General features: G+C 66.8%; 206 protein-coding genes, 3 tRNA genes and 1 pseudogene (2 of these 210 only partly in view). 109 read left to right on the forward strand and 101 right to left on the reverse strand.

What is annotated here, in order from left to right:
- Positions 1-224, forward strand: the 3' portion of a protein-coding gene (locus ACPEH8_RS00335) for a response regulator (protein WP_064968318.1). It extends 154 nt beyond the left edge of the window; 224 of the gene's 378 nt are visible here — the last part of the coding sequence; its start codon lies beyond the left edge, outside the window; its stop codon occupies positions 222-224.
- A gap of 43 nt (positions 225-267) precedes the next feature.
- Here the strand turns inward: ACPEH8_RS00335 and ACPEH8_RS00340 are convergent, their stop codons facing one another.
- Positions 268-2,265, reverse strand: a complete 1,998-nt coding sequence (locus tag ACPEH8_RS00340; protein ID WP_423665729.1) for a YbhB/YbcL family Raf kinase inhibitor-like protein — start codon at positions 2,263-2,265, stop codon at positions 268-270.
- Here ACPEH8_RS00340 and ACPEH8_RS00345 point away from each other — a divergent pair.
- The 6 genes from ACPEH8_RS00345 (at position 2,264) to ACPEH8_RS00370 (ending at position 8,226) form a co-directional block, all read left to right on the forward strand.
- Complete coding sequence (locus ACPEH8_RS00345) at positions 2,264-2,773, forward strand: ferritin-like domain-containing protein (RefSeq protein WP_111007977.1); 510 nt, start codon at positions 2,264-2,266, stop codon at positions 2,771-2,773. The genes ACPEH8_RS00340 and ACPEH8_RS00345 overlap by 2 nt on opposite strands.
- Before the next feature lie 84 nt (positions 2,774-2,857).
- Positions 2,858-3,802 (forward strand): Ku protein, encoded by a 945-nt coding sequence (locus tag ACPEH8_RS00350; protein WP_111007976.1) that lies wholly within the window; start codon positions 2,858-2,860, stop codon positions 3,800-3,802.
- A gap of 18 nt (positions 3,803-3,820) precedes the next feature.
- Positions 3,821-3,997, forward strand: a complete 177-nt coding sequence (locus tag ACPEH8_RS00355; RefSeq protein ID WP_008266817.1) for a DUF3606 domain-containing protein — start codon at positions 3,821-3,823, stop codon at positions 3,995-3,997.
- A gap of 12 nt (positions 3,998-4,009) precedes the next feature.
- Positions 4,010-6,556 carry a DNA ligase D gene (ligD, locus tag ACPEH8_RS00360; RefSeq protein ID WP_423665731.1) on the forward strand — a complete coding sequence of 849 codons (2,547 nt, stop codon included), beginning with the start codon at positions 4,010-4,012 and terminating at the stop codon, positions 6,554-6,556.
- 105 nt (positions 6,557-6,661) lie between these two features.
- Entirely contained in the window at positions 6,662-7,231 is a 570-nt protein-coding gene (locus tag ACPEH8_RS00365) for a DUF488 family protein (protein ID WP_423665733.1), read from the forward strand.
- 65 nt (positions 7,232-7,296) lie between these two features.
- Positions 7,297-8,226, forward strand: coding sequence for an NAD(P)/FAD-dependent oxidoreductase (locus ACPEH8_RS00370; RefSeq protein ID WP_423665735.1), 930 nt, complete (start codon positions 7,297-7,299; stop codon positions 8,224-8,226).
- 29 nt (positions 8,227-8,255) lie between these two features.
- On the opposite strand, the gene ACPEH8_RS00375 is transcribed toward ACPEH8_RS00370, so the two are convergent.
- From ACPEH8_RS00375 to ACPEH8_RS00385, 3 genes are read right to left on the reverse strand one after another with little or no spacing between them, the layout of a single operon-like run.
- The gene (locus ACPEH8_RS00375; RefSeq protein WP_040008426.1) at positions 8,256-8,846 is read right to left on the reverse strand and encodes a cysteine hydrolase family protein; all 591 of its coding nucleotides are present in this window, start codon (positions 8,844-8,846) and stop codon (positions 8,256-8,258) included.
- Between the two features lies 1 nt (position 8,847).
- Positions 8,848-9,486, reverse strand: a complete 639-nt coding sequence (locus tag ACPEH8_RS00380) for a DUF6766 family protein (protein ID WP_423665737.1) — start codon at positions 9,484-9,486, stop codon at positions 8,848-8,850.
- Positions 9,487-9,533: 47 nt separating this feature from the next.
- Complete coding sequence (locus tag ACPEH8_RS00385; RefSeq protein WP_185695104.1) at positions 9,534-10,031, reverse strand: ferritin-like domain-containing protein; 498 nt, start codon at positions 10,029-10,031, stop codon at positions 9,534-9,536.
- A gap of 250 nt (positions 10,032-10,281) precedes the next feature.
- Here ACPEH8_RS00385 and ACPEH8_RS00390 point away from each other — a divergent pair, with 250 nt between their 5' ends.
- The gene (locus ACPEH8_RS00390; protein WP_164089620.1) at positions 10,282-10,689 is read left to right on the forward strand and encodes a hypothetical protein; all 408 of its coding nucleotides are present in this window, start codon (positions 10,282-10,284) and stop codon (positions 10,687-10,689) included.
- A 190-nt stretch (positions 10,690-10,879) separates the two neighbouring features.
- Positions 10,880-11,875 carry a magnesium transporter CorA family protein gene (locus tag ACPEH8_RS00395; RefSeq protein WP_008265322.1) on the forward strand — a complete coding sequence of 332 codons (996 nt, stop codon included), beginning with the start codon at positions 10,880-10,882 and terminating at the stop codon, positions 11,873-11,875.
- Between the two features lie 555 nt (positions 11,876-12,430).
- Here ACPEH8_RS00395 and ACPEH8_RS00400 read toward each other — a convergent pair.
- The 3 genes from ACPEH8_RS00400 to ACPEH8_RS00410 all read right to left on the reverse strand — a co-directional run bounded on the left by ACPEH8_RS00400 (position 12,431) and on the right by ACPEH8_RS00410 (position 14,781).
- Positions 12,431-12,709, reverse strand: a complete 279-nt coding sequence (locus ACPEH8_RS00400) for a hypothetical protein (protein ID WP_423665739.1) — start codon at positions 12,707-12,709, stop codon at positions 12,431-12,433.
- A gap of 6 nt (positions 12,710-12,715) precedes the next feature.
- The gene (locus ACPEH8_RS00405) at positions 12,716-12,970 is read right to left on the reverse strand and encodes a hypothetical protein (RefSeq protein WP_024957543.1); all 255 of its coding nucleotides are present in this window, start codon (positions 12,968-12,970) and stop codon (positions 12,716-12,718) included.
- A 122-nt stretch (positions 12,971-13,092) separates the two neighbouring features.
- The gene (locus ACPEH8_RS00410) at positions 13,093-14,781 is read right to left on the reverse strand and encodes a sensor domain-containing diguanylate cyclase (protein WP_423665741.1); all 1,689 of its coding nucleotides are present in this window, start codon (positions 14,779-14,781) and stop codon (positions 13,093-13,095) included.
- A 384-nt stretch (positions 14,782-15,165) separates the two neighbouring features.
- Between ACPEH8_RS00410 and ACPEH8_RS00415 the strand changes: the two genes are divergently transcribed.
- The 7 genes from ACPEH8_RS00415 to ACPEH8_RS00445 all read left to right on the forward strand — a co-directional run bounded on the left by ACPEH8_RS00415 (position 15,166) and on the right by ACPEH8_RS00445 (position 18,547).
- A complete protein-coding gene (locus tag ACPEH8_RS00415) occupies positions 15,166-15,552 on the forward strand; it encodes an H-NS family nucleoid-associated regulatory protein (RefSeq protein ID WP_197638312.1) in 387 nt (128 codons plus the stop codon).
- Positions 15,553-16,416: 864 nt separating this feature from the next.
- Positions 16,417-16,557 carry a hypothetical protein gene (locus tag ACPEH8_RS00420; protein WP_423665743.1) on the forward strand — a complete coding sequence of 47 codons (141 nt, stop codon included), beginning with the start codon at positions 16,417-16,419 and terminating at the stop codon, positions 16,555-16,557.
- Complete coding sequence (locus ACPEH8_RS00425; RefSeq protein WP_423665745.1) at positions 16,554-16,931, forward strand: hypothetical protein; 378 nt, start codon at positions 16,554-16,556, stop codon at positions 16,929-16,931. Before ACPEH8_RS00420 ends, ACPEH8_RS00425 begins: the two co-directional genes overlap by 4 nt.
- A gap of 487 nt (positions 16,932-17,418) precedes the next feature.
- Complete coding sequence (locus ACPEH8_RS00430) at positions 17,419-17,757, forward strand: hypothetical protein (RefSeq protein ID WP_049433996.1); 339 nt, start codon at positions 17,419-17,421, stop codon at positions 17,755-17,757.
- Positions 17,754-18,017 (forward strand): hypothetical protein, encoded by a 264-nt coding sequence (locus ACPEH8_RS00435; RefSeq protein ID WP_423665747.1) that lies wholly within the window; start codon positions 17,754-17,756, stop codon positions 18,015-18,017. The genes ACPEH8_RS00430 and ACPEH8_RS00435 overlap by 4 nt, the downstream gene beginning before the upstream one ends.
- Positions 18,018-18,053: 36 nt before the next feature.
- Positions 18,054-18,239, forward strand: coding sequence for a hypothetical protein (locus ACPEH8_RS00440; RefSeq protein ID WP_049427016.1), 186 nt, complete (start codon positions 18,054-18,056; stop codon positions 18,237-18,239).
- A complete protein-coding gene (locus ACPEH8_RS00445) occupies positions 18,239-18,547 on the forward strand; it encodes a hypothetical protein (RefSeq protein ID WP_423665749.1) in 309 nt (102 codons plus the stop codon). Before ACPEH8_RS00440 ends, ACPEH8_RS00445 begins: the two co-directional genes overlap by 1 nt.
- 33 nt (positions 18,548-18,580) lie before the next feature.
- Here the strand turns inward: ACPEH8_RS00445 and ACPEH8_RS00450 are convergent, their stop codons facing one another.
- The 3 genes from ACPEH8_RS00450 to ACPEH8_RS00460 all read right to left on the reverse strand — a co-directional run bounded on the left by ACPEH8_RS00450 (position 18,581) and on the right by ACPEH8_RS00460 (position 22,016).
- Positions 18,581-21,187: an AAA family ATPase gene (locus ACPEH8_RS00450; RefSeq protein WP_423665751.1), complete on the reverse strand. Its 2,607-nt coding sequence runs from the start codon at positions 21,185-21,187 to the stop codon at positions 18,581-18,583.
- Between the two features lie 134 nt (positions 21,188-21,321).
- Complete coding sequence (locus ACPEH8_RS00455) at positions 21,322-21,633, reverse strand: hypothetical protein (RefSeq protein ID WP_423665753.1); 312 nt, start codon at positions 21,631-21,633, stop codon at positions 21,322-21,324.
- Positions 21,634-21,659: 26 nt separating this feature from the next.
- Positions 21,660-22,016, reverse strand: coding sequence for a helix-turn-helix domain-containing protein (locus tag ACPEH8_RS00460; RefSeq protein ID WP_423665755.1), 357 nt, complete (start codon positions 22,014-22,016; stop codon positions 21,660-21,662).
- A 106-nt stretch (positions 22,017-22,122) separates the two neighbouring features.
- Here ACPEH8_RS00460 and ACPEH8_RS00465 point away from each other — a divergent pair, with 106 nt between their 5' ends.
- The 6 genes from ACPEH8_RS00465 to ACPEH8_RS00490 all read left to right on the forward strand — a co-directional run bounded on the left by ACPEH8_RS00465 (position 22,123) and on the right by ACPEH8_RS00490 (position 25,585).
- Positions 22,123-22,941: a hypothetical protein gene (locus tag ACPEH8_RS00465; RefSeq protein ID WP_423665757.1), complete on the forward strand. Its 819-nt coding sequence runs from the start codon at positions 22,123-22,125 to the stop codon at positions 22,939-22,941.
- Between the two features lies 1 nt (position 22,942).
- Positions 22,943-23,326, forward strand: coding sequence for a hypothetical protein (locus tag ACPEH8_RS00470; RefSeq protein WP_423665758.1), 384 nt, complete (start codon positions 22,943-22,945; stop codon positions 23,324-23,326).
- Positions 23,327-23,400: 74 nt separating this feature from the next.
- Positions 23,401-23,898 carry a hypothetical protein gene (locus ACPEH8_RS00475; RefSeq protein ID WP_423665760.1) on the forward strand — a complete coding sequence of 166 codons (498 nt, stop codon included), beginning with the start codon at positions 23,401-23,403 and terminating at the stop codon, positions 23,896-23,898.
- Between the two features lie 291 nt (positions 23,899-24,189).
- Positions 24,190-24,456: a YecR family lipoprotein gene (gene yecR, locus ACPEH8_RS00480; protein WP_160313977.1), complete on the forward strand. Its 267-nt coding sequence runs from the start codon at positions 24,190-24,192 to the stop codon at positions 24,454-24,456.
- Positions 24,453-24,869 carry a hypothetical protein gene (locus ACPEH8_RS00485; protein ID WP_197643938.1) on the forward strand — a complete coding sequence of 139 codons (417 nt, stop codon included), beginning with the start codon at positions 24,453-24,455 and terminating at the stop codon, positions 24,867-24,869. Before yecR ends, ACPEH8_RS00485 begins: the two co-directional genes overlap by 4 nt.
- Before the next feature lie 71 nt (positions 24,870-24,940).
- Positions 24,941-25,585 carry a hypothetical protein gene (locus ACPEH8_RS00490; RefSeq protein WP_423665762.1) on the forward strand — a complete coding sequence of 215 codons (645 nt, stop codon included), beginning with the start codon at positions 24,941-24,943 and terminating at the stop codon, positions 25,583-25,585.
- A 131-nt stretch (positions 25,586-25,716) separates the two neighbouring features.
- Here ACPEH8_RS00490 and ACPEH8_RS00495 read toward each other — a convergent pair whose 3' ends face one another.
- Complete coding sequence (locus ACPEH8_RS00495) at positions 25,717-27,633, reverse strand: type 4 pilus major pilin (RefSeq protein WP_423665764.1); 1,917 nt, start codon at positions 27,631-27,633, stop codon at positions 25,717-25,719.
- Positions 27,634-27,805: 172 nt separating this feature from the next.
- Here ACPEH8_RS00495 and ACPEH8_RS00500 point away from each other — a divergent pair, with 172 nt between their 5' ends.
- The 11 genes from ACPEH8_RS00500 (at position 27,806) to ACPEH8_RS00550 (ending at position 33,122) form a co-directional block, all read left to right on the forward strand.
- Positions 27,806-27,994, forward strand: coding sequence for a hypothetical protein (locus tag ACPEH8_RS00500; RefSeq protein WP_031421735.1), 189 nt, complete (start codon positions 27,806-27,808; stop codon positions 27,992-27,994).
- On the forward strand, positions 27,991-28,236 hold the full coding sequence (locus ACPEH8_RS00505) for a hypothetical protein (protein WP_139726873.1): 246 nt from the start codon (positions 27,991-27,993) through the stop codon (positions 28,234-28,236). Before ACPEH8_RS00500 ends, ACPEH8_RS00505 begins: the two co-directional genes overlap by 4 nt.
- Positions 28,233-28,706 (forward strand): hypothetical protein, encoded by a 474-nt coding sequence (locus ACPEH8_RS00510; RefSeq protein WP_423665766.1) that lies wholly within the window; start codon positions 28,233-28,235, stop codon positions 28,704-28,706. Before ACPEH8_RS00505 ends, ACPEH8_RS00510 begins: the two co-directional genes overlap by 4 nt.
- Positions 28,707-28,903: 197 nt before the next feature.
- Complete coding sequence (locus ACPEH8_RS00515; RefSeq protein WP_242899537.1) at positions 28,904-29,491, forward strand: ParA family protein; 588 nt, start codon at positions 28,904-28,906, stop codon at positions 29,489-29,491.
- Between the two features lie 11 nt (positions 29,492-29,502).
- On the forward strand, positions 29,503-30,066 hold the full coding sequence (locus ACPEH8_RS00520) for a hypothetical protein (RefSeq protein WP_423665768.1): 564 nt from the start codon (positions 29,503-29,505) through the stop codon (positions 30,064-30,066).
- 322 nt (positions 30,067-30,388) lie between these two features.
- On the forward strand, positions 30,389-30,613 hold the full coding sequence (locus ACPEH8_RS00525; protein ID WP_423665770.1) for a hypothetical protein: 225 nt from the start codon (positions 30,389-30,391) through the stop codon (positions 30,611-30,613).
- Positions 30,614-30,949: 336 nt separating this feature from the next.
- Complete coding sequence (locus tag ACPEH8_RS00530) at positions 30,950-31,168, forward strand: hypothetical protein (RefSeq protein WP_423665772.1); 219 nt, start codon at positions 30,950-30,952, stop codon at positions 31,166-31,168.
- Entirely contained in the window at positions 31,155-31,370 is a 216-nt protein-coding gene (locus tag ACPEH8_RS00535; RefSeq protein WP_053451584.1) for a hypothetical protein, read from the forward strand. The genes ACPEH8_RS00530 and ACPEH8_RS00535 overlap by 14 nt, the downstream gene beginning before the upstream one ends.
- On the forward strand, positions 31,360-31,719 hold the full coding sequence (locus ACPEH8_RS00540) for a hypothetical protein (protein ID WP_197581660.1): 360 nt from the start codon (positions 31,360-31,362) through the stop codon (positions 31,717-31,719). Before ACPEH8_RS00535 ends, ACPEH8_RS00540 begins: the two co-directional genes overlap by 11 nt.
- A gap of 491 nt (positions 31,720-32,210) precedes the next feature.
- Positions 32,211-32,630 (forward strand): hypothetical protein, encoded by a 420-nt coding sequence (locus tag ACPEH8_RS00545; RefSeq protein ID WP_423665774.1) that lies wholly within the window; start codon positions 32,211-32,213, stop codon positions 32,628-32,630.
- 162 nt (positions 32,631-32,792) lie between these two features.
- Positions 32,793-33,122, forward strand: coding sequence for a hypothetical protein (locus ACPEH8_RS00550; protein WP_197581664.1), 330 nt, complete (start codon positions 32,793-32,795; stop codon positions 33,120-33,122).
- On the opposite strand, the gene ACPEH8_RS00555 is transcribed toward ACPEH8_RS00550, so the two are convergent.
- Both ACPEH8_RS00555 and ACPEH8_RS00560 read right to left on the reverse strand, forming a co-directional pair.
- Positions 33,119-33,550: a hypothetical protein gene (locus ACPEH8_RS00555; RefSeq protein WP_046433443.1), complete on the reverse strand. Its 432-nt coding sequence runs from the start codon at positions 33,548-33,550 to the stop codon at positions 33,119-33,121. The two genes, ACPEH8_RS00550 and ACPEH8_RS00555, sit on opposite strands and share 4 nt — an antisense overlap.
- Before the next feature lie 45 nt (positions 33,551-33,595).
- Complete coding sequence (locus tag ACPEH8_RS00560; protein WP_423665776.1) at positions 33,596-34,651, reverse strand: hypothetical protein; 1,056 nt, start codon at positions 34,649-34,651, stop codon at positions 33,596-33,598.
- A gap of 1,085 nt (positions 34,652-35,736) precedes the next feature.
- On the opposite strand from ACPEH8_RS00560, the gene ACPEH8_RS00565 reads away from it, so the two are divergent.
- The 10 genes from ACPEH8_RS00565 (at position 35,737) to mobF (ending at position 48,667) form a co-directional block, all read left to right on the forward strand.
- Entirely contained in the window at positions 35,737-36,069 is a 333-nt protein-coding gene (locus tag ACPEH8_RS00565; protein ID WP_130519073.1) for a hypothetical protein, read from the forward strand.
- 34 nt (positions 36,070-36,103) lie between these two features.
- Positions 36,104-36,712, forward strand: coding sequence for a hypothetical protein (locus tag ACPEH8_RS00570; RefSeq protein WP_049419283.1), 609 nt, complete (start codon positions 36,104-36,106; stop codon positions 36,710-36,712).
- A gap of 66 nt (positions 36,713-36,778) precedes the next feature.
- Entirely contained in the window at positions 36,779-37,879 is a 1,101-nt protein-coding gene (locus tag ACPEH8_RS00575) for a hypothetical protein (RefSeq protein ID WP_423665778.1), read from the forward strand.
- A 64-nt stretch (positions 37,880-37,943) separates the two neighbouring features.
- Entirely contained in the window at positions 37,944-38,435 is a 492-nt protein-coding gene (locus ACPEH8_RS00580; RefSeq protein ID WP_238379655.1) for a hypothetical protein, read from the forward strand.
- 2 nt (positions 38,436-38,437) lie between these two features.
- Positions 38,438-41,452 (forward strand): TraM recognition domain-containing protein, encoded by a 3,015-nt coding sequence (locus ACPEH8_RS00585; protein WP_423665780.1) that lies wholly within the window; start codon positions 38,438-38,440, stop codon positions 41,450-41,452.
- 85 nt (positions 41,453-41,537) lie between these two features.
- Complete coding sequence (locus ACPEH8_RS00590) at positions 41,538-42,068, forward strand: hypothetical protein (RefSeq protein WP_423665782.1); 531 nt, start codon at positions 41,538-41,540, stop codon at positions 42,066-42,068.
- A 260-nt stretch (positions 42,069-42,328) separates the two neighbouring features.
- Complete coding sequence (locus tag ACPEH8_RS00595) at positions 42,329-42,451, forward strand: hypothetical protein (protein WP_255211731.1); 123 nt, start codon at positions 42,329-42,331, stop codon at positions 42,449-42,451.
- Between the two features lie 195 nt (positions 42,452-42,646).
- Complete coding sequence (locus ACPEH8_RS00600; RefSeq protein ID WP_423665784.1) at positions 42,647-43,666, forward strand: ankyrin repeat domain-containing protein; 1,020 nt, start codon at positions 42,647-42,649, stop codon at positions 43,664-43,666.
- Positions 43,644-45,554 (forward strand): type IV secretion system DNA-binding domain-containing protein, encoded by a 1,911-nt coding sequence (locus ACPEH8_RS00605; protein WP_423665786.1) that lies wholly within the window; start codon positions 43,644-43,646, stop codon positions 45,552-45,554. The genes ACPEH8_RS00600 and ACPEH8_RS00605 overlap by 23 nt, the downstream gene beginning before the upstream one ends.
- A gap of 62 nt (positions 45,555-45,616) precedes the next feature.
- Positions 45,617-48,667 carry a MobF family relaxase gene (mobF, locus tag ACPEH8_RS00610; protein ID WP_423665788.1) on the forward strand — a complete coding sequence of 1,017 codons (3,051 nt, stop codon included), beginning with the start codon at positions 45,617-45,619 and terminating at the stop codon, positions 48,665-48,667.
- Positions 48,668-48,839: 172 nt separating this feature from the next.
- Here mobF and ACPEH8_RS00615 read toward each other — a convergent pair whose 3' ends face one another.
- From ACPEH8_RS00615 to ACPEH8_RS00630, 4 genes are all read right to left on the reverse strand, one after another.
- Entirely contained in the window at positions 48,840-49,946 is a 1,107-nt protein-coding gene (locus ACPEH8_RS00615) for a hypothetical protein (protein ID WP_423665790.1), read from the reverse strand.
- A 115-nt stretch (positions 49,947-50,061) separates the two neighbouring features.
- A complete protein-coding gene (locus tag ACPEH8_RS00620) occupies positions 50,062-50,541 on the reverse strand; it encodes a GIY-YIG nuclease family protein (protein ID WP_423665792.1) in 480 nt (159 codons plus the stop codon).
- 131 nt (positions 50,542-50,672) lie between these two features.
- Positions 50,673-52,259, reverse strand: coding sequence for a YadA-like family protein (locus ACPEH8_RS00625; RefSeq protein ID WP_423665794.1), 1,587 nt, complete (start codon positions 52,257-52,259; stop codon positions 50,673-50,675).
- Positions 52,260-52,324: 65 nt separating this feature from the next.
- Positions 52,325-53,080 (reverse strand): M15 family metallopeptidase, encoded by a 756-nt coding sequence (locus ACPEH8_RS00630; protein ID WP_099470567.1) that lies wholly within the window; start codon positions 53,078-53,080, stop codon positions 52,325-52,327.
- A gap of 822 nt (positions 53,081-53,902) precedes the next feature.
- Here ACPEH8_RS00630 and ACPEH8_RS00635 point away from each other — a divergent pair.
- Together ACPEH8_RS00635 and ACPEH8_RS00640 are read left to right on the forward strand one after the other, a co-directional pair.
- A pseudogene (locus tag ACPEH8_RS00635) lies at positions 53,903-54,551 on the forward strand (transposase); the annotation flags it as partial.
- A gap of 89 nt (positions 54,552-54,640) precedes the next feature.
- Positions 54,641-55,159 (forward strand): hypothetical protein, encoded by a 519-nt coding sequence (locus ACPEH8_RS00640; protein WP_017356057.1) that lies wholly within the window; start codon positions 54,641-54,643, stop codon positions 55,157-55,159.
- A 214-nt stretch (positions 55,160-55,373) separates the two neighbouring features.
- Here the strand turns inward: ACPEH8_RS00640 and ACPEH8_RS00645 are convergent, their stop codons facing one another.
- The 4 genes from ACPEH8_RS00645 to ACPEH8_RS00660 are packed head-to-tail and all read right to left on the reverse strand — an operon-like array spanning position 55,374 to position 60,040.
- On the reverse strand, positions 55,374-56,492 hold the full coding sequence (locus ACPEH8_RS00645; protein WP_262072222.1) for an ABC transporter permease: 1,119 nt from the start codon (positions 56,490-56,492) through the stop codon (positions 55,374-55,376).
- Positions 56,489-57,670, reverse strand: a complete 1,182-nt coding sequence (locus ACPEH8_RS00650; protein ID WP_423665796.1) for an ABC transporter permease — start codon at positions 57,668-57,670, stop codon at positions 56,489-56,491. The genes ACPEH8_RS00645 and ACPEH8_RS00650 overlap by 4 nt, the downstream gene beginning before the upstream one ends.
- Complete coding sequence (locus tag ACPEH8_RS00655) at positions 57,667-58,683, reverse strand: HlyD family secretion protein (RefSeq protein ID WP_017356054.1); 1,017 nt, start codon at positions 58,681-58,683, stop codon at positions 57,667-57,669. Before ACPEH8_RS00655 ends, ACPEH8_RS00650 begins: the two co-directional genes overlap by 4 nt.
- A complete protein-coding gene (locus tag ACPEH8_RS00660; RefSeq protein ID WP_136004427.1) occupies positions 58,676-60,040 on the reverse strand; it encodes a TolC family protein in 1,365 nt (454 codons plus the stop codon). The genes ACPEH8_RS00655 and ACPEH8_RS00660 overlap by 8 nt, the downstream gene beginning before the upstream one ends.
- 195 nt (positions 60,041-60,235) lie before the next feature.
- On the opposite strand from ACPEH8_RS00660, the gene ACPEH8_RS00665 reads away from it, so the two are divergent.
- From ACPEH8_RS00665 to ACPEH8_RS00675, 3 genes are all read left to right on the forward strand, one after another.
- Positions 60,236-62,221 (forward strand): oleate hydratase, encoded by a 1,986-nt coding sequence (locus ACPEH8_RS00665; RefSeq protein ID WP_017356052.1) that lies wholly within the window; start codon positions 60,236-60,238, stop codon positions 62,219-62,221.
- Positions 62,222-62,377: 156 nt separating this feature from the next.
- Entirely contained in the window at positions 62,378-62,743 is a 366-nt protein-coding gene (locus tag ACPEH8_RS00670) for a glycine zipper 2TM domain-containing protein (protein WP_017356051.1), read from the forward strand.
- A gap of 117 nt (positions 62,744-62,860) precedes the next feature.
- The gene (locus tag ACPEH8_RS00675; protein WP_423665798.1) at positions 62,861-64,249 is read left to right on the forward strand and encodes a hypothetical protein; all 1,389 of its coding nucleotides are present in this window, start codon (positions 62,861-62,863) and stop codon (positions 64,247-64,249) included.
- A 13-nt stretch (positions 64,250-64,262) separates the two neighbouring features.
- Here ACPEH8_RS00675 and fabR read toward each other — a convergent pair whose 3' ends face one another.
- Positions 64,263-64,925, reverse strand: a complete 663-nt coding sequence (fabR, locus tag ACPEH8_RS00680) for an HTH-type transcriptional repressor FabR (protein WP_017356049.1) — start codon at positions 64,923-64,925, stop codon at positions 64,263-64,265.
- A 92-nt stretch (positions 64,926-65,017) separates the two neighbouring features.
- Between fabR and ACPEH8_RS00685 the strand changes: the two genes are divergently transcribed.
- Together ACPEH8_RS00685 and ACPEH8_RS00690 are read left to right on the forward strand one after the other, a co-directional pair.
- A complete protein-coding gene (locus ACPEH8_RS00685) occupies positions 65,018-66,094 on the forward strand; it encodes a ferredoxin reductase (RefSeq protein ID WP_168355621.1) in 1,077 nt (358 codons plus the stop codon).
- A gap of 2 nt (positions 66,095-66,096) precedes the next feature.
- Positions 66,097-67,230: a fatty acid desaturase family protein gene (locus ACPEH8_RS00690; protein ID WP_017356047.1), complete on the forward strand. Its 1,134-nt coding sequence runs from the start codon at positions 66,097-66,099 to the stop codon at positions 67,228-67,230.
- A gap of 13 nt (positions 67,231-67,243) precedes the next feature.
- Here ACPEH8_RS00690 and ACPEH8_RS00695 read toward each other — a convergent pair whose 3' ends face one another.
- The 4 genes from ACPEH8_RS00695 to ACPEH8_RS00710 form a co-directional block, all read right to left on the reverse strand.
- Positions 67,244-69,409: a TonB-dependent receptor plug domain-containing protein gene (locus ACPEH8_RS00695; protein ID WP_423665800.1), complete on the reverse strand. Its 2,166-nt coding sequence runs from the start codon at positions 69,407-69,409 to the stop codon at positions 67,244-67,246.
- 120 nt (positions 69,410-69,529) lie between these two features.
- A complete protein-coding gene (locus ACPEH8_RS00700) occupies positions 69,530-71,011 on the reverse strand; it encodes a M23/M56 family metallopeptidase (RefSeq protein WP_153164458.1) in 1,482 nt (493 codons plus the stop codon).
- Positions 71,008-71,394 carry a BlaI/MecI/CopY family transcriptional regulator gene (locus ACPEH8_RS00705; protein WP_017356044.1) on the reverse strand — a complete coding sequence of 129 codons (387 nt, stop codon included), beginning with the start codon at positions 71,392-71,394 and terminating at the stop codon, positions 71,008-71,010. The genes ACPEH8_RS00700 and ACPEH8_RS00705 overlap by 4 nt, the downstream gene beginning before the upstream one ends.
- 77 nt (positions 71,395-71,471) lie before the next feature.
- Positions 71,472-72,605, reverse strand: a complete 1,134-nt coding sequence (locus ACPEH8_RS00710) for a metallophosphoesterase (protein WP_423665802.1) — start codon at positions 72,603-72,605, stop codon at positions 71,472-71,474.
- Positions 72,606-72,869: 264 nt separating this feature from the next.
- On the opposite strand from ACPEH8_RS00710, the gene ACPEH8_RS00715 reads away from it, so the two are divergent.
- From ACPEH8_RS00715 to ACPEH8_RS00730, 4 genes are all read left to right on the forward strand, one after another.
- On the forward strand, positions 72,870-73,937 hold the full coding sequence (locus ACPEH8_RS00715; protein WP_423665804.1) for a helix-turn-helix transcriptional regulator: 1,068 nt from the start codon (positions 72,870-72,872) through the stop codon (positions 73,935-73,937).
- A 78-nt stretch (positions 73,938-74,015) separates the two neighbouring features.
- Positions 74,016-76,214 (forward strand): hypothetical protein, encoded by a 2,199-nt coding sequence (locus tag ACPEH8_RS00720; RefSeq protein ID WP_423665806.1) that lies wholly within the window; start codon positions 74,016-74,018, stop codon positions 76,212-76,214.
- Positions 76,214-77,923: a LeoA/HP0731 family dynamin-like GTPase gene (locus ACPEH8_RS00725; RefSeq protein WP_423665808.1), complete on the forward strand. Its 1,710-nt coding sequence runs from the start codon at positions 76,214-76,216 to the stop codon at positions 77,921-77,923. The genes ACPEH8_RS00720 and ACPEH8_RS00725 overlap by 1 nt, the downstream gene beginning before the upstream one ends.
- A gap of 209 nt (positions 77,924-78,132) precedes the next feature.
- Positions 78,133-78,327 carry a hypothetical protein gene (locus ACPEH8_RS00730; protein ID WP_136004354.1) on the forward strand — a complete coding sequence of 65 codons (195 nt, stop codon included), beginning with the start codon at positions 78,133-78,135 and terminating at the stop codon, positions 78,325-78,327.
- 7 nt (positions 78,328-78,334) lie between these two features.
- Here the strand turns inward: ACPEH8_RS00730 and ACPEH8_RS00735 are convergent, their stop codons facing one another.
- Positions 78,335-79,759 carry a GGDEF domain-containing protein gene (locus tag ACPEH8_RS00735; protein ID WP_423665810.1) on the reverse strand — a complete coding sequence of 475 codons (1,425 nt, stop codon included), beginning with the start codon at positions 79,757-79,759 and terminating at the stop codon, positions 78,335-78,337.
- Positions 79,760-79,907: 148 nt separating this feature from the next.
- Here ACPEH8_RS00735 and ACPEH8_RS00740 point away from each other — a divergent pair, with 148 nt between their 5' ends.
- From ACPEH8_RS00740 to ACPEH8_RS00750, 3 genes are all read left to right on the forward strand, one after another.
- Entirely contained in the window at positions 79,908-80,981 is a 1,074-nt protein-coding gene (locus ACPEH8_RS00740; RefSeq protein WP_423665812.1) for a cation diffusion facilitator family transporter, read from the forward strand.
- A gap of 78 nt (positions 80,982-81,059) precedes the next feature.
- Positions 81,060-81,809, forward strand: coding sequence for a 2,3-diphosphoglycerate-dependent phosphoglycerate mutase (gene gpmA, locus ACPEH8_RS00745; protein ID WP_017356036.1), 750 nt, complete (start codon positions 81,060-81,062; stop codon positions 81,807-81,809).
- 241 nt (positions 81,810-82,050) lie between these two features.
- The gene (locus tag ACPEH8_RS00750; RefSeq protein ID WP_136004348.1) at positions 82,051-84,150 is read left to right on the forward strand and encodes a M13 family metallopeptidase; all 2,100 of its coding nucleotides are present in this window, start codon (positions 82,051-82,053) and stop codon (positions 84,148-84,150) included.
- Positions 84,151-84,218: 68 nt separating this feature from the next.
- On the opposite strand, the gene ACPEH8_RS00755 is transcribed toward ACPEH8_RS00750, so the two are convergent.
- The 5 genes from ACPEH8_RS00755 to ACPEH8_RS00775 form a co-directional block, all read right to left on the reverse strand.
- Positions 84,219-84,824, reverse strand: a complete 606-nt coding sequence (locus ACPEH8_RS00755) for an HD-GYP domain-containing protein (protein WP_037591213.1) — start codon at positions 84,822-84,824, stop codon at positions 84,219-84,221.
- 50 nt (positions 84,825-84,874) lie between these two features.
- Positions 84,875-85,387: a hypothetical protein gene (locus ACPEH8_RS00760; protein ID WP_017356033.1), complete on the reverse strand. Its 513-nt coding sequence runs from the start codon at positions 85,385-85,387 to the stop codon at positions 84,875-84,877.
- Positions 85,388-85,464: 77 nt separating this feature from the next.
- Positions 85,465-88,932: a transcription-repair coupling factor gene (mfd, locus tag ACPEH8_RS00765; protein WP_153164453.1), complete on the reverse strand. Its 3,468-nt coding sequence runs from the start codon at positions 88,930-88,932 to the stop codon at positions 85,465-85,467.
- 73 nt (positions 88,933-89,005) lie between these two features.
- Positions 89,006-89,551 (reverse strand): GNAT family N-acetyltransferase, encoded by a 546-nt coding sequence (locus tag ACPEH8_RS00770; RefSeq protein WP_017356031.1) that lies wholly within the window; start codon positions 89,549-89,551, stop codon positions 89,006-89,008.
- A gap of 95 nt (positions 89,552-89,646) precedes the next feature.
- Entirely contained in the window at positions 89,647-90,504 is an 858-nt protein-coding gene (locus tag ACPEH8_RS00775) for a 23S rRNA (adenine(2030)-N(6))-methyltransferase RlmJ (RefSeq protein ID WP_136004345.1), read from the reverse strand.
- A 45-nt stretch (positions 90,505-90,549) separates the two neighbouring features.
- On the opposite strand from ACPEH8_RS00775, the gene creB reads away from it, so the two are divergent.
- The 5 genes from creB (at position 90,550) to ACPEH8_RS00800 (ending at position 96,303) form a co-directional block, all read left to right on the forward strand.
- Positions 90,550-91,245 (forward strand): two-component system response regulator CreB, encoded by a 696-nt coding sequence (gene creB, locus ACPEH8_RS00780; protein ID WP_153164452.1) that lies wholly within the window; start codon positions 90,550-90,552, stop codon positions 91,243-91,245.
- A 2-nt stretch (positions 91,246-91,247) separates the two neighbouring features.
- Entirely contained in the window at positions 91,248-92,708 is a 1,461-nt protein-coding gene (gene creC / locus ACPEH8_RS00785; RefSeq protein WP_136004341.1) for a two-component system sensor histidine kinase CreC, read from the forward strand.
- Positions 92,709-92,800: 92 nt separating this feature from the next.
- Positions 92,801-94,120, forward strand: a complete 1,320-nt coding sequence (creD, locus tag ACPEH8_RS00790; RefSeq protein WP_136004339.1) for a cell envelope integrity protein CreD — start codon at positions 92,801-92,803, stop codon at positions 94,118-94,120.
- Positions 94,121-94,134: 14 nt separating this feature from the next.
- On the forward strand, positions 94,135-94,572 hold the full coding sequence (locus ACPEH8_RS00795; RefSeq protein ID WP_136004337.1) for a hypothetical protein: 438 nt from the start codon (positions 94,135-94,137) through the stop codon (positions 94,570-94,572).
- Between the two features lie 114 nt (positions 94,573-94,686).
- Positions 94,687-96,303, forward strand: coding sequence for a M28 family metallopeptidase (locus ACPEH8_RS00800; RefSeq protein ID WP_423665814.1), 1,617 nt, complete (start codon positions 94,687-94,689; stop codon positions 96,301-96,303).
- An 18-nt stretch (positions 96,304-96,321) separates the two neighbouring features.
- Here ACPEH8_RS00800 and ACPEH8_RS00805 read toward each other — a convergent pair whose 3' ends face one another.
- Positions 96,322-96,951 (reverse strand): hypothetical protein, encoded by a 630-nt coding sequence (locus ACPEH8_RS00805; protein ID WP_262072211.1) that lies wholly within the window; start codon positions 96,949-96,951, stop codon positions 96,322-96,324.
- Between the two features lie 157 nt (positions 96,952-97,108).
- On the opposite strand from ACPEH8_RS00805, the gene gltX reads away from it, so the two are divergent.
- Together gltX and ACPEH8_RS00815 are read left to right on the forward strand one after the other, a co-directional pair.
- Positions 97,109-98,512: a glutamate--tRNA ligase gene (gene gltX / locus ACPEH8_RS00810; RefSeq protein ID WP_136004331.1), complete on the forward strand. Its 1,404-nt coding sequence runs from the start codon at positions 97,109-97,111 to the stop codon at positions 98,510-98,512.
- Between the two features lie 16 nt (positions 98,513-98,528).
- A complete protein-coding gene (locus ACPEH8_RS00815) occupies positions 98,529-99,014 on the forward strand; it encodes a Fur family transcriptional regulator (RefSeq protein WP_136004329.1) in 486 nt (161 codons plus the stop codon).
- Positions 99,015-99,077: 63 nt separating this feature from the next.
- Here ACPEH8_RS00815 and ACPEH8_RS00820 read toward each other — a convergent pair whose 3' ends face one another.
- From ACPEH8_RS00820 to ACPEH8_RS00835, 4 genes are all read right to left on the reverse strand, one after another.
- A complete protein-coding gene (locus ACPEH8_RS00820; RefSeq protein WP_136004327.1) occupies positions 99,078-100,250 on the reverse strand; it encodes an HlyD family secretion protein in 1,173 nt (390 codons plus the stop codon).
- 8 nt (positions 100,251-100,258) lie between these two features.
- Positions 100,259-101,944, reverse strand: a complete 1,686-nt coding sequence (locus ACPEH8_RS00825) for an MFS transporter (protein WP_136004325.1) — start codon at positions 101,942-101,944, stop codon at positions 100,259-100,261.
- Positions 101,941-102,507: a TetR/AcrR family transcriptional regulator gene (locus ACPEH8_RS00830; RefSeq protein WP_153164446.1), complete on the reverse strand. Its 567-nt coding sequence runs from the start codon at positions 102,505-102,507 to the stop codon at positions 101,941-101,943. The genes ACPEH8_RS00825 and ACPEH8_RS00830 overlap by 4 nt, the downstream gene beginning before the upstream one ends.
- 250 nt (positions 102,508-102,757) lie before the next feature.
- The gene (locus ACPEH8_RS00835; RefSeq protein ID WP_423665816.1) at positions 102,758-104,947 is read right to left on the reverse strand and encodes a TonB-dependent receptor; all 2,190 of its coding nucleotides are present in this window, start codon (positions 104,945-104,947) and stop codon (positions 102,758-102,760) included.
- Positions 104,948-105,099: 152 nt separating this feature from the next.
- Between ACPEH8_RS00835 and ACPEH8_RS00840 the strand changes: the two genes are divergently transcribed.
- Both ACPEH8_RS00840 and ACPEH8_RS00845 read left to right on the forward strand, forming a co-directional pair.
- A complete protein-coding gene (locus ACPEH8_RS00840) occupies positions 105,100-105,513 on the forward strand; it encodes a MerC domain-containing protein (RefSeq protein ID WP_423665818.1) in 414 nt (137 codons plus the stop codon).
- Positions 105,514-105,621: 108 nt separating this feature from the next.
- Complete coding sequence (locus ACPEH8_RS00845; RefSeq protein WP_068850363.1) at positions 105,622-105,804, forward strand: 30S ribosomal protein THX; 183 nt, start codon at positions 105,622-105,624, stop codon at positions 105,802-105,804.
- Between the two features lie 76 nt (positions 105,805-105,880).
- Here the strand turns inward: ACPEH8_RS00845 and ACPEH8_RS00850 are convergent, their stop codons facing one another.
- From ACPEH8_RS00850 to ACPEH8_RS00860, 3 genes are read right to left on the reverse strand one after another with little or no spacing between them, the layout of a single operon-like run.
- On the reverse strand, positions 105,881-107,131 hold the full coding sequence (locus ACPEH8_RS00850; RefSeq protein ID WP_423665820.1) for an ectonucleotide pyrophosphatase/phosphodiesterase: 1,251 nt from the start codon (positions 107,129-107,131) through the stop codon (positions 105,881-105,883).
- Positions 107,132-107,191: 60 nt separating this feature from the next.
- Positions 107,192-107,683 carry a methylated-DNA--[protein]-cysteine S-methyltransferase gene (locus ACPEH8_RS00855; protein WP_136004316.1) on the reverse strand — a complete coding sequence of 164 codons (492 nt, stop codon included), beginning with the start codon at positions 107,681-107,683 and terminating at the stop codon, positions 107,192-107,194.
- Positions 107,680-109,146: an AlkA N-terminal domain-containing protein gene (locus ACPEH8_RS00860; RefSeq protein ID WP_136004314.1), complete on the reverse strand. Its 1,467-nt coding sequence runs from the start codon at positions 109,144-109,146 to the stop codon at positions 107,680-107,682. The genes ACPEH8_RS00855 and ACPEH8_RS00860 overlap by 4 nt, the downstream gene beginning before the upstream one ends.
- Positions 109,147-109,314: 168 nt before the next feature.
- On the opposite strand from ACPEH8_RS00860, the gene ACPEH8_RS00865 reads away from it, so the two are divergent.
- From ACPEH8_RS00865 to ubiM, 4 genes are all read left to right on the forward strand, one after another.
- On the forward strand, positions 109,315-110,475 hold the full coding sequence (locus ACPEH8_RS00865; protein WP_136004423.1) for a hypothetical protein: 1,161 nt from the start codon (positions 109,315-109,317) through the stop codon (positions 110,473-110,475).
- A 61-nt stretch (positions 110,476-110,536) separates the two neighbouring features.
- Positions 110,537-111,067 (forward strand): DUF4019 domain-containing protein, encoded by a 531-nt coding sequence (locus ACPEH8_RS00870; RefSeq protein ID WP_153164441.1) that lies wholly within the window; start codon positions 110,537-110,539, stop codon positions 111,065-111,067.
- Between the two features lie 30 nt (positions 111,068-111,097).
- Positions 111,098-111,487, forward strand: a complete 390-nt coding sequence (locus tag ACPEH8_RS00875) for an MAPEG family protein (protein WP_136004310.1) — start codon at positions 111,098-111,100, stop codon at positions 111,485-111,487.
- Positions 111,488-111,588: 101 nt separating this feature from the next.
- The gene (gene ubiM / locus ACPEH8_RS00880) at positions 111,589-112,782 is read left to right on the forward strand and encodes a 5-demethoxyubiquinol-8 5-hydroxylase UbiM (protein WP_153164440.1); all 1,194 of its coding nucleotides are present in this window, start codon (positions 111,589-111,591) and stop codon (positions 112,780-112,782) included.
- 30 nt (positions 112,783-112,812) lie between these two features.
- Here the strand turns inward: ubiM and ACPEH8_RS00885 are convergent, their stop codons facing one another.
- Positions 112,813-113,043, reverse strand: a complete 231-nt coding sequence (locus ACPEH8_RS00885; protein WP_136004306.1) for an RNA-binding S4 domain-containing protein — start codon at positions 113,041-113,043, stop codon at positions 112,813-112,815.
- A gap of 268 nt (positions 113,044-113,311) precedes the next feature.
- Here ACPEH8_RS00885 and ACPEH8_RS00890 point away from each other — a divergent pair, with 268 nt between their 5' ends.
- The 7 genes from ACPEH8_RS00890 to ACPEH8_RS00920 all read left to right on the forward strand — a co-directional run bounded on the left by ACPEH8_RS00890 (position 113,312) and on the right by ACPEH8_RS00920 (position 123,882).
- A complete protein-coding gene (locus ACPEH8_RS00890; protein ID WP_153164439.1) occupies positions 113,312-115,261 on the forward strand; it encodes a DEAD/DEAH box helicase in 1,950 nt (649 codons plus the stop codon).
- Positions 115,262-115,513: 252 nt separating this feature from the next.
- Positions 115,514-117,856, forward strand: a complete 2,343-nt coding sequence (locus ACPEH8_RS00895; RefSeq protein ID WP_423665821.1) for a putative bifunctional diguanylate cyclase/phosphodiesterase — start codon at positions 115,514-115,516, stop codon at positions 117,854-117,856.
- A gap of 129 nt (positions 117,857-117,985) precedes the next feature.
- Positions 117,986-119,662, forward strand: coding sequence for a sensor domain-containing diguanylate cyclase (locus ACPEH8_RS00900; RefSeq protein WP_423665823.1), 1,677 nt, complete (start codon positions 117,986-117,988; stop codon positions 119,660-119,662).
- 54 nt (positions 119,663-119,716) lie between these two features.
- Positions 119,717-120,439, forward strand: coding sequence for a pseudouridine synthase (locus ACPEH8_RS00905; protein ID WP_017354731.1), 723 nt, complete (start codon positions 119,717-119,719; stop codon positions 120,437-120,439).
- Between the two features lie 66 nt (positions 120,440-120,505).
- Complete coding sequence (locus ACPEH8_RS00910; RefSeq protein ID WP_136004300.1) at positions 120,506-121,576, forward strand: GGDEF domain-containing protein; 1,071 nt, start codon at positions 120,506-120,508, stop codon at positions 121,574-121,576.
- Between the two features lie 8 nt (positions 121,577-121,584).
- Positions 121,585-122,646 carry a DUF1176 domain-containing protein gene (locus tag ACPEH8_RS00915; protein WP_423665825.1) on the forward strand — a complete coding sequence of 354 codons (1,062 nt, stop codon included), beginning with the start codon at positions 121,585-121,587 and terminating at the stop codon, positions 122,644-122,646.
- 75 nt (positions 122,647-122,721) lie between these two features.
- Positions 122,722-123,882 (forward strand): AAA family ATPase, encoded by a 1,161-nt coding sequence (locus ACPEH8_RS00920; protein ID WP_136004297.1) that lies wholly within the window; start codon positions 122,722-122,724, stop codon positions 123,880-123,882.
- Between the two features lie 12 nt (positions 123,883-123,894).
- Here the strand turns inward: ACPEH8_RS00920 and ACPEH8_RS00925 are convergent, their stop codons facing one another.
- Positions 123,895-124,842 (reverse strand): DMT family transporter, encoded by a 948-nt coding sequence (locus ACPEH8_RS00925; protein WP_136004419.1) that lies wholly within the window; start codon positions 124,840-124,842, stop codon positions 123,895-123,897.
- A 94-nt stretch (positions 124,843-124,936) separates the two neighbouring features.
- Here ACPEH8_RS00925 and ACPEH8_RS00930 point away from each other — a divergent pair, with 94 nt between their 5' ends.
- Complete coding sequence (locus ACPEH8_RS00930; protein ID WP_229296445.1) at positions 124,937-125,596, forward strand: Pr6Pr family membrane protein; 660 nt, start codon at positions 124,937-124,939, stop codon at positions 125,594-125,596.
- Here the strand turns inward: ACPEH8_RS00930 and ACPEH8_RS00935 are convergent.
- Together ACPEH8_RS00935 and ACPEH8_RS00940 are read right to left on the reverse strand one after the other, a co-directional pair.
- On the reverse strand, positions 125,569-126,387 hold the full coding sequence (locus tag ACPEH8_RS00935) for a DUF72 domain-containing protein (RefSeq protein ID WP_423665827.1): 819 nt from the start codon (positions 126,385-126,387) through the stop codon (positions 125,569-125,571). The two genes, ACPEH8_RS00930 and ACPEH8_RS00935, sit on opposite strands and share 28 nt — an antisense overlap.
- Positions 126,384-126,824: a VOC family protein gene (locus ACPEH8_RS00940; RefSeq protein ID WP_136004291.1), complete on the reverse strand. Its 441-nt coding sequence runs from the start codon at positions 126,822-126,824 to the stop codon at positions 126,384-126,386. The genes ACPEH8_RS00935 and ACPEH8_RS00940 overlap by 4 nt, the downstream gene beginning before the upstream one ends.
- Positions 126,825-126,955: 131 nt before the next feature.
- Here ACPEH8_RS00940 and ACPEH8_RS00945 point away from each other — a divergent pair, with 131 nt between their 5' ends.
- Both ACPEH8_RS00945 and smrA read left to right on the forward strand, forming a co-directional pair.
- Positions 126,956-128,533, forward strand: a complete 1,578-nt coding sequence (locus ACPEH8_RS00945) for a serine hydrolase (RefSeq protein ID WP_153164434.1) — start codon at positions 126,956-126,958, stop codon at positions 128,531-128,533.
- Positions 128,534-128,621: 88 nt separating this feature from the next.
- A complete protein-coding gene (gene smrA, locus ACPEH8_RS00950) occupies positions 128,622-130,454 on the forward strand; it encodes a multidrug efflux ABC transporter SmrA (protein ID WP_136004287.1) in 1,833 nt (610 codons plus the stop codon).
- 740 nt (positions 130,455-131,194) lie between these two features.
- Here smrA and ACPEH8_RS00955 read toward each other — a convergent pair.
- Entirely contained in the window at positions 131,195-133,006 is a 1,812-nt protein-coding gene (locus ACPEH8_RS00955) for a DUF885 domain-containing protein (RefSeq protein WP_153164433.1), read from the reverse strand.
- A gap of 235 nt (positions 133,007-133,241) precedes the next feature.
- Between ACPEH8_RS00955 and ACPEH8_RS00960 the strand changes: the two genes are divergently transcribed.
- Positions 133,242-134,048 (forward strand): DUF4349 domain-containing protein, encoded by an 807-nt coding sequence (locus ACPEH8_RS00960; RefSeq protein ID WP_423665829.1) that lies wholly within the window; start codon positions 133,242-133,244, stop codon positions 134,046-134,048.
- Positions 134,049-134,091: 43 nt separating this feature from the next.
- On the opposite strand, the gene ACPEH8_RS00965 is transcribed toward ACPEH8_RS00960, so the two are convergent.
- Entirely contained in the window at positions 134,092-134,385 is a 294-nt protein-coding gene (locus ACPEH8_RS00965) for a hypothetical protein (protein ID WP_017355573.1), read from the reverse strand.
- A 71-nt stretch (positions 134,386-134,456) separates the two neighbouring features.
- The gene (locus ACPEH8_RS00970; RefSeq protein WP_262071602.1) at positions 134,457-135,398 is read right to left on the reverse strand and encodes a LysR substrate-binding domain-containing protein; all 942 of its coding nucleotides are present in this window, start codon (positions 135,396-135,398) and stop codon (positions 134,457-134,459) included.
- Positions 135,399-135,559: 161 nt separating this feature from the next.
- On the opposite strand from ACPEH8_RS00970, the gene ACPEH8_RS00975 reads away from it, so the two are divergent.
- Complete coding sequence (locus tag ACPEH8_RS00975) at positions 135,560-136,441, forward strand: DMT family transporter (RefSeq protein ID WP_423665831.1); 882 nt, start codon at positions 135,560-135,562, stop codon at positions 136,439-136,441.
- Positions 136,442-136,453: 12 nt separating this feature from the next.
- Here ACPEH8_RS00975 and ACPEH8_RS00980 read toward each other — a convergent pair whose 3' ends face one another.
- Complete coding sequence (locus ACPEH8_RS00980; RefSeq protein WP_313218811.1) at positions 136,454-137,353, reverse strand: peptidylprolyl isomerase; 900 nt, start codon at positions 137,351-137,353, stop codon at positions 136,454-136,456.
- A gap of 151 nt (positions 137,354-137,504) precedes the next feature.
- Between ACPEH8_RS00980 and ACPEH8_RS00985 the strand changes: the two genes are divergently transcribed.
- Positions 137,505-137,870 carry a PadR family transcriptional regulator gene (locus ACPEH8_RS00985; RefSeq protein WP_017355577.1) on the forward strand — a complete coding sequence of 122 codons (366 nt, stop codon included), beginning with the start codon at positions 137,505-137,507 and terminating at the stop codon, positions 137,868-137,870.
- Positions 137,867-138,877 (forward strand): sensor domain-containing protein, encoded by a 1,011-nt coding sequence (locus tag ACPEH8_RS00990; protein ID WP_136004277.1) that lies wholly within the window; start codon positions 137,867-137,869, stop codon positions 138,875-138,877. Before ACPEH8_RS00985 ends, ACPEH8_RS00990 begins: the two co-directional genes overlap by 4 nt.
- 72 nt (positions 138,878-138,949) lie before the next feature.
- Here the strand turns inward: ACPEH8_RS00990 and ACPEH8_RS00995 are convergent, their stop codons facing one another.
- Positions 138,950-140,269 carry a polyhydroxyalkanoate depolymerase gene (locus tag ACPEH8_RS00995; RefSeq protein WP_136004275.1) on the reverse strand — a complete coding sequence of 440 codons (1,320 nt, stop codon included), beginning with the start codon at positions 140,267-140,269 and terminating at the stop codon, positions 138,950-138,952.
- A 97-nt stretch (positions 140,270-140,366) separates the two neighbouring features.
- Positions 140,367-140,963, reverse strand: coding sequence for a class I SAM-dependent DNA methyltransferase (locus ACPEH8_RS01000; protein ID WP_136004273.1), 597 nt, complete (start codon positions 140,961-140,963; stop codon positions 140,367-140,369).
- A gap of 121 nt (positions 140,964-141,084) precedes the next feature.
- Here ACPEH8_RS01000 and ACPEH8_RS01005 point away from each other — a divergent pair, with 121 nt between their 5' ends.
- A complete protein-coding gene (locus ACPEH8_RS01005) occupies positions 141,085-141,534 on the forward strand; it encodes a CopD family protein (protein ID WP_136004271.1) in 450 nt (149 codons plus the stop codon).
- 92 nt (positions 141,535-141,626) lie between these two features.
- On the opposite strand, the gene ACPEH8_RS01010 is transcribed toward ACPEH8_RS01005, so the two are convergent.
- The 16 genes from ACPEH8_RS01010 to ACPEH8_RS01085 all read right to left on the reverse strand — a co-directional run bounded on the left by ACPEH8_RS01010 (position 141,627) and on the right by ACPEH8_RS01085 (position 161,680).
- A complete protein-coding gene (locus tag ACPEH8_RS01010; RefSeq protein WP_136004269.1) occupies positions 141,627-142,586 on the reverse strand; it encodes an acetyl-CoA carboxylase carboxyltransferase subunit alpha in 960 nt (319 codons plus the stop codon).
- A gap of 121 nt (positions 142,587-142,707) precedes the next feature.
- Positions 142,708-143,568, reverse strand: coding sequence for a hypothetical protein (locus ACPEH8_RS01015; protein WP_262071605.1), 861 nt, complete (start codon positions 143,566-143,568; stop codon positions 142,708-142,710).
- Between the two features lie 31 nt (positions 143,569-143,599).
- Complete coding sequence (gene dnaE / locus ACPEH8_RS01020) at positions 143,600-147,181, reverse strand: DNA polymerase III subunit alpha (protein WP_153164428.1); 3,582 nt, start codon at positions 147,179-147,181, stop codon at positions 143,600-143,602.
- Between the two features lie 217 nt (positions 147,182-147,398).
- On the reverse strand, positions 147,399-148,061 hold the full coding sequence (locus ACPEH8_RS01025) for a ribonuclease HII (protein ID WP_026070657.1): 663 nt from the start codon (positions 148,059-148,061) through the stop codon (positions 147,399-147,401).
- Positions 148,058-149,344 (reverse strand): lipid-A-disaccharide synthase, encoded by a 1,287-nt coding sequence (gene lpxB, locus ACPEH8_RS01030; RefSeq protein ID WP_136004263.1) that lies wholly within the window; start codon positions 149,342-149,344, stop codon positions 148,058-148,060. The genes ACPEH8_RS01025 and lpxB overlap by 4 nt, the downstream gene beginning before the upstream one ends.
- Positions 149,341-150,132 carry an acyl-ACP--UDP-N-acetylglucosamine O-acyltransferase gene (gene lpxA, locus ACPEH8_RS01035; protein WP_017355318.1) on the reverse strand — a complete coding sequence of 264 codons (792 nt, stop codon included), beginning with the start codon at positions 150,130-150,132 and terminating at the stop codon, positions 149,341-149,343. The genes lpxB and lpxA overlap by 4 nt, the downstream gene beginning before the upstream one ends.
- Positions 150,133-150,151: 19 nt before the next feature.
- Entirely contained in the window at positions 150,152-150,607 is a 456-nt protein-coding gene (gene fabZ, locus ACPEH8_RS01040) for a 3-hydroxyacyl-ACP dehydratase FabZ (RefSeq protein WP_136004262.1), read from the reverse strand.
- The gene (gene lpxD / locus ACPEH8_RS01045) at positions 150,604-151,626 is read right to left on the reverse strand and encodes a UDP-3-O-(3-hydroxymyristoyl)glucosamine N-acyltransferase (protein ID WP_017355316.1); all 1,023 of its coding nucleotides are present in this window, start codon (positions 151,624-151,626) and stop codon (positions 150,604-150,606) included. Before lpxD ends, fabZ begins: the two co-directional genes overlap by 4 nt.
- Positions 151,627-151,948: 322 nt before the next feature.
- Positions 151,949-154,372 (reverse strand): outer membrane protein assembly factor BamA, encoded by a 2,424-nt coding sequence (gene bamA, locus ACPEH8_RS01050; RefSeq protein WP_313217037.1) that lies wholly within the window; start codon positions 154,370-154,372, stop codon positions 151,949-151,951.
- A 72-nt stretch (positions 154,373-154,444) separates the two neighbouring features.
- On the reverse strand, positions 154,445-155,803 hold the full coding sequence (gene rseP, locus ACPEH8_RS01055) for an RIP metalloprotease RseP (protein WP_287256248.1): 1,359 nt from the start codon (positions 155,801-155,803) through the stop codon (positions 154,445-154,447).
- 34 nt (positions 155,804-155,837) lie between these two features.
- Positions 155,838-157,028 (reverse strand): 1-deoxy-D-xylulose-5-phosphate reductoisomerase, encoded by a 1,191-nt coding sequence (locus ACPEH8_RS01060; protein WP_423665833.1) that lies wholly within the window; start codon positions 157,026-157,028, stop codon positions 155,838-155,840.
- Between the two features lie 2 nt (positions 157,029-157,030).
- Positions 157,031-157,855 carry a phosphatidate cytidylyltransferase gene (locus ACPEH8_RS01065; RefSeq protein ID WP_017355312.1) on the reverse strand — a complete coding sequence of 275 codons (825 nt, stop codon included), beginning with the start codon at positions 157,853-157,855 and terminating at the stop codon, positions 157,031-157,033.
- Positions 157,852-158,622 (reverse strand): polyprenyl diphosphate synthase, encoded by a 771-nt coding sequence (gene uppS, locus ACPEH8_RS01070; protein WP_017355311.1) that lies wholly within the window; start codon positions 158,620-158,622, stop codon positions 157,852-157,854. Before uppS ends, ACPEH8_RS01065 begins: the two co-directional genes overlap by 4 nt.
- 6 nt (positions 158,623-158,628) lie before the next feature.
- Positions 158,629-159,186, reverse strand: a complete 558-nt coding sequence (gene frr / locus ACPEH8_RS01075) for a ribosome recycling factor (RefSeq protein ID WP_017355310.1) — start codon at positions 159,184-159,186, stop codon at positions 158,629-158,631.
- A gap of 138 nt (positions 159,187-159,324) precedes the next feature.
- A complete protein-coding gene (pyrH, locus tag ACPEH8_RS01080) occupies positions 159,325-160,056 on the reverse strand; it encodes a UMP kinase (RefSeq protein WP_017355309.1) in 732 nt (243 codons plus the stop codon).
- 124 nt (positions 160,057-160,180) lie between these two features.
- Entirely contained in the window at positions 160,181-161,680 is a 1,500-nt protein-coding gene (locus ACPEH8_RS01085) for a GGDEF domain-containing protein (RefSeq protein ID WP_017355308.1), read from the reverse strand.
- 292 nt (positions 161,681-161,972) lie between these two features.
- On the opposite strand from ACPEH8_RS01085, the gene ACPEH8_RS01090 reads away from it, so the two are divergent.
- Positions 161,973-162,668: an AIM24 family protein gene (locus ACPEH8_RS01090; protein ID WP_017355307.1), complete on the forward strand. Its 696-nt coding sequence runs from the start codon at positions 161,973-161,975 to the stop codon at positions 162,666-162,668.
- Positions 162,669-162,773: 105 nt separating this feature from the next.
- Here ACPEH8_RS01090 and tsf read toward each other — a convergent pair whose 3' ends face one another.
- The 8 genes from tsf to ACPEH8_RS01130 form a co-directional block, all read right to left on the reverse strand.
- Positions 162,774-163,652, reverse strand: coding sequence for a translation elongation factor Ts (tsf, locus tag ACPEH8_RS01095; RefSeq protein ID WP_017355306.1), 879 nt, complete (start codon positions 163,650-163,652; stop codon positions 162,774-162,776).
- Positions 163,653-163,778: 126 nt separating this feature from the next.
- Positions 163,779-164,585, reverse strand: a complete 807-nt coding sequence (gene rpsB, locus ACPEH8_RS01100; protein ID WP_017355305.1) for a 30S ribosomal protein S2 — start codon at positions 164,583-164,585, stop codon at positions 163,779-163,781.
- Between the two features lie 211 nt (positions 164,586-164,796).
- Positions 164,797-165,540, reverse strand: coding sequence for a fimbrial biogenesis chaperone (locus ACPEH8_RS01105; protein ID WP_423665835.1), 744 nt, complete (start codon positions 165,538-165,540; stop codon positions 164,797-164,799).
- Entirely contained in the window at positions 165,516-165,797 is a 282-nt protein-coding gene (locus ACPEH8_RS01110) for a hypothetical protein (RefSeq protein WP_136004255.1), read from the reverse strand. The genes ACPEH8_RS01105 and ACPEH8_RS01110 overlap by 25 nt, the downstream gene beginning before the upstream one ends.
- Positions 165,798-165,868: 71 nt before the next feature.
- Complete coding sequence (locus tag ACPEH8_RS01115) at positions 165,869-166,912, reverse strand: Csu type fimbrial protein (RefSeq protein WP_136004253.1); 1,044 nt, start codon at positions 166,910-166,912, stop codon at positions 165,869-165,871.
- Positions 166,909-169,245, reverse strand: coding sequence for a fimbria/pilus outer membrane usher protein (locus tag ACPEH8_RS01120; RefSeq protein WP_423665837.1), 2,337 nt, complete (start codon positions 169,243-169,245; stop codon positions 166,909-166,911). The genes ACPEH8_RS01115 and ACPEH8_RS01120 overlap by 4 nt, the downstream gene beginning before the upstream one ends.
- Before the next feature lie 13 nt (positions 169,246-169,258).
- Positions 169,259-170,017 carry a fimbrial biogenesis chaperone gene (locus tag ACPEH8_RS01125; protein ID WP_026070699.1) on the reverse strand — a complete coding sequence of 253 codons (759 nt, stop codon included), beginning with the start codon at positions 170,015-170,017 and terminating at the stop codon, positions 169,259-169,261.
- Positions 170,018-170,024: 7 nt separating this feature from the next.
- Complete coding sequence (locus tag ACPEH8_RS01130) at positions 170,025-170,549, reverse strand: Csu type fimbrial protein (protein ID WP_017355581.1); 525 nt, start codon at positions 170,547-170,549, stop codon at positions 170,025-170,027.
- Between the two features lie 260 nt (positions 170,550-170,809).
- Between ACPEH8_RS01130 and map the strand changes: the two genes are divergently transcribed.
- Genes map through dapE form a run of 6 tightly spaced genes read left to right on the forward strand, consistent with a single transcriptional unit; the run spans position 170,810 to position 177,680 of the window.
- The gene (map, locus tag ACPEH8_RS01135) at positions 170,810-171,583 is read left to right on the forward strand and encodes a type I methionyl aminopeptidase (RefSeq protein ID WP_026070700.1); all 774 of its coding nucleotides are present in this window, start codon (positions 170,810-170,812) and stop codon (positions 171,581-171,583) included.
- Positions 171,584-171,603: 20 nt separating this feature from the next.
- The gene (locus ACPEH8_RS01140) at positions 171,604-174,225 is read left to right on the forward strand and encodes a [protein-PII] uridylyltransferase (RefSeq protein WP_423666144.1); all 2,622 of its coding nucleotides are present in this window, start codon (positions 171,604-171,606) and stop codon (positions 174,223-174,225) included.
- Positions 174,225-175,289, forward strand: coding sequence for a 2,3,4,5-tetrahydropyridine-2,6-dicarboxylate N-succinyltransferase (gene dapD / locus ACPEH8_RS01145; protein ID WP_153164421.1), 1,065 nt, complete (start codon positions 174,225-174,227; stop codon positions 175,287-175,289). The genes ACPEH8_RS01140 and dapD overlap by 1 nt, the downstream gene beginning before the upstream one ends.
- A gap of 1 nt (position 175,290) precedes the next feature.
- Positions 175,291-176,148 (forward strand): hypothetical protein, encoded by an 858-nt coding sequence (locus ACPEH8_RS01150; protein ID WP_262071609.1) that lies wholly within the window; start codon positions 175,291-175,293, stop codon positions 176,146-176,148.
- A 45-nt stretch (positions 176,149-176,193) separates the two neighbouring features.
- Positions 176,194-176,556, forward strand: a complete 363-nt coding sequence (locus tag ACPEH8_RS01155; RefSeq protein WP_262071610.1) for an arsenate reductase — start codon at positions 176,194-176,196, stop codon at positions 176,554-176,556.
- The gene (gene dapE / locus ACPEH8_RS01160) at positions 176,553-177,680 is read left to right on the forward strand and encodes a succinyl-diaminopimelate desuccinylase (RefSeq protein WP_262071611.1); all 1,128 of its coding nucleotides are present in this window, start codon (positions 176,553-176,555) and stop codon (positions 177,678-177,680) included. The genes ACPEH8_RS01155 and dapE overlap by 4 nt, the downstream gene beginning before the upstream one ends.
- Positions 177,681-177,852: 172 nt before the next feature.
- Here dapE and ACPEH8_RS01165 read toward each other — a convergent pair whose 3' ends face one another.
- The gene (locus ACPEH8_RS01165; RefSeq protein WP_136004239.1) at positions 177,853-178,536 is read right to left on the reverse strand and encodes a pentapeptide repeat-containing protein; all 684 of its coding nucleotides are present in this window, start codon (positions 178,534-178,536) and stop codon (positions 177,853-177,855) included.
- Positions 178,537-178,637: 101 nt separating this feature from the next.
- Positions 178,638-179,540, reverse strand: coding sequence for a tetratricopeptide repeat protein (locus ACPEH8_RS01170; RefSeq protein ID WP_423665839.1), 903 nt, complete (start codon positions 179,538-179,540; stop codon positions 178,638-178,640).
- Positions 179,541-179,894: 354 nt separating this feature from the next.
- Between ACPEH8_RS01170 and asnB the strand changes: the two genes are divergently transcribed.
- Positions 179,895-181,586: an asparagine synthase B gene (gene asnB, locus ACPEH8_RS01175; protein WP_136004235.1), complete on the forward strand. Its 1,692-nt coding sequence runs from the start codon at positions 179,895-179,897 to the stop codon at positions 181,584-181,586.
- 101 nt (positions 181,587-181,687) lie between these two features.
- Positions 181,688-183,070 (forward strand): cation:proton antiporter, encoded by a 1,383-nt coding sequence (locus ACPEH8_RS01180; RefSeq protein ID WP_313160073.1) that lies wholly within the window; start codon positions 181,688-181,690, stop codon positions 183,068-183,070.
- Positions 183,071-183,104: 34 nt separating this feature from the next.
- Here ACPEH8_RS01180 and ACPEH8_RS01185 read toward each other — a convergent pair whose 3' ends face one another.
- Positions 183,105-185,465 carry a penicillin acylase family protein gene (locus tag ACPEH8_RS01185; protein ID WP_423665841.1) on the reverse strand — a complete coding sequence of 787 codons (2,361 nt, stop codon included), beginning with the start codon at positions 185,463-185,465 and terminating at the stop codon, positions 183,105-183,107.
- Positions 185,466-185,588: 123 nt separating this feature from the next.
- Between ACPEH8_RS01185 and bfr the strand changes: the two genes are divergently transcribed.
- On the forward strand, positions 185,589-186,077 hold the full coding sequence (gene bfr / locus ACPEH8_RS01190) for a bacterioferritin (protein ID WP_423665843.1): 489 nt from the start codon (positions 185,589-185,591) through the stop codon (positions 186,075-186,077).
- Positions 186,078-186,248: 171 nt separating this feature from the next.
- Here the strand turns inward: bfr and parC are convergent, their stop codons facing one another.
- The gene (gene parC / locus ACPEH8_RS01195; RefSeq protein WP_017357361.1) at positions 186,249-188,492 is read right to left on the reverse strand and encodes a DNA topoisomerase IV subunit A; all 2,244 of its coding nucleotides are present in this window, start codon (positions 188,490-188,492) and stop codon (positions 186,249-186,251) included.
- Positions 188,493-188,550: 58 nt separating this feature from the next.
- Positions 188,551-189,429, reverse strand: a complete 879-nt coding sequence (locus tag ACPEH8_RS01200) for a helix-turn-helix domain-containing protein (protein WP_262071615.1) — start codon at positions 189,427-189,429, stop codon at positions 188,551-188,553.
- Between the two features lie 141 nt (positions 189,430-189,570).
- Between ACPEH8_RS01200 and ACPEH8_RS01205 the strand changes: the two genes are divergently transcribed.
- The 4 genes from ACPEH8_RS01205 to ACPEH8_RS01220 are packed head-to-tail and all read left to right on the forward strand — an operon-like array spanning position 189,571 to position 194,281.
- Complete coding sequence (locus ACPEH8_RS01205; protein ID WP_026070989.1) at positions 189,571-190,014, forward strand: MarR family winged helix-turn-helix transcriptional regulator; 444 nt, start codon at positions 189,571-189,573, stop codon at positions 190,012-190,014.
- Positions 190,011-191,504, forward strand: coding sequence for an efflux transporter outer membrane subunit (locus ACPEH8_RS01210; protein ID WP_423665845.1), 1,494 nt, complete (start codon positions 190,011-190,013; stop codon positions 191,502-191,504). The genes ACPEH8_RS01205 and ACPEH8_RS01210 overlap by 4 nt, the downstream gene beginning before the upstream one ends.
- Positions 191,505-191,514: 10 nt before the next feature.
- A complete protein-coding gene (gene emrA / locus ACPEH8_RS01215) occupies positions 191,515-192,696 on the forward strand; it encodes a multidrug efflux MFS transporter periplasmic adaptor subunit EmrA (protein WP_017355816.1) in 1,182 nt (393 codons plus the stop codon).
- Between the two features lie 7 nt (positions 192,697-192,703).
- The gene (locus ACPEH8_RS01220; protein ID WP_287253195.1) at positions 192,704-194,281 is read left to right on the forward strand and encodes a DHA2 family efflux MFS transporter permease subunit; all 1,578 of its coding nucleotides are present in this window, start codon (positions 192,704-192,706) and stop codon (positions 194,279-194,281) included.
- Positions 194,282-194,411: 130 nt separating this feature from the next.
- Here ACPEH8_RS01220 and ACPEH8_RS01225 read toward each other — a convergent pair.
- A tRNA-Leu gene (locus tag ACPEH8_RS01225) sits at positions 194,412-194,498 on the reverse strand.
- Positions 194,499-194,688: 190 nt separating this feature from the next.
- Positions 194,689-194,775 (reverse strand) — tRNA-Leu (locus tag ACPEH8_RS01230).
- Between the two features lie 152 nt (positions 194,776-194,927).
- On the opposite strand from ACPEH8_RS01230, the gene ACPEH8_RS01235 reads away from it, so the two are divergent.
- Positions 194,928-195,614 carry a glutathione S-transferase family protein gene (locus ACPEH8_RS01235; protein WP_423665847.1) on the forward strand — a complete coding sequence of 229 codons (687 nt, stop codon included), beginning with the start codon at positions 194,928-194,930 and terminating at the stop codon, positions 195,612-195,614.
- 75 nt (positions 195,615-195,689) lie between these two features.
- Here ACPEH8_RS01235 and ACPEH8_RS01240 read toward each other — a convergent pair.
- Positions 195,690-195,776: transfer RNA gene (locus ACPEH8_RS01240), tRNA-Leu, on the reverse strand.
- Positions 195,777-195,904: 128 nt separating this feature from the next.
- Between ACPEH8_RS01240 and rnr the strand changes: the two genes are divergently transcribed.
- From rnr to rlmB, 3 genes are read left to right on the forward strand one after another with little or no spacing between them, the layout of a single operon-like run.
- Positions 195,905-198,358, forward strand: a complete 2,454-nt coding sequence (gene rnr, locus ACPEH8_RS01245) for a ribonuclease R (RefSeq protein WP_136004224.1) — start codon at positions 195,905-195,907, stop codon at positions 198,356-198,358.
- 54 nt (positions 198,359-198,412) lie between these two features.
- Positions 198,413-198,892 (forward strand): GFA family protein, encoded by a 480-nt coding sequence (locus ACPEH8_RS01250; protein WP_153164411.1) that lies wholly within the window; start codon positions 198,413-198,415, stop codon positions 198,890-198,892.
- Between the two features lie 59 nt (positions 198,893-198,951).
- Positions 198,952-199,698: a 23S rRNA (guanosine(2251)-2'-O)-methyltransferase RlmB gene (gene rlmB, locus ACPEH8_RS01255; protein ID WP_017357418.1), complete on the forward strand. Its 747-nt coding sequence runs from the start codon at positions 198,952-198,954 to the stop codon at positions 199,696-199,698.
- A 159-nt stretch (positions 199,699-199,857) separates the two neighbouring features.
- Here the strand turns inward: rlmB and ACPEH8_RS01260 are convergent, their stop codons facing one another.
- The 3 genes from ACPEH8_RS01260 to ACPEH8_RS01270 are packed head-to-tail and all read right to left on the reverse strand — an operon-like array spanning position 199,858 to position 204,511.
- Positions 199,858-201,291 (reverse strand): efflux transporter outer membrane subunit, encoded by a 1,434-nt coding sequence (locus tag ACPEH8_RS01260; protein WP_423665849.1) that lies wholly within the window; start codon positions 201,289-201,291, stop codon positions 199,858-199,860.
- Positions 201,288-203,273, reverse strand: coding sequence for a MacB family efflux pump subunit (locus tag ACPEH8_RS01265; protein ID WP_136004219.1), 1,986 nt, complete (start codon positions 203,271-203,273; stop codon positions 201,288-201,290). Before ACPEH8_RS01265 ends, ACPEH8_RS01260 begins: the two co-directional genes overlap by 4 nt.
- A complete protein-coding gene (locus tag ACPEH8_RS01270; RefSeq protein ID WP_312710449.1) occupies positions 203,270-204,511 on the reverse strand; it encodes an efflux RND transporter periplasmic adaptor subunit in 1,242 nt (413 codons plus the stop codon). Before ACPEH8_RS01270 ends, ACPEH8_RS01265 begins: the two co-directional genes overlap by 4 nt.
- 202 nt (positions 204,512-204,713) lie before the next feature.
- On the opposite strand from ACPEH8_RS01270, the gene ACPEH8_RS01275 reads away from it, so the two are divergent.
- The 3 genes from ACPEH8_RS01275 (at position 204,714) to ACPEH8_RS01285 (ending at position 210,022) form a co-directional block, all read left to right on the forward strand.
- The gene (locus tag ACPEH8_RS01275) at positions 204,714-205,442 is read left to right on the forward strand and encodes a response regulator (protein WP_017356981.1); all 729 of its coding nucleotides are present in this window, start codon (positions 204,714-204,716) and stop codon (positions 205,440-205,442) included.
- On the forward strand, positions 205,439-206,854 hold the full coding sequence (locus ACPEH8_RS01280) for an ATP-binding protein (RefSeq protein WP_136004215.1): 1,416 nt from the start codon (positions 205,439-205,441) through the stop codon (positions 206,852-206,854). The genes ACPEH8_RS01275 and ACPEH8_RS01280 overlap by 4 nt, the downstream gene beginning before the upstream one ends.
- 138 nt (positions 206,855-206,992) lie before the next feature.
- A complete protein-coding gene (locus ACPEH8_RS01285) occupies positions 206,993-210,022 on the forward strand; it encodes a two-component regulator propeller domain-containing protein (protein WP_312710447.1) in 3,030 nt (1,009 codons plus the stop codon).
- A 47-nt stretch (positions 210,023-210,069) separates the two neighbouring features.
- Here ACPEH8_RS01285 and rnt read toward each other — a convergent pair whose 3' ends face one another.
- The 16 genes from rnt to ACPEH8_RS01365 all read right to left on the reverse strand — a co-directional run bounded on the left by rnt (position 210,070) and on the right by ACPEH8_RS01365 (position 223,854).
- Positions 210,070-210,657 (reverse strand): ribonuclease T, encoded by a 588-nt coding sequence (gene rnt / locus ACPEH8_RS01290; RefSeq protein ID WP_136004413.1) that lies wholly within the window; start codon positions 210,655-210,657, stop codon positions 210,070-210,072.
- Between the two features lie 103 nt (positions 210,658-210,760).
- Positions 210,761-211,270, reverse strand: a complete 510-nt coding sequence (locus ACPEH8_RS01295) for a DoxX family protein (protein WP_017356810.1) — start codon at positions 211,268-211,270, stop codon at positions 210,761-210,763.
- A gap of 25 nt (positions 211,271-211,295) precedes the next feature.
- The gene (locus tag ACPEH8_RS01300) at positions 211,296-212,051 is read right to left on the reverse strand and encodes a DNA-binding domain-containing protein (protein WP_017356811.1); all 756 of its coding nucleotides are present in this window, start codon (positions 212,049-212,051) and stop codon (positions 211,296-211,298) included.
- Positions 212,044-212,916, reverse strand: a complete 873-nt coding sequence (locus tag ACPEH8_RS01305; RefSeq protein ID WP_136004211.1) for a DUF692 domain-containing protein — start codon at positions 212,914-212,916, stop codon at positions 212,044-212,046. Before ACPEH8_RS01305 ends, ACPEH8_RS01300 begins: the two co-directional genes overlap by 8 nt.
- A complete protein-coding gene (locus ACPEH8_RS01310) occupies positions 212,903-213,277 on the reverse strand; it encodes a hypothetical protein (RefSeq protein WP_017356813.1) in 375 nt (124 codons plus the stop codon). Before ACPEH8_RS01310 ends, ACPEH8_RS01305 begins: the two co-directional genes overlap by 14 nt.
- A 323-nt stretch (positions 213,278-213,600) precedes the next feature.
- Positions 213,601-214,308 (reverse strand): phosphate signaling complex protein PhoU, encoded by a 708-nt coding sequence (gene phoU, locus ACPEH8_RS01315; protein WP_017356814.1) that lies wholly within the window; start codon positions 214,306-214,308, stop codon positions 213,601-213,603.
- A gap of 56 nt (positions 214,309-214,364) precedes the next feature.
- Entirely contained in the window at positions 214,365-215,195 is an 831-nt protein-coding gene (pstB, locus tag ACPEH8_RS01320) for a phosphate ABC transporter ATP-binding protein PstB (RefSeq protein WP_017356815.1), read from the reverse strand.
- A gap of 19 nt (positions 215,196-215,214) precedes the next feature.
- Positions 215,215-216,090: a phosphate ABC transporter permease PstA gene (gene pstA, locus ACPEH8_RS01325; RefSeq protein WP_017356816.1), complete on the reverse strand. Its 876-nt coding sequence runs from the start codon at positions 216,088-216,090 to the stop codon at positions 215,215-215,217.
- Positions 216,090-217,058 carry a phosphate ABC transporter permease subunit PstC gene (gene pstC, locus ACPEH8_RS01330; protein ID WP_017356817.1) on the reverse strand — a complete coding sequence of 323 codons (969 nt, stop codon included), beginning with the start codon at positions 217,056-217,058 and terminating at the stop codon, positions 216,090-216,092. Before pstC ends, pstA begins: the two co-directional genes overlap by 1 nt.
- Before the next feature lie 80 nt (positions 217,059-217,138).
- Positions 217,139-218,230, reverse strand: coding sequence for a phosphate ABC transporter substrate-binding protein PstS (gene pstS / locus ACPEH8_RS01335; RefSeq protein WP_017356818.1), 1,092 nt, complete (start codon positions 218,228-218,230; stop codon positions 217,139-217,141).
- A 294-nt stretch (positions 218,231-218,524) separates the two neighbouring features.
- Positions 218,525-219,544 carry a phosphate ABC transporter substrate-binding protein PstS gene (gene pstS, locus ACPEH8_RS01340; RefSeq protein WP_313218193.1) on the reverse strand — a complete coding sequence of 340 codons (1,020 nt, stop codon included), beginning with the start codon at positions 219,542-219,544 and terminating at the stop codon, positions 218,525-218,527.
- A 203-nt stretch (positions 219,545-219,747) separates the two neighbouring features.
- Positions 219,748-220,524, reverse strand: a complete 777-nt coding sequence (locus ACPEH8_RS01345; RefSeq protein WP_423665851.1) for a hypothetical protein — start codon at positions 220,522-220,524, stop codon at positions 219,748-219,750.
- A gap of 115 nt (positions 220,525-220,639) precedes the next feature.
- Entirely contained in the window at positions 220,640-221,851 is a 1,212-nt protein-coding gene (locus ACPEH8_RS01350) for an OprO/OprP family phosphate-selective porin (protein WP_026070827.1), read from the reverse strand.
- A 181-nt stretch (positions 221,852-222,032) separates the two neighbouring features.
- The gene (gene nth, locus ACPEH8_RS01355; RefSeq protein ID WP_136004205.1) at positions 222,033-222,707 is read right to left on the reverse strand and encodes an endonuclease III; all 675 of its coding nucleotides are present in this window, start codon (positions 222,705-222,707) and stop codon (positions 222,033-222,035) included.
- Complete coding sequence (locus ACPEH8_RS01360; protein ID WP_423665853.1) at positions 222,707-223,072, reverse strand: hypothetical protein; 366 nt, start codon at positions 223,070-223,072, stop codon at positions 222,707-222,709. Before ACPEH8_RS01360 ends, nth begins: the two co-directional genes overlap by 1 nt.
- On the reverse strand, positions 223,072-223,854 hold the full coding sequence (locus tag ACPEH8_RS01365) for an enoyl-CoA hydratase/isomerase family protein (protein ID WP_153164401.1): 783 nt from the start codon (positions 223,852-223,854) through the stop codon (positions 223,072-223,074). The genes ACPEH8_RS01360 and ACPEH8_RS01365 overlap by 1 nt, the downstream gene beginning before the upstream one ends.
- A gap of 169 nt (positions 223,855-224,023) precedes the next feature.
- On the opposite strand from ACPEH8_RS01365, the gene ACPEH8_RS01370 reads away from it, so the two are divergent.
- The 3 genes from ACPEH8_RS01370 to ACPEH8_RS01380 all read left to right on the forward strand — a co-directional run.
- Positions 224,024-224,725 carry an FKBP-type peptidyl-prolyl cis-trans isomerase N-terminal domain-containing protein gene (locus ACPEH8_RS01370; protein ID WP_017357558.1) on the forward strand — a complete coding sequence of 234 codons (702 nt, stop codon included), beginning with the start codon at positions 224,024-224,026 and terminating at the stop codon, positions 224,723-224,725.
- A gap of 120 nt (positions 224,726-224,845) precedes the next feature.
- A complete protein-coding gene (locus ACPEH8_RS01375; protein ID WP_026071021.1) occupies positions 224,846-225,649 on the forward strand; it encodes a CoA pyrophosphatase in 804 nt (267 codons plus the stop codon).
- Positions 225,646-226,017: the 5' end (the start) of a sulfurtransferase gene (locus tag ACPEH8_RS01380; RefSeq protein ID WP_136004201.1), read on the forward strand. Its footprint extends 534 nt past the window's final position; 372 of the gene's 906 nt are visible here — the first part of the coding sequence; it begins with the start codon at positions 225,646-225,648; its stop codon lies beyond the right edge, outside the window. Before ACPEH8_RS01375 ends, ACPEH8_RS01380 begins: the two co-directional genes overlap by 4 nt.

The raw sequence follows: 226,017 nt of genomic DNA on the forward strand, positions 1-226,017 counted from the left end.
CTTTCGATGTGGCGGTGCTGGACGTCAACTTGAACGGGGTCGAGTCTTACCCCGTGGCCGATCGCTTGGTCGAGTTGGGGGTGCCGTTCCTGTTTACGACCGGTCTTGGGGCCAACCGGCTGCCCGAACGCTTCAAAGGCACGCCCTTCCTTGAAAAGCCTTTTCGCCTGAAAGAGATCGCCGCCGCCCTCCAGTCCCTTCGCCAGGAACTGGAGGTTCACTGAGTTTCCGGACCTAGCACCGGTCGGGACCTTCGGGTCCCTTTTTTTATTTCAGCGGGGCGGCGGTCTGCTGGTAGGTGCCCACGGTCTCGCTCACGCCCAGGATGTGGTCCTTCGCGGCCTTCAGCACCTCGTCCCGCGTCGCGCCAGCCTTTAAATCAAGCACGGTGTCCAAGGCCAACAGCTGGAAATGGTAATGGTGCGGTGGATCCTCGACCGGCGGTTTAGGGCCAAAGTAGCCTACCGAGCCTCGGCTGTTGGCCCCCTGCAGCATTCCCTCCGGTTTCAGCAGCCGTGGATCGACGGGCAGGCCCTCCCGCAGTGATTGTGTGGTGGCTGGGATGTTGTAGGCCACCCAGTGAACAAAGGGCTTGACGTTGGCCGCGTCCGGGTCCTCCATGATCAGCGCATAAGACTTGGCACCAGGCACCGGGCTCCACGAAAGAGCGGGCGATGCATCGTCGTGATACGCGCTGAAGCGGGGAGGCAACGCTTGGCCCGAGGAGAACGACGGGGAGCGGAACTGGAACGCGGCGGCGTTGCCGATTCGATCCTTGGCCAACGGGACCCCCGAGCCTTGATTGACTTGGGCCATCAAGGGCCCGCTAGGCACTGCCGCCGCGGGGGAGGCGGACGCTTGGCCCTGGCCGTAAGTCACACGGTAGATGACGCCGTTGGCATCGTCGCCAACCAGCAGGGCCCCCCCCTTGGTCATCGCCAGACCGACGGACCGTGCGATGTGCGCTTGGCCGTTGTCGACCAGGAAGCCGGTCAAGAAGGGCTCAAACCCGACCGGCTCGCCGGCGTCGAAACGAACCCGCACCACCTCGTAGCCCGACGCAGGCTTGCGGTTCCAGGAACCGCGCATCGTCACGAAGGCGTCCCCCCGGTAAGCTGCCGGAAACTGCTGGCCGGTGTAGAACAGCATCTGCATGGGGGCCGCGTGGGCTGTGTAGCCGAGCACCATGGGCTCGCTTGTCGCCGCCCATTGCTGTTTGCTGATCTGCCCTGGCGGTGTGCTCTGGGGATTCACCCCGTCCTTGCCCCAGATGTGGGGCCAACCATACTTCTTTCCTTTCTGAATGCGGTTGAGCTCCTCGGGCTGCTCATCGTTGCCCAAGTAGTCAATGCCGTGATCCATCCCCCACAGCTCCCCCGTTTTGGGGTCCCAAGCAAAGCCGATGGTGTTCCGCAAGCCACTGGCGAAGATGGAACGGCTCTTGCCATCCGGCGAGGACCTCAGCAGCGCCGCATGCTCGGGATTGGTCTCGTTGCACGCGTTACAGGACGAGCCCACGCTGATGTAGAGCATCCCATCGGGGCCAAAGGCCAGCGTGCGGTTGGGGTGCTGACCGCCATCGGGCAGGTCGTTGATGATCCGTCCCTCGGGACCCAACGTGCCGTCCGGGTGTATGGGGGCGCGATACACGTCGTTGGCCGTGGCGACATACAGCTGCCCGTTGGCGATGGCCAGCCCGTGCGCTCCTGGACGTGAGAAGACCACCTTCGGTTCGGCGTCCAAGGCTCCGTCTTCATTGGCATCCTCCAGCAACAGCACGTCGCCTTGATCTCGACGTGAGACATAAATCCGCCCGTCTGGTGCCACGGCGATGATCCGGGGATTCTGAAGGCCTTGCGCAAGGGGACGCACTTGGAAGCCGCTGGGCACCTTCAGGGCCTGAACGCGCTCGGGCGTCGCATCTACCTTGGCGGGTTTGAACGTATGGACGTTGGCTTGGACGTCGGTTCCGTCCCCCTGCTGAGCCAAGGCGAGGGAGGGGGCCAAGAAGACGAGCAAAAGCGCGGAACGGGTCATGAGGATGGCCTGGCGCTGAGGAGCGTTCAGCATCGGGCGGGAGCGGTCAATGGGCTGCGAATGCGTTGCATGCGCGCCGTTCACCACGAAGGCCATCGATCGCCAGGCCCACACATCGCCGGTCTCGGACGCTCCGGCGTTCGCCAAGCCTTCACTCGGGGATCGCTTGATCCGCATCCCAGCCTCGATACGGTAAGGCTTCGCCCGACACGAGAGGAGGACATCCATGGCAGAGCTCAAAGAGAACCTGTTGGACTGGCTGCGCGACGCACACGCGATGGAACAGCAAGCCGAAACCATGCTGAAGGGGCAGGCTTCGCGGATCGAGCACTACCCAGTGCTGAAGGCGCGCATTGAAGAGCACATTCAGGAAACCATTGGCCAGCGCGAACGGCTGGAAGGGTGCATCAAGCGCTTGGGCGGCTCGCCGTCGACCCTCAAGGACGTGATGGGCAAGATGGCAGCCTTCGGTCAGGCCGTCGGCGGCATGACGGCCTCCGACGAGATCGTCAAAGGCGCGATGGCCGGTTACGTCTTCGAGCATTTCGAGATCGCCTCCTACACGGCCCTGATCGCCGCAGCGAAGACGGTGGGCGATACAGAAACGGCCCGGATCTGCGAAGAAATCCTCGTGCAGGAAGAGGCGATGGCCGACTGGCTGGCGGCCCACCTGCCCGAGGTGACCGAGGAGTTCATGGTGCGCGATGCCACCCCGGGCGTCGAAGCCAAAAAGTAACCGCTGCGCCGCGCCGGCCGGGTTCACGCCCGGCCGACGCGGGCGGGCCTACAACGAAAGGCCCTAGGATTGGAGGCGGCTGGCATGCCCAGGCCCATCTGGAGTGGTTCGTTGTCCTTCGGGCTGCTCAACGTTCCTGTGTCCCTCATGTCCGGCGAGCGTCGCATGGATCTGAGCTTTCGCATGTTGGACGCACGAAACAAAAAGCCCATTCGCTACGAGCGGGTCAACGCCGAAACCGGCGAAGAAGTGCCTTGGAAGGACATCGTCAAAGCCTTCGAATACGACAAGGGCAGCTACGTCGTCATAGAGAAAGAAGACATCGCCGCGGCCGCCCCCGAGACGCACGAATCCATCGACGTGGAGGCGTTTGTCGACGCCGAGAGCATCGGGCTGAGGTTCTTCGAAAAACCCTACATTTTGGTGCCCGGCAAGAAGGCCGAAAAAGGCTATGTCCTGCTCCGAGAGACCCTGAAGGAAACCGGCAAGGTGGGCATCGCCAGGGTGGTCATCCGCACGCGCGAATACATTTGCGCGGTGATGCCCGAAGGCGATGCGTTGATCATGATCCTGCTTCGCTACCCGCAGGAGTTGGTGGCTCCGGACGAATACAAACTGCCGCAGGGTGGGGCGTCGGACTACCGGGTTGCGCCCAAAGAGCTCGAAATGGCCAAGCAGCTGATTGAGAGCATGACCTCTGACTGGGAGCCGGACAGCTACCAGGACGAGTTCCGCGAGCGCCTGTCCGACATCATCAAGAAGCGGGTCAAGCAGGCCGGTGCCACGACGACGTTTGAGGAACCGGAGCACCGCGAGGACTCGGCGACCAACGTGGTGGATTTTATGGCCTTGCTCCAAAAGAGCTTGGAGACCAACAAGCGCACCCCGGCGAAGGCAACGCCGGTGAAGACCGCCTCCAAGCCCTCCACCAAAGACAGCAAGCCTGCCAAGAAGGCCGCCGTTAAGAAGGCCCCAGCAAAGAAAGCCGCAAAGAAGTCCCCCGCCAGGAAGGCTCGAAAGAGCGCCTGATCACCCAAGGAGAATCCCATGAGCGACGACAAGAAGAACACCGGCAGCCCGGACCGCGACCGCATCAACGTCAACGAAGACTACGAGCTCCAGTATTGGACCAAGGCGCTGGGCGTGTCCGCCGACGAGCTCCGGGCCGCCGTCAAAGCCGTGGGCCCCACCGCTGCGGCCGTTCGCAAGCACCTGGGCAAGTAACGAGGAGCCGTCATGTCCTTGGTCGAATACCGCCGTAAGCGCCGCTTTGACCAGACCAAGGAGCCCGAACCCGGCAAAGCGCTGCCAAAAGGGCAGCGCGCCATTTTCGTGGTGCAGCTCCACCACGCCAGCCGCCGACACTACGACTTCCGCTTGCAAGTCGGCGACGCCCTGAAGAGTTGGGCGGTGCCGAAGGGGCCCAGCTACGACCCCAAGGTCAAACGAATGGCGGTGGAAGTGGAAGACCATCCCGTCGACTACGCCAGCTTCGAAGGCGAGATCCCCAAGGGGCAATACGGCGGTGGGCACGTGGCCCAGTTTGATCACGGCGTTTGGGCCACCCAAGGAGACCCAGAGGCACAACTTGCCAAGGGTCACCTGCGATTCGAGCTTTTCGGCACCAAGCTCAAAGGCGGCTGGCATTTGGTCCGGTCCGGCAAACCGGCCCGTCAGCCGCAGTGGCTGTTGTTCAAGGACGACGATGCGTATGCGAGCGATCTGGAAGCGGACGATATGCTCGCCGATGTGTCGGCGGCCCCAACGACAGACATCAAGAGAGCCGGCGGCGGTAAAGCCGACAAGAAGAAGCTCAAAGCCCTCCCTGCAAAGCGTGCGCGACGGAAGAACTGGGCCAAGAAGGCGTTGGTCCTCCCCAAAGCGAAAGAGGCGGCTCCGCCTTCCGGCCCCTTCGAGCCCCAGTTGGCCAAGCTGGGGGACGCCCCACCGCAGGGCGACCAATGGGTCCATGAGATCAAGTGGGACGGGTATCGGATCCTGGCAACGGTCGCCGATGGGGCCGTCCGGCTCTGGTCCCGCAACGCGTTGGAGTGGACCGACAAGATCCCCGAGATACGCGACGCCGTGGCGGCGTTGGGCCTTACCTCTGCTGCCTTGGATGGCGAGCTCATCGCCGGATCGGGCACCAAGGAGGACTTCAACCTGCTCCAGGCGACATTGTCCGGGGAGCGGCAAGGCGCGCTGGCCTACGCGCTCTTCGACCTGCTGCACCTCGATGGCGTGGACGTGGCCGCAGCACCTCTGTTGGAGCGCAAGGCGCTCCTGCAGGAGCTGCTGGAGGGCCAAGCCGGCCATTTGGCCTTCAGCTCTCACGTCCAAGGCGACGGCAACGAGGCCTACCGCCTGGCTGGCGAACAGCACTTCGAAGGTATCATTTCCAAGCGCGCCGATCGCGGCTACCACACCGGCCGCAGCGACGACTGGCGCAAGACGAAGCAGCTGGCCAGCGATGAGTTCGCCGTGGTGGGCTATACGGCCCCCAAAGGAAGCCGCAGCGGCTTTGGCTCGCTCCTTCTGGCCAAACCTGATCCCGAACACGGTTGGCTCTACGTGGGCCGGGTGGGCACCGGGTTCTCCGACGCGTTGATCAAGGACGTGAGCAAGAGGATCCAAGGGGGAGGCAAGAAGCCGACGGCCTACGTGCCCACCGAGGACACCGATCTTCGCTCTGCCACGTGGTTCGAGCCGCGCTTCGTGGTGGAGGTGTTCTATCGCGGCATCGGGGGGCAGCAACTGCTGCGCCAAGCCTCCTTGAAAGCCGTGCGGGCCGACAAGGAAGTGAATGATTTGGCGGATTCGGATCGCGCCGCCCCGGCGAAACCGGCCCGTGGCAAACGGGCATCGGCGGCGTCTTCTGCCCGCAAGACCGCCGCAACGCCTCAAGTCGAACGCGTGCCCCCCAAACTGTCCTCCCCGAGCAAGGTCCTTTTCCCCGGCGACGGCTATACGAAGCAAGACGTTTGGGATTACTACTCGGCAGTGATGGATCACCTGCTGCCCGAGGTGATCAACCGGCCCTTGTCGATCATTCGCTGTCCCGCCGGCACTGGCAAGCCTTGCTTCTTCCAAAAGCACCACACCGCCGGGCTGGAGCTGGTGGACTCGGTCAAGCTGAAGGAGGACAGCGGCATCAACGCCCACTACCTCGTAGTGCGCGACGCGGCCAGCTTGCTGGAGCTGGTCCAGTTCAATGCCCTGGAGTTCCATCCGTGGGGAAGCCACGCGGAGGAGCCTGACCGTGCCGACCGGGTGGTATTCGATCTAGACCCCGGCCCAGATGTGCCTTTCGCGGAGGTAAAAAAGGCTGCCACTGATATCCGGAAGCTTCTGGCCCAACTAGAGCTGGAGTCCTTCCTGCGGGTATCCGGAGGCAAGGGCCTTCATGTCGTGGTGCCCTTGAATCCCGGGTGCGACTGGGACCTGACCAAGCGCTTCGCCAAAGGCTTCGCCGACGCGTTGGCGCAGTCCGAACCGCAGCGCTTCCTGGCCACCGCCACCAAAGCCCTTCGAAACAAGCGGATCTTTGTCGACTACCTGCGTAACGGTCGAGGTGCCACCGCAGTGGCGTCGTATTCCCTGCGGGGTAGACCGGGCGCGCCTGTCGCGATGCCTCTGGCGTGGAGCGAGCTGCCAAACCTCAAACGGGCTGACGCGTTCACGATCAAGGACGTGCCGGGCAAGCTGAAACGTCGCCGCAAGGATCCCTGGGAGGGCATCGATGCGTTGAAGCAGAACTTGTCGAAATGGGCCCGAAACGACTAGCCCTATCCCCGCAGTCGTGTCCGAGCGCAGAGAGGCAGACGTGAACCTCGTTGGCAGCTGCCGAGCACGTGATGAGCACGCGGGCTTGATGCCGGCTCCTGTCCAATGAGCGTCATGCAGTGCCATGCTCCCGCTCCGACCCCGGTGACCGTCTGGACCATCGGGCATTCCACTCGATCTTGGGACGAGTTCTTACAACTGCTGTCCGCACAAGGCATCTCGGCGGTCGCGGACGTGCGTCGCTTCCCAGGATCGCGTCGTTACCCTTGGTTTTCGTCCGAGCAGATGGCTGAAACGTTGCCAGCGCACGGCGTGGAGTATCTCTGGATTCCTGAACTGGGCGGGCGACGCAAGGTGCAGCCGGATTCGCCCAATGGCGCGTGGGACAACGCCGCGTTTCAGGGCTACGCAGATCACATGGCGACCGCCGAGTTCGCCGGCGGGCTATCGAAGGTGCTTGCACTGGGGGGCAAACATCGGACCGCGCTGATGTGCGCGGAGGCACCCTGGTGGCGCTGCCACCGACGTCTCATCTCCGACCTGCTGACGCACCGGGGCCATGAGGTGCTGCACATCGTGTCCCACGCCGAACCCAAGCCGCATCCGCTGAACCCGATGGCGCAGGCCGCCGGGCCAGCGCTTGTCTACCCACCGGCTCAGACGGAGCTGTTCTGAACCAACCAGTAGGGCGATCGCGTGTCGCGCTCGCCCGGCGCATTTCCCCCATCGAGCAAGCGAAGATGACCAGTCCAAGCCTACCAACCTCGCAGGACCTGCCTGCCTTCGACGCCATCGTGATCGGCGGAAGCTATGCGGGCATGTCGGCTGCCTTGCAGTTGGCGCGCGCTTGCCGCACGGTGTTGGTGATAGACCACGGGCAGCCCCGCAACCAACGCGCTGGGAAGGCGCACGGGTGTTTGGGGTGGGATGGGGTGAGCCCCGCAGCCATGCTTGAGACCGGTCGCCGGCAGTTGCTCGCCTACGAGCGAGTGCAATGGGCGACCGATGAGGCCACCGACGCCGCCGGTTCACTCGAGGCAGGGTTCCGTGTCGATTGTGCATCCGGCGATTACTACCACGCCCAGCGACTGATACTTGCGCACGGCGTGGAGGATCGGTTGCCCGACGTCCCGGGGCTCGCGGAGCGATGGGGAAAAACCGTCCTCCATTGCCCCTACTGCCACGGCTATGAAATCTGCGGAACAGCCATCGGCGTGCTTATTGCGTCCAGATCCGAAGCGATGGACCAAGTCAGGGCGCTTTCTCAGTGGGGACAGATCACGGCGTTCCACGACGGCGCGCTTTCTGCGTCGGAGGTGGAAGAGCTTTCTCTGCAGCTGAGGGGCATCGGTGCGACCCTGGAGAAGGAGGCCCTGGTTGGCATGACCGGCAAAGCGTCCTTGACTCTCGCAGACGGCAGCTCCCGCGAAGTGGAAGCCTTGTTCGTCCACCCGGAAACCACGTTGGCCTCCGGCTTGGCCAAATGCTTGGGTTGCGCAACCGAGGACGCGGGATGCATCACGACCGATTCGGCCAAGCAATCCACCATCCCAGGGGTGTTCGCGTGCGGCGATGCAGCCCGGTTTGCAGGGAACATCGCCCTGGCGGTGGGGGAGGGAGCCTTGGCGGGCGTGGCCGCACACCGATCTTTGCTTGGCTTGCTCCCCTAACGCAGGCCCCGAAGGGCTCAAGAATGTCTCTATTTCCGTCCAATAGGATCAATCGCTGAACGGCGAGGGCCGCTCTCGATTGACTGAAGCAGCGCTCCGGTCGTGCGCACTTGGACGCTCCCGGTGGATCGCAGCAGCGTCAGCGCGGCGGACCGGCGCTTTGGCAGGCACGCCGTGGCGTCGGAGATGACAACGGTAGAGAACTCCCGCGAGTGTGCGTCGATAGCGGTGGCGTGAATACAGGAATCCAAGGCCATGCCTACAAGCACCAGGGTGCGAACGTCCAGCTTTGCGAGAAGCACGGCCAGCGGGGTCGCCAGGAACGCCGAGTGCTTCGGCTTGAGCACCGTGTAATGATCCGGGCCAGGGAAAAGGAGTCGGGCAATGTCACCGGCCGGACCGCCCTCATGGCGACACACCTCCGCCAGCTGGTGAAAGCCGCACTTCCAGTCGCCAAAGTTGTCGTTGGCATAGATGACGGGCCAGCCCCTTTCGTCAAACGCCGTTCGAATCTGACCGGCTTTTTTCGCGGCCCGGAGGGCCAGCGGTGCGAGTTGCTGCCCATCGGGAAAGTCGAACTTGCTGAACAGGTCGATGATCAGGAGGGCGGGCGTGCGCACCTCAGTCCCCCGTCTGTGAATGCGGCGCTTCCACCGCCTTGGATTGTGGCGAATCCTTCTGCCGCAGGAAGATGGTCAGCACAACCAGCGCCAAGACCGCTAGAAACTCGCTTTGCCAGTTCTGCATGGACTCAAACCAAAAGTCGCTGCTGAACAGGTGATCGGTGAACGATGGAGGCAGCAACCCGTCCAGTCGATTTTCCTGAGACTTGGCCCTCCAACTTCCCACTGCATGGAGCGAGAAGGAGAGGAAGAACAGGAGAAAGAAAACAATGGCCAAAGAGTGGCCGTAGAGGCTCTTCCAGACGCCCCCCTTGCGCACCGGCCAAGGGACCGGCCCTGATTCTACACGGGGCTCTTCTTCTGCTGGGTCGAGGGGGCGCGACTCAGCAGAGCCGGCTTGACGCAGCCGGACGGTGAGCAGCACATACATGCCCATCTGGAGGAACTCGCTTTCCCAGTTCTCAAACGTGGCACTGCTGAAGTGCCCGCTGGCCAAGTAGTCCCAGAAGCCAATGGCCGCCACGCCGTGCTGGGCCAGTTCCTCGTTATGGACCTGCCATCCGGTCAGCGCTTGAGCCACCAGGAAGACAGCCATCAGCGCGAACAACACGATCGACAGGCCATTGCGACGCCACATGTTGTTGCCCTCCCGTAAGAAAGCGGGCCCGCAGGCCCGCTCCGACGTTACTTTTTGCTGGCAGCGCTCTGATTGCCGCCTTGCTCGGCCAGCATGGTCAGCTTTTCGTCCGTCGCCTTTTCCTCCTCCAACGTCTCCAGAAGGTAGGGCAAGGCGTCCTTGTAGCCCAGCTGTTTGGCCAACGCCGCGATGGTGCCGTAGGAGGCGATCTCGTAGTGCTCCACCTTTTGGGCACCGCCAATCAGGGCGGCGTCGCGCACCGGGCCCTTCTCAATGGAATCGATCACTTCCTTGCCTTCCTCCACCAAGCCTTCCATCGCTGCGCATTTGATGCGCTTCAGGCGGATCCCCAGCACCTCCACGACCTGATCGATGCGTTCGATCTGCCCTTGGGTCTCTTCCAAGTGGGTCTCGAAGGCGGCGGCCAGGTCCGGGTTCTCCGCAGCGCGGGCCAGGCGGGGCAGGGCCTTGGTCAGCTGCTTTTCAGCGCTGTAAATGTCAGAGAGCTCGTGCACAAACAGTTCTTCAGCGGTCTTGATAGCCATGTGGGCATCCGAGTTAGGGGGAGCCATTACCATGCCCCGCTGGTCGGCGACGATGCGTGAAGGACCGGTGCAATCAAGGTTATGACACGCGCGTAGCGGAGGAAACGGAGAAATCTGCACCATCAGACGTGCCCAGAAAGGGAAGCGGTCAGGGCCGGAGCCCTGCGCCCTGTCAATGAGGAACTCCCCGGGCCGGTCGCCGACATGGGAGTTATGATGAACGTCCCTCCCACGGCGTGGTCCCATGCGCTTGAGCAAACTGGACATCGCCATCGGCCACTTGGAAGCCGCGTGCGTGCTTTATCTGGCGCGACTTCACCCCGCCACCGTCGTGCTTCTGGCCGGGACGGCAGAGGACATGCTCCGCGCGCTGCCCCCGGCCAACGACACCCCCACCATTGGCGAGCACATGCTCCAGGTGGCTAGGCAGATGAGCGCTCGCCAAGATCTGATCTACCGTGACATCAAAGAGGACATGGTGGGGCTGCGGAATGCAGTGAAACACGCGACTCGAGAGGGCGAGCACCACGTGGATCTGTTCCCCGTCGACGAGCACCGCTACCTCTTGGGCGCGTTGCTGAATGCGTTTCGCTGCGGCGCTCACTTCTCTGCGGCGATGACAGAAGCGTATGTGCGGATCGCCGATGCCGAAGGATGAATAGCCTTGCGAAGCGAGTGAGCGCAGTTAGACCTTGGACTGTCGAACCCTAAGGGTCTTCGCTTTCGCCCCGAGGACCGCAACGATCGTCCGGGCGGCGTAGCGCAGTTTCAAGGCCATTCTTGCTGCGGGGCAAGCGCAGTGTTGGATCTTCACGTGTGGCTCAACTGGCGCTCGGCAAGATTCCCGCATGGATACCCCCGACGTTCCTGAAAGTGGCTTGACCATCAAGCTTTATCGCGAGAAGGGCAGTTGCACGCTTCGATTGGAGGATCTTCCTAGCAATCCTCCGAGCGACGACGAACTTCTTTGGGTGGATCTATGCGGGGCTCCCAATCAGCAAGCCGAACAGGTGTGGCGCGCGCTGAGGTTGAATCCCGCATCCCTGCCGAGCAGTCCCATCGCCACCAATCCCCGGCTTGAAAAGTTCGCCGACCATTTCATGGCGCGTGTAGTGGCAGTGTTGCGTGGGAAGGGGCTGAAGTTCCAAGGCGCGGTGTTGACCGTCGTGGCTGGGGCGAACTTTGTGGTGACCCACCACGACGAAGACATTGCCTTCTTGGCCGATCTGCGGGAGCGGGAACCCGAGAGCGCCCGCGACATCGGCTGCTTGGGCGAGGCGAGCTTCGTGGCCGCATTGTTGGATTGGCATCTTTCCACGTATTTCTCCGCCGTCGCGCTGTTTGAGGTGGAGATCGAACGGTTGGAGAGTCGGATCTTGTCTGATCAGCCCCCTGGGCGCTCGGCCCTGCCCGAGCTCGCCGCGCTCCGAGCCGCGGCCTCTCGGCTCCGACGGATGCTGGCACCGCACCGAACTGTCTTCGACGGCCTCTCGCGGCCGGACTTCGTGCCTGACGGGGCCGAAGAGGTGGCGCGGCACTTGCGCGATCTGGACGACAGGTTTGAGCGAGCGTTGGACGTGGTTGAGAACGCCCGAGAGCTCGTTGTTGGCAGCTTCCAGCTCTTCAGCACCCAGACCGAGCTCCAAACCAACGAACGCATGAAGCTGCTGACCTTCGTGACGGTGGTGACCGGCTTGCTGGCCGTCATCGCGGGCGCGTTGGGCATGAACTTCGATGCCAACTTCTTCGGCATGAAGACCGAAGGCTTCTGGATTGCGGTGGGCATCATGGCGGGGTTGGGCGCGACCTCAATTTTCGTCGGGCGAAAGCGCGGGTGGCTGTAATCCTGCCCCGGTCCGTGGCAGATAGGGTTTCTGCGAGGCACAGGCGGAAACCTGCCTGAATCCGCTGCGTGTCGTCCCTGGTCCCAGCTTCAGGTAATGGATCGGAGGCTGCCCCGTCAGAAAGTTGGCGTTCTCCTGAGGGATTCAGACTGGCTTTCGATCTTCATGTCTGCCATGAAGTAGTCTGGGATGGATGGTGAAGCGCAGGTTAGAAAACGATGCAAGGGGGAGTGAGGAGTGCTCAGTATGATTCGCTTTGCAGCGCGCTCGATGGGATTCATGGAAGGCAGGAGCTGACGGAGTTCGCCTCGGATTGGGGCCTCCACCGCACTCCCAGCGGGGACAGCGCCGTGGAGCTATGGAAAGGCGCGGCGATGGGGGCCGGCGTTGAGATCTTGTTGCTTCCGCCCGTGTCCGCTTCCAGCGACTGGGCCATCTCGACGCTGGTCACGGTCGGAGGCCGGGTCGAACATGTCAGGCGACGCGCGTTTCGGATCTGATGAGAGCGGCTGCTCAAGGCCTACGACGGCCTTTCTTGGTGCGGCAAATACTGGGTCAGCAGGGAGGCGGTGCGTCGGTTCGTCGACGTCGACGCCAAGCCAGGATCTGTCCCGCCACGGCCGTGAGCAGCAGCAGGGCATTGGTCACCACAAACAACGTTGACCCCAAAAGTGCACTGTAGACGGTGAAAAGGGTGGACGCGGTCATCTGACCGACGAACAGCCACTTGGAGACCGTTTCGGGGTGGGGAGACTGCCACTGTTTGATCATTTGCCGGACCAGCGTGGCTATCAACACGGCGGTTGCAGTCCAGCCAAGAACATCAGGATGCATGGCCGCTCACCCGTCCTTTGGGTCGTGGACAGTTGAACCGTCTTGGCCGTGCGCCGGGCGCTTATGAGGCTCCTCAATGATTTCCTTGTTGAGGATGCGAACCTCGCCCACCATCAGCAGGCGCATGTCGCGCACGATGTAGTCGGCCAACGCCTCATCGGTGATGTCATCACCGGCGATGTCCAGCCGGAAGCCTTGGCCCTGAATCCCGCCCCCGTTGCTGAAATCAATCTCGAAATCAAAGCACACCCGCTTCTCCATGTTGCCCTCTCCATCGGTGAGACTGGGCGGCACTGAAAGGCCGCTTACTACGCTTAGAAGGCGATCATCGGCGTAAGGAGGGCAGCCCACAACTGGCCCCATGCCCGGATCTGAGGGCAGGCTCACTGCCGTTCCCGCTTTCGGCGGTCGTAGAGTTTCATGTCGGCGCGATTGATGGTATCTGCCACCGATTCCGAGGGCCGACCAATGGCGCATCCGCCGGAAAAGCGGATCGGTGCCTCGCCGGCGCGCTCGTGGTAGGTGTCCTCCAGCACCTGCAGCCGATCCAGGGTTGCGCCGGGCACGAACACCAGGAACTCATCGCCCCCCAGCCGAACCACGACTTCTTCGCCTTGGAGCGGGGCGGACAGGAAGGCCACGAAGTCCACCAGCACCTTGTCGCCTTGTGCATGGCCTTGGGTGTCGTTGACCTCTTTGAAATGGTCCAGGTCGAACACCAGGCAGCCCCACCCATCGAACTGCTGGTGGGCAAGATCGGCCAGGTAGCGGCGATTGAACGCTCGGGTGAGCGGATCGCGGGTCGCCAAGTCGTGCAGCTGCTGCTCTTGGATGTGTTGAGTCGTGATGTCTTGCGCGTGGCCCAACACGTAGGGCGGTTGGGCTTCTGTGTCCAGCACGTTGTGATACGCCCAGAAGCGGCGCGATCCGTCGCGGGCCACCAGCTCCATCATGCCCGAGTCGCTCTCGTTTTCCCGGATGCGATCCAAGTAAGCCTTGAACGCCTCCTGCTTGCTCTTGGGGATGAGGTCCGCCAGCGACCGACCAATGACGTCACTCTCCGACAGGCCCAGCGAGTGCGAGGCCGCGGGGTTGACCGACGTGACCGTCCCGGCCAAGGAATGCGTGCAGATGAGGCCGAGGCTGTGTTGAAAAAGCCGGCGGTAACGCGCTTCGCTGTGCGCCAAGGCCTCGACCGCCGCCCGTTGCTCCGTCACGTCTTGAATCGCGCCGATCAATCGGGCACCGGTTTCGGTCTCTTCCCGCTGGCCCACCACGTGGACCCACGTGCGCTCCCCCGAAAGCTTGCTGGACGGAAGGGTCAAATCGATGGGCACACCCGATGAGATACAGTCTTCCAGGGCGGCCTCCAGCCGCTGCCGTGCGCCTTCCGGATACAGGGCAATCGCCGCGTCCAGGCCGGGCACCGCGTCGTCAGAGACGCCATGGATCCTCCGGGTCTCCTTGGTCCATTTGACTTCTCCAGTTCCCAGCACCAGTTCCCACCCGCCGACCTTGGCCAGTGCATTGGTGCGCTCCAGAAATAACTGGCTTCTCTGAAAACGCCGTTGCAAGGCCTGGGACTCGGTGACCCGCTCAAGAAGGCGAGCGCGCTGCTGCATGCCGACTGCGGCGGCCTGGGCCAAGCAGGACAGGGCTGCTCCCTGCTCCGCTGAGATCGTTCCCGGGTTTGGGCTGAGCAGGCAGAGCGTTCCCACGTTCTGGCCATTGGCGCTGATGGGCGCGCCGACATAGTGGCGGACGAAAGGAGGACCCAAGACCAACGGGTTGGTCGAAAAGCGGGCATCCTGGGCGGCGTCTGCCACCTCAAACAGCTCATCGGACTGGATGGCCCAGGTGCAGAAGGAAATGTCGCGGGGCGTCTCGTCCACACCGGGAAGGCCTATCTGGGCCTTGAACCATTGGCGGTCCCCGTCCACCAAGGAGATCAGGGCGACCGGCATGCCCGTCATGTTTCTCGCGGCCCGCGTCAGCGCATCGAAAAAGGGCTCGGGGTCGGAATCCAGGATCCGCAACGACTCCAGAGCAAACTGACGGGCGGCCTCAGCCATCGGTCACCTCTATCACGGTAGGCTACCGCTCTAGCTTAGTCAGGGAATGCGTGTTGGGCCGGTGAACCGTACAGTATGGCCCTCCGCCATCGCGCCTCCGCTCCGCACCACGCTAAGCATTGCTCCCGCTGTCCAAAGCTTTGCCGGCGCCCGGTAGCCCTTGGACATTGCGGCATTGCATGGTGGAAGGTGGGGGTGGGCACGGTCAGTCCCCCGCAACCGCCGAGGCCTGCTCCAGTGGTCGGCGTACGGCATCCCCTCAGTGACTCTTGAGGGTCAACCTCCGTGGCAGTTGCCACGGGAGAGCCGGGGTTGGGCCGTCGAGGGTTTACAGTAATCTCGCAAAACGGCAGGATCGGGGTTTGACCAATCCAAGGGAAAACCGTGGCACTGACGCTCGAAGAAATCCGCAAGAAAAAGGCTGAAGCGGAGGCCTTGGTGGCCGAAATGGAAAAGGCAGAAGGCGACGCGCTGGCGGCCGAAGCCGGGGCCAGCTTTGCAGGAGTCTACGAGACCTTGCAGCAGTTTGGGCAGCATTACACGACGAAGCAGAGGAACGATCTGAAGGCGCTGCTTGAGCCACGCAAGGTGGTTTCCGCGAGCGCCGGCATCAGTCGCGCCCCGAAGTTCCAGATCCCGGACGGGACCACGTGGGCTGGCACTGGACGTCAGCCGAAGGCATTCCTTGCGTGGGCCGAAACCGCTGAAGGCAAGGCGTGGAAAAAGAAACACCCAGACCAGGAATGGCCGGCGCACCCGTTCAAGGCCTGATTGCCATTGAGCGTTGCAGACAGAGCCCTGGGAAACCGGGGCTTTTTTTTTGGGGCGTTGAACCAAAGACAGCCACGCTCAGGCTGGGGCGGAAGCCCCGGCCCCGAGCCTTTCTTCCCCAAAAGGGGGCTTTTCGGACGCGGCCCTGGCCGCGTTCTTTTGAGCTCTTGAAGACAAAAAGCAACGGCAAAAGCAGCATGGAGCAACAGCGCTCTGGGAAAAAGGCAGGTGGGGCCTCGGCTTCCGCCGGGCCCGGTGCTTGGCTGGAAAATGTGAGGCGTTTCAGGGTTCTTCAGCGATTCGCGGCCCTTCCGGCAGTTTTGATATTTAGTCGATAAAACGTAGGGTGAAAGTATTGCGATTTTTTGGAGGCAGCTTAGTTTGAGTGGGTAGCGAGGGAATGCCCCCTCTTCAAAGGTTTTCGCATGATTGCTTGCGTTATTGACCAGTCAGGCTTTGTTGCCCTTGGTTATCGGGGGGTCTTCTAATGGCTAACCACCACGCCAGCCCCATCCAACTCAAGACGGGCGAGTGGGGCGCCCGGGTGCCCGCCCCGAACGTTCGGAACGGCGACAGGCTCACCGTGGTGGCCCGGAGCGGCAGCTCCTGGGAAGCCGTCGTTGTCGGCGTGGTTTGGCAAGGCCCGGAGGCCGCGATTTGCCAAACCGCCCGGGGGCTCATGCAGTGTGGGTGCTGCGGGGAAGTGGGGCAGAAAGGGGCCTACCCCTTCTCAACGTATCCGGCAGAGATGCAGCGTTGCGACGATTGCGGGGGGTCGGCATGAAACCCCCAGCAACGAGTCGCCGCCGCCGCTATTTCGCCTATCAACGCCGCTCGGGTGGTCAGTGTTACTTAGACAAAGCCATGCACGCCCACCTCCAGCGGTATCCCCACACCATCGGCCATTACCAGCTCACGCGCTTCCTGGGCACTTCCGCGCTGCTGACCAGCGAGGAGGCGGCCGCACAGGCGTGGCTTCCTATGTCCAGGAAGCGGGCGATATGACCACCCCTTACCGCCTGCACCAGAGGCAGAAAGATCAGCCTTTGGTCGACACGATTCATGAGGTGCGGATCGACTCGCCGAGCAAGAAGGCGTTTCAGTCGTTGGCCAAGGCGCAGCGATTGAGCATGCGAGCAGCGCTGACGCAGCTCATCGAGCAGCACGCGGAGATTCGCGAGTGTTTTTCGCCTCGCCGTCCGCGACCTTGGGCGGGCATTGCATCCACTCAGCGTTGTCCTTACGACGCCGCTCTTCCCGAAGTGGAGGTATCTACGTCCGCCAGCATGGCCCTGCTGATCGACGCCAATCGCGCCAGAATAAGGCTGACCGAAGCCGTCCGGCAGTTGGTCTGGCGGTGCGTGCAGGCGAGCGAGTGAGCAAGACGGCGTTTGCGAAACTTGGGCAGCTAAGGCTGTCTTTTTTGCCACCAGAGATCTAAAGCGACCAGGGGGCCTACCCGATGTAGCTGCGCACTGGGGAGCTTGCTGCGCCACACGCCAGGTGCGGCCGTTCTATCTCATATCGCCGCTTTTTGGGCGGAGCAGCGACCGTGTGCGGCCTTCTCCCGAGACTCATTATTCAATAGTGTGAGCTAGCTCTATGAAGCTGAAAATCTGCTTTAACTCGAGCAGAAAAACGCTTTAGTCAAAAAATGATCGGATAAATGTGTTGTCAAAAGTTTGCGGCGCCGTATTCTGAAATCAGAGGGAAGCAGCGTTCTTTTCGCAAAACTCCAGGAGGTTGTTTCATGTTCATCGTCACCCTTGCCGTCTACGCCGCCAGCGTGCTGTTCGGCCTTGCTGCTGGCTCCGTCATCGCCGACCGGATTGAAGCCAGTCCCCACTTTATCTAAGGAAGCATCCAATGAAACTTCAGTTCCTACACGAAGAAGGCGTCGCTGCGGCCGCCGCCTACGAAGCAGAGCGCAACCGGCGCAACGAAGATCTGGAAGCCCAAGTGAACACGTGCAGGCGCGCCCACGGTGCCGCTGGCGATGAGGCCTGCAGCAAGGTCCGCCATTCGCTCTCTCACTTGGAAGAGCATTTCGCTCAGAAGATCGAGGAGGCGAGCAAGCGGCGAGACGAGTTCGGCTTTGCGGACTACCAGCTCTACAACTTTGCCTACAGTGAGCTGCGCGAGCAGGTGTTGACCCTCCAGTTGGAGGCATTAATGGAGCTGGAAGCCGCCGGAGGCCATGCATGAGCACTCAACGCGACCGCTTGTCCATGATCCCCGCGCTCAAGCCGCTGACGACTCGCGACCACTTGGCGTTGCTGCACTTCCTTTGGTTGGGCGTTTCAGGCCTTGGAGCGGCCAAGCTGGGATGGGGGATGGTCAGCGGTCCCCGAGCCACGCTCTCCGATTTCTCCGTTGGCGTGCTGCTCTGCCTAGCCCCTCTAGCGATTACCGGTGTCTGGGTGCTTTGCCTGATTGGCGTTGCCCAACACCATCAGATCTTTTGAAACCCGCACCCCTGACAAGAATGGAGGACATCACCCGTGCGAAAACTCTTCAACAAACTGCTTAACATCGCCCTGCTTGGCATGGTCCTGTTTGCCTTGGACCAAGTGCCCGAACGCCTGGATCGCATGTCGCAAACCGCCCAGAACCTCGTTCAGCAGGTGGGCTACTCGGGCCCCATGCAGGGCATCCCCTCGGGCGTGCCAGACGGTTACGAGTTCTGATGACCCCCGCACCCCGGCCATCGTCGGAGCTCGTTCGCCTCGCATGGGCGGCACGCCGGTATCCTCTTGCCCGGCAGCACCTGCTTCAGGCGTTCCAAGAGGGGGCCGATTTCCATACCCCTCTGTCCAGCAGCGATCTGAACGACGACCTGTTTGCCGTCCCTGGGGATTGCTTGGCCGGGGTGGTGATTCGGGAAATGACGGGCGTCAAGGACGCCGAAGAGTGGCTGCACGCGTTTCTTCGCGCGCACGAGTTGCATCAAGCGCTGCCACCTGCTGTGGGAAGCGCTGGCAAGCGGCGCTTCTGATGAACGTGAGCACGCAGTAACGGGTGGTCAGGGCTACGCCTTGGGTTTCGCCGCGGTTTCCGCTCGCTTACCGAACTCCTTGCACCATTCGAGCATGTCTTGAACGTCCTTTAGCAGTTCGTCCGGACCCGGAAGCCAACTGGGGGTGTCGGTGGGTTGGGAGTGCTCGAATGCCGAATACTTCGTCATCATCCCGTCGATCAGTGCGCAGTCTGTTGGCGTGATTGCACTGAGCCGCTGTAGCTTGTTGAGCGTGTTGATCTCGCGCCGGTAGCGGTTGATGACGCCAGAACAAAGCTCGTCCTCTACAGAGCGCTCAACCAAGATTCGGAAGTTGCTGCAGGCGGCCTTCAGGGCAAGTTCTTTTAGTGGCGGATCAAGCTTCTTAAGCTGTCCGATGCTGCTGATCATTTGGTTCAAGCCGGATTGTGGCTTCAGAGAGAACGTATTGATCTGCGCCGGCATGCCGGTCCTGCTTCCATCGCGGGCGATCGATTCAACCGCGACCTTGACCGTAGGCTGATCGAGGTTGGCCCGCTGCTTGGCGGCACTCTGCAGTAGGACCATCAGTGACAATCGATGTGTGAACACGATCACCTGGCGATGCTCGGCCAGATCTACGAGGCGTTTGGCGACCGCCTCCTCAAAGCGCTGATCCAGGGAGGAGATGGGGTCGTCGAAGATCACGGGCATGCCCCGTTCAAGGCCCGTCGCGTCGGCCAGGAAGGCCGCCAACGCCACGATGCGTTGCTCCCCCTCGCTCAGGATTTCACGATTCTTCTGGGCACCTTGCGCGTCCTTCAGCTCCACGTAGAAGGTGAATGCGCCTTTGCCTTGGGAACGATACGACATGCGGACAGGAAGCGAATGGCCCCCAAGCGCCCGCAACTCGGCATTGAAGCGGTCGCAATAGCCCTTGGCCAACTCCGACTCGCCAATGTCATTGCTTTTGGTCGTCAACTGGCTGGTTGAGGTAGACCGAACAGCAGCCTCCACCGTTCCCACGCGTTTGAGGCGGATCACGTCGGCCCATACCGCATCGCGCTGCTCCGACAGCCACTGTTGTGCTTTCAGCTCTGCTAGGCGGGTTTCTTTCTCTTTCCGCCCCGTCGGGTCCAGCAAGCCCGCCAGCGCATCGCGATCAGCGCTAGTGGTCTTGACCTTCTGATCGTAGGCGTTGGTCCACACCGACCACTGCACTGCCGGAGCCGCCGTGGCCTCGGCCATGGCTTTCAACCTCGCATGGATGGCCTCAAACAGCTCAGTGGCTTGGGGGGCTTCCAAGCCAATAGCAGCGCACTGGGCCTGCCAGGCGACATCGGTGAGAGGACTGGGCAACGCTTTCTTCAGCGCCGTCAGCGCGTCTTCCGCGCTCTTAGCTTCTGTCTGCAGGGTGTCGTTGAGGTAACTCTCAAAGCTGGCCAGACGGGCCTTTCCCTCGTCTCCCAACGGTTGCTGGCAGAGGACACAACAAGCCTCGTCTCCAACGTGGGGGAACGGGAGATCACGGTAGGCAAGACCGGTCGAATACGCCTTTGCAGCGTCCCAAAGGGTTTGCCACACGGCGTCTCCGACGCCTTTGAGCGGCAGCCCATTGAGGAAGGCCGTGGCATAGGCGGTGGCGGCCTGGCGCTTGACCTCTGCATTGCTGCGGGCCTCCAGGAGGGCTTGGGCCTTCTCGTCGCTCAAGCTCTCCCTCAACGCCGAGACGCTTGTGGCCATCTGCGACAAGCGTTCCAGCTCTCCGACGGCCTTGGCGTGGGCCACTTCAGGGTTCGCCTGGGCCAGTGCGGTCTCCAGCGCCAAACGCTCATCGTTCAGTGCAGCGGGGAAGGCGCAACGCTCGTTGACCTCGCCTTCGGTCAGTTTCGCCGTCAACTTCCGGAGGACCGTTGCAGCGCTGCTCTGCGCGTGGTCTTCCGGGATGATGGGCAGCTTGCTGGTGAGCTTGGCTGCGCGGGCCTTCAGCTGGGTGGCCAGGTCATCGGAGATCTTGATGAGCATCCCGACGAACCGCATCGCCCGGGGAAGATGAGTGGCGGTGGTGGCGCTGTCTCCGAACTCCAGCGCTGTGGCTGAGTCGAAGACCGGCACCGCTTTCAATGTCGCGTGGGGGCCGTCGGATGCTTGCCAAGTGAGATCAGCAGACGATGTCGTGCCGTCGGATCGGGTCGCCGTGACTTTGATTAGAGCAGAGGCAGCATCGGGGTTCTGCTTGAACACGTTGCCGTGGATGGATCCCTTGGCCCGCGCGCCGCAGACGTGCTTCATCAAACGAGCATAGCCCGATTTGCCGGCCCCGTTGGGTCCGTAGACCACGGTCATGTGGCCTTGGCTGAGATCCAATGCCGCGTCCTCGCCAAGGGCATTGACGCCGCGGATGGAGGAGACCGAGTCGATGCGAAGCTCAGCGGCGGTGGGGGTCCCCAAGATGGTTCCCGGTGCCAACGCCGGGTGGGGAGCATCGAGCTTCTTGGCTGCCTCGGCCAGGCAGTGATCCGCCAGCGCCTCCATCTCCTCTTCGTTCGGCATGCGGCGGTGCTGGATCACCGTGGAAGCGGCCATGCGCAGCCAGCTTGGGCGGCCATTCAACCACTCTTCCAGAGTCGTAGGCGCAGCAGCCCCATTCTTGTTCGCCATCGGTCACTTCCCCTGTGAATGGCCAGAGCCAGGAAAGCTCCGTCCCCTTCCTCAATAGTGACGCGGGTCACATTTAGAGGCAAGTCGGTGATGGTCGTAGGGGATGGGGAAATGGTTTTCGCGAACGATAGGGATCAGGCCTCTGAGGGGGCGTCGATCTGTGCAGCGGCGAGGAGAGCTGCCAACTCACGGTTCAGTGCTCGGGCCTCTGCCCGCAGTTCGCCCCAGGCCGGCGTTTTGCTCCCGTCTAGGCCCGTAATCAATGAGAGGCATGCATGGGCACGCAGTCTGGCCGCCTCCGCGGCTGGCGACGAGGGCTTGAGGGCGTCCAGTGCGGCCAGTTGGATTTCCAGCAGGTTGATATCCACCAATGCCTGCATCTGCTCCGGTGCCATCGGGCACGGAGCATGCCGCCGCAGCCACCACCGTCGAAGTCGTTTCAGCACGTTCTCTCTCCCTGAGATCGTTGACGTTACTCGGGAGGATCGATGTCCACGCCACGGCTCTGGGCGTAATCCCTCACCTTCGTCAGCAGCTCTCGCTGCTGCTCGGGTTCCAGCCGCGACATCACCAGCAACGTCTCTGCCACTAGATCATTTGTGGCATGGAAATAGGCGACCGGCATGCCAAGTGCTCGGGCCAGCTTTTCCATCGTTGCAGGATCCGGCACGCGTTCTCCTCTCTCGTATCGAGAAATCCTGGGAGCGGCGGAGTTTTCCTCGTCCAACCCAAGCACGGCCCCCAACTGTGCTTGCGTCAGGCCCTTGGCCAGCCGGGCCTCGCGCAAGCGGCGGCCAAACGTGTGAGCTGGGGCGAGAGGGGCAGGCATGGGCGATCACGAACCGGGAGCAATCCCCAAGTCTGCCGCTTCCCATGCTGCACCGCATTTGCCAAAATGGCAAATAAGGCCATGGTGGCCGGGATCAGGGGGATGCATGAAGCAAGCGATTGCAGCCGTGGCCGTGTGCTTGGCGTTGGCCAGCGGCACCGCCACTGCTCAGGACGGCATTTTGGGAAGGATTGGCAAGGGGCTGATGCAGGCGGGCAAGGACGCTGCCTCGGCCCCGGCGACCAAGCGTTACCTGGAGCCGGCAGGCACTTACTGGGACGACGGCGACCCTCCGATGCTCGACGGCTACACCCGTATCCGTTGGGGCTTGGCGGCCACCGCGTCGGGTGGCTCCAAGATGTGCGAGGAAGACCTCTTCGCCGAGGCCAAGGCTGGCAAGGCCATGACGCCCGCCACGCGAACCCGCTGCATTGGCTCGTGGGGGCACCAGTTCAAACGCGTCGGCTTGCGGGGCGATCCGGCGTCTGCGTTTGAGGCCAAAGCGAGGCAGATCGTCTCGACCGACGCGTTCTATCTGCGCCCCTATATCGATGTGGAGCTTGACCCCAAGACCAACATCCTCCACGCCTACGTGTTGGTCATGAACCATGAGTGGTATCCCCGTTCGCCTGGGTTTCTTCCGACGGCCGTTATCGGCCCTTCTCCGTTGGGCAAGGGCAGTGCGGTGGTCGGGGTCGAGCACGGCGGGCGCTACCACGCCGCGCTGCGGCTGAAGCCCGAGGATGCAGCCGAGCTGCGAAGGGTGGGGCGCGACGCCACGGGGGACCGAATCTTTTTCAAGGTCGTGGAGGGCAGGTTGAAGCCCAACGGCCTGCCCGACATCGTTCTGCAAATCGACCGGTTGGAGATCGGCTACAAGAACCAGATCATCGGCATCACCCCTTCCAAAGACAAGGACGCATGACATGAAGCACGCAATGATCGTGGCCGCAGCAGCGGCACTCTTGACCCTGACGGCCTGCTCTGGGGACAAGGGCCCCACCAAGGAGGACGGGGTGAAGGTCGTGGAAGGCTTTTTCACCGAGCAGGGGAGGCAGGCAACCCTCCAGCGCTCTTGGCGGTTTGAAGTGACCGACGCGGGCGGCTTGGATCTCGACTGCGAGAAGAAGCCCAATGGAGACCAAGAATGCATGGTGGGCGGGTCGGTAAAAGCGCAGGGGTCCATCGGTGGCCAGCCCACTAAGCCCGAGCCGAGCACCCTCAAGCCAAAGCTCCGTGCACTGTTCCGCCCACAGGGCGAGGGCTGGCAGATTGTGGAAGTGAAGGACGAAGGGACGTCTGCAGGCTAAACAGGCCGCAGTCCACCGCTTGACTGCACGCCGGTCTCGATCAAGCGTGCAGCCATTCAATAGGGGAGGACCACATGAACCAATATCCGCCATACCAGCCGTTGCATCCGCCCACCGGGCCGGCCGCCATGATTCTGCCCAGCGTGATCCTGGGTCCGCTCGGTCTGCTCGCCCTGGGCGGGGGCCAGGAGGCCATGCGGTCCAGTGTGTTGCTGGGCTCGCTCTATTGCGCCGGGGGTATGGCGATCTTCGCGTTCCTGGCCTTCTGCCTGGCGCTCCACATCCGCGCTCAGCGACTCTGGGACTGGCACGTCCGCACGGGGCGGATGCCCTATTTCCGGAAGCACGGCTTCCTGAAAGGGGCGCTGCTCGGGGGAGGGCTGGGCTTGGTGACGGTGATCGCGGCCGTCGTTCTGGGGTTCAAGTATGCGGAGCATCCTCAGCTTGGGGACATCGCTACCGCAGCGTTTTACTTGGCTTGGCTCTGGGGCGTGTTCTTGATCGGCGTGCTGGCCGTGGTGTTCGGGTGGGCCAAGCGGGCGTGGGATAGAACGGCCCTGCCATCTGCCTGATGACCCAGCGCATGGACTGACATCCTAAGCGGGATGAGAGGTGAGCACTGAACCGTGTCCTTCATGCCCCCCTCCCCATGCGAAGCGACAACTTGAGCCAGGGAGGCTTGTTGGCCTGCGAGATTCCCTGTCCATCGGAACATGGCTTAAAATGAAAACGCCTGCCGCTGCTCAGCAATGGTAGGCGTCTTTTTTCACGTTGGATGACAGGGGGAGTTAATGTTAGGGAAAACACCAGCGCTGCTTTGCGTCGCTACTCTCATGCTTGCTGGCTGCGCGACGCAGAAGGAAATGCTCGTCACCGGTGCTAGCCGAGCGGACGGAACCATCACTCTCTCTTACGAGAGCAATGAGTTTCAGCGAGTCTCCGTAGACGGAGAAAAGGCTGAGAGCATGGCGGCGCAACGCTGCAAAGCATGGGGCTACAGCGGTGCTGAGTCCTTCGGCTCTCAGGAGACTCAGTGCCTGTCGCGCCGGGGGTTTGGCAACTGCGGCAGCCGCCGTGTATCGGTTGTCTATCAATGCACTGGCTCGCCAGGGCAAGGTCGATCAGAGTGAAGAAGCCTCCCTCGTTGTTGGCCGTATTCCCACTTGCGCTTGCCTTCTGTGCTTCGGCGGAAGACAGTAAGATGGACTTCTTGCCATCGCAGAGCGTTGTGAACGATGTTGCCCGGTGCTCGGCCGCAGCAAGCTACGTCATGGCGGCGGCAGCCGTTTTGCCCAATGACTCTTCCCGTTGGATGGAGTTCGCGACTGACATCAGCAAAACGATGTCCGAAGACCAGAGCCGTTCGCCGGAGCACCGAGCGCAGCTCACCCCCACGACCGCTGAGATTTTTGTGGCTGCTGCGCACGTCCGGGGGCTGGTTGAAGAAGGCTGGGATCTCAAAAAGCCGTCGGGCAGGGACTACGTCGTTGCCAACGCTGCCGCCCATTGCACGGCCTCGCTTCTGGGGCCCAAAGGGAAGTAGCTTTTGATTGGTTCGAGGGGCTGAAGGCGTTTTGGTTCCGACGCGGGCTAAACGACGTTCTGGCTTCGGCAATGCAGGCACCGAGCAGATGCGGAACGCGAGTCGCCGGTGTCAGCGACAATCACAAGGGGTGTGGTGTGTTCGGAATATTCAAGAAGCGCGAATCTCAAACGGATCAGGCGCAGAAGCAAGTCGATGAAGCCCTTGCTCGGCTGGGCGCCTCTGTTCTCCTCATCACTCAAGCGGGAAAGATTGTGATGACCTCGGAGGCCTTGAAAAACCGCCCGAAGGACTGGATGGGAGGGCAGGCTATTGAGGTGATGATTCATCATCCCAGCCAGGAGCCCTACTTCATCTATTACGAGAACGAGCAATACTACTTCAGCATGGCCGGTGCTGGGGGCAGGCAGTCCCTTTCCGATGCTCAGAGCTTTGAGGGCTACCGAAGCAGCGTTTCCCAGGTGCTGTGCATGTTCCTTGTCCTTCATCTCATCAAGAAGGAAGGAAAGGACATTCGGCATCCCGAGATGTCCTTCACTCATAACCGCATACACACCAACGTCGTCGCTTACGTTGAGCGCCTGAACAACTGGTATCCAATCCAGCACGGCTCCGAAGAGTCTGATTCCGCAACCGATAGGAAGCTGGTGTTGGTCAATCGCGGCTCCATCGACATCTCTGAAGTGATCGCCATCAACGCGCCATCGCCCGCGTAGGTTGGCAGTTCGCTCACGCTATGGCTGGATCATGGCGCTGCTAGGTTCGGTGGCTTTGTTATGCCTGTCGCAAGGCCGTCATCCTTGAACACATCGCGATAAATCTTCGTTGATCAGCCTACCTGAAGGCGTCACGCGGTGGGTCCCCTGCACGTCAGCGTCAGCACCTGGTAGTCCACCCGCACGGGGTTGTAGAACTGGCGATACCAGTTGAACGCGATGGTCTGACCCACGTTGTGCTCGGTGCACGCCGGCAGGCCTTGCTGGGTGCCAAACCCACCGTTGGGCGTGCATCCGGGCTGGCCCGTGCAGGTGGTGTAGGGCGTCGAAGCCACCACGGACGACTCGGGCCACTCCCAGCGATAGGGATTGTTGCTCTTGCCCACCAAATCGGACGCGCACGCTTGCCGGCACACGGCCAAGGAGGTGCCGCCGCTGGTCCAGTTGTAGTCGCAGTAGTGCATGCCCATGTTGGAGACGCATTCGAAGTCGTAGGAATAGGCGTAGCGGATGTTCCCGCCGTCCGAAAGCGCGTTGCATTGCTCTTCATAGAAAGCCGACTCGCTCACGTTGGCGGGCCAGTTGCCGGGCATCGGTGCGGGCGTCTCCACTCGGTGGATGGGCACGTTGGCGATGGCCCAGTCTAGCTTTGCTTTCTCCGCTGGCGTCAGGCGCACCACCGCATCGGGATACCAGTAAGAAATGCCACTCGAACCCGAGGGGGGCGGAACGTCCTGCCCATCGGCGGAGTGCCATGCCACAACCTGCAAGCTCCCATCGCTGCAGCGAGCGGCCGTGGGCTTGCACGTGTTGACCTCGTTGCGACGAGCCCCGGTATCCACCCAGTTGGACCAGCCGCCGTAAGTGGGCCCGGGCAGGGGCGTGGTGCCGAACGGGCAATGGGTGAATACGTCCCTCGACCGCACCTGCTGCCGTTCCCAGGTGTGCGTGCCGGTTTGACCCGACGGGCAGGCTTGCGACGTGGGGAGCCATTGATCGCGTTCCTCCTGGGAGCTTCCAGGGCAGGCCTGGCAATGCCTCGCCGTCACGGCCGCCACCGTCTGGGCTTGAACCCACGCCTCGGGATGCTCCCACGCGGCGTCTGAGTTTGGATCCACGTCGCCGGGAGCGCAGACCTGGCGCGTGCGCACCGTCTCCGTGCCCCAAGTGCCCGCCGGGCAGCTGGCCCGAGCCACCGAGCTTTCCGATTGCCGGCACGGCACCAAGGCCGGCGGAGCCGGGCTGGGGACTGGCGTTGGGATCGGCTGAGGCGCCGGAACGCTGGGCGCAACGGGAAGCGGTGGAAGCGGCGGGGAAGGATCAACCCCAGGGCCTGACGACACGCTCCCAGGAACGCCCGGCACCGCATCGCTCACGCTGGGCGCGCTGGCCACGGGCCCCGCCGGGGTCGGCGTTGAAGGGCCAGGGACGGCGGGCGTGGAGGGCAGGGGAAGCGTGGGCACCACGGCCACCGACGCACCTGCCACGAGGCCGGAGTAATAGACGACCTCGACCAAGGCTCCATCGACACCGCATGCCAATCCCAAGCTTGGAACGTCCAAGCTCCCTCGGTTGCTCAGCAAAACACTGGTGTTGCCCACGATCACGTCCCGCACGTTCGCGTCGCCCGCAAGGGCGGAGACGAACGGCACGCAGGCCCGCGCAGGAAGCCCGGACAGCCCCACGGAGAAGGCATCCCCCGCCAAGCGCACCGTGGCCGGGGCCACGGTCACCGCGCCGCCCCACGCGTTGCTCATGGTCGCTGCGCTGCCTTGGCGGAAGTCTGTGGGGGCCAGCCCATCTTCAAGCACGTTCAACGTGCTGACGCCGCGGAACGAGCCGACGATGCCATGGGACCGATCAACGCGGCTGGCCAGGTCTCGAACGTTCTCGACGTCCGACGCCACATTGACCCGCGTGGTGACGCGGGGGTAGACCCAAAACGCGGCGGCCCCCATTGCGGTGGCAACTCCCAATGCGAGCAGCAACTCGACTAGGCCAAAGCCTAGAGCGGAAGAACGGCGGGAAGGGCGGGCATGCAGTGTCATGCACTTCAGCATGCGACACAACCGCGTTTTGACAAGCCCTGAAAGCAGTTCTTGATTTTAGTCAGAAATCTTTCAAATCAATGGGTTGACAAAGGTTGGGGAAGTGGTTGGATCGTGGTGTAGGAGCGGTTTAATGGGTAAGCCGACCTACTTACAAAAAGAGAGTGAAGCCATGAAGATTCATCCCGTCGAGCCTGCCAGCACCGACCTGGCGCATTTCCAACTCCACACCGCCGCGCGGTTCCTGGACCGCACCAATGGCCTCAATCAGCTGGCCGACAAGCACCGCAGGATCCAGCGCTTGGCCACCCGCGCCCGCCATGAGCGGCGTTGGAAGAAGGAAGAGGAGCGCTTCGTATGAGCATTTTGAACATGGCCCTGCTGTTTGTCGGTGTCCTGAGCACCGCGGTGTTCTACCGGGACCTGGTCGCCAACCCCATCTCCGCCGGGCGCGCCCTGGTGCGCTTCTATCAACTGCCGGCGGAGCATCGCCAAGGAAGCGTGCTGCAAGAGGTTTCCAAGGCATGGTGGAACATCGTGCTGGTGCCGTTCTACGTGCTGGTGGCCCTGGTGCTCATCGGGGTTCTGGGAGGTGGGCAATGAGTGCCGAGACCGAAAGCCTCATCAGGGCCATCCAAACCAACGACCCGCTGGCCTTCTATGGGTGGCTCCACACACTCAAGGGGACGCCCGACCTGGACGCTGGAGTGGCCGGCGATCTTGGTATCACCGCGTTGGCCGTCGCCTCCCTCATGTATTCCAAGGCCATCCAGTCGGACTCGGTCCTGGCGACGCGTTATGCGGCAATGGTGGAGGCGCTCATGGACGCCGGGGCCAATCCGCTGGTTCAGATCGGGGAGCGGTTCGTGGTGCGACGGGGGCACACGGGGAAGCTGGAGCAGCGCCGGGTGGACGAAGGCCGAACGCTGGCGGAGGTTTGTGGGGGCGTTCTTTGCCCGGCCATGCAGGCATGGTTTCGACGCCAACGGGCAGGCGAATGGTCCAACACTGCGCTTCATCGCCCTCATCCCGCCTACGCCCACCTCCGTCGCAACCATAAAGCCGTGGCCTGACGCCCAGGCCGGCGGCTTCTCGCCGCCGAAAAGCGGGGTGGAGACAACGGCAGGGTGGGCCACGGCTCCCGCCGGGCCCCGGGGGGGCTGAACCTAAGACGTCTGCACCGCTGAAACCCCCTAGCTGCATGGCTCTTGCGGGAATAGGTTTGCGTCGTAATGTGTTGCACGACTTACCCATAAAAGGAGCCCATCTCATGCGTCTCGTTGTCTGTTGCTTCAAGGGGGGCGTGGGGCGCACCACGCTTTCGCTCAACCTCGCCGCCGCGTTTGCCGGCCAATCCCGCGTGCTCGTCAACGACCGCGACCCTCAGTGCGGTTCCGTGGCGTGGTCAGCGATGAGCGACGGGGAAACCCCGTTCACCGTGAGCCGTGCCTCATCCCCAGGCTTCGACCTGGAGATTCAAGACCTGCCGCCCAGCGCCCCAGTGAAAGACCAGCTGCCGGACGCGGACCTCTACATCGTCCCAACGCTGCTCGACGGGGGCAGTTACGTCGTCTACCTGCGGACCATCGACACGCTGCGACGTCAGGGCAAGCCCTTCCTGCCGGTCGCCAACCGGGTCAACGTGAAGCGGGCGGAGCACCGCCGCCGTCTGGAAGATCCCAGCCTGGCAGGTGCCATCGTTATTCCCGAGCGTGCGGCGTTGGCGAGCTACTACGAGCTCGGCGAGACCGTGTTCTCCATGCGCGGGGCGGGGGTGGACAAGGCGAGAGAGGATATTTTGCGGGTAGGTCAGGCTATCCAAAAAAGGTTGGCCAACCCGGGTCGGGTGAATGCATGATGGAGCTTTCAATGCTGCCCCTGCCGGACCTCATGGCTGCCAAGAAGACCCCCGCCAAGAACGCCGTTGCCAAGAAGGCACCGGCCCGCAAAGACCTGTCCACCGCCGCGAAAGTGGTCCACGCCAAGCCGCAACGCACGTATGCGCCGCTCATTGATCTGGACCAGTTTTCCGAAGAGCAGCTGGCAGAGCTGATGGTGGCTGCAGGGGACGCGCCTGGGCGGAGAACCTATTTCGACTACTCCGAGGAGCGGCCCTACACCCGGGACGGCCAGAGGGTTCATCTGGACGTGGGACGCGACTCCACCATGTTCGACTACCGCGACGAGAACGGGGCGCGTGTGGAGCGAACGATGGTCACCGTGCCGCCCAAGCTCCGGGAGCAGATTCAGGACGTCACCGGGGAGGAGAATCCAATCCTCACCACCGCGCTCATCGCGCTGGCGTCCTGGGCCTGCCAGGAGCTCAAGAAGTCGAAGAGGCGCTTGGTGGTCACCACGGCAACCGACGACCTGGATCCGGTGCGGAAACAGGTTCGGAAAGCCATCGTGGGGCGGGCCCGGAAGAAGAGGTAGGGCCGATGCGGCTTGACGAGAGAGAGGCGGCCCTGGGCCGCCTTTTTTATGGCTGGCGGCGGGTGGAAAGAGCAACGGCAAAAGCGGCTAGAGCAACAGCGTTGTGGAGGAAAGGCGGGAGGGGCCTCGGCTTCCGCCGGGCCCGTGCTTGGCTAGAAGTGTGAGGCGTTTCAGGGTTTTTGTGTCTTTTGCGGTTGCCCTTCAGTTCTGCACTTTAGTCAAACAAATGTGTTGTTTTTGGGTTTACATTTTTATGCCCTGTCGTAACCTGGATTTGTAGGGAGGCAATACCGCTGACCTGAAAGCCAAACAAGGATTCATCATGAAAACCCCTCGCCGCCAAACCCTCGAAAACCGCGCCGCCCGTTTGGGCCTGGAACTCTCCGAAGCTGGGCTACACGTCAAAATGGAAGCCGCCAACAACTGCGAAGCCATGCCGCGCTGGGAACTCTCGGAGGGGAAACACCAATCCAGTCTCCGCGGGTATGCCACCCTGGCCGAGGTTTCCGAAGCGTTGGATCACAAGGAAATCATGGCAGAGCTATGAGCAGGTCCTACGCCATCCCTGGGGTGGTAGTGAAAGACAGGCGGCCATGGGCCGCCTTTTTTATGGCTGGCGGCGGGTGGAAAGAGCAACGGCAAAAGCGGCTAGAGCAAAAGCGTGTTGGGGAAAGGCGGGTGGGGCCTCGGCTTCCGCCGGGCCCGTGCTTGGCTGTAAGTGTGAGGTGTTGCAGTGTTTTTGTGTCTTTTGCGGTTGCCCGTCAGTTTTGCACTTTAGTCAAATAAATGTGTTGTTTTTGAGTTTACATTTTACGGGCCTGTCGTAACCTGGATTTATTGGAAAGCAATACCGCTGACCGAAAAAGCCAAAAAGGTAACCGCCATGCAAAACAACACTTTCACCATCGAAGCCGACTACTCCACCAACAGCTGGAGCAGCAACTGGGAGCCCATCGACAACGCGGAATACTCGACACTCGCCGAAGCCGAAGCCGGCATGGAAGATCTGGAGCAGAAACTGGGCTGGCGCAACATGCGCATCGTGGATGAAACGCGTTTTGTTTGGGCCTACGGACAGGAGGGCGAGGATGAAGATGCCTAAGCTCTATGCCATCCAGTCCAAGCAACCGGCCTCACGCCGGTTGCTTGGGCCGCACAAAGAACTGATCTACGTCGATGAATGCAACGTTCTGATTGAAAGCGATGCGCATGTCTTTGACTTCCGCGAGCTTCTCAGGCTCTACAAAGAAGATTTGGAAAGGCGGAAGAGCAACCTATTTCCGGACACACCCTATGGCGGGTAACCTCTACGCCATCCAACCCAAGCAACCGGCCTCGCGCCGGTTGCCTACGGTTCGCATTGCCCCGGACAAGGTCGCTCAGTTCCGGGCTCTAGCTCGCCAGAAGGGGCTTACTCCCACCGCCGCCCTTGCTGCCCTGGTGGCCGCCCATGCCGACATCCGCCAGCCGTTCGGGCCCCGAGTCCGTGCCCAGCATGGGCCTGATGGGATGCGCTACGGAGCGATTTTGCCGGACCCAAAGGTGAGCGAAGAGGTGGCCGAGGGCCTGGTGCGGGATGCCCGAACGGCGGGGATCTCGCTGGGCGAGGCGATGCGGCAACTGGTGGACCGGTGCCTGGAGCAGAGCCGGTGAAACGGGGAACAAACGGGGGAAGGGAAACGGCGGCCTGAGGGTCGCCTTTTTTATGCCTGGGGTTCGGCAAGCGGGGGGGGGAAGGGGTAGGTGCCCCTTTGGGTGGTGGCTGGGTTTTTGGGATGTGGGAGAGTTGAGCGGTGGCTGGGGCGGAAGCCCCGGCCCATGTCCTAACCTCCCCGGAGGGGGCTTTTCAGGCGCGGCCCCGGGCCGCGTTCTTTTGAGCTCTAGGAGAGAGAAGGCAACGGCAAACGCGGCTCAAAGCAAAAGCGTGGTGGAGAAAAGGCAGGTGGGGCCTCGGCTTCCGCCGGGCCCGGTGCTTGGCTGAAAACGTGAGGTGTTTTAGGGTTTTGTGTTTTCTGCGGTTGCCCGTCAGTTCTGCACTTTAGCCAAATAAATGTGTTGTTTTCGGGTTTACATTTTTACGCCCTGTCGTAACCTGGATTTGTAGGGAGGCAATACCGCTGACCTGAAAACAAACAAGGATATTTATGAAGATTCACACTCTTGCGACCGACGGAAGCCAAGTTATCGCTATCACCCAAGCTGCTTCCAGCGGCGGGAAGTATGGGCATCCTGTTATGCTTTCTGCGATTCGTTTTGACTTGACTTCATTCGATCAAGTGATGGAAGAGTTGAATAAGATCGGCCATCGCCACGAAAAGAGCTTCGAAGTGATTGAGCGCTGGAGGGTGGACGCCAGGAATCAGGGACCTCGCTCCCGCTTCGGCGAAACCTTGGCTGCTCTGCGTGAAGAGGTCGGTGACAATCTGAAGGGCAACGTGCTCTTCGCGACAGAGGACGAAGCAGAAGATGCGGTGGAATCGTTCAAGCCCATGACTCGCGCTATCGGCCTCGATATCGCTTTGCCTGCCGCAAACGCCGCAGCCCGCCAGCCGGTGCGCTTTTGACGGCACACTACGAAGCCAAGCCCACGAAGCTTAAGAAGAGCCCCGGTAAGCCGGGGCTTTTTGTTGGGCGGGGGCTAGGGAGGCATAGAAGCAAGAGCGGCCAGGGTGCCGCCTTTCTTTTGTCTGCTCCCTCGTCACCGCTCACCCCATACGCTCCCCAGCATGGATCCCCTCATCACACCAGACGGCCGTTACCTCATCGTCCGCGGGCGCCTCTGGCGCACCACCAACCCAGGCCTCAGTGAGCCGGAGAGGGCGCGCCTGGTCCACGAGCTGATGGACGCGCGGCGTGCCGTGAAGTCAGCGAAGGCCAACGGGAACGAGGAGGCGCTGGCCGCCGCCCGGCACGCCGTGGACAGCGCAAAGAGGGGCCTGGGCGAACGAGGCCCGGTGTGGTGGACGGATGGGACGCCGGACTGGAACCGGCACCTGGTGAAGGACTCCCCCTATGCGGGGTGGTTCGGTAGTTGTATCTCAAAGAGTGAAGGCTAGGATTCCTTCATGAGATCGCAACGGCAAAAGTAGTCCAAAGACAAATGGAATACCACGATGACGGTGATGATGTTTGCGACCAGTTCGCCGAAATAATCTTTGAGTGCCTGCGAAAGGCTTAATGCCAGGGCAGCTGTTCGAAGGTGAAGTTTTTTGCAAGCCTCGAAGTCATCGCAAATGATCTCTCTAACCTTTTTGCCTAGTGAGGCAGTTTTCTTAAGTTGATCGGAGACAACTTTGATGACGCTTTTCCGAAACTTATTGAAATCTATCCACTCCATCTGCGGAATGAAGTTCGGATCCAGGATAGCTTGTTCCCATGTTGCGTTCTGGAGTGGTCTGGGGATGCCTTTCTCTTTGCTCGACTCCCTGATTAGCATGAGGGACAGCTCGAACTTGCTGAGTCGATATAGATCTTCTAAGGGCATATGCAATCCGTTGCGTCGTTGTGATTCGCTGTTGTCGCCTTTTTTCTACCCGCTCGTCAAGCTCTCGTTCACCAACCGAGCCCATGTCACCCCAAGCGCCCGCACCTCATCGGCCCACGCCCGGTATTCGTCTAACGGCATCGGGGCCTCCAGCCCACGCTTCACTCGCTCCAGATATTTTCCCTTCCGGGCGAGGGCTTCCTGATACGCCAGCTCCGCCGATTCCAATAGGTCCGCCCGCTTGGCGGCCTGCAGTTGGGCCAGCCGGCGAACCGAATCCGGGTTCGTGGACAGCACGCGGGGGGCATGAGGCAGGGCCGGACCGCCGGTCATCGGGACGCGCTTGTGGTTGCTCACCGGGTCCATCACACGGTGGTGCCAGCACTCCCGCCAGTCGTCATCGTCCACCTGGCCACCGCCCGGCACCTCAAGCGGCACGACGATCCCATGGGCCTCAATGAGCGCCCACACGGCCCCCAGGAACCCGTTTGCCGGAAGCCGCAGAAGGGCCACTTGGCCCTCTGCCAGCACCTCGCCCCCGTCCCTCAGTCGTAACGCCAGCAGGGCCTCGCTCAGTGCCAGGGCATCGCCTGACCGGGTGCTCCAGCCCACCAAGCACACGCGCTCCCCATCTACCTCACCCGACCAGGCATAGACCCTGAAGCGGGGCTTGTCGAAACGGGCGGACAGGTGTGCTAGCAGCCGCTCACGCTTCGAGTGACGGCTCAACGGGGTGAAATGGTTCTCCGCGTAGAGCAACGCAGAGCGCCGACGCTCCAGCAGCAAAGCCACCCGGTCAGGGGTCGCCGACGCCTGCCAGTCCGACCAGCTCACGACATCGCGCAGGCCCTTGGCAGCCGCGCAGGAACGGCAGGCAGGCACCCAGTTTTCGACCACGGAAGTTGGCCCTCCCAGTTGCGCGGGCACCAGCGACGTAGCCGTCCAAGACTTGGGAGAGGCCAGGTCCAGCGGAGTGGAGCAGAAGGCGCAGGCGTTGCCGAAGTCGGCCAAAGCAGCTTTGCGTTGCCAGCCGTTGGCCTTGCCTTCCAGCGGGGCATCGGCTCGGGCAATGGCATCCAAGAAGGGGGGCAGGTCAAGCACGGAACACCCCCCAGCCGTTCAGCGTAAGCCGAGCGCCTGGATCGCTGAACGGGGGCAGTGGGGCGTTGCAGGAGCCTGAAAAAGATTTGACTAAAACGCTTTGCCGAGCCTGTCGAACCACCCCAGCAACCGCCGATCCAAAACCCAGAGCCCGCTTGCCTGACCCATTCCCAGCCCAGCACTGAACCCCCAACCGCTGATCGAATACCGGGGCGCAGTGAACAGAAGCGAGGGCATCACGCTTGACTAAAACGGATTGACTCAAGGCTTTCAGGGCAACCGAACCGAAGCCAGGAACCCCCGCACTCGCCCTCCAGAACCCCCAAGCAGAGTTGACTAAAACGGATGGAGGCAGGGCTTTCCGAACACCCCCGCAGCGTGACTGAACCCAACCACTTACGCGATCCCATGCTGACCATCGCTTGACTAAAACGAACAGGGGCAGGGCGCGGGAGTGGGGGGAACGGCGGTCCCCGATTTCTGAGACAGGGGGGGCGGAGTCGGTGGGGAGGTGGGGAGCTGGCTGGGTGGGGAGGAAGGCTGCGGGGGCTGGCGAAAACTTTTTCGAGCGGCTGAGCGTGGCGGGGGCGGGGGGCATTGGGGTCTCCGGGTTGTGGCGAGTGAAGGGCTTTCTCATACAACTACCGGGGAAAAGCGGAAGCGCAAGATCGGTGGAGCGAAAACTGGGGAAGGACTGCGGGGAAAGAGGTTGGCTGCCCATTCACCGTTCAAGGTTTTCCGAGGGGTGAAGGGAGTAGGCCATACACAAGTCGCACTGAAGTGTTTTTCCGGCTTGGCTAGAAACGCTGCGCCTTTCCACCCGCCCAGGCCTTGCTGCGCCTTGTTTTCAGTCTTCGCTAACAACTTGGCCAACCGTTCGGCTGAAAAATGGCCGGAACCCCAGAAAAACAGAAGAAAAACGGCTTAGCCCACTTGCGCTTCTTAAATCCTTTGCTAATCCATGGGTGTGGATTTTCATTGCAGGGGGTTAAGTGGGTCGTCCGTCGCTTCTAACCAAATCTTTCAGCATCGCTCCCGATGAGTTGGAGAGCGCGCGGTATTGCGCGAAAGAACAAGGCGTTTCCTTGAACAAGTATTTGCGCCTGGCGGTCCTGGAGAAAAACCGGGGCGTGGTTCAGGGGCTTGAAGCGTCCGATGCGTTGGGCGACATCCGAGCCACGGTCCGCGAATCCGAAACGCGGAATGCCCTTGCCCTAGAAAGCGCGCTGGCGGACTTGCGAGCAGAGCAGAGCGCGGCGCTCCAGGCCAATGAAGAACTAGTGGTGAAAACCCTTCAAGCGTTTTCCCAGTTCCTGGCGCAGCAAGAACCCGACGCCGAAACCCTCTCCAAGCAACCGGCTGCCGAACCCAGTCGAGCTTCTGCTGCTACCTCGGCGTTCCTGCCTCCAAAACTCTAACCCTTTCCCCACTACCTCATAAGGAGGCATACCCATGAAGCGTTTCATCCTCACTCTCACCATCGCCGCGTTGCTGGCTCCGGGGCTTTCGTTTGCCCAGGACAGCACCCGGCCCGAACCCCAAAAGACCAACAAGCTGCGCCTGTTCAAGGCCGGCGGGATTGGCTGCGCTGCCGGTGCAGGCATCGCCCTGCTGACCGGCAAGAAAGACAAGGCCCTGACGGTGTGCGCTGCTGGGGCGATTGTCGGAGGCATTGCGTCCTATCAAGCCCAGCTCAAGGAGTTCCGCGAACTGGAAGCCGAAGCCAAGGCAGCTGGCCTGGATGCTCAGGTGCATACCAAGACCGTCGAAACCAAGGACGGCCAGGCCGAAGCCCTGGACAAGCTGGTCATCCGTTACCCGGCCGCTGACATGCAGCCGGTGAGTGCCAAGACCGGCGCCACGCTGGACAAGCTGGCCGCGTTGCTCAAGGCGAGCAAAGAAAAGCTGACGGTTGGCTTCAGTGGTGCCGATGCCGCCGTGTGCCAGGTGCCGGTCGTTGAGCTGGCAAAGCGCGGCGCGCTTCAGAACGCCACGGTCGATGACCAGTGCGGCCGGGGCGATTACGCCATCACGGTTTCGCCGATCCCCGACGTTCGCTAAGCCAACCGAGAGCTGGGGGGCGAAAGCCCCCTGGCTCAAATCTTTTTCAAGCGCCTGGGAGGAACCATGACACCCGAAGAACTCATCAAACAACGCAAGCAGCGCGAGCTGCTCGCCAAAGCAGCACAAGCCAAGACCACCGCGCCCACGGACGCGGAGAAGCTCGTCAGCGATGCGACAAAAGAAAACTTGAAAACCGCAGGCCGGCTGGCTGCAAGTTTTGGCAAAGCCTTGGCAGACAAAACCAAGCAAGCGGCCTCGGTCGCCGCTGAGAAGGGGCGAGAGGCGCAAGAAGCGTTGGCCCGGCGTGCGGAAGAGGCCAAGTCGCGCAGGGAAGCCGAAGCCGCCGAGAACGCGCGCTTGGAGGCCGAGCGCGCCCAAGCGTTGGTCGAGCAAGAAGCGACTGCCCAGCCCGAGCCGGTTGTTGAGGAGGTGGTTCCCGAGCCGACACCAGAACCAGAAGCAGGCCCCGCGCCTGTCATCAAAGAGCCGGTCAGCGCTCCTGCGCCTGCCGTCAGTGAAGCCGTGGACGCAACGCCTACCGCTCCAGCACCTGTCGAGCGGGTGGTCCCGTCTGTTCCGGCCTCTGCTCCGAGCAAGCCGGCTCAAGCCCCGGTAGCGGCCCCCAAGGCGACGGTGACCCGGGCCCCGGTGAAACCGGAAGCCCCCAAGGCCAGCCCCGCCAAGCCGTCCGGTGAGGCGGCTGCGAAGGACAGTAACAAGAAGGGTTGGCAACTTCTGGCTGGGTCGGGCGTGGCCGTCCTTGTGCTGGGTGGGGCGTTGGCGTGGTGGACCACTCACCGCTCCAGCGAAACCGTTCCGCTCCAAGACAAACCGGCTGCAGCAGTGACTGCCCCGGCCCCCGTCACCGTGCCAGTTGCTCCGGTTGTATCCGCGCCGCCCCAGGTCGAGGAGCCCAAGCCCGTGACTGCCCCGGTGGAAGAGAAGGCCGCGGTCGCTGCCCCGGTTGTGGAAGCCCCGGTGCTGGCAGAGCCACCTAAGGCCCAGACCCCGGCAACTGCCCCGGCGTCAAAGCCGGTGCCAGTTTCGAAATCGGCTGCAAAGCCCAAACCGGCCCCCAAGCCGGTTGCCAAACCCGAACCGAAAAACGATTGGCAGGACCAAGCCAACAGCGATATCGACGCGTGGGCAGAAAAGGTCAGGTGAAGAGCTTGCGCTTATCGAAAGCCTTGCTAGAAAGAATGTGTATCCATGAAAGATGGGAGGAAAAATGTTTGGGTGGTTGTTTACGCAGTATCGAAAGCCCGGAAAGCTCCACTTCGGATCGAAGTGGCTCAACCTGCATGGGCGCTTCTTCATTGGTAACCCAGAAAGCTTTGGGCTCTCCGATTGCAGGGAAAACGTCCTGACCTCGTATTACTACCTGCGGGCGGACCGGAAGATGCCGGTGGCAAACGATGAGGACTTTGATGCCTGGAGGATGGACGCCCTGCGCGCCAGCCAGGTTCGGCACGCCAGCGAAAAACATGTGTCCAAAGCCGGCTTCCTTGTCACCTCCGCCGCGTGCGTGGCCCTTTGCTTTGGGGCATTGGTCGTCAACAAAGCGAAAGGGACACGCCCTTCGCCGGCGGCAATCCAACTTGCGCCCTCGTTGTCGTTGAACGAGTGCAAAAAGAAATGGACGAGCGGCACCATCACGCCTCAGGAAATCGTGGCGTGTGAGGCGCTATCTCAAACCAACAACAACAACGGGAGGCACTGAGCATGTTGCTATCGCTGATGGATTGGACGGTCGGTATTGGCCGCAAGCTGTTCAAGAAGGACGATCAAGCGTCGAGCACGCTGGAGCAAATCATTCTGGACGGCAATGACCGCTACGAAAACTTGGTCGGGCGCTTTGACGTGAGCGACCGCGTGAAGAGCCGCGTGCTGGACGTTCCCCCAGAGGATGTAGATATGGCGGTCCAAGCGGGCGCGGTTTTCGACGAGAAAGAGATGGCACTGGTTGTGCCCGAAGAACTGGATCTGGACCAGTTCCATCCGTGGTGGCCGAAGGTTCCGGAGGATCTGCGCAACACCCAGGCCCGCATGATCATCACCAAGGAAGGACGTCGTGCCGAAGGCTTCGTGCTGGGGGACGACATGGCGCTGGGCGGCGACAGCACTGCAACCTCGCTGATGTATCTGGCCTTCCCGCTGATTGGTGCGGTTCAATACTTCTTGGGCTCGCTCATTGGCGCTTTTAGTTACGTGGTGCTGCTGGCTGCCATTCCTTACTTTGTTGCGTTGAAGCAAGCGGAAGGGATGAAGGAAGCCTTCAAGGGCCTGGCCCTGATGGTGCTGCCCGTGCTGATTGCAACCGCTTCGGCGGCGTTGTCGTCCGCGCTCCACGTGGACGCGGCCAGCATGGGGCAAGCAGCGGTTGACCCGATGAACACGGGAGCGGGGATGATGGCGGTCGCTGCGGGCTTTGCCAAAATGGCGGGCATCGTTCTTCTGATCTTGACCATTCCTGGCCTGCTGTTGTTTGCGGCCTTCCTGAGTGCGGCCTCGCATCCCCACCGGGGCGTGCTGGGGGGGACCGCCGAGCGCTTCATTCAGATGATGAAGTGGATGGTGGTGATCTTGGCCCTTGTTGGGGTTGGCTCCCTTCTCCCGGACGGAATGGGCGTGGCCGTGGCGTTTGTGATTGCGGCCATGTATGCCTTGCAGTTCACGGAAGGCAACTTCGTTCAAACGGCCGCTCGCCTCTACCTGCAGAACATGGATAACAACCTGGCGACCCAGGGTGCCCTGTCCAAGTCCCACGTGAAGGCCCGCGAGCAGCAGGCTGCCGAAGCGTTGCGCGACAAGACCCCGCTTTTGAAGGTGGGTCGAGCGTCTGGTCACCTGAACGACCGCGGCCATGGCTTTGCGCCGGACAAGGGCACGGTGATGATGCTGTCCTGGCGCGACCTGACCCAAGGCCTGATCGTCTACGGGCGTATCGGTTCGGGCAAGTCCTTCAGCGTGCTGCGGCCGTTGGCCCGTCGCTATCGCGAGTCCGCATTGGCCGTAGGACTGCGGAATGAACTGAAGGGGCGCGCCGCGGGCGAGACCGTTCTTGATGCGAAGCGCAGCGGGGGTGGAGCACTCATCCTCGACGCGAAGGACGGCGCGATCATCTCCGATTTGGGCAAGGACGCGTTTGATATCGTCGTGCGCGCAGGCATGTCGGTGGCCCCCTACGAGGGCCTGGAGCCGGATCAAATCACCAAGGCCCTTCGCGGCGCGACCGGTGGCAAGGTCGATGAGAAGTCCAAGCTCTGGAGCGATGGCGGCGACGCTTTCCTCTTCCACACCGGCATCGTCCTGAAGGCCGCGTGCGAGCACGAGCAGGCCTACCGAGACTTCTGCATCGCCAAGCTGGAAGGGTTGGAGCACGCCCGGTTGATGATGCTGCTGGAGCGGGAGGAGCTGGAGAAGCGTGGCTTGGGGTTGGAAGACCTGGAAGCGGCGCTGGCTCGCGTGGAAGAGCAAATGGGCACTTACGCGATTGTGGCGGAGGCTTCCCGGAACTGGTTCTACACCCCATTCCACCATGCCAAGCTGTTGGCGATGGTCGAGCAGGTGGTGCCGACGCCGCGTGGCGGGGAGATCGCCAGCGCTCGCGTGCTGGAGTTGGTGAACTGGTTGGGGTTGGAGCGTCCGGACACGTCTAGCACGGACGAAGAGCGGGAGGCCTATGCCGCCTACTCCCGGGACTACCAAAACCGCTTGGCCACCCGGTCCGAGACCGTCCATCCCGACTTGCTGCGTCCCATGTCTCAGCTGCAAAGCTCGCTGGAATGGGCATTGCTGGGCGTTCCCGCAATGCACAAGGAGCAGCGCCAGTCCTTCACGTTGAACTCGCGGGGGCTCATCGAAAAACTGCTTCGGGGTGAAAAGCTCCGGACGGCGGATGACATCCCGTGGCATTCCGTTGAACGTGGGGAAGTGGACGTCTCCCAAGCGCTTTACGGAAAGTTCGTGGGCTTGTTCCTGCCCCCCACCCAGTTCGGCGAAGCGGGCGACATGATGCAGCGGTTGCTCAAGCAGCGTGTCATGAACGGCATTCGGGCACGCGGGGCGCACGGCGACAAGTGGCGCGAAATGCTGCCGGGCCAAACCGACGTGCTGCTGATGATGGACGAGGCGCATTTGCTGCTGACTTCGGACGACGTGCTGCTCTTCAGCACCTCCCGAAGCCTGGGGTTGATGCCGGTGATCGCGGTGCAGGGCCACGACAGCCTTATCAACGCCTACGGGTCGGAGAACGAAGCCGATTTGTTGGCCAACACCATGCAATCGGTCATCGCGCTCAACCACTCGTTTGTCACACGCAACTATTTGATGAAGCGGCTGGGCAAGGCTCAGTTGACCACCTTCAAGGAGCCGACGCGGGGCATCGATTTCTCGGGTGGCTTGACCAACTTCCGCCACAGCGTTCTCAACGACCCGAACCACCCCTACGCAGCGGCCTACGAGCAAATGCTGATGCAGGGCGCAGGCCGCTTGAGCGCGCTTCGCGTGGATCCGGCGACGGGGCGCAAATGGCGCGTCGGGGCTGAAGACACGGTGGGCCAAGAGGAGCTGGCACGGGACATCGACATGCCCACAGGGGGCAAGCGGGAGGTCCTGCCGCTCTTCCTGGAAGAGGAATACCCGGCCCTGACCGCTGCACGCGGCAATGCGATTGTCTCGCTCTGCCGGGCAGGCGTGAGCCGCACGGACTTGGCCGAGATGATGCCCAACGACTGAGCCCAAAAAGGGCAAGGCAACCCTTGCCCTTTCCCAAAATCGATCAATGCTGACCTAACCACCCATTTCCTTGAAGGAGGACTTTATGAGCAATGCCCACCTCGATGCCTTGAACGACCTGCTGGGCGCTCGCGATAAACGGCGAGCCAAGCTGGCCGGAGAGCGTCCAAACGACCACCAACCGCAGAAGAAAGCAGCCTTCGACCAGTCGCTGGCGAAGGACCAGGCCGATATCCAGGAGAAGCAGCAAGCCGTGTTGGACTGGGCCAAGCAAGCCAAGCCCGACGAGATCACCGACGCGCGTGAGCGGTTGCACGCACAGGTGCAGCAGCGCGCTGAAGACGCGCCCAAAGACAAGCACGCCCAAGTGGTGTTCAGCACCGTGGACGAATGGCGACAGAAGCGCCAGCAGAAGGACGGAGGGCAATCCTTGGGGGAAAACATCCCCATGCTGACTGCGGCCCAGCGGCAGCAAACCATGGGGCCTGGTAAGTTGGGCTACGCGCACTACGCCGCCAGCGCGAAGAAGGAAGCGGACTTCATGAAGCGCTATGAGGCCAACTTCGACTGGGGTAAGCACGAGGCCCAAGTCCAGAAGAACATCTACCGTCAATGACGGTCCATTCCCCGTGTCGCATCCAGGGCCCTTCGGGGCCCTTTTTGTTGGGCACGTTCCCTTGTTTGTGAGTGGATCGATCTACCCATAAAAGCAAGCGTCAAACGCGGCTCAAAGCAAGAGGCGGGATGGGGGTTGGAAAAGAGAAGAAAGGTTTTGACTAAACATCAAAAGTGTCGATCAATCGAGATTTTTAGGGTTGCCAGTTTTGTGAGATGTGGTTGACTGTAATCAGTCAAACACAACCGGGGGAGGCCCCTATGTATATTTTTGCCGATGCTTACGAGTTCGCCGTGGACAACGTGGGGAACCTGCTGTTGACGTTGGGTGCGTTTTCGGTGGTGAGCTACGTGGCCGCCAACGTGGCAGGGTTGCTGGCATGATGGCCTGGTTGAGGGAGGATTTGGAGCAGATGGATCTGCACGCCGTCTCACTTTTCCTACAAACCGGGGTTTTGGTCGGCGCGGCTTTCATCCTCAAGATCGCTTGCTGATTGCCAAAACCGAAAAAGACGGTATGCAAAGGGGATGGAACCCCAACACGACAACCCAGTAGGCAACCCAGGTGGGGGCGATTTCTTGAATCGCCCCCACGAGCCGTTGCTTCATCCCATTCTCCACCCCCTGACGCTGGCCCAGTTCTACGGGAAGCATCACGAGGCCGCCGCTGCCGCCGATGCGCGGGAAGTGTTGGACCTGGCCACGCGGTTTTGCCGAGAGGCCCAGGTTTGCGGGTTGGACACCCAGACCGACGCTGGTTTTGACTGGGTGATGACCCCCAGTCGTTTCTCCAACCGCATTTCCCTGGAGCTGGGGCAGGGCGGCCACGCCGCGTTGCTTCAGGTCGATCCGGACCTGTCCGCTCACCCGCTCAACGCAGCCATCCATGCAGGCGTGCTGGGCGACAAGCCCCTGGCCTCCGCTTACGCCTTGCTCCCGGCCGAGCAGCGGGATGGGCTGTTGAGAGAACTGAGGGAATCCATCGACCAGGTTCAGTTAAACCGTGCCGCAGCGAAGCAGCTCGAGGCCCTCCGAGTCCTGCCTGAACTGCCGTTGCCGTCTCAGCCGCCTCTGGACATCGCCCAACTGCTCCGGCGGTTTGAGGTCCCCGATGCCCAAGCCCGGTTGGCGGCGGACCACGTCAAGGCAACCTATGGAGGAGCGCTGACCACGATGCATGGTAGCCAGGTGCTGGCAGCAGCCCATGCGCACGCCCCGCACTTGGGGCTATACGGAGCCCCTTGGCAGACGTGGCTTTGCGAGAACGCAACGACCGGGAACCTCGACGGGGTGGAGGCCTGTTTGCGCATGCAGGCCGAGCCCAATGTGCCCGACGCCAACGGCGAGACGCCGCTACACCTCGCCGCGTGCCACGGCCACCCCAGCATCGTTCGTCGGTTGATTGAGGCCGGCGCGGATCCAGCGTTGGGGAACCCCCGTGGGGAGACTCCCCTACATTTGGCGGCCAAGCACAAACGCGCGCAATGCTGCTTGGAGCTCATGGCCGCAGGCGCGGACCCCGGGCGGCTCGACAACGCCGGCCGCAAGCCGGGGGACGTGCATCGGGTGAGGGAGCATGGGCAAGCCCTCGGTCTATGACTGCTGGAGCTGGACGGTCCCGTCGAGCATCGAGCCTTCGCGGGAGGTTCGCCACTGGCCCCAAGCGTTGCTCTTCGGTTCGGTCATCGCTGCCCTGACGTATCCGGCCGCGCTCTGGCTGGGCTGGCAAATCCCATCCTCACACTCACTGATGAACTTCGGTCAGGCACTGACTGGCAGCCTGGCAGCGCTGGGGAACCTTGCCACCGGCACCATCTCATTCCGAGAGCCTGCCGCTGCATTCTGGGAGGTGGCCAAGGAGCAGGCCACGTTTGGCACGTTGGCACGGGTCGGAGTTGCGGCGGGCTTGGCAGGGTGGGCGTCGGCTTGGGTGACACGACGGGGACTCATCCCGCGCTCAAATACTTGGCATGTGTCCGGCGCTCAACTGCTGCAGGGGAAAGAAGCCCTGACTGAAGCCCGTCGCCGTTCGCTGACGAAGAAAGAGCAAGAGGACGAGCTGCATGCGTTGTCGCTACATCCGGCTTGGGTGGTCAGCAAGAAGCTGCTGGCCCGGCACATGTTCATCTACGGCAGCGTGGGCAGCGGTAAGAGCGTCATCCTCAAGCACCTGCTGGAGCAAACGGTCCGTCTCAAAAAGAAAAGTTTCATCTACGACATCAAAGGGGACTTTACGTCCATTTTTAAGCACCCGGTCATCGTCTGCCCCTTCGACAAACGCAGTTGGATCTGGGACGTTGGCCGGGACGTAGCGACGCAAACCCAAGCCGCCGCGTTCTCCCAAAGCATCATCCCCCCGGAGGAGGGCAGCGGCGCATTCTGGGCGTCTGCGGCGCAAGCCTTGCTGGAAGGGTGCGTGCGCGAACTCCAGGCCACGAAGGGCAAGAGCTGGGGGTGGGCAGAGTTGGCCGCGTTGGTTGCCCGCCCAGCCGGACCCATGTCCCAAGCGCTTTCAATCCACTATCCCCGCGCCGCCGCGCTCATCTCCAATCCCGACAGCAACACCACATCGAGCTGCATGGCCGTGCTCGCCAACGGAACAGCGGTCATCGAGCGCCTGGCCTTGGCGTGGCCGGAGCGCAAGCCGGACCGCATGTTCTCGATGCTCGACTGGATCAAAGATTCCTATGAGGGCCGGAAGCAGGTCATCGTTCAATCGGGCCCGGACGAGGTGCTGGCGCGCAGTTACATCTCGGCCATGATCAACTGCGCGGTGCCGGAAATCATCGGCCCCTCGCTGCCAGATGACGAAGCAGGGCGCTTCCTGGGCTTCTTCTTCGACGAACTCACTTCCGCCGGCAAGCTCAACATCGAGCCGTTGCTGGCCCTGGGCAGGTCGAAAGGCGTGGTGGCCTGCATGGCCGTGCAGGACTGGTCACAGGTCGAGAAGGTCTACGGAGACAAGACCGCGCAGGCGTTTTCTGGGTTGGTTGGCACACACATCATTTGCCAGCTTCAGGTCGGCGAGACCCGAGAGAAGATCTCCCGGAACCTGGGCAAGCGGACGGTGGCTTGGCGCACGCACGACGACAAGGCGACTGTCCACGAGGAGTCGAAATCCGTTGTTCCGCCAGGGCGCCTCACCGACGATCTAGGCTTCCGCAGAGGGAAGGCCTACGGCCCCGAGCGCTGGGGCATCCGAGCCATCGTCCAGACCACGGGCGATTTGTTGTTGCTGGACTGGCCGGGTGTGAGCTATCCGAAGGTTCGAGAGGGGCAGAAGCGGGCACGGTGGACGAAGCAGGGGGCGCGCCCGGTGGAGCAGAAACCCATGCCGCAGAGCGACGCGCAAAGCGCCGCAGAGGTCCAGCGCGTGCTCAAGATGACCGCAAACCAAGCCGCCGCAGAGCTGGAGAAGCGGGGTGCCACTCCGCCGAAACTTCGCGCCGTTTCTGACGACGAGCTGGAAGCCATCTTCCGCAAGTAGTGGGGTTGTGGAGTCGCAGGGTTTTGGTAGATCTAAAGGGATAGCCAGGACCTGGAGAACTCATGATCAACACCACACTGCTGAAGCGAAACGCCGGGGGAACCAAGGGTGGTTCTGCGTCGATTTACTACCTCTTGGCCCAGGAAAAGCTCTCTGAAGAAGCCGAGCAGGCAAGCATGGCCGTTGGCTACTACAGCCGCTCCGCGCCGAGCAAAGAGGCGCAATCGAAGTTCTATGGCGGCTTGGCCCAGCACCTGGGTCTGGCAGGCGTCCGCGCCACGGAAGAGCTGATGATTCCGCTGACGGATGGATTTGACCCCAAGACCGGGCGAGCGCTATGCCACGGAGCCGGGGATCGCGGCCAGGTCAAAGTCCGCTTTGATAAGACCGGCAAGGCCCCGTTGCGCGACAAAGACGGCAAGGTAGTCACGTATCTGGCCGGTGGGCATCGCATCGGCTACGACATGACGATCAGCGCGCCGCTGGATATCAGCGTGGCGTTTGCACTGGCGTCCGATCCGGCAGAGCAAGAGGCCATCCATGCCGCGCACCGCAATGCGGTCCAGCGGGCGATGGAAGCCTTTGAAGCCATGTCCGAAACCCGGCGCAACAAGGCCGGGAAAGACGTCATTGGGGTGGATGGGTTGATCTGGAGCAGCCATCACCACTACGCATCCCGAGCCGATGAAGCGACCGGGGAGATGGGCCCGAACCTCCACACCCACAACCTGCTCTACAACCTTTCCTTGGGCAACGACGGCAAAGAGGCCAGCCTCTCTGCTGAAGAAATCTACCGTTACCGCAAAGCCATGGATGAGGTCTACAAGACCGAGCTCTACCAGGGCATGAAGGCGCTGGGCTATGGGGTGGACCGAATCCGTGAACTGGACGACGACGGGCAGGAAACCGGGCGCGTCTACGCGCGGATCGCGGGCCTGGACGAGGGGGTGACGGATCGCTATGGCAACCGCCGCAAGGAAATCCTCGCTTACGCGGCCAAGCACAACGTGTCTAATCAGCAGGCCACGTTGGCCACGCGCAAAGACAAGGACGAGCCGCCTTACCAGGAGCTCATCGCGCACTGGCAGGACACGCTGAAAGGCTTCGACGTATCCACGGAAAGCCTGAAGCAGGCCAAGGGCAACGAGCACGAAATGGAGCAAAAATCCCCGGCAGAACTGTTGGAGCGGCTCCACGAGACGGACGCCATTTTCTGCGACCACAACCTCTTGGAGGTCCTGGGCCAGGAATACGCCGGCAGCGTCACCGTGCCAGAACTCTACGACCTGGTGGAGGCGTTCAAGCAGGAGAACAACCTGGTGCATGTGAACCCCATGCGCCTGCACGACGACGACAAAGGCGACTCGCTGGCGCGGCGGCACACGCAGGAGCGCTACTGTGCCCCGTGGATGCTTCAGATCGAGCAGGAAGTGGTGGGTTTCGCGATTGACCGAGCCAAGGAATCCCATCACCACGTGCCCCAAGCCGACGTGGACCGGGTGGTGGAAGACTACGAGAAGGCCAAGGGCTTCCAACTCTCCAAAGAGCAGCGCCACGCGCTGGACCACATCACCCAGGGCAGCGGGGGCGTTTGCAATCTCTCGGGGCTCGCCGGAACCGGGAAAACGACGATCAGTGAGTGTTTTCGGGCAGCTTACGAAAGCCAAGGATTTGAGCTGCTGGGCGTCTGCGTCTCCAACGCCGCGGCAGAGAAGCTGCAGGAGGAAAGCGGGATGTCCAGCGTGAGCATGGCGCAGATGCTCCATGATCTGGACGAAGGCAAGATGCAGTTCCGCAAGACCGATGTCATCGTGGTGGACGAGGCGGGCATGGTCGATGCGCGCAACACCCACAAGCTTTTCAGCTACGCCGCCAAAGCTGGGGCGAAGGTCATCATGCAGGGGGACGTGGAACAGCTTCAGCCCATCGGGGCTGGGTCCGGCTTTCAGTTGACCAAGAGCGCCGTGGGCGATGCCAAGCTCACGGAGATCCGACGCCAGGGCAAACAGGGAGACCGAGACACCGCTCTGTCGTTCTACGCCACCGACGAGCACGGCCAGGTTATCGACTTGAAGAAGGCCAGCCGTTCCCGGGCCCAGACCCTCGACAAGGGCAACGAAATCAAGGCCCGGTTGCTCGACACCATCCGCGAAACGGCTACGGAGAAGGACGCCCGCGAGCGCTTGCTGCACGAATACTTCGAAGACCCAACCCCGATGCAGGAGAAGTTGGTCATCGCCCACACCCGTGCAGACGTGGCCGCGCTCAATGCGGGCATCCGGGCTGGGTTGAAAGAACGGGGAGAGCTGGGCCAGGACGAAGTGGTGATCGAGGCCCGGGACAAGGGGCGCAAGTTCGACCTGGCGTTGTCCAAGGGCGATCAGATCGTCTTCACCGCGAAGAACAAGGACCTGGGGGTCATCAATGGCACCCAGGCCGTGGTGGACAACATCAAGCCCTCAAGGGCGGGCGGCTACGACATCAGCGTGTCCATTCGCTCGGAGACCAAGGGCGACGGGCGGCGGCTGACGTTCAACAGTTTTGAGATGAAGAGTTTTCAGCATTCCTACGCAGGGACAGTGCATAAGAGCCAAGGCCAGGGCAAGCGGGAGGTCTACCACCTGGCGAACCTGGGCATGCTCGACGCCCACAGCGCCCTGGTGGCCTTTACCCGTCTCACGAAGGGTTCCTACCGCATGTATGCGACGTCCGATGACGTGGAGCGGTTGAACGAGCGGCTCGGGTTGGAGCGCTTGAAGGAGACCGTGCTGGACGCTGGCTTGGTCAAGGACACCAAAGCCGCGCAGCGCAGCGGGGCCAAGGTGACGTTGGACGACTTGCTGAAAAAGCAGGTCGGGGAAGTAGAGCAGAAGGCATCCAACCGCCCGGGGCAGCAGCGCAGCGGCGCGGAGGTCAAGTTGGATGCCCTGCTGAAGGAGCACCAGGAGCAGAAGCAAGCGAAGCTGGCCGTGGCGAAGATGAGCGAATCCGAGCGCAAGGCCCGCCAACTGCTGGAGGTGTTCGAGCTGGCACGAGGACAGAAGGCCAAGCCCGTGTTGCCGGTCGCACAGCCCGTCCAGCGCGAGCGGGTGCGCCGGGGCATGGATCGGTGAGTAACGCAGGGTTGCGGCGGAAGCCGCAGCCCATGGCTTTTCCCTCTCAAGACGCTTTTCAGGCGCGGCCCTCTGGCCGCGTTCTTTTCAAGAGCCGGCGGCTACTCGCCGCCGCAGTCTGAAAGAGGAAAGGCGGGTGGGCGTCGGCTTCCGCCGGGCCCCTGCTCCCGTATCAAGCTCGGTTCTTCACGATTCGGTGGTTATGAAGCGGGCGGATAAAGTTGGCAGGTGACGACTTGTCCAAAGGTTGCGCCCTGACTTGGTAGAGGCCGCTTTCGCACTTGCGAAGGAGGTCTGCCTCGTCAGTGACTTCAACCGTTCCATCCTTTGTATTCCCTTGCTTTGCCAGGCGGAAAGCCACGCGTCCCGTGTCTTTGTTCTTCATCATGACAGGAACGACCTTCTTCCCATCTCCGCGGACCAGGTGGAAGGTCTGGGCAAAGCGGCCATTGGTGGTGCTGGTCATCGGAATGCTGTCCTTGGCGACTGGGGCCTGGGTTGGAGTGCTTGATGCAGTGGGGCGTGGGGGCTTTGTAACGGCAACGGTCGGTGCGATTGCAGATGGCACCACAGGGGCTGAGCCAAGGGCCTTAAGAGCCAGCTGCAGCTTTCGCCCTGACGCGGATCCCATGTCCCCGCCCAGCCAGTGCTTGAACTCACCGTTGGCGGGGCTCGGGTGCGCAGCGAAGACCCAGGTCCGGCCCTGCGCAGTGAATGCCACCTCGTTGATGTTCCGGTAGTCGGAGAACCGGTCTGCCATCAGGGCCTTGACCCCTTTGATGTAGGCATCCGTGGTTCCCAGCATCACCACCTTTTCGACGCTGGCAGGCAGCGGGCTCAAGTGCTGCTCCACACAGGAGCGCATGACCTGCCGGGTGAACGTCGCCGAAGCCGCCTTGGGCATGATGGTGCCGCTGGTGGTCAGCTTGCCGTCGATGTCCAGCGAGAGGCCGCAGCGAATCAGCGACGCGGCACCCAGCCAACGGCTTGACGCCGAGAGGGCTTGATCGACTGTCTCCGTTCCCAGGTCGATGCCCAGCGCATCCAGAACCTGGCGTAGGCGAGGGCGCATGCCGGCGAAGGCAACCCCGTCGAAGTTGCCTGACTGAGAGGCGGAAATCTGAGTGGCGCCCTTGGAGAATCCCAGCACAAGAACCGTGGGCTCGCTGGTGCCCCAGTAGCCTGGATTGGCGCGTAGATGCCATGGCCCCTCAACGCGCAAATCGCTGTTGGAAGCGTGGCAGTTTCGGCAAGCCTGCCATCCGTGTTGCAGTGTCATTCAAGCCCCTGTTGTTTGTGAGGGCAACATATTTAGGACACGTTCCGTAGGCGCGCAACAGATTTCTTTAGGCAGTTTGTAGGCGATACGAGCGATTCCTATTTGAGCCCTCGCTTCACCGACCAATCCCAAAGGCCAGCAGCACCAGCAGCAGGACACCGGGGTAGACGAAACACCACTTGAACACCGTCCACCCAATCCCGCTGCTCCCCATGCTCCCACCCCCAGCCGGCGTTGGCGCAGCACCAGGCCACGTATAGCCCCCAGCCAATGACTTCATGTGCCCCGTGGTGCGGCGACGCGGATTGCGGATGATGAGGCCCGGCGGCTTGCTATAGATTCGCCAGCCATGCTGAAAGGCCTTGTAGCGCCACGCGTATTCGTGAGCCTCGGCATCGGCCTGGGTGCCCGTCATGCTCGACAGCGGCACGAACGAGAATCGGCGTCCCTGCCAGCCCGCACGAGCACTGCGGTGCTGCTGCTCGCGTTGCTTTAAATCGACGGTCTGCCCCACGTAGCAGCACCCGTTGTCAAAGAACAATCCGTAGAGATGGCGTGGGCGAGGCAGGTATTTCTGATTGCGTTTCCAGTTCAAGTTTCCTCCATTGATGGGTATATCTACATACCCATAAAAGAAAGAACCGATTCGTCAAGCACTGGCACGAACAAGGGCCCCGAAGGGCCCTTGCCGAGATACGATCACCTCCTTTTCCACCACGCAATCGTTTAGCGCCCCAAGTTGATGCTCAACCCGAAGCCGGCCACCGGCTTGTTGCCAGAGCCGAAGGACAGGCCCGCCGAGACGCTGACCTTTTCAGACACCCGAGCACCCCAGCCCACGGCCATTGCAGCACTGCCCCCCGAGAACCCCACGCCCACGTTCAGGTTCACCTGGCCAACGGCCGTGCCCCCGTTCTGGGCCGCAGCGGTGGCCATCTGGCTCATCGCTCCCAGTTGGGCGCTCAAACCGTTGATCCGGCGATCCTGGTGCCGCAAACGGCGGTCGGTGTCGGTCCAGCGGTCATCCCAGACCTGCTGCATTTCATAGACCTGCCCACCGTTCACGGCGTCCGTGGAGCCCTGTTCGATGCGCCCCGGAGCCACGCTGGTCACGCGCTGATTGCCCGCGTTGACGCCCGCGGTGGTCACCGAAGGGCCGCCTTGGACGGTCACGCCCTGGGCGTTGACCGTGGTCTTGCCGACCTGGACAGAGCCTTGGTCGGACAACTGCACGTTGTCGCTGACCGCCACGGCTTGGGTGCCGTCTTCGTCGGTAGTGACTACGACGTTGGCACCTGCCTTTACATCAGAGCCGCCCACACCATCCTTTCCTGCGGGGCCTTGAGGCCCCTGAGGGCCCTGCGGACCAGCGGTGCCACCCGGATTTTGCGAGAGATTGGCGATCCTGCCATCCAGGTCATACATGGCCTCAGCGACGTTGGTGTAGGTTGCGCCGCTGAGGAACTGGAAGAGGGGTTCCACGAGTTGACCGCTGACGATGTCAGCACCCGCGCCCAGCGTCCTCACGGCGGCGGCGACCTGCCTCACGTTCGCTGCATCGGTGTAGTTGCGCCCGTCGCCAACATTGGTCACACGGCGCTCGTTGTTCGTTATTCCGACGCTGAACTCGTCTGATTCGAAGCACTGGGAACCAGCGCCGAGTGCAACGCACCCGTCCGCAAAGCCACGTGCCGAGGTGCCGCCAACGACCTGGTTGTTTCCCGTGACTTCAACGCTGTTGCCCATGGTCACGTTGTTGTTGCCACTGATACTGCCACCGGTGCCCATGTGTGCGTTGTTGTCACCAATAACCTGTCCTCCCCACCCCGTGATGGCGTTTCCGCTCCCTTTCGTGGTGACCAGGATCCCCGTGAGCAGGTTCTGGTTGCCCTCGATTTCGTTGCCCGTCCCGATGGTCGCGTTTGTGGAGCCCGTCGTCGTGTTGTTCTGGCCAAGCTGGGTGTTGCTCTCGCCCTCAACCGTATTGCCGCGTCCGACTTGCAGTGATCCTGAGGCAAGGCCGGGGGTGGGGGAGGACTGAGAGTTGTTGTTTCCGAAAACGATACCTGCCGTATCAATCGCATTGTTGCTGCCCATCACAGTGAAAGCCGAAAGGAGCTCTGCGGCCGAATGCGTGGTGTTGTTCGTTCCCACCAGAACACCATTCAACAAATGCTTGTTGGTGATGGACTCGTTTCCGTCACCGGCGATATAAGTATTCTGAGCCGTTTGAGCAGCCGCTGGGGTGCTGGGGATTGCAACGACAGCGAGACCGACCAGTGCCGTTAAGATGGATGCGCGAAGTGAAGACATGAAAACCCTCCCGAGTATGGATTGATACTTCATCCATAGCAGGCGATTTCATTTCCGCAAGTCGATCAGGTGATCTTTTTCAAGGTGTTAGGGAAAGTTGCAAAACAAACCCGCGCCGGGAGCGTCCAGTTCCAGGCCATCCGGTTTTCATTGCCCCAAGCCAAGCACGCCGTTTCCATTCCCGCAGGGCACCAAGCCGGCGCCAGCGCCCGGGCCAGCACTTCCGAAGAGGGCTCCCCGGTCACCGAAGGAAACGCGCCCGGTTTGCGCCCCTGGCGGTAGGCCCACTTGGCCTGGCCACACTCTTGCTTGAGCTCCACGTGGGGATAGTCTCTCGGGCTGGTCCACCGGCCGCCCCAGTTCAGCCCCACGATCTCCGCCAGCTCTCCAAAGCGCTGATAGCCGGCCATCACATGGGCATCGTCCAGGTTCCAGCTAGGCTCCCCGTTGACGAACACGGCGGCATCCAAGGCCAGCCCGAAGTTGTGGCAGCTGGAGAACGCCCCAACGCTGGTCACGCCAGACCCGGAGGCAAGCAGGGCAGCTTGGCGCTCAGGGGAGCGGTAGCCTTCCACTGGGCGCACATCGAATCCTTCCGCGGCCAGCTGGACCTGGACCGCTTCCACTTTTTCTCGCAGCGCTGGGGAAACCCCCTTCCACATCCTCTCGCTTTTCGGGTGGAAGAAACGGTAAATGTTTCCGTGCGGCTTTGGGGCTTGGTAAACCCAGGACGGGGTGGGTTTGGGCTTGGGTTGAACGGTCGAACACCCGGCCAAGGCCAGACAAGTCAGAACGACGGCAATGGTAAAGCGGGCATGCATGCTTTCCTCCCAGAAAGATCGATGGATGCTTTCAGGGGTAGCGGGTTTTTAGGAAAGCGCAAGCGGGCTAAAACCAAAAAGCCCCCGAACAACCGGGGGAGGAGGCCTGCAGCTCGGGGGCTTAATGAGGCACGGAAAAAAGAGTAAGAAACCCCGCCTCGTTGCAAGCCATAGCATGCAAGGGCGGGAAGTCAAGCCGATTGCCGTTCGAGTGACTGGAGAAGAAGGCGCGTGGCATTGAGCGGTCACGGCAGATGAGGCTGACGGGGCCCCGGAAGGACAGATGACCGCACCGACCGCATCAGAGAAGAGTTGTTGCGATGGTGTTGCGACGGCCAGGGGTGTGTAATGTGTCGACTAGTCAGGCCTTGCCCAGTAAGGCTTTCGGGGCAAAAAATGAACGGACGCTAATGATGCTTCATGAGCGGGGTGTGCTCTGAAGAGGCCTTGAGGCTGCTGCCCTTTTGTTTTGAATCAATGGCTTGCAATGGAGTCCGTCTCGATGAGTGAGGGCGGGTTGCCGTCAGAAACGGCAAGTAACGGGGTTTTTCTGTTGTGATGGTGTTGCGACGCCAATCAGGACACCGACGATCATGCCGAAAGTCGTTGCGACGGGCCGCGCGACACGGCGCGAGATCGCCAAGTTTAGTCTGACCTACCTGCAAATGATGGAGCTTTCCGTGTGCCGCAGCCCTGCTTCAGGGGGCAGTGTGCCAAGCTCGTCGAGCGGCTGGCGGATCAGACCGTCGATGGTCCGGCGTTCCCCGAGATTGAGCAGCAAAGCGCTTTGGAGTCCAATTCTCAACCACAAGGCGATTGGACGTGAAGAAGCGTTCTTCCGAAGCGCAGATCATCGGCTTTCTGCGCGAGGCCCAGGCGGGCATGCCGATCAGGGACGCATGCCGCCAACATGGCTTTCAGTGAGGCCGCCTACTGCCTGTGGCGCAGCAGGGTCGGTGGCATGACCATGCCTGACGCCAAGCGGCTCAAGGACCTGGAGGCGGAGAACACGCGCCTGAAGACGCTGCTGGCCGGGCAGGTTCTCGAGAACGACGTCATCGAGGGGGCGTTGCGGAAAACGGGGTTACGGCCTAGGCATGATCCATCTGAAACTCGGGCAGCAGGAGCTGGTAGTGAACTACAAGCCGGTGGAGCGCCTGTATCAGGAAGCGGGCTTGCAGGTGCGTCGCAGGAAGCGCAGGAAGGTCCCCGTTGGTGCGCGGCAACCTTTGCTGCGTCCCTCGGCCGCCAATCAGGTGTGGTCGATGGATGTTGTGTTCGACCGCACCGCGGAAGGCCGGGCAATCAAGTGACTGACCATCGTAGACGACGCCACCCACGGGGCTGTGGCCATCCAGGTGGAACGGGCCATCCCCGGCCAAGGCGTTGCCAGAGGCTGGACAGACTGGCCGTTCAGCGCGGTTTGCCGCAGGTGATCAGGGCAGACAACGGCAAGCCGTTTTACGGCAGGGAAGAGCGCGCCGGACGCCGCTTGGATGGGCTTGACAATGCTAGGATCGGTGCTTTGGTGGTGAGTGACCCATACAAAAAGGAGGGCCTATGGACTTGGTGAAGATTGCGGGGCAAGTCAGTCGCGACGCGGACCAGAGTACAAGCGATTTGTTGAAGAAGAACGTTCAGTTCGCGGAAGGGCAGGCCGAGCTTCGCAAGATTGAGTTGGATCAGCAGGATGAAAAACGCGAACGCAGGAGCCTGCGTAGCGAACTTGAAGCCATTCAGTACGGTCAGGAAAAATCCCGCGAAGTGGATGCGCTGAAAAGTGAGTTGCGCATGCTGAAACATAGCAATGAGGTTTTGCGCGACATTGCGGCGGATGTCATTCTGGACCGTTCCAGCATCCGGAAAGCAATCGAGGCGCTCAAGAGCAAGTGGGTCGAACCCTCGCGCTTTGATGAATTCAACGCCGACTACGTGCGCATGCGCGCAGACGAAAAGCAGAAGATCGAAGGCGACGACGAGCAGCAGGCCAGCGCTTACAGGCTGGTGGATGATGTGCTCAGTGGATGGTCACATCCATCATCAACCCGCCGTCGTCGTCCACCGGGATCAACGCCGTAACGTGATGACTGTGTTGTTCAGAACAGCCCCCGATTGGGGGCTGTTTTGTTCCTGTCATTGCTTGATTGCCTGTGAGGGGCGGTGTGTACGTTCAACGATGGGAATATGAATCAGCCTGCGGGAACGACCCGTCGCCGGCAGGAGGTCCCGTTCAATCGCTGTCGGGTGCCGCCAGGCTGTCGAATGGGGCGGGGAGGGGGCGTTCCGGGGGCCGCTATGGGCGCGGTGCGCGCTGCGGGCCGAGCCGCCAGATCGCCAGCCCGCCATACAGCACGGCCAGCCCGACCAGCGTCCACAGCTCGCGGGCGACGTCGGCCACGCTGGCCTCCATCTGGTTCATGCGGACCACCACGTTGATCCCCGATGTGGTAGGCAGCAACTGCGACAGGGCGACCAGTGCGCGTGGCGATGCGATCGCCGGCCACGACAGGTTGGCCAGGAAGAACAATGGGATGGAACACGCGATGACGTATTGGAACGCGCGCTCGCGGGTACGGAAGAAGCTGCCGATGAACATCCCGAAGGCGACGGTCGCGGCGATGAACAGCGCACCGCCCACGAGTACACCGACGGGATTGCCGCCGCGCGGATAGTCCTGCACCCAGGCGGTGAAGCCGACGTAGTAGAGCAGGCCGAGCATGCCGATCAACCAGAACCCCACGGCCATGCCGGACAACGTCGGCAGATCGAAGCGCAGGCGCCGGCCCAGGGCCAGGCGGCGGGTACCCAGCAGCACGCCGATGCCCATCAGCAGGGTCTGGTGGACGATCAGTTCGGCCACCCCGGCGACGATGGCGCTGCCGTAGCCCTCGTGGGTGTTGTACAGCGGGCGCTGCACCAGGCGGATCGGCGGCGGCTGCGGTGGGCCCATGAACGCGGCCTGCGCGACGGCAGCGTCGCGGCCGAACGCACCCAGTGCCTCGGCCACGCCGGCCATTACCCAGCTGGCACGGCCCAGGTAGGCACCGTTGCCGATCAGCACCAGATCGCCGCTGCCCCCGCGCAGGATGTCGCGCTCCAACCGGTCCGGGATGAGCAGGATGCCTTCGGCATGGCCAGCCTCCATCACGCGGCGCGCCTGGTCCAGGCTGGCCGGCTGGCCCACGATGCGCACCGCATTGAGCGCGTCCACGCGGCGCAGCAGTTCGCGGCTGGTGGCGCTCTGGTCCAGGTCGACCACCACGATCGGCAGGTTGCCGGCGACCTGGTGCCGGTACGCGGCCGGATAGAAGAACGAATACAGCACCACCGCACCGATCATCACCACCAGTGCGTAGCGGTCGGTAAGCACCGCGCGCAGGGTCTGGCGCAGGCTGTCCCAGACCCGGCTCATGGCGACGCTCCCTGCGCCGACGCTGCGGGTCGCAGGGCGCGCGCGGTGGCGATCAGCCGCCAGCCGCCGATGCCGCCGGCGACCAGGATCATCAGCGCCAGCGTGGCCAGCGGCCACAGCGATACCGCTCCTGCAGCGCCGACGAACTGCTGTTGGGTCTGCAGCTTCACATAGGCGGTCAGCGGCAGCAGCAGGTTCCAGATGCGGGTGAACAGCGGCGCGTCGATCACCGGGAAGGTGGCGCCGGAGAACGCCAGCGCGGTGCCCAGCGACAGACCCACCACCGACAATGCCGTGCCCATGTCGCGGGTGACGCCGACGAACAGCACCGCATAGGCCGCACAGGCCAGGTAGAACAGCGGCTGTGCCAGCAGCAGGAGCAGCAGGCTGCCGGCCACGCCATCGCCGCGCAGATAGGCCAGGTACAGCACGCCGGCGGCGCCATACACGGCGAACAGCAGGACATACGGCAGCAGCTTGCCGGCCAGCGCTGCCCACGGTGCGTCGCCCAGCCAGGCGGCCAGCGCGCCGTCGCGCACTTCGCGGCCTACGCTGCTGGCCGCCGCCAGCGCGAGCACCAGCGACAGGATCGCCGGGAAAACAAGCGGCAGCAGAAACAGCTCATAGCTGCGGGCCGGGTTGTAGAGGATCTCCGACTGCACCCGGATCGGCGCGGCGCGCAGCTTGCCCGGGCCCACCTGCAGCCCGATCCGCTCCGTCAGCAGGCGCGCGTTCCAGGCCCCGACGGCGTCGGTGATATCGCGTGCGGCCGATTGCCCGGTGGTCAGGTAGCTGGCGTTGTAATACGCCAGGACCGTGCCTTCGCCGCCGCGCAGCGCCTGACGGGTGGCATCGCGCGGCACCAGCACGACGGCGAACACCTCCAGGCGGCGCAGTTGGGTCTGCGCCTGCGCCAACGTGGGCGGCTGGCTGGCCACCGCCACGCCGGGGCTGGCATCGAGCATGCGCGTGAGCAGGCGGCTTTCGGCGCTGTGGTCCAGGTCGACCACGGCAATCGGCACCGCGCGCATCACCGACGCGGAGAACAGCCAGGCCATTGCCAGCAGCATCAGCAGCGGCAGCACGGTGACCAGCGCCAGGTCGGCGCGATCGGCGCGCAGGTGCCGCAGTTCGCGTTGCAGCGAGGCGGAGAATCCCGCCCGCAGCGGCGGCTTCATCCCTGTGGCCACGCGAACAGCACGCTCATGCCCGGGCGGAAGCCCTCGATGCGGTCCACCGCGCGCACCCGGATCTCGAAGCTGCGCACGTCGTAGCCGGAAGACTGGCGCGTGCTGCGCCAGGTGGCGTAGTCACCGGCCGGATTGATGAAGTAGACCTCGAAGTCGGCATCGCGGCCGAGCGCGGGAATGCTGCCACGCAGAGGGCTGCCGATCTTCAGCCCCTGCATCTGCGATTCGCGCAGGTTGATCGACACCCACATGCGGTCGATGTCCACCAGCGTGAACACCGGATACCCGGCGGGGACCAGTTCGCCGATGTCGGCCATGCGTTTATTGATCTCGCCGGCCACTGGTGCACGGCCGTTGACCTCATCGCGCGCGGCATCGACTTCGGCCACCGCGCCCCGGGCCTGGCGCACCTGGCCCTGCGCGGCGCGCTTGTCCTGTTCGCGTGCGCCGGCCAGCGCCTGGTCGTACTGGGCGCGTGCGGCATTGGCCAGTTCGCGCGAGCTGCGCGACTGGGCCAGCGCCTCATCCCGCTTCTGACGGCTCATCACGCCTTCGTTGAACAGGTTCTGCACGCGCCGGTAAGTCGCATCGGCCAGGGTGGCGCCGGCCTCGGCGCGTTTCCAGTTGGCCTGGGCAGCGCGGATGTCCTCGCTGCGCGCACCGGCATCGGCTTTGTCGGCGACGGCCCGGGCGGCGTCCAGGGCGCCGTGCGCCTGTTCCTCCTTGGCCGACACTTCGGGACTGTCGAGCACGAACAGGACCTGGCCCGCCGCGACCCGATCGCCCTCGCGGACGTTCAGCTCGGCCAGCCGTGCAGTAATCTTGGCGGCCACGTTCAGCGTATCGGCGTCGGCCATGCCCTGCAGCTGGTCGGCCGGTGTGCGCCATGCCAGCCACAGGCCCAGCAGTACCACCAGCGCAAGCGCCACCAGTATCACCACGCCGGCACGGCGCTTGTTCGGGGGCGGGGCGTCGGCCGGCGCCTGCAATGTGTCATTCATGGTCGATCACCTCGTCCGCACGGCGTCGGAATTCGTCATAGCGGTCCATCTGTCCACTGATCTCCAGCAGCTGCGCCAGCGCCACGTCGTACTGATAGGCGGCCTGCGCGCGTTCCACGCGGGCGCCACCCAGACCGAGCCGGGCGTCGATGACATCCAGCGAGGTGGCCTGGCCTTCGCGATAGGCCAGTTCCTGCAGGCGCAGGTTCTCGCGCGACTGTTCGATGCTGCTGTCGAGCAGCGCGTACTGGTGGCGCGCGGTCTCCAGCTCGTTCCAGGCCTTGCGTACCCCCAGCGCCACCTGGTTTTCGGCCTCGCGCAGGCCGGCCTCGGCCTGCTCCTGCTGTGCGCGTGCAGCGCGGATCTGCGCCGGGCGCGAGCTGGGCGACAGGAAGGTGTACTTCAGGCCGATGCCGAACGCCCAATCGGGGTCGGTGATCATTTCATCGCGGCGGCGGAAGTCGTACTGGCCGAACAGATACACGGTCGGCTTGAGCTTGGCCTGCTGCACACGTACGCCCTGTTCGGCCTGCGCCACCACGGCGCGCAGACGCGCAATCTGCGGCTGCCGCGCCTGCGCCACGCGCTCGAAGCTGGCCACGTCGCCAAGTGGCGCGCGGTGCACGAACAACGGCGAGATGGGCCGCACCTCGCCGCCGCTGCGCAGCAGCGTGGACAACGCGGCCTTGAGTGTCTGCAGGTCGTTCAACGCCTTCTGGTACTCGCGCTCGGCCTTGTCGCGGGCGACGTTGGCCTGCAGCCGCTGGGCGCGGGTGGCAAAGCCCTCGCGCTCCAGCTTGAGCGCATCGTCGAGGTGGCGCTGCATGCCATCGCGCACGTCCCGGCGGACGTTCACCGCCTGCTCGGCCAGCTGCTGCCCGAAGTAGGCCTGGGCCAGCTGCACGCTCAACGACTGGCGTTGCGCGTCGCGCTCGGCGTTGGCCTGCTCGGTGGCACCGGCCGCGGCCTGCTGGGCTGCCGGAATGAGGCCGCCGGTATACAGCGGCAGCACCGCGGTCACCACCGGCCGGGTACGCCAGTCGCGCTCGGTGAACTGCAACGGGGAGTCGATGCCGAACGCTTCGGCCACCGGGGTCAACGAGCCCAGCGGCAGGGTCAGGGTCTTCTGGAACTGCAGCCGGCGCACTTCGCCGGTGATCTCCGGCAGCCGCAGCAGCCGGGTGGCGTCCTGCAGGTCTTCCTTGTTGCGCACCGATGCATCGGCGGCGGCGAGCGCGTCGGAGACCTGCTCAAGCCGCTGCTGCGATTGCACCCAGTCCAGCGCAGGACTGTCCTGGGCGACGGCGGTGAGCGGCAGGGCGGCGGCCAGCAGTGCCGCGCCAATCCCCCAGGCGATCCTGCGTCGCGCGTTCGTAGCGCGCGCCTGCGTTGCATGCCGGCTCACGTGCTGGCGGCTCCCTGCGTAAAAAGTCTGGCAAAAGATAGTGCGCGCCGCGTGAAGCCGGGGTCTTTGATGCGGATCAAGGCGTGGCCGACGCCGCTGCGTAACATGGACGGTGCACGCTATTTCCATCCCTACAGGAGCAGTGCCATGAGCCAGCCCACCGCACCGGGACGCAACGCAGGGGCCACGCCGGCCTTCGAGCACGAGCCGGACAGCACCGGCGGCTACTGGTCCAACCGGCCGGAGAACACACTGCCACCGCCGGACATGATGGGGGCCTACATGCGCAACCGGCCGCTGCCGCCGGAGGACGTGGCGCAGCGCAAGGCCTACATCATCGGCACCGGCATCGCCGGGTTGGCGGCGGCGTTCTACCTGATCCGCGACGGCGGCATGCCGCCGGCCAACATCACGCTGCTGGACAGCCTGGAGATCGAAGGCGGTTCGCTGGATGGCGCGGGGGATGCCGAGCAGGGCTACCTGATCCGCGGCGGCCGCGAGATGAACTGGAACTACGACAATTTCTGGGACCTGTTCCAGGATGTGCCGGCACTCGAACTGCCGGCCGGCTTCAGCGTGCTCGACGAGTACCGCGCCGTCAACGACAACGATCCGAACTGGTCCAAGGCGCGGCTGCTGCACCAGCAGGGCAAGGTCAAGGATTTCGCCACGTTCGGGTTGAGCCGCGGCCAGCAATGGGAGCTGGTCAAGCTGCTGCTCAAGCGCAAGGAAGACCTGGACGACGTCACCATCGAGGACTACTTCAGCGAAGGCTTTCTGCAGAGCAACTTCTGGTTCTTCTGGCGCTCGATGTTCGCCTTCGAGAACTGGCAGAGCCTGCTCGAGATGAAGCTGTACATGCATCGGTTCCTGGATGCCATCGACGGTCTGAACGACATGTCCGCGCTGGTGTTCCCCAAGTACAACCAATACGAGAGTTTTGTGGTGCCGCTGTCGCGGATGCTGCGCGCGCAGGGCGTCAACGTGCAGTTCGATACCCGCGTCCACGACCTGGAGATGGCGGTGGACGGGCAGTCACGCACCGTCACCGCGCTGCGCTGCCGGGTGGCCGGCAACGAGACCACGCTGCCGGTTGCGGCGGGCGACCTGGTGTTCGCGCTCACCGGTTCGATGACCGAAGGCACGGCGTACGGCGACATGGACACCGTGCCGCCGCTGGCGCGCGACCGCCGGGACCCGGGCGAGGACAGTGACTGGGCGCTGTGGCGCAATCTCGCGCGGCAGTCGCCGATCTTCGGCAAGCCGGAGAAGTTCTACGGCGACGTGGACCGCTCGATGTGGGAGTCGGCCACGTTGACCTGCCGCCCCTCGCCGCTGGTGGACAAGATCCGCACGTTGTCGGTCAACGATCCGTACTCCGGGCGCACCGTGACCGGTGGGGTCATCACCATCACCGATTCCAACTGGGTGCTCAGCTTCACCGTCAACCGCCAGCCGCATTTCGTGGACCAGCCCAAGGACGTGCTGGTGGTATGGGTCTATGCCCTGTTGATGGATCAGGACGGCAACCACATCAAAAAGCCGATGCCGGCGTGTACCGGACGCGAGGTGCTGGCCGAACTGTGCCACCACCTGGGCATCGGCGACCAGATCGATGCGGTGGCCGCCGCGACCAGGGTGCGGCTGGCGTTGATGCCGTACATCACCGCGCAGTTCATGCCGCGTGCCGCTGGCGACCGTCCGCACGTGGTACCGGCCGGCTGCACCAACCTGGGCCTGCTCGGCCAGTTCGTGGAAACGCGCAACGATGTGATCTTCACGATGGAAAGCTCGATCCGCACCGCGCGTGTGGCGGTGTACACCCTGCTCGGGCTGCGCAAGCAGGTACCGGACCTGAGCCCGACCCAGTACGACATCCGCAATCTGATCAAAGCGGCACGGGCGTTGAACAACAACGCGCCGTTCCCCGGCGAACGGCTGCTGCACCGTCTGCTCGGCAACAGTTATTACGCCCACATCCTGCCGCCGCTGCCACAGCCTGAAAAGGGCCGGGAGGCCTTCCTTGAAGAGGAGCTGTCTTGGTTGTCAGGCAAGGGCAGCGTGGTGCTGAAGGACCTGTCTGCACGGCTGGATCGGCTTGGCGAAACGCTGGGCAGGCGGCGCGCGCCCTGAGCGCGGGGCGGCGTGCGGCAGGGCGGCGTGGCGTCGCCGCCGCCCCGCTGCAGGCTGAACCAACGGCAGCGCCTTGACGCCGCATCCACACCATTTCACGGCCTGCAGCCGTCCCGACGCGGACACTGGCGCCACGAGCTGACACAAGGAGCCGACATGAAACCGACCCTCTCCCATCTGTTGTGCGTAGGCGCGCTGCTGGCATCGTCCTTTGCCGCCACGGCTCAGACCTACGGACCGAAGGACGAAGGACGCCGTTTCAATGACGGCAGCAAGGTGGTGTGCAAGAACGTGGAAGTCCAGCGCAACGCGAAGGACCCCAACCGGATCACCGGTACCGCCACCGGCGCCATTGTCGGCGGCCTGCTGGGCAACCAGGTCGGCGGCGGCAATGGCAAGAAGGTGGCGACGGTGGCAGGCGCGGTGGCTGGCGGTGCGGTTGGCCGCAACGTGCAGGGCCGGCATCAGCAGGAGTCCGGCAACCGCGTGGTCGAACGTCGCTGCGAGCGCGTCTACCGCTGATCCCCGCAGCCTCCGTATCGTTCACGAGCAGCAATGCGACGCCGGCCCCGGGCCGGCGTCGTCGTGTCCGGACCTTGCCGAATGTGGCGGCAGCCCCCGTATACTCCGCCAAACCGCATGGACGATCCGCCTGTGAGCGACGCGCTCGACCCTGGCAGTACCCCCGACGTACCCGGTGCAGACGCCGATTCCCACGGTCGTTTTGCCCGCCTGCGCGAGCGGACCGACGAACTGGAAATGTTCATCTCCGGCCTGCTCGCCTTCGCACTGCTGGCGGTGCCGGGGCGCATTTTCGATGCCTGGGCGGTCAGCGAGGTGCACACCGACGGCATCTACTGGCAGGCGCTCTGGTTCGGCTTCAGCACCAGCGTTGGCCTGTGCTACGTGCTGGCGATAGCCCTGATCGCGCACCTGGCCATCCGTGGTTACTGGGTCGGCCTGATCGGGCTGAAAAGCAATTTCCCCGACGGTATCCGTTGGGATCACATTCCCTTTCTGGGTCGTACCGCGCGCGGGTTCTACCAGGCACGGGTAGTCGGCCTGGACCAGGCCATCACCAATGCCGACCGCGCCGCGTCGACGCTGTTCTCGACCACGCTCCTGTTCGCCCTGACGATGGCCGTCATCGGGCTGATGTCGATACTGGCGATCACGGTCTCGGCGGGTATCGGTGCGCTGTTCCCCCATTCGGATGAGGTGGCATTGGCGATCCTCGCTGTGCTCACGGGCGTACCGGTGATGCTGGGCCTCGGCGCAGGAATAATGGACAAAGCGGTCGCCAGGCGGCACGCGCGCGGCGAAGCGAGCCCGCGACTGGAGCGGGCAACACACCGTGTATTGGCGCTCAATCAGTGGTTTGTGCCGATGCGGATGCTGCTGCCGGTACAGTTGATGCTGCAGAGCAACCAGCGCGCCCGGCACTTCATGTGGCTGTATATGGGCGCGGTGATGGTCGCGATGGTGATCGGCGGGGTGCAGGCCGTGGGGTCGATGCGCTTTTCGCTGCTGGACCGCTATTCGCTGGTCACCGAAGCGGCGGTCGAGCAGGGCATGCTCAGTGCCCACTACGAATCGCTGCGTACCGAGCACGATCGCCTGCTGCGCTATCCGATGATCCCGGCCGACGTGATCCAGGGCAGCCGGCTGCGGCTGTTCATTCCGCACCAGCCAAAACGCGAGAACGCACTGGCGCAGCGCCTGTGTACGCTGCCCGATGGCGGCAATACGGCTGCCGGCCCGGAGGCGGCGAGCCGTGCCGTTGCCTGCCTGGCGAAGGTCTGGCAGGTGAGCCTGGACGGCACGCCGGTGCCGCTCGACGGCTTCCTGCCCATCGAGCGGCGTGATCTGGAGATGCGCGGCCTGGCCGGCTACCTGCCGCTGGAGGGGTTGTCGCCGGGACGCCATGACCTGCTGCTGGTCTGGAATGCGGACGGCGGGAAGCGTGGACGCGAGCGTCGCCGCGAGTACCGCATTCCGTTCTGGTATGCGCCCGACGACAAGCGCTGACGGCTGGCGGTACTCAGCGCGTCGGCGGATTGCCGGCGATGGTGCGGGCACCGGTGATGATCATCCGCACCATCTGCGCCAGTTGTTCGATCAGCTCGGGGTCCTTCTCCGGAGGCTGGTCCACCGCCGTGGCCCCCATCGCGAACACCAGGCGGGTAATCGCCTTGGACGCCAGCGCCGGCTCATGCAGCACCGCGCCGTCGGCGGCGGCCAGCCGGATCAGGTCGACCCGGAGTTCGTCTTCAAAATAGTTCAGCTCGCGGTCCACCGCCTGCTTGAACGCATCCGAGCCGGCGCTGCCTTCGCGCAGCAGCACATGCAGCAGCTTGTCGTCGGCGCGCAGCTGTTCGATGAAGGTCTCCACCGACAGCCGGATCACGCTGCGTTCGGATGAGGCCGCGCGCTGGCGCGCCTCGCCGATGATGGTGCGCAGTGATCGCCCGGCCAGGTCGATCAGGGCGACGGTCAGTTCGTCCATGTCGCGGAACTGGCGGTAGAACGAATTCGGTGCGATCCCGGCTTCGCGCGCCACTTCGCGCAGGCTCAACGTGGAGACGCTGCGATGCGGGCCGATCAGGGCCAGGGCGGCGGCCAGCAGGTCGTCGCGGGTGATCGAGGATTTGCGCCCGTGGTGGGCATCGTCGACCACGGTCGGGGGCAGGTCTGGGGAGGTCATCGGGGGCAGGGTGGTCACGTCGCTGAATCATAGCCGGTCCCACGGATATACAAGTGTATACACAGGCGTATGCTCGGCCGTATAGTGCCTGTATGAGCGCACGCCTTCGTCCTGATTCCCGCCGCCGCACCCCGCTGTCGCCCCGCCACTGGGTGCCCGAGGCGTTGTTTGACTTCTGGGCCGGTGGCCTGCATCCGCTGTGGACGCTGCGCCGCCCGCGCGCCCGGCTGGTCGCCCGTGAGGCGGCCAGTGCCGACGCGGTCACCCTGATCCTGAAGCCGAACCGCCATTTCCGCGGGATGGCCGCCGGCCAGCACGTCAATCTGGGCGTGGAGGTCGACGGCCGCCGCCTGACCCGCAGCTACAGCCCCACGCGGCTGGCCGATGGCACGCTGGCGATCACCGTAAAGGCGATCGACGGTGGCCGTGTCAGCCAGCACCTGGCGAGCGGCGCGCCCCTGGGCGAGGTGTTCGAGCTGGGCCAGGCGTTCGGCGGGATGACCCTGCCTCCGCAGGCCGATCAACGCCTGCTGCTGCTGGCCGCCGGCAGCGGCATCACACCGATGCGCGCGCTGCTGCGCCAGCTCGATGCGGCCGGCATGCCTGCGCAGGTGGACCTGCTGTACTGGGCACGCCAGCGCGAGGCGCTGTGTTTCGTCGACGAACTGGACGCGATGGCCGCGCGCCATCCCCGCCTGCGCGTGCACTACCTGCCCACCCGCGATGCGCAGGCCCCGGCCCCGCGCGTGGATGCCTACGCGTTCGATGCGCTGGGCGATCTGGCCAGCGCCCGCGTGCTGGTGTGCGGACCCGGTGGCTTCGTCGACACCGCGCGTGCACGCCTGCAATCGCAGGTCGCCGCGCTGCAGGTGGAAGCGTTCAGTCCGCCGGTCCTGCCCGATGCCGAAACCGGTCTGGTACAGGTCGAACTGCGACGCAGCGGACGCACCCTGGCGCTGCCGCGCGGCACGTCGCTGCTGCAGGCGCTGGAAGCGGAGGGGCTGCGCCCGGCCAGCGGCTGCCGCATGGGCATCTGCAATACCTGCGTATGCGGCAAGGCGTCCGGCGTGACCCGGCACACCCTCACCGGCGAGTACGCGGCCGAACCGGCCACGCAAGTGAAGCTGTGCGTGAACAGCGCCAGCACCGACCTGATCCTGGAGCTGTAAGCATGTCATCCGTCAACAACCGCGTACTCTCCGCCGCCGAACTGCAGTCTTTCGGCGCTGAACTCGACGCGCTGCGCGCGCGCCAGCTGGCGACGCTGGGCGCTGCCGATGCGCGCTACATCCGCCGCGTGGTGGCCGGGGTGCGCTGGACCGGCGTGGCCGGCCGCGCCCTGCTGTTCCTGGGCGCCTTCGTGCACAGCGTGCTGATTCCGGCGTGGATCGCCGGCGTGGTGCTGCTGGCACTGTCCAAGATCCTGGAGAACATGGAGCTGGCGCACAACGTCATCCACGGCCAGTACGACTGGATGGGTGATCCGCAGCTGCAGGGCAGCACCTACGAATGGGACATCGTCGGCACCGCCGACAACTGGCGCAAGACCCACAACTTCCGCCACCACACCTATACCAACGTGCGCGGGCTTGACGACGACATCGGCTACGGCCTGCTGCGCATCTTCCCCGAGCAGCGCTGGCGCCCGTTCTTCCTGCTCCAGCCAGTGGTGGCGGTGGTGTTCGCGCTGCTGTTCGAATGGGGCATCGCCATCCAGGACCTGCGACTGGGCCGCTGGTTCGCCGGCAAGATGACCTTCAAGCAGCTGCGTGCACAGTTCCGTCCGGTCGGCCGCAAGATGGGCCGGCAGATGTTCAAGGACTACCTGCTGTTCCCGGCACTGGCTGGCCCGTTCTTCCTGCCGGTGCTGCTCGGCAATGTGGCGGCCAACCTGATCCGCAACGTGTGGACGTACGTGATCATCTTCTGCGGCCACTTCACCGCCGATGCCGAAACCTTCCCGAAGGAATGCGTGCGCGATGAGACGCGCGGCCACTGGTACCTGCGCCAGCTCCGCGGCTCGTCCAACCTGACCGGCGGCAAGCTGATGAACCTGATGTCGGGCAATCTCAGCCACCAGATCGAGCACCACTTCTACCCGGATATCCCGGCCAACCGTTATGCCGCCATTGCCGTGGAGGTGAAGCGGATCTGCGCGCGCTACGGCCAGCACTACAACACCGGCTCGCTGCCCCGGCAGTTCGGCCAGGTGATGTGGCGGATCGTGCGCCACGCCTTCCCGAGCCGACCGTCGCGCGCGCCGGCACTGGCGCCGGTAGGGCAGGGCAGCACGCAGCCCGGCTGAGCGGCGCGGCCGGTCAGAGCTGCCGTTCCCACTGCACCCGCCACAGCGGGACACCGCTGCGCCGCCGTTCCAGCGTTTGCCGGCCCAGCGCGTCCCGCAGCTCCTGCCCGGACACCAGGTCGCGCTGCAGCAGATTGTTGGCGCTCAGACGCAGCTTGCTGCGCGTCGACAGCGTCCACAGCACGTACAGGTCCAGTTCGCGTCCATCAGCGGTCGTGTCGATCTGCCCGGCGGTGATCCGCGTGGGGCCGCCATTGCGCCAGGTGTAGGTGATCCCGGTGGTCCAGCGCGTGTTGAGCCGGTAGTCGGCGCCCACCGTGCCGGTGAAGCGCAGTTGTTTGTCCAGCCGGTTGTCCGGCCCTGGCACGTCCTGCACCTGCGACCAGTTGCGGGTGGCATTGGCGCGCAGCGTGACCTCCGGTGCGGCGTCGATCCAGCGTGCCAGTGCGAGCTGCGCATCCATCTCCAGGCCCGTGCTGGTGGCATTGCCGCCATTGCGGGGCGATGCGACCCAGCGTCCATCGATCAACGTCGTCTCGGTGCGCACCACGTTGCTGATGCGGCGCGCATAGGCGCCCAGACTTAGCTGGGTGCCCTCCCTGCCCTGGATCTCGTAGGCGATGTCCACCCCGGTGGCCAGCTCCGGACGCAGGGCGGGGTTGCCCTGCTCGTCCGGATTCAACGGGCGGTTGTTGGTCGAGGTGTACGGGCGTGGAATCAATGAGGCGAGCGTCGGCGACTTGTAGGTGCGGCTCACTGCCACCCGCAGCTGGTCGTCCCGGCCCGGCACCTTCCACAGGGACTGCAGCACGGGCGACAGCACGTGGTCGCGTTGCTGGACCGCGGCAAAGCCACTGCCGACGCTGCGCGTGTCGATATGCTCCCAGCGCAGGCCGAGGTACAGCGACCAGCGGGGGCTGAGCTGCATCTCGTCCTGGCCGTAGAGTGCAAGCCGGCGTACCCGGGCATCGAAGGCAAGGTCACTGGCGCTGCCGGGGGTGCCGCCGATCGGCAGCAGCCGCTGCAGGCGCGTTTCATCACGTCCGTCCACGCTGGCTTCCCACCCGAGTTCCACAGTGTGCCGTCCGTGGGCGGGCAGCGCGTACTTGCCGGTGCTGTTGATGTTGTGCACGCGCAGACGGGCGTCGGTGTGGTCGTCCAGGTTCTGTGTACCCACCGTGTCGTAGCCCTGCTCGCGATAGCGGTAGCGCTCGCGATTGCCGCCCACGGCCAGTTTGCCGACGAAGCTGCCGCCAGCAGCCAGGCCGTGCGTCCAGGTGGCGCTGCCGCCGAGCTGGGCAACGTCGATCTCCGTCCGCTGCCGGTAATGGTCGTGCTGCAGGGGAGGGCCCAACAGGGTGTTCCAGTCGATGTCGACCGCGCGGTGGAAGCGGCTGGCGTCGGCCAGTGCCTGCAGCGTCAGTGAATCCCCGTTGCCCAGGCGCAGGTCCAGGCTCGGTGCCAGCGACACGGCTTCGCGTGCGCCACGGGCCTGCAACCGGCTGTCGCGCAGCATCGTGGTGCCACCGGCATTGTCGTGACCGGTTTCGGTGGTGCGTTCGTCAACCTGGAACGCCCGGCGCGATGCGGTGGCGGTCACCGTGCTGCTGCGATCACGGCCATTGCGGCTGCGCTGCCAGGTCAACGAGGGCGTGCTGCGGCCGTTGGACACGCCCCACGCGGCGGTCAGCGATGCGGCGTCCTTGCGTGCGTCGGCCACCAGCACAATGTTGAGCGTGCCGGCGATCGCTTCGCCGCGCAGGTCGGCAGTGGGAGCGCGGAGGATCTCGATGCGTTCGACCATCGCCGGAGTGAGTGCGTCCAGATCGAATCCCAATGGCGCGCGCTGGCCGTTGATCAGGATCTGGGTGTAGCCGTTGCCCAGTCCGCGCAGGGAAACCGTGCCCGCACGCCCCGGTGCGCCCGGCACGACGCTGATGCCCGGCAGGCGCTTGAGCGCATCGATCAGCGCAGGGTCGCCGTACTGCCGCAGCTCCTGCGCACCGATCACGATGCGCGTGACGGTATCGTCGCGGCGTGCGTCGTAGGACGCGGCCTGCACCTGCACGGTGTCCAGCGTGGTGGGTGGGGACGTGGACGGCGCGGGCTGTGCAGCGGCGGGAACGACGGCGTACAGCGGCAGCATCAGGGCGAGCGGGTACAGGGCGGAACGGGGCATGCGCGAGGTCCGTGCAGTGGGCTGGCGCAGGCATGCGATGGGCAATACCCACCCCTCCTGCGGCCAGGAAGGCGAAAACGAACGGCAACGGTGGATCGAACGGCGAGGTGTGGCGGGCGGTCAGTTCAAGTGGTGCTGGGGGTCGACGCGTTCGCCGTGACGCAGCATCTCCATATGCAGGTGCGGACCGGTGACCCGTCCGCTGCTGCCGCTGCGGGCAATCTGCTGGCCGCCGCGCACCCGTTGGCCAGCCTGCACGTCAGTGGCATCGAGGTGGGCGAACAGCGTCTGCCAACCGTTGCCGTGATCGAGTACCACGACCGTGCCGTACTGCGGTCCCTCGGGATACGCATCGGTGGCGATGAGCACGGTGCCGTCAGCGGGCGCCAGCACGGGCGTTCCGACGCGGGCGCTGAAGTCGGTGCCGCGATGCGCGCGCTGGCGGATACCGCCGGTATCGCCGAACTGGCCGGTGATCCTGGCCTGGGCCAATGGCGCGGCAAACCGCAGCGGCGGTGGAATGCGCAGTGCACCGCCTGTTGCCGTGGTGGTGCGAATCCCGGCCACGGCGACGATCTGTGCCGGTGTGGTGGCTGCAACGGCCTGGGCCAGGGTGAGCATGGCACCCGCCGCGAGCGCGCCGGCACCGAGCAGGGCGCATGCAGCGCGCGGCAACCGGCGCGCACCATCGCCCTGCAGCATGTGCAGGATGCGCAGGCGGTGGCCGGCCACCTCACGGTGGGTCAGCGCGTTGAGCGCAGTGGGCGCGCCGCCATGCCCGGCCATGCGCAGTGCCTGGAGGTAGGCGCTGGCGAAATCGCGTCGGGCGTCGTCGTCGCCCTGCAGCGCCTCGGCATCGCAGTGCAGTTCGACGGCCATCTGCACGCGCGCGGCGATCAGCCGCACGAAGGGGTTGAACCACAACAGCGCGCCGGTCACCGCCATGACAGCGGCCCGCTGCGGGTCGCGACGCGACAGGTGCGCGGCCTCGTGGCGCAGGACCAGGCGCAGCTGGCGGTCGTTGAAGCGCAGCAGCGCATCGGCGGGCATGACCACGGTGGGATGCGGCCAGCGCACGGCGAAGGGGGTCATGGCCTGACCGGTGACCCGCAGTGCAATCCCCTTGTCGGCCAACTGCCGTGCCGTGTCGCCACTGAGCCTGCCGGGCCATGCACTGTCTGCGACCGGCGTGGCAAGGCGCACGATCCGTGCGGCGCTGCGCATGCCGCCGAGCAGGCGCAGCAGCAGCACGGTGGCCACGCCAAGATAGGCGGCCAAGGCCACGTGGGTCAGCGACGGCCATCCGAGCCCGGCCATCGGCGCCGGGATCGTGGTGCCGCCAGCGGCTCCTTCGTCCAGCGCAATCGGCAGGGACAGCGGCGCGGGCAGGGCGGCGAGCTGCATGGGGGCGGCAGTGGCCAGCGCGACGGCCAGCAACGGTGGCACCACCGCAAGCAGCCAGATCCCGAGCCAATAGCGCGGCGTGGCAGTGGAGAGCCGCAGCAGGCGGTGCAGCGCGATGCCCAGTGCCCAGGCCAGACCGGCTCCGAGCAGGCTGCCGGACAGGTGCAGAACCCACGGCGACAGCGCAGACAGACTCATGGCTGCAGATCCTGGTCGGGATCGCGCAGCAGTGCCTCCAACTGGGTCAGTTCGGCGTCGCTGAGCAGGCGGCTGTCGGCGAACGCCTGCACCGGGAGTGCGCCGTCGATCTCAAGCACACGTCGGGCGAAGTCGGCGCTGAGCGCCGCCAGGGTGGCGACCTTGCTGGCCCTGGCCCGATAGACGTTCAGGCCATGCTCGGCGACTTCGGCGACCAGGCCCTTGTCGACCATGCGCTCCAGCGTTTTGCGCGTGGACGAATAGGACCACGCCAGGGTGGCGGAGACGCCGTTGTGCAGTTCACGGGCACTGCAGGCGCCACTGCGCCACAGGCACTTGAGCAGTTCCAGCTCGGCATTGGACGGCGTTGGCAGTCGGGACATGTCGGTCACGGCATCCGGGAGTGATGTCGCAAGTGTGCGACAACTGTCGCACGCCATGCAAGGCCCGCTGCCGACGCTCAGTCGTCCACGGCAAGGGTGCCTTCAGCCAGCGGCACCCGGCGGCCGTCGAGCAGGCCCCGGCTGAGCACCCCCTTCTCGATGAACAGCAGTTCGCCGTTCTCGCCGTCCTTGATGCTGCTGTCGATGGCGATGATGCGGTCGCCGTGGAAGCTGCTCACGTGCGGCATCGATGTGTGGCCCACCACGATGCGCGCCAGGTCCAGCTGCGTGAGCAGCGCCTGGACCTGATCGGTATCCAGGCGGCCATCGAAGTAGCCGCGGTACCAGATCGGACTGGTCTTGCCATCAAACAGGCGCGCGCTGTCCGGCGCGGCTTTGACCTGGTCGCGGGGCAGGCCGAGCGACGCCTGGTAGGTGGCATTGGTGGTGGCCATGTCGCGCACCAGGTCCAGATTCTCCGGCGCGATGCCACCGTGCAGGAACAGGGTGTCGCCGATCTGCAGCAGCGCCGGGCGGGTGCGCAGCCACTGGCCGAGCGTGCTGTCGGCCCCGTACAGCGCGGGATAGGATCGACCAAGCAGCGCGGCGCTGCGCAGGTATTTCGGGTTGACGTAGCGCAGGTCGTCGTAGAGCACCATCGTCTCGTGGTTGCCGAGCACGAAATGCACGGCACCGCCGGCCTCGCGTGCCTGCTCCTGCAGGCTGTAGAGCAGCCAGAAGGCTTCCGTCACCTGCGGCCCGCGATCGAAGACGTCGCCGGCGACCACCAGCGTGGCATCGCCGAGCGACCAGCGGTCTGCCGCATCGATCACACGATGGGCGTGCAGCAGCCTGACCAGCAGGTCGTACTGGCCGTGGATGTCCGACAGCGCGACGATGCGCGGCGTGGCCGGCAGCCGCGCCGCAGCGGCGGTCTGCGCGGGTACCACGGTGAGGGGATGGGCGTAACCGCATTCCGGTGCGATCACGGTACCCGCGCGGCGGGCGGGCAGGGTGCGGCGCACCACGTGGTCGTTGCACACCCACTGCGCCTCCAGGCCCGTTGCGGTGGTGAACACGTACGGGCCATCGGCGTCCACGTGGTCGGCGGGCGGCGGTACCTCGCGCGCGGTCGCAGCGAGCGGCACCAGCAGCAGCATGACGCGCAGTCCGCGCAGGACGCCGCAGGACAGGACGGAACGGGTGGACATCGGGGACTCCTTGCAGGTGCGGGCAGACGCGCCGCGCCCGGCGATGCTACGCCGCCCCGCCGCCGCGGACCACGCATCATGCGGCGGCATGCCTTGCCGCACGCCACGATCGGCTGGCTTGCCTGCTGCACGCAGCGCAGGCTAAATATCGGTCTGCTGCTGCCGATAGCAATGCGGTGACCTGCGCACGGCAGTGGGCGGTGGTCAGGGCGAGATGGCAGCTGTGGTCGATGGGCCACGGATCTTCAGGATGAAGCGGAGCAGATGTTGAGAAAGGACGCGAAGGGAACGTTGGCCCGCCAGTGGGCCCTGCTGAACATGCTGCCGCCCGCACCCCAGCGGATTACCGCCGGCGAACTCGCCGACCGCCTGGCGTCGGACTACCCGATCACCAAACGGTCGGTCGAACGTGACCTGCAGGCACTGTCGGCGGTGTTCCCGCTGGAATGCGACGAGCGCGAGCGGCCCTTCGGCTGGAGCTGGCAGCGCGATGCAAAGGCGTTCTCGCTGCCGGGCATGTCGGCCATCCAGGCGGTGGTGCTGCTCACTGCCCGCGGCCACCTGCGTGATCTGTTGCCGCTGCACCAGTGGCGCGAGCTGGAGCCACTGTTCCAGCAGGCCGAGCGCACCCTCGCCAAGGGACTCGGCCGCAGCGCGACTGCGCGCTGGGATGCCCGTGTGGCGCGCGTGGATGCCAACCAGCCGTTGATTCCGCCGCGCATCGACGATCAGGTCCTGCTCGCGGTTCACCAGGCGCTGTACGGCGGGCAACAGCTGCAGGTGGACTACCTCGCGCGTGGCCGCGCCCAGGCCCGCACGCATGTACTGCATCCGCTGGGCATCGTGCTGCGCGGCCCGATCACGTACCTGGTCGCGCGCATCGACGGCAGATCCACGCGCAGCATGCTGGCGCTGCATCGCATCGCTGCCGCCGTGCGGCTGGACGCCGATGCCGACAGTGGCGACGCTGCCGCCCTGGCGTCCGCGCTGCCGCAGGTGGCGGCGGGCTTCGAACGGCACGGGCGGATCGCGTTGTCGCTGTGGGTCGATGCCGCGCTCGGCCAGCACCTCGGCGAGGCAGCCCTGGCGATCGACCAGGAACTGGCCCATGACGCCGCCACCGGCGGATTCCACCTGCATGCCGACGTTGAAGACACCTCGCAGCTGCGCTGGTGGTTGATGGGCCTGGGGCCTTCCGTGCGCGTGCTGGCCCCGACCGCGCTCGCCGATGCGCTGCGCCTGCAGCACCTGCGCAGCGCCTTGCAGGGGCTGTCGCCCGACGCTGCGGCGCAGCTTGTCGCAGCCGCGTGTTCGGATGACGTCCCCGGCTGATCCGGCGGTTGCCGCGCATGTCCGCGCCCTGCCACTTCTTTCCCGATTCTTCAGCAACGCATGAAAATGGACAGTCACGTGACCACCGACCTGAACTCGCCGACGGATATCTACCGGCATGTTGCGCGCGACGTCGAAGACATTCTCACCCGCTTCGATGTCCCGTCCGCCCACCCGCAGCTTGAGGCGCATACCCGCGCCGCCGTGGCGCTGCTGGCCGATTTCCGCCAGCGCATCGATGAGCAGGTGCAGGCGCTGGACCGCAATGCGGAATGGGATGCCTTCACCATCGCCTTCTACGGCGAGACCAACGCCGGCAAGTCCACGCTCATCGAAGCGCTGCGCATCGCGCTCGGCGAAACCAGCAAACGCGATGCACAGCAGGCGTTCGAGCAGCTCCAGCGCGAGCACGGGCTGGGTGAGGCGGACATCGCCGCACTGGAGGGACGCATCGACGAGGCGCGCGATGCACTCGCGGCGCTGCAGGCCGGGCAGGAGACGGCCATGATCCAGTACGATTCGCGCCAGACCGCGCTGCTGGATGACATCGCCACCTTGCAGGCCGAAGCGACCTCGGCGCCTGCGTCGTCGTGGTGGATACGCCTGCTGGCGGTCCTTCGTCGGACCCCGAAGGACACCCGGCTGCACGACGCCCAGCGTCGGCTGGCAGATGTGAACGCCGAGCGCGAGGCGGCGCGCCAGTCGCAGCAGGCGCGGATGGCCCAGGTGCGGCAGCAGCTGCTGGAAGACGAGCAGCGGCAGATGCGCCAGCGCGAAGCGCTGCAGCAACTGACCGACTACGCGGACGGCGGCATCATCGGCGATGGGCGCTCGGACTTCACCGTCGCCACCGGGCGCTTCGCCTTCGAAGCCAACGGCCACTCGTTCGTGCTGCTGGACGTGCCAGGCATCGAAGGCGACGAGGCCAAGGTGCACGACCACATCGACAGTGCGGTACAGACCGCCCACGCCGTGTTCTACGTCACCGGCAAGCCGACCGCACCGCAGAAGGGCGAGGCCGGGCGGCCGGGTACGCTGGAGAAGATCGCACGCCATCTGGGGCCGCAGACCGAAGTCTGGACGCTGTACAACAAGCGCGTGACCAACCCGATGCAGCTGCAGGCCGCCCGGCTCACCAGCGAGGACGAGGCGGCCAGCCTGGCCGACCTCGACGGGCGCGTGGCCAGCGTGCTGGTTGACCAGTACCGCGGCAGCCGCACGGTCAGCGCGCATCCTGCCTTCCTGGCAAACGCACGGCACCTGGTGCCCGGCTCGGACATCGCACGCACCCAACGCAAGTTCCTGGACCGGATGACGGCCGATGAACTGCTGCTGCGCAGCGGTTTCACCGCGTTCCAGACCTTCCTGACCACGGAGCTGGTGGACGACTGCAAGGCCAAGATCCAGCGTTCCAATTTCAACAAAGCGCGCGAGGTGGTGGACACGGTTGCGGCGAGCATCGCCACGCTGCAGCAGGAGCGGTTCCAGCCGCTGTCCAGCAGTCTGGCCGAGGACGCCGACGGCGCCGTGCGCCAGATCGGCCTTGCGGTGAAGTCGATGCGGGCGCGGCTGCGCGACAAGGGGCGGTCCTGCATTGCCCGCTACACCGTGCGCGTACGCGAGCATATGTACGCCTACATCGAGGGCGACCACGGCAATGAGGCGTTCACCCGTACGCTGGAGGACTGCATGGCGCGCGAAGCCCAGCAGCTCGTGGAAGATGTCGGCGTTGCGATGGCCGCACAGCGCGACCGCCTCGAACAGGAGATCGCCTCGATCATCGAGACGTTCCGGCAGCAGGCGGAGGAGCTGCTCGACGCGTGCCGCGGCATGGCCGTGGGCGGCCTGGACAGCCGCATCAACCTGAAGATCAACATCGATCATGGGATCCAGATCGGCAGCCTCATCGCCACGCTGATCGGCGGTGCTGTGCTGCTCTGGACCCCGGCGGGCTGGCTGCTGATGATCCCGTCCGCGCTGACGCTGGCGTTCTCGGCTTACAAGGCGATCCGTGGGTTCCTGAGCAGCGAGTTCCGCCAGACGCAGCAGCGCAAGACGGTCGACGAGAACATCGCCAGCGCGGCCGATCAGCTCAAACGTCGTCTTGAGGACGGGCTGAACGAGGCCTTCGCCGAGCTGGATGCCGTGGTTGCCGGTATCCAGGCATCCCTGCGCGCGCCGGTCGAGCAGGTCGATCATCTCAACCAGGTGCTGATCACATCCACCCGCAACCTGCAGCAGCTCTCCTCCCGGATCCACGCACAAGGAACCCTTTGATGGAAACCACATTGAGCGCCTTCAAGGCGCAGCAGTCCCAGGCCAGTGATGTGTTGGGCAAGTTGATCCAGTTCCTCGAGCGCGGCAGCGCGCTGGGCATCACGCTGGAGCCGTCGTTGATCGACAAGCTCGTGGCCGTGCGCGACGGCATCGCGGGCGAGAAGCTCAAGGTCGCCCTGATCGGTGGGTTCTCCGAAGGCAAGACCTCCATCGCGGCGGCGTGGCTGGAGCAGCTCGACGAGGCGAGCATGAAGATCAGCCACCAGGAGTCCTCCAACGAGGTGAAGGTCTATGACGTGGGCGACGACTTCACGCTGATCGACACGCCGGGGCTGTTCGGCTTCAAGGACCGGATCAGTGCCGACACCCACGAGGTCGAGAAGTACAAGGACATCACCCGGCGCTACGTCAGCCAGGCGCATCTGGTGCTGTACGTGATGAACCCGGTCAATCCGGTCAAGGAAAGCCACCGCGACGAGCTGATATGGCTGTTCCGCACCCTCGACCTGTTGCCGCGCACGGTGTTCGTGCTGAGTCGCTTCGATGACGTGGCCGACGTGGAGGACGAGCAGAGCTACCAGGCGGCATTGGCGATCAAACGCGACAACGTCGCCGGACGCCTGACCGACCTGCTCGCACTGGACGCGGCCGAGCGAGCCGACCTGTCGATTGTGGCAGTGGCGGCCAACCCCTTCGACATGGGATTGCCGCATTGGCTGTCACAGCTGGACACCTACCATCGGCTGTCGCGCATCGGGGTGCTGCAGCAGGAAACCCGGCAGCGCATCGCACGCAGTGGCGGGGCGGTGGCGCTGGTGGAAGAGGCCCGCCGCAGCGTGATCCGCGATGTGCTGGACAAGCAGCTTCCGGTTGCCCGGCAGAACGATGCGCGCATCGCCGAGAAGCTGCAGCGCGCCGAAGCGCTGTCCGAGCGCATGAACCAGCAGCTTGTCCAGGCCAGGGGCGATGTCACCGAGACGCTGGTCGAGCTGCGGGGTTTCGTTGCCGACTTTTTCGCCGGGCTGATCCTGCAGGCCAAGGGCGTGGACCGCCAGACCTTCACCGACTTCTACGAGCGCGAGATCGGCGCCGACGGCATCATGCTGTCCACCCGCCTGCAGAACGAGTTCGAGCAGCGCGTGAAGGGTGTCAACCTGCAGATGGCCAAGGTCCAGCTCGACGTGGATACCGAGGTCAACCACATCAATGCGGTGATGCGCGACATGGGCAAGCAGGGCCTGCAGTACGTCCTGAAGGGCAATCTGATCAACAACGGCTCGGTACTGGCCGCCCGCGATGGCATCGTGGGGGCAGCCAAAGCGCTGGGCATGGACGGCGTGGGCAAGGCGCTCAAGTTCAAGCCCTGGGGAGCGGTCAAGTTCGCCAAGGCGGCCAACGGCGCGCTGGTGTTCGTGGGCGCCGCGATGGAAATCTGGGACAGCTGGAACGAAGCCCAGCGCGAGAAAGCCTTCCAGACGCTCATCGCAACGATGGTGACCTCGTTCGAGGACCAGCGCGCGGACCTGCTGACGATGCTGCAGAGCGAGCAGGCCGTGCCCAGTCTGTTCCCGGACTACCAGGCGCTGGAGGCCCGCGCACAGGCCATGCAGGCCGAAACGGCCGTGGTGAAGGAGCGTCGCCAGCAGTTCCAGGCCTGGAACGAGGAAGCGCTCGCGCTCGACGCCGAGCTCAAGCGGCTGCCCCACTGAGGCGTCAAGCGGGCCGGTGGCGCTGCGACGCAGATCGTCGCGCCACCGGGCCACGATACAGGCTCCTCCAACGCTGTAAAGGAAGTGCCATGCTGAAGAATGCCCTTGCCCTGGTCGGTTTGTGGGTGGTGATCGCAAAGACCCAGGCGTTGATCGAGCGGGTGCGCGATGAAGCGGCGGCCGACTGACCGCCCCACAGCGGCACTCACATGATCCGTCCTCCCGCCCGCATGTACCTCTGCCCCGCGTGCCGCTGGTTCCGCTGGGTCCGCCCGCGCAGTGACTGCCTGCTGGGAGGCGTGGACGTTGTCCGCCGCTGTCCCCGCTGCGCGTCGGCCGTCATTTCCTTCGGCGGCGACTGGCGCAGCCTGCTGTCGCGCTGGCTGCGCCGTCGAGCGCAGTGATGCCCCCTCAGCCGCGCTGCAGACCGCGTCTGCCGGGCGGCTCGGGCAGGTCGTCGCTGGCCAGCACGACCTGGTTGCGGCCGCGCTTCTTGGCCTGGTACATGGCGGCGTCGGCGCGGGCCATCAACCGTTCGTAGTCCGGGTGACCCTCATGCGCGGCCACGCCGATGCTGGCCGTGAGTGCCAGCGGCTGCCCGTTGGCGAGCTGCGCCGGCGTCTGTGCGATGTGCTTGCGCAGGTTTTCTGCGATCACCTCGGCCTGTGCCGCCGTGGCAGCCACCAGCACCACCACGAACTCCTCGCCGCCGTAGCGGAACAGGTAGTCGCTGCCGCGGGTGAGCTGGCCGAGCAGGGCGGCGACGTGCTGCAGGGCGCGGTCGCCGCCGTCATGGCCATGCGCGTCGTCGATCGCCTTGAAATGGTCCAGATCCAGCAGCAGTACCGAGAACGGCGTGTGGGTGCTGTTGGCCAGCTCGATTTCCCGGCGCAGCACGGTCGGCAGGAAGCGCCGGTTGAGCAGGTTGGTCAACGCATCGCTGCCCGCATCCAGCTCGCCGATGCGTTCGAAGAGCATGCTCATCAGCGTCCGTATGCGCGCCAGCTGCTCGCGGATGCCCTGCAGGGCGGCGAAGCGCGCGCCCACGTCGGCATGCGCCTGGGCGGCACGCAACTGCGCATCCACCGTGGCGATCAGGGCACCGACCTGCGCGGTCTCGCTGCTTTCGCCGAAGCTGGGAATGCCCTTGTGGGTGAACCACAGGCCGAACTCGGAGTGCGCCAGGTCGACGGTGTCGGCGTCGCTGGCCTGGCTGGCAATCGCGTAGAGCAGCGCGTTTTCCCAGTCGAGCAGCAGCGCACGCTGGCGCTCGCGTTCGGTGCTGACGTTCTGTACCAGTGAGAACAGGCGGTAGGCTGCATCGGTGCGCGAGGAGCGCTCGCGCGCATGCGTGTACGCCAGCGTCATGCCTTCCAGCGCGATGTCGACCGAGGCGCTCAGACAGGCGATTGCCTCGAACGCCACCGCACTGCTGGGTGCCTGCGCCACGATGCGCTCGAACAGGCGCTGTTTGAGCACCCGCGCGCCGCGCGTGACCAGATCCACCGGAATGCCCACGCGCGCGTGCACATCGCCGATCACGCGCTGCGCCGCCACCAGCGCCGGGATACTGGCCGGGGTCGCGGTGAGCAGCTGGCACAGCCAGCGCTGCATGGCCGGTTTCAGGCGCAGGCGGACCTGGTCGTGCGACAGGAAGCGGCTGGCGCGCGGGTCCTCCAGCAGTACGTCGTAGAAGTGGTGGGCCAGCTCCGGCGGCGAATCGGCGGCCAGGGCGCACAGCAGCGACGCGGCCGCCGCGCCGGTGGACTGCAGGGTATGTTGCCAGGCATCGGCCAGCGGTCGGCTGGCCTCGTCCAGGTTTGGAACGTTATCCACGATGATTGCTCTTCCCGCCACACAGGCCGTCGAACGTTAGCGGCCGTGCGCGGCTGTAATGAAGTTACAGAATGAACGCCGGCACAAGTGTAATAGTCTCCGCCGCACGCCCTGCTTAACCTGCGCTCCTTGTTCCGGAGGTACTGTCATGGCCCACGATCACGATCACCTGCCCAGCGAGATCCGCCACGAGAAACCGTTGTGGTGGGCGCTCGGGTTGACCACCACCTTCCTGCTGGTCGAGGTGGCGGGCGCCTTCTGGACCAACAGCCTGGCACTGCTGTCCGATGCGGCGCACATGGCCACCGATACCCTGGCGCTGATGATCGCGCTGGTGGCCGTGCGGCTCAGCCGGCGCCCGCCCGATGCCAAGCGCACCTATGGCTATGCGCGGCTGGAAGCGCTGGGCGCGATGATCAACGGCGGCATGCTGTTCGTGGTGGCCGGCTACATCCTGTACGAGGCGATCGAGCGGTTCCGCGCGCCACAGGAGATCGCCTCCACCGGCATGCTGGTGATCGCCGCGTTCGGCCTGGTCATCAACCTGATTTCGATGCGCCTGCTGCGTGCCGGCAGCGGCGAGAGTCTCAATGTGAAGGGAGCCTACCTGGAAGTCTGGGCCGATATGCTCGGCTCGGTGGCGGTGATCCTGGGGGCGCTGCTGATCCAGTGGACCGGCTGGAGGCCGATCGATCCGATCCTGGCGGTACTGATCGGGCTGTGGGTGCTGCCACGCACCTGGGTGCTGATGCGCGAGGCGATCAACGTGCTGCTGGAAGGCGTGCCCAAGGGCATGGACGTGGCAGCGGTGCGCACCGCGCTGTGCAGCCACGACGGTGTGGTGGATGTGCACGACCTGCATGTGTGGGCGCTGGCCTCAAGCACGCCGGCGCTGACCGCGCACGTGGTGATGGGCACCGGCGTGGACCCGGACCGGCTGCGGCGCGACCTGGGCGCGACGCTGCACGAACGCTTCGGCATCGACCATGTGACGCTGCAGATCGAGGCCGACCACTGCGGCGATGCCTGCAGTGTGGGCGCGCCGCGGCCGGCCCATGCAGACGATCATGTCGGCCACGGCCACGGCCACGGCCACGATCACGACCACGACCACGACCACGACCACGACCACGACCACGGTACGCATGTTCACGGCGGCACGGGCGAGCGCCGCCGCAGCGGCCCGGACGCGCAGGGCCATCACGGCCATCCGCACCCCTGACCGTGGCGTACGCAGGCGGGCCGGGCGGGCTTGCCGCTACAATGCCCGCCTGCCTTGCCATCTGTCGGAGATACTGCAGTGACCCGGAAACTCGTACTGTTGCGCCACGGCCAGAGCCAGTGGAACCTGGACAACCGCTTCACCGGCTGGGTGGACGTGGAGCTGACCGAGCAGGGGCGCCGTGAGGCCGCCGCCGCCGGTCGTCTGATGCGCGAGGAAGGCCTGCAGTTCGATGTGGCGCACACCTCGGTGCTCAAGCGCGCCATCCACACCCTGCAGGGGGCACTGGCCGAGCTGGACCAGGACTGGCTGCCGGTCAGCAAGAGCTGGCGCCTGAACGAGCGTCACTACGGCGGCCTGCAGGGCCTGGACAAGGCCGAGACCGCCGCGAAGCATGGCGAGGACCAGGTCAAGATCTGGCGCCGTTCCTACGACATCCCCCCGCCGGCAATGGACCGCGAAGACCCGGGCCACCCGATCCACGACCGCCGTTACGCCGGTCTGGACCGCAATGCGCTGCCGGGCACTGAATCGCTGGCGACCACGCTGGACCGCGTGCTGCCGTACTGGTTCGATTCGATCGCTCCGCAGCTCAAGGATGGCAAGACCGTGCTGGTCACCGCGCATGGCAACTCGCTGCGCGCGCTGTACAAGTACCTCAACAATGTGTCGCAGGAAGCCATCCTGGAACTCAACATCCCGACCGGTATCCCGCTGCTGTTCGAGCTCAACGACGACCTCACCGTGCAGTCGTTCCGCTACCTGGGCGACCCGGAAGCGGCACGCAGGGCCGCCGAGGCCGTGGCCAATCAGGGCAAGGCGAAGTAGCGCCCCTCCACCCGCGGCAGGTCGCGCCAGGCAAAGCCGGGCGCTGCCCGGCTGCCGTTGGCGCCCCATGTGGGCAGACCCGTGCGGACCGACGCCCCGCACCCACCGCCAGGGGGAGGCTGCCCCGCACCCCCCGTGGCAGGGGGGTGACCTTTGGCCGGTCCCGAGCTTCCCCTCCCGCGCTACGCTCCGTGATTGCCCGCCATCCGGGCGTTGCATCCATCCGTAGCCGGAGAGTCGAATGAAGTTGTCCAAACTGGTCCCGCTGGGCCTGACCCTCGCCATCGCCGCGTCGCTGGCGTCGTGCGGCAAGACTGAACCCACCCCTGCGGCCACGGCCGATGCCGCTGCCAGGCCGGCCTTCGACCAGTCGCAGATCAAGACCGCGCTGATCTCCCTCAACAGCGCCGACCTGGACCCGACCATCGCGGCCTGCACGGACCTCAACGGGTTCGTCAACAGCAAGTGGCTCAAGGCCAACCCGGTGCCCAACGACCAGACCACCTGGGGCAGCTTCGAAATCCTGCGCGAGCGCTCGCTGGAAGTGCAGCACGCGCTGGTCCAGCAGGCGGCCGCCAGCCAGGCCAAGGCCGGTTCGGTGGAAGCCAAGATCGGCGACATCTGGAAGACCGGTTCGGACGAGGCGAAGATCGAAGCTGCCGGCATCGCGCCGCTGCAGCCGCAGCTGGACAAGATCGCGGCGCTGAAGGACACCGCCACCATCGCCCAGTATCTGCGCGACAGCCAGGCGCAGGGCCAGGGCGTGCTGTTCTCGCTGTTCGGCAATGCGGACTACAAGGATTCGGCCAACGTCATCGCCTACGTCGGCCAGGGCGGCCTGGGGCTGCCGGAAAAGGGCTATTACGTCGACGATGCGCAGGCCAAGATCCGCGACGCCTACGTGGCCTACATCGCCCAGGTGCTGACGCTGTCCGGCGTCGATGCCGAGCAGGCCAAGACCCAGGCCAAGGCCGTGCTGGACTTCGAAACCCGTCTGGCCAAGGCCTCGCTGTCGCGCATCGAGCTGCGTGACCCGTCCAAGCGCTACAACCCGATGAGCGCCGCCGAGGCCGACAAGCTGACCCCGAACTTCAGCTGGACCGCACTGTTCGACACCCTGAAGGTGCCGGCCGCGCAGAAGTTCTCGCTGGCCCAGCCGGCCTTCTTCGGCGAAGTGGACAAGATGCTGGCCGACGTGCCGGCCGCCACCTGGCAGGCCTACCTGCGCTTCCACACCATCGATGACGCTGCGCCGTACCTGAGCAGCGCCTTCGAGAAGGCCAACTTCGACTTCTACGGCACCACCCTGCGTGGCCAGAAGGAAATGCAGCCGCGCTGGAAGCGCGTGCTGGAATCGGTCAATGGCGCCATCGGCGAAGGCCTGGGCCAGCTGTACGTCGATGCCGTGTTCCCGGCCGAATCCAAGGTGGCGATGCAGCACCTGGTGGAGAACCTCTCGGTCGCGCTGAAGGCGCGTCTGGAGAAGCTGGAGTGGATGAGCGAAGACACCCGCAAGAAGGCGCTGGAGAAGTGGGCCAGCTTCACGCCGAAGATCGGCTACCCGGACAAGTGGCGTGACTGGTCGGGCCTGGAGACCAACGGCGACAGCTACCTGGCCAACATGCAGGCCGCGCGTGCGTTCAACTACCGCTTCATGCTGGCCAAGATCGGCAAGCCGGTCGACAAGACCGAGTGGGGCATGACGCCGCAGACCGTCAACGCCTACTACAACCCGACCAAGAACGAGATCGTGTTCCCCGCAGCGATCCTGCAGGCGCCGTTCTTCGACGCCAAGGCCGATCCGGCGCTGAACTACGGCGGCATCGGTGCGGTGATCGGCCACGAGATGATGCACGGTTACGACGATTCGGGCAGCCAGTTCGCCGCCAACGGCAACTTCGACAACTGGTGGACCGACACCGACCGCAGTGCTTTCACCCAGCGGACCGACCAGCTGGTTGCGCAGTTCGACGGCTATGAATCGCTGCCGGGCGTGAATGTGAAGGGCAAGCTGACCCTGGGCGAGAACATCGGTGACCTGGGTGGCCTGACCGTGGCCTATGACGCGCTGCAGATGGCGTTGAAGGAAGACCCGAAGGTGAACGTGCCGGTCGACGGCTATACCCAGGACCAGCGCTTCTTCATGAACTGGGCTACCGTGTGGCGCCGCAACTTCACCGAAGGCGAGCTGCGCGTGCGCCTGAACACCGATCCGCACGCGCCGGCAAACTTCCGTGCCAACGGCGCGCCGTCGAACATGCCCGCCTATGCGCAGGCATTCGCGTGTAAGGCCGGCGACGGCATGGTGCGTGCCGACGACAAGCGTGTCGTGATCTGGTGATCGCGCGCGGTTGATGCACACAGAAAACCCGGCAATTGCCGGGTTTTTTGTGGGCCGACCGCAGGGACTCAGCCCAGGCCCGGTTCGCGGCGCAGCAGGTGTTGGAACGCACCCAGGACCTGTGGATCGATCATGCCGCCGGAAGCGTCCTCCAGCAGGAACATGACGCGGCTGCGCTCCATCGCATCGCGGTAGGGCCGCTCACTGGTCATGGCATCCCAGGCGTCGACGACGGTGAGGACGCGGGCGGCCAGCGGAATGTCGCTGCCACGCAGGCCATCGGGGTAGCCGCTGCCATCGTAGGCCTCATGGTGGCCGCGGATCAGGCGTGCCACCGCCTGGGCATCGGCGCGGCCGGTAGCGGCGAAGATGCGTTCGCCGCGCTCGGGGTGCGTGCGCATGATCGCGCGCTGATCGTCGTCCAGGCGTGCCGGATGCAGCAGGACATTGTCGGGAATGCCGATCTTGCCGATGTCGTGGAAGCGCGCGGCAAGGGCCAGGTGCGACAGGTCGGTTGCATCGAGGTCGCAGTAGCGTCCCAGCTGCTCGCACATCGTGCCGACGCGGTCGCAGTGGAAACGGGTATAGGGGTCGCGCATCTGCAGCGACATCGACAGCGCGTCGATGGAGCAGGCGAGGGGGGGATCGGTGGGACGGGGGAGGGGATCGGTCACGGTCACAACTTCAAGGGTCCCGGCCACCTGCGTGGCCGGGACCGGGTGGATCAATGCTTCTGCAGGTTGATGCGGTGCTGCTTGGCGTAGGCATCCTGGGCATCGCTCAGGGACTGCATTTCCACGTCCATGCGCTCACCGATGGCGGTCAGCTTCTCGGCCATCGGCGCGATCTGCTCCTGGCTGTAGCCATCCGGCAGCGCGGCGATCTGCAGCAGCACGCCGAACAGTTCCTCGGCGGTCTGCACATAGGTGCGCAGCTTCTGGTGCAGGTCCTTGGCGTCGTCGGCCGGGGGCATCTGGTCGATGCTGACCAGGCGGTCCTTCATCTCCTTCTGCGCATTGCCCAGCGCGAACGTGAAGGTGCCCAGGCCCTTGCCTTCCTGCAGTGCACGCTGCAGCTGTTCGCTCTGCGGCCCGACGGTCCATTGCTGCACGGTGCTGGTGGTGCCGTTCCAATATGCGACGTTCTCGGTGAGGTAGTCGCGGGCGCTCATGCCGCCACCACAGGCGGTCAGCAGGGCCAGCACGGCGGCCAGCAGCAGGTAATGGAATCGTTTCAAAGCAACTCTCCTTGTCGCGGGCAAAAGAACAGGGTGAGCCCCTCCGGCCCGCTGAGCGAAGGGGGTCGGGGGAGCGGTCAGCCCGGCGCGAGCGTCAGCAGCAGCGCCTTGGCGGCGCTGAAGCGGTCTTCGGGCAGGGGCAGGGGGTGGCGGATGCGCAGCTTGTCCGGGCCGTCCATGCTGTACAGCTTGGGCTGCTTCTGGATCAGCTGGATGACCGCCATCGGGTCGATGTCCGGCTTGGCATCGAACACGATGCGGCCGCCGTTCTCGCCCAGCTCAAGCTTGCGGATGCCGCGCGCGTTGGCCTGCAGCTTCAGCTCGGCCACCGCGAACAGGTGCTTGGCCGGATCGGGCAGCAGCCCGAAGCGGTCGATCATCTCCACCTGCAGTTCGCGCAGGTCGTCCGGATCGCGCGCGCTGCTGATGCGCTTGTACAGGGTCAGGCGGGTGTGCACATCGGGCAGGTAGTCGTCCGGAATCAACGCCGGCACATGCAGTTCCACTTCCGCGCCGCGCGCTTCCTCGCCGGCGTCCAGATCGGGCAGCTTGCCCAGCCGGATGCTGCGCACGGCGCGTTCGAGCAGCTCGGTGTACAGGCTGAAGCCGACCTCGGCCATCTGCCCGCTCTGGTCCTCGCCGAGCAGTTCGCCGGCACCGCGGATCTCCAGGTCGTGCGTAGCCAGAGTGAAACCCGCACCCAGTTCGTCCATCGAGGCGATCGCCTCCAGGCGCTTCTCGGCGTCGGGGGTCATCGACCGCTTGTCCGGCACCACCAGGTAGGCGTAGGCCCGGTGATGCGAACGGCCGACGCGGCCGCGCAACTGGTGCAGCTGGGCCAGGCCGAAGCGGTCGGCGCGGTTGATGATGATGGTGTTGGCGTTGGGGATGTCGATGCCCGACTCGATGATCGTGGTCGACAGCAGCACGTTGAAGCGCTGCTTCTGGAAATCGAGCATCACCCGCTCCAGTTCGCGCTCGGGCATCTGCCCGTGGGCGATGCCGATGCGCGCTTCGGGCACCAGCTCCGCCAGGTCGCGCTGCATGCGGCCGATGCTTTCCACGTCGTTGTGCAGGAAATACAGCTGGCCACCACGCGCCAGCTCGCGCTGGAACGCTTCGCGCAGCAGCGCGTTGTCCCAGGCGGTGATGAACGTCTGCACCGCCAGCCGGTTCGGCGGCGGCGTGGCGATGATCGAAAGATCGCGCAGCCCGGCCATCGCCATGTTCAACGTCCGCGGGATCGGCGTGGCGGTCAGCGTCAGCAGGTGCACGTTGGCGCGCATGGCCTTCAGCGCTTCCTTCTGGCGCACGCCGAAGCGCTGCTCCTCATCGACCACCACCAGGCCCAGATCCTTGAATTTCACGTCCGGCTGCAGCAGGCGGTGGGTGCCGATGATCACGTCGATCGTGCCGGCGGCGACTTTTTCCAGCTCGGCCTTGATTTCCTTGCTGGTCTTGAACCGCGACAGCACCTCCACCCGCAGCGGCCAGTCGGCAAAGCGGTCGCGGAAGTTGCGGTAGTGCTGCTCGGCCAGCAGCGTGGTCGGCACCAGCACGGCCACCTGCTTGCCGGCGCTGGCGGCGGCAAAGGCGGCGCGCACGGCCACTTCGGTCTTGCCGAAGCCCACGTCGCCGCACACCACCCGGTCCATCGGCTGGCTGCTGGCCAGGTCGCGCAGGGTCGCATCGATGGCAGCGAGCTGGTCGGGGGTTTCCTCGAACGGGAAACCGGCCGCGAACGGTTCGTACATCGAGCGGTCCACGTGCAGCGCCAGACCGGCACGGGCGCGCCGACGGGCCTGGATCTCCAGCAGCTCGGCGGCCACGTCGCGGACCTTCTCGGCGGCCTTGCGCTTGGCCTTGGTCCACTGCTCGCCTCCGAGCGAATGCAGCGGGGCGGTCTCGGCCGAGGCGCCGGAGTAGCGGCTGATCAGGTGCAGCTGGGCGACCGGTACGTACAGGCGGTCGCCCTTGGCATATTCGATTTCGAGGAACTCGCCCGGCATGCCGCCGGCGTCGAGCACGATCAGGCCGCGGTAACGGCCGACGCCGTGATCCTCGTGGACGATCGGCGCGCCTTCGGTGAGCTCGCCGAGGTCGCGGATGATCGCTTCGGGCTCGCGCCCGACGCGGCGGCTGCGGCGGGTCTGGCCGGCGCGTTCGGGGAACAGCTGGCGTTCGGTCAGTACCGCCAGCGCCGGATCGTCCAGCGCGAAGCCGTCTTCCAGCGGCGCCACGGTGATGGCCAGACGCAGGTCCGGCTGGGCCAGGAACGTCGGCAGGTCGGCGACCACCGGCGGTTTGAGCTCGGCGGCCTGCAGCACTTCCAGCAGCGCCTCGCGGCGACCTGGCGAGTCAGCGGCGATCAGCACGCGGCCGGGATAATGGCCAATGAACGATTTCAACGCCTCGCCGGCCGGGGCATCGCGCGCGGCCACCGGCAGGGGCGGCAGCGGCTGGTCGCCCAGCGCGTGCGCCTCGGCGATGCGCGGGTGGTCGGCGGCCCACACGTCCACGCGCGGCAGGGTGTTGAGGCGGCTGTTGAAGGCCTCGGGACTGAGGTACAGCTCCTGCGGGGCCAGCAGCGGCCGTTCCACATCGTGGCGGCGCTGCTCGTAGCGGTTCTGGGTCTGCGCCCAGAATGCGGCCGCGGCGTCGCCGACGCCCGGTACCACCAGCGGCAGCACGTTGGGCTGCAGGTAATCGAACAGCGTGGCGGTCTGGTCGAAGAACAGCGGCAGGTAGTACTCCACACCGGCCGGTGCCAGACCTGACTTGAGGTCCTGGTAGAGCGCACTGCGCCGCGTGTCCACGTCGAAGCGTTCGCGCAGGATGGCGAGCACCCGCGCGATGCTGGCATCGTCCAGCGGAACTTCGCGGCCCGGCAGCATCCGTACCGCATCGACCTTGTCCAGCGAACGCTGCGACTCGGGGTCGAAGGCGCGGATCGAATCGATGTCCTCGTCCAGCAGTTCCACCCGCAGCGGCGCGTCTGCGCCCATCGGGTAGACGTCGAGCAGCCCACCGCGCACGGCGAAATCGCCCGGGTCCATCACCTGCGGGACATTGCGGTAGCCGGCCGATTCCAGGCGACGCTTCTCGGCGTCCAGGTCCAGGCGTTGTCCCACCGTCAGGTCGAAACTGCCGCCGACGATGTACTTCAGCGGCGCCACGTGCTGCAGCAGGGTCTGTACCGGCACCACGACGATGCCGCGCTTCAGCGTGGGCAGGCGGTGCAGTGCGGCCAGGCGCTGGGAAATGATGTCCGGGTGCGGGCTGAACGCATCGTAGGGCAGGGTTTCCCAATCCGGGAACGCCACCACCGGCAGGTCAGTGTCGTTCCCCAGCAGGGTACGCAGGTCCGACTCGATCTGGTTGGCGCCGTGGTTGTCGCGCGCGATGACCAGCAGCGGCCCGTCGTGGGCCTGCGCGGCACGCGCGACATACCACGCCAGCGCGGTGGCCGATGCGGGGGCGCGCCACCAGGCGCGGAGCTGTCCGGAACGAGGCAGCGGCGGTGCGGGAGGGGAGGTGCGTGACATGAACCGGCGATTTTAGCAGACCCCGCGCCAACGACCGTGGACACCGACGTGCCGGCCAGGGGCCGGCATGAGGTCAGCTGTCGAGCTCGAGCACCATGCGCACCAGGCCGGGCGTGCCCTGCGGGTGCGGGACCGGCTGGAACCCCAGCGAGGCAGCCAGCTGCTTCATCGGCTCGTTCTCTTCGGCGACATCGCCGTAGAGACGGTCCAGGTATTTGCCGCGGGCCCACTTGACCAGCTTGCGCATCAACTGGCGGCCCAGGCCCTGGCCGACCAGGAAACGGCTGACCAGGATCGCGTACTCGGCCTCCCGGGTGCCCTGGATGATCGAGGCGCGTGCGACCGCGCCGACCACGGCCTCACCGGCCGGCAACGACTCCGCCGCGACCAGGGTGATCTCGGTCTTGGGGTTGGGGTGGGTCAGCCGCTGCGTGGTTTCCGGGGACAGTTCGGTCACCGACTGCAGGAAACGGTCGCGGATCTCTTCCGGGCCGAACAGGCTGAAGGCGGCGTGAAGGGGCGCACCGTCTTCCGGGCGGATCGGGCGGATCAACAGCTCATGCCCGCTGGGGGCTTTGAAGGTCTCGTGCCAGGGCGGCATGCGGTTACGGGTAGCCATACCGGTGGTTCCTTGGTGGTCTTCGGATTCTCGCATCCCCGGGGCAGGCTTCCGTGAACGGAACGCTCACAGACCGCCGCCCCGGTGACGGGGGCTCATTCGGCCTGCTTGAGCCACTGCAGGCGGGTCGAGGCGCCGGCCTCGCCCAGGTGCTGCTTCAGTGCCGGCATGGCCGGGGCCAGGATCTGGTCGAACTGCCACGGCGGGTTCAACAGCAGCATGCCGCTGCCATTGAGCCGCAGCGGGGAGTCGTCGGGCCGGATCAGCAGCTCGGCGGTCAGCACCGAGCGGACCGGCAGCGCCACGGCCTTGCGCAGGAAATGCAGGATGCTGCGGCGCTGTTTGATCGGGAACCAGATCGCGAAGGTGGCCTGCGGCCAGCGACCCAGGATCTCGGTCACCGACGCCAGGATGCGCTGGTACTCGGCGTCCTGCGCCTCGTAGGGCGGGTCGATCAGGACCAGTCCGCGGCCGATCTTGACCCCGTTGGCCTTGGGCGGCAGCAGGGCCTTGTTCTGGGCGTAGCCGTCGGCGTGGTAAACGCCGACCCGGGCGTCGTGGGCGAACAGGGCCTTGAGCGAGGCCACTTCGTCGTCCTGCACTTCGCAGACCGCCATGCGGTCCTGCGCACGCAGGGTCTGGGCGGTGAGCAGCGGCGAGCCGGGGTAGCTGATCATGGCCCCGACCGGATTGTCGGCCTGGACGGCCTTGAGGTAGCGCTCGATCACGGCCGGCTGCTGCGGCTGGGCCATCAGGCGCATGACCCCGTCCTCGGCCTCCAGGGTCTTGCGGCTCTCCTCGCTGGCCAGCAGGTAGCGGCCAGCGCCGCCGTGGGTATCGAGCACGAAGAACGGGCTGTCCTTGCGCTTGAAGGTGTCGAGCAGGGCAAGCTGGACGACGTGCTTGAGCACGTCGGCATGGTTGCCGGCATGGAAGGCGTGGCGGTAGTTCATCGGGGCAGTGTACGGGGCGGGGGCGCCAGCGGCTATGCTGGGCGGATGAGCCACCCCCTGCACAACGTCCTGGTGGTCGAGGACGAAACGGCCATCGCCGAGACCGTTCTGTATGCGCTGCGCAGCGAGGGCTACGCCGCCCGCCACTGCCTGCTCGGCAACGACGCCCTGGCCCGGTTGCGCCAGCAGGCCTACGATCTGGTGGTCTTGGATGTGGGCCTGCCGGACATGAGCGGGTTCGAGGTCTGCCGCAGCCTGCGCACGTTCAGCGAAGTGCCGGTGATCTTCCTGACCGCCCGCAACGACGAATTCGACCGGGTGCTCGGCCTGGAGCTGGGGGCGGACGACTACATGGCCAAGCCGTTCTCGCCCCGCGAGCTGGTGGCGCGGGTGCGGGCGCGGCTGCGGCGGGCCGGCAGCAGTGCCGCGCCCGAGAGCGCGGGCTGGCAGCAGCTCGGGCGTTTCGCGATCGACCGCGAGGGCCGCCGGATCCGTTTCGGCGAGCAGTTGCTGGACCTGACCCGTTACGAATACGCCCTGATGGCCGCGCTGCTTCAGCGCCCGGGGGCGATTCTCAGCCGGGCCCAGCTGATGGACCGCGGCTGGGACAGCGATGCCGACAGCGCCGACCGCACGGTCGACACCCACGTGAAGACCCTGCGCGCCAAGCTGCGCGCCGCAGGTGCCGATCCCGACCCGATCCGCACCCATCGCGGGCTGGGCTACGCGCTGGAGGCGTAACGGTGCGCCTGGGTCTCAAACTGTTCCTGGGCTTCTTCCTGATCGTGGGCATCGCCGCGTTCTTTGTGATGCGCATCTTCGTCAATGAAGTGAAGCCGGGCGTACGCCAGGCGATGGAGTCGACCCTGGTCGATGCGGCCAACGTGCTGGCGGAAATGGCGGCGGCCGATCTCAAGGCGGGCACCCTGCGCAACGGCACCTTCGTGGCCAATCTGGCGCGCGCACAACAGCGCGATCCCAAGGCGATGGTGTGGCGCTTTCCCAAACGCACGCTGGACTACCAGGTGACCATCACCGACGCCAAGGGCATCGTGGTCTACGACTCCCGGGGCCGTGACGTCGGCCGCGACAACTCGCGCTGGAACGATGTCTACCGCACGCTGCGCGGCGAGTACGGCGCACGCTCCAGCCCGGAGACACCGGGCGATGACACCCATTCGGTGATGCATGTGGCCGCGCCGATCCTGGACCCGGCCGATGGGCGCACGCTCATCGGGGTGCTCAGTCTGGCCCAGCCCAACCGCAGCATCGACCCGTTCATCGCCGCCAGCCAGCGCGCGATCGTCAAGCGCGGGGCGTGGCTGATCGGGTTGTCCGCACTGATCGGCCTGCTGATGACGGCCTGGCTGATGCACGGCGTCAACCGCCTCAACCGCTACGCCAAAGCGGTGAGCGCAGGCGAGCCGGTGCCGCCGCCGAAGCCACGCCGCGACGAGATCGGCGACCTCGGTCAGGCGCTGGAAACCATGCGCCGCAAGCTGGAAGGCAAGGCCTACGTGGAGCAGTACGTGCAATCGCTGACCCACGAAATGAAGAGCCCGCTGGCGGCCATCCGCGGTGCGGCCGAGCTGTTGCAGGAGCCGTTGCCCGACCCCGACCGCGAGCACTTCGCACGCAGCATCCAGGGCCAGGCGCAGCGCCTCACCGAAACCATCGACAAGCTGCTGGCGCTGGCCGAGGTGGAGCAGTACGGCTGGCTGCAGAAGCAGGAGCGCATCGCCCTGGCGCCGCTGCTGCGGGCCGCCGCCGATGCGGTGGCCGTCAGCGCGCAGGCGGCGGGGGTGACGATCGACGTGGACGCCCCAGGCGGACCGGACCTGCAGGGCGATCGCTACCTGCTGCGGCAGGCAGTGAACAACCTGCTGGAAAACGCCGTGGCCTTCGCGCCGCCCGGCAGCCGTATCGTGCTGCGCGCAAGCCCGGCTGACGGCGGCGTCGCGCTGCAGGTGGACGACGCCGGCAGTGGCGTGCCCGAGTACGCCCTCGAGCGCGTGTTCGAACGCTTCTATTCGTTGGCGCGGCCGGCGACCGGCCAGCGCAGTTCCGGGCTCGGCCTGTCGTTCGTGCAGGAGGTGGCGCGCCTGCATGGCGGCCGCGCGCGGCTGCGCAACCGTGCCGAGGGCGGCGCGCGGGCCGAGTTGTGGTTGCCGTTGCGGCCACCGTCAGCTCCCGCCCGGCGCTGAGCGCGCCGGGACTTCACACAGACTTCAAATTCAGCACAAACCCCGCACATCGGCGTGCGCGACGCTGGCGTCCTCCCAACCGAGGACGGGCGATGAAATCCCTGAAGATGCTGTTGCGGTTCGCCATTGTCGGCGGGCTGATCCTGGTGCTGCTGATTCCCCTGGCGCTGATCAAAGGCGTGATCAACGAACGCGAGGCGTATCGCAACGAGGCCTACCAGCGTGTCGCGCAGAGCCGGGCCGGCGCGCAGACGTTGACCGGTCCGATCCGCGTGGTGCCGTGGACCGAAACCCGCGAGGTCGAAGTGGTGGACGCGGCGGGTACCAAGAAGAAGGAAAAGCAGGTCGAGCAGGGCGAGTGGCTGCAGATGCCGTCCAAGCTGCAGGTGGACGGGCGGATGCAGCCGGACGAGCGCCGTGTGGGCCTGTTCCGGGTGCCGGTGTACAGCTGGAACGCCACCATCACCGCTGAATTCGCCGACGACGACTATCCCGCCAGGGACGGTCGCGTATATGGCACGCCGTACCTGACCGTGGGCATCGCCGACGTGCGCGGGCTGGTCGGCTCGCCGCAGCTGCACGTGGATGGACGGGCGCTGGACCTGTTGCCCGATCCGGGTCCGGTGCGCAACATCGCCACCGGCCTGCACGTGGATCTGGCTCCGTTCGACGACAACCGCGGTGGCGTGCTGAAGGCCAGTACGGTGGAACTGTCGCTGGTGCTGGACGGCAGCCGCTCGCTGGCGGTGGTGCCGGTGGGCGACGACAGCCGCATCGCGCTGCGCTCGCCGTGGCCGCACCCGCTGTTCGGCGGCAGTTTCCTGCCCAACCAGCGCAAAGTGGATGCACAGGGCTTCGACGCGCAGTGGGCGGTGTCCTCGCTGGCGTCGCGGGCGCAGCAGCAGCTGCGCAGCGCTGGCGATGCCGAGATTGAGTCGGTGAGCGTGGAGCTGGTCAACCCGGTGGACGTGTACACGCAGGCCGATCGTGCCAGCAAGTACGGCATCCTGTTCATTGTGCTGACCTTCGTGGGCTTCATCCTGTTCGAACTGATCAAGCATCTGCGCATCCACCCGCTGCAGTATCTGATGGTGGGGCTGGGCCTGGCGGTGTTCTTCCTGCTCCTGCTGAGCCTGTCCGAACACATTCCGTTCTGGATGGCGTACGCGGTCTCGGCAGTGGCCTGTATCGGCGTACAGGCGGTGTATCTGTCCGGGGTGCTGCACAGCTGGAAGCGCGGGCTGGGATTTGCCGCCATGCTCAGTGTGCTGTACGGCGCGCTGTACGGCCTGCTGATCTCGGAGAACAACGCGCTGCTGATGGGGTCGCTGCTGCTGTTTGCGGTGCTCGCCTCGGCGATGTGGATCACCCGCCGCGTGGACTGGTACGAACTGGGCGCCAGCCTCAAGTAAGCACGGAGACGACAATGATCACTTCCCGCCGTCTGCAGGAGCGCGCCAGCCGCGCCCTGCCGGCCCGACTGGGACGGTGTGCCGTACTGGCCGGGGAGGGCGCCGGCGACGGTTGGCCCTCCCCGCTGCAGGCCTTGCCGGGCGCGCGGGTCGCGCCCGGCCTGATGCGCTTTTCGATCGCGGCCGAGACCCGCGCCGCGGTGCTCGCCCGGGGGCTGGCGTTCCTGCGCGATGCGCGCCAGGCGCGCGGCAGCGTGCCGCAGCGGGCAGGGTGCGCCGCGTACCGGCCGTGGCAGGAGGGCGCGGCCGCGCTGGCGGAGGCGGGTATCGACGGGCTCCCGGCCGACTGGCCGCAGTACACGCCGGTATACGGCACCGCCACGCTCGACCGCAGTCGCTGGCTGCTCCTGATGCCGGTCCAGGGGGTGCTCTGGTATGGCTGGCGCGCGTGAGCGTCGCGATGCCGACCATGACTCATGGCCCGCGGGCAGCGGGCATGCCGCCCGCTAGACTCGCCTGTCGCGGCGGGTGCCGTGCAACGAAGGGTGGTCGAGTTGAAGCGGAGCATGTTCAAGCGGAACGCGGTGAAGTGGGGCGTGCTTGCCCTGGCCCTGGCGGTGAGTGGCGGTGCTGGTGCACAGGCGAAGGAGCCGGTGGACCTGGACATGGTCAGCCGCATCCGGCAGGAGGCGTTCCATCGCTCGCAGGTGATGGCCACCTTCAGCCACCTCACTGAACAGATCGGTCCGCGCCTGACCAACTCCCCGGCGATGTCCGAGGCCAATGCCTGGACCCGCAGCAGGTTCACGGACTGGGGCCTGCAGAACGTGCACGACGAAGCCTTCGATGCGTTCGGCCGCGGCTGGGAATTCAGCAACGCCAACGTCGAGATGCTCAGCCCGCGGGTGACCCCGCTGTACGCGCTGCCGAAGGCGTGGACGCCCGGCACGCGTGGTCCGGTGGAAGGCGAGGTGATCAAGGTCGACATCAAGAAGCTCGCCGACCTCGACCAGTACAAGGGCAAGCTCGCCGGCAAGATCCTGCTGCTCAACGATGCGCGCGATTACGCACGCGCCAGCAGCGCCGACTCGCACCGCCACGATGACGCCGGGCTGGCCGAACTGCAGGTGTTCGCGGTGCCCAAGGACGTGGCCGACGCCAAGGCCGACCGCGCCAGGAAGGCCAAGGAATATCTGGAAAAGCAGGCGCTGACCCGTGCCACCAACGCCTTCTTCGCCGAGCAGGGCGTGCTGGCGACCATCAGCATCAGCGGCTGGGACAACGGCATCATCCGTGTCGGCGGCGGTGGGTCGCGCAAGGCCGGCGAGCCGGTCGGCGTGCCGGAACTGGCGATGATGGCCGAGCACTACAACCAGCTGGTGCGCGCGCTGGACCACAAGCAGCCGGTGAAGCTGCGCGTGGACGTCCAGGCACGTTTCACCGACGACACCGACCAGCCCGGCTACAACACGCTGGCCGAGATCCGCGGCAGCAGCAAGGCCGACGAGATCGTGATGCTCGGCGCGCACCTGGATTCGTGGCACACCGGCACCGGTGCGGCCGACAACGCGGCCGGCGTCGCGGTGATGATGGAAGCCATGCGCATCCTCAAGGCGGTGGGCGCCAAGCCCAAACGCACCATCCGGGTGGCGTTGTGGAGCGGTGAGGAGCAGGGGCTGGTGGGCTCGCAGGACTATGTGTCGCGCCACCTGGCCCGTTACCCCGAACCGACCGACCCGCAGCAGCTGACGCTGCCGGCCTCGATGCGCGAACCGACCGGGGCGTTGCAGCGCCAGCGCGATTACGACCGGTTCTCGGCGTATTTCAACATGGACAACGGCTCGGGCCGCTTCCGTGGCATCTACGCACAGGAAAACCTGGCGGCCGTGCCGATCTTCGAGGCCTGGCTCGCACCGTTCCACGATGTCGGTGCCACCACCGTGGCCACGCGCAACACCGGCAGTACCGATCACATCGCCTTCGACCGCGTCGGCCTGCCCGGTTTCCAGTTCATCCAGGATCGCCTGGACTACTTCACCAACGTCCATCACAGCAACCTGGATACCTGGGACCACGCCGAGCCGGAGGACCTCAAGCAGGCAGCGGCCATCGTGGCGTCCTTCGTCTACCACGCCGCGATGCGCGAGGAAAAGCTGCCGCGCAAACCGCTGCTCGCGCCCTGATCCGGCGCTGCCTGCCGCTCATGGCGTGGCGGCGGTGCCGAAGGGCGCAGCCGTGCGCGCCAGGGCCAGGCGGAACTGGCGTGGCCCGGTATCGCTGCTGGCCGGCAGTTCATGCACGTGCACGGCCTGCAGGGGGGCGTGTCCGTCCTGCTCGATCGCCATCAATTGCCGCGCCAGCAGGTCCTGGGTCCGGTGGGGCCCGGACAGGACGGCCAGACACAACGACGCATCGCAGGCCAGGGTGTGCAGCGACAGCGGGGGCAGCAGGGTCGCAAGGTAGCCGTCCAGGCCTTGGTGCAGCCGCATTATGGTGCGTGGATCAGGACTGTCCTGGCGCCCTCGCCATTCGTCCAGGAGGGCATGGAACGCGGTGTCGTCGGACAGCAGTCCGCCCAGCGCACGCAGCGGGGTGTCGACCTGGCCGGGTGGCCCGGTCATCCGGCGGGACCGCAGCGTCGGCTCCAGCATGCGGGTGATCCAGGGGGCCAGGCGCGTCGCCTGGACCCGCGGCATCACCGGGCCGGGCGGGGCGGGAACCTCCGGCCAGCTGACCACTGCCATCACCGCCACCCCCAGTGCGAGCACCAGCGCGCTGGCGGGCGCGGCAACATGCAGGACGGGGGCGCGGGGGCGAGCGGGATGGTGCATGGAAACCTCCGGCAGTGCGGGTTGCAGGACGGTGGGCGTGCCACCGCGCAGCCATGAAAGCAGGGCGCGCCCTGGAAATCTTTAGGAATTGGCCGGTTTTCGCATGTGCGGCCGCAGGCGGGTAAAATTGCCGGGATTCCCGTTCCCCGAGCCCTCCATGATCTGCCGCACCCGCTTTGCCCCCAGTCCCACCGGTTACCTGCATATCGGTGGTGCCCGCACCGCGTTGTACTGCTGGCTGGAAGCCCGTCACCGGGGCGGCGAGTTTGTGCTGCGCATCGAGGACACCGACCGCGAACGCAGCACCCAGGGTGCCATCGACGCAATCCTGGAGGCGATGGACTGGCTGGGTCTGGGCTACGACGAAGGTCCGATCTACCAGACCGACCGCGTCGCCCGTTACAAGGCGGTGGCCGAACAGCTGGTTGCCGACGGAAAAGCCTATTACGCCTACGAGACCAAGGAAGAGCTGGATGCGATGCGCGAGGCCGCGATGGCCCGCCAGGAGAAGCCGCGTTACAACGGCGCCGCGCGTGAGCTGGGCCTGCCGTACCGCGACGACCCCAATCGCGTGATCCGCTTCAAGAATCCGCTCGACGGCACGGTGGTGTTCGACGACCTGATCAAGGGGCGCATCGAGATCGCCAACAGTGAACTCGACGACATGGTGATCTTCCGTCCGGATGGCTTCCCCACCTACAACTTCGCGGTGGTGGTGGACGACTGGGACATGCGCATCAGCGAGGTCATCCGCGGCGACGACCACATCAACAACACTCCGCGGCAGATCAATCTGTACGAAGGGATCGGCGCGCCGGTGCCGAAGTTCGGCCACATGCCGATGATCCTGGACGAGCAGGGCGCCAAGCTGTCCAAGCGCACCGGCGCGGCCGACGTGATGCAGTACAAGGATGCCGGCTACCTGCCCGATGCACTGCTGAGCTATCTGGCCCGGCTGGGCTGGTCGCACGGCGACCAGGAGCTGTTCACCCGCCAGGAGCTGATCGACCTGTTCGACGTGACCCACTGCAACTCCAAGGCCGCGCGCCTGGACATGGCCAAGCTGGGCTGGGTCAACCAGCACTTCCTGAAGACCGTTGACCCGGCCGATATCGCACCGCACCTGGTCTACCAGCTGAACAAGCTGGGCCTGGACCTGGCGGCAGGCCCGGCCCCGGCCGACGTCGTGGTGGCCCTGCGCGACCGCGTGCAGACGCTGAAGGAAATGGCCGAGAAGGCCGTGGTCTGGTACCAGCCGCTGACCGACTACGACGAGGCGGCGGTGACCAAGCACTTCAAGCCGGGCGCGGAACTGCCGCTGGGCAAGGCCCGCGAGCTGCTCGCCGCAGCCGGCGAGTGGACGGTCGACAGCGTTTCGGCCGCCCTGCACGACGTGGCCACCGCGCTGGAGATCGGCATGGGCAAGGTCGCCCAGCCGCTGCGCGTGGCCATCACCGGTACCCAGGTCAGCCCCGACATTTCCCAGACCGTGTTCCTGGCCGGGCGTGAAGAGGCCTTGAAACGCATCGACGTCGCACTCACTAAAGTACCGTCGGCCTGATAACCGGAGACCGCGCATGTCCGCCAAGACCGCTTGTACCGCCCCGCACCACCATGTTCACGATGCCTCGGACTTCGTGAAGGTGGTCGAACGCGTGTGCATCGAGCGCGGACTGCGCCTGACGCCCATCCGCGCCAATGTGCTGCGTCTGATCGCCGAGGCCGGAAAACCGGTCAAGGCCTATGAGCTGCTGGAGTGGGTGCGCAACGGCAAGGGCGTGGGCGCTGACGCCCCGCCCACCGTGTATCGGGCGCTGGACTTCCTGATGGCCAACGGCTTTGTGCACAAGCTCGAGTCGGTCAACGCCTTCGTGGCGTGCCACCACCCGAGCAGTGCGCAGCACTCGGTGCCGTTCCTGATCTGCAACAGCTGCCACAGCGCAGTGGAACTGGAAGACCGCGAGATCGTCAGCCAGCTGGAAAAGCGCGCCAAGGAGTTGGGCTTCCAGCCGCAGGCGCAGACCCTGGAAGTACACGGGCTCTGCGCGCGCTGCGCGGGGTAACGCCGCACCCGGTGCTGGCGGGGCATCCATCCGGCAGACGCGCGGATTTCTGCATGAGGCGGCTTACCTGCCGGGATCTGCCCCGGCATCGGCCGTCTCCACTCGCACCACCACCGACATGCCCGGGCGCAATCGCCTGGCCAGTGGCTGGTCGGGATCGATGGCGATACGGATCGGCAGGCGCTGCACGACCTTGGTGAAGTTGCCGCTGGCGTTGTCCGGGCGCAGCACGCTGAACTCCGAGCCGGTGGCCGGGGCGATCTGTTCGATATGGCCGTGCAGCCGCTGGCCGTCGAAGGCATCCACCGAGAAGGTGGCCGGTTGGCCGATGCGCATTTTCCAGGTCTGGCCTTCCTTGAAGTTGGCCACCACCCACAACGCATCGGGGACCAGGAACAGCAGCTGCGAGCCAGCGGTGACGTACTGACCCAGGCGGACCGACGCTTCGCTGATCTGCCCATCGCGTGGCGCGTGGATGACCGTATTGGCCAGGTCGATGCGGGCCAGCGCGAGCTGTGCCCGCGCGGTCTCCACGCGGGCTTCCAGGCCCTTTCGGGCCACCCGGGTGGAGGTGAGGGTTTCCTCGGCGATGCGGATCTGCGCCTGCGACTGCAGTACGGCCGATTGTGCGGACTGCGCGCCGGTACGGAACTTGTCACGGTCGTTGAGCGCGACCAGCTGCTGGGCTGCCAGCTCCTCATAGCGCTTGAGTTCGTTGCGCGATCGCGACAGCTCGCTCTGGCCGGCGGCAAGGTTGGCCTGCGCGGCGGCGATCTGCGCGCGGTTCTGTGCCTGGGTCTGGTCGGAATTGGCCAGCGCGGCCAGCGCGCTGTCCAGATCGGCCTGGGCCTGGGCCACTTTTTCCTTGTAGATGCGGTCATCGATGCGCACCAGTGCATCGCCCTTGCGCACGTACTGGAAGTCCTTGACCAGCACCTCGGTGACATAGCCGTTCACCTGCGGCGCGAGCACGGTGATCTGGCCGCGCACGTAGGCGTTGTCGGTGCTGACACGGGTGCTGTCGAACGGCCACAACGACCATGCACGCAGGATCAATGCGATGCCGAGCAGGGCAATCACGATCATGATCACGACGCTGCGCGTGCTGGGTTTGAGGTACTTGGGCACGCCCGACGGTGTCGCCGCGGCGGGCGTGCCGGTCGGGGCAGCATCGGTCGGCGGCGCTGGATTCACGTTCTCGGGCGTGCTGTCGTCGCGTGGCGGGGGAGTGGGCATGTCGGGACTCATCGGGTAGCGGCCGGCGGGGATGCCGGGACGGTCGGCGAAACGGCACGGCGCTGGCGTTTGCGCCATTGCTTGAGCAGGGCGGTGCGCACCGACAGCAGCAGCAACCAGCCGAGGAAGGCCAGCGCCACGGTGCCGCTGAGCGTGAACACATCATTGAACGCCCGCACATTGGCCTCGCGGCGTGTGGTCAGTGCCAGCTGCGCAGTGCCCTGCGCGCTGCGCTGCACCGGGTCGGTGATCAGGCCGGCATAGAGCTGTTGCTGCTGTTTCAGGCGCTGTGCGACCACGCCGTCGGCCGGATCGAGCTGGCTGACGAGCGCGCTGGAGTACACCTGTTCGCGGTGCAGCTGGTAGGTGCCCAGCACCGCCGAACCGGCCAGGCCACCCAGTGTCTGGGTGATCGACAGGGTGACCAGAAAGGTGATCATGTGGTCCACGCCCTGTTTCAAGGCCTGGGTGATGCCGAGCATGATCAGCGGGCCCATGAACATGCCCGCGCCGACCGAGGCCAGGAACTGGCTGGCGTAGAAGTCGTGCGGGCGGTCCAGGCTCGTCCGGCTCTGGTCGAGGAACGCGGCGCTGCCCAGCAGCAGGATCGCCATCAGCAGCTGGGGGATGATCCGCTTGGGGCCGAAGGTCAGCGACGCCGCCGCGATGCCGGTCACCACGCCGGCGAGGATCACACCGAACAGCGGGCGCATCTGGTCCGGACCCATCCCGAGCTGACGCATCAACCCGACCACGCCGTAGGACTGCTCGGTAGTCAGGAAGCGGATCAGGAACGCACCGACAATGAAGTGCAGCACCGGCAGGCTGGCCAGCCAGCGCGTCTGCAGCAACGGGTTGCGCCGGAAGTGTTCGATGATGAAGGCCGTCGTGCCCAGCACGATCGCGGCCACCAGTGCCCAGCCCAGCCAGGGGGTGTCGAACCACCAGCGTGTATAGCCCTGGGCCAGCACCACGACCAGCAGGCCCACCGCCGGCGCGAGCAGCGCAAATGTCAGGAAGTCCAACGGCTCGAACGCCTTGATCTGCGCACCCGGCGGCAGTTTGAGCACGACTACCGCAGCGAACGCGCACAGCGCCAGCCCGGCCTCGAACAGGTAGAGGTTGTGCCACTGGCCGGTGTCGACCAGTCCCGGTGACACCAGCCAGGCGATCGGTATCGCCAGCTGCGAGATGCCCACGCCGATCACCAGTAGATTTCCGGTGTAACGGCGCGGCAGGGATTGCAGCATGTACAGCGTACCCAGCGTGCTGCAGGCCGCGCCAGCGAATCCGCTGGCCGCGCGCGTCAGCACGGTGGTCTCGTAGCTGCCGACAAACAGGTGCAGTACCGCCAGCGCGGCGTACAGGCCCAGCCCGATTTCGGCAAACAGGCGGATGCCGTACTGCTGGCGGAATTTGAAGGCCAGCAGGTTGGCGGTCACATTGACCATCGCGTAGGCCGCCACCAGCCAGCTGCCCTGGGCCGGCGTGAGCCCGAGCTGGCCCTGCATGAAAGGCAGGTTGGCGGTGACCAGGGCGTTGCCGAGCCCGCCGGTGATGCCGACCAGCAGCGCCACCAGCGCATAGGCCAGGCGCCGGTGCGGCGGATGCCACGGCATGGAGGCCGAGCCGGGCAGCGTCGGTTTTTCGTGCTCTTCCCAGTCCGGTACCGGCTTGAGGTACTGCGGCATCACCCCTCCCCGTGATCAGGCCCCCGCAGTCCACCACGCAGCAACTGCAGGGCGCGCGTGGCCAGCGTGGCGCGTTCTTCCCGGGTCTTGCCACGCAGCGCGGCTCCCAGCATGCCCGAGATCAGTGAAATGTCCGTCACGTCGAGGTCGGCGCGGCACAGGCCGGCGGCGATGGCGCGCTGCATGGGCGCGCGCAGGACGGCGCGGATGGTCTCACGCGCGGTTTTGATGGTGGGATCGTCCGGATCGACGGCGCGCCAGTAGTCCGACAGCGCGGGCGACTGCACGATGCGTGCGGCCATGCCGTTGAGCACCTCGAACAGGGCGTCGTCGCGGTCACCCAGAGTCTGCACCTGGCGCTGGATGCGGGTGACCGTGCGTTGCAGCAGGGCTTCCACCAGCGCCGTGCGGTCGGGGAAGTTGCGGTAGAGGGTGGCGCGCCCGACCTGGGCGCGTTCGACCACCAGGTCCAGCGGCGCGGTGACGCCGTGCTGGCCGAATACGGCATCGGCGGCGTCGAGGATCTGGGCACGGCGGGCGGCCGCATCGGCACGTTGGGTAGGCATGGCCCATGTTCGGACAGATGTGTCCGTTCTGGAAGGGGCGGACGCGTCACGTCAGGCGCACGCAGGGGGCGCCGCTGGGGTTTGTGCAGGGCGGGTGAACCCAGTGCGGTGCCGGCACGGTGGCCAGCCACGGTGAAGCCCCCGGCACTTGATCGACCTGCGTGCCACGGGGAGGGACAAGGGAAAAAAAGAGGGGGCCTTGCGGCCCCCTCAGAGTAAGAACAACGACCCCGGTCGTGAGAGGCGGGTATCAGAAGAAGGCGCGGATGCCGAAGGCCACGCCGCGGCCCGGCAGCGGCGAGTAGTCGCGCAGCAGGGAGGTGTGCGGGCGGACTTCCTGGTTGGTCAGGTTGCTGCCGTCCAGGAAGACTTCGTAGCTGTTGCTGTCGTTGCGGTCCCAGCGGTAGGCGAGGTGGGCGTCGACGAGGGTGTAGCCGTTGCTCGGGTCTTCGTTCTGGGCCACATCCTTCTGGCTGCTGTAGCGCACGGCACCGACCGAGGCGCGCCAGCCGTCGCGGGACCAGCGCAGGTCGGCGCCGATGCGGGCCGGGGAAATCCGCGGCAGGTAGCCACTGTTGGCCAGGTCCACGGTGTAGTTGTGGTTGTGGTCGCCATGCGGCACGGCGATGTCCACGCTGCGGCTGCCGCTGCCATCCAGTTCGGCCTTCACGTAGTCGCCGAACACGCGCAGGTCCCAGTCGCCGGACGTGCCTTCGAACAGGTGGAACAGGGCCTCCGCTTCGGCACCCTTGAAGGTGGCATCCTGCTGGGTCCACAGGCGGACCGGCAGCGATTCGACCACGCCGGTGTCGGCCAGGTAGATGAAGTTCTTGAACCTGGTCTGGTAGATCGAGGCCGAGAAGTCGACGCGGTCGCTGTGGGTGTGGATGCCCAGTTCGACGCGCTGCCCGCGCTCGGTCTTCAGGTCCGCATTGCCGATTTCCAGGGAACGGGTGGCGATGTGTGCGCCAGCGGCGTACAGCTCCTCGTTGGTCGGTGCGCGCTCGGAGCCGTCCACGCCGAAGCGCAGGTCCACCGCGTCATTGAGCTTCCAGATACCGGCAGCGGACAGGTTGGTGGCGTCGAACGTGCGTGCGCGGTAGTCGCCGGTCGGGTCGAGCTTGACCTGGTCGTGGCGGCCGCCGAGTTCCAGTTTGAACGGGCCGAACTGCTTTTCCTGCAGCACGAACAGGCCGACGTTCTTTGTGCCGGTGTCGGGCACGAACGCTTCTTCACCCTTGGCGCCGAAGTCGCTGTTGCCGAACTGCACGCCGAAGGCGCCATCCCAGCCGCCGATCTGCTGCTGTACCGCCTCGAGGCGGGCTTCGATGCCGCGGTTGGTGAAGCGCGTGGACGGAGTGCCGGCTTCCAGCTCGGTGTGCTCGTAATCGGTGTAGGCGGTGCGCAGATTGACGTTCTTCAGGAACGGGACCGGGTTGTAGATGCCGGCCTTCGCTTCGAAGCGGTTCTGCACCATGTCGATGCGCACGTCGTGCTCGTCGCCTTCTTCCTCCTCGCCGTGGTCATGGTCGTGATCGTGGTCGTGATCATCGTCGGCATGCACGTGTGCGCCGTTGGGGATGCCGTAGTTGGTGCGGTAGGTGCTGGCCGAGATGCCGGCGTAGCCGCCGTCGCCCAGCCAGGTGACGCCCAGGCCACCGGCGCGGGTGCGGATGGAACTGTTGTCCAGACGGCCGCGGCGCGGCTCGTCGGCGTCTTCTTCGTCGTGGTCGTGGCCGCTGTGGTCTTCCAGGCCATCGATCACGGCGTAGCCCGGGATGCGGTAGTCGTCGCCGTTGCGTACGAGGCCATCCACATGCAGCACCACGTTGCCGCTGACGCCGTCGAGGCGGAACATGCCGCTGCGCTCGTCATTGACCGAGTTGCCGCGCAGTTCGGCGCGACCGCTGAGCGGGCGGTCCGGCAGTTCGCGTGCGATGCGGCCATCAACCACGTTGACCGCGCCGCCGATCGCGCCGCTGCCGAACAGCAGCGTGGCCGGGCCCTTCAGCACTTCGATCTGGTCGGCCAGGAACGGCTCGATGCTGGTGGCATGGTCGGCGCTGACCGTAGAGGCGTCCATGTTGCCCATGCCGTTGGAGAGCACCGCCACGCGCGGGCCTTCCTGTCCGCGGATGATCGGGCGACCGACGCCGGGGCCGAAGAAGGTGCTCTGCACGCCGGGCAGCTTGGCGACGGTGTCGCCAAGCGTGCCGGCCTTCTGTTCGTCCAGACGTTCGCCGGCGAGGACATCGACCGGGCGGGCCAGGGATTCGGCATCGCCCTGCAGCGGCGAGGCGGTGACCTTGACCTCGGACAGCTCGGTCAGGTGGCCGCGATGGCCGTCATCGTCGGCAGCCATCGCCACGGAGGGCAGGAGGGCGGCCGCCAGGGCCAGGGACAGCGTGTGGCGCGTAAACAGGGGGCGGGAAGAGCGCATAGGGGCAGGGTCCGTCAGTCGAATTGTTACAATGTATCAATGGTGGGGCGCGCGAAACCCGTCGATGAACGGGGGTGGGGCAGGGGAGGCAGGTGCGCGTCGGGATTGATGTTATATTATTCCATAACGCTTCGCCGACCCTGCTGGAAGTCATGCCCCTGTTCCCACGCCTCCGCCATCTTCTCGATCGTTTCGGTGCCACCGGATCGCTGCTGTGTGCGGTGCACTGCGCGGTGTTGCCGGTGCTGCTGGCCGCCGCGCCCTCGCTGGGCCTGTCGGTGTGGACGAGCGACGGGGTCGAGCTGGCGCTGGTCTGCTTCGTGACCCTGCTGGGGCTGTTCAGCCTGGTCTGGGGATATCGTCGCCACGGTGCGCTGCGCGCGCTGGGCTTCCTGGTGCCGGGGCTGGTCGCGCTGTGGGCCGGGCTGCTGTATGGCCCGCTGCACCATTCAGCGGTTCCGCACGCCGTGGTGATGACCCTCGGCGGGGTGCTGGTGGGGGTGGCGCACCTGGTGAACCTGCGGCTGAACCACGGCCACATCCATGATGCGAGCTGTGCGCACTGAGTGCGTGTGGTAGGCTTTCAGATCGTGCGCGGGGGCGCCTGAGAGGGCGGCCCCGCCGAACCCGTGTCAGTACGGGGTTATCAGATTTCAGACTAAGGAGTTGACGACATGGGTAAGGGTGACCGCAAGACCGCCAAGGGCAAGCGCTACAACGCCAGCTACGGCAATTCGCGTTCGCACGCGGTGAGCAAGGTGGCCGTGGGCGCAGCTGCGCCGGTCGCCAAGAAGACCGTTGCCAAGGCGCCGGCCAAGAAGGCTGTCGCCAAGAAGGCGGTGGCCAAGGCCGGCTGATCCCAGCCAGGCAGGGCCCACGAAAAACGCGGCGCCTGCGCCGCGTTTTTTGTTGTCCGCGCGGCGCCGGCGCGCCTCAGCGCAGGGCCGGCAGCAGGCGTTGCGGGTCGCCATCGTTGGGCGCGGCCGGCACGTCGAGCAGGCGCGCCAGCAACGGATAGACGTCCACGTTGTCGAACGGCGCAATCACCGCGCCCTGTCTGAACGACGGCCCGCGCGCGATGAACACCGCCCGCATCGAGGGCAGTGCATTGTCGTAGCCGTGCGAGCCGCGGTCTCCCGGGGGGCGTTTGGCGATCCGATCGCGGGTCAGCGCGTCCCAGCCTTCGTGCATCTGGCACAGGATCGGCGGGATGCGCGGATGGGTGCCATAGGCCCACCGCGCCGGCAGCGCCTCGCGCCGCCAGCAGTCGTAGTGCGCGTGCGCGCCCAGCAGGATCTTCTCGGCCTGGCGCTGCTTGCCGGGCAACGGCGCGAAGCCGACCGACTGCCCGACGGTCACGTCCCGCGCGATGGCCGGATCGACCATGTCCTCGGTGGCGATGACCTGGCCTGCCGGCACGCTGGCCATGCCGTGGTCGGAGACCACGACGATGTTGGTGTCGTCGGCGAGGCCGCGCGCCTGCAGGCCGTCCAGCAGCCGCCCGATGGCGGTGTCGACCTCGACGATGGCGGCGGCGTACTCGGGCGACTCCGGGCCGTGGTCATGGCCGGCGTGGTCGACCTGTTCCATGTACAGCGTGACCAGGCGGGGCGCCTGCGGATCGCTCTGGCCGAGCCAGCCGAGGACCTGATCAACGCGATCGGGCAGCGTCACCTGGCTGTCGAACACGCGCCACTGGCTCGGCCGCACGCCTTGGATGGCCGCTTCGCTGCCGGGCCAGGACAGGGTGGCGGTGCGCACGCCGGCTTTTTCCGCGCCCACCCAGATCGGCTCGCCGCCCCACCAGCGCGCGTCGGTGACGGCCTCGCGGCGATTCAGCCGGAAGCTGCCCAGTCCGGCTTCCTCCATGCTGTTGTGGATGATGCCGTGGTGGTCCGGACGCAGGCCGGTGACCAGCGTGTAGTGGTTGGGAAAGGTCAGTGCGGGATACGACGGCGTCATCCAGCGCGCACGCACGCCGCTGTCGGCGATCCGCGACAGGTTGGGGCTGATGCCGCGGTCGAGCATGTCCGCACGCAGGCCATCAATGGAGACCAGCAGCAGTTTCGGCGGTGAAGCATTGGGGGTGGCAGCGGCGACAGGCGGCGGTGCGGACGGTGCGGTGGCGCAGGCGGCCAGCGACAGGGCGGCGGCAAGCGCCAGTGGGAAACGTACGGAGATCATCACGCCATGATAATCGGCAGCGGTGACGCGACGAAGACAACCAATGGCAGGGGGCGCGGCTCAGGCGAACAGCGAATCGCGCCGTGCCTCCAACTGCAGCAGGGCGGCCTTGGTGTCCAGTCCGCCACCAAATCCGGTCAGTGCACCGTTGCTGCCGATCACCCGATGGCAGGGCAGCACGATCGGCAGCGGGTTGCGGCCGTTGGCGGCCCCGACCGCCCGGCTGGCGGTGGGATGGTCGATGTGGCGGGCAAGGTCGACGTAGCTCCAGGTCCGGCCAAACGGGATATCTGCCAGCGCCCGCCACACGCGCAGCTGGAACGGCGTGCCATGCGGCGCGAGCGGCAGCGCGAAGGCGGTGCGTTCGCCGCGCAGATACTGCAGCAGCTGCAGGCGTGCCTCGCGCACGGCATGTGCGTCGCGCTGCCAGTGCTCGCGGCCCTTGGCGTCGTACCGGTTGTTCTCGAAGAGGATGTGGTGGATGCCACGGCTGTCGCCGGCCACGGTGAGGGCGCCGATGGGGCTGTCGAAGGTGTCGTAGCGCAGTGTCATGGGCGTACTCCGGGAGCGGGGGGAGACAGGTGCCACAGGTGCAGCACCGCATAGGCGCGCCACGGGCGCCAGGCATGCGAACGGGCCTCGGTGGCGCGCTCGGCAAGGCGGGTTTCGCCGCCGAGGACCTGCTGCAGCACGAGGTCGCCGGCGGGAAATGCGTCGGGCAGAGCCAGGGCGCGCAGCGCGATGTAGTGTGCGGTCCACGGGCCGATGCCGGGCAGCGCGACGCAGCGCGCCACGAAGCTGTCCAGGCGCTGGCCGGCGGCGAAGTCCAAGCGGCCGTCGGCGACTGCGGCGGCCACCGCGCGGACCGTTGCCGCGCGGGTTTTCGGCAGGCCCACGGTGTCCAGCGGGGCCTCGGCCAGCGCCTGCGGGGTGGGGAACTGACGGTCCAGGCCCTCGGGCATGCCCGGCAGCGTGATGCCGAAGCGGTCGACCACGCGTCGCGCAAGCGTGGCCGCCGCGGCCACGCTGACCTGCTGGCCGAGCACGGCGCGCACGGCCACCTCGAAGCCGTCCCAGCCGCCGGGCACGCGCAGGCCGGGGCGCTCGGCGATGCCCCTGGCAAGCAGTGGCTCCCGGGCCAGCGTGGCGTGCACGATGCGCAGGTCCGCATCCAGATCGAAGATCCGCCGGACCCGTCGCACGATGCCGGGGATGGCGCGTGGATCGACCTGGCCCAGTTGCAGCAGCAGCTCCGGGCGCTTCGGATCGGCACTGACGCGGATCACGCTGGGGCGCGCGGCCGGGCCGATCACGCGCTGGTAGCTGTGGTCGTCGATCTGCTCGATACCGGGAATGGCGCGGCGGCGCAGGAAGCCGAGCATCGCGGCGAAATCCAGTGGCGGCCGGTAGCCCAGGCGCAGGGTCAGGGGGGCGTCGCCGAGCGCACCGCGCTGGCGGCGGATGGCCGTCGGAGGCATCCCGCAGCCGTCCACGAACGCGGCGTTGAAGCGGCGCAGGCTGTTGTAGCCGGACGCCATCGCCACGTCGGTGACCGGCAGCGCGGTTTCGGTCAACAGCTGCTTGGCCAGCAGCAGGCGACGGGTGGCGTGGATCTGCGCCGGCGCCGCGCCGAGGCGGGCCACGAACAGGCGCTGCAGCTGGCGGGCGCTCAGCCCCACGTGGGCAGCGAGCGCGCCGACCGGGGCATCCTGCAGGTAGCCATCGTGGATCAGCGCCAACGCGCGCTGCAGGGTTTCGTTGCTGAGGACGTCCTGGGCCTCCGGCGCCAGTTCCGGGCGGCAGCGCAGGCAGGGTCGGAAACCGGCGGCGGCGGCCGCAGCGGCGGTCGGGTAATAGTCCACGTTGCGCGGCTTCGGCGGTGGTGCCGGGCAGACCGGGCGGCAATAGATGCCGGTGCTGCGCACGGCGGTGAAAAACACCCCGTCGAAGCGGGCGTCGCGTGCCAGGCGGGCGCTTTCGCAGGCGGCGTAGTCCAGGGGCAGGGCGGTGTCCATGCCGGTCAGTCTATGCCCCCGGGATGGACCCGGCTCGCCGTTTTCGGACGGCAATGCGGTCGCGGCCCCGGACGGTTCAGTGCAGGTTGTCGCGGCGCTGCCGTGGCGCACTAGACTGTCTGCCTGCGCGCCGCAGGTGCGCCCCTTGTCGTGGAGTCCAGGTTGTCCATGTTGCCCAAGTCGTGGTGGTTGCCGTTGTTGTGCCTGGGATTGGCCGGTTGCAGCCAGCTGGAGAATCCGGGCAATGTCACTGCGGCCGACAAGGCGGTGCGTGCGCAGGCGGCCGATGGCGACCACATGGTGTCCATCAACGCCGCCGACGCCCCGCCACCGCCGCCGCCGCCGCCGCGGCGTGGGCAGCAGGCGTGGCCGGACGCGGCGCTGGACAACGGCAAGGCGTTCGTGAGCTGCGATACCGATTACGCCGCCGAAGGGGGCGACGGGCAGCCGCTGGAGGCGCTCGACCGCGCCAGCGTGGAGGCGGCGCTGGCACCGTGCGCCGAGCGTGGCCTGCTGCGCGTGCGCTACGTCGGCAAGATCAATCCCGGGTTTGCCGAGCTGGTCGGCCGGGTGGCGATCGTGGCCGATGCACAGCACATTTCGCGGCGCATCCTGGATCTGGATTCCAGTGGCGGCCAGGTGGAGGCGGCCATCGTGGCCGGCGACAGCATCGGCGAATCCAACTGGACCATCTGGGTGCGCGAAGGATCGGTCTGCCACAGTGCGTGCGTGTTCGTGCTGGCGGCCGGTGACAACCGGCTCGTCTCGGGCAAGGTCGGCATCCACCGCATGATGCGGATCAGCTCCAAGGCGACCTCGCGCGCCGAGCTCAACCGCGAGCTGCACGAAGTCTATGACAACGTGAAGGACTACCTGCAGCGCAATGGCGTGGCGGTGGGCGTGGCCGACCTGATGATGACCGTGCCCAACCGCAGCCTGCGCCTGCTCGATGCCGGCGAGTTGCGGCAGTTCGGCCTGGACGGCACCAATGCGGTGCAGGACGACCTGGAGCGGATCAAGCAGATGCGCAAGTGCGGCGATGATTTCGTGCGCCGCAAGGATGCGTTCCTGATCGCCTTTGATCAGGAATGCAAGCGCGAGGGCGCCGAGATGGAGGCGATCAACACCTGCGGGCAGATGCTCAAACAGCGATTCGGTTTCCCCGACGCGACCTGCCCGGACGAAAGCCCATTGTCGGAAATCGACGTGACCAGCCTGCTGCCACCGTCCACGCCCACCGCGGCGTCGGCAGACGCGGTGCCGGCCGCACCGGCGCAGACCGCGAGCGAAGGACACCGGCCGCCGCCCGAGGCGGCGCAGCGCAACTGACGGGCTACTCACGTCCTTGACGTATGCTGGCCGGCAGTTTCCTTCTGCCGACGGTGCCCTGATGCGTGTTCCGCTGCTGCTGTTGTCGATCCTGTTCCCCGTCGCCGCGATGGCGCAGACGCCTGCCCCGGCCACGCCCGCCCCGGCGCCGGCCCGCCCGGCACCGGATGCCGCCGCCGCGCCGCGCCCGGTGCTGACGCCCGCGCAGCAGGCCCAGGTGCGCGAGCAGGATGCGGAGATGAGCGCGGCGGCGTTGAAGGTGGCGCAGCTGGTCGATGCCAACCGGGCGGCCGAGGCGTGGCGTGGTGCGTCCGCCGTGGCGAAGAAGACCGTCACCGAACCGGCCTTCGTGGCCCAGCTGGCGGCTGACCGCAAGCGGCTCGGCACGCTCGCATCGCGCGGCCAGCCCACCGTGACCCGGGTCAAGTACGCGGCTGGCGCGACCGTGCCGGAAGGGCTGTACATCAACGTCAGCTTCCCGACCCGCTTTGCCAACAGCGCCCAGCCGGTACGCGAACTGGTGTCCTTCCGACTGGATGAAGACCGCGTCTGGCGGCTCGCCGGTTACAGCGTGCGTGCCGCCACCCCCTGACGTTCTGCCTGACACCTTCCGGAGTACGCCATGACGATCGAGATCCAGATGCTGGTGTGGTCGATGCTGCTGGGCATCGTGCACCTGTTCGCAGCGTCCACGGCAGTGACCCGCGAGCGCGGGCTGGCGTGGAATGCATCCGCGCGCGACGGGCAGAGCGCCCCGGTACGCCCGTTGACGGGCCGGCTGCAGCGCGCCCAGTCCAATTTCATGGAGACCTTTCCGTTCTTCGCGGCGGCCGTGCTGGCGGTAACGCTCACCCAGCGCCAGGACGGGCTGACCGCACTGGCCGCGCAGCTGTACTTCTGGGCGCGGGTGGTCTACCTGCCGCTGTATGCGGCCGGCGTGCCGTACGTGCGCAGCCTGGTGTGGCTGGCCTCGCTGGTGGGCATCCTGCTGCTGATGTGGTCGCTGCTGTAACGCGGGGGTGAACCGTTCCGCACGCGGCTGATCCAGATCAAGGCCGGCGCACTGCCGGCGGCGCTAAGCTCCACGTGGACTGGCAACCGCAGGATCGGATCATGGTGGAGCAACACGCGCGCCCGGTGGATGTCGTGGTGGTGGGGGCAGGGCCGGTCGGGCTGTGCCTGGCCCGCTCGCTGGCCGGGACCGGCCTGACGGTGACGCTGATCGAGCAGCAGCCGCGTGCGGCACTGGCCGAGGCGGCGTTCGATGGCCGCGAGATCGCGCTGACCCATGCGTCCCGCGCGATCCTGGAGCGGCTGGGTCTATGGGCGCGGCTGGACCCGGCCGAGATTTCACCGCTGCGCGATGCGCAGGTGCTCAACGGCGGTTCGCCGTTCGCGCTGACCTTCGCGGCGGCACGCGACGGGCACGGGCGCGACCTGGGCTGGCTGGTGCCCAATCATCTGATCCGGCGCGCCGCATGGCAGGCGGTGCAGGACCAGCCCGGGGTCGAGGTGCTCGACCAGACCAGCGTGGCCGCCATCGACACCGGCCCCCGGCACACCTCTGTCACCCTGGCCGATGGCCGCCGCCTGCAGGCGCGGCTGGTGGTCGCCGCCGACAGCCGCTTCTCCAGTACCCGCCGCCTGCTCGGGATCGGTGCGCGCATGCGTGATTTCGGCAAGTCGATGCTGGTGTGCCGGATGCGTATCGAACAACCGCACCATCACACGGCCTGGGAATGGTTCGGCTATGGCCGCACGATGGCGTTGCTGCCGCTGAACGGCGACCTGGCCTCGGCGGTGATCACCCTGCCACCGCGGCAGATCGCGGCGCTGATGGCGCAGGACGACGACGCCCTCGGGCGTACCGTCAGTGGCTTCTTCGAGCACCGGCTCGGCCGCATGCAGCCGTGCGCGCGGCCGATCGCCTATCCGCTGGTGGGGGTCTACGCACAATCCTTCGTGGGCCCGCGCTGCGCGCTGATCGGCGATGCGGCGGTGGGCATGCACCCGGTCACCGCGCACGGCTTCAACCTCGGCCTGCTCAGCCAGGACCGGCTGGCCGCGGTGATCGCTCCCGCCGCCCAGCGGGGCGGCGACATCGCCGCGCCGGCGGGCCTGGCCGGTTATGAGCGGGGCCATCGGCTGGCGTCGCGGCCGCTGTACGAGGCCACCAATGCCATCGCCACGCTGTACACCGACGACCGCCTGCCGGCCCGCGCGCTGCGCAGTGCCGGCCTGCGCCTGGCCCAGGGCGTGGCCCCCTTCCGGCAGCTGATCGCCGCCCAGCTGACGCGCGCCTCCTGAGCGGGGCGGCAGCCGCGGGGCGGCGGTGGCTCAGGGGGCGTCGCTGTCGGCGATGATGTGGATGGTGGTGTCGCCGAACCGGACCTGTTGGCCTGCGCGGATCTTGCAGGCCTTGCGCAGTTCAACTTCCCCATCGACGAGGACCTGGCCGTCGCCGATGACGGTTTTGGCCTCCCCGCCGCTGGTGACCAGGTCGGCCAGCTTGAGCAGCTGCTTGAGCTCGACGTAGTCGCGGTCCAGTTCGAATTCGAGGGTCTGCATGAAGCGGGTATCCTGGAAAGGGGCGCGGACGGTGGCCCGGGCCGGGGGAGGGCGCGTATTGTGCGCCAGCGCGGGGCCTGAGCGGGATTCAGGCGGAAATCTGTACGCGTGGTTCAGGAACGATGCGGTATCATCGCGCCCTGAGCGAGTGAATTCTCCTCCGACCGAGCAGCGCCAGGGCACGCGATAAGAAAGGGCGCCCAAAGCGCGGACCATCCCCTTTTTTTATCGCATTGCCCGAAAAATGGCAGTGCCTTCGGAGTTTCCCATGTCCCAAGAATCCCCCGCGCCGCTGCTGTTCGCAGACCTCGGCCTGTCCGATGCTGTGATGAAGGCCGTGGCCACCGTCGGCTATGAAACGCCGTCGCCGATCCAGGCCGCCACCATTCCGGCCATGCTGGAAGGTCGCGACGTGCTGGGTCAGGCCCAGACCGGTACCGGCAAGACCGCCGCCTTCGCGCTGCCGGTCCTGTCCAACCTCGACTTCAACCAGGCCAAGCCGCAGGTGCTGGTGCTGGCGCCGACCCGCGAACTGGCCATCCAGGTTGCCGAGGCCTTCCAGACCTATTCCTCGGCGATGCCGGGCTTCCGCGTGCTGCCGGTCTACGGCGGCCAGCCCTACGGCCAGCAGCTGTCGGCCCTGCGCCGTGGCGTGCACGTGGTGGTGGGTACCCCGGGCCGCGTGATCGATCACCTCGATCGCGGCACTCTGGACCTGTCCGAGCTGAAGACGCTTGTCCTGGACGAAGCCGATGAAATGCTGCGCATGGGCTTCATCGACGACGTCGAAGCCGTGCTCAAGAAGCTGCCGGAGACCCGCCAGGTCGCCCTGTTCTCGGCCACCATGCCGCCGCAGATCCGTCGCATCGCGCAGACCTACCTGAAGAACCCCGCCGAAGTCACCATCGCGGCCAAGACCACGACCTCGGCCAACATCCGCCAGCGCTACTGGTGGGTGAGCGGCATGCACAAGCTGGATGCGCTGACCCGCATCCTGGAAGTGGAACCGTTCGACGCGATGATCATCTTCTCGCGCACCAAGGCGGCCACCGAAGAACTTGCCGAGAAGCTGCAGGCCCGCGGCCTGGCGGCTGCCGCCATCAACGGTGACATGCAGCAGGCCCAGCGTGAGCGCACCATCGGCCAGCTCAAGGAAGGCAAGCTGGACATTCTGGTCGCCACCGACGTGGCCGCGCGCGGCCTGGACGTGGAACGCATCAGCCACGTGCTGAACTACGACATTCCTTACGACACCGAAAGCTACGTGCACCGCATCGGCCGTACCGGCCGTGCCGGCCGCACCGGCGACGCGATCCTGTTCGCCACCCCGCGCGAGAAGGGCATGCTGCGGGCGATCGAGCGCGCCACGCGCCAGCCGATCGAGGAAATGCAGCTGCCGAGCGTGGACGCGGTCAACGATACCCGCGTGGCCAAGTTCATGAGCCGCATCAGCGAGGCGCTGGAAGGCGGCGGCGTCGACTTCTACCGCGAGCTGCTGCAGCGCTACGAGGCCGAGAACAATGTGCCGGCGATCGAGATCGCCGCTGCGCTGGCCAAGCTGCTGCAGGGCGATTCGCCGTTCCTGCTGACCCCGCCGGTGCGGGGTGCGCGTGAAGAACGGGCGCCTCGCGAACGCAACGACCGCAATGATCGTGGCGATCGCCCGGCGCGCTTCGAGCCGCGTTTCGAGCGTGGTCCGCGCCGTGAAGACGACCGCGGTCCGCGTCCGCCGCGTGCCGAAGGCGACTTCGGCGGCAACGAGGGTGGCTTCGAGCGCGCCCCGCGCCGTGAGATCGCCCCGCGCGGTGCGCCGGAGCAGGGCATGGAGACCTTCCGAATCGAAGTGGGCCATGTGCACGGCGTCAAGCCGGGCAACATCGTCGGCGCGATCGCCAACGAAGCCGGCCTGGAAAGCCGCTTCATCGGCCGCATCGACATCCACGACGACTTCTCGGTGCTGGACCTGCCCGCCGAGATGCCGAGCGACCTGCTCACCCACCTGAAGAAGGTGTGGGTGTCCGGCCAGCAGCTTCAGATGCGCAAGGTGGAGCCGGGTGAAGACCTGACCCCGTCGCCGCGTCCCCCGTTCAAGCCGAAGTTCGGCCGCGGCGGCAAGCCGGGTGGCCCGGGCGGCCACCGTGGTCCGGGTGGTCCGGGCGGCAACGACCGTCCGCCGCGCCGGGACGGCTTCAAGCCGCGCGGCCCGCGCAGCTTCTGATCGCCCCGGGCGATCCCTGCAACGCCAGCCTCCGGGCTGGCGTTGTCGTTTCCGGGGAGTCACGCCGGGTTTCGCGCCGTCTCAACATGCTTGGTCCTAGCCTCGGCAATGGGCCGCGCAACGGAATCGGTCCCCACACAACGAAAGCGTCCAGGGGAATCGACGATGCTTGGAAGTGGCAGGGGCGGGGGCGTCAGGGAAGTACCGTATCCAACGCGGGGCCTCATCCTGCGTTTCGCGTTGCTGACCGGCATGGCGATCGGTCTGGTCGGCATTTCGGCCCTGATCCAGGAGCTGCAGGCCGCTTCGACGGCGTGGATCGTCGGCCAGAGCCACTGGTCGCGGGCGCAGCAGCACGCGACCCTGGCACTGTCGCGTTACCTGGCCACCGCCGATCCGGACGATCTGGCCGACGCGCGCGCGGCGCTGGCGGTGCCTCTGGGCGACCTGCAGGCGCGGCACGCGCTGGAAGCGCCGGACGCCGACCTGGCGCGGGCGCGCCGGGGCTTCCTGGCCGGCGACAATGCGCCCGGTGACGTCAATCGGCTGATTGTCTCGTTCCGCTATCTCGGGCGCCTGGGCTACTTCCGCGATGCGGTCCGCCAGTGGCGCACGACCGATGCCGACCTGTTGCACCTGCAGGCGCTGGCCGACCAGGCGCAGGCGCTGCACGGCAGTGGGGGCATGACGCCGGCGCTGCACGACGCCCTGCAGGCGCGGCTGCAGGGGCTCGATGTCAGTCTGCGCACCAAGGCCCAGGCTTTCTCGGCGTCGCTGCTGCGTACGTCGGGCATCGTTCGCATGACGACCCTGGTGGTGGGCGGGCTGTCGGTGCTGATGATCACCGTGGTCGCGGTGATGCTGGCGCGCCGGGTGCGCAACGATCTGATCGAGCAGGAAAGCCGCTTCCGCGCCGCGTTCTACCAGGCCACCGTCGGCATGCTCAAGCTGGACATGGGCGGGCGCGTGGTCGAAGCCAACCAGGCAATGGCCGACATCCTCGAGTACCGCCGCGATGCCCTGCTGCACCTGTCGCTGCAGGAGCTGCTGGTGGAGGGCGAACTGGTGGTTGACGGCACCGGCGCAATTGACTGGATGCGCCAGCTGCGGCCGGCCGAACTGCGCTTCCGGCGCGCCGATGGTGGCCTGCTGTGGGGGCGCTGGAGCGGCACGGTGGTGCATACCCGCGGGCGGGAGCCGGCCGCCTTCGCGATTGTCGAAGACGTGTCGCAGAACCATGCGCTGGCGCGCGAGGTGGAGCACCACGCCAGCCACGACCCGTTGACCGGTCTGGTGAACCGGCGCGAGATCGAGCGCCTGATCGAACTGGCGCTGCTCGACGTCCGCGATCGCGGCGGCATGCACGCGCTGTGCTACCTGGACCTGGATTACTTCAAGCTGGTCAACGATGGCCTCGGTCATGCCGCCGGCGACCAGCTGCTGCGCACGTTCGCCGACCACCTGGTGGGCGCGGTCCGCGAAGGCGACTGGGTCGGGCGGCTGGGCGGCGACGAGTTCGCGGTGTTTCTGGCCAATGCCAGCCAGGAAGAAGCCAAGCGCGTGCTGCAGCGGGTGATCCGCACCCTGGGACAGGTCAGTTTCCAGCACGGCGAGGGGGCGCCGAAGGTGAGCTGCAGCATCGGCGTGGTCGAGATCACCGCCGAAGCGCAGGACGTCAACTGGCTCATGAGCGCGGCCGACAGCGCCTGCTACGCGGCCAAAGAAGCCGGGCGCAACCGCGTGCACTGCTTCAATGAAAGCCGCATGGCGCTGGACGAGCGCCGGCTGGAAGCCGAGCGGTTGTCCAGCGTGGCCAGCGCGATTTCCGAGAACCGCATGCTGCTGTACGCCCAGCGCATCGAGCGGGTTGGCGATCCGGGCTTCCTGCATTACGAGGTGCTGGTGCGCATGCGCAGCCCCGAAGGCGCCCTGCAGGGCCCGGGCGAATTCATGAGTGCGGTCGAGCGCTACGGCATGGCGATGGCGCTGGACCGGCACGTGCTGGGGCTGCTGTTCCGCCACCTGCAGGTCTGCCCGGCACATGTGAAGCTGCTCGGCCTGTGCAACGTCAACGTGTCCGCGCAATCCATCGCCGAGCCGAGTTTTCTGGCGTTCGTGACCGATCTGCTGGAGCGCAATCGCGGCCTGGCCACCAAGCTGTGCTTCGAGATCACCGAGACCGCCGCGGTCAGCAATCTGGCGCAGGCGCGGAGCTTCATCGACGCGGTCAAGGCGCGCGGCTGCCGGATGGCGCTGGACGATTTCGGTTCCGGGCTGTCCTCGTTCGGCTACCTGCGGCAGTTGCCGGCGGACATGCTCAAGATCGACGGCATGTTCGTGCGTGACATGGAGTCCGACCCGATCAACCGCGCGGCCGTGCGCGCCATCACCGAAGTGGGGCGCGAGCTGCACATGACGGTGGTGGCCGAATGGGTGGAATCGGCCGATGTGGCCCGTCAACTGGCCGACCTGGGCGTGCAGGGCCTGCAGGGCTACGCGATCGAACGGCCGATTCCACTGGAGCGGATGACCCAGCAGGGGCTGTGGGCAATCCACCCGGGGGCGGCGTCCGACGGCGCGCACGGCCCGGCGTGACGCCCGCTGCGGCGGTGCCCGGGTGTGCGGACCGGGTCATCACCGCCGTGGCGGCGGTTCTTGCGATAATCCGCGCCAGGGGCGATGCACGGTGTGTGCGTTGGCGTGAAGCACGGGCAGGACGTTGTTGTGACAGGCAGGCACGGCTGGTGCGGGGAACAGGCGGTAGCGGCGTTGCTGCTGGTGGTGCTGATGCTGTGCGCCTGGCCCACCCGGGCCGATGCGCCGCGGGCCGGCGTGGACTATCTGCTGCTGGGTCAGGCCACGTCCGAGCCGACCCCGCAGCGGGCGTGTGCACCGGGGGTGCTGGCGCGCCACCAGGACGTGCTGTCGATTGCCGCACCCGCGCAGGGCTGGTCCGGTGAGCCGCAGGCGGTGGACGTCTTCGGTGTGCTGTCGGGCGAGGTGCGCATCAGCCACGGCCAACGCCAGGTCTGCGGCAGCATGCATGACGCCCGCACCCGCGATTCGCGCTTCCGTGCCGGCGTCGGCATGGTGGTGGTGCCCAAGGCCGGCGACCGCGAGCCGATCGTGGTGTCCTGGGCCCGGCCGCTGAAGGCGCGCTGGGTGCCGACCCTGCAGCTGGGTGCGCCCAGCCCGGTGCAGCAGAACGACACCGCGCGCCTGCTGGTGCGTGCGGCGTGCATTGCCGTGGCGATCGCCCTGGCACTGTCGGCGCTGATGGGGTTTGCCACCACGCGCGATCGCCTGTTCCTCCTTTACGTCGTGGTCTGCCTGGTGTTCGTGCTGTGGCAGGCCGTGCTCGGCGGGCTGAGCGGCTACCCCGAGCCGTGGCTGCCGGTGCATGACCGCGCCTCCTGGTGGCTGGTGGGGTTGACCGCCTTCTCCGAAGCGCTGCTGCTGCCGATTCTGTGGCGCCTCAATGGCGGCGACCGGCGCTGGCCGCGGTCGCGCGCCTGGCAGCACGCGGTGCTGTGGGGACTGGTCGCAGTGGGCTGCAGCGTGCCCTGGCTGGGCATGCCCGCGCTGGAAACGCTGGCAGCCGCGCTGGAGACGGTGTACCTGCTTGGCTGCGTGCTGTGCCTGGGCGTGGGCGTCTGGGCACTGTGGCGCGGCGATGCGCAGGCGCTGGCCGGCCTGGGCGCGCTGCTGCCGTGGTGGATCCTGATCGTGGCCGAAGCGGTCGGTGCGCGCTGGCTCATCGCCTACCGGATCGAAGCGCTGCAGGTGGCCACGACCTGGTTCCTGATGATGGCGGCCTTCGCGCTCAACCTGCGCCTGGGCCGGCTGCGGCAGCAGCGCGACGAGATGCGCCAGCTGGCCGACACCGACATGCTGACCGGCCTGCCCAACCGCCGGGCCGGGCTGCGCCTGCTGTCACAGTACCTGGAGCAGGCGCGCGTGCAGCCCCAGGCGCTGGCGATCGGCTTCCTGGACACCGACCTGTTCAAAGACATCAACGACCAGCACGGGCATGAAGTGGGCGACCAGGTGCTGGTGGCCGTGGCGCGCGCGCTGCGGACCTCGGTGCGCAACCACGCCGACGTGATCCGGATGGGGGGCGAGGAGTTCCTGGTCCTGCTGCCGGGTGCCGGCCGTGCCGCCGCCGCGGCGCGGCTCGAAGACCTTCGGCTGAAGGTGGCCGCGGTCACCCCGGGGCTCGGCATCCCCGGCCTGAACGTGTCGGCCAGCATCGGTCTGGCGGTGCTGCGTGCCGACAGCGACGACCTGGCCGGCCTGCTGCGCCGTGCCGACCACGCCATGTACTGCGCAAAGCGCGCCGGGCGCAACCAGGTGTTCGACGCCGAGGCGCTGGCCGGACAACCCGATCCGCAGGCGGCGTGAGCCCGATTGCAGGCAAACCCGCAGCCGGGACCGGCTTTGCCGGATAATGGGCGGATGACCATCCGACTCAACAAGTACATCGCCGACACCGGCTTCTGTTCCCGGCGCGAAGCCGACCGCCTGCTCGGCGAGCGCCGCGTCACCGTCAACGGCATCCCCGCCGGCACCGGCGCGGTGGTCGGGGAGGGCGACCAGGTGCTGGTCGACGGCCAGCCGCTTCGCACCCGCGAGGCGAAGAAGCCCGGCGGCCGTCGCCACGTCTATATCGTCCTGAACAAGCCGGTGGGCATCACCTGCACCACCGAAAGCGCGGTCAAGGGCAACATCGTGGACTTCGTCGGCCACGAACAGCGCATCTTCCCGATCGGCCGCCTGGACAAGGATTCCGAAGGCCTGATCCTGATGACCAGCAACGGCGACATCGTCAACCAGATCCTGCGCGCCGAGAACAACCACCAGAAGGAGTATCTGGTGGCGGTCAACAAACCGGTCACCGACGAGTTCCTGCGTGGCATGGCGCGCGGCGTGCGCATCCACGACCAGACCACGCTGCCGTGCCGTGCCAGCCGCATCGCGAAGTTCGGCTTCCGCATCGTGCTGCAGCAGGGCCTGAACCGGCAGATCCGCCTGATGGCCGCCGCGTTCGGCTACCGCGTCACCCAGCTGCGCCGTGTGCGCATCGACAACGTCAAGATCGGCGCGCTCAAGCCGGGCCAGTGGCGCAACCTCACCGACGCCGAACTGCGCGGGCTGTTGCCCAAGCAGTTGGATTGGTGAGGGTCCGCTGACGCCGGCACCGGCGTTGATTGGCTAGACTGCGACCGACTCGCCGGGAGCCGACACATGATCAAACCGTCCAGACCGGACAATGAAGAACAGCGCCTGCAGGCGCTGTTGCGCTATCAAGTGCTGGATACCCCGGCCGAACGTTCCTTCGATGACCTGGTCACCATCGCCACCGCGCTCTGCGGCACGCGCATGGGCGCGGTCACGCTGGTGGACCGCGACCGCCAGTGGTTCAAGGCGCGGCGGGCGCTGGATGTGCCGCAGACCACCCGCGAGATCTCCTTCTGCGGCCACGCCATCCTGCAGCCGGACCAGGTGATGGTGGTGGAGGACGCCCGCGAAGACCCGCGCTTCTTCGACAACCCGATAGTGGTCGACGACCCGCACATCCGCTTCTATGCCGGAGCACCGCTGCTCAGCTTCGAAGGCCTGCCGTTGGGCACGCTGTGCGTGTTCGATGCCGCGCCCGGGCAGTTGTCGCCCGAACGTCTACAGGCACTGTCGGCGTTGTCGCGGCAGGTATCGCTGGTGATGGAACTGCGCCGCTATGCACACGAAATCCAGCAGCACATGAGCGAACGGGCGTGGTATGAGCAACGTCTGTCCGAGTACAACGCGCTGCTGGAACGGCAGAACGCCGACCTTGCCGAGCAGAGCCGCACCGATGCGTTGACCGGCCTGCCCAACCGGCGCGCGATGGGCGCGTTCCTCGATGCGGCGCTGCACGATGCCAACGGAGCACCGCGCGCGGTGTCGGTGGCGCTGCTGGATATCGATCACTTCAAGAACGTCAACGACCTGTACGGCCATGCCAGCGGCGACCACGTACTGGCCGAACTGGGGCGCCTGCTGCGCGCCACCTTCGCCGGCGGTGGCATGGCCGCGCGCCACGGCGGTGAGGAGTTCGTGGTGGTGATGCCCGATACGCCATTGAGCGTGGCCGAAATGCAGTGCGAGTTCCTGCGCGTGGCGGCGGCCGATCTGCCGCTGGGCATACCGCTGACGGTCAGCATCGGCGTGGCCGCCCATCGAGAGGGCGACACGGCGGAACAGACGCTGGCGCGTGCCGATGCCGCGCTGTACCGTGCCAAGCGCGAAGGCCGCAATCGCGTCGTGCCTGCCGAATAAGGATGTTCATGAACGTTGTTTCCGTGGTTTCGCTGCTGGCCGTTGCCCTGGCCACGGCGCTGCCCGCGCATGCCGCCACGCCGGTGTACCGCCAGTTCCAGGACTGGGTGGTGGCCTGCGACAACGTCGCGCGCTGCGTTGTCTCCGGCGCTGCCGAAGCGTTGGATGGGCGCATCACCGTGCAGCGGGATGCCGGCCCGCAGGGCGCCATTGACGTGACCGTGGTGCTGCCCACGCGCGGTGGCAATGCGCCGCTGCGGCTCGACGGCAAGGCCGTGGCGCTGACCGCACCGGGCTGGGCGCGCACGCAGGACGGCGCGGAGTGGGTGGTGCGCCGTACGCGCGGCCTTGCCGACGCACAGGCCTTCGTCGATGCAGTGCGCAATGGGCAGTCGCTGCGCTTCGGTGCCGGCGAGCGCGACGCGATACCGCTGGGCGGGCTGAGCGCCGCGCTGCTGCTGGTCGATGAGACCCAGGGTCGCCTCGGCGGCACCACCGCGCTGCTGCGACGAGGTGCCGCGGCGGCCAGCACGGTGCCGGCCGCGGCGCCGTTGCCGCAGGTGGCGCTGGCGCCGCCGCCCCGGGCCGTCCTCGACGCGGCCACCCAGGCCCGCCTGATCGCCCAGGTGCGGCGCGGCCAGGCGGCCCTGATACAGCGTGAAGACTGCAGCCAGCACGGCGGTGACGACGCCTTCGATGAAGCGGCCGCGTTGGACGATACCCGCGCGCTGGTGCTGATCGAGTGCCTGCGTGGCGCCTACCAGAGCTCCAGCCTGGTGTTCCAGGTGCCGGTAGCCGATCCGTCGCGCGCCACCCGTGTGACGCCGACCCTGCCGTTCACGCTGCCGGGTGTGCGCGCGCGACTGGACATGGTCACATCGGCGGCGTTCGAGGACGGCGTGCTTACCCATTCCGGCCGTGGTCGCGGCATGGGCGATTGCGGCAGCGGCGCGCGTTGGGGCTGGACCGGTACCACCTTTGCACTGCTCGCCTACGAGCACATGGGGGCCTGCCGCGGCGACGATGCGGCCGAATGGCCGGCGCTGTGGCGCACCGCCAACGCCCCCTGACGGCATCGGCCCGGTCGCAGGCGCTGCGACCGGGCCCTTCCACACTGCGCGCTCTCCCTCCTGTCAGGACGCGCCATGCTGCAGACCCTCGCCATCTCGCACTACCGCTCGCTGCATGCGCTGGTGGTGCCGATGCAGCGCCTGACGCTGGTGACCGGCGACAACGGCAGCGGCAAGTCCAGCCTGTACCGTGCGCTGCGCCTGCTGGCCGAAACCGCGCAGGGCGGGGTGGCGGCCGCGCTGGCCCGGGAAGGGGGGCTTGGCTCGGCGCTGTGGGCCGGTCCGGAAGAGATCGACCGGCGCATGCGTACCGGGGAGGTGCCGGTGCAGGGCACCGCGCGCCGCCATCCGGTGTCGCTGAAGCTGGGTTTTTCGGCCGAGGCGTTCGGGTATGCGATCGATCTCGGTCTGCCGGTCCCGGGCCTGTCGATGTTCGACCGGGAACCCCGGATCAAGACCGAGTGCATCTGGGCTGGCCCGTTCCTGCGCAGCGCCAACGCCCTGGTCGAACGGCGTGGCGCGCGGGTGCGTCGCCGCGCCGGGCGTGGCTGGGACCTGCTGGAGGAACCGCTGTCGGCGTTCGACAGTCTGTTCACCCAACTGGCCGATCCGCAGCGCATGCCCGAGGTGATGCAGTTGCGCGACTACATCCGGTGCTGGCGCTTCCATGACCATTTCCGCACCGACATGGCTGCGCCGGCGCGGCTGCCGTGCCTGGCGATCCGTACCCCGGTGCTGGCCAATGATGGCCATGATCTCGCTGCCGCCTGGCAGACCATCGTGGAGGTCGGCGATGTCGCCGGGCTGACCGGCGCGGTGGACGATGCCTTCCCGGGCGCACAGGTGCGGATCGACGCGTACGACGGACGCCTGTCGCTGACGTTCCAGCAACCCGGCCTGCTGCGCCCGTTGGCCGCCACTGAACTGTCCGACGGCACGCTGCGCTACCTGCTGCTGATCGCCGCGCTGTACACACCGCGCCCGCCACCGCTGCTGGTGCTCAACGAACCGGAAACCAGCCTGCACCCGGATCTGCTCCCCGCGCTGGCACGCCTGATCATCGCCGCCAGCGTGCGCAGCCAGGTCTGGGTGGTATCGCACGCGAGCCGTCTGATTGCCGCGTTGCAGGAAGCGCCCGCCTGCCATGCGATCCGGCTGCACAAGGAAATGAGCCAGACGCGCGTGCTGGGCCAGGGGCTGCTGGATGCACCGGCCTGGTACTGGCCGGCGCGGTAATCGCCGCGGCGATCAGTCGGCGATGTTGCGGGCTTCGGCCGTGCCCAGGAGCTCCGGATGCTGGACCGGCTTGCGGCGGTTCAGCAGCGGATGCAGGAACACGGCGCCGACGATGATCGCCACGCCAGCGTAGAACAGCGGTGTGAGTTCGCGCTGTTCGCTGAGCAGCACCATCGCCAGCAGGATCGCGTAGACCGGCTCCAGATTGGTCACCAACTGCACGGTATAGGCGCTGAGATGGCGCAGCGCCACCAGCGCCAGCGCGAACGGCAGCAGCGTGCACAGGCCGGCCAGGGCCAGCAGCAGCAGACCGTCGTGCAGGTTGGGGACCACCCACAACGGGCTGGCCAGCGCCGGCAGCAGGAACGGCAGCAGCGGCGCCAGCAGCGTCAGCGTCAGCGTGCCGGCGCCCAGCTCCAGGGCGGTGACCGTCAGCGGATCGGCATGGCTGACCAGACGCTTGTTGAGGGACCCGAACACCGCCACCAGCAAGGCCGACAATGCACCGATCAGCACGCCCAGGCGCATGCCGTGGGGCACGCCGCCGACCACCAGCGCCACGCCGGGCAGTACGGCAATACCGAACGCCAGTTCGCGCAGCTGGAAGGGACGTCTGGCCACCCAGGGCTCGATCACGGCAGTGAACACCGGGGCGAGCGCGATGCAGGTCGCCGCGACCGAGGCATTGGCCAGTTTCACCGCGCCGTAGAAGGTCAACCAATGCAGCGCGACCAGCGCGCCGACGCCGCAGTAGCCGGCAAACAGGGCCGGCGAGAGCTGGCGCAGGCCGCGCCAGACACGCGGGAGCAGCGCGAGCATGGCCACCACCAGCAGCATGCGCCACCACACCAGCGGCAGGGCGGGCAGGGTGATCAGCTTGCCGAGGATGGCGGTGACGCCCCACAACAGCACGCAGAAGTGGATTTGCAGCAGCGCTTTGCGGGTGTCGGTCATCGGCATCCGCATATTGTGCGGGAAGCGCGCGGTCATCGCGATCCTGCTGCAGCACCCCGTCGCCGCATGGCATCCTGCGCCAATGGAGACGCCCCACGCCTTGCTCCCCGTTCCGGCCCCGACCGGGGCCGCGCGCGCCTGGGCCGCGCTCACCGGTCTGGTCGCCGTCGCAGCGCTGGCCCTGCAGTACGGCCTGCTGCTGCAGACCGTTGGTGCCGAGGCCGGGAGTGGCCAGGCCACCCTGCGGCTGCTGGGCTACTTCACCATCCTCAGCAACATCGGGGTGGCGGCGGTGTGCCTGGCGCGGCTGCGTGGCAGCCGGAGCGGCCTGGCCGCGCCTGCCCCCAGCGCCGCGGTGGCGCTGTACATCGGCATCACCGGGCTGGTGTACGCGCTGGTGCTGCGCCCGCTCTGGCAACCGCAGGGCTGGCAGTGGTGGGCCGACATCGGCCTGCATACCGCCGTGCCGGTGCTGTACCTGCTGGGCTGGCTGGCCGGGCCGCATGTCGGCCTGCGCTGGCGCCAGCTGGGCGGCGCCCTGGTGTTCCCGGCGGTGTACCTGGGCTGGGCCCTGCTGGTCGGCCGCTGGAGTGGCCACTATCCCTATCCGTTCCTGGACCTGGGCCTGCTGGGTGGGGCCACGGTCGCGCGCAACGCGGCGGTGGTGGCAGCGGCGTTCATTGCCGTGGGGGCGCTGCTGTGGCGGTTGGATGCCCGCCTGGCACACCGCGCTCAGGGGGCGCCGACCCGCCGCAGCTGATCGCGCAGCGCCATCGCCGCGCCGGGATTGCGCTGTTTGGCCGCGCCGATGAACACCACATACACGTCGCGGGAGACAGCCGGCGGTGCATCGGCAACCACATGCGGCAGGTCGGGGTTGTCCTCGCCGCGCGCCCAGCGCATCGCGCGCAGGCACCACTGTTCCAGCGCACGTTCGGGGTAGCCGGCGCGCAGGTTGCCGCGCGCATGCATCAGCCGTGCATAGATGAAGTCGGCGGTGGGGTCGGCGAAGCTGGGATAGTCGGCCGAGCCGCTGTACACCAGGGCGGTGCCGTGCGCACGTGCGGTTGCGATCAGGGCCGGCGTCCACGCCGCCGGATTGCGCACCTCCAGCGCATGCTGCAGGCGAACGCCGCCGGCCTCGCGCGGAAGGCGCTGCAGGAACGCGTCGAACGCCTCCGCGTCGGCCGGATGGCTGTCGCCGAACTGCCAGACCAGCGGGCCCAGCCGGTCGCCCAACGCGGCGATGCCCTCGACGAAGGCATCCACGCGCGCGCCGACCGTGCCCAGGTCGTGGGTCTGGGTAATGGTGCGCGGTGCCTTGGCCGAAAACCGGAAGCCGGCCGGGGTCTGCTCACGCCACTGGGCGTACACCGCCGGCTTCTGTGCGCGGTAGAAGGTGCTGTTGATTTCGATGCATCCGAGTGCGCAGCTGGCATGCGCCAGTTCATCGCGCTGGGGCAGCCCGGGCGGATAGAACATGCCGCCGCGCCAGGCCGGAAACACCCAGCCGCCGATGCCGGTACGGATACGACCGGGCGGTGCGCTCATGCGCCGCCTGCGTGGGCCTGCCAGGGATCGTAACTGCCGAACCACCACAGGTAGCCTTCGGGATCGCGGCAGGCGTAGCCACGACCACCGTAGTCCTGGTCGGCGATCGCGATCACCACCTCGGCCCCGGCGGCAACCGCGCGCGCATGGTGCGCATCGGGGTCGGCCACGATCACGCAGGCGCTCTGGGTCTGGCGGCCGCCGACCTCGTCCGGCTGCACGCTGTGGCGTCCCCATGCGCTGCCGTTGTCCACCGAGCCCAGCATGATCATGCCGTGGCCGTAGACCAGCTGCGCGTGGTGGACGGTGTCGCCATCGGCATACACCGCCTGCGGTTCGAAGCCGAACGCGCGCTGCAGCCAGGCGATCGCCGCCCGGGCGTCGCGGTAGCGCAGGCACGGAATGATGGTGGAGACGGTGTTGGCTGGCGCGGTCATGCAGGCTCTCCGGGGCGGGCCGCCTTCTGGCACAGGCGAGCGTGAAGGGGGCCGCGTTACCATCGTGCGAAACCGGCGACGGGCATCCTGTGGATCTCAACGCCCCCGCGACATGCAACTGGAGACACTGATTGAACACATCCTGGATCGGAGGCGTCGTGCTGCTGGCGTGCGCACCCCTGGCATCGGCGGCCGTGCCGGCCGAACTGCAGCGGCTGGACGCCACGGTCGAGCGCGTCCGCAGTGAATTCGATGTACCCGGCATCGCGGTGGCGGTGGTGAAGGACGGCAAGGTCGTCCTCGAACGTGGTTACGGTGTGCGCGAGCTGGGCAAGCCCGCGCCGGTGCAGGCCGACACGCTGTTCGCGATCGCATCCAACACCAAGGCCTTCACCGCTACCTCGCTGAACCTGCTCGCCGAGCAGGGCAGACTGAAAATGGACGACCGGGTGATCGACCACCTGCCCGGTTTCCGCATGTCCGATCCGTACGTGACCGGCGAGATGCGCATCCGCGACCTGCTCTCGCACCGCAGCGGGCTGAGCCTCGGCGCCGGCGACCTGCTGTTCTGGCCGACCACTACCTACACCAACCAGGAGGTGGTGCAGCGCCTGGCCAAGGTGCCGCTGAAGGCCGGATTCCGCGACCGCTACGCGTACGACAACATTCTCTACGCTGTGGCCCAGCAGGTGATCGAGCAGGTGTCCGGGCAGTCCTACGCGGACTTCCTGCAGCAGCACATTTTCACGCCGGTCGGCATGACCGGCACGCGCTACAACGCCGACCACCTGCAGCCGGGCGACAACGCGGCCGTGGGACACGCCAAATACGACTTCACCGCGCTGCGCACGGTTGCGCCGCTGACCTGGTCCAACAACGCCGGTGCCGGCGGCATCTACTCCAGCGTGCACGACATGGCGCGCTGGATGAATGTGCAGTTGGCCCACGGCGCGCTGGAGAACGGCACCGCGCTGTTCAGCGCCAAGACCCAGAACGCGATGTGGCAGATGATCACCCCGCAGGTGGTGCCCGAGCCGAGCGTGCCGGAGCTGGCCGCGGCACGCCCGAACTTCGCCGGATACGGCGAAGGCTGGAGCCTGAGCGACTATCGGGGCCAGAAACTGGTGTGGCACACCGGCGGCTGGCCGGGCATGGTCTCGCGCGTGACCCTGGTGCCCGAACAGAACCTGGGCATCGTCGTGCTGACCAACCAGGAAGTCGGTGCGGCCTTCAACGCGATCACGATGGATGTGCTGGACGCCTACCTCGCGGCACCGACGACCGACTGGGTCGGCGCGTACGCGGCCGCGGTGGCCAAGGCGCAGGACAAGGCCGACGAGGGGTGGGCCCGGCACCAGGCCGCGCGCGATGCGAAGTCCCGCCCGTCACTGCCGCTGGCCGGCTACGCCGGTGGCTACCGCGATCCGTGGTACGGCGATGTGTTCGTGGAGCAGAAGGCCGGTACGCTGCGCCTGCGCTTCGGCAGGACCGCGCAGCTGGTTGGCACGATGGAGCCGTGGCAGCACGACACCTTCCTGGTGCGCTGGGACGACCGTTCACTGAATGCCGATGCATTCATCACTTTCAGCCTGGACCCGGACGGCAAGGTCCGCGAGGCGCGCATGCAGGCGGTGTCGTCGCTGACCGATTTCAGTTTCGATTTCCAGGACCTGCTGCTGACGCCGATCGCCAACGACGCGAAGGGCTGAACCGCGCGTCCCGCGTGTGGCGCGGGTGAAAACAAAACGCAGGCCGCGGTGGGATAATCGCGGCCTGCTTCTTTTTGTGGGAAATGGAATGTTCCGCTGGTTCGAGTCGCTGATTCCGGTGTTCCCGCCGATCGATGGCCGCATGCCACCGCGCAAGGTGCTGCCGTTCTACGTCCACTACCTGCGGCCGGTATGGCCGGTACTGCTGGCCACGCTGATCGCCGGGCTGCTGCTGGCGCTGGTGGAAGTGGCCATGTTCGACTTCCTCGGCCGCATCGTGGACATGGTGGGCGAGCAGCCCGATCCCGGCTTCTTTGCCGCGCACGCCGACACGCTGCTGTGGATGGCCGGCATCACCCTGATCGCCCGCCCGATCCTGGTCGGCCTGCACAACCTGCTGGTCAACCAGGCGATCGTGCCGGGGCTGAGCAACCGCTCGCGCTGGCTGATGCACAACTACGTGGTGCGGCAGAGCCTGAGTTTCTTCCAGAACGATTTCGCCGGCAGCATGGCCAACCGGGTGATGCAGACCGGCACGTCGCTGCGCGAATCGGCGGTGCAGATGGTCGACTCGCTCTGGTACATCGTGGTCTACACCGGTACCGCGCTGTATCTGTTCGCGCAGGCCGACTGGCGGCTGATGATTCCGCTGGTACTGTGGCTGGCCGCCTATGTGGCGATCATGTGGTACTTCGTGCCGCGCGCGAAGGAGCGCGCGTGGATCGCCTCTGAAGCGCGTTCCAAGGCGATGGGCCGTATCGTCGACGGCTACACCAACATCCCCACGCTCAAGCTGTTCGCCCACGGCGGCCGCGAGCAGGCATACGTGGCCGAGGCGATCGATGAGCTGGCGGTCAAGCACCGTCGCCAGACCCGGATCACCACGTCGATGGACCTGACCATCGCCATCGTCAACGGCTTCCTTATCGCCGGGACCTGTGGGCTGGCGTTGTGGCTCTGGAACGGCGGGCACATCACCGTGGGCGCGATCACGCTGGCGACAGGGCTGGTGATCCGCATCCACAACATGTCCGGCTGGATCATGTGGACCATCAACGGCATCTTCGAGGATATCGGGACGGTGCAGGATGGCATCACCACCATCGCCCAGCCGCTGACCGTGCAGGATCGTCCCGACGCGGTGCCGCTGGAGGTACGCGAAGGCGGGGTGCATTTCGACGACATCCATTTCCATTACGGCAAGACCGGCGGCGTGATCGCCGGTCTCGACCTGGTGGTGGCACCGGGCGAGAGGATCGGTCTGGTAGGCCCGTCCGGCGCGGGCAAGTCGACGCTGGTCAATGTGCTGCTGCGGCTGTACGACCTGGAAAGCGGACACATCCGGATCGATGGCCAGGACATCGCCGGGGTGACCCAGGAGAGCCTGCGCCGGCAGATCGGCGTGGTGACCCAGGACACGTCGCTGCTGCACCGTTCGATCCGCGACAACCTGCTGTACGGACGACCGGACGCGACCGAGGCGCAGCTGCGTGCGGCGGTGTCCAAGGCGCGCGCCGCCAGCTTCATCGAGACGCTGCGCGACGGCGAGGGCCGCACCGGCTACGACGCCCACGTGGGCGAGCGCGGGGTCAAACTGTCCGGCGGCCAGCGCCAGCGCATCGCGATCGCGCGGGTGCTGCTCAAGGACGCGCCGATCCTGGTGCTGGACGAGGCGACCTCCGCGCTGGATTCGGAAGTGGAGGCGGCCATCCAGGACAACCTGGACGAGCTGATGGCGGGCAAGACGGTGATCGCGATCGCCCACCGGCTGTCCACCATCGCGCGCATGGACCGACTGGTGGTGATGGACCAGGGCCGGATCGTGGAGACCGGCACGCACGCCGAACTGGTCGCCGCCGGTGGCCTGTACGCACGGCTGTGGGCCCGCCAGACCGGTGGGTTCGTCGCGGCGGACGCGTGATCCTGATCCTGGTGAAGAAGAGGCATGAAGCCAGTGCTGGCTGCCCTGGTTCCCGGCGGGTGGCCGGCGGAGATGGGCATGCGGGACACGCCGTGAATACGTCCATGTAGGCTCGTAGAAAACATCCATGTTTTCTACGGTCCCGCATACCCATCTCCGCCAGCCACTGACAGTGGCCCGGTGCGTCATCGACAGGCGAACAGCATCGGCACTCGTTGCAGGCCGCGCACACGTGAACCTATCGGAGGAGGGCCGTCAGTCCTGTCCGGGACCGTAGAAAACAGGGATGTTTTCTACGAGCCCCCAGGGATGGGTTCACGGCGTGTCCCGGATAGGGCTGACGGCCCTCCTCACACAGGACAAGCGAGGCGCTGCTCTGTGCTTCACAGAAGAAAACCGCAAACACAAACGGCCCGGTTCGCACCGGGCCGTTTGCCTTGCGTGCCGAACAGCGTCGGCAGTCGTTGCAGTCATTGCAGGCCGCACACGTGAACCTATCGGAGGAGGGTCGTCAGCCCTGTCCGGGACCGTAGAAAACATGGATGTTTTCTACGAGCCCCCAGGGATGGGTTCACGGCGTGTCCCGGACAGGGCTGACGGCCCTCCTCACACGGGAACAGAGAAGACGCTGCTCTGCTTCACAGAAGAAAACCGCAAACACAAACGGCCCGGTTCGCACCGGGCCGTTTGGCTTGCGTGCCGACCAGCGGTCGGCACCCACAGATCACGCTGTCGACCGGTTACTCGATCGGCTGGTCCAGCATCAGCTGGCGCGCGAAGCGCACCGGCGGGGCGCCGTAGGACAGCATCTGGTCGTGGTAGGCCTTCAGGTTGAACTTGTCGCCCTGCTTCTCCTGCACCGCCTTGCGCGTGTCGAAGTGCTCCTGCGCGCCGACGAAGTAGGTCGGCAGCTGCGCCGAGGTCAACTGCGCGCGCACCCACTTGCCCGAGGCTTCGCTTTCCTGCTGGAACGCGTCGTGGGTCATCAGGTGCATGGCCTGCTCGCGGGTCCAGTTGTCCACGTGCACGCCTTGGTCCAGGATCGCGTTGGAAATGGTGCGCAGGTAGAACTTCAGCTGCACCAGATGGAACAGCGGGTCGTTGTCCAGGTAGCCCTGCTCCTGCATCATCCGCTCGGTGTACACCGCCCAGCCTTCGGCGAACAGGCCCGAACGCAGCACCGCGCGCAGGGTCGAGGGGAACTTGCCCGAGTGCCAGCCTTCCAGGTAATGGCCCGGCGTGCCTTCGTGAATGCTCAGCAGGTGGATCATGCGGCTGTTGTATTCGCGCAGGAACGAGTCCACCTGCGCGTCGCTCCAGTCGTCCGGAATCGGCGAGACCGCGTAGAACGTCTTCAGGTTCTTGTCCAGCGGACCCGGCGAATCGCAGTACGCCACCGCCACGCCGCGCTGGAACTCCGGCATCAGAATGATGTCCACCGGCGAGTCGGGCAACGTCATCAGGTCGTGTTTGCGCACGAACTCGGTGGACTGCGCCAGCGCGGCCTTGGCGTCGTCCACCACTTTGTCGCGCGCCGGCTTGTCGGCGTAGGCCAGTTCCAGCGCCGCCTCGATCGCCGCCTGCTGCTGCGCGTCGGTCGGGTTGGCCGGCAGCGCCGGCGCGCCGGCCGTATCCTTGAGCACGGTCTGCGCGATGCCGTACATGTCCTGGCGCACGCGCTTGAGCTCGGCCCGCGCGCGCTCACCGATCTCCGCGCGAGACAGCGACGAATTCAGCGCGAACTTCAGCTTCTGGTCGTACAGATCCGCGCCGATGCGGAAGTCGCCCTTGGCGTTGGGCACCAGGGTCTTGTCCAGCCAGGTCTGCTGCTCGTCCACCGCCTTCTTCAGGCCTTCGATGGCAGCCTGCAGGCGCTTCTGGTCCTCGGCCGGCAGCTCGCCCATATGCGGCACGATGAACGAATCGACGATGCTGAGGATGCCGCGGTTCTGCTTGGCGACCGTCTCGGCATGGATCTTCGGCACGCGTGCCGGGTCCAGGTTCTCACGCGCCTGGGCGAAGATCGCCGGCAGCTTTTCCATACGCGCGGTGGCGGACTTCAGCCGCTCCGGCAATGGCGCGAACTCGCGCGCCATCAGGCTGTAGATGGCACTGCCGGCCAGGCCGTTGTAGACCTGCGGGTCCCACCTGGACGACTGCAGCACCTCGGCGTTCCAGATATCCGACTGCAGCTGATTGCGCAGGATCGCCGCATCCACCTGGTTCTCGCGCGACAGCTTGCTCACGTCGATGCGGTCCAGGTCGGCGACCAGGCCCTTGTACGCGGTCAGCATCTTCTGCTGGCCAGCCGCGCTCAGATCGTCGATCTCGCTGTCGTAGCGATGGTCGCCGATCTGGGTGGCGCTGATCGGCGACAGCTGCATCCACGTATCGAGCGCGCGCTTGGACAGGTCGGCGAAGGCGGTGTCGACGGCGGCGTCACTGGCGCTGGCCGCGGCAGCCGGGGCGTCGTTGGCGGCCGGCGGAGCGTCGGCCTGCTGGCAGCCGCCGAGGGCGGCGACCAGGGCGAGGGCAAGGAGATGCTGGCGCATCGTGGATCCTGTACTGGGGACAATCCCCGAGGATAGGCCCGCCGGCGGTCTTTGTCCCCGTGCCATTGGATTACCATGATGCTTTCCGGCACCACCACACCTGCGGCACCGCCCCGTTCAGCGAGGGCATCGACCCGTGCAGCGGCCCGGCGATGGTGAAGGTGAATGCATGTTGCCTGCCCGGGGTCGACCTGGGAGGGCTCACGATCACGCGATTTGATGGAGCAAGCCAGTAATGAAACGGATGACGTGGCACCTTGCCGGTGCCCTTGCAGGGATGCTGCTGCTAACCGCGAGCGGCTGCAGCAAGACCGAGATGGCCGCCGACAGCGGTGGTGGCGCCGGCGCGGTGGCATCGCCCGAAGGCGCTGCACTGGCCTACGAGCATGATCTGGACATCCGCCTGGATGCCGCGCAGATCGGCCCGCGCGTCAAGCAGATCGCCGACGCCTGCCAGTCCGCCCGCTTCGGGGACTGCGCGGTGCTGCAGGTGGGCCAGCAGGGTGGCGAGTATCCAACCGGCTCGATCCGCGTGCGCATCGCGCCCAAGGGCGTGGAGCCGATCATCGGCCTGGCCGGGCAGGGCGGCGAGGTGTCCTCGCGCAACACCCATGCGGAGGATTTGGCGCAGCAGGTGGCCGATACAGCGCTGACCAAGGCCAGGCTGGAGAAGGAGCATGCGCGCCTGCTGGCCTATCAGGACAGCAGGACCATCACCACGGCCGATCTGCTGGTGGTGAGCCAGCGGCTGGCGGAGATCGAAGCGGGCGTCGAGCAGGCCAACAAGGATGCCGCGCAGCAGCGCCGACGGATCGACACGCAGCTGGTCACCCTGCAGTTCCATACCCCGTCAGGGCAGCGCAGCCGCAGCGAAATCGGCGAAGCGCTGCGCGAGTCCGGTGCGATTCTCACCGCCAGCGTCGCGTTCGTCATCCGCGCCGTGGCGGCGCTGCTGCCGGTGGCGGTGGTGCTGTCGGTATTCGTGTGGATCGGCCTGAAGCTGTGGCGTCGTCGTCAGCGCCGCCTGCATGCGACGCACTGAGCAGAGCGCGGCGGAGCCGGTGTGAGCCGGCTCCGCGCGCAGATCAGCCTTCGTCGCGCTCGTACTCGACGAACACGTCCAGTTCCAGCGCCAGCTCCTGCACCGCATCGCGCACGCGCTGGGCCGTGTAGTCGTTGCCGACTTCCACTTCCAGTTCGTGGATACCCGGCCCGATGTCGTCGGACAGACCCGCCGAGCTGGAATCGTCGTCATCCATGTGCGGCATCAGATCGTCGGTTTCTTCCACATGTTCGATGCCCTCGATGCTCTGCAGCAGGTCGGTGATGGCACGCGCATCGTCTTCGCTGCCGGTGATTCGAAGTCGCAACAGGGCCATGAGTTCGCCTTGGGGGAAAGGGACTTCAGCCTAGCGGCGCGATGGACAAGAAGGGGTGACGACCGGGCGCGCTAGTCCGCGTCGGCAGGCAGGCCCAGCAGTTCGTCCGGCAGCGCCGGCACCGGTGTGCGTTCGTCCAGCGCCTCGCGCCGCAGCCAGTCCATGAACGCCAGCGCGGTCGGGCTGAGCGGGCGGTGTTCGGCATGGACCACGTAGTAGGCGTAGCGCGCCTTCAGCGCCGGGCCGGGCAGTCGCACCAGTTCATAGCGCTGCAGGTACGGCTGGGCGATGTGCTTGCGCGCCAGCACCGCGCCGATGCCGTAGACCGCCGCGCGCATCGCATCGGTGCTGTCGCTGAAGGTGTGCAGCGATGGCAGGTCCAGACCGCGCACCCCGGCCGCACGGAACCAGTCACGCCAGCCCTGCGGCGACATGTCGCTGATCAGCGGCAGGCTGGCGATCTGGGCCGGCTCGCGCAGTGCCGCGACTCCGGCCAGCGCCGGCGACGCGACCGGGCACAGTTCGTCGTCCATCAGGTGGTGCGCGCGCAGGCCTGGCCACTGGCCCAGCCCGTAGCGGATGCCCAGCTCCGGTCCGTTCTCGTCGAACCGCACCAGTTCGGTGCTGGTCTGCAGTTCGATGCGCATGCGCGGGTGCTGGCGGGTGAAACGCGGCAGCCGTGGCACCAGCCAGCAGTAGGACAGCGAGCGGATGGTGGTGATGCGCAGCGGCACGGTGTCCGCCTGCGGGTGCAGGTTGCCAGCTACCGCATTGAGGTCACTCAGCGCTGCGGCCGCCGCATCGGCCAGTTGCCGACCTTCCACGGTGAGCCGCACGCCGCGTGCGTGGCGCTGGAACAGCACCGTGCCGAGCAGGTCTTCCAGTTTGCGCACGTGATGGCTCACCGCACTGGCGGTGAGATGCAGCTCCTGGGCGGCGTGGGCGAAATTCTGGTGGCGCGCGGCGACCGCGAACACCCCCAGCGCGGGCAGCAGGGCAGGCCGGAGAATCATGGTCGAGACCCAAATCAGATTTGTGGCTTGCCCGGATACTACGCGCTTGTCGGCCTGTACCGGTAGGCGGATGCTGTGCGCCTGTCCCCCGGAGTCGATCCCATGCTGCCGTCCGCCATCCTTGTCCAGCCACGTATCTGCCTGTGGTCGGGGAGCCGGCCATGAGCGGCGCACCGCTGGCCAGCGGCGTGATCGAGCGCGACTGGCGAACCCCGCTCGAACTGACCGTGCTGGGCGCGATCTGGGGCTGTTCGTTCCTGTTCATGCGTGTGGCGGTGCCGTCGTTCGGGCCCTACGCCCTGGTGGAGGTGCGGCTGCTGCTGGGTGCGCTCGTGCTGCTGCCGTTCCTCTGGCAGGCACGCGCGCGGTTTCCGGCGCGGCGCTGGCTGTGGCTGGCCCCGATCGGCCTGATCAATTCGGCGATCCCGTTCGTGCTGTTCGCCTGGGCCGCACAACGGGCGCCGGCCGCGATCGGTGCGATCTGCAATGCAATGACGGTGCTGTTCGCCGCGCTGATCGCCTTCCTGTTCTTCGGCGAGAAGATCGGCGTGCGCCGCGCGATCGCCCTGCTGGTCGGCTTCGCCGGTGTGGTGGTGCTGGCGACCGCCAAGGTGTCCGGCCTGAGCATCGGCGCGGCAGTGGTCGCTGGCGCCTTGGCCGCGCTGCTGTACGGGCTGGGCGTCAACCTGGTCAAGCGCCACATGACCGGCCTGCCGCCGGCGGCCTCGGCCGGTGCCACGCTGGGCTGCGCGGCGATCCTGCTGCTGCCGATGGCACTCACCCATTGGCCTTCCGCCCCGATTCCGGTGCTGGCCTGGGCCTGCGCGATCGCCCTCGGCGTGGTCTGCACCGGCCTGGCGTTCCTGATGTTCTATCGCCTCATCGCACGCATCGGCCCGGCGCGTGCGTCCACAGTGACCTACCTTGTACCGATGTTCGGGGCGCTGTTTGCGTGGCTGTTCCTGGGCGAGCCGGTGACCTGGGCGATGGTGGTCGCCGGCGCGTTGATCCTCGGCAGCGTGGCAGCCTCGCAGAAGCGATAGGCGACGCCGCCGTTACCGCACCGGCACCGGAATGTTGCACAGGTCGATGTGGCCGGCCGGCCGCTTGTAGAAGTCGTCCACCCGGTTGCGGCGCGCCTCGACCGTATCGGCGAACGTCTTCGAATCGGTGCGCAGCACCTGCAGCGCCGGCCGTTCCGCCGCCGGCACATCGCTGGCGCGCTGGATCGAGCGGATCGGTGTGCGCTGCGCGGCATCGGCGTAGAACCCCATCGGCGCCGGCCCGCGCGGCAGGGCGCTGAGCAGTTCCATGCCCTGCAGTACGCGGCCCACCAGCGTGATGTTGCGGTCCAGCTGACGCGGCGACTGCCCGGTCACCACGTACAGTTCCGCCCCGATGCTGCTGTCTTCCTCGTTGCTGCGGCCGGCGCCGAGCGCCCCGTAGCAGTGCGCCAGCCAGGTCTTGCCGTCCTGCGCGTCCTGACCCACCGCGAAGCCATCGACGAAACCGGTGCGGTCGGCCCAGCCGTCACGATCGGGCAGCACGGTCACCTTCAGGCCCTTGCTGTCGCGCTGGAACTCGGCCGGCAGCCTGCGCTTGGCCGACCCCAGCGGTTTCGCTTTGGCCACCTCGTCGGCATCGGCATCGCCGAACTGCACCACGAAATTGTCCTGTGCCCGGTAGATGCTCTCGCCGTCCCAGAAGTGCTCACGGGCGAGGGTCTGGATATTGGCGACATGCGCCGGCGCGAACGCCGGTGCCAGTTCGATGATGACCCGGCCGCCGTCCAGGTTCATGTACAGCAGGTTGGCCGGGTCCGGGGTGCGCCAGTCGCTGTCCGGCGAGGCCGCCAGGATCTGCTGCGGGCTGCGGTAGGGCGAGGCCGCCGACGCAAGGAAAGGCAGCGCGCAGGCCAGGGCGAAGGCGAGCAGGGCAGGACGACGTGGCGACATGGCGGACCCGTTCAGAAAGTGTCGGCCGATTGTGCGCGAAGCGCGCCCATCGCCGCCAGCGGCGCCCCTGACGCCAGGCACGGTGACTAACGGCACGTTCGCTATAGCTCACTTCGCACTAGTGTTGACTCCACGCTAGTTGGAGACAGCCATGAGCGATCTCGATGCCCCGCTGAAGAAGTTCCAGAAAGAGCTCAGTGCCGGCACGGTGTCGCTGGCGTTGCTGGCGGTGCTGGCCAAGGCCGGCGAGCCGCTCTACGGCTACCTCATCGCCAAGGAGCTGGAACGGGTGGGCGAGGGGGTACTGAGCGGCAAGCAGAGCGCGCTGTATCCCGTCCTGCGCAACCTGGAAGGGGCCGGGTTGCTGGAAAGCCATGTCGAACCGTCGATGGCCGGTCCGCCGCGACGCTACTACCGCATCAATGAACGTGGCCACCAGGTACTGGAGCAGTGGATCCAGGCCTGGCGCGCCACCCGCGATTCCGTCGATTCCGTGTTGGAGGGGGTACTGCAATGAACGACCCGACCACGGCAGGCAGCAGCCTGCCCACCACCATCCCGCAGTACCTGGCGCAACTGCGTGGCGCGCTGCACGATGCCGATCCGGCGATGGTGCAGGACGCGCTGTACGACGCCGAGGAGTACCTGCGCTCGGAGCTGGCTGCCCAGCCGGGCCGCAGCGAGGCCGAGGTCATCGCCGACGTGGCCGGCAGCTACGGTGCGCCGGACGAAGTGGCCGAGATCTACCGGGAAACCGAGATCACCGTGAACCGCGCGCTGCGCACGCCCAGTGCCGGTGCGGGGCCGGTGCGGCGGGCCCCGGTGGTTGCGGCTGGGGTCGCCGCCGGTGTGGCGGGTGATACGGCCGCGACGGCCGTGCCGCCGCCGCACGCACCGGCCAAGCCGCGCTCGCTGCTGGCGCGCTTCTTCGGCGTGGCGCTGGACGCGCGTACTTACGGCGCCCTGTTCTACATGCTGCTGTCGCTGGCGACCGGCATCTTCTTCTTTACGTGGGTGATCACCGGGTTGTCACTGTCGCTGGGCTTGCTGATCCTGATCATCGGCATTCCGCTCACGGTGCTGTTCTTCGGCTCGGTGCGCGGGTTGTCGCTGCTGGAAGGCCGGCTGGTGGAAGCCCTGCTCGGCGAGCGCATGCCACGGCGGCCGACCTATTCCGACCGCAGCCGCAGCTGGCTGCAGCGGATCGGCGATATGTTCACCGACGGCCGCACCTGGCTGACCCTGCTGTACTTCGTCCTGATGCTGCCGCTGGGCATCCTCTACTTCACCATCGCCATCACCCTGCTGTCGGTGTCGTTGGGCTTCATCTGGGCGCCGGTGGCGGCGCTGTTCACCGGTGCGCTGCCGGGCATCTACATTGATGGCGACCAGATGCTGTCGATCTGGGCCACGCCGCTGCTGGCCGTGGTCGGCATCCTGCTGCTGTTCCTGACCATGCACCTGGCGCGCGGTATCGGCCATCTGCACGGCCAGCTCGCCAAGCACCTGCTGGTCCGCCTGTAACCGCGGCGCCGGCCGCTGGCCGGCGCCAGACGGCGACAGAACGGAGCCGGCCCGCCGCCGGCTCCGTCCGCGTCACCCCGCCTTCTTGCGGATCGGAGTGACGTTGCTGGCGGCCTTGGCCGTCTTCTTCGGCTTGGCGCCGGCGGCCTGCGCGTTGGCAGCGGCGAAGAAATCGCGCACTTTCGGGTACACCGTCTCGCGCCAGCGGCGGCCGCTGAAGATGCCGTAATGGCCTGCGCCTTCGACGATGAAGTGTTCGCGGCGCCCGGCCGGGATGCCGGTGCACAGCGCCTGCGCCGCTTCGGTCTGGCCGAGGCCGGCGATATCGTCCAGCTCGCCCTCGATGCTCAGCAGCGCGGTACCGGTGATCGCGGCGGGGTCCACGCGCTCACCCTGCACGTACCACTCGCCGCGCGGCAGCAGGAACTCCTGGAACACCACGCGGATCGTATCGAGGTAGTACTTGGCCGGCATGTCCAGCACGGCGTTGTACTCGTCGTAGAAGCGGCGGTGCGCGTCGGCATCCTCCATGTCGCCCTTGACCAGGTCGGCATAGAAATCCCAGTGTGAACTGAAGTGCCGGCTCGGGTTCATCGACAGGAACCCGGCATGCTGCAGGAAGCCCGGATACACACGGCGGCCGGCACCGGGGTAGGTGGCCGGTACGGTGTGGATGACGTTGTTCTCGAACCACGACAGCGGGTTCTGCGTGGCCAGGTTGTTCACCGCGGTGGGGCTGCAGCGTGCATCGATCGGGCCGCCCATCATCACCAGCGAACGCGGGGTGGGTTCGCCACGGCTGGCCATCAGGGAGACCGCCGCCAGCACCGGTACGGTCGGCTGGCACACGCTCACCACGTGCAGCGTGTCACCGCCCAGATGGCGGATGAACTCCTGCACGTAGGCGATGTAGTCCTCCAGGCCGAACTCGCCTTCGCTGCCGGGCACCATGCGCGCGTCCACCCAGTCGGTGACATACACGCGGTGGTCGCGCAGCAGCGTGCGCACGGTGTCGCGCAGCAGCGTGGCGTGGTGGCCGGACAGCGGCGCCACCACCAGCACGAACGGCTGGTTGAGCATGGTGTTGAGCTGGTCCGCTTCGTTGCTGTGGCGCTTGAAGCGCAGCAGCTTGCAGAACGGCTTGCTGATTTCTTCGTGGACCACGATCGGCACGCGCTCGCCATCGACGTCGATTTCGTTGATGCCCCATTCGGGCTTCTCGTAATCCTTGCCGATGCGATGGAACAGCTCGTTCACCGCCGCCAGACGATCGGCGCCCGGCATCTGCGACCACCAGTGTCCCTGATTGGCGAAGAACTTCGCGTTGGCCTGGGCCTGGTGCACCCAGGGGGCGAGCATGTTGCGGGTCAATTCATGCAGCTGATAAAGCATGACGTCCGAATATGTATGGTCTTATGTTGCCGCGCAGCATAGCGCACCCGTCGGCCGGGTGCGTTAATGCGGGGGAGCGTCTCATTTGACGCTGCGATCAGGGCGCTGCGCGTTCCAGCGCCGCCGCGTGGCCGGCCAGTGCCGGTGAGAGCCAGCAGTGCGACCCGAGCGCGGTGAAGCCGACCGTCCTGAGCTGGCTTCGGTACCAGCGCGCCGGGCGTGGCTGGAAGCCCTCGTGGTCGCCCTCGAACGCATCATCGGCGCTGAACGCCTCCAGGAACGCGATGCCGCCGGTCAGCTCGGCAAACCCGGCCAGCGCGGGGCGCAGTTCGCGGCTGGGCACGTAATGCATCACGTCCGAGCACACCAGCAGGTCCACCGGCGCACACGGGCGCAGCCAGGCGAAGTCACCCACCCGGGCCAGGTGCAGATTGCGGCTGCGCCCGTAGCGGTGCACGGCGTATTCGCTGCTGTCGAAGCCGAGGTACTGCACGCGCGGACGCAGCTTGAGCAGCGGCGCGCGCCAGGCGCCCTCGCCGCAGCCGATGTCCAGCACGCTGCGGATCGGGCGTTCCAGGTAGTACTCGGCGCTGGCCACGGCCAGGGCCACTTTGCGCGCCAGGCGCGCGGGGCCGCCGGTCTGGTCGGGTTGGTACCAGCGCTGGAAATAGGCCTGGTCGTAGATCTTGTGCATGAAAGAGGCGGGCAACAGAAGAAACGGACGCCATCGTACTGCGTCAAACCGTCGCGCATGCGCGGCCGGGGTGAATCGGTGAAAATGGGTCACTTTCTGCGCCAGCCGATGGAGCGAGCACATGTATCTCTGGGTCAAGACCTTCCATCTGCTGTTCGTGGTGGCGTGGATGGCGGCGGTGTTCTACCTGCCGCGCATCCTGGTCAACATCAGTGAGACCGCCGGCCAGCTGCCGGTGACCGAGCGCCTGCAGTTGATGGGCCTGCGCCTGTACCGGTTCGGCCACATGATGTTCGGCCTCGCGCTGCTGCTGGGCCTGGTGCTCTGGCTGGGCTACAGGGTGATTCCGGATTTCCCGACGATGGCGCCGCCCGGCGCGTCCGGCTGGCTGCATGCCAAGCTGGGGCTGGTGGTGCTGCTGCTGGGCTACTACACGTGGACCGGGCGACTGCTGAAGGCATCGGTGAAGGGCAGGGAGTTGCCGTCCTCGCGCGCGCTGCGCTGGTTCAACGAGCTGCCGCTGGTGCTGTTCATCGCGGTGGTGTGGCTGGTGCTGGCCAAGCCGTTCTGAACCGGCCAGCGCATCGGCCCGCGTGCCGGTGCGCTGCATGAAAAAAGCCGGACGCCTGCGCGCCCGGCTTTTTTTGCGTTCCTTGCCGCCGATCAGGCCGCTTCGTACGCGCCGTAACTGCGCAGGCGCTCGTAGCGCTTCTGCAGCAGGTCGCCGGTGGAGAGCCTCTCCAGCTGATCCAGCTCGTTGAGCAGCACGGCCTTAAGGCGCCTGGCCATCTGGGTCGGGTTGCGGTGGGCGCCGCCGGTGGGCTCGCGCACCACCTTGTCGACCAGGCCCAGGCCCTTCAGGCGCGAGGCGGTCAGGCCGAGCTGTTCGGCGGCGTCCTTGGCCTTGCCGGCGTCCTTCCACAGGATCGAGGCACACCCTTCCGGGCTGATCGTGGAGTACACGCTGTACTCCAGCATCACGGTGCGGTCACCGACACCCAGCGCCAGCGCGCCACCGGAGCCGCCTTCACCGATCACGGTGCAGATCACCGGGACCTTCAGTTCAGCCATTTCCATCAGGTTGCGGGCGATCGCCTCGGACTGGCCGCGCGATTCGGCATCGATGCCCGGCCAGGCGCCGGCGGTATCGATCAGAGTCAGTACCGGCAGGCCGAAACGCTCGGCCATCTTCATCAGGCGCAGGGCCTTGCGGTAGCCCTCCGGCTTGGGCATGCCGAAGTTGCGCTTGATCTTTTCCTTGGTGTCGCGGCCTTTCTGGTGCCCGATCAGCATCACCGAACGCCCACCGATGCGGGCCAGGCCGCCGATGATGGCCTTGTCGTCGGCGAAGGCGCGGTCGCCGGCCAGCTCCTGGAACTCATCGCAGATGATGCGGATGTAGTCGGCGGTGTAGGGGCGCGAGGGGTGACGGGCCAGCTGCAGGATCTGCCACGAGGTCAGATTGCGGAAGATCTGCGCGGTGCGCACCCGCAGCTTGTCCTGCAGGGCGTGCACTTCGGCCTCGACATTGACCGCAGGACCGGCGCTGGCGCTGCGCAGTTCCTGGATCTTCGCTTCCAGATCAGCGATGGGTTGCTCGAAGTCGAGGTAGTTCGGATTCATCGGAAGCCGTCGTGAAGAAAAGAGGGAAAGTGTAGCCGAATGCGCCGAAAAGCCCCGTACGCCGTCGTCTGGAAAGGCGACGGTAGCGCAGCGGGGCGGGGCGCGCCAGCCGTGGCCGGTCTCAGGGAACGACCAGCGCGGCGCTGCCCATCAGTCGGCTGCGGGTCTCCACGAAGGTGTTGTACGCCTCATGGGCCTCCACCGGCAGGGCGGACCCCAGCGAGGCGGTCGCGGCGGTGAAGGCCATCTGCGCCTGGTGGGCCTCCTGCTGCAGCTGCAGCTGGGCATCGGCGGTGGTGGCGTGCAGGTAGCGTGCGTACAGCTCGCGGAGCGGGCCGGCATGGGCCTCGAAGACCGGGTCCAGCGGCGGCAGGGCGGCCGGTGCGGCTTCCGGCGCGTAATGCGGCGCGACGTAGCCGGCGGGCTGCGCGCGCAGGTAGGCACCGGACGGGTCCACGTAGGCGATGAAGTCCGGGGCGGTGAAGATCTTGGTGTTGATGCGGCCACCGCTCTCGTCCACGTGGGCCACGGTCTGCACGTCCGGGAAGGGCTCGCGCACGTCGAAGGTCCAGGTCCTGTCGATGAACAGGTCGTGGGTCTTCTGGTAGGGGCCCTCGAAGGGGACGCCGCCCAGCTCGATGCGGTGGTCGATGCGGCCGAAGTTGGCGAGCTTGCTTTCGCCGGTGACGTAGACCTCCTGCGCGATCACGTACTCGGCCAAGGTGGGGTTGATCAGTCCGCCCTTGCCGCGTGCGTACACGATGAAGCGCACATCGCCCAGCGGCGCGCTCTGCAGGTGATGCTCGCCGGGCGTGAGGTTGACCGGGCGGGAGGCGTGCGCGGCGATCGGCAGTTCGTTGCCGTCGATGCGCACGATCAGCGGGGTATCGCGCGGGTTGTCGATCACGAAGGTCTGGGCGGGACTGGAACAGCCGGCGATGGCAACGGCTGCACACAGCAGCACGGTGAAACGTTTGATCAAAACAAGGTACCTGTAGTGCGGATGGAGCGGATCAGTTCGCCCACGGCGGGCTGTAGCGCACCTTCAGGGTACGCACGGCGGGGTCGGCGCGGAGCGCGTCGACAAGGTGGCTGTCCACGCGCACGGCGATGTCGCCGGCCACATCGAGCATGCCGGCGATGGGCCCCTGGTCGGAGTCCAGCAGCAGGTCCAGGCGCAGCGGCGTGCGGCCCGGACGATGGCGGTCCAGCAGCGCATTGATGCGCGCCCACACCGGGCGGCCCTGGCGCAGGTCCAGGCGCAGCGACAGGCGCGTGGCGTAGTTGGCGCAGATGTCCTCGAAATCCCAGCACTGGCGGATGCGCAGGGCGTAGCCGCCGTTGAATTCGTCTTCGCGCAGGCCGCCCTTGACCACCAGGATGCGGTCCTTGGTCATCAGGTGGCCGAACTCGGCCAGGCCATCGGAAAACGCGCTGCACTCGACCCGGCCCTTGCCGTCCTCGAGCTGCATGAACACCTGGCTTTCGCCCTTGCGCCGGACGCCGACCACCAGGCCGGCGAGGATCACCGGGGTTTCCTGGCGCCAGGCGCGCTTCTCGCCGTCCTTGCTCGGGCGTGCGGGCGGAATGAGTTTCTCCAGCATGCCCAGGTCGGTGCCGACCAGTTCCTTGACGTCGTCGGCATGCGGATCGAACGGGTGGCCGCTGAGGTAGAAGCCCAGCGTTTCGCGTTCGCCCTCGAGCAGTTGGCCCAGCGCCCACTCCTTGGCCTCGGGCAGGTCCAGCTGCTGTGCGGTGCTGACCGGATCGGGGGCACCGAACAGCGAGTTCTGGCCGGAGGCCTTTTCGCGCGACATCTGGTCGGTGGCCTTGAGCACCTCCGGCAACTGCAGCATGAGCGAGGCGCGGTTCTTGCCGAGTCCGTCGAGCGCGCCGCAGTTGATCATCGCTTCGAGGGTGCGCCGGTTGAGCTTGCCCGATTCGATGCGCATGCAGAAATCCAGCAGGGAGGCGTAACGCCCGCCGCGCCGGCGTTCTTCCACGATCGCTTCACAGGCACCCTGTCCGACGCCCTTGATCGCCCCCAGGCCGTACACGATGGTGTCGGCACTGGACGCTTCGAACATGTACGCCGATTCATTGACGCGCGGCGGCTGCACGGTCAGGCCGAGGTTGCGCACTTCGGCGAGGAAGCCGACCACCTTGTCGGTGTTGTCCATGTCCGAGGACAGCGTGGCGGCCATGAATTCGGCGGGGTAGTGCCGCTTCAGCCAGGCGGTCTGGTAGCTGACCAGTGCATAGGCGGCCGCATGCGACTTGTTGAAGCCGTAGCCGGCGAACTTCTCCATCAGGTCGAAGATCGCGTCGGCCTTGGCTTCGCCGACGCCATCCTTGGCCGCGCCTTCGCGGAAGATCTCGCGGTGCTTGGCCATTTCGGCCGGCACCTTCTTGCCCATTGCACGGCGCAGCAGGTCGGCGCCGCCCAGCGAGTAGCCGCCGACGATCTGCGCCATCTGCATCACCTGCTCCTGGTACACCATGATGCCGTAGGTGTCTTTCAGGATGGCTTCGGTACGCGGATCGGGGTAGATGATTTCTTCCTGCCCGTGCTTTCGCGCGTTGAAGGAGGGAATCAGGTCCATCGGACCAGGCCGGTACAGCGACACCAGCGCGATCAGGTCTTCGAAGCGGTCGGGGCGCGCGTCCTTCAGCAGGCGGCGCATGCCCGAGGATTCGAACTGGAACACCGCGCCGGTATTGCCGTTGGCGAAGATGTCCTTGTAGGTCGGGGCGTCGTCGAGCGGCAGGGCGGTGATGTCCACCGGCGGAATGCCGGCACGGGCATGGCGCTTGTTGATCGCCTTGACCGCCCAGTCGATGATGGTCAGCGTACGCAGGCCGAGGAAGTCGAACTTCACCAGGCCGATTTCTTCGACGTCGTTCTTGTCGAACTGGGTGACCGGGTTGCGGCCACGGCCGCCTTCGTCGTGTTCGGCGAACAGCGGGCAGAACTCGGCCAGCGGTTCGGGCGCGATCACCACGCCACCGGCATGCTTGCCGGCGTTGCGGGTGAGGTCCTCGAGCTGGCGGGCCAGGTCGATGAGGTCGCGCACATCGTCTTCGGACTGGTAGCGCTGGATCAGCTCGGGCGAGGCCATCTCCGGGTCTTTGCCTTCGCCCATCGCATCCTTGAGCGAGATGCCCAGGATGTTCGGGATCAGCTTGGAAACGCCATCGACCAGGCCATACGGGAAACCGAGCACGCGGCCGGAGTCGCGCACCACCGCCTTGGCGGCCATCGTGCCGTAGGTGATGATCTGGCTGACCCGCTCGCGGCCGTACTTGCGCGCGACGTAGTCGATGACTTCGTCGCGGCGGTCCATGCAGAAGTCGATATCGAAGTCGGGCATCGACACGCGTTCGGGGTTGAGGAACCGCTCGAACAGCAGGTTGTACGGGATCGGGTCGAGGTCGGTGATCTGCAGCGCCCAGGCGACCAGCGAGCCGGCACCGGAACCACGGCCGGGGCCGATCGGAATGCCCTGGTTCTTGCCCCACTGGATGAAGTCGGCCACGATCAGGAAGTAGCCGGGGAAGCCCATCTTGATGATGGTGGCGAGCTCGAACTCCAGGCGCTCGACGTAATCGGCGCGGGTCTTGCCTTCGGCCAGCGGGTTCTTCTCCAGCCGCGCGTCCAGACCCTTGCGCGATTCGCTGCAGATCCAGCTGTCCAGCGTTTCGTTTTCCGGCACCGGGTAGTTGGGCAGGAAGTAGGTTCCCAGACGCATTTCGACGTTGCAGCGCTGCGCAAGTGCGAGCGTATTGTCGATGGCGTCGGGGATGTCGGCGAACAGCGCGCACATCTCCTCGGGGGACTTGAGGTACTGCTGGTCGCTGTAGTCGCGCGGACGCTTGGGGTCGTCGAGCACGCGGCCGGAGGAGATGCACACACGGGCTTCGTGCGCGCTGAAATCCTCCGGCTGCAGGAAGCGCACGTCGTTGCTGGCCACTACGGGCAGGCCGCGCTGGCCGGCGGCCTGAAGGGCGAACTGGTTGAACGCTTCCTCGCCCTCGCGCCCGGTACGGGTCAGTTCCAGGTGCAGGCCATCGCCGAACACGCGCTGCCAGTCGGCGAGCTGCTGCTCGGCGAGGTCGTGGCGGCCTTCACCGGCAAGGCGCCCGGCCAGGCTGTCGCGGCCGGCCAGGGCGAACAGGTTGTGGCAGCCGGCCTTGAGCCAGTCCGGGTGCACGGCGACGCCGCCTTCCGGGCGGTGGCCCTCCATCCAGGCGCGGGTCAGCAGGCGAGAGAGACTCAGGTAGCCCTCGCGATCGCGGCAAAGCAGGGTCATGCGCCAAGGGGTCATGCCCTCTTCGGCGATCATGATGTCGGCACCGGCGATCGGCTTGATGCCGACGGTTTCGGCCGCTTTGTAGAACTTGACCAGCGCGAACAGGTTGTTCAGGTCGGTGACTGCCAGCGCCGGCAGTTTCAGTTCCACCGCGCGGCTGAGCAGGTTGGCCTGCTTGGCCTTCTTCGGGTCGGCCTGATCCGGCTTCGCCGGGACACGAATGGTCGAATCCGCCAGCGAAAACTCGGTGTGGATGTGGAGATGTACGAAACGGGAAGTGGACATGCCGGGCCAATGTAATGCCCGGTCAGGGTAGCGGCGGGCGGCAGGCGGAACAAGGCTTGACAGGTCAGGCAGGGGCGGTGGTGCGGGCAGTACGGTTCAGGTTGGCGCGCTGTTGCCGGCCCCGTCCACGCCGTGCTGAGCCATGCCCGGTACCTCCACTCCCGGAAAGCACGACCGGTCCGAGGCACAGCACGCCTCCGCGTCGGCCGTGAAGCGCTCAGCCCGGGACCGCGACCAGCTCGGTATCGAAACACGCCCGAACCGGCGCGAAGCTGCGTCGATGCTGCGGGCAGGGGCCGTGCGTGCGCAGGGCGGCCAGGTGGGCCGGGGTGCCGTAGCCCTTGTGCTGGTCGAAGCCGTACTCGGGGTGCTGCTCGTGCAGCGCCAGCATGTAGCGGTCGCGGCTGACCTTGGCCAGGATCGAGGCGGCCATGATCGCGCGGTCCAGCGCATCGCCGCCGACCAGCGCCTGGGCCGGGCAGGGCAGGCCCTTGGGCACCACGTTGCCGTCGATGCGCGCGAACTGCGCCACGTGCGCCACGCCCTCGACCGCGCGGCGCATGCCGAGCATCGTGGCCTGGTAAATGTTGAGCGCGTCGATCTCGGCCACGTCCACCATCACCACGTGGAAGGCCAGCGCACGTTGCTGGATCCTGTCGAACAGCGCGTCGCGGCGGAGCGCCGTCAGCTGCTTGGAGTCGTCCAGGCCGTTCAGGCGTGGGCGGTCCGGGCAGAACACGACGGCCGCCACCGCGACCGGACCGGCAAGCGGGCCGCGCCCTGCTTCGTCCACGCCCGCGACGTAGCGCGGTGCGACTGTCGCCAGTGCCGCCCCATCGAACAGCGCCAGCGAGGCGGCCGCAGCGTGGCGGCGGCTCACGCCGCCCCACCTGTGCGCGGCTGGCGCATCAGCAGCTCGGCCACCGCCTCGGCGGCACGTGCCGAGGCGTCACGGCGCAGTTGCAGATGCAGTTGCGCGTAAGTGCCCTGCAGGTCGGCGATACGCTGCGGGTGGTCGAACCACTGCAGAATCGCGGCTGCCAGCTTGTCCGGCACGCAGTCGTGCTGGATCAGCTCCGGCGCCAGGTCCTTGCCGGCCAGGATGTTGGGCAACGCGAAGCGGTCGACCTTGATCAGGCCCAGCGCCTTGACGATGCGGTAGGTCAGCTCGGCCACCCGGTAGCCGACCACCATCGGGCGCTTGACCAGCATGGTTTCCAGTGTCGCGGTGCCGGAGGCCAGCACCACCACGTCGGCGGCAATCATCGCCTCGCGTGCCTGCCCATCGAGCAGGTGCGAATGCGCCACCGGCAGCGCCGAGCGCGACAACTGTTCCTGGATCAGCTGGCGGCAGGCCGGATTGGCGGCCGGAACCACCACATGCAGCCCGGGAATGCGCTCGGACACCTGCCAGGCGGCTTCGAAGAACGCCTCGCCCAGCTTGCCGATCTCGCCCAGGCGGCTGCCCGGCAGCACGGCCAGCACGCTGGCGTTGGCGGGCAGGCCCAGCGCCATGCGGGCCGCGTCGCGGTCGCTCTGCAATGGAATGTCGTCAGCCATCGGATGACCGACGAAGCGCGCATCGATGCCGTGCCGTGCGTAGATCGGCGGCTCCATCGGGAACAGGCAAAGCACCAGATCGGCGCTGGCGCCGATCTTCTCGGCCCGCTTCTCGCGCCAGGCCCACACCGACGGGCTCACGTAGTGCACCGTGGTGATGCCGCGCTCCTTCAGCCAGCGCTCCACGCCCAGGTTGAAGTCCGGGGCGTCGATGCCGATGAAGACATCCGGCCGCCAGTCCAGCGCACGCGTGCGGAACTCGCCGCGCAGCTTCAGCAGGCGCGGCAGGTGGCGCAGGATTTCGGTCAGCCCCATCACCGCCAGCTCGCTGGCATCGAACCAGGTCTGGCAGCCGGCGCTGCGCATGGCATCGCCGCCGATGCCGGCGAACTCGGCGTTGGGGAAGCGCTGCCGCAGTTCGCGGACCAGGCCGGCACCGAGCAGGTCGCCGGATGCTTCGCCCGCGACCAGTGCGATCCGCACCGGGCGGTCGGATGCGCGTGGCGTGGCCACGATGGTGGTCTCCAGCGCACCCACAACCGCCGCGAGCTCGATGATCTCGGCGGTCGTGCCGGTGGGAAGGGGCCCGCCCGGTCCCGTCATCGCAGCAGCGGCCTCTCGGCGTGCTCGATGAAGTCCAGCAGGTCCTTCACGTCCGCGCTGTGCAGCGCCTGTTCGGCCAGCTGCACCTTGGCTTCGGCCAGCGGCAGGCCGGCCACATACAGCGTGCGGTAGGCGCGCTTGATGCTGGCGATGCGCTCGGCGTCGAAACCGCGGCGCTTCAGTCCTTCACTGTTGATGCCACGCGGTCGGCCCAGCGAATCGCTGCCCACCATCGTGAACGGCGGTACGTCGCCATTGGTCAACGCGCCCATTCCCAGGAACGCATGCGCGCCGATCCGGCAGAACTGATGGGCACCGGCGAAGCCGCTGATGATCACGTAGTCGCCCACGGTCACGTGGCCGGCCAACGTGGTGTTGTTGGAGAACACGCAGTGGTCCCCGACATGGCAGTCGTGCGCCACGTGGGTGTAGGCCAGCATCCAGTTGTCGTTGCCAACCGTGGTGATGCCGCCGCCGCCTGCGGTGCCGCGGTTGATGGTGACGAACTCGCGGATGACGTTGTCATCGCCGATCACCAGCTCGGTGCGTTCGCCCGTGTACTTCTTGTCCTGCGGCTCGCCGCCGATCGCGGCGTGGCCGATGAAACGGTTGTTGCGGCCGATCCGGGTCGGACCGTGGATGGAGCAGTGCGGACCGACCTCGGTGCCGGCGCCGATCTCGACATCGGCACCGATCAGGCTGAACGCGCCGATGCGGACATCGGGCGCCAGCCGGGCCGACGGGTCGACCACGGCGGTGGGATGGATCAGGGGGGCGTTGTCGCTCATCGCAGGTCTCCTGCCGGACTCATTCGCGGGTGCCGGCGCACAGCACTTCGGCGCACGCCACGATCTCGCCGTCGACCTTGGCCACGCAGTCGTACACGGCCATGTTGCGGATCACGCGCTTGATCTCCACGTGCATTTCCAGCACGTCACCGGGAACGACCTGCTTGCTGAAACGGGCCTTGTCCACCTTGACCATGTAGAACAGCTTGGACTGCGCATCGCGGCCCAGGGTGAGCTGGGTGAGCACGCCACCGGCCTGGGCCATCGCTTCGATGATCAGCACGCCGGGCATGATCGGCTGGCCCGGGAAGTGGCCCTGGAAGAAGGGTTCGTTGATGCTGACGTTCTTGGTTGCGACGATGGTGCGCTTGTCGTAGTCGATCGACACGACCTTGTCGACCAGCAGGAACGGGTAACGGTGCGGGATCAACGCCTGGATCTCGGTGATGTCCGGCAGCTTCTGTTCGTGGCTCATTCCTTCTCCTTGCTCACAGACAGGATGCGACGGGCCAATGCATCGAGCTGCTTGAAGCGCGCGGCGTTTTTGCGCCACGTGCGGTTGTCGGTCAGTGGGGTGCCGGACGAATACTCGCCCGGCTCATGAATGGAGTTGCGCACCACCGACTTGCCGGTGATGACGACCTTGTCGCAGATTTCGAGGTGGCCGACCACGCCGACGGCGCCGCCGAGCAGGCAGTAGCGGCCGATCTTGGCGCTGCCGGCGATGCCGGTGCAGCCGGCGATGGCCGAGTGCGCACCGATCTGCACGTTGTGTGCGATCTGCACCAGGTTGTCCAGGCGCACGTCGTTGTCGAGCACGGTGTCTTCCAGCGCGCCGCGGTCCACGCAGGTGTTGGCGCCGATCTCGCAGTCGTCGCCGATGCGCACGCCGCCGAGCTGCGGCACCTTGATCCAGTGGCCGGCATCCATTGCCAGGCCGAAGCCGTCGGCGCCGAGCACGGCACCGGGATGGATGCGCACGCGCTTGCCGAGCTTGACCCGGGTCACCAGGGTCACCCGTGCGATCAGCTCGCAGCCGGTGTCCAGGGTGCAGTCCTCGCCGATGATGCTGCCGGGGCCGACGATGCAGTTCTCACCGACGACGCTGCGCGCGCCGATGGTGACGAACGGGCCGATGTGGGCGCTGGCGGCCACCTGCGCATCCGGATCGATGATCGCGCTGGGGTGGATGCCTGGCGGACGGGTCGGCGCGATGTCGAACAGCGCGGCGATCTTGGCGAAGGTCGTGTACGGGTCCTTGGCCACCAGCGCGGTGCCGGGTGCGGCCTCGGCATCCTCGGCGCGCAGCACCACGATGCCGGCCTGGCTGTCGGCCAGTTGGGCGCGGTAGCGCGGGTTGGCCAGGAAGGTCAGCTGGCCGGGGCCGGCATGGGCAAGGGTGGCCACGCCACGGATGGCGGTGCTGCCATCACCGTGGACCTGCAGGCCAAACTGCTCGGCGAGTTGCTGGGCGGTATAGGAAGGAGTATTCACGCCGGAAGTTTACCGTGTGCCGTGACTTCGGTCATGTTCGGCCCTTTCCGGGCCTGATCCACCACGCGCGTACGACGGGCTGTGTACCCCCCGGCTGTGCCCGGCTGCTGTTGGATTCAGGCGAACAGCGTGTGGCTGAAGGGACGTCTGGCTTGGGCGGGTCGGGGCGGGTTCGCGGCGCACGTCCCGGCGCGCGGCTACCCGGCGGCGGCTCCAGCCCGTAGCAGGTGAAACGCCGCCGTTCGCCGTTCGCTTTGCGGCTTGAGGCTCGAAAACAGAAACGCCGGGACATGCCCGGCGTTTCTGTTGATGCGTCCGACGCTTAGAACTGGCCGCCGAACGTGAACTGGAGACGCTCGATTTCGTCGCCGTCTTCCTTCTTGAGCGGGAAGGCGTAGCTGATCGAGATCGGACCGACCGGTGCGCGCCACAACAGCGCCACACCGGTGGACACGCGCAGCTCGTTGGCCTTGAAGTTGTCCACCCCGGTGTACACGTTGCCGAAGTCCAGGAACGCCGAGATGCGTGCCGACGGGCTGTCGAACAGACGCGGGAAGTACGCTTCGATCGAGCCGACCGTCTTCAGCGAACCGCCCAGCGGCTGGCCGTTGGTGTAGCCGTTGATGGCTTCCGAACGCGGGCCCAGCGTGTTGTCTTCGAAGCCGCGCACCGAGTTGGTGCCGCCGGCGTAGAAGTTCTCGTAGAACGGCAGGCCCGTGGCGGTCACGGTCTTGCGGTAGTCCGGCGAGGACGTATTGCAGTTCACTGTCTGCGTCGGATTCGGGTTGTCGGTGGTGGGCGGGGTATAGCAGAGGTCGCGGGTGACGTCCTTGCCGTAGCTGTCGCCGTAGCCGATTTCCGCGCGGGTGTTGATCACCAGCGACGGCATGATCGGCCAGTACTTGGAGAACTGGTAGTTCAGCTTGTAGTACTCGACCGTCGAGCCCGGCAGCGTGGTCTCCAGGCCGACGCGCTGGTAGGTACCGCGGGTGGGCATGAAGTAGTCGTTGCGGGTATCGCGCGCCCAGCCCAGCTCGGTACGCCAGGAGTGGAACGTGCGCTGACCGACCGCGTTGATGTAGTCGATGATCGCTTCCGGCGTGGCGCCCTGGTAGGTGGTGATCTGGTTGCTGTCGATGCCGAACATCAGCGAGACGGTGTCGTTCTCGGTGATCGGCACGCCGAAGATCATCTGCGCCGCACCGTTGGTGCTGTTGTACTGCGCGGTGTTGAAGTCGGAGTAGTCCAGTTCGCGCCAGGACAGGTTGTAGCCCAGCGAGACGCCGTCATCGGTGAAGTAGGGGTTGGTGTAGGAGAAACCGTAGCGCTGCAGGTAGCTGCTGCGCGAGGCTTCGACCGACACGCGGTTGCCGCCGCCGAGGAAGTTGTTCTGCGACAGCTGCACCGAGGTGGTCATGCCGTAGGACTGCGAATAGCCCAGGCCGAACACGAAGCTGCCCGACGTGGTTTCCTTGACGTTGTAGACCACGTCCACCTGGTCGTTGCTGCCGGTGACCTGCGGGGTTTCCACGTCCACCGCCTCGAAGTAGCCCAGGCGCTGCAGGCGGATCTTGGAGCGGTCGATCGCGGCCTGCGAGTACCAGCTGTTCTCGAATTGGCGCATTTCGCGACGCAGCACTTCGTCGGAGGTGCGGGTGTTGCCCTTGAACGTGATGCGGCGCACCTGCACGCGCGGACCCGGCACGACCTGCATGTTGATCGCCACGGTACGGTCGGCGCGGTTGCTGGTCGGGATCGGGTTGACCTTGGCGAAGGCGTAGCCGATGTTGGACAGCGAATTGGTGATCGCATCCGAGCTGAATTCCAGCAGCGCACGCGAGAACGTGTCGCCGGACTTCTGGATCACCATGCGCTCGACATCCTCCTGCGGCAGGATGGTGTCGCCGGTGACCTTGATCTCGGAAATCTTGTACTGCTCACCCTCGGTCACGCCGGCGGTGATGAACATGTCGCGCTTGTCGGGGCTGATCGACACCTGGGTGGAGTCGATGCTGAAGTCCACGTAGCCGCGGTCCAGGTACCAGGAGTTGAGCTTTTCCAGGTCGCCGGACAGCTTTTCCTTGGAGTACTGGTCGTCGCGGCGATACCACGAGGCCCAGTTGTGCTCCTTGGATTCCCAGGTTTCCAGGATGTCCTCGGAGGCGAACTTCTCGGTGCCCACCAGGTTCACGTGCTGGATCTTGGCGGCCTTGCCTTCCTTGATCGCGATGGTGATGTCCACGCGATTGCGGTCCAGCGGGCTCACGGTCGGGGTGATGTCGACGTTGTACTTGCCGCGATCGTTGTACTGGCGGCGCAGTTCCTGGGTCACGCGGTCCAGGCTCAGGCGGTCGAAGGTGCCGCCCTCGGTCAGGCCGATGTCGCTCAGGCCCTTGAGCAGCTGGTCGCTCTTGATGTCCTTGTTGCCGGTGACGGTCAGCTTGTTGATCGCCGGGCGCTCACGCACGGTCACCACCATGATGTTGCCCTGGCGGTCGATCTGCACGTCTTCGAAGAAACCGGTCTTGTACAGGGCGCGGATGGTCTCGCCGACCTTGTTGTCGGTCAGGGTGTCGCCACGCTCCACCGGGAGGTAGGTGAACACGGTACCGGAGGTGATGCGCTGCAGACCATCGACACGGATGTCGCTGACGGTGAAGGGCTCGGCTGCCTGCGCCAGGGCGGGCGCGCCGAAACCGGCGGCGAGTGCGAGGGCAAGCAGGCGGCGATTGGGGAGTCGCGTCATGTCACGTCCGGTTGGAGTCGATTTCAACATTGCGGGATGCCGGCGTGTAAGACGACGACAAAAGAAAAAAGTTCATCGCTGGGCCAGACCAAGGATGTCGTTGTAGAACGCCAATCCCATCAGTCCCGCCAGCAGCGCCAGGCCGATGTACTGACCGGCGGCCATGGCGCGCTCACTGAGCGGGCTGCCCTTGACCAACTCAATAAGGTAATACAGCAGGTGCCCGCCGTCCAAGATGGGGATGGGCAGCAGGTTGATGATGCACAGGCTCAGCGACAGCAGGGCCAGGAAATACAGGAACCAGTCCACCCCGCGCTTGGCCGTGCCATTGGCCACCTGGGCGATGGTGACCGGCCCGGACACGTTCTTCAGGGAGGCGTTGCCGGTCACGATGCGGCGCATCATGCCCAGCGAATCGCCGGCCAGGCGGGCGGTTTCGCGCAGCGCCACCGGCACGGCGGCGAACGGGCCGAACTTCAGCTCGGCGTCGTAGGCCGGGGCATGGCCCTGCGGGAAGGCGATGCCGAGCTGCCAGGTCGCCTGGCCGCGCGGACCCTTGCCCGCCTGGGGGGTGACCTCGAGCGCCAGCCGTTCACCGGCACGCAGCACGTCGATCATGCCCGCGCCACCGCGCTGGCCAAGCGCCAGCACCTGGGCCGGCACCTGGTCGGCCGCTTCGATGCGCTGGCCGTCCACGGCCACGATCAGGTCGCCCGGCAGCAGCACGCCGTCCGCCGCCGAGCCCGGCACCACGCTGTCCACCAGTGCCGGCTGCAGCCAGTACTGCCAGTTCAGGCCCGCCAGCACCGGAACACGGCGCTCGTCGAAGCCGGCCGGCAGCTGTGACAGCGGCAGGATGCGGGTGCGCTGCTGGTCCTGGGTGTCCAGCACCTCGACCTGCGCGTCCTTGCGGTCCATCGCCGCCGTGGTCAGGGCCATGCTGGCCTCGCCGGCGGTGACGACGTCGCGCCCGTCCACCCGCAGCACCCGGTCGCCGGCCTGGAGGCCGGCGGCCTGGGCCATGCCCGTGGTGCGGCCGATGGTGGCCGAATAGTCCTGGCGACCGATCACGAACATCGCCCAGAGCAGGGCCACGCAGAGCAGCAGGTTGGCCAGCGGGCCGGCGGCCACGACCGCGATCCGCTGCCAGACGGTCTTGTTGTTGAAGGCCTGCGAGCGCTCGGCCAGCGGTACCTCGACCTCGCGCTCATCGAGCATCTTCACGTAGCCACCGAGCGGAATGGCGGCAATCGCGAATTCGGTGCCGGCGCGATTGCGCCGCATCCACAGGGGCCGGCCGAAGCCGACAGAGAAGCGCAGTACCTTCACCCCACAGCGGCGCGCGACCCAGTAGTGGCCAAACTCATGGAAGGTCACCAGCAGCCCAAGGCTGACGATCATCCACCAGACCGATCCGATGAAGTCACCCATGAGCGATGGCAAAGTAAGAGGGAGCGTCGGGCATTCAGGCGGGGTCGATGGCGGCTTCGGTGATCTGGCGGGCACGGCGGTCCGCGCTCAGCAGGACCTCCAGTGTATCGGCGGACTCCACCGACAGTGTTGACAGAGCGTTAGCCACCAGCGCCGGAATGGCAAGGAAAGCGATCCGACCCTGAAGAAACGCTGAAACCGCCACTTCATTGGCCGCATTGAGCACGGCCGGCGCGGTACCGCCGGCGGCCATCGCCTGCCACGCAAGCTTCAGGCAGGGGAAGGCGTCGGTGTCGGGGGCCTCGAAATCCAGCCGTCCCTGGGTCAGCAGGTCCAGCCCGCCGACACCCGAGTCGATCCGGCGGGGCCAGCCCAGGCCGACGGCCAGCGTGGTGCGCATGTCCGGCAGGCCGAGCTGGGCCAGGGTGGACCCATCCACGAACTCGACCAGCGAGTGGACCAGGCTCTGCGGGTGCACCAGCACATCGATGCGCTCGCCGGGCACGTTGAACAGGTGGTGGGCCTCGATCACTTCCAGGCCCTTGTTCATCAACGTCGCCGAATCGACCGAGATCTTCGGCCCCATCGACCATTTCGGGTGCGCCACCGCCTGGGCCGGAGTGACGTCGGCCAGCTCGGCGCGGCGGCGGCCGCGGAACGGGCCACCCGAGGCGGTGAGGATGATGCGGCGGACGCCGGCCCCGTCCAGGCTGGCGTCACAGGAGCGCAGGCACTGGAAAATGGCGCTGTGCTCGCTGTCGATCGGGATGATCTCGGCGCCGGCCGCGGCAGCTTGGCGCATCAGCAGTTCGCCGGCCAGCACCAGCGACTCCTTGTTGGCCAGCAGGATGCGCTTGCCGGCCCGGGCTGCGGCCAGCGTAGACGACAGCCCGGCCGCGCCGACAATGGCCGCCACCAGGGTGTCGCAGGCATCGCTGGCGGCCAGGGCATCCAGTGCGACCGCCCCGGCATGCGCTTCGGTGGCCAGCCCGGCGGCCTGCAGGCCGGCGCGAAGGGCCGGATACAGGGTCGCGTCGGCGATCACCGCGTGATCGGGCCGATGCGCCACGCACAGCGCGACCAGCGCGTCGACCTGACGGCCGGCAGCCAGCACGCTGGCGCGATACCGGTCGGGATGGCGTGCCATCACGTCCAGCGCGGATGCGCCGATCGAACCGGTGGCGCCGAACACGGCGACCTGGCGGGGGGTGTTGACGCTGGTCATGCTCAGAATCCGAAGATTTCCTTGCCGAGGGCGAAGACCGGCAGGGCGGCCAGCACGCCGTCGACGCGGTCCAGCACGCCGCCGTGGCCGGGGATGATGTGGCCGGAGTCCTTGGCGCCGGCGTGGCGCTTGATCAGGCTCTCGAACAGATCGCCCAGCACCGAGGCGAACACGGTGACGACAGCGGTGATGGTCAGGCCCACCAGGTGGCCGCTCTCGACCCCGGCGATGAAACCGAAGCCCAGCGCGACCAGCAGGCCGGCGACCATGCCGCCGCCCAGGCCTTCCCAGGTCTTGTTGGGGCTGATCCGCGGCGCCAGTTTGGTGCGGCCGAAGGTGCGGCCGGCAAAGTAGGCGCCCGAATCGGCTGCCCACACCACCGCCAACGCGGTCAGCAGCCACAGGTGGCCGTTGCTGCCGCTGGCATGGATCAGCACCAGCGAGGCCCAGGCCGGGACGATGGCCAGGGTGCCGGCGAGCAGCTTGAGCGCACGCGCCGGGCTGCTCGGGCTGGCGCCGAAGTTGAAGAAGCGCAGCCATACCAGGGCCAGCACCCACCAGCCGATGCCGATCAGTGCGGCGATCTGGTACAGCACCAGCGAGCCGTCGCCGGCCCACACGATCAGCACCATCAGCACCAGGTTCAGGACCAGCAGCACGGTGCGGGCGAGGGTGTCGTCGACATCGGCCAGCTTCAGCCATTCCCACAGGCCGATCAGGAACACGGCGGCGGCGGCGGCGGCCAGCCACGGGGTCGGCAGCAGCAGGATGGCCGCAATGGCGACCGGCGCCATGATCAGTGCGGCGATGACTCGGGTTCTGGTCATGGGGTCGTGGTCTCGGTGGCCAGGGCGGCGATCTGGGCGCTGGTCAGGCCGAAACGACGTTCACGCGCGGCGTAGGCATCCAGGGCCTGCTGCAGGACGGCGGCATCGAACTCGGGCCACAACACGTCGGTGAACCACAGTTCGGTATAGGCCAGCTGCCACAGCAGGAAATTGCTGATGCGGGTGTCGCCGCCGGTGCGGATGAACAGATCCGGGGGCGGCAGGTCGGCCAGCGCGATGCGGCTGCCGAGCAGGGCTTCGTCGATCTGCTCGGGCAGCAGGCGACCGGCCGCCACTTCGGCGGCAAGGTCGCGCGCGGCCTGCGCGATGTCCTGGCGGCCGCCGTAGCTGGCCGCGATGTTCAGGGTCATCGCGCGGTTGTCGGCGGTGCGTTGTTCGGCCAGCTGCATGCGGCTGACCAGGCCGGCGCCGAAGCGCTGGCGGTCGCCGATGAAGCGTACGCGGACCCCGCGCCGGTGCAGCTCGTCCACTTCGCGATCGAGCGCATTGAGGAACAGCTTCATCAGCGCATCCACTTCCTCCTGCGGCCTCCCCCAGTTCTCACTGGAGAAGGCGAACAGGGTCAGCACGGCGATGCCGCGCTCCAGGCAGAAGTCGATGGTGCGATTGACCGCGCGCGCGCCGGCACGATGGCCGATCACGCGCGGGCGACGACGCTTCTGTGCCCAGCGCCCGTTGCCATCCATGATGATGGCCAGGTGGCGGGGCAGGGGCGCGGCAGTGCCGCTGGACGGGGCTGAGGTCATGGGGGCTCAGACCGCCATCAGTTCCTTTTCTTTCTCTGCCACGACACTGTCGACGTCCTTGATGGACTTGTCGGTCAGCTTCTGGATGTCGTCTTCACCGCGCTTCTTGTCGTCTTCGCTGATCGACTTGTCCTTGAGCAGCGCGGCGATCGCCTTGTTGGCGTCCTGGCGGATGTTGCGGATGGCGATCTTGGCGCCTTCGCCTTCCTTCTGCACCTGCTTGCCCAGCTCCTTGCGGCGCTCCTCGGTCGGCGGCGGCAGGTTCAGGCGGATCACGGTGCCGGCCACGTTCGGGGTCAGGCCGAGGTCGGAGGCGTAGATGGCCTTCTCGACGTCCTTGATCATGCCCTTGTCGAACAGCGTGATGACCAGCGAATGGCCCTCGGAGACGCTGATCGAGGCGACCTGGTTGAGCGGCGTGTCGGTGCCGTAGGCCTTGACGGTGATCCGGTCCAGCAGCGACGGCGATGCGCGGCCGGTGCGGATGGAGGTGAGGGTGTGCTTCAGAGCATCGATGCTCTTTGCCATGCGCGTCTGCGCGTCCTGCTTGATATCGTTGAGCATCGCCCGAATCCTGGATGTAACTGGAATCGGGCGATTATAGGCGAATACGGGCCGATACCGGGCCCATCGGCACCAGTTCCGCGCCGCTGCGTGGGCTGCGGTTGCGGAATCGGTGCCGTTTGCCGGGGGCGGCGGGGGTCAGGCAGCGCTGTCGCGGCCCTGCACCAGGGTGCCGATGTTCTCGCCGTGCAGGATCTTCAGCAGTTCGCCCGGCTGGCCCATGTCGAACACGCGCAGCGGCAGGTCGCTGTCGCGCGCCAGTGCGAAGGCGGCGGTATCCATCACTTCCAGGCCGCGGCGGATCACTTCGTCGTAGCTCAGCGTGTCAAAGCGCACGGCATCGCTGTACTTGTTGGGGTCCTTGTCGTAGACGCCATCGACCTTGGTGGCCTTCAACAGCAGATCCGCGCCGATCTCGATGGCGCGCAGGGCGGCACCGGAGTCGGTGGTGAAGAACGGGCTGCCGACACCGGCGGCGAAGATCACCAGGCGACCCTTTTCCAGGTGCCGGATGGCGCGGCGGCGGATGTAGTCCTCGCACACATCGTTGATCTTGATCGCGCTCATCACGCGCGCCTTGGCGCCGAGCTTTTCCAGCGCATCCTGCATGGCCAGCGCGTTGATCACCGTGGCGAGCATGCCCATCTGGTCGCCGGTGACGCGGTCCATGCCGCCTGCGGCCAGGCCGGCGCCGCGGAAGATGTTGCCGCCGCCGATGACCAGGGCGACTTCAGCCCCGGCCTGCTGGGCCTCGAGCACTTCACGCGCCAGCCGGTGGATCACTTTGGGGTCGATGCCGTAGTCCTCGTCTCCCATCAGCGCCTCCCCGGAAACTTTCAGCAGGATGCGGCGATAGGTGAGATTGGACATGGTGGCCTCTGGATGCGTGGAAAACGCGGGAATTCTACTGGAAGCCGGGCCGCGGAGCAGGATTATTTTGCTGCACTGCGGCGTCCGTGGCGGGACCGCCGGGGGCCTGTCGTCACGGCCCCGTTCAGGCCGGGGCGGAGCTCGGGGAGCGAGCGATGACGCGGTTGCGGCCCAGGTTCTTGGAGCGGTACAGCACGTCGTCGGCGGCCTTCAGCAGGTCCTGAACATCGGCAAAACGCTCGTAACCGCCCTGGGTCGCCACGCCGGCCGAGAAGGTCACGAACAGGGGGCCTCCCTCCAGTTCGGCCATCGGCGTGTTGACGATGTTGGCCAGGACCCGGCGTACCACTTCCAGGGCCACCGGTTCGGTGGTGTTGGGCAGCAGGGCGATGAACTCCTCGCCGCCGAAGCGGGCCACGGTGTCGCTGTTGCGGAGCTGCTCCTGCAGCTTGCTGGCGAACATGCGCAGGACCTGGTCGCCCATCAGGTGGCCGTGGGCATCGTTGATCTTCTTGAAGTCGTCCAGGTCGATGAAGGCCACCGACAGGGGCCAGCCGTGCCGGGTGGCGCGCAGGAACTCCTGTTCCAGCACGGCCTCGAGCTGGCGGCGGTTGAGGACGCCGGTCAGGGCATCGCGATGGGCCTGCTCGGCCAGCCGGTTGGCGCGCGCCTCGAATTCATCGGCGCGCTTGCGGGCCTGGGCGGCGTCCTGCATCTCGCGCAGGTTGCGCAGGGTGGCCAGTTCCTGGGCGTGGTCGATCAGCTGCTGGACGCGCGCCGGGGAGAACAGGGTGGTCTCGAACAGGGCGCCGATGTCCGGCAGCGCTTCGCTGATGCGCGCCAGGACCTGGTCGAACTGGGCGCTGTCCAGCTGCAGCCGGGTATTGACCAGCTGCAGGGCGTGTTCGCGGGCCGCATCGGCGTCGCGGCTCAGCCAGATGTCGGCTACCGCGCCCGAGACGGCGACGCAGGCCTGGAAGGTGTCTTCGGTGGCCTCGGGCTGCTCGCTGCGCGCGATGCTCTCCACCAGGTAGCGCGGCAAGGCCCACGCTTCGGCGATCCAGGCGCCTACGTCGGCATGGCTGCAGGCGAGGTGTTCACGTTCCAGTGCCACCAGCGCGTCGTTGTCGGCGGCCTGGCGGAGCAGGGGCAGATAGCGTTCCGGCTCGGCCTGGGCCAGCGCAAGCACGCCGATGTCCTGCAGCAGGCCGGCCAGCATCAGCTCTTCGGCCTTGCGCAGACCCCGCGCCTGGCCGAGCAGGCTGGCGGCGAGGGCGCTGAGAATGCTGCGTCGCCATGCGCGTTCGCGCAGGTCCTGGCCTTCGCCCGGGCCGGTGAGCCCCTGGGTCACGGTGAAGCCAAGGGCGAGGCTGACGGTGGCGTTGAGGCCGAGCATGGTCAGTGCCTGGCCGAGGTTTTCGATCCGGCGGCGGCTGGCGTACAGCGGCGAGTTGGCGATGCGCAGCATGCGCGCGCTCAACGCCATGTCGATGGCGATGATGTCGGCGGCAGTGGTGATGTCCGCTTCCGGGTCCTGCGCCAGCTCGATGATGCGCAAGGCGATACCGGGTGGCGAGGGCAGGTTGCGGCAGAGCGCCAGGGCGGCTGTCAGCTCGGGAGGCATGGCGGGGCTATTGATGTGTTGTGGCAAGAATACATGGTGTGCGTCACAGATTTGATCGTGGATTCTTGCGTTGTTATGGAAACTGGCGTTGGCAATGGTGCGCCGAGGCGCCATGCAAGGCAAAACCAGTGGGCAGACTGCAGGGGGCAGGCGCGACAGGTTCTTTGGTAACACATCCGCCGACGAATGGGGGAGTGCCGGGTGAGTGGTGGGGGCCTGCGGTTCGAAGGCGTGCGCCGTTGGGGCGGTGGGCGCTACCATTCGCGGTCTCCATCTCAAGGACGTTGTCCCCATGACCGTGAAGTCGCTTCAGGAGTTTCTGTCCACCACGCAGGAAAAGGATGTGAGCGCCGACGCGTTCGAGCTGGAAAGCCCGCGGATGCTGGAGGTGCGTGTCGATGGTCTGGTGTGGGCCAAGGCGGGGTCGATGGTGGCGCGCAAGGGCGGGGTGAAGTTCACCCGCCAGGGCATCCTGGAGCAGGGGCTGGGCACGCTGCTGAAGAAGATGGTCAGCGGCGAAGGCCTGCAACTGATGAAGGTGGAAGGGCAGGGGCGGGTGTACCTGGCCGATGCGGGCAAGAAGGTGACGCTGCTGCGGTTGGCGGGCGAGTCGATCTTCGTCAACGGCAACGATGTGCTGGCCTTCGAAACCGGGATCGAGTCGAAGATCACGATGATGAAGAAAGTGGCGGGGATGCTGTCCGGCGGGCTGTTCAACATCAGGTTGAGCGGGCACGGCATCGTGGCCGTGACGTCGCACTACGAGCCGATGACGCTGCGGGTGACGGCGCAGGGCGGGCCGGTGTTCACCGATCCGAACGCGACGGTGGCGTGGTCGGGTTCGCTGTCGCCGGAGGTGGTGGCGGATGTGTCGCTGGGCACGCTGGTCGGTCGCGGCTCGGGCGAGAGTCTGCAGATGAAGTTCGCCGGCGAAGGCTGGGTGGTGGTGCAGCCCTACGAAGAAGTGTCGTTCCAGTCCAAGGGCTGAGGGGCGCTGCAACGTCAACGGCGGCGATGTCACGCGCAGAGGCGTGGAGCAAAAAAAAGCCCGGCGTCAGCCGGGCTTTTTCGTTATCGCGCTGGAGGCGATGGATCAGGCCAGACCGGCCTGCTTCATCACTTCGGCCGCGTAGTCTTCCACGACCTTCTCGATGCCTTCGCCAACGGCCAGGCGCTTGAAGCCGACCACGTCGCCGCCGGCCGCCTTCAGCACCTGCTCGACCGACTGGTTGGTGTCCAGCACGTACGGCTGGCCGTACAGGGTCACTTCGTTGACGATCTTGGCGATCTTGCCGCTGATGATCTTTTCCAGGATGTCGGCCGGCTTGGACTTGTCCTTGTCGGACATCTTGGCCAGTTCGATTTCCTTTTCCTTCGCCACGAAGTCGGCCGGCACATCGGCCGCCTTGTTGTGCGGCGGGTTCATGGCAGCCACGTGCATGGCCAGGCCACGGGCCAGCTCGGCGTCGCCGCCGGCCAGTTCAACCAGCACACCGATGCGGCCGCCGTGCACGTAGGCAGCGACGTTGTTGGTCGATTCCAGACGCACGATGCGACGCACGTCGACCTTCTCGCCGACCTTGGCGATGACGGCGGCGCGGGCTTCTTCGATGGTCTCGCCGGTCGGCAGCTTGGCGGCCTTCAGCGCGTCGATGTCGGCAGCGCCCGAGCTCAGGGCGGTGGCGGCAACGGCCTTGGAGAAGTCCAGGAAGTTGCTGTCCTTGGCGACGAAGTCGGTTTCGGAATTGATCTCGACCAGCACGGCCTTGTTGCCGTCCTGGGCGGCAACGATGATGCCTTCGGCAGCAACGCGGTCAGCCTTCTTGTCGGCCTTGGCCAGGCCCGACTTGCGCAGCCATTCGGCCGAGGCGTCGATGTCGCCGCCATTTTCGGTGAGTGCCTTCTTGCACTCCATCATGCCGGCGCCGGTGCGCTCGCGCAGTTCCTTGACCAGGGAAGCAGTGATTTCCACGGGATTTCCTCACGAAAGAAAGGGGTTGGGCCGGCATGGTGGCCGGCCCGTGTGACAGTGTCCTGTCGTCGCGCCGTCGGCAGCGGACAGGATCGGTGGGCGCGTGGCGCCCACCAGGGGCCTGGATCAGGCCTGGGCTTCGCCCTTGTCGGCAGCGGCCTTCTTGGCCGGAGCGCGACGAGCCGGCTTGCCTTCTTCGGCGGCCGCGGCTTCGGCGAACTCTTCTTCACGGACGGTGGCGGCGTGCGGCGCAGCAGCCTTGCCTTCCAGCACGGCGTCGGCAGCGGCGCGGGCGTACAGCTGCACAGCGCGGATGGCGTCGTCGTTGCCCGGGATCGCGTAGTCGACCAGTTCCGGGTTGTAGTTGGTGTCGACGACAGCGATCACCGGGATGCCGAGCTTCTTGGCTTCCTTGATGGCGATGTCTTCGTGGCCGATGTCGATGACGAAGATCGCGTCCGGCAGACGGTTCATGTCCTTGATGCCGCCCAGCGAGGCTTCCAGCTTGTCACGCTCGCGACGCAGGCCCAGCACTTCGTGCTTGACCAGCTTGTCGAAGCTGCCGTCGGTTTCGCCGGCTTCCAGTTCCTTCAGGCGGGCAACCGACTGCTTGACGGTACGGAAGTTGGTCAGGGTGCCGCCCAGCCAACGCTGGTTCATGAACGGCATGCCGCAACGCTCGGCTTCTTCGCGGATCGACTCGCGGGCGCTGCGCTTGGTGCCCAGGAACAGGATGGTGCCGCGCTTCTGGGCAATGCTGGAAATGAAGTTCATCGCGTCATTGAAGAGCGGAACGGTCTTTTCCAGGTTGATGATGTGGATCTTGCCGCGGGCGCCGAAGATGTACTGGCCCATCTTGGGGTTCCAGTAACGGGTCTGGTGGCCGAAGTGGACGCCGGCTTCCAGCATCTGACGCATGGTGACCTGGGGCATTGCAATACTCCTGAGTGGGAACCGGCCGCCACGGGTAATAGATGGGCGGTCCGCCGTGAGGCGGGTGGTTCCGGGGTTGGGCTTCCCGGTCGTCTCCGTGGCCGAACTCCTTGCGGAGCACCCCGGCACGGATGGGGACGACAGGTGTGGATTCACCGGTGACGTCCGGTGTGGACGGTTTTCACGCGAAGAGCGCGGGAAATCCCGTCGATTATAGCCTGGCTGCGGCGGCCGGCGCAATTGGCGGGGTGGCCGGGGCCAGATCGGCCTGGGCGGCATCGTCCAGGCGGGCCTGGAAACGGCCGCGGTGGTAGCCGTCCGCCCGGGCCGGCAGGGACCATTGGCGCATCCGGCCCGGCAGGACGTAGCCGGCCAGGCCGGGGATCAGCGGGTGGCGCCGGCCGTGGTGGTCCACGAAGGCCAGGTCGGCCAGGCGGACATGGCGAGGGCCGTCATTGTAGAGCCGAAGGGACGGGCCGGGCAGGGCGTCGCCGAGCTGCACGGTCAGGGCGGGCGGACCTGCCGCGTCGCCGTCCGGGGCCAGGAACACCGGCAGCGAGACCTGCAGGGGCGGGCTGTCCGGCCCTGCGCGGAGCAGCAGCCGGTAGCTGCGCTCCTGCGCCAGCGGGCCGCTGTCCAGCCGCACCACGCGCAGCCGCTGCCGGCCGCCCGGGGCAATGGTGAGCCGGGTCGGGCTCAAGGCCACGTCATCGGCCGGGGTCAGCAGCTCCCGGTCGGGCGTCTGCTCCCAGCGATACAGCCGTGCGTGGCCCGTCCATGCGCCCGGGTGGGTATTGTGCAGCCAGAGTTCGCCGTCGGCGCTGCCGGTGGGGAGGGTGACCTGCAGCGGCGCGATCTCCAGCGCCTGGCCCGCTGCGACGCCGGGCAGCAGCCCTGCCAGCACGGCAAGCAGCGCCGCCTGCGGCGCGATCAGAAGATGAAGGTGGGAGGCCATGCGCGCTCCGGGCCGGGCGGTGCCGTTTCATCGGCCGGGGCCAGTGCCTGCACCTGCGCAGGTGGCGGGGTGCCATCATCGCTGCGCTGGTGGGCCGCCTGACAGGCGTCCGTCGCCGGGCCGGACGGCAGACGGCATGCCTCGACGACCCGCAGGGTGATGCGCAGGGGCGTGGCGGGGGCGCACAAGGCCGCGGGGACGGCCAGGCTGGCGAGCAGGCTCAGCGCCAGCAGCGGGACGGAACGGCGGCGGATCATCCACGTCGACAACAGGGAGGGCGACGGGGTTATCGGCGTTGTGGCGCCATGCTTGAGGGAACGCCACCGGCCTAGAACGTGATGGTGACCTGGACGCGGTCGTTGTAGCTGCCTTCGGCCACCGCACCGACCGTGGCCGGTGCGCGGCCGTACACGGTGATCGGCTGCGCGCTGCCGGTGCCGGTCTGGGCAAGGGTGTCCACGTTCTGTGTAGTGCCCCAGCGCAGGGTGCGCGCGCTGTCGCGGTACAGCTCATAGGGAATGGTGTAGGCGGCGTTGGTGACGTGCCGCATCCGCCGCACGCTGGTGCCACCGGCATACAGGCCGTTGTCCAGCGCGACCGTGAACGGCGTGCGCTTCAGGCAGGTGGTGGTGATGGTGGAGGTCTGGTCGATCGCGCTGGCGATGCTGCCGGCGCGGCTGCCGAAGTCCATGTCGGTGGCGACCGTGGCGCTGCATTGCGCGAGCACGTTGGCGGTCACGGTGAACGGGAAGGCGTCGGTGGCGGTCTTGTGCCCGGTGGTGCCGGCGGTGCAGGTCGCCGGGGTGGTCGAGCCGCCCAGGAGAACTTCGTTGTAGGCGTATTCCAGGGTGACCGCGCTGCCGGAAAAACTGCTGGTGTAGCTGCCGAAGGCCAGCGCCTGGTTGGCCGGGATCTGGCCGTAGAGGGTCAATGTGACTTCGCCATTGCCACCCAGGACAGGCACCGGGTACTTCAGATCGACGACCTGCGCCGGGGGCGTTCCGCCCGGCAGCAGTCCCCACGGGATGGTGCGCGCGGCATTGGTGTAGAGCTGGAACGACATGGTGTCGCCGAAGGTGTTGGTCATGCCGCGGAACGGGGACAGGGTGGTGCCCGTGCTGCCGGTTCCGATGCCGACACAGACCCGGACCGACGCGTCGGCGAGCAGGGACAGGCCGACGGTGCTGCACTGGATCTTGAACGACACCATCACATTGGTCGGCGCCGCTGCACCATTGGTGATGGTGCCGAAGGCGAGCGCGCCCGGGGCGGTCGCGGTGCAGGTGGTGGCTGCCCGCGCAGGCGCCGGTACCAGCCACAGGCACGCCAGCAGCGCCGCCAGCGGCAGTCCGCTGTGCCAGGCGCTGCTCATGGGGGCACCGGCAGGCAGCGCAGCGGGCCGATGCGCAGGGGCGTGCCGTCGGCCGTGCCGACCACCGCGACCTCGACCTCGCAGCGGCCGGTCTCTGTCTCCACGCGCAGGCGGCTCTGCGCAGGCAGATCGTCGAGGTAGGCCTCGCCGTCATAGCCCACGATGGTCCGGCGGCCATCGGGCAGGTGCACGCGGCTGCCCGGGGGCAGGGCCAGGCCCAGCGGATCGTGCAGTACCACGGTGGCCTGGCGGGTGCGCCGCAGCCCGAAGGCAACGCCCAGTCCGGCGTTCTGGCGCGGCGTCACCCAGGTGTCCACCCGGTCGGCGCGCATCTCGGCCGGCAGGTCGAGGGTGTCGATGGAGAGGCGGTTGCGCTGCCAGGACAGCAGCGGGGTGACCAGCAGCAGGCCGTTGGCATCGGTCACCCCGATCAGTCGGTTCTCCAGGCGCACCGGGATGCCGCCGATACCATCGGTGGAAACCACCGCGAACGCATCCGGCACTTCGCGTGCGGCAAAGGCATGGCCCCCCATCCAGACCAGGCTGCCGGCGGCATTGGCATAAGCGAAGTTGGCATCGCCCTGGCGCGAGGCGCCGAGTGCGTAGCGGCCGACCCGGTTCAGCCAGCCCAGTTCGGCCAGTCCGCCGGCACCACCGTCGCCATCGCGGGCCTGCAGCCGCCAGCCGAACCCACCCTGGCTGCCGTCCCCCGGAACCGGTTGCGAGACATCCACGGCATACAGACGGCGGTCGCCGTTGCGCTGGGCCGACACGCTGCTCTGTCGGTTGCGGCCCAGGCTGGCCGACACCGACAGGTAGACGCTGCGGTCGTCACGGTCGGACAGGTCCTGGTTGAAGGACAGGTAGGCAGACCAGCGCGCCGAGAAGGTCTTGTTCCAGAACAGGCTGGCGTAGCGGTTGTCGTCACCGTCGGGATAGGACAACCGCAGGTAGCTTGCGCTGATCGCGCCGGCGCGGCCCAGGGTCAGGCCCAGGGTGAGCTGGTCGGTGACATCGGGGGGCAGGGCCTCCTGCAGGGCGCCCAGGTCGCGGTAGTCGCCGTGGGTGCGGCGGGTGGCGGCATTGACGTTGACGCGCCGGTTGTTCCAGCTGTAGCCCAGCGCCCACTGGCCACCCTCGCGACCGTTCACACGGCTGCCGGCATACGCTGCGTTGAACACGCCGCCGGGGCCCAGCAGCCACCAGCCGCCGGCGCCGGCGTTGGCCACGCCGCCACCGCCTTCGGCGTGGGCCTCGGCGGTGAAGCGGTTGCTGACACCGTGGCGCCAGGTGCCGCTGACCAGCACCGGGGTGTCGTAGGCGAAGGAGTGGACACCGTATTCGCGGCGCATCCGGCCCACGCCCAGTGACCAGTCGGTGAGGCCTTTGGCGAGCAGCTGCTGGGCGCCGTAGAAGGCGAAGTCCACGGTCTGCATGCGCCCGTAGGCGTCGGTGATCACCACCTGCGCGTTGCCGGCCCCGCTGATGCCGGGCTGGGCGGCGAGCTGGAACGGCCCCACCGGGACCTCGCCGTTGTACTGACGCAGTCCGTCCACGTACAGCTCCACGCTGGAGGGCACCACCGCCTCGCCAAGGAAGGTGGGCGTGGGGGTGAGCACACGGTAGGGCTGCAGTCCGTAGTTGCGGCCGATCTGCACGCCGCCCATGCGTACCGGGCGGCTCCAGTCGACGAACCCGCTGAAGAAGTCGCCCACGGTCAAGGTCGTGGCGCTGTCGGGGAAGTCCAGTTCCCAGCGGCTGTCCAGACGGACGCTTTCGCCGCGCCAGTGGCCACTGCGGCCTTCCTGGTAGGTGCGCAGCAACTGGGTGCTTTCCAGCACGCCACGGCCGAGGCCGAACACGCGCCACTGGGTGGTGAGGGCCAGGTTGCCCGCATCCTGGTTGTGGCTGGCATACACGTCGTAATTGAGCAGGGCGCCCGGCGACGCGCTGGCCACCGGCGTGGGCGCTGCCGGGCGTTCCAGCAGGGTGGTGGGCAGGGTCAGCTGCGACAGCGGCGCGTCCAGCGCCAAGGTCTGCAGCGCAGCGTCGTAGCGCACCACAACGCCGCCCAGGGCATCCAGTGGCAGCGGGGCCTCACCCCGCACGCTGAAACCGAGCTGGCGCAGGGTGGCGGCCGGGGCCATCAGGCGGCCGGCGTCCAGCGAGAACGGCAGCAGACCGCGTGGACTGCGATTGAGGGTCACATCCAGATACAGCGTCTGCGTTGCCGTCAACGGCGTGGGTGCCGGCAGCAGGGCGTCGCCGGACGCGCCGATATCGGCCTCCGCCGCGCTCGCGGCCGGGGGCAACAGGCTTGCAGCCAGCGCCATCCGCACGCACGCCTCAGCGAGACGGTGGCGCAAGGGGGAGCGGGGTCTGGGCCTGCTCGCCATTGATCTTCGCCGAAAGCGTGCCGCCCGCCATCCGGGCTGCGGTGAGTTCCAGGGGCCAGCGCATGGTCTGGCCGCTCAGTACATACCCGAGCAGGCCCGGCTGCACGATCTGCGGTCGCGCGGGGTCGCCCACGGCGAGGTCGGCGATCTGGGCATAGCTGTTGCCGCGGTTATGCACCTGCAGCGCGATGCGCCCCGCGCCGAGATCGACCACGCTGGCCTGCAGGTCCGGGGCCGGCGGTTGTCCGCCGGCCGGCTGCACGAACACCGGCAGCGAGTAGCGCAGTACGAACTGCATGCCCCGGCGGGCCGGGTCGAGCGTTGGTACCTCATCGACGATCACCCGATACGCGAGCTGCGCAGCGGGCGCTTCCGGCTGCACGCGCACCACCCGTATCAGCTGCTGCTGGCCGGCGGCCAGCGACTGCATCGGCGGGCTCACTGCCAGCTCGGTGGTGGGCTCGAGCGCGTCCTTGCCATCGCGCTGCGTCCAGCGGAATACGCGCGCCTGCACGTCCACCGGCGAGGTGCCGCTGTTGCTGACCCACAACGCGTCCGCATTCTGTCCAGGGGTGAGCTGCAGCGAGGTCGGCGCGACCTGCAGGCTCGCGGCGTGGACCATGCCGGCGATGCCGAGCCACAGCCAAGGCAACGCCCGCCATGCCGACGCCGTGGGTCGCCGTGGGCGCCCCGGTCCGAAAGTCAGCATGGCAACCTCAGTAGGAAATGGTGGCGGTGACGGTGTCCTGATAGCTGCCGGTAGCGGCGTTGTTGACGCTGGGATTGGCGATCTGGCCGTACACGTTGTAGGCCAGCGGCAGGCCGGTCCCGATGCCGGCCACGGTGTTGGTGCCGGCGGTGGCACCCCACACGGTGTTGTGGCCGGCATCCTGGTACAGCTGGTAGCCGACAAAATTGTTGGTGGTCACCGCCGCATTGGTGTTCTTCATGCGCCGGGTGGTGACGTCATTGGCCGTGCCCGCGTTGGAGCCGGCGTTGAGCGCGATGGTGTAGGGCGTCAAGGCCGAGCATTGGGCGGTGATCGTGCCCTGGGCGTTGGAGGGGCTGGTGGCGGTGGACAGCGCACTGCCGAAATCCACGTCCGTGGCGGCTGCCGCCGTGATCGTGCAGGCCTTGGTGATGATGATCTTGACGTTGAAGGTGGTCGTATCGGCGGCCAGGGCGGGGGTGGACAGGGCCGCCAGGCCGACACCGACGAGCAGGGGACGCAGGGATCGCATGGGCATTCTCCTTGGACGGGGGTCCTGGATGATCAGGTCGATGCTGACGTACTGCAGGGACGGGCGCCGGGCGGGCGCTACCCTGCTTATAGAAGCGGGGTTGTCGGGGAAACGTGAGGATTTCTGGCCGGATTTGGCGTTTTTTGCGTTCACGCGGCCTCCCCGGCGCACGGCGGCCCCGGTCAGCCAGCCCAACCTCGGCTGTCGGCGTTCCCGCCGGCCCCGTTCAGTCTGGCTCCGGATCGGCGATAATGGTCGCCATGAGCGTGAATCTGAAAACTCCCCAGGAAATCGAACTGATGCGCATCGCCGGCCGTCTGGCCAGCGAGGTGCTCGACATCGTCACCCCGCACGTCAAGCCGGGCGTGACGACCGAAGCGCTGGACCGCATCTGCCACGACCACATCATCAACGTGCAGAAGGCCACGCCGGCCAACGTCGGCTACCGGGGCTTCCCGAAGACCGTCTGCACGTCGGTGAACAACGTCATCTGCCACGGCATTCCCAGCGAAGCCAAGGTCCTCAAGGACGGCGACATCGTCAACATCGACGTCACCGTGATCAAGGATGGCTGGCACGGCGACACCAGCCGCATGTACTACGTCGGCACCCCGTCGGTGATGGCCAGGCGCCTGGTCGACACCACCTATGAAGCGATGTGGCGCGGCATCCGCGCGGTGAAGCCGGGCGCGACGCTCGGCGATATCGGCCATGCGATCCAGAGCTATGCCGAAGCCGAGCGCTTCAGCGTGGTGCGCGAGTACTGCGGCCACGGCATCGGCAAGATCTACCACGACGAACCGCAGGTGATGCACTACGGGCGTCCGGGCCAGGGCCTGGTGCTGCAGCCGGGCATGACCTTCACCATCGAGCCGATGATCAACGAAGGCACCCGCTACAACAAAGTGCTGCCGGATGGCTGGACCGTGGTGACCAAGGACCGCAAGCTGTCGGCGCAGTGGGAGCACATGATCGCGGTCACCGAGACCGGCGTGGACGTGCTGACCCTCTCGCCCGGCGAATCGCAGGTCTGAGCATGCTGCCGGCGAGCCCGATGCTGGACGCGCCGGCCACCTCCGTCGCCGACCCGGACTGGGCGGCGACAGCGCGGCAGTCCCTGCAGCAGGCCGACGCGCGCCTGTACCGGCGTTTCGACCAGGGCGACAACATCGAGCGCCTGCTGGCGCTGCGCGCGCGCGCGGCCGACCACCTGATCCGCCTGGCCTGGCAGCGCTGCCTGCCGGCCGAGAGCGGTCTGGCGCTGTTCGCCGTTGGTGGTTACGGGCGCGGCGAGTTGTTTCCGCGGTCGGACATCGACCTGCTGGTGCTTGGCGAGCCGGCATGCCAGCGGGCGCAGGAACCGTGCCTGGCACGCCTGTTCGCCCTGCTCTGGGACTGCGGCCTGCCGGTCAGCCATGCGGTGCGCTCGGCGCGGGAATGCACCGAGGCCAGTGCCGACCAGACCGTGCTGACCGCGTTGATCGAATCACGCCCGCTGGTGGCCGACGAGGCCGCGCGGCAGGCGCTGAAGGCCGCGGTCAACGTCGAGGGACTTTGGTCCCCACGCGACTTCTTCCTTGCCAAGCGCGAGGAACTGCTGGCGCGCCATCGCCGCTTTGGCGATACCGCCGACAACCTCGAGCCGGACATCAAGGATGGCCCCGGCGGCCTGCGCGATCTCAACACGCTGGGCTGGATGGCGCTGCGCGCTTTCGGCGTGCGCGAGCTGGAAGCCCTGGTCGGTCTGGGCCACCTGGGGCTGGACGAAGCGGCCGCGTTGCGCCGCGAGCGCTGTGCGCTGGCGCAGCTGCGTTTCGGCCTGCACCTGGTCGCCAACCGGCCCGAAGAGCGCCTGCGCTTCGATTACCAGAAGACCCTGGCCGCACGCCTCGGCTTCGAAGACGACCCGGAGAGCCTGGGCGTCGAGAAAATGATGCAGGGCTTCTACCGCAGCGCCACGGTGGTGCGGCGGATCAGTGACCGCCTGCTGCAGCGCTTTGAAGAACAGTTCGACGGCGAAGCGGTGCCCGAGCCGGTCAGCGTGGGTTTCTCGCTGCGTCGCGGCTACCTGGCCGCCAACGATCCGCAGTGGCCGCAGGGCGATATCGAACAGGTGTTCGCGCTGTTCTCCAGCTGGGCCTACAACCCCGACGTGCGCGGCCTGCATTCGCTGACCGCACGCGCGCTGGCCGAGTCGCTGGCCGCGCTGCCGGCGTATACCGGCGCGGGCGCGGCGGCGCGCGAGCAGTTCATGGCACTGCTGCGCAGCCCGCGCGCGGTCGACACGCTGGCGCGGATGGCCCGCCTGGGCGTGCTCGGCCAGTGGATTCCGGCGTTCGCCCAGGTGTCCGGGCGCATGCAGTTCGATCTGTTCCATGTCTACACGGTGGACCAGCACACCCTGATGGTGCTGCGGAACATCGGGCTGTTCGCCAGCAGCCGCGCCGACGAGCGCTTCTCGATCGCCCACGAGGTGTGGCCGCGCCTGCGCAAGCCGGAGCTGCTGCTGCTGGCGGGCCTGTTCCACGACATCGCCAAGGGCCGCGGCGGCGACCATTCCGAACTCGGTGCGGTGGACGCACGCGATTTCTGCCAGGCGCATGCGCTGAGCGCCTCGGACACCGACCTGGTGGCCTGGCTGGTCGAGCAGCACCTGCGCATGTCGGTGACGGCGCAGAAGCAGGACATTTCCGATCCGGACGTGATCCACCGCTTCGCCACGCTGGTGGCCAGCCGCGACCGGCTGGACTATCTCTATCTGCTGACCTGCGCCGACATCGCCGGCACCAGTCCCAAGCTCTGGAACGCCTGGAAGGACCGGCTGCTGGCCGATCTGTACTTCGCCGCGCGCCGCGCGCTGCGCGACGGGCTCGAAAACCAGATGCCGGCGGCCGAGCGCGTGGCCGAGGCGCGTGACTCGGTGCGCACGCTGGTGCGCGAACGCGGTTACGACGACGCCACCATCGACCGCCAGTTCGCGGTGATGCCCGACGAGAGCTTCATCCGACTGCGCCCCGAGCAACTGGCGTGGCAGGCTGCAGCGCTGGTGCCGGTGAAGCAGGGCCAGACCCTGGTCAAGGTGCGCCGCATCACTCCTGACGACCAGGCGCTGGAAGTGTTCGTGCATTCGCCCGATCGCGATGGCCTGTTCGCCGCGATCGTGATGACGCTGGACCGCAAGGGCTACGGCATCCACCGCGCGCGCGTACTGGACGGGCCGGTGGACACCATCTTCGATACCTTCGAGGTGACGCCGGCCGACAGCTTCGCCGATGGCGACGCGCCACGGCTGGAGGCGGCGCTGCGCGATGCGCTGGCCGGTGACCTGTCCCGGCTGCGTCCCTCGCGCCGGGCCATTCCCCGCCAGTTGCGCCATTTCCGTTTCGCGCCCCGCATCGAATTCCGCGACATCGCCGACGCAGGCAGCAGCAGCACCCGCTTCAGCCTGGTCGCGCCGGATCGCCCCGGCCTGCTGGCCGATGTCGCCTACGTGCTGCGCAACCAGCGCCTGCGCGTGCACGACGCCCGCATCGCCACCTTCGGCGAGCGCGCCGAAGACATGTTCGTGATCAGCGATGAACACGACCACCCCCTGACCGAATCCGCCAGGCAGCAGCTGCACGACGCCATGCTGGCCTGCCTGGACCCTGATCGAAACGCCGGAGACCCCCGCTGATGGCCACCAAGCCGACCAAGAAGACTGCCGCTACCTCTGCGGCGGCCAAGAAGACTGCCGCCGCCAGGACGGCGCCTGCCGCGAAGGCGCCGGTGGCCGCGAAGAAGGCCGCGCCGCGCAAAGCCGCCGCCGGCAAGGCCGCCGCCAGCCCGACCGAAAGTGCCGCCAAGCGCACCGCCAGCCGGGACGCCACCATCGCCCGCAAGTCGCTGCGCAAGCCGGCCACGCCGGGCGTGGAAGAGCTGAAGTTCGGCATCGAGAGCGCCTTCGAGCGCCGTGCCACGTTGACCCTGCATGAACTGGAAGGCTCGACCAAGCCGCTGGTCGGCCGGGTCATCGACGGCCTGGAAACCGGCGAATTCCGCGTGGCCGAGCCGGATGGCCACGGCGGCTGGAAGGTCAACGAGTGGCTGAAGAAGGCCGTGCTGCTGTATTTCCGCGTCAACGACATGGCCGTGGTCGACGCACGCCCGGCGCCGTTCTGGGACAAGGTCGAATCGCGCTTCGCCGGCTTCGATGAAGCCAGGTTCCGCCGTGCCGGCGTGCGCGTGGTGCCGGGCGCCATCGCGCGCCGCGGCACCTACTTCGGCAAGGACGTGGTGCTGATGCCGAGCTTCACCAACATCGGCGCCTACGTGGGTGAAGGCACGATGGTCGATACCTGGGCCACCGTCGGTTCCTGCGCGCAGATCGGCAAACACTGCCACCTGTCCGGCGGCGCCGGCATCGGGGGCGTGCTCGAGCCGCTGCAGGCCAGCCCGACCATCATCGAAGACCATTGCTTCATCGGCGCCCGCTCGGAGGTGGTCGAGGGTTTCGTGGTGGGTCACCACAGCGTGATCGGCATGGGCGTGTTCCTCGGTCAGAGCACCCGCGTGTACAACCGTGCCACCGGCGAGATCAGCTACGGCTCGGTGCCGCCGTACAGCGTGGTGGTGTCCGGCCAGCTGCCGTCCAAGGACGGCTCGCACTCGCTGTACTGCGCCGTGATCGTCAAGCAGGTCGATGCCAAGACCCGCAGCAAGACCAGCGTCAACGACCTGCTGCGCGGTCTGGCCGACTGAGTTGGCGCCGTCGCTGGCGCAGGCAGCGCGCTACCGCCATCCCTTCCCGGGGTGGCCGGGACGCGCGTTGCAGCGCCTGCTGGACGGTACGCGCTGGACGGCCCTGCGGCGCGCGTTGACCCGCGTGCTGCCGGTGCCACCGCTGTGCAGCGATGTGCGCGATGTGATCTACATGACCTGGTGGGTGGATGCCGCCAACGCGCCCACAGCGCCACCGGGCTACCGGCTGTTCACCCACGCCGGGCGCACGCCCTACACGGTGTTGACCTATCGGCACGGCCATTTCGGCCCGGCGTTCGCCGGACGGCTGCGTGCGCTGTTTCCCTCGCCGCTGCAGAGCAACTGGCGCTGGTACCTGCTGCCCGAAGACGACACGGCGACCACGCCGGTGGTGCTGTTCGACCGCAACGTGATCGACAGCGTGACCCACGCCGTGGGCGCCCGTCTGTTCAGCGATGCGATGCAGCCGCACTGGCCGGCACGCTTCGATCACGGCCGCAGCGGCGATGGGTGGCGGACGCGCATCGAACCGGGGCAGGGCAGTGCACCGGCACTGCAGGCGCAGTTGGCGCCGACAGCGGCTTGGCCGCCCGGCTGGGCGGCGGGTGCGTTCGCCGACACGCCGCAGGCGCTGGCATTTCTCGCCTGCCAGGACGCGGCCATCGCCGTGTGCGGCGACGGCCGTACCGCATTGACCCACATAGTCCTGCCGATCACGGTGTCGCAGGTGCAGCCGCTGCGGCTGGTGGGCCAGCCGCACTGTCCGCGGGTGGCGGGCATGGGGGTCGATCCCGCCGATGCGCTCTGCTTCCGGGTGCCGCAGGTGCCGTTCCGGGTCGTGTCCGAACGCCTGGTGTGACATGCTTCGGCGGTCTTTCCTGATCGACGTTGTGCGGAGCGCGCCATGACCACCACCCTGTATGGATTGAAGAACTGCGACACCTGCAAGAAGGCCACCAAGTGGCTCGACCGCTTCCATGTGCCGTACACCTTTGTCGATTACCGCGAGCACACCCCCTCGCCGGAAACCCTGATCGACTGGGCCGCGCAGGCCGGCGGATTCGCCGCACTGGTCAACCGCTCGTCCACCACCTGGCGGCAACTGCCGGAGAACCGCAAGGCGGCGGCCTCCGACGCGGAGTGGAAGCTGCTGCTGCGCGAGCATCCCCAGCTGATCAAGCGGCCGGTGGTGGTCACGGCCGACGGCACTGTGACCCAGGGGTTCTCGGACAACGGTTTCAAGCAGCGCTTCGGAGCCGGCGCGTGAGCGATGTCCTTGCACTGACCTGCGACCTGATCGCGCGCGCGTCGGTGACCCCCGACGATGCCGGCTGCCAGGCGCTGCTGGCCGGGCGCCTGCAGCGCGCCGGGTTCAGCTGCGAACACCTGCGCCTTGGCGAGGTCGACAATCTGTGGGCCACCCACGGGCACGGCGCGCCGGTGCTCGTGCTGCTTGGCCACACCGACGTGGTGCCGACCGGGCCGGTCGAGGCCTGGACCAGCGACCCGTTCGTGCCGCAGATCCGTGATGGCGTGCTGTACGGCCGCGGTGCGGCGGACATGAAGGGCAGCGTGGCCGCCTTCGTGGTGGCCGCCGAGCAGTTCGTCGCCGCTCATCCGGACCACCCTGGCACCCTCGCGGTACTGCTCACCAGTGATGAGGAAGGCGACGCCATCGATGGCGTGCGCCGGGTGGCCGACGTCTTCCGTGCGCGGGGGCAGGGCATCGACTGGTGCATCACCGGCGAACCGTCCTCCACCGCCGTGCTCGGCGATCTGCTGCGGGTCGGGCGTCGTGGCAGCCTGTCGGCCACGCTGACGGTCAAGGGCGTGCAGGGCCATGTGGCCTACCCGGACAAGGCGCGCAACCCGATCCATCTGGCTGCCGCGGCAGTGGCCGAACTGACGGCGCGCCAATGGGACGACGGCTATGAGAGCTTCCCGCCGACCAGCCTGCAGATCTCCAACATCCATGCCGGTACCGGGGCCAACAACGTGATCCCCGGCGAGCTGCAGGTGCAGTTCAACCTGCGCTACAACCCGCACTGGAGCGCGCCGGTGCTGGAGCAGGAGATCGCCACGCTGCTCGACCGCCATGCGCTGGACTACACGCTCCGCTGGCACCGCAGCGGCGAGCCGTTCTACACCCCGGAAGGCACGCTGCGCCAGGTGGCCCGCGAGGTTCTGGGTGCGTTCGCCGGCGCGCCGCCGGAGGAAAGCACCGGCGGCGGCACCTCCGATGCGCGCTTCATCGCGCCGCTGGGCGCGCAGTGCATCGAAGTGGGGCCGGTCAACGCCAGCATCCACCAGGTGGACGAGAACGTCGCGGTGGCCGACCTGGAACGGCTGCCGGCCCTGTACCAGCGCCTCATCGAGCGGCTCCTGGCGTAACCGCGTGGCCGACAGGGTAGAGCCGACGACAAGGTAGAGCCGACGAAAAGGTAGAGCCGACTGTCAGTCGGCTGCTCTTCACCAGACCACAAACAGCCGACCAACACCCGGCTCTACCCGGTAGGCTCTACCCAGCCAGGCATTCCAGCCAGGCATTCCAGCCAGCCGCCCATCACGCCACAATCAGCCCGAACGCGGCCAATGCCGCGGCCGCCTGCTGCTGCGAAATCACCGCCTTTTTGAAGTGCTTGCTGTCCATCACGTTCAGCCCGCTGATATCGGTGCCGCGCAGGTCCGCGCCGTCAAAGCGGGTCAGCCGGGTCTGCGCATTGCGCAGGCTGCCGCCGTTGAACACCGCGTCGCGGAAGTCGCAGCCGGACAGCTCCGCATCGGAGAAATCCATGCCGTCCAGCTGCGCCTTGCGGAACGACAGACCGCGCAGGTCCGCGCTCACCATCAGGCAATGGCGGAACTCCAGCGCCCAGCCGCTGACCTCCTGCAGGTGCGCGCCGGTGAGCTTGCAGTCCTCGAACCGCACCGAGGACAGCGTCGCGCGGCGCCAATGACTGTTGTTCAGATCGCAGTGCGAGAAATGGCTGTCGCTGAGCAGCGCCGAACTGAGGTCGGCCTGCGCACCCCGGCACTTGTGCCACCGGCTTTCCTCCAGCGAGGCGGCCAGCCAGCTCGTGCCCGCCAGCGAGCACTGGTTGAACTGGAAGCCATCCATGTCCAGCCGCGAAAAATCGCCGCCGTCGAACACGCAGGATTCAAAAACCGCCGCGCGTGGATGCGCGGCGATGATCTGCTGCATGCGTTCGCGGGTGAGGGTGTCGTTGCGGAAAGTGACGCTGTTCATGCCGCCCATTCTGGGCGAGAAGCGCGTGGTGATGCAGTCTTGCGCAGCGCCGTTGGCTGTGTACAGCGCGACCGGGCGGGGCCCGGTACGCCGCTTGGCCATCATTCAAAGGTAAAGAACGGCGGCGCAATCGCCTCGCGCCAGTACGATTCGGCCGCCATGTAGAAGCCCTGCGCTTCGGCACGGGCGAACCAGCCTGCGGCCGCGTTCACGTTCTTTTCCAGACCACGCCCGCCGCGGCCCTGCAGCAGCCCGGCGAGGTACTGGCCATACACATTGCCCTGGTCGCCCGCGCGGGCATACCAGCGCAGCGCATCGGCCTTGCTCTCGGTCACGCCGATGCCGGCTTCGTACAGCGCGCCAAGATCGACCTGGGCCTCGGCATCGCCGCGTTCGGCACGGCGCTGGATGGCGGCGATCACCGGGTTCGGCGACGGCGCGCTGCTGACCGGCGTGCCGGGCTTGGCCGACCCGCTGGTCGCATCGCGCAGCGCCTGCAGCTTGTACAGCTCGCGCAGATACACCGCCGAGCGCAGGCGCCAGCGCAGTGCGCCTTCCATGTCGCCGCGGCGTTCATACCATTTCTCCAGGTCGTGCATGGCATAGGGCGAGCCGTGGTACGCGGCGCTGTGGTACCAGCGGAAGGCCTTGCGTGGCGACGGCTTCAACACGACCGCCTCGGGCTTCTGCGGCGTGTCGCTGCTGTCCAGGCGGCCGCGTTCCAGGATCGTGCCCAACTCCTCTTCGGCACCGGTGGTGCGATGCGTGCGTGGGGTGGTGGCGGCGGCGCGCGCGTACCAGTCCAACGCGCGCGGGTCATTCCAGGCCCGGTACATCCTGGCCACGCGCATCGCCGAGTCGAACTGCCCATCGGCCGCAGCGGCCAGGGCATCACGTTCGGTGTCGCTGACCGGGCGGGTAGGGGCGCTATGGCAGCCTGCCAGGACCAGCAGGGCCAGCGTCGGCAGCAGCGCGGCGCGCAGGCGGGGGAAGCAGAGGGTCATCCATGAGATCCGGAACGGGGTGGGCGATTATCCCCGAGCGCGATGGCGCGCCCGCTGAATCGGTTGCCGTCGCAACAGTTGCGCCGTCGCCAAAACCGGGGTACGGTCGATCCATGTCCTCGTTCCTGGCCACCGCCGTCAACACCAATAACCGCAGCAATCTGCGCGCGAATAATCGTGCGCGGCCGATGCGGGACTGCGACCAGGGCTAGAACAGCAACACACGCCCGGACCCAGAAAACCCGCATCGGTCGATGCGGGTTTTTTGTTTTCCGGGTGCAGCACAGGCCCGGGAAAGGTGGCCGGTCGGATACAGACGTCACGTGTATTCCCCCATTCCCAGGAGCTGCTCCCATGTGTTCGATCTTCGGTATTTTCGGCCTGCAGGCCGGCGACGACCTTCCGGCCCTGCGCCGCCACAGCCTCGAGCTGTCCCAGCGGCAACGCCACCGCGGCCCGGACTGGAGCGGGGTGTACGTCGATGACGGCGCCATCCTGGTCCATGAGCGCCTGGCGATTGTCGATCCGGCCGGTGGCTCGCAGCCGCTGCTGTCCGACGACGGCGACCTGGCCCTGGCCGTCAACGGCGAGATCTACAACCACCGTGAACTCAAGGGCGAGCTGGCCCAGCCCTACGCCTTCCAGACCGGGTCGGACTGCGAGGTGATCAACGCGCTGTACCGCCAGGACACCCCCGCGTCGTTCCTCAACCGCCTCAACGGCATCTTCGCCTTCGCGCTGTGGGACCGCGCGGCGCAGCGTGTACTGATCGCACGCGATCCGATCGGCGTGGTGCCGCTGTACTGGGGCCACGACAGCGCCGGCCGCCTGGTGGTGGCCTCCGAACTCAAGTCACTGGTGGACATCTGCGCCGACGCCGCGCAGTTCCCGCCCGGCCACTGGTACGACAGCGCCACCGACACGCTGACCCGCTACTACGAGCGCCCGTGGCGCGACTACGACGCGGTGGACGGCGTGGCTGCCGACCTGACCGAGCTGCGCGAAGCCTTCGAGCGTGCCGTACACCGGCAGCTGATGACCGACGTGCCCTATGGCGTGCTGCTGTCCGGCGGTCTCGATTCCTCGCTGGTGGCTGCGGTGGCCGCACGCTATGCCCGCCATCGCATCGAGGACGGCGACCAGAGCGAAGCGTGGTGGCCGCGCCTGCATTCGTTCGCGATCGGCCTGAAGGGATCGCCCGACCTGGCGGCTGCGGCGATCGCGGCCGAGGCGCTGGGCACGGTGCACCACGGGTTCGAGTACACCTTCGAGGAAGGGCTGGATGCGTTGCCGGAAGTGATCCGGCACGTGGAAACCTACGATGTCACCACCATCCGCGCCTCCACGCCGATGTTCCTGCTGGCGCGCCGGATCAAGGCGATGGGCGTGAAGATGGTGCTGTCCGGCGAAGGCAGCGATGAGATTTTCGGGGGGTATCTGTACTTCCACAAGGCGCCGAACGCGCGTGAGTTCCATGAGGAACTGGTGCGCAAGCTCGACGCGCTCAACAACTACGACTGCCTGCGTGCCAACAAGTCGATGATGGCCTGGGGCGTGGAGCCGCGCGTGCCGTTCCTGGACCGCGAGTTCCTCGATGTGGCCATGCGCATCGATGCCCGCCACAAGATGGTGGGGAAGGGCGGCGACGGCGCGCGCCGGATCGAAAAGGCGGTGCTGCGTGAAGCCTTCGAGGGCTATCTGCCGGAGTCGATTCTGTGGCGGCAGAAAGAGCAGTTCAGCGACGGCGTGGGCTACGGCTGGATCGATGGGCTCAAGGCGCATGCCGACGCACAGATCAGCGACCGGGTGATGGCGGCGGCGGACAAGCGCTTCGTGCACAACCCGCCGCAGACCAAAGAGGCCTATTACTACCGCCACGTGTTCGAGCAGTACTTCCCGACCCAGGCGGCGGCCGAAACCGTGCCGGGCGGCAAGTCGATCGCCTGTTCGTCGCCGGCCGCCATCGCCTGGGACGCGAGCTTCGCGGCAATGGCCGACCCGTCCGGTCGCGCGGTCGCCGGTGTGCACGCCCAGGCACTGGCGTGATCGATCCGGTGCGGCGACGCCACCGTGTCGCCGCACCGCTGCCTGCTGCCGCGATGCCCCTGAACCCGTAGAATCCCTGCGTCAATCGATCGGGACCGGTCATGGAAGCGGACACCACCGGCGGCGTGCGTCGCCGCGGACTGGCATGGCGGTATCTCGGCTGGGTGGCGCTACCGTTGCTGGTGGGCCTCGGCCTTGCGCGCTTTGCCGGTCCCGGCGTGCAGGCGCAGGTCGCCCGTACCCATGCGGCCCTCGATGCCGACTGGGCAGCGCATCTGAGTACGCCACTGGGGCTGTTCCTGCTGCAGCTTCTTGTGCTGCTGCTGGTGGCCAAGGGCACCGGCTGGCTGTTCCGCCGGCTCGGCCAGCCGGGCGTGATCGGCGAAATGGCCGCGGGCCTGATGATGGGGCCGCTGGTGCTGGGCGCGCTGTTGCCGCAGGTGCACGGCGTGCTGTTCCCGCCGGCGTCGCTGGGCTCGCTGGGGCTGCTCAGTCAGCTGGGTGTGCTGATGTTCCTGCTGGTGGCCGGCGCCGAACTGGATCTGGGTGGCCTGCGTGGCCGGCGTCGCTTCGCGTTCGTGGTCAGCCATGCCGGCATCGCCGTGCCGTTCGTGCTTGGCGTGCTGCTGGCGCTGTGGCTGTACGACGCGCACGCGCCGGGCGGTGTGGGATTCACCGGATTTGCGCTGTTCGTCGGCGTATCGCTGAGCATCACCGCGTTCCCGGTGCTGCTGCGCATCCTGGCCGACCGCGGCATGACCGGCACGCCGCTGGGCCAGACCGCGATCGCCTGCGCCGCACTTGGCGATGCCACTGCCTGGTGCCTGCTGGCGCTGATCGTGGCGGCCGCGCAGGCGCAGGGCTGGGTGCCGGCGACGATCAACCTGGTCTGTGTGGTGGCGTTCGTGGCGCTGATGCTGGGCGTGGTGCGGCCGTGGTTCTCGCGCCGCACGATTGCGCCGGGGCTGGAGGGCCGCTGGCTGCTGATCATGCTGTTGATGGCGCTGGGCTGCGCGCTGGTCACTGAAATACTCGGCATCCACGCGCTGTTCGGTGCGTTCGCCGCCGGTGTGGCGGTGTCCGGCAATGCCACGCTGCGGCACACCGTGGCCACCCGGGTCGAGCCGTTCGCGGTCACCCTGCTGCTGCCGCTGTTCTTCGCCATGACCGGCCTGCGCATGCGCGCCGACGCGCTGCAGGCCAGCGATCTGCTGCTGTGCCTGGTGGTGATCGCGGTGGCCACCCTGGGCAAGCTGATCGGCACGTGGAGCGCGGCGCGCAGCGCCGGCATGGGCAACCACGACGCCTGGACGCTCGGCGCGCTGATGAACACCCGCGGGCTGATGGAGCTGATTGTGCTCAATCTGGGCTACGAACTGGGTTTCCTTGGCGACCGGCTGTTCGCCGTCCTGGTGATCATGGCGCTGGTGACCACCGCCATGACCGGGCCGCTGCTGAACGCGATGGAGCGTCGCTGGCGCTAGCTGCGGCAGATGCGGCAGATGCGGCGGGGGCCCGCTACCGCGCGGTGCCCGGCGTCAGGTCCAGGCGGTACACCGTCCTGCCCGGCAGGAACGGTGTCGGCGTTCCCTTCACCCAGTCCTCGTGCCCTGCGCCCCAGAACGGCGACAACGGATGCCCGCTCTGGCCGCCGGGCATGTGCACCAGGCCATCGGCCTCATGGCCGGGCGCGACCACCATGCGTTGCGAGGCACCGAACGCCGGCCCCTGCACGCGGGGCATGTCGCGGTCGCCGGGCAGGGCATCGGCGGGCATGCACAGCCAGCGGCGGGCGAACGCGGGCAGGGCGCGGCTGATCGGATGACAGATCGCGGCGGTGTTGCGCTCGCCCCACGTGCGCTGCGCCAGATCGGGCCCCTGTGCGGCAAGGTCGGTCTCCAGTTGGCGGGCGGCATCGGCGAGCAGCGCGTCCCAGCTGGGATAGGTGGGCGGCAGCAGGTGGGGGGGGCGCTCGGTCACCAGCGGCCAGGCCACCCCGTCGAACTGGGCCAGCCGCGGTGCGAGGTACTGGTCGCCGAGCTGCGCCTTGGCCGGTGCCAGCAGGCCCGCCGTCAGTGCGTCCACCACCTTGCCGCGGAAGCCGCGCGCCAGCCGGTAGCTGACCGAGTCGATCCCGGCGCGCCCGTCCCAGTGACGGCTGGCCGCCTCCAGGCGTTGTAGCGCGGGGTCGTCGCTGCGTTCGACCACCTGGCGCAGCAGGGTCCACCAGCGCGCCAGGAACAGCGCACGGTCGTCGAGCTGGATCGCCAGCAGGTCGGCTTCGGTGAAGCGGTCGCGCGCGAGCAGGCCGTCGCGGATCTGCCGCCCGCGCGCGCCCAGGTCGTAGCCACCGTTGCCGGCGACGGCCAGCGCTTCGCCGTCGAGGACGCGCCCGTTGGCGGTCCACAGGCGGTGCGAGGGCGGGTCGACCAGGGCCGGTGAGCCGTCGCTGCGGACCGGCCACGGTGCGCAGTGCGCCGCCGCCGGCTGTGCGGCGCCGGCGGGCGGGCAGCCGGCGGCACGGTCGGGTCGGGCGCCGATCAGCCGCCAGGCGATACGTCCGTTGCGGTCGCCGAGCAGCAGGTTCTGGGTGGGAATACCGGCGTGGTCGGCGATGCGCAGGGCCTCGTCCAGATTCCCGGCGCGCGCCATCGCCGCGAAGTCCAGCCGCAGTGCACCGGGCAACTGCGCGGTCCAGCGCAGGGCCTCGCCGCTGCCATCCGCACGCGTGTGCAGGACCGGCCCCCAGGCGCTCTCGCGCACCTGCAGGAGGACGTCGGGCTGCCCGGCCACCTGGATGCGCTCCTCGTAGCGCCGGATGCCATCGGCCGTGCCGGGCGCGGCGGCCGGCACAGGGACGAAGTCGGCGTTGTCGATGTAGCTGTTGGTGAATCCCCACGCCACGTACCCGTTGCTGCCGACCACGATCGCCGGCAACCCGGGCAGGGAAAAGCCGGTGACATCGACCTTGCCGCCGGGTGCCTGCGGGTCGGGATAACGCAGCCGCACCCGGAACCAGAGGTTCGGCGCGCGCAGGCCCAGGTGCATGTCATCGGCGACGATCGCACGGCCATCGGCGGTGAGTGCGCCGGCCACGGCCATAGTGTTGCTGCCGTGCACATCCGGCTCGGCGCGCGCGGCTGTTGTGGTGGGGGGCACGGCCAACGGCCGGCGCAGGTCCAGCACGTCGGCGCCGGGCAGCCGCGCATTGCCACGCGGTGGGCCGAACAGCGGCGCATCCCACTCGCTGCCGTCGTGGGCGAGCAGGGCATACAACGGTGGCGGCACCACGTCACGCAGGCGCGCCATCGCCAGCTCGTCCTGGTTGCCCGGGTCCTGCAGATCGGCATACATCGCCAGCCCGGTCAGCACGCTGTCCTCGGCTGCCCAGGGGGCCGGCGGCTGGCGCAGCAGCAGGTACGGCCACGGGCGCACGCGCAGCCCGGCGAGGCCGGCGTTGACACCCGCCACATAGGCCTGGATCACCTCGGGCTGCGCACCGATGGCCTCGGCCAGATGCGCGCGGGTACGCGCACGCAGACGGTGGACGCGCATCCGCTGGTCCATCTCGACGGCGGCCGGGCCGAACAGCGCGGCCAGCTCGCCGGCGGCGGTGCGGCGCATCAGGTCCATCTCGAAATAGCGTTCCTGCGCGTGCACCAGCCCCAGCGCCTGCATCGCATCGGCCTGGCTGCCGGCATCGATGGTGACCACGCCGAGCGCATCGCGGGTGACGCTCACCGGAGCCTGCAGGCCCGCCAGCGGCTGTGTGCCGTCCAGCGCGGGCAGACTGCCGCGCAGCAGCCCCCACACGATGGCGATGACAACGATGAGCAGTACCACCAACAGCCACAGCACCCGCGTGAGCCAGCGACGCATCCCGCGCCCCCCGATGACGGTGTTGGCCGATTGTAGGCGCCAACTGCGACTGATTCCGATTAGATCATTGGAACGCTGGATGCGGCACCATGTGCGCCATCGATCCACCAGGAACCCCCCACCATGAAAGGCAATCCGGACGTCATTGCGTGCCTGAAGGACCTGCTGCGCGGCGAGTTGGCCGCACGCGACCAGTATTTCATCCACTCGCGACGCTACGAAGACCAGGGCCTGTTCGCGCTGTACGAGCGCTTGAACCATGAGATGGAAGAGGAAACCCAGCACGCCGATGCGCTGCTGCGTCGCATCCTGTTCCTCGGCGGCGATCCGGATATGCGCCCGTATGCGTTCGAGCCCGGCACCACGGTCGAAGAGATGCTGCAGAAGGACCTGGACACCGAGTACAGCGTGCGCGACAACCTGGCTGCCGGCATGAAGCTGTGTGAACAGCATCAGGATTACGTGAGCCGCGACCTGCTGCTGGTGCAGCTCAAGGACACCGAGGAAGACCACGCCTGGTGGCTGGAACAGCAGCTGGGGCTGATCAAGCGGATCGGCCTGGCGCTGTACCAGACTAGCAAGATGCAGGCCAAGGGCACCGCCGCGCACTGAGGTGCGTGCGTGTTCAATCGCGCGCCAGCCAGCGTTCGCCAGCACGCCGCAGACACCCGCGTCCGCCCGCCCGCAGCCGCCAGCCAGCCGACGCAGAAGCAAACAGAAAGGCCGGGGAAACCCGGCCTTTCTGTGTCTACGTGATCGGGACCGCGTTCGATCCTCTCGGCGTTACTCCACCGCCAGTCCTTCGACCTTCTGCCAGCCACGCGGCAGCAGATGGCCGCGCGTGGCACGCGTGCCCAGGTAGGTGTCCAGGTCCTTGAACGACAGGTTCATCGTCCGCTGGCCGCTGCGCACCAGCAGGGTGTTGCCGGGGCTCACCGACACCACCGCCACCACGCGCTCGGTGGCGAGCTTGGCCTTGGGGATGTCGATGATCTTGTTGCCCTTGCCCTTGTCCAGTTCCGGCAGGTCGCTGGCCGCAATCGCCAGCAGGTTGCCCGAGCTGGTCACCGCCACGATCCGGTCCGTGTCCGGATTGGCGACCACGGCCGGGGTCAGCACCTTCGAGCCGGAGGTGAGATTGAGCATCGCCTTGCCGGCCTTGTTGCGGCCGGTGAGGTTCTCGAAGCGCGTCACGAAGCCATAGCCATGCGTGGAGGCCAGCACGAAGCGGGTGTTGTTCTCGCCGCTGGCCAGGGTCATGAACGCGCTGCCCGGCGCGGGCGAGAAGCGGCCGGTCAACGGCTCGCCATTGCCGCGCGCGGAGGGCAGGGTGTGGATCAGGGTCGAGTACGCGCGACCTTCGCTGTCCAGGAACGCGACCTGCTGGGTGCTGCGTGCGCGGACCGCCCCCAGCAGCGCATCGCCGTCGCGGTAGGACAGCGTGGACGGGTCCATGTCGTGGCCCTTGGCCGCGCGGATCCAGCCCTTCTCCGACAGCACTACGGTCATCGGCTCGCTGGGCACCAGCTCGGTTTCGTCGATGGCCTGCGCCGCACCCCGCTGGACCAGCGGCGAACGGCGGTCGTCGCCGAACTTCTTCGCATCGGCCACCAGCTCGTCACGGATCAGCTTCTTCAGCTTGGCCTTGCTCTCCAGGATCGACTGGATCTTGTCGCGTTCCTTGACCAGCGCATCCTGCTCGCCACGGATCTTCATTTCCTCCAGGCGTGCCAGCTGCTTCAGCTTGGTTTCCAGGATGTACTCGGTCTGCTCCTCGCTCAGTCCGAAGCGTGCGATCAGCGCCGGCTTGGGCTCGTCCTCGGTGCGGATGATGTGGATCACCTCATCCAGGTTGAGGAAGGCAACCAGCAGGCCGTCCAGCACATGCAGGCGGCGCTCGACCTTCTGCAGGCGGTGGTTGAGGCGGCGGGTCACGGTGGTGCCGCGGAACTGCAGCCACTCGCTGAGCAGCATCTTCAGGTTCTTCACCTGCGGACGGCCGTCCAGCCCGATCACATTGAGGTTGACCCGGTAGCTGCGCTCCAGGTCGGTGGTGGCGAACAGGTGGCCCATCAACTGTTCGGCATCCACGCGGTTCGAGCGCGGCACCAGTACCACCCGCACCGGGTTGGCGTGGTCGGATTCGTCACGGATGTCTTCCAGCCACGGCAGCTTCTTGGCGCGCATCTGCGCGGCGATCTGCTCGATCACCTTCGACGGCGAGACCTGGAAGGGCAGCGCGTTGACCACGATGTTGTTGTGTTCCTTCACGAACGTCGAGCGCGCCCGCACGCTGCCGTTGCCGGTCTCGTACATGTTCCGCAGGTCGGCCAGCGGCGTGATGATCTCGGCGAAGCTCGGGTAGTCCGGCCCCTTCACGTGCTCGCACAGATCGGCCACGGTCGCATCGGGATCGTCCAGCAGGTGCAGCAGGGCGCTGACGATCTCGTTGAGGTTGTGCGGCGGCACGTCGGTGGCCATGCCCACGGCGATGCCGGTGGTGCCGTTGAGCAGCAGGTGCGGCAGGCGCGCCGGCATCCAGGTCGGCTCTTCCAGGGTGCCGTCGAAGTTCGGGGTCCAGTCCGTGGTGCCCTGACTGATCTCACCCAGCAGCACTTCGGCGATGGGGGTCAGCTTGGATTCGGTGTAACGCATCGCCGCGAACGACTTGGGATCATCGGTCGAACCGAAGTTGCCCTGGCCTTCGATCAGCGGATAGCGGTAGGAGAAGGGCTGGGCCATCAGCACCAGCGCTTCGTAGCACGCGCTGTCGCCGTGCGGGTGGTACTTGCCGATCACGTCGCCGACAGTACGTGCGGATTTTTTCGGCTTGGAGCCCGCGTTCAGGCCCAGCTCGCTCATCGAATAGATGATGCGGCGCTGCACCGGCTTGAGCCCGTCGCCGATGAACGGCAGTGCGCGATCGAGCACCACGTACATCGAATAGTCCAGGTACGCCCGTTCGGCGTATTCGCGCAGGGGCAGCTGTTCAAAGCCGTGGAAGGCGGGGCGGGCGAGATCGGTCATGCGGGATTGGTACCTGTGGCAAGGGACGGCGACGGCTGTCGCCCTCGCAGGCGGACGATTATCCGGATGCGGCCGGGGATGCCAAGCCGCGTGATGGGTTCAGTGGCTGTCCGTTGCGCGCCAGATAGCGCCCGGGCGGGCAGCCGAAGTGGCGGCGGAACACCGTGACGAAGGCGCTGGGGCTGCTGAACCCCAGTTCGTGGGCGATGTCGGACACCCCCTGGCCGTCGGAAAGGCGGCGCAGGCCCTCGGCCAGGCGCGCCTGCTGGCGCCACTGGGCGAAGCTGAGGGTGGTTTCGTCGCGGAAGTGCCGGGTCAGTGTACGCGGCGACAGCCCCGCCCACCGCGCCCACTGCTCCAGGCTGCGGCCGTCTGCCGGGTTGGCGATCAGCTGCGAGGCGATCCGCAGCAGCCGCCGGTCCTGCGGCATCGGCAGATGCATGCGCTGGCGCGGGGCATGCCGCAGTTCGTCCAGCAGGACCTCGATCATGTGCTGCTGGCGCGGGCTGGCCGTCTCGGCAGGGGGCCATTCGGTGACACGCAGCGCCAGCGCCTGCAACAGGTCGGAGATGGCGACCACGCAGGGTTCATCGGGCAGTTCGCGGGTCAGCCCGGCACTGATGATCACGCCCCAGCCCCGCAGCGGGCCGCAGATGTCCACCGTGTGGGGTTCGGCCGGGGGCATCCAGCCCGCGCAGCCGGGCGGCAGCGACCAGTTTCCGTGCCGGGTGCGGATGTTGAGCAGGCCGGCCTCCACGCTGATCAACTGGCCGCGCCGATGCTGGTGCCAGTCGATCTCGCGCTCCAGCCCGTTGGCGCTCTCGACCCGGAAGCCGAGCACGCCCAGCCCATCGTCGCGCTCGAACCAGTCGAGCACGTTGTTGCGGATCATCTGGGCGGCGACGGGGTCGGGTGCTGGCCGGAATGTGTCATTCATTGGCTATATTGTAATACCGGGCCAGTGTCGGGCGCTATTAAGGTGGCGTTCCTCCATTGTTCTGTGTGCTGCAACACAGCATTTGGTTCCAGATCGAATATTTCCATTGAGAAATATAATTTTTGGAAGAGAATGCTCACCATGATCTGTCCCGAAACCACGCCTCCCAGCTTCGGACTGCTGTTGCGCCAGGTGCGCGACGGCCTGGTCCGTCAGCTGGACACGTCGATGGCCGAAGAAAACCTCGGCATCGGGTTCACCCACTACCTGGGCCTGAAGGTGCTCTCGGCGCGCGCGCCGTGCACCGCCAACGAACTGGCCCAGGCCCTGGACCAGGTGCCCAGCGCCGTTACCCGGCTGCTGGACAAGCTCGAAGCGATGGGCTGCGTGCGGCGCGAGCCGCATGCCCAGGACCGTCGGGCGCTGCAGATCGTGTTGACCGACGAAGGCCGCCAGTTGTGGGCCCGGCTGAAGCAGCGCGGCGACCAGACGATGAACGACGCCATGCGCGACCTGTCCCAGGACGAGCGCGCGCAGCTGCATTCCCTCATGACCCGTGTACGTGACTCCCTCAATTCGCCATGACTCTCCCCTCTGATCGCCCCTCGTCACTGCGCCCGCTGCGGCCGGTGCTGCTGTCCGTGCTGGCGCTGGCGCTGGCCGCGTGTGCCAGCACCGGCGGCCTGGAACCCAAGGCCATGCTGCTCGACGCCGACAGCCTGCAGACCCAGCGCACCCTGGCCAACCCCGGGCTGAGCCAGCCGGGCTGGCCGTCCACCGACTGGTGGCGTGCGCTGGGCGACCCCCAGCTCGACGCCCTGATCGCTGAAGGCCTGCAGCGCAACCCGGGTCTGGACGCCGCCGATGCGCGCCTGCGCCAGGCCCGCGCCCAGATCGGCACCGCCCGTGCCGACCGCCTGCCGAGCGTGTCCGCCTCCGGCGGCTACACCGGTGTGCGCCTGCCCGAATCGATGGTGGGCGATGAGCTTGGCGGCAGCTATGCCGGCAGTGGCCAGGCCTACCTCAGCGTCAGCTATGGCATCGACCTCTGGGGTGGCAAGCGCGCGGCGTGGGAAGCGGCCGTGGACAGCGGCCACGCCGCCGCAGTGGACGCGCAGGCCGCGCGCCTGAACCTCTCGGCGGCGATTGCCGAAGCGTATGCGCAGTTGGGCTACGCATGGCAGTTGCATGATGTGGCCAGCGAAGAACTGGTACGGGCGCAGAAGACCCTGGACCTGACCCGTCAGCGGCGCGCCGCCGGCATCGACAGCGACCTGCAGACCCGCCAGGCCGAAGCCCGCATCCCGGCCGCGCAGCAGCAGCGGCAGGCCGCGCAGCAGCAGATCGACGAAGCGCGCACCGCGCTGGCCGCGCTGGTCGGGCAGGGCCCGGACCGCGGCCTGCAGATCGAACGCCCGCAGGTGCTCAACCCGCTCGCGCTGCAGCTCCCGGGCGTGCTGCCCAGCGAACTGCTCGGCCGTCGCCCGGACATCGTCGCCGCGCGCTGGCGCGTGGAAGCAGCCCAGCGCGGGATCCACGCGGCCAAGGCGCAGTTCTATCCCAGCCTGGACCTCACCGCGCTCGGCGGGGTGGTGTCCAGCGAGGTCGACCAACTGCTCAAGAGCGGTTCGACCTTCGCCTTCCTGGGCCCGGCGCTGAGCCTGCCGATCTTCGACGGTGGCCGCCTGCGCGCCAACCTGGACAAGACCGACGCGCAGTACGACCTGGCCGTGGCCGATTACAACCAGTCGGTGGTCAACGCGCTGCGCGATGTCGCCGACCAGGTCAATGCGGTGCGTTCGCTGGCCGACCAGGCCGCCGCGCAGGCCCAGGCGGTGAGCACCGCGCGGGCCGCCCACGACCTGGCCGAACAGCGCTACCGCGCTGGCATCGGCAGTTACCTGGACGTACTCAGCGTGGAAGAGCAGCTGCTGGTGTCCCAGCAGCGCCTGGCCGAGCTGCAGTCGCGTCAGATCCTTGTTTCGGTGCGACTGAGCCAGGCGCTGGGCGGCGGTTTCATCCCGTCCAGCGACACCGCCACGGTTGCCGCCACCCCCGAATCCTCGCATTCCTGAGAGTCATCCCATGAGTCAGACCTCCGCCCCCGCTGCCGAGAACGCAGCTCCCTCCCGTCGCGGCAAGCTGCTGCGCGGCCTGCTGGTCATCGTGGTGCTGCTGCTGGCCGCGCTGGCCCTGTGGTACTTCATGTTCGGCCGCTGGTTCGAGGAAACCGACGATGCCTACGTGCAGGGCAACCAGGTGCAGATCACCCCGCTGATCAGCGGCACCGTCGTGGCGATCAACGCCGATGACGGCATGCGCGTGGCGCGTGGCCAGCTGCTGGTACAGCTGGATCCGGCCGACACCGAAGTGGCGCTGCAGCAGGCCGAAGCCAACCTCGCCCGGACGGTCCGCCAGGTGCGCGGCCTGTACCGCAGCGTCGAGGGCGCGCAGGCCGAGTTGAATGCCCGCCAGGTCACGCTCAATCGTGTGCGCGAGGACTTCAATCGCCGCAGGAACCTGGCCGCCACCGGTGCGATCTCCAACGAAGAGCTGGCGCATGCCCGCACCGAACTGGCCGCTGCCGAGGCCGCGGTCGCCGGTTCGCGCGAGACCTTCGAACGCAGCAGCGCACTCGTTGACGACACCGTGATCGCCACGCAGCCGGACGTGCAGGCGGCCGCCGCGCAGCTGCGCCAGGCCTACCTCAACAATGCCCGCGCCGGCATCGTCGCGCCGGTGGCCGGCTATGTTGCCCGTCGTTCGGTACAGGTCGGCCAGCGCGTGCAGCCGGGCACTGCGCTGATGGCCGTGGTGCCGACCGAACAGATGTGGGTAGAGGCCAACTTCAAGGAGACCCAGCTGCGCCACATGCGCCTGGGCCAGGAAGTGGAGCTGCGCTCGGATCTGTACGGCGGTGATGTGACCTACAAGGGCCGCATCGACAGCCTGGGCCTGGGCACCGGCTCGGCGTTCTCGCTGCTGCCGGCGCAGAACGCCAGCGGCAACTGGATCAAGATCGTGCAGCGCGTGCCGGTGCGCATCGCCATCGACGCCAAGCAGCTGGCCGAGCACCCGCTGCGCATCGGCCTGTCGATCAAGGCTGAAGTGAGCCTGCGCGACCAGAAGGGCACCGTGCTGCCGACCGAAACCGCCAAGGGCCAGGTGTTCGACACCGACGTCTACGCAAAGCAGCTGCACAGCGCCGACGACGTGATCCACCAGATCATCCAGAGCAACCTGCCGCAGCAGGCCAAGGCAAGCTGAGGCCATCATGTCCGCACAAGCTCCCGCCGCGCCCGGTATGCCGGGTGCGCCAGGGACGACCGCCGGCTTCAAGCCGGCCAACGTCGCCCTGTGTACCGCCGGCCTGGCGATGGCCTCGTTCATGCAGGTGCTCGACACCACCATCGCCAACGTGTCGCTGCCGACCATCGCCGGCAACCTCGGCGCCAGTTCGCAGCAGGCGACGTGGGTGATCACCTCGTTCGCGGTCAGTACCGCGATCGCGCTGCCGCTGACCGGCTTTCTGAGCCGTCGCTTCGGCGAGACCAAACTGTTCGTCTGGGCCACGCTGGCCTTCACGCTGGCCTCGCTGCTGTGCGGCCTGGCGCAGAGCATGGGCATGCTGGTCGTGTCGCGTGCGATCCAGGGCTTTGTGGCGGGTCCGATGTACCCGATCACCCAGAGCCTGCTGGTGTCGCTGTACCCGCGCGAGAAGCGCGGGCAGGCGCTGGCGCTGCTGGCGATGATCACCGTGGTGGCGCCGATCGCCGGCCCGATCCTGGGCGGCTGGATCACCGACAACTACAGCTGGGAGTGGATCTTCCTGATCAACGTGCCGCTGGGCATCTTCGCCGCGCTGGTGGTGGGCAGCCAGCTCAAGGGCCGGCCGGAGCACACCGAGAAGCCGAAGATGGACTACGTCGGCCTGATCACACTGGTCATCGGCGTGGGTGCGCTGCAGCTGGTGCTGGACCTCGGCAACGACGAGGACTGGTTCAGCTCGGGCAAGATCGTGGTGCTGGCCTGCGTGTCGGTGGTGGCCCTGGCGGTGTTCCTGATCTGGGAACTGACCGACAAGGATCCCATCGTGGATCTGCGCCTGTTCCGGCACCGCAACTTCCGCGCCGGCACGCTGGCGATGGTGGTGGCCTATGCCGCGTTCTTCAGCGTGGCACTGCTGATCCCGCAGTGGCTGCAGCGCGACATGGGCTATACGGCGATCTGGGCGGGCCTGGCGACCGCGCCAATCGGCGTGCTGCCGGTGATCATGACCCCGTTCGTGGGCAAGTACGCGTCGCGGTTCGACATGCGCATGCTGGCCACCATCGCCTTCGTGTTCCTGTCTTTCACCAGCTTCCTGCGTTCGGGTTTCAACCTGCAGGTGGACTTCGGCCATGTGGCCGGCATCCAGCTGATCATGGGTATCGGTGTGGCGCTGTTCTTCATGCCGGTGCTGCAGATCCTGCTGTCGGATCTGGACGGGCGCGAGATCGCGGCCGGTTCCGGCCTGGCCACGTTCCTGCGCACGCTGGGCGGCAGTTTCGCGGCGTCGTTGACGACGTGGCTGTGGGCGCGGCGCACCCAGGAGCACCATGCGCACCTCACCGAGCATGTGTCCGGCTACACGCCGGGCATGCAGGACCAGGTGACCGCGATGGGGCAGGGCGACCTGCAGCATGGCGCCGCCGTGCTCAACACCATGATCAACCACCAGGCATCGCAGATGGGCTTCAACGACATCTTCTTCCTGCTGGGCTGGATCTTCCTGGCCATCATCGCGTTCCTGTGGCTGGCCAAGCCGCCGTTCGGCGCAGGGGCCGGCGCGGCCTCTGCCGGCGGACATTGACGGCGTGACCTGATGAAACAAAAAACCCCGCTGAAGAGCGGGGTTTTTTCTATGCCGAGCCACGCGCGGCGGCAGAAACCGGCAGGCATGAAAAAACCCGCTTGCGCGGGTTTGATCATTGTCTGAGTCATGGTGCCCAGGAGAGGACTCGAACCTCCACGAAGTTGCCCCCGCTAGCACCTGAAGCTAGTGCGTCTACCAATTCCGCCACCTGGGCGACTCAGGAGGAGAATTCTGCGGGAGAACCGGGAATGTGTCAACAGCATTTCGCACGACGTGGCGTTGCTCGCTTGTCGCCGCGACATCGCGTTGCATGTCGCGTGATGCAGGCGTCCTGCGAAGCGGGTGTCATCGAACGCCGGAAACGAAAAAACCCGCTTGCGCGGGTTTGATCATGTTCTGAGTCATGGTGCCCAGGAGAGGACTCGAACCTCCACGGAGTTGCCCCCGCTAGCACCTGAAGCTAGTGCGTCTACCAATTCCGCCACCTGGGCGACTCAGGACGCGAATTATGCGGAAGCCGTTGAAGACTGTCAACGCTTTGTGACGCGCCGTGCGGTCCCGGTCGCGCTGGCGGGTGGGGCGCGGTTTGACCGGGGCAGCCGACACTGAAAATACTGGCCCCACCCTGCAGCAAGGCGTTCCCATGCCGAACCCGATCCTGCATTTTCATCCCCTGTCGTCGTGCTGCCAGAAAGTGCTGATCGCCGCGCGCGTACTGGGCGCATCGCTGGATGCGCGGCTGTTGAACCTGGGCGACCCGGTCGAGCGCGAGGCGTTCCGGACGCTGTGGCCACTCGGCAAGATGCCGCTGCTGGTGAAGCAGGACACGTGCATCGGCGAGACCAGCATCATCATCGAGTACCTGCAGTGCCATCATGCCGCCCAAGGGGCGCTGCTGATTCCGCAGGACCCGGCACAGGCGCTGGAGGTGCGCTTCTGGGACCGGGTCTGCGATCTGTACGTGATGGCGCCGATGCAGGCACTGACTGCCGCCCTGCTGCAGCCGTCGGGCGATGGAGGCGGAGCCGCGGACGCCGCCGCCCGCGCGATGCTGCTGAACACCTATGCGGTGTTGGACCGGCAGTTGGGTGGGCGTCAGTGGTTGGCGGGCGACAGCTTCAGCCTGGCCGATTGCGCCGCAGCGCCGGCGCTGTTCTATGCAGTGGCCTACGTGCCGTTGCCTGCGTCACATACCGCGCTGTCCGCCTATGTGGAGCGGTTGATGGCGCATGCACCTGTGGCGGCGGTGATCGACGCCGCGCGGCCTTGGTTCAAGCACTTTCCGGGGCGGGCAGGGCTGTCGCGCCGCTACTACGACCCGGACACCTGATCCACCCGGGCTACGCCGGACGTACCCCGGACATGAAAAAACCCGCTTGCGCGGGTTTGATCATTGTCTGAGTCATGGTGCCCAGGAGAGGACTCGAACCTCCACGAAGTTGCCCCCGCTAGCACCTGAAGCTAGTGCGTCTACCAATTCCGCCACCTGGGCGACTCAGGGGGCGAATTGTGAAGATGCCATCGGCGCTTGTCAACGGTTTTTCGACAATTCTTCACAAAGCTGCATGTGCGCATGCCATGACCGGTTCTGCACACCGCCAGCGGTTAAGATGGAGGCCAATGAAACCAAAGAAACCGACCCGGGGCGCGAAAGCCCCCAAGTCCCCGGCGCCCAAGCAGGCGTCCGGTCCGTCGGGCAAGCCCCGCGCTGCCGCGAAGAAGAAGCCCGGCAAGCTGCCACCCTGGATGCCCGAATCTCTGACTGCGCCCGCCGCGCCGCGCCCCGGTACCCGCGCCGCCGCCAAGGACGCCACCCGCCGCCGCCCGTTGCCGGGCGCGGGCGATATGACCGTGCAGGACCCGTTTGCCGCGCGTGAGGCCGAGCGTTACGCCCAGCCCATCGCCAGCCGCGAGGCGATCCTGCAGCTGCTCGACCGCTGCGATGGCCCGCAGACCGCCGATGAGATTGGCGTCCATCTGGGACTGACCGAACCGGATCGGGCCGACGCGCTGGGCAAGCGCCTGGGCGCGATGGTGCGCGATGGCCAGCTGGTGCAGAACCGCCGCGGCGGCTTCGCGCCGGTGCAGGCCACCAACCTGATCACCGGTGTGGTCATCGCCAACCCGGAAGGCTTCGGCTTCCTGCGTCCGGTGGAGGGCGGCGACGACCTGTTCCTGCCGCCGTATGAAATGCGCAAGGTGATGCACGGGGACCGTGTGCTCGCCAACGTCACCGGCATCGACCGCCGCGGCCGTCGCGAAGGCAGCATCGCCCGCGTGCTCGAGCGCGGCATGACCCGCCTGATCGGCCGTTTCAGCATCGAGTTCGGCATCAGCTATGTGGTGCCCGATGACAAGCGGGTGCAGCGCAATGTGCAGATTCCGCCGGACCAGACCGGCGATGCGCGTGATGGCCAGCTGGTCGTCTGCGAACTGACCCAGGCGCCCGATACCCGGCGCCCGCCGATCGGCCGCATCATCGCGGTGCTTGGTGACAAGCTGACCGCCTCGCTGATCGTGGAAACCGCCATCCACGGCCACGAGCTGCCGTTCGAGTTCCCGCAGGAGGTGCTGAACGAAGCCTCCGCCGTGCCGCTGGTGGTGGAACCGTCGATGATCGGCGGTCGCGTCGACCTGCGCAGCACGCCGCTGGTGACCATCGATGGCGAAGATGCCAAGGACTTCGACGACGCGGTGTACTGCGAACCGAATGCCGAGGGCTTCCGTCTCGTCGTGGCGATCGCGGACGTGTCCAACTACGTGCGGCCGGGCACGCCGCTCGACGACGAAGCGCAGAAGCGCGCCACCTCGGTGTACTTCCCGGGGTTCGTGGTGCCGATGCTGCCGGAGACCCTCTCCAACGGCATCTGTTCGCTGATGCCCAAGGTCGACCGCATGTGCTTCGTCTGCGACATGCAGGTGAACCGCGAGGGCGAGGTGATCCACTCGCGCTTCTACGAGGCGGTGATGAATTCGCACGCGCGCCTGACCTATACCCAGGTCTGGCAGGCGGTAGGCGAGAACGACGTGGCGGTGCGCAACCAGATCGCCGCGGTGCTGCCGCAGGTCGAGCGTCTGCACCAGCTGTACAAAGTGCTGGCCAAGGCGCGCACGCGCCGTGGCGCGATCGAGTTCGAGTCCTCCGAAGTGCGCTTCGTGCTGGACAACACCGGTGAAGTCACCCAGGCCGGCATGCTGGTGCGCAACGACGCGCACAAGCTGATCGAAGAATGCATGATCGCGGCCAATGTGCAGGCGGCGCGCTACCTGCTCAGCAAGCACGTGCCGGCGCCGTTCCGCGATCACGCCAAGCCGCCGGAAGCCAAGTACGATGATCTGCTGGAGTTCCTGAAGGAATTCAAGCTGAGCCTGCCGCCGTGGTCGAAGGTGCAGCCGGGCGATTACACCAAGCTGCTCAAGAAGGTGCGCGAGCGCCCCGACGCGGCACTGCTGGAATCGGTGCTGCTGCGCAGCCAGAGCCTGGCGGTGTATTCGCCGGACAACCAGGGCCACTTCGGCCTGGCGCTGGACGCCTACGCGCACTTCACCTCGCCGATCCGTCGCTATCCCGACCTGCTGGTGCACCGTGCGATCAAGTACGCGCTCAGCGGCGGTTCGCTCGACAAGTACACCTATTCCGCGCGCGAGATGGCGGCGCTGGCGCTGCAGTGCTCCGAACGCGAACGCCGCGCCGACGAGGCCGAGCGCGAGGTCGACGAGCGTTACCGGGCGGCCTGGATGGAGAAGCACGTGGGCGGCCAGTTCGACGGCGTCATCAGTGGCGTGACCAGCTTCGGGCTGTTCGTGGAACTGGACGAGTCCAAGGTCAACGGCCTGGTCCACGTCACCCAGCTCCCGCATGACTACTACCAGTTCGATGCGGTGCGCAAAACCCTCAGCGGCGAGCGCCGGGGCAAGGCCTACCGCCTGGGTGACCGGGTCCGCATCCTGGTACTGAAGGCCAGCATGGAAGAGCGCAAGATCGACTTCCGTCTGGTCGAGGAAAAGGACGACGAGGTCCCGGCGCTGCCCCCACGTGGCCAGCCGGCCAAGCGCCGGAAGCAGGCGTACTGAACCGGAGTGCCGGCCGCTGGCCGGCCCTCCGTCACCCCGGAACGGACGGGCCCCATGACTACCCTTCCCGAATACAGCGGCGGCTGCCAATGCGGTGCGGTGCGTTTTCACGTCCGCGGTGAGCTGACCGACAGCTCGATCTGCCATTGCCGGATGTGCCAGAAGGCGTTCGGGGCCTACTATGCGCCCCTGGTCTCGGTGCGCGGGGTGGCATTCGCCTGGACGCGCGGGGAACCGCGCCGCTTCGCCTCCTCCAATCTGGTCAAGCGAGGATTCTGCGCGGACTGCGGCACCCCGCTGACCTACGAGGCCCCCAACGGGATGGCGATCGCCGCAGGCGCCTTCGATACGCCCGCGCGCCTGCCGCCCACGGTCCAGTACGGTATCGACGCCAAACTGCCGTTCGTGGATGCCCTGGACCGGCTCAGCGCCATCCGCGACGAAGACGACCCGGAGGCGGTCTACCTGCTGCACCTGGTCTCCCACCAGCATCCCGACCACGACACCGGTGACTGGCCTCCGCCCGCCGCGTGAGGCGGGGCCGCCGCCGATGCTCTACCATTACCACCCCCTTTCCGGTCCCGCCCCCCGCAATGAGCAAGCAAAGCCAGTGGATTGTCGGCGTCAACGCCGTCGCGTCCTCGATTGAGAACGATGCCGAGAACGTCCGCGAGGTCCTGATCGAGGCCGGCGCGAAGAACCCGCGTCTGACCGAGATCGAAGAGAACGCGCGGCGCAAGGGCATCGACGTGCGCAAGGTGAACACCCAGGCGCTGGACGGCGTGGGGGGTTCGGTGCGTCACCAGGGCGTGGCCGCGCGTTACCAGGCTGCACGCACCTGGGGCGAGAACGAGCTGGAAGGGCTGGTCGAAGCGGCCGAGGGCAAGGCCCTGCTGCTGATCCTCGACGAGGTGCAGGACCCGCACAACCTCGGTGCCTGCCTGCGCAGCGCAGCGGCGGCCGGTGCCACTGCGGTGATCATCCCCAAGGACAAGTCGGCCACGGTGAACGCCACCGTGCGCAAGACCTCGGCCGGTGCCGCCGACCGCATCCCGGTGGTGGCCGTGACCAACCTGTCGCGCTGCCTGAAGGACCTGCAGAAGCTGGGCGTGTGGATCTACGGCCTGGCCGGCGAAGCCACCGAATCGCTGTATGCGATCGACCTCAAGGGCAACGTGGCGCTGGTGCTGGGCGGTGAGGCCGATGGTCTGCGTCGCCTGACCCGCGAGAACTGCGACGGCCTGGTCAAGATCCCGATGCCGGGCGACATCGAGAGCCTGAATGTCTCCGTCGCCACCGGGGTCAGCCTGTTCGAGGCCGTGCGCCAGCGCGGTCTGTAATCCGCGCGCGGGCGGGCTGTGGAGCCGACCGTTGGTCGGCCGCCCTTCGTTCCGGCGTCGTGACATCCGATCCGCCTGCGCGCCGCCCGTTTCGACGCGGCCGCGCGCGGCGCGGCAGCCGCCCAACGGTCGGCGCTACATGGGGACGCGCGGCGGGCATCAGCCTGCGCTGCCGCCCAATGCCTTGAACAAGGTGACATCGTTGATCAACTGCCGCTGCCTCACCGACGCCAGCGACAGCTCCGCATCGCGCCGGGTCTGCTGCGCTTCCAGCCAGGTGCGCAGGTCGGTCGCACCGACCCGGTAGCGCACCTCGTACATCCGCTCGATTTCCACCGCTTCGTCATACGACGCCTGCGACGCCGCGACCTGCGTGGCGAACTGCGTGCGTGCCGAGAGGGCGTTGTCCACTTCCGACAGTGCGGTGTACAGCGTGCGGCGGAAGTCGTTGGCGGCGATCTGGTAATCGGTACCGGCCAATCGGGTGTCCAACTCGGCCTGGCGCACATTGAGGAACGGCAGCGACAGCCCGGCACCGAGCGTGGCCACCGGATGCTTCAACACGTCCGACAGCGAGGTGGCGCCGGTACCGACGCTGCCGGTCAGGCTCAGCGCCGGGTAGTACCGGGTGGCGGTCACCTTGATGGTCTTCAGGCTGTTGCGCAGGCGCAGTTCGGCCGCGCGCAGGTCAGGCCGGCGACCGAGCAGATCGGCCGGCAGGCCTTCGGCGATGGCCGGGCTGGTGGCACGCTCCAGCTGGCGGGGTTCGTCGGCCAGGGCCAACGGCTGGCCATCGAGCAGCACGGTCAACGCGTTGCGGGTGGCCACGCGCTGCTGTTCCAGCGCGCTCTGTGCGGCGCGCTGCGCCTCCAGGCTCTGGCTGGCCTGGCGCACTTCCAACCGCGACACCGCACCGGCATCGAAGCGGGCCTGCACCAGTTGCAGCGTGCGCTGCAGGCGCGCCAGATTGGCCTCACCGGCGCTGATGGACTGGTTGAGAAAGGCCAGCGTCCAGTACTGCGTGGCGACATCGCCGATCACCAGCAGCGCCGTGTTCTGCAGGTCCTCGGCGCTGGCCTGTGCTTCCCACTGGGCGATGTCGCGCTGGGCGCGCAGCCGTCCCCACAGATCAACCTCCCACTGCAGCCCGACACTGGCCGAACTGCTGCGGTTCCAGTCCGCAGACTGGTCGATCGCGCGGTTGCCGCTGCTGCCGACGCTGCCCGAGGGTTGCGGCCACATCGCGTTGTCGGCCAGTCCGGCCTGCAGGCGCGCACGCTGCACGGCCAGCCCGGCAGACGCCAGGTCGGTGTTGGCGGCCAAGGCACGGGCGATCACCGCGTCCAGCTGCGGATCGCCGAATCCGTTCCACCAGGCGTCGCGGCGCACGTCGGCACCCGCCTCGGCCGGTGACACGGCGACAGCCTGCACCGGCGCGTTGCGCGCCGCATCGCCGCGACCGTAGCTGGCCGGCACCGCCGGCGGGTCGACCCGGTACTGGCCGGTGCTGACACAGGCAGACAGCGCCAGTGCGGACAGGCAGGCCAGGGCCAGCGGACGCCGGGACATCAGGGGAATCGGGAACATGGTCATTCGCGCGCCAGCGCCTCCACGGGGTCGAGTTGTGCCGCACTGCGGGCCGGCAGGAAGCCGAACGCCACGCCGATCAGGCTGGAGCAGGCGAAGGCGGCCACGATGGACGCGGTCGAGAACAGCATCTGGAAGTCGGGAGCGAACTTGCCGAACAGCCAGCCCACCACCAGCGACAGCCCCACGCCAAGCAGGCCGCCGAGCAGGCAGACCAGCACCGCTTCGATCAGGAACTGCTGGCGGATGTCGCTCTGGCGCGCGCCCACTGCCATGCGTACACCGATTTCACGGGTGCGCTCGGTGACCGACACCAGCATGATGTTCATCACCCCGATGCCGCCCACCAGCAGCGCGATCGCCGCGATGGCACTGATCAGCAGGGTCATGGTGCGCGTGGTCTGCTCGATGGTCTGGCGGATTTCGGCGCTGTTGCTGAGGAAGAAGTCCTCGGTGCCGTGGCGCATCACCAGCAGCTTGGAAATGGCTGCCTGGGCGGCATCCATCGGCGTGCTGTCGTCCACCCGGACGGTGATGCTGGAGACGTGGCTCTGGCCAAGCATGCGTGACATCACCGTGGTGTAGGGCACCCACACGCTCAGGCTGGTGCTGCCACCGAAGCCGAAGCTCTGCCGCTGTGCGACGCCGACCACGCGCGCCGGCACGTTGCCGAGCAGGATCACCTGGCCGATCGGGTCCTCGCCGTTGGGGAAGAACTGGGTTCGGGTGTTTTCGTCGATCACCGCCACCTGGGCAAGGCCGCGTACCGCATCGCGGTCGAAGAAGCTGCCGGCAACCAGGGTCACGCCCTTGACCCGGAAGAACTGCTCACCCACGCCGCTGACCTGGGCGGTGGCCGACTGGTTGCGGTACCGGGCGGTGACCGAGGAAGACACACTGGGCGTGGCACTGTCCACGTAGCTCTGCCGCGCCAGCGCATCGGCGTCGCTGGCCTTGAGCGTCTGCACCCGGGCCGAGCGCATGTCGCCGAAGCCGCGACCGGGATAGACGTCGATGGTATTGGTGCCCAGCGCGCTGATGTTCTGCAGGATCTGCTGCTGCGAGCCGTTGCCCAGCGCCACGACCGACACCACCGAGGCGATGCCGATGATGATGCCAAGCATGGTCAGGAAGGTGCGCAACCGGTGCGCGTTCATTGCCAGCAGCGCCATCCGGAACGCTTCGGTGAAGCGGTCGCGCGCGGCGCGCCAGCTGTGGCCGCGGCCGGCATCCACGGTGGGCTGGCGCTGCGCGCGGTAACGGGGGGCGTTCGCATTGGCGCGGTCGGCGATGATCTCGCCGTCGCGGATCTCGATGATGCGCTGCGCGTGTTCGGCCACCGACATGTCGTGGGTGACGATGATGATGGTGTGGCCTTCGGCATGCAGCTCGCCGAGGATCGCCATCACCTCCTCGCCGGAGCGCGTATCGAGCGCGCCGGTCGGTTCGTCGGCCAGGATCACCTCGCCGCCGTTCATCAGCGCCCGCGCGATCGACACGCGCTGCTGCTGGCCGCCGGACAGCTGGCCGGGCTTGTGGTGCATGCGGTCGCCGAGACCGAGGCGCTGCAGAAGCTGCTCGGCGCGCGCGGTGCGCACCGGCCCCGGGCTGCCGGCATAGACCGCCGGCACGGCGACATTGCCGCGCGCATCGAGGTCGCCCAGCAGGTGGTAGCGCTGGAAGATGAAGCCGAAATGCTCGCGGCGCAGCTCGGCCAGCTCGTCCGGCAGCATGCTGCCGGTTTCGCGGCCCGCCACCTGGTAGCTGCCGCGGGTCGGCCGGTCCAGGCAGCCGAGGATGTTCATCAGCGTGGACTTGCCCGACCCGGACTGGCCGACGATGGCGACCATCTCGCCCGCATCGATGTCCAGGTTGACGTCGCGCAGCACGGCGATGGTGTCTTCGCCGGCGGGAAACTCGCGGCGAAGGTCGCGCAGTCGCAGCAGCGGGGCGCGCGTGGGCTGCGCGCCGGTCGGGGCACCGCTCATCGGCGCGGCCCGCCCATGCCCGGCCCACCCATCCGGATCTGCGGGCCACCACGGCCGCCGCCGCTGCTGCCCCCTGCCGCCGCGCCACCCTCGCCGACAATGACCTTTTCGCCCTCGGTCAGGCCGGACAGCACTTCGGCGTTGGCGCCGTTGTTGATGCCGATCCGCACCTTGCGTGGCGCCGGCATGCCGTCGGCGTCGGCGACGCGGACCACGTACTGGCCATCGCGGGTCTTCGGGCCGAGCGCCACCGCCGGGATCATGAGGACGCCCTTGGCCTGCTTGAGCATCACCGATACCTGCGCGGTCATGTCGATGCGCAGCGTGCCGTCGGGGTTCTCCACGTCGAACAGGGCGTTGTAGTACACCGCCGTACTCGAGCTGGAGCTGGAGGAACTGGAGCTTGATGCATTGTCGCTGGCGATGGAGGACGGCGCCGGATTGATCTGGCGCAGCGTGGCGTGGTACTTGCGGTCCGGCTCGCCCAGCGTGGTGAAGTACACCGGCATGCCGGCCTTGATTTTGACCACGTCCGCCTCGGAGATTTCGGCGTTGACCGTGACCAGATCCAGGCGCGCGAGCATCACGATGGTGGGCGCGGTCTGGTTGGCATTGACGGTACGGCCTTCCTCGGCCACCACCGCCACCACGGTGCCGTCCATCGGCGCGGTGATGCGGGTGTAGGCCAGGTTGGCACGGGCGGTGCCCAGTTCGGTCTCGCGACCCTTGATCTGCGCGTCGTAGGACTGGATCTGCGCGCGTGCGGTCTTCAGCCTGGCGTCGGCCGCGTCGTACTCGGCACGCGAGGTGGCTTCGGCCGCGAGCATCTGCTGCTGACGGGCGAACTCCAGTTCGGCCTCACGCAGGCTGGCCTGCTGTACCGCGCGCTGGGCGCGGATGTTGTCCAGTGCGGCTTCGGCGTTGAGCACCTGATTCTGCTGCGTGGTGGCGTCGATCTCGGCGATCAGCTGGCCTTCCTTGACGGTATCGCCCAGCTGCACCTTCAGCGACTTGATCTGGCCGGAGGCCTGCGCACCCACACTCACCAGCTTGTAGGCATCGACCACACCGGTGGCCTCCACCGTCTGCTCGATGTCGCCACGGCTGACCGGCGTGGTCGCCAGGGCCGGGGCGGCAGGCTTGCGGGCGAACCATGCCACAATCGCGGCAATCACGACGACGAAGGCGATCAGCAGCAGGATGCGGCCGCGGCGGGTGTGGGGCAGGCGGGGCTTCACGATGATCGTCTACTCGGCAGGCCGTTGCGTCGGCGTTGTCAGCATTGTGAAGACCCACGCCGGAGGGCTCAACGCTCGCCGTGTATCAAAGGGTAACCAGACGCGCTGTCCCGCGTTTCGTTGTGTATCGTCGTCGTGTCCTGACACACGCGTACGCATTCCCATTGATGCGGTTCATCTCCGGACAGGGGATCATGACCGCATGGAGACCACCACCACCATGCATCGCCTGTTAATCGTCGACGACGACCACGATATCCGCCAACTGCTTGCCGAACAGCTGGGACGCGCCGGTTACCAGATCAGCACCGCCAGCGATGGCACCGGCATGCGTCAGGTGCTTGAACGCGAACACGTCGACCTGATCGTGCTCGACCTCAACCTGCCGCGCGAAGACGGGCTGACCCTGTGCCGTGACCTGCGTGCGCGGTCAAGCACGCCGGTGATCATGCTCACCGCGCGCAGCGAGCCGATCGACCGCGTGCTGGGCCTGGAAATGGGCGCCGATGACTACCTGGCCAAGCCCTTCGAGCCGCGCGAACTGCTGGCGCGCATCCGCAACGTGCTGCGCCGGACCGAGGCGCTGCCGGCCAATCTGGAGCCGCTGGCGATCCGCCGCGCGCGGTTCTCGCACTGGATATTCGATCTTGAACACCGGCACCTGGTCGACCCCGATGGCCGGGTGGTGGTGCTGTCCGGTGCCGAGTTCCGCCTGCTGCGGGTGTTTGTCGGACATGCCAACAAGGTACTGTCGCGCGAGCAGCTGGTGGCGCTGAGCAGTGGCCGCAGCTACGAGTCGCAGGATCGCGCGATCGACCTGCAGGTCAGCCGCCTGCGCAACAAGCTGGGCGATGACGGCGGCAGCGACGGGCTGATCAAGACCGTGCGCAACGAAGGTTACGTACTGGCCACGGCGGTGGGGCTGGAATGAAACGCCTGCGGCGCTTCTTCGCTTCGATGGTGGGGCGCCTGTTCCTGATTCTGCTGCTGGGCATGGCGGTGGCCGCGATCGGCGCCACCGTGCTGGCCAGCGCCAAGCGCCAGCAGGAATTTGAACGGCAGAACCTCAACCGCATCGCCGACCGGCTGCAGGGCTACGTCAACCTGCTGGACGGCAACCCCGAGCTGCGCGAGCGCCTGCTGGCCGTGGGCGGCCCCAGCGTGCGCGAGCTGCCCGACGGCGCGCGCCAGGGCCGCAGGGACACCGCGATGATGGCCGTGCTGGATGACCGGCCCGGCCCGGTGGCGCACGCCCAGGTCCATTTCACCTCGTTCCGCTCCTGCCTGCCGCGGCTGCCGGAGCTGTTGCCGCCGCCGCCGCACAAGATGGGCGCGCCCAAGCGCCCGCGCGAGCGCGATCCGGCGTTCATCCCGCCCAAATGCCGCGCCGTGTCGGTGGTACTCAGCGACGGCACGCCGCTGCGGCTTGCACTGGATTCCCCGGCCGTGGCGCACAACGGCATCCTGGCGGTGGACCCGCTGTTCCTGACCCTGCTGGTGATCGCCATCGCGATCCTGGCCTACATCGTGGCGCGCATGGCCAGCGCGCCGCTGCAGCGCCTCGCCGCTGCCGCCGCGGCGCTGGGCGACGACCTGCAGGGCGCGCCGATGCCCGTGACCGGGCCATTGGAAGTCAGACGCGCTGCCGAAGCCTTCAACGCCATGCAGCAGCGCCTGCAGCGGCACCTGGGCGAGCGCACGCAGATGCTGGCCGCGATCACCCACGATCTGCAGACGCCGGTGACCCGGCTGCGGCTGCGGCTGGAGAACGTGACCGACGAGGCGCTGCGTGAGCGCCTGATCGGCGACCTGGGCGCGATGCAGGCGCTGATCCGCGAGGGTCTGGAGCTGGCCCGCAGTGCCGAAAGCGCCGAACAGCGCGCTGCCCTGGTGCTGGATTCGCTGCTGGAGAGCATCGTGGAGGACGCCGCCGAAGCCGGCGCCGACGTGCGCTTCGACCAGGCCAGTGGCGCGGTGATGATGCTGCGCCCGCTGGCCATGCACCGGTTGTTCTCCAACCTGGTGGACAACGCGGTGATGTACGGGCAGTCGGCACGGGTGAGTGTGGAGCAGACCGAGCATGACGTGGTGGTCCGCATCCGCGACAGCGGACCGGGCCTGGCCGAGGACGAACTGGAGGCCGTGTTCGATCCGTTCGTGCGGCTGGAGACCTCGCGCTCGCGCGATACGGGCGGCGCCGGGCTGGGCCTGACCATCGCCCGCGCGCTGGCCGAGAAGGACGGTGCCACGTTGCACCTGCGCAATCATCCGCAGGGGGGATTGGAGGCCGTGGTGCGTTGGCCGGCCACCTGGCGGGTTGCACCCGGAAGCCGCACCGGATAGATCTTCACGACCGTTCGGGCGCGGATTTGCCTACTATGGGCACCTCTTTGCCAGCTTCTCCCCCATGAGAGCGCACGAATCAACCGGCCTGCGGGCCGGGGCTTCCCTTCCCAACGCCATGCGGGCAGGCCTGCACGGATGAGGGAACGGGGGGGCGTCAACCGGCGGCGGCCGGTCCAATCCCGAGGACGCGTCCTGCCGTGGCTGCAGGCCGCAGGGCTGTGCCTGCTGCTGTGGCTGGCGGCCATTCCGTCGCTGTCGGCGCAGGATGGGCCACCGCCGCTGCGCGACTACGCGATCGACGTGTGGACCTCGCGCAACGGCCTGCCGCACAACTCGCTGCGCGACATCGCGCAGACGCCCGAAGGCCACCTCTGGTTCGCCACCTGGGAGGGTCTGGTGCGCTACAACGGGCTGGACTTCACCGTGTTCGACCGCAGCACGCGGCCGGGCCTGCGCGACAATGGCGTGGGCGCCCTGTATGTCGACCACGCCGGCAACCTGTGGATCAGCGACTCGCGCGGCAACGTCACCCGCCGCGGCAGCGATGGCCAGTGGCGGGTATGGGAACACCAGCCGGGGACGCCGCAGGTGCTGATCCAGGCGATGCAGATGGACAGCCATCGGCGCCTGTGGCTGCTGTACGAAGGCAAGGGCATCGGCAGCCTCGACCCGGACGGCCGCATCGCATACACACCGCCGGCGGCCGACGTGCCGATGGCGATGAGTTTCACCAAAATGGTGGTGGACGCCCAGGACCGCGTGTGGGTGGGCACCCTGGATGGCCTGGTGGTGCGCGACAACGACGGCGTCCTGCGCCGCGCGCCGGAGAGCTTCGGGCTGGGGCGTGGCCTGGTGTGGCCGTACCGGGCGCCCGACGGGGTGATGTGGATCGTGGCCGGCGAGCGGATCTACCGCATGCAGGACGGCGTGCCCGAGCTGCAGCACCGCCTGCCCGGCCAGATGCACATGACCGCGATGCTGCAGGACCGCCACGGCGACCTGTGGCTGGGCACCGAGAATCAGGGCCTGCTGCGGCTCTCGCGGCATGGGCTGGAGCGGCTGCCGGCCGGTCTTTCGCTGCCGGGTGGACGTGTGGTCAGCCTGCGGGAGGATGCGGAGGGCAGCATCTGGGTCGGCGCCAACGGCGGTCTGTACCGCCTGCGCGAAACGCTGTTCAGCAGCTACACCGAACGCGATGGACTCAGTGGCGACTACGTGCGCACCGTGTATGAGGACCGGCAACGCCAGATGTGGATCGGCAGTGCCAGCGGCCTGGACCGGATGGACGGCGATGGCCGCTTCCATGCGATCGCGCTGCGCAATCAGGGCGGCAAGCCGCCGTCGGTGTTGAGCCTGGCCCAGGACCGTGCAGGTGATCTATGGGTGGGCACCTTCGGCGACGGGGTGTTCCGGGTGGACGCACAGGGCCGGGTGCTGCGCACCTACGGCACCGCCGATGGGCTGCCGGGGGGCAACATCCGTGCGATGAGCGTGGACCGTGACGGCGGGGTCTGGGCCGGCACGCAGAAGGGCGTGGTGCGCATTGATGCGCGTGGCGTGGCCGTGCCGACTGTGCCCGGCATGCCGACCGGGCTGATCACCGCCTTGGCCCACGACGCCGAGGGCAATCTGTGGATCGGCACGATCGAAGGCATCCGCGTGCTGCGCGGCAACCGCGTGCAGGCCATCGACCTGGAGCGCATGGGCGGCGGCCGCAGCGTGTTCGGCTTCCAGCAGATCGGCGATGCGATGTGGGTAAGCACCGACCGTGGGCTGTACCGCTGGCAGAACGGCCGGTTGGCGCGGGTCGGGCTGGAGCAGGGCATGCCCGTGGATACGGTGTTCCAGCTGGTGCCCGACCGCGTCGGCAATGTGTGGATCAGCAGCAACCGCGGCGTCCTGCGCACCGACATGGCGATGCTCAACGATGTGGCCGACGGACGCGCGCCGCACATCGACGTGGAGCACTACAACGAAATCGACGGCATGGCCAATTCGCAGGCCAATGGCAGTTCCGGCCCGTCGGCGATCCTGCGCCAGGACGGGACGTTCTGGGTGGTCACTGCCGGTGGCCTCAGCACGGTCGATCCGCTGCGGCTGCAGCGCTTCCGCGAGCGCCTGGCGCCGCCGGCGGTGATCGAGAACGTGCAGGTGGATGGCACGCCCCTGCACTGGCAGGGCAACGACTACAACCGCATTCCCGGCGGCAAGCGCCTGAGCGTGAGCTATGTGGGGCTGAGCTATCTGCTGTCCGAACGGATCCGCTATCGCACCCGCCTGGAGGGCCTGGACAGCGGCTGGATCGAGCGCGGGCAGCAGCGCAGCGTCGAATTCATCGGTCTGCCGCCGGGCGACTACACGCTGCATGTGTCGGCCGCCCACCCCGGCGGTGCATGGAGCGACAGCGAGGCGGTCTGGGCGTTCACGGTCGAGCCGTTTCTGTGGCAGCGGCGCAGCGTGCAGGTGATCGCTTCGCTGCTGCTGTTGGCCGGCCTGGTGGCGCTGTACCGCTATCTGATCAATCGCTACAAGGCCAGCAACATCCGCCTGGCGCGGAGGGTGAATGAGGCCACGCGCGACCTGCAGGCGCAGACCATGCACCTGCAGGCCTTGAACGAGGAAAAGACCGCGCTGGCCGAACGTCTGGCCGTGCAGGCCGAAGCGTTTGAACGCCAGGCGCGCGAAGACGCGCTGACCGGCCTGGCCAACCGGCGTGCATTCGACGAAGCGTTGGCCCGCGATTTCGCCCGGTCGCAGCGCAGCCGTCACCCGATGTGCCTGGTGGTGCTGGACATCGACCACTTCAAGGAGGTCAACGACCGGCACAGCCATAGCGTCGGCGACGTGGTGCTGGTGGAAGTGGCGCGCCTGATCGCCTCGGCATGCCGCGATTCGGACATGCCGGCACGCACCGGTGGTGAGGAGTTCGCCCTGCTGCTCAATGACACCCGCCTGGACGAAGCGGCGCAGGTCTGCGCACGTCTGCGTGGCCTGTTCCACGACCACCCCGACTGGGCCGGTGTGGCGGGTCTGAAGGTGACCTTCAGCGCCGGACTGGTCGAACTGGATGCGGCCGACCGTACCCCGATGCTGCTGTATCAGCGCGCGGACCGCGCGCTGTACCGCGCCAAGAGCGAAGGCCGCGACCGCACCGCCATCGGGTGACGATCAGGCCGGGGCGGAGCAGGGTTCGGCCGCCCCGCGCGGGTGCGTCAGGGACGTGGCCAGGCGTTGGCGATCGTGCAGAACAGCTTGGCGGTCTGCTCGGTGTCGTACACCGCGCTGTGCGCTTCGTCGGCGTCCCAGCCGAGCCCGGCGGCGTTGGCCGCGCGCGCCAGCACGGTCTGGCCGTAGGCGACGCCGGCCAGAGTCACCGTGTCGAACACGCTGAAGGGGTGGAACGGATTGCGCTTGTGGCCGGTGCGGTTGACCGCGGCATTGACGAAGCCCAGGTCGAAATGCGCGTTGTGGCCGACCAGGATCGCGCGCTGGCAGCCGTACTTTTTCACGGCGGCGCGGACCGGCGCGAAGATGTGGTCGAGCGCGTCCTTTTCAGACTTGGCCAGCCGGAACGGGTGGTCGAGGATGATGCCGGTCACTTCCAGCGATTTCGGGTCGATCTCCAACCCGTCGGCCGGAATCACGTGGGCGCTGGCGGTCGGGCCGGGATAGAGCAGGCCGTTCTCGTCCATTTCGATCGGCACCGCGGCGATTTCCAGCAGTGCGTTGCGGTTGCAGTCGAAGCCGCCGGTTTCCACGTCGATCACGACAGGCAGGAAACCACGGAAGCGTTGGGCCATTGCCAGGTTCGCCGCGGGGGCAGTCGTTTCGGCGGCGGCAGGGGGCAAGGCGGCATCGTTCATCCGTGGATTCTAGCAGAGGGGGCCTGTATGCCCCCGCCACTCAGGCGTCTGCGGGACGGCGCCCCGGCTGCCGGCGCAGCAGGTGGTCCACGCTCAGCGGGCCGGCGCCCTGCAGCGCCAGGGGCAGCAGCATGGCCATGAACAGCAGCGGCAGCTTGAAGTTGCCAAACCCCTGGTCGGTGATGGCATAGCCCTGCCACAGCTCGGCCAGTCCGTCCCAGTGCATCGGCCAGTGCACCGCCCAGGTCGCCACCACGGTCAGGACAAGCAGGCTGCCGGCGGCCAGCCGGGTACCCAGCCCCAGCAGCAGGCAGAGCGCGCCGACCAGCTCCAATCCGATGGCCAGGTGCCAGTTGAGGCTGGCCGGGAGCTGGTCGAACGGAAACGGGAAGGCCTGTTGCAGGTCGCCGAACCAGTTCTGTCCGTGCAGCTTTTCGCGGCCGGATTCCAGGTACTCCCAGGCCAGCAGCAGACGCAGGCCCAGCGGGGCGATCCACGGCGCAAGCCGATCCAGCCGGTCGCGCAGGGCGACCCGGTGCAGTGTCTTCATCAAAGGGGAACTCCTGGAAAAGGGGTCAGGCAGGCGGAGGGGACGGGGCGATCACGGCGTGGCGCAGGAACTGCTGCAGCAGCGCGGTTCCCTCGGTCAGCAGGGCATCGGGGGGCAGGCCGTGGGCCTGCGCCAACGCCTGCAGGTGCTCAGCGCCGGTCTGGCCGGGCGACTGGCCGATGCGCTCGAGCAGGTGGGCGGCCAGTGGGCTGATCGTCGCGAAGCGCACCTGGCCGTCCGCGTCGCGCCGAACCAGCAGTCCGGTCGGTTCGGTGGGGGGCTCGGCCGGCGCGTCGGCGCTGCCGAGCCGATGGACCGGCCAGTGGTAGAGCAGGGGCCACGCCAAGGGCGAGCGCTGCAGCGGCACAACCTGCGGGTCGATGCCCGTGGCAATCGGCAGCGGACAGGCGTCGAGCTGATAGAGCGCGGTCTCCACCCATTCGTAGTGCGCCAGTTCGGCCAGTGCCGGATGCGGCAGTACCGGGCGTTCCTGCAGCCATTGCACGAATTCGGCGGCCAGCTCGGTGAACAGCGGCGTCTGCGCGCGATGATCGGCAAGAAAGCGGCGTACCAGCGCTGCCCAGGCCGCCTCGCCGAGCAGCCGCGCGCACACCGGGAAGCCGTTGCCGAGCAGCCCCAGCACGTTGTTGAACACCAGCCGCCGGTAGATGCCCATCCGGCGCGGGTCCAGGCCGGTTGGCGCGGCGACACGCTCCGGATCGCGCAGATGCGCGGTGAACGCGCGTTGCTGTGCGTGCAGGCGAGGGGATGTGTCAGCCATTGGACACCGCTCCGTGCGCGGCCATCAGGCCTCGGATGATGCGCAGTTCGTCGCGCAGCTCCGGATAGGGGGGGAAGTTGAAATCGCGTTCGAGCAGGGTGGGGCGCGGGCCAATGCGTGCATAGGTGCGGCCGAGCAGGTCCCATACCGGATCGATCACCGCGCTGCCGTGGGTATCGATCTTGAGGTCGTCGGCGTCGTCGAGGTGGCCCGCCACGTGCAGGCAGGCGATGCGATGCGCGGGCAGCCCGGCGATGAAGGCGTCCGCGTCGTAACCGTGGTTGAAGGCGTTGACGTAGACGTTGTTGACGTCCAGCAGCAGGTCGCAGTCGGCCTCGGCCAGCACGGCGTTGGTGAAGGCCAGCTCATCCATTGCCGGTTCCGGCGCCAGGTAGTAGGACACGTTCTCCACCGCGATGCGCCGTCCCAGCAGATCCTGCACGCGGGCGATGCGGGCGGCGGTATGGCGCACGGCCTCGTCGGTGAAGGGAATCGGCAGCAGGTCGTACAGATGGCCCTCGTCGCTGCAGTAGCTCAGGTGTTCGCTGTACAGCGGCACCCGATGCTGGTCCAGGAAGCGACCCACCTGCTCCAGCAGTGACGTGTCCAGCGGCGCGGTGCCGCCCAGCGACAGCGACAGGCCGTGGCAGCTCAGCGGATGGCGCCGCGCCAGCTCGGCCAGCTGTTCGCCGGCCAGGCCGCCCACGCCGATCCAGTTCTCCGGCGCGCACTCGAGGAAATCGACATCGCCCTCGGGTGCCTCGCGCAGGTCCTGCAGCAGCGCACGGCGCAGCCCCAGTCCGGTCGCCGCCGCAGGCAGCGGCGACCGGGGCAGCGCGGTGGCCGGGGCGTCAGTGCTTGGCACCGCACTTGCCTTCGCCGCACTTGCCTTCGGCGGTCTTGCCGGCCGCGGTCGGAGCCTTGGCGTCGTCCGCCTTGGATTTGGCCTTGCCCTTGTCGGCGCCACACTTGCCTTCCCCACACTTGCCCTCGGCGGTCTTGCCGGCCGCTGCGGCGCCGGCCTTCTCCCCACCCTTGGCACCATGCGCCCCGCACTTGCCTTCGCCACACTTGCCTTCGGCGGTCTTGGCGGCGGCTTGGCCGGCAACCAGGTAGCCCTGCGCCAGGTCGGTCATGCTCAATGCAGAGGCCGACGTGGTGGCGCCCAGGCCGGCGGCCAGGGCGGTGGCCGCCAGCAGGGACAGCGAACGGGTGGATGTGCTCATCGATGGTGCTCCTTGGGTATGGGCCAGTGCCCGGAATGGCTGCTGGTGGGGCAGCAGGTGCGGCCATGATGGCCGGTCCTCGCTCAACGAATCCTCACACAGCATTCAACATTTCGTGAAGTGTGGGAGATTCCCATCGTGGCAATGCAACAGGACCCTGCGTACACGGCGGTCGCTCCGCGCGGGCCCCGCGCGGCCCAGCGGCCCCCGGCCGTCCATCCCCCGCGTGCGCCCCGGCACTCGACGGGGCGCATCTCGCGGATTCAAAAAAAAAGCCGCGACCCGAGGGCCGCGGCGTCTGCTCCCTGCATTGGCAGGATGCCTCAGACGTGATCGGTGCTGCTGGTTTCGTCGCGCTTCTCGCGCGGCGGCAGGGCCTGCTCGCCGTGCACCAGGAACCAGACGTTCTCGGCGATGTTGGTGGCATGGTCGCCCACGCGCTCCAGGTTCTTGGCCATGAACAGCAGGTGCGTGCAGGGGGTGATGTTGCGCGGGTCTTCCATCATGTAGGTGAGCAGCTCGCGGAACAGCGCGGTGTACTGTGCATCCAGGCGCGCATCGTCATCACGCAGGGCGAGGGCGGCGGCGGCATCGTTGTCGCGGTAGGCCTCGATGGCACGGCGGACCTGCTGTGCGGCCAGCCGGCCCAGCGAGCGCAGGCCCTGGATCTGCGGCAGCGGCGGGACCTTGCTCAGGGCGATCGAGCGCTTGGCGACGTTGGCGGCATAATCGCCGATGCGTTCGATGTCGGCCGGGATGCGCAGGCCGGCCAGGATCTCGCGGAGGTCGCGCGCCATCGGGCCGCGCAGCGCCAGACGCATCACATCGTGGCTGATCTGCTGTTCCAGGCTGTCGATGGCTTCGTCGTTGGCGATGATGCGCTGTGCCGCGTTCTCGTCGCGTTTCTCGATGACGTCCATCGACGCATCGAGCTGCGCCACGGCCATCTCGCCCATGCGCACGATCTCGGCCACCAGCCGCTGCTGCTCTTCGTCGTAGCTCTTGACGATATGGTCGTTGGGAAAGTTCATGATGATTCTCGTAGAGCCGGGCTCTGCCCGGCTGGATGATGTGGAGACGCAGGCGCTCAGCCAAACCGCCCGGTGATGTAATCCTCGGTCTGCTGCTTGTTGGGCTGCGAGAAGATCACTTCGGTGCGGTCGTGTTCGATCAGGTCGCCCAGATACATGAAGGCGGTGTAGTCGGACACGCGCGCGGCCTGCTGCATGTTGTGGGTGACGATCACGATGGTGTAATCGTGCTTGAGCTCTTCGACCAACTGTTCGATGCGGCTGGTGGAGATCGGGTCCAGTGCCGACGTCGGCTCATCCAGCAGCAGCACGTCCGGGCGCAGCGCAACGGCACGGGCGATGCACAGGCGCTGCTGCTGGCCGCCGGACAGCCCCAGCGCGCTCTGGTTGAGCTTGTCCTTGACCTCGTCCCACAGCGCGCCCTGGCGCAGCGCCTGTTCGACGCGGTCGGTCATCTCCGACTTGGACAGCTTTTCGTGATGGCGGATGCCGTACGCGACGTTCTCGAAGATGGTCATCGGGAATGGCACCGGCTTCTGGAACACCATGCCGACCTTGCTGCGCAGCCGGTTCATCGGATACTTCGGCGAGAGGATGTTCTCACCGTCCAGCAGCACTTCGCCGCGTGCTTCCAGCTTGGGGTACAGCGCATAGATGCGGTTGAAGATGCGCAGCAGCGTGGACTTGCCGCAGCCGGACGGACCGATCAGCGCGGTGACTCGCTTCTCCGGGATCTCCAGGTCGATGCCCTTGAGCGCATGGAATTTGTCGTAGTAGAAGTCCAACCCGCGCGCGGCCAGCTTGATCGGCGCCGGGGTGTGCAGGCTTTCATGCGAGGCCGGGACCACGATGCGCTGCATCGGTACGGCGTTGGAGAGATCGTTCATGGCGATGTCCGTGGAAAGGTCAGTCATGGGAGATACGGTTGCGCAGCAGGATGCCGCGCGCAGAGAGGCTGACCAGCAGCACGAACACGGTCAGCACCAGGGCGCCGGCCCAGGCGAGCACCTGCCAGGATTCGTACGGGCTGCCCGCGAACTGGTTCATCACCACCGGCACCGAGGCCATCGGCTGGAACACGTTGCTGTTCCAGTACTGGTTGCCGAAGGCGGTGAACAGCAGCGGCGCGGTCTCGCCGGAAATGCGGGCCAGGGCCAGCAGGATGCCGGTGACGATGCCGGCGGCGGCGCTGCGATACAGCACCTGCACGGTCACCTTCCACTGCGGGATGCCGAGCGACAGCGCCGCCTCACGCATCTGCGACGGCACCAGTCGCAGCATCTCGTCGGTGGTGCGCACCACCACCGGCAGCACGATGAACGCCAGCGAGAGTGCACCGGCGAACGCCGAGAACTGTCCGCCGGTCTGCATCACGTACAGGGTGTAGACGAACAGGCCCAGCACGATCGACGGCGCCGAGAGCAGGATGTCGTTGACGAAACGCACCACCGTGCCGGCCTTGCGGAAGTTGCCGTACTCGGCCAGCCAGGTGCCGGCCAGCACGCCCAGCGGGGTGCCGATCGCGATCGCCAGACCGCACATCACCGCGCTGCCGAAGAAGGCGTTGGCGAGGCCGCCCTCCTGCATGGGGGGCGGGGTCATCCTGGTGAACAGGTCCAGGTTGATCCCGGCCAGGCCCTTGGAGGCCAGCGTCCACAGAATCCAGCCAAGGAAGAACAGGCCGAACAGCGCGGTCAGGCAGGACATCAGCAGCGCGACCACGTTGACGATGCGGCGGCGCAGGTACAGCGGTTGTGCGGCGGACGGGGCGATGGTGGACATCAGTTGCCCTCCTTGCGGGCGAGGCGCATCAGCATCAGGCGGGCAATGGCCAGCACAACGAAGGTCACGATGAAGAGCACGAAGCCGAGCAGCAGCAGTGCCGAGCGGTAGGTTTCGGTGGCCTCACCGAAATCATTGGCAATCAGCGCGGCGATGGTGGTGCCGGGCTCGAGCAGCGAGGGCGACAGGCGCACGCTGTTGCCGATCACGAAGGCCACCGCCATCGTTTCGCCCAGGGCGCGCCCCAGGCCGAGGAAGATGCCGCCGATCACCGCCGAGCGGGTGTAGGGCAGCACGATGTCCCAACTCACTTCCCACTTCGTGGACCCCAGCGCGTATGCCGATTCCTTCAGGCGGGTGGGTACGGTCAGGAACACTTCGCGCATGACCGAGGAGATGAACGGGATCACCATGATCGCCAGCACGAAGCCGGCCGTGAGCACGCCGATGCCCAGCGGCGGGCCCTGGAACAGCGGACCGATGACCGGCAGTGTGCCGAGGTGGTCGTTGAGGAACGGGGTGACGTATTCGGTCATCACCGGCACCAGCACGAACAGGCCCCACATGCCGTAGATGATCGACGGAATGCCGGCCAGCAGTTCGATGGCGGTACCGACCGGACCACGCATCCACCGCGGGGCGACTTCGGTCAGAAAGAAGGCGATGCCGAAGCTCACCGGCACGGCGATGATCATCGCGATCAGCGCGGTGACCAGGGTGCCGTAGATCGGCGCGAGCGCACCGAACTTGTTTTCGACCGGATTCCATTCGGACGAGTAGAAGAAGCTCAGGCCCTGCTCCTGCAGGGCATGGCGGCCGCCCCACAGCATCGAGAGCGCGGCGCAGGCCAGGGCGACCAGCACCAGAACGACGGTGGTGATCAGTACCCAGCGGAACAGTGTGTCGTTGCGGGCATCACGCAGGTCGCGGAGGGACGGTGCGGGAACAGGCTGGGCAATGGCATTCATGGGAAAGGCAGGGGCCCGAGAGGTGGGGTGCGGCGTGGTGGCGACAAGGGAGGGCCCGCGCGGCGCGCGGGCCCGGGTTGTCATTTGAATTCAGCGGCCCAGTAGGCTTCGATCTGCGTCACCAGTTCGGCGGGCAGCGGCACGTAGTGCAGTTCGTTGGCCTGCGTCTGGCCCTTTTCAAAGGCCCACTTGAAGAACGCCAGGGTGTCCTTGCTGCGCTGGGCATCCTTGGGCTGCTTGTGCATCAGCATGAAGTTGGTGGCGGTGATCGGCCACGCCTGGTCGCCCGGGGCGTTGGTGATGACCAGGTTGAAGTCCTTGGCGCTGGCCCAGTCGGCGCTGGCAGCCGCGGCGGCGAAACTCTCCGCACTCGGCTGCACCCAGTTGCCGGCGGCGTTCTGCATCGAGGCGTACGGCATGCCGTTCTGCAGCGCGTAGGCCAGTTCGACGTAGCCGATCGAGCCCTTGATCTGCTTCACGTACGAGGCCACGCCTTCATTGCCCTTGCCACCCACGCCGTCCGGCCACTGCACCGAGGTGCCTTCGCCGACCTTGCTCTTCCAGTCCGGGCTGACCTTGGACAGGTAATTGGAGAAGTTGAAGGTGGTGCCCGAGCCATCCGAGCGGTGGACCAGGGTGATCTTGCCGTCGGGCAGTTTCACGCCCGGGTTGGCGGCAACGATGGCCGGATCGTTCCAGGTCTTGACCTTGCCGAGGAAAATGTCGGCCAGCAGCGCGCCGCTCAGGCGCAGCTTGCCGGCGTCCAGGCCCTCGATGTTCACCACCGGGACCACGCCGCCGATGGCGGACGGGAACTGGCCCAGGCCGGCCTGGGCCAGCTCTTCGCTGCTCAGCGGCTTGTCGGAGGAACCGAAGTCGACGGTGCCGGCCTTGATCTGGGCGATGCCGCCACCCGAACCAATGGACTGGTAGTTGATTTTGGCGCCGGTGGCCGCGTTGTAGTCCGCCGACCACTTGGACACCAGCGGGAAGATGAAGGAAGCACCGGCACCGGAGATCTCGGCGGTGAGCCTGTCGCCGGCGGCAGGCGCGGCGGCGGGGGTGTCGGCGGCCGGCGCGGCAGCCTGGCCTTCAGCGCCCGGCTTGCAGGCGGAAAGGCCCAGCGCGATGGCCAGGGTAAGGGCGGTCAAGCCAGCCGTGTGCAGTTTCATGCGTCACTCCGTAGCGGGATGGGGGCCGGTCTCTCCGGCGACGCTGCTATGAAATGATGTTTTTGTTACAGCCGTATGACGACGTGACCGGACGCACGGGAAAGCCCGGTGGGACGGGGGCCGGCGATGGCACGTGCGGAAAAAGAAAAGGCGCGGATCTTGCGATCCGCGCCCGGCGGCGGCAGGGGGAGAGAGGACCTGCCGCCGCCATTGCCTTGTCCGTCGATCCGGCCGGGTACCGGCCAATGGCGGTACCCGGCCGGGGTGGGTCACGACCGTGGTCGTGACGGCACCTCAGTACTTCAGATTCTGCGACCAGTACGTCTCGATCTGCTTGACCAGGGTGTCCGGCAGCGGCACGTAATCGAGCTGCTTGGCCTGGGCGTCGCCGTTCCGGTAGATCCAGCGGAAGAACTCCTGCGTGGCCTTGGCGTTGGCGACGTTCTTGGGCTGCTTGCGGACCAGGATGAAGTTGGTGGCGGTGATCGGCCACGCATCGGCGCCCGGCGCGTTGGTCATGACCAGGTAGAAGTCCTTGGCGCTGGCCCAGTCGGCGCTGGAGGCTGCGGCGGCGAAGGAAGTGTCGCTCGGCAGGACGATCTTGCCGGCGGCGTTCTTCATGGCGGCGTAGGACATCTTGTTCTGCAGCGCGTAGGACAGCTCGACGTAGCCGATGCCCCCCTTGATCTGCTTGACGTACGCGGCGACGCCTTCGTTGCCCTTGCCACCGATGCCGACCGGCCACTGGACCGAGGTGCCTTCACCAACCTTGCTCTTCCACTCCGGATTGACCTTGGAGAGGTAGTTGACGAAGTTGAAGGTGGTGCCGGAGCCGTCCGAGCGGTGCACGACGGTGATCTTGCCGTCCGGCAGCTTGACGCCCGGGTTCAGCGCGGCGATGGCCGGGTCGTTCCAGGTCTTGATCTTGCCCAGGAAGATGTTGCCCAGGGTCGGCCCATCCAGCTTCAGTGCGCCCGGCGCGATGCCGGCCACGTTGATCACCGGGACCACGCCGCCGATCACCGACGGGAACTGGGCCAGCCCGGCCGAGGCCAGCTCTTCCGGCTTCAGCGGGGCGTCGGAGGAGCCGAAGTCCACCGTCGCCGCCTTGATCTGGGCAATGCCGCCGCCCGAACCGATGGACTGGTAGTTGACCTTCTTGCCGGTAGCGGCGCTGTAGTCGGCCGACCACTTGGACATGACCGGATAGATGAACGAGGCGCCCGCGCCGGTGACATCGGCGGCATTGGCGGCAAACACGGACGACGCGGCGAGGACGACAACGGCGGCGCGCGACTTGAAGGCGTGGATCACGGGATGGCTCCTGGGATGGATGACGGTGCGGGGTGTCCCGCCCGGCGCCCATTCCATAACGGTTCGATGACAGCGCAGCGTCTGTCATATGACGCAACCGTGACAGGGTGCGGCATCGCCCCGCGACGCCCGGAGCAGGGGCGTTGTCGGCGTCATAAAGTGCACTGCGTCACGCAGGTTCGCGCAGACCAGGTGCCCCCCCCTCAGTAGGGACTGAGGGCATCCAGGAAGGGGTAGGCGCGGCCATCGTGGCGCAGCCGGTAGCTGCGTTGGACCGCGGGCGCGTCGCTGTCCACGCAGGTCTTGTCGTGCACGGCGCTGCGTCGCGCCACCTGCCGCTCGCGGACGATCAGGTCGGCAAATCCCGGTGGGCGCGGTGCGCCGACCTCCAGGGTGCGCGTGGTGGTCTGGAACTGGCCGGCGCAGCGGGTATCCCACTCTCCCTGGGCGATGTCCACGCTGATCGGCTGGGTCAGCACCTGCAGGTGGCCCGGCGTGTAGGCGATCAGGCGCAGCCGGGTTTCCGAATACGGGTTGGGGCTGGACGCGCCGGTGAAGCGGGTACGCACGCCGAAGGTCCAGTGTGCGTCGTCGAGCCGATAGCGGGCGGTATCCAGGGCAACGCCGTCGAAGCGGACGGCGTCGCTGTCGACCGCGCCGCGCAGCACGCTCCAGGCGCGCGGGGTGGCGCTGGCCGTATCGATCACCATCAGTTCCAGGTCGCCGTCGGGCGCGTCCGGCAGGCTGTCGCGGTCATTCCAGACCGGCACGGCCAACAGCGTCAGCTCCGGGTGCGCTGGCCAGACGCGGCAGGTGCCCGCCTGCGGCGCACGGCGCCAGCCCGCGCGGTCGGGAAGCACGGTGCCTGGGCGGACAGCGTAGGCGTGCTCGATCACCGCGATGGCGTCGGTGCACTGCTGGGCATGGGCGGCTGGCGTGGCGCTCGCAAGCACAGGCAGGAGCAGCAGGGTGGGGCGCATCGGGCCGTCCGTGGGAAAGTGGCCGCACAGCATACGCAGGCGACACGGCATGCAGGCCCAACGAAAAGGGGCGCAGCCTGCGCTGCGCCCCTGGAGTGCATCGATGCCGCAGGGCTTACCAGAAGAACTGCAGGCGGGCTTCGAGGATGTTCGGGTCGTCGTTGACGAAGCCGCGGGCCGACGAGCTGTACTTCTTGCTGTCCACCATCACGTAGTTCAGGGCGAACTTGGTGTTGGAGCGCCAGTAGTAGTTCACGCCGACGGTCCAGATGTTCATCTTGCCGCCGAGCACGCCGTCGACGATCGGCGGACGGCCGGCCACCGGGTTGGCAGTGAGGTTGCCATCGTTGAGATCCATCTGGTCGTAGCGCGCGCCCAGCTGCCACATGCCACGGCCCGGTTCGTCCGGCAGGCCGGTGGTCGGGGTGCCGCCCTTGTAGCCCCAGCTCTCGCCGGTGATGTTCCACAGGCCGCTCACGTAGAAGCCGTCGCTGCTGTAGTTGTCGTGGCTGTAGCGCTTGGCCTTGCTGGTGTAGTACTCGGCCTGGGCCTTGAACGGGCCGCCGATGTACATCGCTTCGGCACCCAGCGTGCTGACGCGGTCGGTATCGACCAGGTTGCCGCTGTCCACCAGACGCACGGTGGCCAGGTCGGCGTTCGGACGGGCGCGCACGCGCAGGGTGTCCGCATCGGTGTCGTAGTCGACGTAGCTCAGGCCGAAGTGCAGCACCTGGCCCTTCTCGTTGATCGGCGCCCAGGTACCACGCGCGCCGTAGCCGCTGCCGTGGGCCAGGTTGCGCGTCAGCTCGCGGCCGAAGGCGCTGGCGGTGACCGACCAGTTGCTGTCGCCGATGCTGTAGGCACCGCCGAGGCGACGGGCCACGGCGTAGGTGTTGGTGACCGCCGCCTTGGAGATGAAGTCGTTGTTCTTGGTGCTGGACAGTTCTTCCAGGCTGTTGGGCTGCTTGAACTGGCCGAACTGCACGAAGTGGTTGGCGTTGCCGGCCAGCTTGTACTTCAGGTTGGTGTCCAGGAACTTGTCGGCCTTGGCATCGTAGCCCACCACCCATTCCACGTTGCCCGGGCCCTTGCCCTTGAGCACCAGCTCGGCGCGGCGCAGCTCGAACTCGCTGTTCTTGCCGTTCCCGGCATCGCCGCCGTTGAGGTCGGTCAGATCGTTGTCGAACCAGTTGCCGTCGGCCTGGACCAGGCCTTCGAAGGTGATCTCCGAACCGCCGATCACGTCGATGGCCACTTCAGCGTGAGCGGCCGGCACGAACAGCGCAGCCGCCACGGCCGCAGTAAGAAGTTGGCGATGCAGTTTCATGGAAAGGAGCCTTGCAGGCAGGTGGGAAGATGCTGCGCAGGCTAATTAGTGAAGATTGCGTAAATGTGACAGTTTCAGACAAACCGTCGTTTGCCGGACCCCACGGCCCGGCAGGGCTTTACATGAATGCCCGGCGCAGATGACCGCCGGATTGCGTACAGATGGCAATCGCCGCCGGGGGTCAGGCGGCGGTTTTTTCCCTGTAGCGGCACAGGTCGCGGATCACGCACTGCGGGCAATCCGGCTTGCGTGCCTTGCACACGTAGCGGCCATGCAGGATCAGCCAGTGGTGTGCGTCGAGCAGGAACTCGGCGGGGATCACCTTGACCAGCAGGTCCTCCACCGCGCGGACGTCCTTGCCAGGGGCCAGCCCGGTGCGGTTGGCCACGCGGAAGATGTGGGTGTCCACCGCCATCACCGGCTCGCCGAAGGCGGTGTTGAGCACCACGTTGGCCGTTTTGCGGCCCACGCCCGGCAGCGCCTCGAGGGCGGCGCGATCACGGGGCACCTCGCCACCGTGGTCGCGGATCAGCAGTGCGCAGGTGGCGATCACGTTCTTCGCCTTGGCGTTGAACAGCCCAATGGTGGCGATGTACTTCTTCAACCCGTCTTCGCCCAGCGCGAGCATGGCCTGTGGCGTGCTGGCCACCGGGAACAGCTTGCGCGTGGCCTTGTTGACGCCCACGTCGGTGGCCTGCGCCGACAGCGCCACCGCGATCAGCAGTTCGAACGGCGTGCTGTATTCCAGCTCCGTGCGCGGATGCGGATTGAGCTCGCGCAGACGCGTGAACATCTCGATCACATCGGCCTTGGGCATGCGTGCGGAGCGCGGCGCGGCCTTGCTGACGACGGCCATCAGGTGCCGTTCCCGGCCGCCCGGGCCTTGGCGCGGGCGAGGATGGCCGCCGCCGCCGACGGCAGCGCCGGCTTCGCATCCGGCGTGGTCGCCGCCGGTGCCCGCCGCGCGTCGCGTTCGGCGGCACGGCGGCCCAGGCGTACAGCGCGCTGGCGGTAGCGCTCGCGCGCAGCCCACGCTCGCGTGAGCTGCTGCTGGGCCTGCAGCAGGCGCACGGGCAGGTCCGGATGGCCGGGCAGCCGCTGGGCGTCGCCAGGGTGTGGCACGTAGTCCATCAAGCCGGCCGCGAGTGCGCCGTCGACGTCGTCGTCCAGCAGCAGCATCCACAGCCGCGTGGGCAGGTCAGGGTCGGTGGCCATCATCATCAGCGGTTCTGGAACACCGGCGGACGGCGGGCCAAGAAGGCGGCGGTGCCTTCGCGCATGTCCTCGGTAGCGAACATCAGCCCGAACTGCGCGGTTTCGTAGGCCAGACCTTCGCCCAGCGCACACTCACCGCCGATATGGACGGCATCGAGGATGCCGCGCAGCGCCAGCGGCGCGGCGTGCGCAAGCTGCTGGGCCAGCGCCTGCACGCGTGCATCCAATGCATCGGCAGCCACCACTTCGTTGACGATCCCGAACTGCAGCGCGCGCGCGGCCGTGATCGGTGTGCCAAGCAGGCACAGTTCCAGCGTCGCGGCGCGGCCGCACAGACGCAGCAGGCGCTGGGTGCCGCCGAAGCCGGGAATCAGCCCGAGATTGATCTCCGGTTGGCCGACTTTGGCGGTTTCGGCAGCGATGCGCAGGTGGCAGGCCATCGCCAGTTCCAGGCCGCCGCCCAGCGCAAATCCGTTGATCTTCGCGATCACCGGCTTGGGCATGCGCTCGATGCAGCGCATCAATTTCTGCCCCAGCGCCGAGAAATCACGTCCCTGAACCGCGCTGAGTCCGTTCATTTCGGCGATGTCCGCCCCGGCCACGAACGCCTTCGGACCGGCCCCGGTGAGCACTGCCACCCGGACCGCCGGATCGGCGGCTGCCGCCGAAAACGCGCTGTATAGCGCTTCCAGCGTAGCCTTGTCGAGGGCATTGAGCTTGTCCGGGCGGTTCACGGTGAGGGTGCGGATGGCGCCGTCATCGGTCACGGCGAGGGGCGAATCGGCCACGGCGGGGCTCCTGGAAAAACGTTAAAAAAAAGTGAGGTTGAACTCTTGAAACGAAGTCAGGTCAGAGCTTGCGTCGTTAGTGGCGGTTCAACGTTGCGGCGGCTATCCTAACCCGTCGCCTCAGGGCGGCCCAACGCGTCCTGAGTTACCACCCCTGGAGAAATGTTTGATGAAGTTGCGTTCTATCGCGGTCGCCGTCGCGGCCCTGGCCCTGACGGGCAATGCCTTCGCCCAGGACACCTCGTCCGAAAAGGGCAAGCTGAGCTATTACTTCGGTTACGACTACGGCAACAATCTGGCTGAGCTCACCTCGCGTGGCGAACAGCTGGACATCAACTCGGTGGTGAAGGGCCTGCAGGATGCCTACGCCAAGAAGCAGCCGGCGATCACCGCCGAGCAGCTGAAGCCGGCCGTCGAAGCCTTCCAGAAGCGTGAGCAGGGTCGTGCGCAGGCCGCCAAGGCCGAGTACGACAAGGCCGCTGCCGAGAACAAGACCAAGAGCACCCAGTTCCTGGCTGCCAACAAGGCCAAGGCCGGCGTGCAGACGCTGCCGAGCGGCGTTCAGTACCGCGTGGTCGAAGCCGGCACCGGCGCCAAGCCGACCCAGGCCAGCACCGTGCAGCTGGAAGTCGCCGGTCCGTACCCGTACGGCACCCGTCCGGCTGAAGCCCGCCCGGCGCAGCAGATCCCGGCGATGAAGGTCAGCGAAGTCGAAATGAAGGCCATGCGCGAAGCGCTGCTGCTGATGCCGGCCGGCTCGAAGTGGGAAGTGACGCTGCCGCCGGAACAGGCCTATGGTGCCGATCCGCGCACGCCGTTCCCGCCGAACGTCGCCGTGCAGTTCGAAATCAAGCTGATCAGCGTCAAGTAAGATCAGGCAGTCACAAAAACGCGCCGATGGAAACATCGGCGCGTTTTTGTTTGCTGTCACCGCGCGCTCCGCGCTCTCGATCCAGTCTGCCAATCGCGCTACTGTTGCACGGTGCAATCACTGGACGATCCCCCGCGTGCCGTACCCACCCCCTGTATCGGTATCTGCGCGCTGGACAGCGCCGATATCTGCGCGGGGTGCCTGCGCACCGTGGATGAAATCACCCGCTGGCGAACGATGAGCCGTCACGAACAGACCCATGTCATGCAGCATACGTTGCCATTGCGCGAGCAGTTGCGGCAGTCGCTGCGCGGTTCGCTGGCCGAGCACGCGCGGCTGATGCGCGCGCTGCATCCGCTGGATGCGCCGCCGACTGGCGAGGGCTGGAACCGCAGCGAGCTGAGTGACCTGCTGCCGCCCGGACCGCCGGTCGAGGCGGCGGTGTTGGCCGGCATCATTCCGCGCGAGGGCGGTGCCCAGGTGCTGTTGACCCGACGCACCGATACTTTGCGCCATCACGGCGGCCAGGTCGGCTTTCCCGGTGGACGGATGGAGGCGGACGACCGCGACGCCGTGGCCGCGGCGATCCGCGAGAGCGATGAGGAAATCGCGCTCAAGCACGATCAGGTGCACGTGCTCGGTTACCTGGATCCATTCGTCACCATCACCGGTTACCGGGTGATGCCCGTGGTGGCCGTGATCGATCCGGCATTCGTCGCCGTGCCGCAGCCGGATGAAGTGGCCGAAGTGTTCGAGGTGCCGCTGAGCTATCTGATGGAGCCCGCCAACCTGCACCAGGTGGAGATCGACCACCGCGGCCGCATCCGGCATGTGCTGGAGTACGGCTGGCCGGGCCAACGCATCTGGGGCGCCACCGCCGCCATTCTCTACAACCTGCGTCGCCGCCTGGAGCAGACCGAATGACTTCCACCGCGTTTTCCTGGACCGCCCTGGTCGATGTCGCCGCCCTTGCCGATGCTCTGCAGCAGGGCGGGGCACGCGTGCTCGACGCGCGCGCAACCGCCAGCACCGCCGTGCGCGTGGTCGATGCGCGCTTCTCGCTGGGCGACCCGCAGTCGGGCGCGCAGGCCTATGCCCAGGGGCATCTGCCCGGTGCACTGTACGCCGACCTCAACCGCGACCTGGCCGACATGGGCAAGCACGGCCAGGGACGCCACCCGCTGCCGGACAGCGCGGACTTCGCCGCGCGGCTGGGGCAGTGGGGTATCGCGCCGGAAACCCAGGTGGTGGTCTATGACGCAGGGGATGGCAGCATGGCCGCCGCGCGGCTG

This window comes from Stenotrophomonas sp. NPDC077461 (genome assembly GCF_049545475.1).
Lineage (GTDB): Bacteria > Pseudomonadota > Gammaproteobacteria > Xanthomonadales > Xanthomonadaceae > Stenotrophomonas > Stenotrophomonas nematodicola.

Excerpts from the sequence above, each read along its gene's own strand:
- ACPEH8_RS00505 (WP_139726873.1), top strand. The coding sequence starts at position 27,991 with ATGAGCATTTTGAACATGGCCCTGCTGTTTGTCGGTGTCCTGAGCACC.
- ACPEH8_RS00570 (WP_049419283.1), top strand. The coding sequence starts at position 36,104 with ATGAAGCGTTTCATCCTCACTCTCACCATCGCCGCGTTGCTGGCTCCG.
- fabZ (WP_136004262.1), bottom strand. The coding sequence starts at position 150,607 with ATGAGCCACGAACAGAAGCTGCCGGACATCACCGAGATCCAGGCGTTG.
- dapD (WP_153164421.1), top strand. The coding sequence starts at position 174,225 with ATGGCCACCAAGCCGACCAAGAAGACTGCCGCTACCTCTGCGGCGGCC.
- ACPEH8_RS01280 (WP_136004215.1), top strand. The coding sequence starts at position 205,439 with ATGAAACGCCTGCGGCGCTTCTTCGCTTCGATGGTGGGGCGCCTGTTC.
- ACPEH8_RS00580 (WP_238379655.1), top strand. The coding sequence starts at position 37,944 with ATGTTTGGGTGGTTGTTTACGCAGTATCGAAAGCCCGGAAAGCTCCAC.
- ACPEH8_RS01000 (WP_136004273.1), bottom strand. The coding sequence starts at position 140,963 with ATGCACAAGATCTACGACCAGGCCTATTTCCAGCGCTGGTACCAACCC.
- ACPEH8_RS00920 (WP_136004297.1), top strand. The coding sequence starts at position 122,722 with ATGCTGCAGACCCTCGCCATCTCGCACTACCGCTCGCTGCATGCGCTG.
- ACPEH8_RS00740 (WP_423665812.1), top strand. The coding sequence starts at position 79,908 with ATGGCCCACGATCACGATCACCTGCCCAGCGAGATCCGCCACGAGAAA.
- ACPEH8_RS00795 (WP_136004337.1), top strand. The coding sequence starts at position 94,135 with ATGATCACTTCCCGCCGTCTGCAGGAGCGCGCCAGCCGCGCCCTGCCG.
- ACPEH8_RS01360 (WP_423665853.1), bottom strand. The coding sequence starts at position 223,072 with ATGATGATGGCCACCGACCCTGACCTGCCCACGCGGCTGTGGATGCTG.
- ACPEH8_RS00615 (WP_423665790.1), bottom strand. The coding sequence starts at position 49,946 with ATGACACTGCAACACGGATGGCAGGCTTGCCGAAACTGCCACGCTTCC.
- ACPEH8_RS00605 (WP_423665786.1), top strand. The coding sequence starts at position 43,644 with ATGGGCAAGCCCTCGGTCTATGACTGCTGGAGCTGGACGGTCCCGTCG.
- ACPEH8_RS00450 (WP_423665751.1), bottom strand. The coding sequence starts at position 21,187 with ATGGCGAACAAGAATGGGGCTGCTGCGCCTACGACTCTGGAAGAGTGG.
- ACPEH8_RS01170 (WP_423665839.1), bottom strand. The coding sequence starts at position 179,540 with ATGACCCTCTGCTTCCCCCGCCTGCGCGCCGCGCTGCTGCCGACGCTG.
- ACPEH8_RS00715 (WP_423665804.1), top strand. The coding sequence starts at position 72,870 with ATGTTGAGAAAGGACGCGAAGGGAACGTTGGCCCGCCAGTGGGCCCTG.
- rpsB (WP_017355305.1), bottom strand. The coding sequence starts at position 164,585 with ATGCCCCAGGTCACCATGCGTCAGATGCTGGAAGCCGGCGTCCACTTC.
- uppS (WP_017355311.1), bottom strand. The coding sequence starts at position 158,622 with ATGACCTCAGCCCCGTCCAGCGGCACTGCCGCGCCCCTGCCCCGCCAC.
- ACPEH8_RS01210 (WP_423665845.1), top strand. The coding sequence starts at position 190,011 with ATGACTCTCCCCTCTGATCGCCCCTCGTCACTGCGCCCGCTGCGGCCG.
- rlmB (WP_017357418.1), top strand. The coding sequence starts at position 198,952 with ATGAGCAAGCAAAGCCAGTGGATTGTCGGCGTCAACGCCGTCGCGTCC.
- pstS (WP_017356818.1), bottom strand. The coding sequence starts at position 218,230 with ATGAAACTGCACACGGCTGGCTTGACCGCCCTTACCCTGGCCATCGCG.
- ACPEH8_RS00830 (WP_153164446.1), bottom strand. The coding sequence starts at position 102,507 with ATGCCTACCCAACGTGCCGATGCGGCCGCCCGCCGTGCCCAGATCCTC.
- fabR (WP_017356049.1), bottom strand. The coding sequence starts at position 64,925 with ATGACCTCCCCAGACCTGCCCCCGACCGTGGTCGACGATGCCCACCAC.
- ACPEH8_RS00545 (WP_423665774.1), top strand. The coding sequence starts at position 32,211 with ATGAAGATTCACACTCTTGCGACCGACGGAAGCCAAGTTATCGCTATC.
- emrA (WP_017355816.1), top strand. The coding sequence starts at position 191,515 with ATGAGTCAGACCTCCGCCCCCGCTGCCGAGAACGCAGCTCCCTCCCGT.
- rnt (WP_136004413.1), bottom strand. The coding sequence starts at position 210,657 with ATGGCCCAACGCTTCCGTGGTTTCCTGCCTGTCGTGATCGACGTGGAA.
- ACPEH8_RS00445 (WP_423665749.1), top strand. The coding sequence starts at position 18,239 with ATGACCCCCGCACCCCGGCCATCGTCGGAGCTCGTTCGCCTCGCATGG.
- creD (WP_136004339.1), top strand. The coding sequence starts at position 92,801 with ATGAAATCCCTGAAGATGCTGTTGCGGTTCGCCATTGTCGGCGGGCTG.
- ACPEH8_RS00770 (WP_017356031.1), bottom strand. The coding sequence starts at position 89,551 with ATGGCTACCCGTAACCGCATGCCGCCCTGGCACGAGACCTTCAAAGCC.
- ACPEH8_RS00985 (WP_017355577.1), top strand. The coding sequence starts at position 137,505 with ATGAGCGATCTCGATGCCCCGCTGAAGAAGTTCCAGAAAGAGCTCAGT.
- ACPEH8_RS00695 (WP_423665800.1), bottom strand. The coding sequence starts at position 69,409 with ATGCCCCGTTCCGCCCTGTACCCGCTCGCCCTGATGCTGCCGCTGTAC.
- ACPEH8_RS00850 (WP_423665820.1), bottom strand. The coding sequence starts at position 107,131 with ATGATCTCCGTACGTTTCCCACTGGCGCTTGCCGCCGCCCTGTCGCTG.
- ACPEH8_RS00435 (WP_423665747.1), top strand. The coding sequence starts at position 17,754 with ATGAGCACTCAACGCGACCGCTTGTCCATGATCCCCGCGCTCAAGCCG.
- ACPEH8_RS01180 (WP_313160073.1), top strand. The coding sequence starts at position 181,688 with ATGGAAGCGGACACCACCGGCGGCGTGCGTCGCCGCGGACTGGCATGG.
- ACPEH8_RS00590 (WP_423665782.1), top strand. The coding sequence starts at position 41,538 with ATGAGCAATGCCCACCTCGATGCCTTGAACGACCTGCTGGGCGCTCGC.
- ACPEH8_RS00750 (WP_136004348.1), top strand. The coding sequence starts at position 82,051 with ATGAAGTTGTCCAAACTGGTCCCGCTGGGCCTGACCCTCGCCATCGCC.
- ACPEH8_RS00940 (WP_136004291.1), bottom strand. The coding sequence starts at position 126,824 with ATGACCGCGCCAGCCAACACCGTCTCCACCATCATTCCGTGCCTGCGC.
- ACPEH8_RS00665 (WP_017356052.1), top strand. The coding sequence starts at position 60,236 with ATGAGCCAGCCCACCGCACCGGGACGCAACGCAGGGGCCACGCCGGCC.
- ACPEH8_RS00840 (WP_423665818.1), top strand. The coding sequence starts at position 105,100 with ATGCCCCTGTTCCCACGCCTCCGCCATCTTCTCGATCGTTTCGGTGCC.
- ACPEH8_RS00645 (WP_262072222.1), bottom strand. The coding sequence starts at position 56,492 with ATGAGCCGGGTCTGGGACAGCCTGCGCCAGACCCTGCGCGCGGTGCTT.
- smrA (WP_136004287.1), top strand. The coding sequence starts at position 128,622 with ATGTTCCGCTGGTTCGAGTCGCTGATTCCGGTGTTCCCGCCGATCGAT.
- ACPEH8_RS00470 (WP_423665758.1), top strand. The coding sequence starts at position 22,943 with ATGAAGCACGCAATGATCGTGGCCGCAGCAGCGGCACTCTTGACCCTG.
- ACPEH8_RS00460 (WP_423665755.1), bottom strand. The coding sequence starts at position 22,016 with ATGCCTGCCCCTCTCGCCCCAGCTCACACGTTTGGCCGCCGCTTGCGC.
- ACPEH8_RS01275 (WP_017356981.1), top strand. The coding sequence starts at position 204,714 with ATGGAGACCACCACCACCATGCATCGCCTGTTAATCGTCGACGACGAC.
- ACPEH8_RS00820 (WP_136004327.1), bottom strand. The coding sequence starts at position 100,250 with ATGCCCACTCCCCCGCCACGCGACGACAGCACGCCCGAGAACGTGAAT.
- ACPEH8_RS00960 (WP_423665829.1), top strand. The coding sequence starts at position 133,242 with ATGAAACGGATGACGTGGCACCTTGCCGGTGCCCTTGCAGGGATGCTG.
- ACPEH8_RS00345 (WP_111007977.1), top strand. The coding sequence starts at position 2,264 with ATGGCAGAGCTCAAAGAGAACCTGTTGGACTGGCTGCGCGACGCACAC.
- ACPEH8_RS01300 (WP_017356811.1), bottom strand. The coding sequence starts at position 212,051 with ATGGCTGACACATCCCCTCGCCTGCACGCACAGCAACGCGCGTTCACC.
- ACPEH8_RS00725 (WP_423665808.1), top strand. The coding sequence starts at position 76,214 with ATGGAAACCACATTGAGCGCCTTCAAGGCGCAGCAGTCCCAGGCCAGT.
- ACPEH8_RS00925 (WP_136004419.1), bottom strand. The coding sequence starts at position 124,842 with ATGCCGATGACCGACACCCGCAAAGCGCTGCTGCAAATCCACTTCTGC.
- ACPEH8_RS00865 (WP_136004423.1), top strand. The coding sequence starts at position 109,315 with ATGTTGCCCAAGTCGTGGTGGTTGCCGTTGTTGTGCCTGGGATTGGCC.
- ACPEH8_RS01060 (WP_423665833.1), bottom strand. The coding sequence starts at position 157,028 with ATGACCAGCGTCAACACCCCCCGCCAGGTCGCCGTGTTCGGCGCCACC.
- ACPEH8_RS00860 (WP_136004314.1), bottom strand. The coding sequence starts at position 109,146 with ATGGACACCGCCCTGCCCCTGGACTACGCCGCCTGCGAAAGCGCCCGC.
- ACPEH8_RS01110 (WP_136004255.1), bottom strand. The coding sequence starts at position 165,797 with ATGATCCGCCGCCGTTCCGTCCCGCTGCTGGCGCTGAGCCTGCTCGCC.
- ACPEH8_RS00895 (WP_423665821.1), top strand. The coding sequence starts at position 115,514 with ATGGCGATCGGTCTGGTCGGCATTTCGGCCCTGATCCAGGAGCTGCAG.
- ACPEH8_RS00995 (WP_136004275.1), bottom strand. The coding sequence starts at position 140,269 with ATGCTTTATCAGCTGCATGAATTGACCCGCAACATGCTCGCCCCCTGG.
- ACPEH8_RS00870 (WP_153164441.1), top strand. The coding sequence starts at position 110,537 with ATGCGTGTTCCGCTGCTGCTGTTGTCGATCCTGTTCCCCGTCGCCGCG.
- ACPEH8_RS00535 (WP_053451584.1), top strand. The coding sequence starts at position 31,155 with ATGAAGATGCCTAAGCTCTATGCCATCCAGTCCAAGCAACCGGCCTCA.
- ACPEH8_RS00495 (WP_423665764.1), bottom strand. The coding sequence starts at position 27,633 with ATGACACTGCATGCCCGCCCTTCCCGCCGTTCTTCCGCTCTAGGCTTT.
- bamA (WP_313217037.1), bottom strand. The coding sequence starts at position 154,372 with ATGACGCGACTCCCCAATCGCCGCCTGCTTGCCCTCGCACTCGCCGCC.
- ACPEH8_RS00550 (WP_197581664.1), top strand. The coding sequence starts at position 32,793 with ATGGATCCCCTCATCACACCAGACGGCCGTTACCTCATCGTCCGCGGG.
- rseP (WP_287256248.1), bottom strand. The coding sequence starts at position 155,803 with ATGGGTGACTTCATCGGATCGGTCTGGTGGATGATCGTCAGCCTTGGG.
- ACPEH8_RS01220 (WP_287253195.1), top strand. The coding sequence starts at position 192,704 with ATGTCCGCACAAGCTCCCGCCGCGCCCGGTATGCCGGGTGCGCCAGGG.
- ACPEH8_RS00885 (WP_136004306.1), bottom strand. The coding sequence starts at position 113,043 with ATGCAGACCCTCGAATTCGAACTGGACCGCGACTACGTCGAGCTCAAG.
- ACPEH8_RS01265 (WP_136004219.1), bottom strand. The coding sequence starts at position 203,273 with ATGAGCGGTGCCCCGACCGGCGCGCAGCCCACGCGCGCCCCGCTGCTG.
- ACPEH8_RS01130 (WP_017355581.1), bottom strand. The coding sequence starts at position 170,549 with ATGCGATCCCTGCGTCCCCTGCTCGTCGGTGTCGGCCTGGCGGCCCTG.
- ACPEH8_RS01200 (WP_262071615.1), bottom strand. The coding sequence starts at position 189,429 with ATGAATGACACATTCCGGCCAGCACCCGACCCCGTCGCCGCCCAGATG.
- lpxA (WP_017355318.1), bottom strand. The coding sequence starts at position 150,132 with ATGAGCGACAACGCCCCCCTGATCCATCCCACCGCCGTGGTCGACCCG.
- ACPEH8_RS00655 (WP_017356054.1), bottom strand. The coding sequence starts at position 58,683 with ATGAATGACACATTGCAGGCGCCGGCCGACGCCCCGCCCCCGAACAAG.
- ACPEH8_RS00965 (WP_017355573.1), bottom strand. The coding sequence starts at position 134,385 with ATGGCCCTGTTGCGACTTCGAATCACCGGCAGCGAAGACGATGCGCGT.
- ACPEH8_RS00685 (WP_168355621.1), top strand. The coding sequence starts at position 65,018 with ATGAGCGCACGCCTTCGTCCTGATTCCCGCCGCCGCACCCCGCTGTCG.
- ACPEH8_RS00775 (WP_136004345.1), bottom strand. The coding sequence starts at position 90,504 with ATGAACTACCGCCACGCCTTCCATGCCGGCAACCATGCCGACGTGCTC.
- ACPEH8_RS00430 (WP_049433996.1), top strand. The coding sequence starts at position 17,419 with ATGAAACTTCAGTTCCTACACGAAGAAGGCGTCGCTGCGGCCGCCGCC.
- dnaE (WP_153164428.1), bottom strand. The coding sequence starts at position 147,181 with ATGTCCACTTCCCGTTTCGTACATCTCCACATCCACACCGAGTTTTCG.
- ACPEH8_RS00675 (WP_423665798.1), top strand. The coding sequence starts at position 62,861 with ATGGACGATCCGCCTGTGAGCGACGCGCTCGACCCTGGCAGTACCCCC.
- ACPEH8_RS00370 (WP_423665735.1), top strand. The coding sequence starts at position 7,297 with ATGACCAGTCCAAGCCTACCAACCTCGCAGGACCTGCCTGCCTTCGAC.
- ACPEH8_RS00690 (WP_017356047.1), top strand. The coding sequence starts at position 66,097 with ATGTCATCCGTCAACAACCGCGTACTCTCCGCCGCCGAACTGCAGTCT.
- ACPEH8_RS01205 (WP_026070989.1), top strand. The coding sequence starts at position 189,571 with ATGATCTGTCCCGAAACCACGCCTCCCAGCTTCGGACTGCTGTTGCGC.
- ACPEH8_RS01140 (WP_423666144.1), top strand. The coding sequence starts at position 171,604 with ATGCTGGACGCGCCGGCCACCTCCGTCGCCGACCCGGACTGGGCGGCG.
- ACPEH8_RS00420 (WP_423665743.1), top strand. The coding sequence starts at position 16,417 with ATGCACGCCCACCTCCAGCGGTATCCCCACACCATCGGCCATTACCAG.
- ACPEH8_RS00515 (WP_242899537.1), top strand. The coding sequence starts at position 28,904 with ATGCGTCTCGTTGTCTGTTGCTTCAAGGGGGGCGTGGGGCGCACCACG.
- ACPEH8_RS00955 (WP_153164433.1), bottom strand. The coding sequence starts at position 133,006 with ATGCGCCAGCATCTCCTTGCCCTCGCCCTGGTCGCCGCCCTCGGCGGC.
- ACPEH8_RS00890 (WP_153164439.1), top strand. The coding sequence starts at position 113,312 with ATGTCCCAAGAATCCCCCGCGCCGCTGCTGTTCGCAGACCTCGGCCTG.
- nth (WP_136004205.1), bottom strand. The coding sequence starts at position 222,707 with ATGGCCGTCGTCAGCAAGGCCGCGCCGCGCTCCGCACGCATGCCCAAG.
- ubiM (WP_153164440.1), top strand. The coding sequence starts at position 111,589 with ATGGTGGAGCAACACGCGCGCCCGGTGGATGTCGTGGTGGTGGGGGCA.
- ACPEH8_RS01285 (WP_312710447.1), top strand. The coding sequence starts at position 206,993 with ATGAGGGAACGGGGGGGCGTCAACCGGCGGCGGCCGGTCCAATCCCGA.
- ACPEH8_RS00855 (WP_136004316.1), bottom strand. The coding sequence starts at position 107,683 with ATGACACTGCGCTACGACACCTTCGACAGCCCCATCGGCGCCCTCACC.
- ACPEH8_RS01085 (WP_017355308.1), bottom strand. The coding sequence starts at position 161,680 with ATGCCTCCCGAGCTGACAGCCGCCCTGGCGCTCTGCCGCAACCTGCCC.
- ACPEH8_RS00475 (WP_423665760.1), top strand. The coding sequence starts at position 23,401 with ATGAACCAATATCCGCCATACCAGCCGTTGCATCCGCCCACCGGGCCG.
- ACPEH8_RS01125 (WP_026070699.1), bottom strand. The coding sequence starts at position 170,017 with ATGCTGACTTTCGGACCGGGGCGCCCACGGCGACCCACGGCGTCGGCA.
- ACPEH8_RS00670 (WP_017356051.1), top strand. The coding sequence starts at position 62,378 with ATGAAACCGACCCTCTCCCATCTGTTGTGCGTAGGCGCGCTGCTGGCA.
- ACPEH8_RS00630 (WP_099470567.1), bottom strand. The coding sequence starts at position 53,080 with ATGCATGCCCGCTTTACCATTGCCGTCGTTCTGACTTGTCTGGCCTTG.
- ACPEH8_RS00510 (WP_423665766.1), top strand. The coding sequence starts at position 28,233 with ATGAGTGCCGAGACCGAAAGCCTCATCAGGGCCATCCAAACCAACGAC.
- gltX (WP_136004331.1), top strand. The coding sequence starts at position 97,109 with ATGATCTGCCGCACCCGCTTTGCCCCCAGTCCCACCGGTTACCTGCAT.
- ACPEH8_RS00730 (WP_136004354.1), top strand. The coding sequence starts at position 78,133 with ATGATCCGTCCTCCCGCCCGCATGTACCTCTGCCCCGCGTGCCGCTGG.
- ACPEH8_RS00555 (WP_046433443.1), bottom strand. The coding sequence starts at position 33,550 with ATGCCCTTAGAAGATCTATATCGACTCAGCAAGTTCGAGCTGTCCCTC.
- ACPEH8_RS01370 (WP_017357558.1), top strand. The coding sequence starts at position 224,024 with ATGAAGTTGCGTTCTATCGCGGTCGCCGTCGCGGCCCTGGCCCTGACG.
- ACPEH8_RS01120 (WP_423665837.1), bottom strand. The coding sequence starts at position 169,245 with ATGGCGCTGGCTGCAAGCCTGTTGCCCCCGGCCGCGAGCGCGGCGGAG.
- ACPEH8_RS00705 (WP_017356044.1), bottom strand. The coding sequence starts at position 71,394 with ATGTCCCGACTGCCAACGCCGTCCAATGCCGAGCTGGAACTGCTCAAG.
- ACPEH8_RS00520 (WP_423665768.1), top strand. The coding sequence starts at position 29,503 with ATGCTGCCCCTGCCGGACCTCATGGCTGCCAAGAAGACCCCCGCCAAG.
- ACPEH8_RS00650 (WP_423665796.1), bottom strand. The coding sequence starts at position 57,670 with ATGAAGCCGCCGCTGCGGGCGGGATTCTCCGCCTCGCTGCAACGCGAA.
- ACPEH8_RS00975 (WP_423665831.1), top strand. The coding sequence starts at position 135,560 with ATGAGCGGCGCACCGCTGGCCAGCGGCGTGATCGAGCGCGACTGGCGA.
- creB (WP_153164452.1), top strand. The coding sequence starts at position 90,550 with ATGAGCCACCCCCTGCACAACGTCCTGGTGGTCGAGGACGAAACGGCC.
- ACPEH8_RS00355 (WP_008266817.1), top strand. The coding sequence starts at position 3,821 with ATGAGCGACGACAAGAAGAACACCGGCAGCCCGGACCGCGACCGCATC.
- ACPEH8_RS01115 (WP_136004253.1), bottom strand. The coding sequence starts at position 166,912 with ATGAGCAGCGCCTGGCACAGCGGACTGCCGCTGGCGGCGCTGCTGGCG.
- ACPEH8_RS00910 (WP_136004300.1), top strand. The coding sequence starts at position 120,506 with ATGATCAAACCGTCCAGACCGGACAATGAAGAACAGCGCCTGCAGGCG.
- ACPEH8_RS00845 (WP_068850363.1), top strand. The coding sequence starts at position 105,622 with ATGGGTAAGGGTGACCGCAAGACCGCCAAGGGCAAGCGCTACAACGCC.
- ACPEH8_RS00905 (WP_017354731.1), top strand. The coding sequence starts at position 119,717 with ATGACCATCCGACTCAACAAGTACATCGCCGACACCGGCTTCTGTTCC.
- ACPEH8_RS01260 (WP_423665849.1), bottom strand. The coding sequence starts at position 201,291 with ATGACCATGTTCCCGATTCCCCTGATGTCCCGGCGTCCGCTGGCCCTG.
- ACPEH8_RS00625 (WP_423665794.1), bottom strand. The coding sequence starts at position 52,259 with ATGTCTTCACTTCGCGCATCCATCTTAACGGCACTGGTCGGTCTCGCT.
- phoU (WP_017356814.1), bottom strand. The coding sequence starts at position 214,308 with ATGAACTTTCCCAACGACCATATCGTCAAGAGCTACGACGAAGAGCAG.
- ACPEH8_RS00425 (WP_423665745.1), top strand. The coding sequence starts at position 16,554 with ATGACCACCCCTTACCGCCTGCACCAGAGGCAGAAAGATCAGCCTTTG.
- ACPEH8_RS00710 (WP_423665802.1), bottom strand. The coding sequence starts at position 72,605 with ATGTCCACCCGTTCCGTCCTGTCCTGCGGCGTCCTGCGCGGACTGCGC.
- ACPEH8_RS01250 (WP_153164411.1), top strand. The coding sequence starts at position 198,413 with ATGACTACCCTTCCCGAATACAGCGGCGGCTGCCAATGCGGTGCGGTG.
- ACPEH8_RS00365 (WP_423665733.1), top strand. The coding sequence starts at position 6,662 with ATGAGCGTCATGCAGTGCCATGCTCCCGCTCCGACCCCGGTGACCGTC.
- ACPEH8_RS01295 (WP_017356810.1), bottom strand. The coding sequence starts at position 211,270 with ATGAAGACACTGCACCGGGTCGCCCTGCGCGACCGGCTGGATCGGCTT.
- ACPEH8_RS00935 (WP_423665827.1), bottom strand. The coding sequence starts at position 126,387 with ATGAGCGCACCGCCCGGTCGTATCCGTACCGGCATCGGCGGCTGGGTG.
- rnr (WP_136004224.1), top strand. The coding sequence starts at position 195,905 with ATGAAACCAAAGAAACCGACCCGGGGCGCGAAAGCCCCCAAGTCCCCG.
- ACPEH8_RS00805 (WP_262072211.1), bottom strand. The coding sequence starts at position 96,951 with ATGCACCATCCCGCTCGCCCCCGCGCCCCCGTCCTGCATGTTGCCGCG.
- ACPEH8_RS00640 (WP_017356057.1), top strand. The coding sequence starts at position 54,641 with ATGGACTTGGTGAAGATTGCGGGGCAAGTCAGTCGCGACGCGGACCAG.
- ACPEH8_RS00385 (WP_185695104.1), bottom strand. The coding sequence starts at position 10,031 with ATGGCTATCAAGACCGCTGAAGAACTGTTTGTGCACGAGCTCTCTGAC.
- ACPEH8_RS00875 (WP_136004310.1), top strand. The coding sequence starts at position 111,098 with ATGACGATCGAGATCCAGATGCTGGTGTGGTCGATGCTGCTGGGCATC.
- ACPEH8_RS00530 (WP_423665772.1), top strand. The coding sequence starts at position 30,950 with ATGCAAAACAACACTTTCACCATCGAAGCCGACTACTCCACCAACAGC.
- ligD (WP_423665731.1), top strand. The coding sequence starts at position 4,010 with ATGTCCTTGGTCGAATACCGCCGTAAGCGCCGCTTTGACCAGACCAAG.
- mobF (WP_423665788.1), top strand. The coding sequence starts at position 45,617 with ATGATCAACACCACACTGCTGAAGCGAAACGCCGGGGGAACCAAGGGT.
- ACPEH8_RS01310 (WP_017356813.1), bottom strand. The coding sequence starts at position 213,277 with ATGAGCACATCCACCCGTTCGCTGTCCCTGCTGGCGGCCACCGCCCTG.
- ACPEH8_RS00380 (WP_423665737.1), bottom strand. The coding sequence starts at position 9,486 with ATGTGGCGTCGCAATGGCCTGTCGATCGTGTTGTTCGCGCTGATGGCT.
- bfr (WP_423665843.1), top strand. The coding sequence starts at position 185,589 with ATGAAAGGCAATCCGGACGTCATTGCGTGCCTGAAGGACCTGCTGCGC.
- ACPEH8_RS01350 (WP_026070827.1), bottom strand. The coding sequence starts at position 221,851 with ATGAAACTGCATCGCCAACTTCTTACTGCGGCCGTGGCGGCTGCGCTG.
- ACPEH8_RS00400 (WP_423665739.1), bottom strand. The coding sequence starts at position 12,709 with ATGCATCCTGATGTTCTTGGCTGGACTGCAACCGCCGTGTTGATAGCC.
- frr (WP_017355310.1), bottom strand. The coding sequence starts at position 159,186 with ATGCTCAACGATATCAAGCAGGACGCGCAGACGCGCATGGCAAAGAGC.
- pstC (WP_017356817.1), bottom strand. The coding sequence starts at position 217,058 with ATGAATGCCATTGCCCAGCCTGTTCCCGCACCGTCCCTCCGCGACCTG.
- ACPEH8_RS00595 (WP_255211731.1), top strand. The coding sequence starts at position 42,329 with ATGTATATTTTTGCCGATGCTTACGAGTTCGCCGTGGACAACGTGGGG.
- ACPEH8_RS00340 (WP_423665729.1), bottom strand. The coding sequence starts at position 2,265 with ATGGATGTCCTCCTCTCGTGTCGGGCGAAGCCTTACCGTATCGAGGCT.
- ACPEH8_RS01090 (WP_017355307.1), top strand. The coding sequence starts at position 161,973 with ATGACCGTGAAGTCGCTTCAGGAGTTTCTGTCCACCACGCAGGAAAAG.
- ACPEH8_RS00990 (WP_136004277.1), top strand. The coding sequence starts at position 137,867 with ATGAACGACCCGACCACGGCAGGCAGCAGCCTGCCCACCACCATCCCG.
- pyrH (WP_017355309.1), bottom strand. The coding sequence starts at position 160,056 with ATGTCCAATCTCACCTATCGCCGCATCCTGCTGAAAGTTTCCGGGGAG.
- yecR (WP_160313977.1), top strand. The coding sequence starts at position 24,190 with ATGCTCGTCACCGGTGCTAGCCGAGCGGACGGAACCATCACTCTCTCT.
- ACPEH8_RS00410 (WP_423665741.1), bottom strand. The coding sequence starts at position 14,781 with ATGGCTGAGGCCGCCCGTCAGTTTGCTCTGGAGTCGTTGCGGATCCTG.
- lpxB (WP_136004263.1), bottom strand. The coding sequence starts at position 149,344 with ATGACGGGACCGGGCGGGCCCCTTCCCACCGGCACGACCGCCGAGATC.
- ACPEH8_RS01005 (WP_136004271.1), top strand. The coding sequence starts at position 141,085 with ATGTATCTCTGGGTCAAGACCTTCCATCTGCTGTTCGTGGTGGCGTGG.
- pstA (WP_017356816.1), bottom strand. The coding sequence starts at position 216,090 with ATGTCCACCATCGCCCCGTCCGCCGCACAACCGCTGTACCTGCGCCGC.
- ACPEH8_RS01010 (WP_136004269.1), bottom strand. The coding sequence starts at position 142,586 with ATGAATCCGAACTACCTCGACTTCGAGCAACCCATCGCTGATCTGGAA.
- ACPEH8_RS00350 (WP_111007976.1), top strand. The coding sequence starts at position 2,858 with ATGCCCAGGCCCATCTGGAGTGGTTCGTTGTCCTTCGGGCTGCTCAAC.
- ACPEH8_RS00800 (WP_423665814.1), top strand. The coding sequence starts at position 94,687 with ATGTTCAAGCGGAACGCGGTGAAGTGGGGCGTGCTTGCCCTGGCCCTG.
- mfd (WP_153164453.1), bottom strand. The coding sequence starts at position 88,932 with ATGTCACGCACCTCCCCTCCCGCACCGCCGCTGCCTCGTTCCGGACAG.
- ACPEH8_RS00835 (WP_423665816.1), bottom strand. The coding sequence starts at position 104,947 with ATGCGCTCTTCCCGCCCCCTGTTTACGCGCCACACGCTGTCCCTGGCC.
- ACPEH8_RS01105 (WP_423665835.1), bottom strand. The coding sequence starts at position 165,540 with ATGGCCTCCCACCTTCATCTTCTGATCGCGCCGCAGGCGGCGCTGCTT.
- ACPEH8_RS01345 (WP_423665851.1), bottom strand. The coding sequence starts at position 220,524 with ATGCGCCCCACCCTGCTGCTCCTGCCTGTGCTTGCGAGCGCCACGCCA.
- ACPEH8_RS00465 (WP_423665757.1), top strand. The coding sequence starts at position 22,123 with ATGAAGCAAGCGATTGCAGCCGTGGCCGTGTGCTTGGCGTTGGCCAGC.
- ACPEH8_RS00970 (WP_262071602.1), bottom strand. The coding sequence starts at position 135,398 with ATGATTCTCCGGCCTGCCCTGCTGCCCGCGCTGGGGGTGTTCGCGGTC.
- ACPEH8_RS00525 (WP_423665770.1), top strand. The coding sequence starts at position 30,389 with ATGAAAACCCCTCGCCGCCAAACCCTCGAAAACCGCGCCGCCCGTTTG.
- asnB (WP_136004235.1), top strand. The coding sequence starts at position 179,895 with ATGTGTTCGATCTTCGGTATTTTCGGCCTGCAGGCCGGCGACGACCTT.
- ACPEH8_RS00540 (WP_197581660.1), top strand. The coding sequence starts at position 31,360 with ATGGCGGGTAACCTCTACGCCATCCAACCCAAGCAACCGGCCTCGCGC.
- ACPEH8_RS00915 (WP_423665825.1), top strand. The coding sequence starts at position 121,585 with ATGAACGTTGTTTCCGTGGTTTCGCTGCTGGCCGTTGCCCTGGCCACG.
- pstB (WP_017356815.1), bottom strand. The coding sequence starts at position 215,195 with ATGAACGATCTCTCCAACGCCGTACCGATGCAGCGCATCGTGGTCCCG.
- ACPEH8_RS00700 (WP_153164458.1), bottom strand. The coding sequence starts at position 71,011 with ATGAGTCTGTCTGCGCTGTCGCCGTGGGTTCTGCACCTGTCCGGCAGC.
- ACPEH8_RS00585 (WP_423665780.1), top strand. The coding sequence starts at position 38,438 with ATGTTGCTATCGCTGATGGATTGGACGGTCGGTATTGGCCGCAAGCTG.
- ACPEH8_RS01185 (WP_423665841.1), bottom strand. The coding sequence starts at position 185,465 with ATGCGTCGCTGGCTCACGCGGGTGCTGTGGCTGTTGGTGGTACTGCTC.
- ACPEH8_RS00405 (WP_024957543.1), bottom strand. The coding sequence starts at position 12,970 with ATGGAGAAGCGGGTGTGCTTTGATTTCGAGATTGATTTCAGCAACGGG.
- parC (WP_017357361.1), bottom strand. The coding sequence starts at position 188,492 with ATGACCGATCTCGCCCGCCCCGCCTTCCACGGCTTTGAACAGCTGCCC.
- ACPEH8_RS01165 (WP_136004239.1), bottom strand. The coding sequence starts at position 178,536 with ATGAACAGCGTCACTTTCCGCAACGACACCCTCACCCGCGAACGCATG.
- ACPEH8_RS01065 (WP_017355312.1), bottom strand. The coding sequence starts at position 157,855 with ATGACCAGAACCCGAGTCATCGCCGCACTGATCATGGCGCCGGTCGCC.
- ACPEH8_RS00980 (WP_313218811.1), bottom strand. The coding sequence starts at position 137,353 with ATGTCGCCACGTCGTCCTGCCCTGCTCGCCTTCGCCCTGGCCTGCGCG.
- ACPEH8_RS01155 (WP_262071610.1), top strand. The coding sequence starts at position 176,194 with ATGACCACCACCCTGTATGGATTGAAGAACTGCGACACCTGCAAGAAG.
- map (WP_026070700.1), top strand. The coding sequence starts at position 170,810 with ATGAGCGTGAATCTGAAAACTCCCCAGGAAATCGAACTGATGCGCATC.
- ACPEH8_RS00575 (WP_423665778.1), top strand. The coding sequence starts at position 36,779 with ATGACACCCGAAGAACTCATCAAACAACGCAAGCAGCGCGAGCTGCTC.
- ACPEH8_RS00490 (WP_423665762.1), top strand. The coding sequence starts at position 24,941 with ATGCAGGCACCGAGCAGATGCGGAACGCGAGTCGCCGGTGTCAGCGAC.
- ACPEH8_RS00815 (WP_136004329.1), top strand. The coding sequence starts at position 98,529 with ATGTCCGCCAAGACCGCTTGTACCGCCCCGCACCACCATGTTCACGAT.
- ACPEH8_RS00395 (WP_008265322.1), top strand. The coding sequence starts at position 10,880 with ATGGATACCCCCGACGTTCCTGAAAGTGGCTTGACCATCAAGCTTTAT.
- ACPEH8_RS01235 (WP_423665847.1), top strand. The coding sequence starts at position 194,928 with ATGCCGAACCCGATCCTGCATTTTCATCCCCTGTCGTCGTGCTGCCAG.
- ACPEH8_RS00500 (WP_031421735.1), top strand. The coding sequence starts at position 27,806 with ATGAAGATTCATCCCGTCGAGCCTGCCAGCACCGACCTGGCGCATTTC.